208 protein-coding genes, 5 tRNA genes and 1 pseudogene (2 of these 214 cut by a window edge) are annotated in these 222,193 nt (G+C 64.3%); 103 read left to right on the top strand and 111 right to left on the bottom strand.

Features of this window, described 5'->3' with window-relative positions; genetic code table 11:
* Positions 1–1,022, bottom strand: partial view of a carboxypeptidase M32 gene (locus P2T57_RS15335; RefSeq protein WP_276300084.1) — the 5' portion only. The gene continues 460 nt to the left of window position 1, outside the view; 1,022 of the gene's 1,482 nt are visible here — the first part of the coding sequence; its start codon is at positions 1,020–1,022; its stop codon lies off the left edge, out of view.
* 87 nt (positions 1,023–1,109) lie between these two features.
* Positions 1,110–1,667 (bottom strand): metal-dependent hydrolase, encoded by a 558-nt coding sequence (locus P2T57_RS15330; RefSeq protein WP_276300083.1) that lies wholly within the window; start codon positions 1,665–1,667, stop codon positions 1,110–1,112.
* A 108-nt stretch (positions 1,668–1,775) separates the two neighbouring features.
* Here P2T57_RS15330 and P2T57_RS15325 point away from each other — a divergent pair, with 108 nt between their 5' ends.
* Positions 1,776–2,306, top strand: a complete 531-nt coding sequence (locus P2T57_RS15325; RefSeq protein ID WP_276300082.1) for a preprotein translocase subunit SecD family protein — start codon at positions 1,776–1,778, stop codon at positions 2,304–2,306.
* A gap of 1 nt (position 2,307) precedes the next feature.
* On the opposite strand, the gene P2T57_RS15320 is transcribed toward P2T57_RS15325, so the two are convergent.
* The 3 genes from P2T57_RS15320 to P2T57_RS15310 form a co-directional block, all read right to left on the bottom strand.
* A complete protein-coding gene (locus P2T57_RS15320) occupies positions 2,308–3,840 on the bottom strand; it encodes a carboxypeptidase M32 (protein WP_276302120.1) in 1,533 nt (510 codons plus the stop codon).
* A gap of 234 nt (positions 3,841–4,074) precedes the next feature.
* The gene (locus P2T57_RS15315) at positions 4,075–5,160 is read right to left on the bottom strand and encodes a M20 family metallopeptidase (protein ID WP_276300081.1); all 1,086 of its coding nucleotides are present in this window, start codon (positions 5,158–5,160) and stop codon (positions 4,075–4,077) included.
* 178 nt (positions 5,161–5,338) lie between these two features.
* Positions 5,339–5,461: a hypothetical protein gene (locus tag P2T57_RS15310; RefSeq protein WP_276300080.1), complete on the bottom strand. Its 123-nt coding sequence runs from the start codon at positions 5,459–5,461 to the stop codon at positions 5,339–5,341.
* Positions 5,462–5,578: 117 nt separating this feature from the next.
* Between P2T57_RS15310 and P2T57_RS15305 the strand changes: the two genes are divergently transcribed.
* A complete protein-coding gene (locus P2T57_RS15305) occupies positions 5,579–6,730 on the top strand; it encodes a pentapeptide repeat-containing protein (RefSeq protein WP_276300079.1) in 1,152 nt (383 codons plus the stop codon).
* Positions 6,731–6,745: 15 nt separating this feature from the next.
* Here P2T57_RS15305 and P2T57_RS15300 read toward each other — a convergent pair whose 3' ends face one another.
* From P2T57_RS15300 to P2T57_RS15290, 3 genes are all read right to left on the bottom strand, one after another.
* On the bottom strand, positions 6,746–7,033 hold the full coding sequence (locus P2T57_RS15300; protein ID WP_276300078.1) for a hypothetical protein: 288 nt from the start codon (positions 7,031–7,033) through the stop codon (positions 6,746–6,748).
* A gap of 65 nt (positions 7,034–7,098) precedes the next feature.
* Positions 7,099–7,731 (bottom strand): DUF2238 domain-containing protein, encoded by a 633-nt coding sequence (locus P2T57_RS15295; RefSeq protein WP_276300077.1) that lies wholly within the window; start codon positions 7,729–7,731, stop codon positions 7,099–7,101.
* 34 nt (positions 7,732–7,765) lie between these two features.
* Positions 7,766–8,356, bottom strand: a complete 591-nt coding sequence (locus P2T57_RS15290; RefSeq protein WP_276300076.1) for a hypothetical protein — start codon at positions 8,354–8,356, stop codon at positions 7,766–7,768.
* A 97-nt stretch (positions 8,357–8,453) separates the two neighbouring features.
* Between P2T57_RS15290 and P2T57_RS15285 the strand changes: the two genes are divergently transcribed.
* Positions 8,454–10,319 carry a PINc/VapC family ATPase gene (locus P2T57_RS15285; protein ID WP_276300075.1) on the top strand — a complete coding sequence of 622 codons (1,866 nt, stop codon included), beginning with the start codon at positions 8,454–8,456 and terminating at the stop codon, positions 10,317–10,319.
* Here the strand turns inward: P2T57_RS15285 and P2T57_RS20380 are convergent.
* Positions 10,316–10,756 (bottom strand): hypothetical protein, encoded by a 441-nt coding sequence (locus P2T57_RS20380; protein WP_276300074.1) that lies wholly within the window; start codon positions 10,754–10,756, stop codon positions 10,316–10,318. The two genes, P2T57_RS15285 and P2T57_RS20380, sit on opposite strands and share 4 nt — an antisense overlap.
* 400 nt (positions 10,757–11,156) lie before the next feature.
* Between P2T57_RS20380 and P2T57_RS15275 the strand changes: the two genes are divergently transcribed.
* Positions 11,157–11,663: a pyridoxamine 5'-phosphate oxidase family protein gene (locus P2T57_RS15275; protein WP_276300073.1), complete on the top strand. Its 507-nt coding sequence runs from the start codon at positions 11,157–11,159 to the stop codon at positions 11,661–11,663.
* 24 nt (positions 11,664–11,687) lie between these two features.
* Here P2T57_RS15275 and P2T57_RS15270 read toward each other — a convergent pair whose 3' ends face one another.
* Together P2T57_RS15270 and P2T57_RS15265 are read right to left on the bottom strand one after the other, a co-directional pair.
* Positions 11,688–14,291 carry an efflux RND transporter permease subunit gene (locus P2T57_RS15270; protein ID WP_276300072.1) on the bottom strand — a complete coding sequence of 868 codons (2,604 nt, stop codon included), beginning with the start codon at positions 14,289–14,291 and terminating at the stop codon, positions 11,688–11,690.
* 113 nt (positions 14,292–14,404) lie between these two features.
* Entirely contained in the window at positions 14,405–14,686 is a 282-nt protein-coding gene (locus tag P2T57_RS15265; RefSeq protein WP_276300071.1) for a helix-turn-helix transcriptional regulator, read from the bottom strand.
* Between the two features lie 243 nt (positions 14,687–14,929).
* Here P2T57_RS15265 and P2T57_RS15260 point away from each other — a divergent pair, with 243 nt between their 5' ends.
* On the top strand, positions 14,930–15,238 hold the full coding sequence (locus P2T57_RS15260; protein ID WP_276300070.1) for an EMC6-like membrane protein: 309 nt from the start codon (positions 14,930–14,932) through the stop codon (positions 15,236–15,238).
* A 3-nt stretch (positions 15,239–15,241) separates the two neighbouring features.
* Positions 15,242–17,056 (top strand): ribosome biogenesis/translation initiation ATPase RLI, encoded by a 1,815-nt coding sequence (locus tag P2T57_RS15255; protein ID WP_276300069.1) that lies wholly within the window; start codon positions 15,242–15,244, stop codon positions 17,054–17,056.
* Positions 17,057–17,110: 54 nt separating this feature from the next.
* On the opposite strand, the gene P2T57_RS15250 is transcribed toward P2T57_RS15255, so the two are convergent.
* On the bottom strand, positions 17,111–17,371 hold the full coding sequence (locus P2T57_RS15250) for a hypothetical protein (protein ID WP_276300068.1): 261 nt from the start codon (positions 17,369–17,371) through the stop codon (positions 17,111–17,113).
* A gap of 121 nt (positions 17,372–17,492) precedes the next feature.
* Here P2T57_RS15250 and P2T57_RS15245 point away from each other — a divergent pair, with 121 nt between their 5' ends.
* Genes P2T57_RS15245 through P2T57_RS15210 form a run of 8 tightly spaced genes read left to right on the top strand, consistent with a single transcriptional unit; the run spans position 17,493 to position 28,009 of the window.
* Positions 17,493–17,717, top strand: coding sequence for a hypothetical protein (locus tag P2T57_RS15245; RefSeq protein WP_276300067.1), 225 nt, complete (start codon positions 17,493–17,495; stop codon positions 17,715–17,717).
* A 28-nt stretch (positions 17,718–17,745) separates the two neighbouring features.
* Entirely contained in the window at positions 17,746–18,363 is a 618-nt protein-coding gene (locus tag P2T57_RS15240; protein WP_276300066.1) for a metal-dependent hydrolase, read from the top strand.
* Positions 18,360–19,472, top strand: a complete 1,113-nt coding sequence (locus tag P2T57_RS15235; RefSeq protein ID WP_276300065.1) for a glycosyltransferase family 4 protein — start codon at positions 18,360–18,362, stop codon at positions 19,470–19,472. The genes P2T57_RS15240 and P2T57_RS15235 overlap by 4 nt, the downstream gene beginning before the upstream one ends.
* The gene (locus tag P2T57_RS15230; protein WP_276300064.1) at positions 19,469–20,758 is read left to right on the top strand and encodes a glycosyltransferase family 4 protein; all 1,290 of its coding nucleotides are present in this window, start codon (positions 19,469–19,471) and stop codon (positions 20,756–20,758) included. The genes P2T57_RS15235 and P2T57_RS15230 overlap by 4 nt, the downstream gene beginning before the upstream one ends.
* Positions 20,755–22,056: a sulfatase family protein gene (locus P2T57_RS15225; RefSeq protein WP_276300063.1), complete on the top strand. Its 1,302-nt coding sequence runs from the start codon at positions 20,755–20,757 to the stop codon at positions 22,054–22,056. Before P2T57_RS15230 ends, P2T57_RS15225 begins: the two co-directional genes overlap by 4 nt.
* The gene (locus P2T57_RS15220; protein WP_276300062.1) at positions 22,053–23,411 is read left to right on the top strand and encodes a sulfatase; all 1,359 of its coding nucleotides are present in this window, start codon (positions 22,053–22,055) and stop codon (positions 23,409–23,411) included. Before P2T57_RS15225 ends, P2T57_RS15220 begins: the two co-directional genes overlap by 4 nt.
* A complete protein-coding gene (locus tag P2T57_RS15215; protein WP_276300061.1) occupies positions 23,408–24,508 on the top strand; it encodes a glycosyltransferase in 1,101 nt (366 codons plus the stop codon). The genes P2T57_RS15220 and P2T57_RS15215 overlap by 4 nt, the downstream gene beginning before the upstream one ends.
* A gap of 30 nt (positions 24,509–24,538) precedes the next feature.
* Entirely contained in the window at positions 24,539–28,009 is a 3,471-nt protein-coding gene (locus P2T57_RS15210) for a DUF2206 domain-containing protein (RefSeq protein WP_276300060.1), read from the top strand.
* Positions 28,010–28,105: 96 nt separating this feature from the next.
* Here P2T57_RS15210 and P2T57_RS15205 read toward each other — a convergent pair whose 3' ends face one another.
* The 3 genes from P2T57_RS15205 to P2T57_RS15195 are packed head-to-tail and all read right to left on the bottom strand — an operon-like array spanning position 28,106 to position 31,718.
* On the bottom strand, positions 28,106–29,026 hold the full coding sequence (locus P2T57_RS15205) for an alkaline phosphatase family protein (protein WP_276300059.1): 921 nt from the start codon (positions 29,024–29,026) through the stop codon (positions 28,106–28,108).
* Complete coding sequence (locus P2T57_RS15200) at positions 29,023–30,126, bottom strand: glycosyltransferase family 4 protein (RefSeq protein WP_276300058.1); 1,104 nt, start codon at positions 30,124–30,126, stop codon at positions 29,023–29,025. Before P2T57_RS15200 ends, P2T57_RS15205 begins: the two co-directional genes overlap by 4 nt.
* Before the next feature lie 20 nt (positions 30,127–30,146).
* The gene (locus tag P2T57_RS15195) at positions 30,147–31,718 is read right to left on the bottom strand and encodes a flippase (protein ID WP_276300057.1); all 1,572 of its coding nucleotides are present in this window, start codon (positions 31,716–31,718) and stop codon (positions 30,147–30,149) included.
* 200 nt (positions 31,719–31,918) lie between these two features.
* Between P2T57_RS15195 and P2T57_RS15190 the strand changes: the two genes are divergently transcribed.
* Positions 31,919–33,268: a sulfatase-like hydrolase/transferase gene (locus tag P2T57_RS15190; RefSeq protein ID WP_276300056.1), complete on the top strand. Its 1,350-nt coding sequence runs from the start codon at positions 31,919–31,921 to the stop codon at positions 33,266–33,268.
* Positions 33,265–34,296, top strand: coding sequence for a glycosyltransferase family 4 protein (locus P2T57_RS15185; RefSeq protein ID WP_276300055.1), 1,032 nt, complete (start codon positions 33,265–33,267; stop codon positions 34,294–34,296). Before P2T57_RS15190 ends, P2T57_RS15185 begins: the two co-directional genes overlap by 4 nt.
* 6 nt (positions 34,297–34,302) lie before the next feature.
* Here P2T57_RS15185 and P2T57_RS15180 read toward each other — a convergent pair whose 3' ends face one another.
* Entirely contained in the window at positions 34,303–34,743 is a 441-nt protein-coding gene (locus P2T57_RS15180) for a DUF1616 domain-containing protein (RefSeq protein ID WP_276300054.1), read from the bottom strand.
* 87 nt (positions 34,744–34,830) lie between these two features.
* On the opposite strand from P2T57_RS15180, the gene P2T57_RS15175 reads away from it, so the two are divergent.
* Entirely contained in the window at positions 34,831–35,649 is an 819-nt protein-coding gene (locus tag P2T57_RS15175) for a CPBP family intramembrane glutamic endopeptidase (protein WP_276300053.1), read from the top strand.
* 34 nt (positions 35,650–35,683) lie between these two features.
* Here the strand turns inward: P2T57_RS15175 and P2T57_RS15170 are convergent, their stop codons facing one another.
* Entirely contained in the window at positions 35,684–36,895 is a 1,212-nt protein-coding gene (locus tag P2T57_RS15170; protein ID WP_276300052.1) for a glycosyltransferase family 2 protein, read from the bottom strand.
* Positions 36,896–37,291: 396 nt separating this feature from the next.
* On the opposite strand from P2T57_RS15170, the gene P2T57_RS15165 reads away from it, so the two are divergent.
* On the top strand, positions 37,292–38,668 hold the full coding sequence (locus P2T57_RS15165) for a hypothetical protein (RefSeq protein WP_276300051.1): 1,377 nt from the start codon (positions 37,292–37,294) through the stop codon (positions 38,666–38,668).
* 65 nt (positions 38,669–38,733) lie between these two features.
* Here the strand turns inward: P2T57_RS15165 and P2T57_RS15160 are convergent, their stop codons facing one another.
* Complete coding sequence (locus tag P2T57_RS15160) at positions 38,734–39,255, bottom strand: archaemetzincin family Zn-dependent metalloprotease (protein ID WP_276300050.1); 522 nt, start codon at positions 39,253–39,255, stop codon at positions 38,734–38,736.
* A gap of 39 nt (positions 39,256–39,294) precedes the next feature.
* Between P2T57_RS15160 and P2T57_RS15155 the strand changes: the two genes are divergently transcribed.
* The 7 genes from P2T57_RS15155 to P2T57_RS15125 all read left to right on the top strand — a co-directional run bounded on the left by P2T57_RS15155 (position 39,295) and on the right by P2T57_RS15125 (position 43,572).
* Positions 39,295–39,684, top strand: coding sequence for a UPF0146 family protein (locus P2T57_RS15155; RefSeq protein WP_276300049.1), 390 nt, complete (start codon positions 39,295–39,297; stop codon positions 39,682–39,684).
* Positions 39,685–39,756: 72 nt separating this feature from the next.
* Positions 39,757–40,548: a formate/nitrite transporter family protein gene (locus tag P2T57_RS15150; RefSeq protein WP_276300048.1), complete on the top strand. Its 792-nt coding sequence runs from the start codon at positions 39,757–39,759 to the stop codon at positions 40,546–40,548.
* A gap of 39 nt (positions 40,549–40,587) precedes the next feature.
* Positions 40,588–41,484, top strand: a complete 897-nt coding sequence (locus P2T57_RS15145; protein WP_276300047.1) for a TIGR01548 family HAD-type hydrolase — start codon at positions 40,588–40,590, stop codon at positions 41,482–41,484.
* Positions 41,485–41,515: 31 nt separating this feature from the next.
* Positions 41,516–41,878, top strand: coding sequence for a hypothetical protein (locus P2T57_RS15140; RefSeq protein WP_276300046.1), 363 nt, complete (start codon positions 41,516–41,518; stop codon positions 41,876–41,878).
* Between the two features lie 426 nt (positions 41,879–42,304).
* Positions 42,305–42,973, top strand: coding sequence for an NADPH-dependent F420 reductase (gene npdG / locus P2T57_RS15135; protein WP_276300045.1), 669 nt, complete (start codon positions 42,305–42,307; stop codon positions 42,971–42,973).
* Positions 42,974–43,139: 166 nt separating this feature from the next.
* Positions 43,140–43,316 carry an HVO_0416 family zinc finger protein gene (locus P2T57_RS15130; protein WP_276300044.1) on the top strand — a complete coding sequence of 59 codons (177 nt, stop codon included), beginning with the start codon at positions 43,140–43,142 and terminating at the stop codon, positions 43,314–43,316.
* Between the two features lie 127 nt (positions 43,317–43,443).
* Entirely contained in the window at positions 43,444–43,572 is a 129-nt protein-coding gene (locus P2T57_RS15125; protein ID WP_276300043.1) for a transporter, read from the top strand.
* An 11-nt stretch (positions 43,573–43,583) separates the two neighbouring features.
* Here P2T57_RS15125 and P2T57_RS15120 read toward each other — a convergent pair whose 3' ends face one another.
* The gene (locus P2T57_RS15120) at positions 43,584–44,474 is read right to left on the bottom strand and encodes a DMT family transporter (RefSeq protein WP_276300042.1); all 891 of its coding nucleotides are present in this window, start codon (positions 44,472–44,474) and stop codon (positions 43,584–43,586) included.
* Between the two features lie 202 nt (positions 44,475–44,676).
* Here P2T57_RS15120 and P2T57_RS20375 point away from each other — a divergent pair, with 202 nt between their 5' ends.
* Together P2T57_RS20375 and P2T57_RS15115 are read left to right on the top strand one after the other, a co-directional pair.
* Positions 44,677–44,838, top strand: a complete 162-nt coding sequence (locus tag P2T57_RS20375; protein WP_420028503.1) for a DUF7563 family protein — start codon at positions 44,677–44,679, stop codon at positions 44,836–44,838.
* 121 nt (positions 44,839–44,959) lie between these two features.
* Positions 44,960–46,786, top strand: coding sequence for a UvrD-helicase domain-containing protein (locus tag P2T57_RS15115; RefSeq protein WP_276300041.1), 1,827 nt, complete (start codon positions 44,960–44,962; stop codon positions 46,784–46,786).
* A 479-nt stretch (positions 46,787–47,265) separates the two neighbouring features.
* On the opposite strand, the gene P2T57_RS15110 is transcribed toward P2T57_RS15115, so the two are convergent.
* Positions 47,266–47,511 (bottom strand): DUF7533 family protein, encoded by a 246-nt coding sequence (locus P2T57_RS15110; RefSeq protein WP_276300039.1) that lies wholly within the window; start codon positions 47,509–47,511, stop codon positions 47,266–47,268.
* Between the two features lie 326 nt (positions 47,512–47,837).
* On the opposite strand from P2T57_RS15110, the gene P2T57_RS15105 reads away from it, so the two are divergent.
* Entirely contained in the window at positions 47,838–48,482 is a 645-nt protein-coding gene (locus P2T57_RS15105; protein ID WP_276300038.1) for a riboflavin synthase, read from the top strand.
* 57 nt (positions 48,483–48,539) lie between these two features.
* Here P2T57_RS15105 and P2T57_RS15100 read toward each other — a convergent pair whose 3' ends face one another.
* On the bottom strand, positions 48,540–49,601 hold the full coding sequence (locus P2T57_RS15100) for a PrsW family intramembrane metalloprotease (RefSeq protein ID WP_276300037.1): 1,062 nt from the start codon (positions 49,599–49,601) through the stop codon (positions 48,540–48,542).
* 132 nt (positions 49,602–49,733) lie between these two features.
* Here P2T57_RS15100 and P2T57_RS15095 point away from each other — a divergent pair, with 132 nt between their 5' ends.
* Together P2T57_RS15095 and P2T57_RS15090 are read left to right on the top strand one after the other, a co-directional pair.
* The gene (locus P2T57_RS15095) at positions 49,734–49,928 is read left to right on the top strand and encodes a hypothetical protein (protein WP_276300036.1); all 195 of its coding nucleotides are present in this window, start codon (positions 49,734–49,736) and stop codon (positions 49,926–49,928) included.
* Between the two features lie 140 nt (positions 49,929–50,068).
* A complete protein-coding gene (locus tag P2T57_RS15090; RefSeq protein WP_276300035.1) occupies positions 50,069–51,526 on the top strand; it encodes a ribonuclease FAU-1 family protein in 1,458 nt (485 codons plus the stop codon).
* A 15-nt stretch (positions 51,527–51,541) separates the two neighbouring features.
* On the opposite strand, the gene P2T57_RS15085 is transcribed toward P2T57_RS15090, so the two are convergent.
* A complete protein-coding gene (locus tag P2T57_RS15085) occupies positions 51,542–51,898 on the bottom strand; it encodes a cell division protein SepF (protein WP_276300034.1) in 357 nt (118 codons plus the stop codon).
* A gap of 120 nt (positions 51,899–52,018) precedes the next feature.
* On the opposite strand from P2T57_RS15085, the gene P2T57_RS15080 reads away from it, so the two are divergent.
* The 4 genes from P2T57_RS15080 (at position 52,019) to P2T57_RS15065 (ending at position 56,799) form a co-directional block, all read left to right on the top strand.
* Positions 52,019–53,455, top strand: a complete 1,437-nt coding sequence (locus P2T57_RS15080) for a S8 family serine peptidase (protein ID WP_276300033.1) — start codon at positions 52,019–52,021, stop codon at positions 53,453–53,455.
* Between the two features lie 298 nt (positions 53,456–53,753).
* Positions 53,754–55,337, top strand: a complete 1,584-nt coding sequence (locus P2T57_RS15075; protein WP_276300032.1) for a S8 family serine peptidase — start codon at positions 53,754–53,756, stop codon at positions 55,335–55,337.
* Positions 55,338–55,403: 66 nt separating this feature from the next.
* Complete coding sequence (locus P2T57_RS15070) at positions 55,404–56,195, top strand: DUF1028 domain-containing protein (protein ID WP_276300031.1); 792 nt, start codon at positions 55,404–55,406, stop codon at positions 56,193–56,195.
* Between the two features lie 4 nt (positions 56,196–56,199).
* Positions 56,200–56,799, top strand: coding sequence for a Re/Si-specific NAD(P)(+) transhydrogenase subunit beta (locus P2T57_RS15065; RefSeq protein ID WP_276300030.1), 600 nt, complete (start codon positions 56,200–56,202; stop codon positions 56,797–56,799).
* A gap of 63 nt (positions 56,800–56,862) precedes the next feature.
* On the opposite strand, the gene P2T57_RS15060 is transcribed toward P2T57_RS15065, so the two are convergent.
* Complete coding sequence (locus tag P2T57_RS15060) at positions 56,863–57,342, bottom strand: RNA-binding protein (protein WP_276300029.1); 480 nt, start codon at positions 57,340–57,342, stop codon at positions 56,863–56,865.
* A gap of 111 nt (positions 57,343–57,453) precedes the next feature.
* On the opposite strand from P2T57_RS15060, the gene P2T57_RS15055 reads away from it, so the two are divergent.
* Positions 57,454–57,750 (top strand): DUF6432 family protein, encoded by a 297-nt coding sequence (locus P2T57_RS15055; protein WP_276300028.1) that lies wholly within the window; start codon positions 57,454–57,456, stop codon positions 57,748–57,750.
* A 477-nt stretch (positions 57,751–58,227) separates the two neighbouring features.
* Positions 58,228–59,364, top strand: a complete 1,137-nt coding sequence (gene ygfZ, locus P2T57_RS15050; protein ID WP_276300027.1) for a CAF17-like 4Fe-4S cluster assembly/insertion protein YgfZ — start codon at positions 58,228–58,230, stop codon at positions 59,362–59,364.
* Here ygfZ and P2T57_RS15045 read toward each other — a convergent pair.
* Positions 59,361–59,909: pseudogene (locus tag P2T57_RS15045) on the bottom strand (LURP-one-related family protein); the annotation flags it as partial. The gene ygfZ and the pseudogene P2T57_RS15045 sit on opposite strands and share 4 nt — an antisense overlap.
* A gap of 88 nt (positions 59,910–59,997) precedes the next feature.
* Here P2T57_RS15045 and P2T57_RS15040 point away from each other — a divergent pair.
* Both P2T57_RS15040 and P2T57_RS15035 read left to right on the top strand, forming a co-directional pair.
* Positions 59,998–60,807: a hypothetical protein gene (locus P2T57_RS15040; protein ID WP_276300026.1), complete on the top strand. Its 810-nt coding sequence runs from the start codon at positions 59,998–60,000 to the stop codon at positions 60,805–60,807.
* A 92-nt stretch (positions 60,808–60,899) separates the two neighbouring features.
* On the top strand, positions 60,900–61,331 hold the full coding sequence (locus P2T57_RS15035; RefSeq protein WP_276300025.1) for a hypothetical protein: 432 nt from the start codon (positions 60,900–60,902) through the stop codon (positions 61,329–61,331).
* Between the two features lie 62 nt (positions 61,332–61,393).
* On the opposite strand, the gene P2T57_RS15030 is transcribed toward P2T57_RS15035, so the two are convergent.
* Positions 61,394–62,368 (bottom strand): AI-2E family transporter, encoded by a 975-nt coding sequence (locus tag P2T57_RS15030; protein ID WP_276300024.1) that lies wholly within the window; start codon positions 62,366–62,368, stop codon positions 61,394–61,396.
* Between the two features lie 305 nt (positions 62,369–62,673).
* Here P2T57_RS15030 and uvrA point away from each other — a divergent pair, with 305 nt between their 5' ends.
* The 4 genes from uvrA to P2T57_RS15010 all read left to right on the top strand — a co-directional run bounded on the left by uvrA (position 62,674) and on the right by P2T57_RS15010 (position 68,354).
* Positions 62,674–65,628: an excinuclease ABC subunit UvrA gene (uvrA, locus tag P2T57_RS15025; RefSeq protein WP_276300023.1), complete on the top strand. Its 2,955-nt coding sequence runs from the start codon at positions 62,674–62,676 to the stop codon at positions 65,626–65,628.
* A gap of 220 nt (positions 65,629–65,848) precedes the next feature.
* Positions 65,849–66,403 (top strand): DUF7344 domain-containing protein, encoded by a 555-nt coding sequence (locus tag P2T57_RS15020; protein WP_276300022.1) that lies wholly within the window; start codon positions 65,849–65,851, stop codon positions 66,401–66,403.
* Between the two features lie 80 nt (positions 66,404–66,483).
* The gene (locus tag P2T57_RS15015; RefSeq protein ID WP_276300021.1) at positions 66,484–67,575 is read left to right on the top strand and encodes a geranylgeranyl reductase family protein; all 1,092 of its coding nucleotides are present in this window, start codon (positions 66,484–66,486) and stop codon (positions 67,573–67,575) included.
* 329 nt (positions 67,576–67,904) lie between these two features.
* Complete coding sequence (locus P2T57_RS15010) at positions 67,905–68,354, top strand: CBS domain-containing protein (protein WP_276300020.1); 450 nt, start codon at positions 67,905–67,907, stop codon at positions 68,352–68,354.
* A gap of 12 nt (positions 68,355–68,366) precedes the next feature.
* Here P2T57_RS15010 and P2T57_RS15005 read toward each other — a convergent pair whose 3' ends face one another.
* A complete protein-coding gene (locus P2T57_RS15005; RefSeq protein ID WP_276300019.1) occupies positions 68,367–69,107 on the bottom strand; it encodes an SDR family oxidoreductase in 741 nt (246 codons plus the stop codon).
* Between the two features lie 204 nt (positions 69,108–69,311).
* On the opposite strand from P2T57_RS15005, the gene P2T57_RS15000 reads away from it, so the two are divergent.
* Entirely contained in the window at positions 69,312–69,761 is a 450-nt protein-coding gene (locus P2T57_RS15000) for a universal stress protein (protein ID WP_276300018.1), read from the top strand.
* A 461-nt stretch (positions 69,762–70,222) separates the two neighbouring features.
* Here P2T57_RS15000 and P2T57_RS14995 read toward each other — a convergent pair whose 3' ends face one another.
* Complete coding sequence (locus P2T57_RS14995) at positions 70,223–70,648, bottom strand: hypothetical protein (protein ID WP_276300017.1); 426 nt, start codon at positions 70,646–70,648, stop codon at positions 70,223–70,225.
* 155 nt (positions 70,649–70,803) lie between these two features.
* On the opposite strand from P2T57_RS14995, the gene P2T57_RS14990 reads away from it, so the two are divergent.
* The 3 genes from P2T57_RS14990 to P2T57_RS14980 all read left to right on the top strand — a co-directional run bounded on the left by P2T57_RS14990 (position 70,804) and on the right by P2T57_RS14980 (position 73,712).
* Positions 70,804–71,781, top strand: a complete 978-nt coding sequence (locus P2T57_RS14990; RefSeq protein ID WP_276300016.1) for an ROK family protein — start codon at positions 70,804–70,806, stop codon at positions 71,779–71,781.
* Positions 71,782–71,847: 66 nt separating this feature from the next.
* Complete coding sequence (locus tag P2T57_RS14985) at positions 71,848–73,308, top strand: LVIVD repeat-containing protein (RefSeq protein ID WP_276300015.1); 1,461 nt, start codon at positions 71,848–71,850, stop codon at positions 73,306–73,308.
* A gap of 41 nt (positions 73,309–73,349) precedes the next feature.
* Entirely contained in the window at positions 73,350–73,712 is a 363-nt protein-coding gene (locus P2T57_RS14980) for a NifU family protein (protein ID WP_276300014.1), read from the top strand.
* Between the two features lie 94 nt (positions 73,713–73,806).
* On the opposite strand, the gene P2T57_RS14975 is transcribed toward P2T57_RS14980, so the two are convergent.
* The 12 genes from P2T57_RS14975 to P2T57_RS14920 all read right to left on the bottom strand — a co-directional run bounded on the left by P2T57_RS14975 (position 73,807) and on the right by P2T57_RS14920 (position 87,933).
* Positions 73,807–74,202, bottom strand: coding sequence for a DUF5611 family protein (locus P2T57_RS14975; protein ID WP_276300013.1), 396 nt, complete (start codon positions 74,200–74,202; stop codon positions 73,807–73,809).
* 87 nt (positions 74,203–74,289) lie between these two features.
* Positions 74,290–75,492, bottom strand: a complete 1,203-nt coding sequence (locus P2T57_RS14970) for a DUF7093 family protein (RefSeq protein ID WP_276300012.1) — start codon at positions 75,490–75,492, stop codon at positions 74,290–74,292.
* Between the two features lie 380 nt (positions 75,493–75,872).
* Entirely contained in the window at positions 75,873–79,292 is a 3,420-nt protein-coding gene (locus P2T57_RS14965) for an ATP-dependent helicase (RefSeq protein ID WP_276300011.1), read from the bottom strand.
* Complete coding sequence (locus P2T57_RS14960; RefSeq protein WP_276300010.1) at positions 79,289–80,257, bottom strand: hypothetical protein; 969 nt, start codon at positions 80,255–80,257, stop codon at positions 79,289–79,291. The genes P2T57_RS14965 and P2T57_RS14960 overlap by 4 nt, the downstream gene beginning before the upstream one ends.
* On the bottom strand, positions 80,257–82,431 hold the full coding sequence (locus P2T57_RS14955) for a PD-(D/E)XK nuclease family protein (RefSeq protein ID WP_276300009.1): 2,175 nt from the start codon (positions 82,429–82,431) through the stop codon (positions 80,257–80,259). Before P2T57_RS14955 ends, P2T57_RS14960 begins: the two co-directional genes overlap by 1 nt.
* Before the next feature lie 179 nt (positions 82,432–82,610).
* Positions 82,611–82,682 (bottom strand) — tRNA-Ala (locus P2T57_RS14950).
* A gap of 173 nt (positions 82,683–82,855) precedes the next feature.
* Positions 82,856–83,428: a rhomboid family intramembrane serine protease gene (locus P2T57_RS14945; RefSeq protein ID WP_276302119.1), complete on the bottom strand. Its 573-nt coding sequence runs from the start codon at positions 83,426–83,428 to the stop codon at positions 82,856–82,858.
* Between the two features lie 311 nt (positions 83,429–83,739).
* A complete protein-coding gene (gene rpsJ, locus P2T57_RS14940) occupies positions 83,740–84,048 on the bottom strand; it encodes a 30S ribosomal protein S10 (protein WP_115864703.1) in 309 nt (102 codons plus the stop codon).
* Positions 84,049–84,051: 3 nt separating this feature from the next.
* Positions 84,052–85,320, bottom strand: coding sequence for a translation elongation factor EF-1 subunit alpha (gene tuf / locus P2T57_RS14935; RefSeq protein WP_276300008.1), 1,269 nt, complete (start codon positions 85,318–85,320; stop codon positions 84,052–84,054).
* Between the two features lie 282 nt (positions 85,321–85,602).
* The gene (locus P2T57_RS14930) at positions 85,603–86,541 is read right to left on the bottom strand and encodes a homoserine dehydrogenase (protein ID WP_276300007.1); all 939 of its coding nucleotides are present in this window, start codon (positions 86,539–86,541) and stop codon (positions 85,603–85,605) included.
* Positions 86,538–87,080 carry an amino acid-binding protein gene (locus tag P2T57_RS14925; RefSeq protein WP_276300006.1) on the bottom strand — a complete coding sequence of 181 codons (543 nt, stop codon included), beginning with the start codon at positions 87,078–87,080 and terminating at the stop codon, positions 86,538–86,540. Before P2T57_RS14925 ends, P2T57_RS14930 begins: the two co-directional genes overlap by 4 nt.
* Positions 87,081–87,162: 82 nt before the next feature.
* Positions 87,163–87,933 (bottom strand): hypothetical protein, encoded by a 771-nt coding sequence (locus P2T57_RS14920; RefSeq protein ID WP_276300005.1) that lies wholly within the window; start codon positions 87,931–87,933, stop codon positions 87,163–87,165.
* A 178-nt stretch (positions 87,934–88,111) separates the two neighbouring features.
* Here P2T57_RS14920 and P2T57_RS14915 point away from each other — a divergent pair, with 178 nt between their 5' ends.
* A complete protein-coding gene (locus P2T57_RS14915; RefSeq protein WP_276300004.1) occupies positions 88,112–88,270 on the top strand; it encodes a hypothetical protein in 159 nt (52 codons plus the stop codon).
* Between the two features lie 230 nt (positions 88,271–88,500).
* Here P2T57_RS14915 and P2T57_RS14910 read toward each other — a convergent pair whose 3' ends face one another.
* Complete coding sequence (locus P2T57_RS14910) at positions 88,501–88,638, bottom strand: hypothetical protein (protein ID WP_276300003.1); 138 nt, start codon at positions 88,636–88,638, stop codon at positions 88,501–88,503.
* Positions 88,639–88,763: 125 nt separating this feature from the next.
* On the bottom strand, positions 88,764–90,950 hold the full coding sequence (locus tag P2T57_RS14905) for an elongation factor EF-2 (RefSeq protein WP_276300002.1): 2,187 nt from the start codon (positions 90,948–90,950) through the stop codon (positions 88,764–88,766).
* Between the two features lie 199 nt (positions 90,951–91,149).
* On the opposite strand from P2T57_RS14905, the gene P2T57_RS14900 reads away from it, so the two are divergent.
* On the top strand, positions 91,150–91,920 hold the full coding sequence (locus tag P2T57_RS14900) for a DUF5781 family protein (protein WP_276300001.1): 771 nt from the start codon (positions 91,150–91,152) through the stop codon (positions 91,918–91,920).
* Between the two features lie 8 nt (positions 91,921–91,928).
* Here the strand turns inward: P2T57_RS14900 and P2T57_RS14895 are convergent, their stop codons facing one another.
* Positions 91,929–92,153, bottom strand: a complete 225-nt coding sequence (locus P2T57_RS14895) for a hypothetical protein (RefSeq protein ID WP_276300000.1) — start codon at positions 92,151–92,153, stop codon at positions 91,929–91,931.
* Between the two features lie 606 nt (positions 92,154–92,759).
* Here P2T57_RS14895 and P2T57_RS14890 point away from each other — a divergent pair.
* Complete coding sequence (locus P2T57_RS14890; protein WP_276299999.1) at positions 92,760–93,089, top strand: cupin domain-containing protein; 330 nt, start codon at positions 92,760–92,762, stop codon at positions 93,087–93,089.
* Between the two features lie 93 nt (positions 93,090–93,182).
* Here P2T57_RS14890 and P2T57_RS14885 read toward each other — a convergent pair whose 3' ends face one another.
* From P2T57_RS14885 to P2T57_RS14875, 3 genes are all read right to left on the bottom strand, one after another.
* The gene (locus P2T57_RS14885) at positions 93,183–94,565 is read right to left on the bottom strand and encodes a PQQ-dependent sugar dehydrogenase (RefSeq protein ID WP_276299998.1); all 1,383 of its coding nucleotides are present in this window, start codon (positions 94,563–94,565) and stop codon (positions 93,183–93,185) included.
* A gap of 135 nt (positions 94,566–94,700) precedes the next feature.
* Positions 94,701–95,318, bottom strand: a complete 618-nt coding sequence (locus P2T57_RS14880; protein WP_276299997.1) for a 30S ribosomal protein S7 — start codon at positions 95,316–95,318, stop codon at positions 94,701–94,703.
* Positions 95,319–95,320: 2 nt separating this feature from the next.
* Complete coding sequence (locus P2T57_RS14875) at positions 95,321–95,749, bottom strand: 30S ribosomal protein S12 (RefSeq protein ID WP_115794757.1); 429 nt, start codon at positions 95,747–95,749, stop codon at positions 95,321–95,323.
* 159 nt (positions 95,750–95,908) lie between these two features.
* Between P2T57_RS14875 and P2T57_RS14870 the strand changes: the two genes are divergently transcribed.
* On the top strand, positions 95,909–96,088 hold the full coding sequence (locus P2T57_RS14870) for a hypothetical protein (protein ID WP_276299996.1): 180 nt from the start codon (positions 95,909–95,911) through the stop codon (positions 96,086–96,088).
* Here the strand turns inward: P2T57_RS14870 and P2T57_RS14865 are convergent.
* From P2T57_RS14865 to P2T57_RS14840, 6 genes are read right to left on the bottom strand one after another with little or no spacing between them, the layout of a single operon-like run.
* Positions 96,058–96,495: a NusA-like transcription termination signal-binding factor gene (locus P2T57_RS14865; protein WP_276299995.1), complete on the bottom strand. Its 438-nt coding sequence runs from the start codon at positions 96,493–96,495 to the stop codon at positions 96,058–96,060. The two genes, P2T57_RS14870 and P2T57_RS14865, sit on opposite strands and share 31 nt — an antisense overlap.
* 2 nt (positions 96,496–96,497) lie before the next feature.
* Complete coding sequence (gene rpoA2, locus P2T57_RS14860; protein ID WP_276299994.1) at positions 96,498–97,697, bottom strand: DNA-directed RNA polymerase subunit A''; 1,200 nt, start codon at positions 97,695–97,697, stop codon at positions 96,498–96,500.
* A 51-nt stretch (positions 97,698–97,748) separates the two neighbouring features.
* Complete coding sequence (locus P2T57_RS14855) at positions 97,749–100,664, bottom strand: DNA-directed RNA polymerase subunit A' (protein ID WP_276299993.1); 2,916 nt, start codon at positions 100,662–100,664, stop codon at positions 97,749–97,751.
* A gap of 3 nt (positions 100,665–100,667) precedes the next feature.
* Complete coding sequence (rpoB, locus tag P2T57_RS14850) at positions 100,668–102,494, bottom strand: DNA-directed RNA polymerase subunit B (protein ID WP_276299992.1); 1,827 nt, start codon at positions 102,492–102,494, stop codon at positions 100,668–100,670.
* Position 102,495: 1 nt separating this feature from the next.
* Complete coding sequence (locus P2T57_RS14845; protein ID WP_276299991.1) at positions 102,496–104,061, bottom strand: DNA-directed RNA polymerase subunit B''; 1,566 nt, start codon at positions 104,059–104,061, stop codon at positions 102,496–102,498.
* Positions 104,062–104,063: 2 nt separating this feature from the next.
* Entirely contained in the window at positions 104,064–104,291 is a 228-nt protein-coding gene (locus tag P2T57_RS14840) for a DNA-directed RNA polymerase subunit H (RefSeq protein WP_135826835.1), read from the bottom strand.
* Between the two features lie 301 nt (positions 104,292–104,592).
* Here P2T57_RS14840 and P2T57_RS14835 point away from each other — a divergent pair.
* The 4 genes from P2T57_RS14835 (at position 104,593) to P2T57_RS14820 (ending at position 105,752) form a co-directional block, all read left to right on the top strand.
* Positions 104,593–104,665: transfer RNA gene (locus tag P2T57_RS14835), tRNA-Asp, on the top strand.
* Between the two features lie 109 nt (positions 104,666–104,774).
* A complete protein-coding gene (locus tag P2T57_RS14830; RefSeq protein ID WP_276299989.1) occupies positions 104,775–105,194 on the top strand; it encodes a group I intron-associated PD-(D/E)XK endonuclease in 420 nt (139 codons plus the stop codon).
* Positions 105,195–105,287: 93 nt separating this feature from the next.
* Positions 105,288–105,360, top strand: a tRNA-Asp gene (locus P2T57_RS14825).
* A 212-nt stretch (positions 105,361–105,572) separates the two neighbouring features.
* On the top strand, positions 105,573–105,752 hold the full coding sequence (locus tag P2T57_RS14820) for a hypothetical protein (protein WP_276299988.1): 180 nt from the start codon (positions 105,573–105,575) through the stop codon (positions 105,750–105,752).
* A gap of 4 nt (positions 105,753–105,756) precedes the next feature.
* Here P2T57_RS14820 and P2T57_RS14815 read toward each other — a convergent pair whose 3' ends face one another.
* From P2T57_RS14815 to P2T57_RS14805, 3 genes are all read right to left on the bottom strand, one after another.
* A complete protein-coding gene (locus P2T57_RS14815; protein ID WP_276299987.1) occupies positions 105,757–106,104 on the bottom strand; it encodes a fluoride efflux transporter FluC in 348 nt (115 codons plus the stop codon).
* Between the two features lie 34 nt (positions 106,105–106,138).
* Positions 106,139–106,612, bottom strand: a complete 474-nt coding sequence (gene crcB / locus P2T57_RS14810) for a fluoride efflux transporter CrcB (RefSeq protein WP_337250804.1) — start codon at positions 106,610–106,612, stop codon at positions 106,139–106,141.
* 75 nt (positions 106,613–106,687) lie between these two features.
* Positions 106,688–107,746, bottom strand: a complete 1,059-nt coding sequence (locus tag P2T57_RS14805; RefSeq protein ID WP_276299986.1) for an ATP-binding protein — start codon at positions 107,744–107,746, stop codon at positions 106,688–106,690.
* Positions 107,747–108,146: 400 nt separating this feature from the next.
* Between P2T57_RS14805 and P2T57_RS14800 the strand changes: the two genes are divergently transcribed.
* The gene (locus P2T57_RS14800) at positions 108,147–108,641 is read left to right on the top strand and encodes a DUF7382 domain-containing protein (RefSeq protein ID WP_276299985.1); all 495 of its coding nucleotides are present in this window, start codon (positions 108,147–108,149) and stop codon (positions 108,639–108,641) included.
* 9 nt (positions 108,642–108,650) lie between these two features.
* On the opposite strand, the gene P2T57_RS14795 is transcribed toward P2T57_RS14800, so the two are convergent.
* The 6 genes from P2T57_RS14795 to P2T57_RS14770 form a co-directional block, all read right to left on the bottom strand.
* Entirely contained in the window at positions 108,651–109,421 is a 771-nt protein-coding gene (locus P2T57_RS14795; RefSeq protein WP_276299984.1) for a protein-L-isoaspartate O-methyltransferase family protein, read from the bottom strand.
* 25 nt (positions 109,422–109,446) lie between these two features.
* Positions 109,447–110,412 carry a class I SAM-dependent methyltransferase gene (locus P2T57_RS14790; protein ID WP_276299983.1) on the bottom strand — a complete coding sequence of 322 codons (966 nt, stop codon included), beginning with the start codon at positions 110,410–110,412 and terminating at the stop codon, positions 109,447–109,449.
* Positions 110,413–110,437: 25 nt separating this feature from the next.
* Positions 110,438–111,118, bottom strand: coding sequence for a protein-L-isoaspartate(D-aspartate) O-methyltransferase (locus P2T57_RS14785; protein ID WP_276299982.1), 681 nt, complete (start codon positions 111,116–111,118; stop codon positions 110,438–110,440).
* A 41-nt stretch (positions 111,119–111,159) separates the two neighbouring features.
* Entirely contained in the window at positions 111,160–111,813 is a 654-nt protein-coding gene (locus P2T57_RS14780) for an HVO_0476 family zinc finger protein (protein WP_276299981.1), read from the bottom strand.
* Between the two features lie 488 nt (positions 111,814–112,301).
* Positions 112,302–112,640, bottom strand: coding sequence for a CHY zinc finger protein (locus tag P2T57_RS14775; RefSeq protein ID WP_276299980.1), 339 nt, complete (start codon positions 112,638–112,640; stop codon positions 112,302–112,304).
* 24 nt (positions 112,641–112,664) lie between these two features.
* Positions 112,665–113,609, bottom strand: a complete 945-nt coding sequence (locus P2T57_RS14770) for an aminopeptidase (protein ID WP_276299979.1) — start codon at positions 113,607–113,609, stop codon at positions 112,665–112,667.
* A gap of 147 nt (positions 113,610–113,756) precedes the next feature.
* Between P2T57_RS14770 and P2T57_RS14765 the strand changes: the two genes are divergently transcribed.
* Positions 113,757–114,770: a type II glyceraldehyde-3-phosphate dehydrogenase gene (locus P2T57_RS14765; protein WP_276299978.1), complete on the top strand. Its 1,014-nt coding sequence runs from the start codon at positions 113,757–113,759 to the stop codon at positions 114,768–114,770.
* Between the two features lie 228 nt (positions 114,771–114,998).
* Positions 114,999–115,409, top strand: coding sequence for an Hsp20/alpha crystallin family protein (locus tag P2T57_RS14760; RefSeq protein ID WP_276299977.1), 411 nt, complete (start codon positions 114,999–115,001; stop codon positions 115,407–115,409).
* A gap of 154 nt (positions 115,410–115,563) precedes the next feature.
* Here P2T57_RS14760 and P2T57_RS14755 read toward each other — a convergent pair whose 3' ends face one another.
* Positions 115,564–116,430: an ATP-grasp domain-containing protein gene (locus tag P2T57_RS14755; RefSeq protein ID WP_276299976.1), complete on the bottom strand. Its 867-nt coding sequence runs from the start codon at positions 116,428–116,430 to the stop codon at positions 115,564–115,566.
* A 162-nt stretch (positions 116,431–116,592) separates the two neighbouring features.
* Between P2T57_RS14755 and P2T57_RS14750 the strand changes: the two genes are divergently transcribed.
* Positions 116,593–117,738: a Fic family protein gene (locus tag P2T57_RS14750; protein ID WP_276299975.1), complete on the top strand. Its 1,146-nt coding sequence runs from the start codon at positions 116,593–116,595 to the stop codon at positions 117,736–117,738.
* Positions 117,739–117,780: 42 nt separating this feature from the next.
* On the opposite strand, the gene P2T57_RS14745 is transcribed toward P2T57_RS14750, so the two are convergent.
* The 5 genes from P2T57_RS14745 to P2T57_RS14725 all read right to left on the bottom strand — a co-directional run bounded on the left by P2T57_RS14745 (position 117,781) and on the right by P2T57_RS14725 (position 122,842).
* Entirely contained in the window at positions 117,781–118,119 is a 339-nt protein-coding gene (locus tag P2T57_RS14745; RefSeq protein WP_276299974.1) for a VOC family protein, read from the bottom strand.
* 122 nt (positions 118,120–118,241) lie between these two features.
* The gene (locus tag P2T57_RS14740) at positions 118,242–118,772 is read right to left on the bottom strand and encodes a 50S ribosomal protein L16 (protein ID WP_276299973.1); all 531 of its coding nucleotides are present in this window, start codon (positions 118,770–118,772) and stop codon (positions 118,242–118,244) included.
* A 114-nt stretch (positions 118,773–118,886) separates the two neighbouring features.
* Entirely contained in the window at positions 118,887–121,253 is a 2,367-nt protein-coding gene (locus tag P2T57_RS14735) for a methyl-accepting chemotaxis protein (protein WP_276299972.1), read from the bottom strand.
* An 89-nt stretch (positions 121,254–121,342) separates the two neighbouring features.
* Positions 121,343–121,933, bottom strand: a complete 591-nt coding sequence (locus P2T57_RS14730) for a metal-dependent hydrolase (RefSeq protein ID WP_337250803.1) — start codon at positions 121,931–121,933, stop codon at positions 121,343–121,345.
* Positions 121,934–121,978: 45 nt separating this feature from the next.
* Positions 121,979–122,842: a hypothetical protein gene (locus P2T57_RS14725; protein WP_276299971.1), complete on the bottom strand. Its 864-nt coding sequence runs from the start codon at positions 122,840–122,842 to the stop codon at positions 121,979–121,981.
* An 81-nt stretch (positions 122,843–122,923) separates the two neighbouring features.
* On the opposite strand from P2T57_RS14725, the gene P2T57_RS14720 reads away from it, so the two are divergent.
* A complete protein-coding gene (locus P2T57_RS14720; RefSeq protein WP_276299970.1) occupies positions 122,924–123,772 on the top strand; it encodes an aldo/keto reductase in 849 nt (282 codons plus the stop codon).
* Between the two features lie 107 nt (positions 123,773–123,879).
* Here P2T57_RS14720 and P2T57_RS14715 read toward each other — a convergent pair whose 3' ends face one another.
* The 3 genes from P2T57_RS14715 to P2T57_RS14705 form a co-directional block, all read right to left on the bottom strand.
* The gene (locus P2T57_RS14715) at positions 123,880–124,074 is read right to left on the bottom strand and encodes a cold-shock protein (RefSeq protein WP_128477337.1); all 195 of its coding nucleotides are present in this window, start codon (positions 124,072–124,074) and stop codon (positions 123,880–123,882) included.
* A 183-nt stretch (positions 124,075–124,257) separates the two neighbouring features.
* On the bottom strand, positions 124,258–124,971 hold the full coding sequence (gene fer, locus P2T57_RS14710; protein ID WP_276299969.1) for a ferredoxin Fer: 714 nt from the start codon (positions 124,969–124,971) through the stop codon (positions 124,258–124,260).
* Between the two features lie 420 nt (positions 124,972–125,391).
* A tRNA-Phe gene (locus P2T57_RS14705) sits at positions 125,392–125,465 on the bottom strand.
* A 69-nt stretch (positions 125,466–125,534) separates the two neighbouring features.
* On the opposite strand from P2T57_RS14705, the gene P2T57_RS14700 reads away from it, so the two are divergent.
* Positions 125,535–125,666 carry a hypothetical protein gene (locus P2T57_RS14700; RefSeq protein ID WP_276299968.1) on the top strand — a complete coding sequence of 44 codons (132 nt, stop codon included), beginning with the start codon at positions 125,535–125,537 and terminating at the stop codon, positions 125,664–125,666.
* 21 nt (positions 125,667–125,687) lie between these two features.
* Here P2T57_RS14700 and P2T57_RS14695 read toward each other — a convergent pair whose 3' ends face one another.
* Positions 125,688–126,242, bottom strand: a complete 555-nt coding sequence (locus P2T57_RS14695) for a hypothetical protein (RefSeq protein WP_276299967.1) — start codon at positions 126,240–126,242, stop codon at positions 125,688–125,690.
* 191 nt (positions 126,243–126,433) lie between these two features.
* Here P2T57_RS14695 and P2T57_RS14690 point away from each other — a divergent pair, with 191 nt between their 5' ends.
* Positions 126,434–127,414, top strand: coding sequence for an archaellin/type IV pilin N-terminal domain-containing protein (locus P2T57_RS14690; protein ID WP_276299966.1), 981 nt, complete (start codon positions 126,434–126,436; stop codon positions 127,412–127,414).
* 373 nt (positions 127,415–127,787) lie between these two features.
* Positions 127,788–128,852: an HNH endonuclease gene (locus tag P2T57_RS14685; protein WP_276299965.1), complete on the top strand. Its 1,065-nt coding sequence runs from the start codon at positions 127,788–127,790 to the stop codon at positions 128,850–128,852.
* A 12-nt stretch (positions 128,853–128,864) separates the two neighbouring features.
* Here P2T57_RS14685 and P2T57_RS14680 read toward each other — a convergent pair whose 3' ends face one another.
* The 3 genes from P2T57_RS14680 to P2T57_RS14670 all read right to left on the bottom strand — a co-directional run bounded on the left by P2T57_RS14680 (position 128,865) and on the right by P2T57_RS14670 (position 132,070).
* A complete protein-coding gene (locus P2T57_RS14680) occupies positions 128,865–130,064 on the bottom strand; it encodes a Cdc6/Cdc18 family protein (RefSeq protein WP_276299964.1) in 1,200 nt (399 codons plus the stop codon).
* Between the two features lie 611 nt (positions 130,065–130,675).
* Positions 130,676–131,893, bottom strand: coding sequence for an outer membrane protein assembly factor BamB family protein (locus P2T57_RS14675; RefSeq protein WP_276299963.1), 1,218 nt, complete (start codon positions 131,891–131,893; stop codon positions 130,676–130,678).
* 103 nt (positions 131,894–131,996) lie between these two features.
* Positions 131,997–132,070: transfer RNA gene (locus P2T57_RS14670), tRNA-Val, on the bottom strand.
* 91 nt (positions 132,071–132,161) lie between these two features.
* On the opposite strand from P2T57_RS14670, the gene P2T57_RS14665 reads away from it, so the two are divergent.
* Together P2T57_RS14665 and P2T57_RS14660 are read left to right on the top strand one after the other, a co-directional pair.
* On the top strand, positions 132,162–132,431 hold the full coding sequence (locus P2T57_RS14665; RefSeq protein WP_276299962.1) for a DUF7538 family protein: 270 nt from the start codon (positions 132,162–132,164) through the stop codon (positions 132,429–132,431).
* Between the two features lie 235 nt (positions 132,432–132,666).
* Positions 132,667–134,631, top strand: a complete 1,965-nt coding sequence (locus tag P2T57_RS14660; protein WP_276299961.1) for an ABC transporter ATP-binding protein — start codon at positions 132,667–132,669, stop codon at positions 134,629–134,631.
* Between the two features lie 98 nt (positions 134,632–134,729).
* Here the strand turns inward: P2T57_RS14660 and P2T57_RS14655 are convergent, their stop codons facing one another.
* From P2T57_RS14655 to P2T57_RS14640, 4 genes are all read right to left on the bottom strand, one after another.
* The gene (locus P2T57_RS14655; RefSeq protein ID WP_276299960.1) at positions 134,730–135,554 is read right to left on the bottom strand and encodes a hypothetical protein; all 825 of its coding nucleotides are present in this window, start codon (positions 135,552–135,554) and stop codon (positions 134,730–134,732) included.
* Positions 135,555–135,672: 118 nt separating this feature from the next.
* A complete protein-coding gene (gene otsB, locus P2T57_RS14650) occupies positions 135,673–136,551 on the bottom strand; it encodes a trehalose-phosphatase (protein ID WP_276299959.1) in 879 nt (292 codons plus the stop codon).
* Between the two features lie 44 nt (positions 136,552–136,595).
* Positions 136,596–138,194 (bottom strand): alpha,alpha-trehalose-phosphate synthase (UDP-forming), encoded by a 1,599-nt coding sequence (locus tag P2T57_RS14645; RefSeq protein WP_276299958.1) that lies wholly within the window; start codon positions 138,192–138,194, stop codon positions 136,596–136,598.
* A 430-nt stretch (positions 138,195–138,624) separates the two neighbouring features.
* Positions 138,625–138,924, bottom strand: coding sequence for a DUF5789 family protein (locus P2T57_RS14640; protein WP_276299957.1), 300 nt, complete (start codon positions 138,922–138,924; stop codon positions 138,625–138,627).
* A gap of 512 nt (positions 138,925–139,436) precedes the next feature.
* Here P2T57_RS14640 and P2T57_RS14635 point away from each other — a divergent pair.
* Both P2T57_RS14635 and trpB read left to right on the top strand, forming a co-directional pair.
* On the top strand, positions 139,437–140,603 hold the full coding sequence (locus P2T57_RS14635; RefSeq protein WP_276299956.1) for an NAD(P)/FAD-dependent oxidoreductase: 1,167 nt from the start codon (positions 139,437–139,439) through the stop codon (positions 140,601–140,603).
* Between the two features lie 326 nt (positions 140,604–140,929).
* Entirely contained in the window at positions 140,930–142,087 is a 1,158-nt protein-coding gene (gene trpB, locus P2T57_RS14630; RefSeq protein ID WP_276299955.1) for a tryptophan synthase subunit beta, read from the top strand.
* 19 nt (positions 142,088–142,106) lie between these two features.
* On the opposite strand, the gene P2T57_RS14625 is transcribed toward trpB, so the two are convergent.
* From P2T57_RS14625 to P2T57_RS14615, 3 genes are all read right to left on the bottom strand, one after another.
* The gene (locus P2T57_RS14625; protein WP_276299954.1) at positions 142,107–142,358 is read right to left on the bottom strand and encodes a hypothetical protein; all 252 of its coding nucleotides are present in this window, start codon (positions 142,356–142,358) and stop codon (positions 142,107–142,109) included.
* A 216-nt stretch (positions 142,359–142,574) separates the two neighbouring features.
* The gene (locus P2T57_RS14620; protein WP_276299953.1) at positions 142,575–143,600 is read right to left on the bottom strand and encodes a hypothetical protein; all 1,026 of its coding nucleotides are present in this window, start codon (positions 143,598–143,600) and stop codon (positions 142,575–142,577) included.
* An 87-nt stretch (positions 143,601–143,687) separates the two neighbouring features.
* A complete protein-coding gene (locus P2T57_RS14615) occupies positions 143,688–144,182 on the bottom strand; it encodes a deoxyuridine 5'-triphosphate nucleotidohydrolase (protein ID WP_276299952.1) in 495 nt (164 codons plus the stop codon).
* A gap of 167 nt (positions 144,183–144,349) precedes the next feature.
* On the opposite strand from P2T57_RS14615, the gene P2T57_RS14610 reads away from it, so the two are divergent.
* From P2T57_RS14610 to P2T57_RS14595, 4 genes are all read left to right on the top strand, one after another.
* Positions 144,350–146,326 carry an aconitate hydratase gene (locus P2T57_RS14610; RefSeq protein WP_276299951.1) on the top strand — a complete coding sequence of 659 codons (1,977 nt, stop codon included), beginning with the start codon at positions 144,350–144,352 and terminating at the stop codon, positions 146,324–146,326.
* Positions 146,327–146,825: 499 nt separating this feature from the next.
* Entirely contained in the window at positions 146,826–147,335 is a 510-nt protein-coding gene (gene rimI / locus P2T57_RS14605; protein WP_276299950.1) for a ribosomal protein S18-alanine N-acetyltransferase, read from the top strand.
* Between the two features lies 1 nt (position 147,336).
* Positions 147,337–147,825, top strand: coding sequence for a DUF5810 domain-containing protein (locus P2T57_RS14600; protein WP_276299949.1), 489 nt, complete (start codon positions 147,337–147,339; stop codon positions 147,823–147,825).
* 283 nt (positions 147,826–148,108) lie between these two features.
* Entirely contained in the window at positions 148,109–148,519 is a 411-nt protein-coding gene (locus tag P2T57_RS14595) for a DUF5809 family protein (RefSeq protein ID WP_276299948.1), read from the top strand.
* A gap of 69 nt (positions 148,520–148,588) precedes the next feature.
* Here the strand turns inward: P2T57_RS14595 and P2T57_RS14590 are convergent, their stop codons facing one another.
* Positions 148,589–149,077 carry a metal-dependent transcriptional regulator gene (locus P2T57_RS14590; protein WP_276299947.1) on the bottom strand — a complete coding sequence of 163 codons (489 nt, stop codon included), beginning with the start codon at positions 149,075–149,077 and terminating at the stop codon, positions 148,589–148,591.
* 383 nt (positions 149,078–149,460) lie between these two features.
* Between P2T57_RS14590 and P2T57_RS14585 the strand changes: the two genes are divergently transcribed.
* Positions 149,461–149,991, top strand: a complete 531-nt coding sequence (locus tag P2T57_RS14585; RefSeq protein ID WP_276299946.1) for an NUDIX hydrolase — start codon at positions 149,461–149,463, stop codon at positions 149,989–149,991.
* A 63-nt stretch (positions 149,992–150,054) separates the two neighbouring features.
* Here P2T57_RS14585 and P2T57_RS14580 read toward each other — a convergent pair whose 3' ends face one another.
* From P2T57_RS14580 to P2T57_RS14570, 3 genes are all read right to left on the bottom strand, one after another.
* Positions 150,055–150,348 carry a DdfA family disk-determining factor gene (locus P2T57_RS14580; RefSeq protein WP_276299945.1) on the bottom strand — a complete coding sequence of 98 codons (294 nt, stop codon included), beginning with the start codon at positions 150,346–150,348 and terminating at the stop codon, positions 150,055–150,057.
* Between the two features lie 120 nt (positions 150,349–150,468).
* Positions 150,469–151,116, bottom strand: a complete 648-nt coding sequence (locus P2T57_RS14575; RefSeq protein ID WP_276299944.1) for a helix-turn-helix domain-containing protein — start codon at positions 151,114–151,116, stop codon at positions 150,469–150,471.
* A gap of 55 nt (positions 151,117–151,171) precedes the next feature.
* A complete protein-coding gene (locus P2T57_RS14570) occupies positions 151,172–151,876 on the bottom strand; it encodes a uracil-DNA glycosylase (protein ID WP_276299943.1) in 705 nt (234 codons plus the stop codon).
* A 181-nt stretch (positions 151,877–152,057) separates the two neighbouring features.
* Between P2T57_RS14570 and P2T57_RS14565 the strand changes: the two genes are divergently transcribed.
* The gene (locus tag P2T57_RS14565) at positions 152,058–152,600 is read left to right on the top strand and encodes a GNAT family N-acetyltransferase (RefSeq protein WP_276299942.1); all 543 of its coding nucleotides are present in this window, start codon (positions 152,058–152,060) and stop codon (positions 152,598–152,600) included.
* Here the strand turns inward: P2T57_RS14565 and P2T57_RS14560 are convergent.
* The 3 genes from P2T57_RS14560 to P2T57_RS14550 all read right to left on the bottom strand — a co-directional run bounded on the left by P2T57_RS14560 (position 152,597) and on the right by P2T57_RS14550 (position 156,386).
* Positions 152,597–154,522 carry a hybrid sensor histidine kinase/response regulator gene (locus tag P2T57_RS14560; protein ID WP_276299941.1) on the bottom strand — a complete coding sequence of 642 codons (1,926 nt, stop codon included), beginning with the start codon at positions 154,520–154,522 and terminating at the stop codon, positions 152,597–152,599. The genes P2T57_RS14565 and P2T57_RS14560 overlap by 4 nt on opposite strands.
* Positions 154,523–154,677: 155 nt before the next feature.
* The gene (locus P2T57_RS14555; protein WP_276299940.1) at positions 154,678–155,985 is read right to left on the bottom strand and encodes a ribonuclease catalytic domain-containing protein; all 1,308 of its coding nucleotides are present in this window, start codon (positions 155,983–155,985) and stop codon (positions 154,678–154,680) included.
* 104 nt (positions 155,986–156,089) lie between these two features.
* Positions 156,090–156,386 (bottom strand): DUF7562 family protein, encoded by a 297-nt coding sequence (locus tag P2T57_RS14550; protein WP_276299939.1) that lies wholly within the window; start codon positions 156,384–156,386, stop codon positions 156,090–156,092.
* A gap of 213 nt (positions 156,387–156,599) precedes the next feature.
* Here P2T57_RS14550 and P2T57_RS14545 point away from each other — a divergent pair, with 213 nt between their 5' ends.
* Positions 156,600–156,965, top strand: a complete 366-nt coding sequence (locus P2T57_RS14545) for a rhodanese-like domain-containing protein (RefSeq protein ID WP_276299938.1) — start codon at positions 156,600–156,602, stop codon at positions 156,963–156,965.
* Positions 156,966–157,140: 175 nt separating this feature from the next.
* Here the strand turns inward: P2T57_RS14545 and yciH are convergent, their stop codons facing one another.
* The 4 genes from yciH to P2T57_RS14525 all read right to left on the bottom strand — a co-directional run bounded on the left by yciH (position 157,141) and on the right by P2T57_RS14525 (position 161,896).
* Positions 157,141–157,434 carry a stress response translation initiation inhibitor YciH gene (yciH, locus tag P2T57_RS14540; RefSeq protein WP_276299936.1) on the bottom strand — a complete coding sequence of 98 codons (294 nt, stop codon included), beginning with the start codon at positions 157,432–157,434 and terminating at the stop codon, positions 157,141–157,143.
* 103 nt (positions 157,435–157,537) lie between these two features.
* Positions 157,538–159,850, bottom strand: a complete 2,313-nt coding sequence (locus tag P2T57_RS14535; RefSeq protein WP_276299935.1) for a transglutaminase TgpA family protein — start codon at positions 159,848–159,850, stop codon at positions 157,538–157,540.
* Positions 159,847–160,917 (bottom strand): DUF58 domain-containing protein, encoded by a 1,071-nt coding sequence (locus P2T57_RS14530; protein ID WP_276299934.1) that lies wholly within the window; start codon positions 160,915–160,917, stop codon positions 159,847–159,849. Before P2T57_RS14530 ends, P2T57_RS14535 begins: the two co-directional genes overlap by 4 nt.
* A gap of 1 nt (position 160,918) precedes the next feature.
* Complete coding sequence (locus P2T57_RS14525) at positions 160,919–161,896, bottom strand: AAA family ATPase (RefSeq protein WP_276299933.1); 978 nt, start codon at positions 161,894–161,896, stop codon at positions 160,919–160,921.
* A 242-nt stretch (positions 161,897–162,138) separates the two neighbouring features.
* Between P2T57_RS14525 and P2T57_RS14520 the strand changes: the two genes are divergently transcribed.
* Positions 162,139–162,810 carry a TetR/AcrR family transcriptional regulator gene (locus P2T57_RS14520; RefSeq protein ID WP_276299932.1) on the top strand — a complete coding sequence of 224 codons (672 nt, stop codon included), beginning with the start codon at positions 162,139–162,141 and terminating at the stop codon, positions 162,808–162,810.
* Between the two features lie 23 nt (positions 162,811–162,833).
* On the opposite strand, the gene P2T57_RS14515 is transcribed toward P2T57_RS14520, so the two are convergent.
* On the bottom strand, positions 162,834–163,037 hold the full coding sequence (locus P2T57_RS14515; protein ID WP_276299931.1) for a DUF7573 domain-containing protein: 204 nt from the start codon (positions 163,035–163,037) through the stop codon (positions 162,834–162,836).
* A gap of 180 nt (positions 163,038–163,217) precedes the next feature.
* On the opposite strand from P2T57_RS14515, the gene P2T57_RS14510 reads away from it, so the two are divergent.
* Entirely contained in the window at positions 163,218–163,424 is a 207-nt protein-coding gene (locus P2T57_RS14510; RefSeq protein ID WP_276299930.1) for a DUF8024 family protein, read from the top strand.
* Here the strand turns inward: P2T57_RS14510 and P2T57_RS14505 are convergent.
* The 3 genes from P2T57_RS14505 to P2T57_RS14495 form a co-directional block, all read right to left on the bottom strand.
* Complete coding sequence (locus P2T57_RS14505) at positions 163,381–164,367, bottom strand: 5,10-methylenetetrahydromethanopterin reductase (protein ID WP_276299929.1); 987 nt, start codon at positions 164,365–164,367, stop codon at positions 163,381–163,383. The two genes, P2T57_RS14510 and P2T57_RS14505, sit on opposite strands and share 44 nt — an antisense overlap.
* Positions 164,354–165,121 carry a coenzyme F420-0:L-glutamate ligase gene (locus P2T57_RS14500; protein ID WP_276299928.1) on the bottom strand — a complete coding sequence of 256 codons (768 nt, stop codon included), beginning with the start codon at positions 165,119–165,121 and terminating at the stop codon, positions 164,354–164,356. The genes P2T57_RS14505 and P2T57_RS14500 overlap by 14 nt, the downstream gene beginning before the upstream one ends.
* Before the next feature lie 407 nt (positions 165,122–165,528).
* Positions 165,529–166,041 carry a metallophosphoesterase family protein gene (locus tag P2T57_RS14495; RefSeq protein WP_276299927.1) on the bottom strand — a complete coding sequence of 171 codons (513 nt, stop codon included), beginning with the start codon at positions 166,039–166,041 and terminating at the stop codon, positions 165,529–165,531.
* A gap of 181 nt (positions 166,042–166,222) precedes the next feature.
* Between P2T57_RS14495 and P2T57_RS14490 the strand changes: the two genes are divergently transcribed.
* On the top strand, positions 166,223–167,533 hold the full coding sequence (locus P2T57_RS14490; protein ID WP_276299926.1) for an eIF2B alpha/beta/delta subunit family protein: 1,311 nt from the start codon (positions 166,223–166,225) through the stop codon (positions 167,531–167,533).
* Between the two features lie 125 nt (positions 167,534–167,658).
* Here the strand turns inward: P2T57_RS14490 and P2T57_RS14485 are convergent, their stop codons facing one another.
* On the bottom strand, positions 167,659–170,796 hold the full coding sequence (locus P2T57_RS14485; RefSeq protein WP_276299925.1) for a type 2 lanthipeptide synthetase LanM family protein: 3,138 nt from the start codon (positions 170,794–170,796) through the stop codon (positions 167,659–167,661).
* Positions 170,797–170,835: 39 nt separating this feature from the next.
* Positions 170,836–171,000, bottom strand: a complete 165-nt coding sequence (locus P2T57_RS14480) for a hypothetical protein (RefSeq protein ID WP_276299924.1) — start codon at positions 170,998–171,000, stop codon at positions 170,836–170,838.
* A 389-nt stretch (positions 171,001–171,389) separates the two neighbouring features.
* On the opposite strand from P2T57_RS14480, the gene ddh reads away from it, so the two are divergent.
* On the top strand, positions 171,390–172,319 hold the full coding sequence (gene ddh, locus P2T57_RS14475) for a D-2-hydroxyacid dehydrogenase (RefSeq protein WP_276299923.1): 930 nt from the start codon (positions 171,390–171,392) through the stop codon (positions 172,317–172,319).
* Positions 172,320–172,436: 117 nt separating this feature from the next.
* Here ddh and P2T57_RS14470 read toward each other — a convergent pair whose 3' ends face one another.
* Both P2T57_RS14470 and engB read right to left on the bottom strand, forming a co-directional pair.
* Complete coding sequence (locus P2T57_RS14470) at positions 172,437–173,540, bottom strand: NAD(P)/FAD-dependent oxidoreductase (RefSeq protein WP_276299922.1); 1,104 nt, start codon at positions 173,538–173,540, stop codon at positions 172,437–172,439.
* Positions 173,541–174,115: 575 nt separating this feature from the next.
* Positions 174,116–174,736 carry a GTP-binding protein EngB gene (gene engB / locus P2T57_RS14465; RefSeq protein WP_276299921.1) on the bottom strand — a complete coding sequence of 207 codons (621 nt, stop codon included), beginning with the start codon at positions 174,734–174,736 and terminating at the stop codon, positions 174,116–174,118.
* A gap of 135 nt (positions 174,737–174,871) precedes the next feature.
* Here engB and P2T57_RS14460 point away from each other — a divergent pair, with 135 nt between their 5' ends.
* The 3 genes from P2T57_RS14460 to P2T57_RS14450 all read left to right on the top strand — a co-directional run bounded on the left by P2T57_RS14460 (position 174,872) and on the right by P2T57_RS14450 (position 178,412).
* Positions 174,872–176,239: a TIGR00341 family protein gene (locus tag P2T57_RS14460; protein WP_276299920.1), complete on the top strand. Its 1,368-nt coding sequence runs from the start codon at positions 174,872–174,874 to the stop codon at positions 176,237–176,239.
* A gap of 17 nt (positions 176,240–176,256) precedes the next feature.
* A complete protein-coding gene (locus tag P2T57_RS14455) occupies positions 176,257–177,030 on the top strand; it encodes an SIMPL domain-containing protein (protein ID WP_276299919.1) in 774 nt (257 codons plus the stop codon).
* Positions 177,031–177,104: 74 nt separating this feature from the next.
* On the top strand, positions 177,105–178,412 hold the full coding sequence (locus P2T57_RS14450) for a TIGR00341 family protein (protein WP_276299918.1): 1,308 nt from the start codon (positions 177,105–177,107) through the stop codon (positions 178,410–178,412).
* 956 nt (positions 178,413–179,368) lie between these two features.
* Here P2T57_RS14450 and P2T57_RS14445 read toward each other — a convergent pair.
* Entirely contained in the window at positions 179,369–180,337 is a 969-nt protein-coding gene (locus P2T57_RS14445) for an NOG1 family protein (protein WP_276299917.1), read from the bottom strand.
* A 122-nt stretch (positions 180,338–180,459) separates the two neighbouring features.
* Here P2T57_RS14445 and thiD point away from each other — a divergent pair, with 122 nt between their 5' ends.
* Positions 180,460–181,848 carry a bifunctional hydroxymethylpyrimidine kinase/phosphomethylpyrimidine kinase gene (gene thiD, locus P2T57_RS14440; RefSeq protein WP_276299916.1) on the top strand — a complete coding sequence of 463 codons (1,389 nt, stop codon included), beginning with the start codon at positions 180,460–180,462 and terminating at the stop codon, positions 181,846–181,848.
* Here thiD and P2T57_RS14435 read toward each other — a convergent pair.
* Positions 181,845–182,306, bottom strand: coding sequence for a hypothetical protein (locus P2T57_RS14435; RefSeq protein ID WP_276299915.1), 462 nt, complete (start codon positions 182,304–182,306; stop codon positions 181,845–181,847). The two genes, thiD and P2T57_RS14435, sit on opposite strands and share 4 nt — an antisense overlap.
* 58 nt (positions 182,307–182,364) lie before the next feature.
* Here P2T57_RS14435 and P2T57_RS14430 point away from each other — a divergent pair, with 58 nt between their 5' ends.
* Positions 182,365–182,655, top strand: a complete 291-nt coding sequence (locus P2T57_RS14430) for a DUF8152 family protein (protein ID WP_276299914.1) — start codon at positions 182,365–182,367, stop codon at positions 182,653–182,655.
* Here the strand turns inward: P2T57_RS14430 and P2T57_RS14425 are convergent.
* Together P2T57_RS14425 and P2T57_RS14420 are read right to left on the bottom strand one after the other, a co-directional pair.
* Positions 182,652–182,996 carry a four-helix bundle copper-binding protein gene (locus P2T57_RS14425; RefSeq protein WP_276299913.1) on the bottom strand — a complete coding sequence of 115 codons (345 nt, stop codon included), beginning with the start codon at positions 182,994–182,996 and terminating at the stop codon, positions 182,652–182,654. The genes P2T57_RS14430 and P2T57_RS14425 overlap by 4 nt on opposite strands.
* Before the next feature lie 68 nt (positions 182,997–183,064).
* Positions 183,065–183,742 carry a DUF4396 domain-containing protein gene (locus P2T57_RS14420; RefSeq protein WP_276299912.1) on the bottom strand — a complete coding sequence of 226 codons (678 nt, stop codon included), beginning with the start codon at positions 183,740–183,742 and terminating at the stop codon, positions 183,065–183,067.
* Positions 183,743–183,951: 209 nt separating this feature from the next.
* On the opposite strand from P2T57_RS14420, the gene P2T57_RS14415 reads away from it, so the two are divergent.
* The gene (locus P2T57_RS14415; RefSeq protein WP_276299911.1) at positions 183,952–184,149 is read left to right on the top strand and encodes a heavy-metal-associated domain-containing protein; all 198 of its coding nucleotides are present in this window, start codon (positions 183,952–183,954) and stop codon (positions 184,147–184,149) included.
* Positions 184,150–184,169: 20 nt separating this feature from the next.
* On the opposite strand, the gene P2T57_RS14410 is transcribed toward P2T57_RS14415, so the two are convergent.
* A complete protein-coding gene (locus P2T57_RS14410) occupies positions 184,170–185,435 on the bottom strand; it encodes an LLM class flavin-dependent oxidoreductase (protein ID WP_276299910.1) in 1,266 nt (421 codons plus the stop codon).
* A gap of 151 nt (positions 185,436–185,586) precedes the next feature.
* Between P2T57_RS14410 and P2T57_RS14405 the strand changes: the two genes are divergently transcribed.
* Together P2T57_RS14405 and P2T57_RS14400 are read left to right on the top strand one after the other, a co-directional pair.
* On the top strand, positions 185,587–186,405 hold the full coding sequence (locus P2T57_RS14405; protein ID WP_276299909.1) for a DUF4097 family beta strand repeat-containing protein: 819 nt from the start codon (positions 185,587–185,589) through the stop codon (positions 186,403–186,405).
* A 148-nt stretch (positions 186,406–186,553) separates the two neighbouring features.
* Positions 186,554–187,135 (top strand): GNAT family N-acetyltransferase, encoded by a 582-nt coding sequence (locus P2T57_RS14400; protein WP_276299908.1) that lies wholly within the window; start codon positions 186,554–186,556, stop codon positions 187,133–187,135.
* Positions 187,136–187,147: 12 nt separating this feature from the next.
* Here the strand turns inward: P2T57_RS14400 and P2T57_RS14395 are convergent, their stop codons facing one another.
* The 3 genes from P2T57_RS14395 to P2T57_RS14385 all read right to left on the bottom strand — a co-directional run bounded on the left by P2T57_RS14395 (position 187,148) and on the right by P2T57_RS14385 (position 192,144).
* Positions 187,148–187,921: an ABC transporter permease gene (locus P2T57_RS14395; protein ID WP_276299907.1), complete on the bottom strand. Its 774-nt coding sequence runs from the start codon at positions 187,919–187,921 to the stop codon at positions 187,148–187,150.
* Positions 187,914–188,942, bottom strand: coding sequence for an ABC transporter ATP-binding protein (locus tag P2T57_RS14390; RefSeq protein ID WP_276299906.1), 1,029 nt, complete (start codon positions 188,940–188,942; stop codon positions 187,914–187,916). The genes P2T57_RS14395 and P2T57_RS14390 overlap by 8 nt, the downstream gene beginning before the upstream one ends.
* 82 nt (positions 188,943–189,024) lie before the next feature.
* Positions 189,025–192,144 carry a type 2 lanthipeptide synthetase LanM family protein gene (locus tag P2T57_RS14385; RefSeq protein ID WP_276299905.1) on the bottom strand — a complete coding sequence of 1,040 codons (3,120 nt, stop codon included), beginning with the start codon at positions 192,142–192,144 and terminating at the stop codon, positions 189,025–189,027.
* A 699-nt stretch (positions 192,145–192,843) separates the two neighbouring features.
* Here P2T57_RS14385 and P2T57_RS14380 point away from each other — a divergent pair.
* The 10 genes from P2T57_RS14380 to P2T57_RS14335 all read left to right on the top strand — a co-directional run bounded on the left by P2T57_RS14380 (position 192,844) and on the right by P2T57_RS14335 (position 209,059).
* Positions 192,844–195,303 (top strand): efflux RND transporter permease subunit, encoded by a 2,460-nt coding sequence (locus P2T57_RS14380; protein WP_276299904.1) that lies wholly within the window; start codon positions 192,844–192,846, stop codon positions 195,301–195,303.
* A gap of 335 nt (positions 195,304–195,638) precedes the next feature.
* Positions 195,639–198,395: a DNA mismatch repair protein MutS gene (mutS, locus tag P2T57_RS14375; RefSeq protein WP_276299903.1), complete on the top strand. Its 2,757-nt coding sequence runs from the start codon at positions 195,639–195,641 to the stop codon at positions 198,393–198,395.
* Between the two features lie 98 nt (positions 198,396–198,493).
* Positions 198,494–200,434, top strand: a complete 1,941-nt coding sequence (locus P2T57_RS14370; protein WP_276299902.1) for an acetate--CoA ligase — start codon at positions 198,494–198,496, stop codon at positions 200,432–200,434.
* A 449-nt stretch (positions 200,435–200,883) separates the two neighbouring features.
* A complete protein-coding gene (locus P2T57_RS14365; protein WP_276299901.1) occupies positions 200,884–202,746 on the top strand; it encodes a bacterio-opsin activator domain-containing protein in 1,863 nt (620 codons plus the stop codon).
* 160 nt (positions 202,747–202,906) lie between these two features.
* Complete coding sequence (acs, locus tag P2T57_RS14360) at positions 202,907–204,898, top strand: acetate--CoA ligase (protein WP_276299900.1); 1,992 nt, start codon at positions 202,907–202,909, stop codon at positions 204,896–204,898.
* Between the two features lie 93 nt (positions 204,899–204,991).
* Positions 204,992–205,456 carry a DUF4212 domain-containing protein gene (locus P2T57_RS14355; RefSeq protein WP_276299899.1) on the top strand — a complete coding sequence of 155 codons (465 nt, stop codon included), beginning with the start codon at positions 204,992–204,994 and terminating at the stop codon, positions 205,454–205,456.
* The gene (locus P2T57_RS14350; RefSeq protein WP_276299898.1) at positions 205,453–207,102 is read left to right on the top strand and encodes a VC_2705 family sodium/solute symporter; all 1,650 of its coding nucleotides are present in this window, start codon (positions 205,453–205,455) and stop codon (positions 207,100–207,102) included. Before P2T57_RS14355 ends, P2T57_RS14350 begins: the two co-directional genes overlap by 4 nt.
* A 1-nt stretch (position 207,103) precedes the next feature.
* On the top strand, positions 207,104–207,568 hold the full coding sequence (locus tag P2T57_RS14345) for a universal stress protein (RefSeq protein WP_276299897.1): 465 nt from the start codon (positions 207,104–207,106) through the stop codon (positions 207,566–207,568).
* Positions 207,565–207,789: a DUF8119 family protein gene (locus P2T57_RS14340; protein ID WP_276302136.1), complete on the top strand. Its 225-nt coding sequence runs from the start codon at positions 207,565–207,567 to the stop codon at positions 207,787–207,789. Before P2T57_RS14345 ends, P2T57_RS14340 begins: the two co-directional genes overlap by 4 nt.
* Positions 207,790–208,054: 265 nt before the next feature.
* Entirely contained in the window at positions 208,055–209,059 is a 1,005-nt protein-coding gene (locus P2T57_RS14335; RefSeq protein ID WP_276299896.1) for a hypothetical protein, read from the top strand.
* A gap of 31 nt (positions 209,060–209,090) precedes the next feature.
* On the opposite strand, the gene P2T57_RS14330 is transcribed toward P2T57_RS14335, so the two are convergent.
* Both P2T57_RS14330 and P2T57_RS14325 read right to left on the bottom strand, forming a co-directional pair.
* The gene (locus P2T57_RS14330) at positions 209,091–210,368 is read right to left on the bottom strand and encodes a phospholipase C/P1 nuclease family protein (RefSeq protein WP_276299895.1); all 1,278 of its coding nucleotides are present in this window, start codon (positions 210,366–210,368) and stop codon (positions 209,091–209,093) included.
* Between the two features lie 259 nt (positions 210,369–210,627).
* Positions 210,628–211,176, bottom strand: a complete 549-nt coding sequence (locus P2T57_RS14325) for a metallophosphoesterase (RefSeq protein ID WP_276299894.1) — start codon at positions 211,174–211,176, stop codon at positions 210,628–210,630.
* Between the two features lie 97 nt (positions 211,177–211,273).
* Between P2T57_RS14325 and P2T57_RS14320 the strand changes: the two genes are divergently transcribed.
* The 4 genes from P2T57_RS14320 to P2T57_RS14305 all read left to right on the top strand — a co-directional run bounded on the left by P2T57_RS14320 (position 211,274) and on the right by P2T57_RS14305 (position 217,408).
* Entirely contained in the window at positions 211,274–213,940 is a 2,667-nt protein-coding gene (locus tag P2T57_RS14320) for a PKD domain-containing protein (RefSeq protein WP_276299893.1), read from the top strand.
* A 53-nt stretch (positions 213,941–213,993) separates the two neighbouring features.
* On the top strand, positions 213,994–216,237 hold the full coding sequence (gene mutL, locus P2T57_RS14315) for a DNA mismatch repair endonuclease MutL (RefSeq protein WP_276299892.1): 2,244 nt from the start codon (positions 213,994–213,996) through the stop codon (positions 216,235–216,237).
* Positions 216,238–216,306: 69 nt separating this feature from the next.
* The gene (locus P2T57_RS14310) at positions 216,307–216,936 is read left to right on the top strand and encodes a DUF7342 family protein (protein WP_276299891.1); all 630 of its coding nucleotides are present in this window, start codon (positions 216,307–216,309) and stop codon (positions 216,934–216,936) included.
* A 10-nt stretch (positions 216,937–216,946) separates the two neighbouring features.
* Positions 216,947–217,408, top strand: a complete 462-nt coding sequence (locus tag P2T57_RS14305; RefSeq protein WP_276299890.1) for a toxin-antitoxin system TumE family protein — start codon at positions 216,947–216,949, stop codon at positions 217,406–217,408.
* Positions 217,409–217,418: 10 nt separating this feature from the next.
* On the opposite strand, the gene P2T57_RS14300 is transcribed toward P2T57_RS14305, so the two are convergent.
* Together P2T57_RS14300 and P2T57_RS14295 are read right to left on the bottom strand one after the other, a co-directional pair.
* Positions 217,419–218,207: an NAD-dependent deacylase gene (locus P2T57_RS14300; RefSeq protein WP_276299889.1), complete on the bottom strand. Its 789-nt coding sequence runs from the start codon at positions 218,205–218,207 to the stop codon at positions 217,419–217,421.
* Positions 218,208–218,237: 30 nt separating this feature from the next.
* The gene (locus P2T57_RS14295; RefSeq protein ID WP_276299888.1) at positions 218,238–218,894 is read right to left on the bottom strand and encodes a hypothetical protein; all 657 of its coding nucleotides are present in this window, start codon (positions 218,892–218,894) and stop codon (positions 218,238–218,240) included.
* A 63-nt stretch (positions 218,895–218,957) separates the two neighbouring features.
* On the opposite strand from P2T57_RS14295, the gene P2T57_RS14290 reads away from it, so the two are divergent.
* The 4 genes from P2T57_RS14290 to P2T57_RS14275 form a co-directional block, all read left to right on the top strand.
* Complete coding sequence (locus tag P2T57_RS14290; RefSeq protein ID WP_276299887.1) at positions 218,958–219,458, top strand: Lrp/AsnC family transcriptional regulator; 501 nt, start codon at positions 218,958–218,960, stop codon at positions 219,456–219,458.
* Between the two features lie 313 nt (positions 219,459–219,771).
* A complete protein-coding gene (locus P2T57_RS14285) occupies positions 219,772–220,083 on the top strand; it encodes a DUF7344 domain-containing protein (RefSeq protein WP_276299886.1) in 312 nt (103 codons plus the stop codon).
* Positions 220,084–220,302: 219 nt separating this feature from the next.
* Positions 220,303–221,256: a bifunctional 2-dehydro-3-deoxygluconokinase/2-dehydro-3-deoxygalactonokinase gene (kdgK1, locus tag P2T57_RS14280; protein WP_276299885.1), complete on the top strand. Its 954-nt coding sequence runs from the start codon at positions 220,303–220,305 to the stop codon at positions 221,254–221,256.
* A 124-nt stretch (positions 221,257–221,380) separates the two neighbouring features.
* Positions 221,381–222,193 carry the 5' portion of a PGF-CTERM sorting domain-containing protein gene (locus P2T57_RS14275; protein ID WP_276299884.1) on the top strand. It continues 504 nt past the right edge of the window, so only the first 813 of its 1,317 coding nucleotides appear in the window; the start codon lies at positions 221,381–221,383; its stop codon lies off the right edge, out of view.

The following is a 222,193-nucleotide window of genomic DNA, read 5'->3' as shown; positions in this document are numbered from 1 at the left end:
CGAATCAGGTTGTCGTGCTTGACGCGGTTGGCGGCGCGATAGGCCTCGTCGGGTGTCACGTCCGATGCTTCCGGGAAGTGTTCTTTCACGGTCGGGAGGAATAGCTCCCAGAACTCCTTGGTCCGGCCGACGTGGTTCTCCCAGAAGCGCGACTGGGACTCGTGGACGCCGTGGGACCGCGACATGCCCAGCGGCGACCCGTAAGCGTCCTGTCGCAGACCGAGTTGGTACGTCGCGTGGCCGAACTCGTGGATGGTCGAGCCAATCGCTCCCAGCAGGTCCTCCTCGTCGAATCTGGTCGTCACCCGCGAGTCGAACTGCGTGCCCGAGGTGAAGGGGTGGGTCGAGGTGTCGAGGCGACCCCGGTCCCAGTCGTACCCGAGCAAGTCCAGCGCGTCCTCCGAGAGTGCCATCTGGGTGTCGGTGTCGTAGGTTCCGTCGAACGCCGCGGGCACGTCGTCGCTGGCCCGGATGTCCTCGATGAGCGGGACAAGACCGTCTTTCAATTCGTCAAAGATGCGCTCGACCGTATCGAGGCCCAGATAGGGTTCGCCGTCCTCGAACATGACTTCGTAGGGGTCCCGACTCGGGTCGATGTGTTCGGCCTTCTCGACCCGGAGGTCAAGCAGGCGCTCCAAGGTGGGTTCGAACGCCGAGAAGTCGTCGTTCGCTCTGGCCTCGCGCCAGTCGTCTTGGGCCTGCGACTGGAGGCGACTGTGTTCCTCGACCAACTCCTCGGGCACCTCGACGGCGCGCTCGTGTTCCCGGCGAATCTCCCGGACGACCGCCTGCTGGTCGTCGTCCAAGGCTTCCTCCTCGGCCTCGTCCAGCAGTCGGCCGAGTTCGTCGGCGGTCAATCGCTCGTGGATGACCGCCGAGAGCGCCGAGAGTTGCTGAGACCGGGCGGGAGTGCCGCCCTCGGGCATCATCACCTGCTGGTCCCAGTAGAGGACCTGACTGCCGTCTTCGAGGGAGGAGACTCGCTCGTACCGGTCGAGTAAATCGTCGTATGCGTCTGCCATATCGTCGCCTTGCCCCGGATGCTCATGAAAATAGGGGTCGCGGCGAGGAGCGTGGGGTTCGTGCCACTCGGTAGCAGGGCGGTCGAGTCAGGCCGTGCTGGTGTTGCTCTGCGCGCCGCCGGTGTCTCGCGCCCGGTACCACAGGCCGACGTTCACCAAGACGCCGACGACGAACAGCCCCCAGTTGAACCACGGGTTGTTGTACCACACGATGTCGATGCCGAGGCTCTGGCCGTAGAGCGGCCAGAACGGTTCGACGGCCTCGGCGATGTCGGGTGCCGAGAGCATGTCGGCGAAGACGTGGGCGATTCCGGCGACCCAGACCGCGATGAAGCCGATTTTCAGCGATGCGCGCGAGGCGGCCTCCGAGAACCAGTCGGTCCCGCCGAGCGATTTCTCCAGTACCCACCCGACTATCGGCCCGAGGACTGCGGCGGCAACCGTGGCGAACAGTATCGTGTGGGTGACGCCGTGGTGTTTGATGGTCGGGAAGATGCCCTTCAGCACGAGGTCCACGTCGGGTAACATCCCGAACCAGAACCCGGCCCCCACGAACGTCAGTCCGGTCTTCGGTTTGTCGATGAAGAACCACGCCGGAGCGAGCCAAATCAGCGCCATTCCGAAGTGACCGATTACGTCTACCATGACTTCCGAAAGGGTATCTCGCCGGGTAACACTGTCGGCCAAGGGAACCGCGGAACAGGCCAGACCAGTCGCCGAATCTTTAAGCCCAAAAGCGGTGGGATACTCAATATGGTCTCCCGAAGACAGGTCCTCGCAGGTGGATGTCTCGCGCTGACGGGCAGTGGTGGGTGTAGCCAGATACGGGATGCAGTTACCGACGACGCCACGTCCGATGTCGCCGAAACGAGTGACGAGACGACCGGGGCGAGTGACGAGACGACCGCCGACGCAGACGCAGGCGAGTTCCGAATAGCCGTCACGGACGCCGACCGAGAAATCGAACTCGTGACCGGGGCGGACGTGGCGTCGGTCGGTGAAATCGAGGAGGCCAGAACCGGCGACGGCTATCGACTCCCGATAACGCTCACCGACGCGGGAACCGAGGCCTTCGCCAGCGGACTCGAACAGGCCGGGGCGTTCGAGAACCCCCAATCCCACCGCATCCGGACGTACTTCGAGGGTGAACTCCTCTACGAGGCGAAACTCGGGCCGGGCCTCGCCGACGCCATCGAGTCGGGCGAGTGGGGCGGGGAGTTTCTCCTGACGACGACCGACCGAGCGAAGGCGAGAGAACTGAAAGAAGCGTTAGAAGGCTCGTGAGCTACTGGTAGTCGTCCAGTTCGTAGAGGTCGCCGTACTTCGACTTCACGTAGTCGAGGAAGTAGTCGGCGGTGTACTCCTCGCCGGTCGCCTGCCGGACGAGTTCGTCGGTGGTGTACCGGGACCCGTGCTGGTGGACGTTCTCGGTCAACCAGTCGTGCAGGTCGTCGAACTCGCCGTCTGCAATCTTCTCGTCCAGATTCTCGATGTCGTCCTCGGCGGTATCGAACAGTTGGGCCGCGAGGACACTCCCGAGCGAGTAGGTCGGGAAGTAGCCGAAGTCGCCGTGGCTCCAGTGGATGTCCTGCAGGGCACCCTCGGCGTCCGAATCGGGTCGAATGCCGAGGTACTCCTCGTACTTGTCGTTCCAGAGTTCCGGCACGTCTTCCACGTCGATTTCGCCGCGAATCAGGTCGCGCTCGATTTCGAACCGGACCACGATGTGCATGTGGTAGGTGAGTTCGTCGGCCTCGACCCGGATGAGGTTGTCCTCGTAGACCTCGTTTGCGGCCTCGTAGATGTCGGAGACGCTGGCGTCGCCGACCTTCTCGGGGAACCGGTCTTGGACCTTCGGCAGGAATCGCTCCCAGAAGGGCTTGGAGCGACCGACGTGGTTCTCCCAGAGGCGCGACTGGGACTCGTGAACCGTCATGTCACGGGACTCGCCGAGAGGAGTACCGTAGTCCTCGCGGGGCAGGCCGAGGGTGTAGGTGGCGTGGCCGAACTCGTGGACCGTTGCCATCAGCGCGCCGAGGGGTTCGTCGGGACTGAACCGCGTCGTCACGCGAGCGTCGAACTGGTTACCGGACGAGAAGGGATGGGGAGCGGTGTCGAGTCGGCCGTGGTCCCAGTCGTAGCCCAGCGTGTCCAGCACGTCGCGGGTCAGGTCCTCTTGGGTGTCCACGTCGAAGTCGCCCTCGAAGGTGTCGGTGGCGAGGTCGGCGTCGGACTCCCGAATCGCGTCGATGAGCGGGACGAGTTCGTCTCGGAGGCGCTGAAGGACCTCCTCGGCCTTCTCGATGCCCAGATAGGGTTCGTACTCCTCGAACAGAACTTCGTAAGGGTCGCGGTCGGGGTCGATGTGTTCGGCGTACTCGCGCTTGAGTTCGACCAGTTTTTCGAGGGTGGGCGCGAACTTCGAGAAGTCGTCGTCCTCTTTGGCCTCGTGCCAGACTGGCATCGCTTCCGAGGAGACCTCCGAAATCTCCTCCACGAGGTCCTGAGGGACCTTCGCGGCCCGGTCGTGTTGGCGTCGAATCTCCCGGACGACTGCCTGCTGGTCGTCGTCCAAGTCCTCGGCTTCGAGTTCGTCCAGCAGGTCGGCCATCTCGTCGGAGGTGAGGAGTTCGTGGGCCACCGTCGAGAGGGCCGAACGCTGTTTCGAGCGGGCGGGAGTGCCGCCTTCGGGCATCATGACCTCTTGGTCCCAAGCCAGAACCATCCCGGCCTGCTTGACGTTCGACAGTCGCTGTACCTTGTCGATGAACTCCGAATACGTGTCGGACGCCTCGTCGGCGGCGGCTTCGCTTGCCATCGTCAGCAGGTATGTTGCCATCAATTATCAATGCCCGGATTTTCAAGTGAGCAACTATTGATATGATTTATACTATCGCGTTTATTCTAATGTATTGGTGGGTAGACGGCGATTCCGTCTCGGTCGCTATCGTGGCCGGAGTCGTCCGCATAAAATACATAATAGCGAGGAGGTCGCCGGCTACTCCGACCCCGAGTCCACGAACCGTCGAGCGAGTCGCGTTTCGGAGCGACCTCAGAACGTCTCGGCCGCGGTCCGGTAGATGCGGTAGCACCGCTCCAGCACGTCGATGCTCGCGCTCTCGGCGTCGGTGTGGGCCTCGCCGGGTTCGGCCGCGCCGCAGACCACGCAGGTTGTGCCCGCTTCTGCCAGCCATCCTGCGTCGGTCGCGTGGGGTTTGGAGACGAGTTCCGGGTCGGCGTCTTGGTTCGCTTCGGCGGCCGCGAGGACCGTCTCGGCGAAGCCCTCGTCGTCGCACCGCATCGGCGGGAGGTCTTGGTCCACGGTCCACTCGACGCCCGCGATGTCCTCGACGCGCTCCAAGGGGGCGCGCTCGCCGGGGACGGTGCGCTCGTCCACCGTGACCTCGCAGGTCTCTGGAATCACGTTCCACGCGCTCCCGCCGTCGATTTCGGTGACGGCGACGCTTCCGCGGACCTCCTCGCAGAACACGGAAACCGCGGGGAAGTCGAGGCCCCGAATCACGTCCACCGCGTCGCAGGCCCTGTAGACCGCGTTCTCGCCGGATTCGGGTTCGCTGGCGTGGGCCGCCGACCCGCGGGCGGTGACGGTGCTTCCCCGGCGGCCTTTGTGGGCCACCGCCACGTCGGTCACGTCCTCGGCAGAATAGCCGGTCGAACCCTCGCCGACGATGGCGTAGTCGGGCGCGAACCCCCGGTCGATTGCGGCCCGAGCGCCGACGCCGCCTTGCTCCTCGCCGACGAAACTGACGAAGACGAGTTCCGGGCCGTCCTCGGGGAGGTCGGCGTCCCGAAACGCCAGCATCGCTGACGCGACAGCGCCCTTCATGTCGGCGGTGCCCCGGCCGTAGAGGCGACCGTCGCGCTCCGAGACGGCGTATCTCCCGTCGTCCGCGAGTTGGGAGTCCGCCGGGGGAACCACGTCGTGGTGGCCCACGAGCGCGAGGGAGTCGGCGTCGGCGGGGCCTCGGCGAGCGAGGACGTTCCCCGACTCGTCTCGGGTCACGTCGGATGGAGTCTCCTCGCGGAGCCAGTTCTCGATGTAGTCGCCCGCCTCGGTTTCGTCCTCGTGGCTCGGGATGGCGACGAGTTCGCGGGTCAGGTCGGCGACTTCGGTCATGCTTCCGAGGTTGGGGGCGAGGCGCTTCAAACCGGGGGTCGGTCAGTCGGCGCTCGGTGGGTTGTTCCGCCGCACCCGAATCCCAGACGTAGAAATATATCCTTATATTTAGTATTTGTATTTATTTCTCTTAGCAATTATTTTCCATATCGTGGGTAATTTTCGATTGTTCTCTACTTCACGTCGCGTTCGAACTCCCGCTGAACTGTTCGCGCACGTAGTCGAGTTCGTCGGCCGTCTCGCCCGTCGCGTCCTCGCCGATTCGGCGCATCTCGTCGTGGATGGTTTCGAGGTCGGTCACGTCGGAGGCCACGGCGCGAGCGGGAAAAGGCGTGGCGGCCCGTCAGACGGCGAGTTTCGGTCCGTTGCTTGACCAATCGGGCATAAGCCGAAAGAGGGTTGGGGTGATAAACAGTCTATGTCTGGAGACGTGCAGTCTGCGTCTGGGGAACTTACTGAGGGGTCGGTGGAGCGAACATCGTCCACGGAGGACCGGTGCGGACACGTCCACGAGGCCAGCGCGGTGTCGAACCTCGGAGGAGTCTGTTGCTGGCGGCCGGTGTGGGGCGACACGGAGCGGTGCATCTGGCACGCCGACGTGGCACAGAAGCCGACGCGAAAGTTGCAGGACGCCGCGCCGGAAATCGGCGAGCGGCTAGACGGGGCCATCTTCCGGGACGTGGAACTCTCCGGCGGCGACTGGCTGGCCGGCAAGACGGTCACCGATGCGCGGTTCGTCAACTGCAATCTGGAGGAGACCGACCTCAGCGGCGCGGACCTCCGGTACTGCCACTTCGAGGGCGTAGACGCCCAAAGCGTGAACCTTCGGGGTTCGAACCTCGAACACACCGAGTTCCACCGGACTGACATCCGAGGCGCGGACCTCTGCGGCGCGCGGCTTCATTACGCGGTGTTCGACAACGCCCGCATCGACGAAGCGACCAACCTCGGCAAGAACGTCGTCTACGAGGACGAACTGACCGAGAACGCCGTCGATAGCCGACTGGCGGCGTTTCGCAGGCGGCGGTCGGCGCGCGACAGGAGCCGTCTCGACCGGTACGAGGCGGCCCACTGGACGTACAACGAACTCCAGCGCCTCGCCGAGGAGAACGGCCTGACCGAGGACTCCCGGAACTACTACCTCAAGCGCAAGAGCGTCCGGCGGCGCGAGGCGTGGGAGTTTCGGTCGTACCCGAAGGCGCTCGCACAGGAGGCGTGGCGCTGGACCACCGGGTACGGGTCGAATCCGTGGCGCGTTATCGGGACCTCGTTCGCGGTCATTCTGGCGTGCGGCGTCCTCTACATGCTCACGAGCGGCGTCATCGAACCGACCGCCGAGACCACAGTCACCTACAAGCTGAAGCCCTCAAACGGGCTGTTTCTCAACGTCATCTACCTGCTGAAGACGACCTACTTCAGCGTGGTCACGTTCGCCACGCTGGGATACGGCGACATGCAACCGGTCCACGGGTGGGGTCGGGCGATAGCGGCGACCGAGGCCCTCCTCGGCCAACTCCTGATGGCGCTGTTGGTGTTCGTCCTGACGAGAAACGTCACGTGGTCGGAGTAATCGAAATCGCCGCGCTCAGATGCCGCAGTCGTCCACGTACTCGAAGCCCTCGTCGTAGTCGTCCCCTTCTCGGTCGGAGTCGGTACCGGCGCGGTCTCCGTCACTATCGTCGGCGGGGGGCGACCCGCCTCCGGCCGAGGAGTCGGCGTCACCCTCTGCCGACTCGGACCGGGACTGGCGGGCTAACTTCTGGTCTATCGCGTCGGCGACCCACGCTTCCAGCGACTCGCCCGCGTCGAGGTCGGCGTCGATTCGTTCCTTGCGGCCCGCTTCGACGGTGACGACGAGGTGTTCGTGACGCACGACCCTCGATAGGACGCCGGGTTTCATAAATCAGTCGTCCCTTTTAAGCCCGGCCGCCCGGCGCGTCAGTCGTCTATCGCCGAATCGTCCACCGCCTCGGCGGCCTCCTCGGCCGCTTCGTCCGGGCGGGCGGCGTCCCATCCCGCGACGACGATTGCGCCGACCTGATTGAACACGAGGTCGTTGATAACGTCGTCGAGGCCGTACTGGACCAGCACGGCCTCGCTCCCCAGAAGTTTGGCGACCTGTTCGGTCCCGAACTCGATGATTTCCCAGAGGACGCCGAACGCCATCACGAAGATGAGGATGAACGCGAACTGGAGTTCCGGCGTCAGGGTGGTGCGCTCGGAGTTCTCGTCAACCGTCCGGACCACGGCGTAACCCACCCCGGCGACGATGGACGCCGAGAGGGCGTGAGTCACCGAATCGAACCACGGGATGTTGCGGTACGGGCCGAGGATGCCCCCTGCGTGGACGAACACCGCAATGGAAATCCAGAGAACGTAGTCGGGGTCCATCCGGATGCCGAGGTCCCGCCGGAGGAGCGCCGGGACGAACGTGACCCCGAGTGAGACCAGTCCGTTGACCACGACCCCGGTTTCGCCCCGGTAGAGGCCGTAGGCCGAGATGCCGAGGAGACCGACCTGAAGCAGGTGGACGAGCCATCGCTCGTGGCGGTCGCTCAGAATGTCGGTCATCGCTCGCCACCGCCCGTCACTGCTCGCTCTCGTCTCATCCGTCCTCGCCCCCGGTCACGTCGGGCGTCTTGGTCTCGGCCGGCGTGCGGAACTGGAAGTAGAGTTCGAAGACCCCGGCCCCGAGGACGCCGGCGATGGTCCCCCGGATGAACTCCCGCATCAGGTCGTAGCGACTGGTGATGAAGTCGGTCCCGAGCCACTGGTCGGCGTAGAACTGGACGATGGCCCACGAACCGATGGCGGCCATCGTCGTCAGCACGACAGTCGCGTCGGCGAACCACGGTGCCATCTCGACGTCGGTGAACAGCGATAGTTCCACCACGATTGCGAACGCCAGCGCGGCGACCCCGAGGTAGAGCGCGTACTCCGTGACCCACTCGGGAGCGACCAACTCCACGACTGCCGGGAGGAGGGCCAATCCGGTCACTTCCGGCGGAAGCATCGCCGACGAGTCCCGGAACACGACCGGCGGGACCAGCAAAATCCCGAGCGTGCCGACGAGGAACACCGCCCAGACCTCCTCACTGCGAACCACGCTGATCCCGACTGCCAGCGCGAGGAGGCCGACGAGGAGCCAACTCACCCAGTTCGCGTCGTCGTCCGTCACGACTTCGAGTGCGCCCATACCTCACGGAGGGTTCCCACGCGATTGAGGGTTTTGCCCACTCTCGGTGCCGGGGACAGAAGACACGCTTATGAGCGCGCCGTTCAAAAAGAGGGGCATGAACGTCTTGCCGGACACGAGCGTCGTCATCGACGGCCGAGTCTCAGAGCGCGTCGAGGACGGCGACTTCGAGGACGCGACGGTCCTCGTCCCGGAGGCCGTCGTGGCCGAACTCGAAGCGCAGGCGAACAGCGGTGCCGAGAGCGGGTGGGACGGCCTCTCGGAGCTTCAGCGCCTCGCGGACCTCGCCGACGAGGGGACCATCGAACTGAAATACGTCGGCGAGCGCCCCGACGCCGACGAGAAGGGCCGGGCCAGCGAAGGTGAAATCGACGCCCTGATTCGGGAACTCGCGGTCGAACACGATGCCGTCTTCGTCACCAGCGACGTGGTGCAGAGCGAAGTCGCCGAGGCCAAGGGCATCGACGTCGAGTACATCTCGCCCCGGACCGACGACGACAGCGAAATCGGTCGCCTCTCCATCGAGGAGTACTTCGACGACAAGACCATGAGCGTCCACCTTCGGGCCGGCGTCGAACCGAAAGCCAAGCGCGGCGACGTGGGCGACATGCACTACCAGCAGATTCGGGACGACGTGACCAGCGAGGACGACGTTCGGGAAATCGCCCAAGAAATCATCGACGGTGCCAAAGAGAGCAACGAGGGCTTCATCGAGTTGGACGAACCGGGGATGACCATCGTCCAGTTCCGTAACTACCGCATCGCCATCGCGGAACCGCCGTTCGCCGACGCGTGGGAGATTACCGCGGTCCGACCCATCGTCAAGACCGATATGGACGACTACGAGTACGCCGACGAACTCAAAGACCGCCTGCTGGAACACCAGCGCGGCGTCCTCATCTCCGGGTCGCCCGGTGCCGGGAAGTCCACGTTCGCCCAAGCGGTCGGCGAGTTCCTCGCCGAGAACGACTTCGCGGTCAAGACGATGGAGAAGCCCCGCGACCTGCAGGTCGGTCCCGAAATCACCCAGTACACCGAGTTGGGCGGCCAGATGGCGAAGACCGCCGACTCCCTGCTGATGGTCCGGCCCGACTACACCATCTACGACGAGGTGCGCAAGACCGACGACTTCGAGGTCTTCGCCGACATGCGACTGGCCGGCGTCGGGATGATTGGCGTGGTCCACGCGACGCGGGCCATCGACGCGCTTCAGCGCCTCGTTGGCCGGGTCGAACTCGGCATGATTCCCCAAATCGTGGACACCGTGGTCTACATCGAGGCCGGGAAAATCGAGAAGGTCTACGACGTGACGACCGAAGTGAAGGTTCCGAGCGGGATGCAGGCCGAGGACCTCGCTCGGCCGGTCATCCAAGTGCGGGACTTCGAGACCGGTCGCCCCGAGTACGAAATCTACACCTTCAACCGGCAGGTCGTCACCGTGCCGCTCAACGAGGGCGAACAGGAGGAGAGCGGCGTCTCGAAGCTCGCAAAGCAGGAAATCGAGCGGGAAATCCAGTCGGTCGCCCGCGGTGCGGTGGACGTGGACGTGCAGGGCCAGAACCGCGCCACGGTCTACGTCACCGAGGACGACATCTCCTACGTCATCGGCAAGGGCGGCGGCCGAATCGAGGACATCGAGAACCGCCTCGGCATCGACATCGACGTGCGGACCCACGACGAGAAGCCACAGTCTGCCTCGGGCGCGAGTTCCGGCGGCGCTGGCGGCGCGACCGGCGGGTCCCGCGGCGAGGTCGTGACTCCCGACATCACCTCCCGGCACATCGTCCTCCCGACCGAGGGCCACTCGGGCGAGACTGTCGAGGTCGAGGCCGACGGCGAGTACCTCTTTACGGCGACGGTCGGCAGAGGCGGCGACATTCAGGTCTCGCGGGGCAGTGCGATTGCGGAGGAGCTAGAGCGAGCCATCGACCGCGAACAGCAGATTACGGTCGTTCGGACTTAGAGACGGTCTCGACTCCGGGTCACGTAGCTGTTTCCGTCCCAACTCCGAACGTCGCCGATTTCGTCCAGTAGCGCCCTGACCTCGAATGTCGAGAGCAGGTCGTTGTTTTCCAGAACGAGGAGGAACTTCGGCGTCGTGGCGAGCGACACGTCGTCGAGAGAGGCGTGAACGAGACCGATTTTGTTGAACTCGTCGCAGAGCAACAGCGAGGCGTCCCGGTCGTTGGCGAGCGTGACCGCGGCGTTCTCGCCGTCGTAGTACGCGCCTGCAATCTCCTGTTTGATTTCGTCGTCGTGGGCCGCATCGCGGAGGTACTCGCGCAGTGCGTCGATGAGAATGTCGGTCCGGTCGGAACCGAAGACGCTCGCCAGCGAGTCCGCCCGCTCGATGAGCCGTGAGGGTGCCCGGAACTGGACTCGCTTCTTGTCGGTACTCATGTGTGTACGTTGTGAGCCTGCAGACTGAGTTGTTAGCTCGATTGGGACGGGGGACGAGTTGATAGCCACGAGACCAACTAGAGACAACTATTCATTTTCTTAAGCAATCTCTTTATATTTCTAGGAATTCCATAGTCACTTCTATTCGTCCACCGCGACGGCGCGAAACCGCAGAATCGCCCGACGGAACGGCTACTGTGACATCAATCCACCAACACCGAACGATAGTGGCGTATTTCGGAGATAACCAGCAGATTTCTACTGTTTAGCCAGATTCGGGCAAAGGTTGTCGATTTCGGAGCGACGTTCGTTCCGTTTTCACTCCGCTGGAATCAGACGGGGGTTAAACGTGTACAGGTATCGAACTAATTAAATGTCTAAAATGTCTCTAGAGATTCCCGTGAACAAAGTTGAGGAAGAGGAGGCAAGTTTCGAGGGGACGAGCGACGAGCGAATGACCGAACCGACGCCCGAGACACCCGACGTGCGGATGGAATCGAAGGCGTCGGCCGAGTTTCTGGAAGGGCAGGGCTGGGGGTGCCTGACGCTCGCCGACGGCGGGGAGGCCTACTCAGTTCCGTTGTCGTTCGGTTACGACGGGGATTCGACGCTCTACTTTCAGGTGCAGACCGACGACGACAGCGACAAGATGGCGTATCTCGACGCGACCACGACGGCGACGTTTCTCGTGCCGGAGGTCCAACCGCCGGAGTGGTCGAGCGTCATCGTCAGAGGAGCGGTCGAAAAAGTGCCGGACGACGAGGCCGACGAGGCCTATTCGGCGTTCGCGGACAACGCGTGGTTCCCGGCGTGTCCGTGGACGAACGACAAGGACCCGGCCGAGGTCGAATTCTACAAGCTAGAGGCCGACGAGTTGACCGGTCGGACCTCGGTGGCGGGCCAGTAACGACGCTGTGACCGACGGAGTTTCTCAATCACCTGCGGTATCGACCGGCGCGTCGCCGACCGGCGTGCCCGTACCGAGGTAGCGCCACCACAGGACCAGCAGACTCGGCAGGACGACCACGCTGGAGAGGAAGGCGAACACGATGGTCGTTCCCGTCACGAGACCGAACCGCTGGAGCGACGGGACCAGCGCGAACAGCAGGACTCCGAACCCGCCAGCGGTCGTGACCGCGCTGGCCAACAGCGCGCCGCCGGTGCCCGCCAGCGTGGTTTCCAGCGCCGCCGTCGCGGTGCCCGCGTTCGACAGTTCTTCCACGAATCGCTCGCTGATGTGAATCGCGTAGTCCACGCCGATACCGATGGCGATGCTGGCGATGATGGCCGTCTCGGTGTTGAACGGAATCCCCAGCAGGTACATCGCGCCCAGAATCCAACTCAGCGCGAACACGACCGGCACCATCGTCACCGCCCCGAGCGAGAGCGTGCCGTAGCGCCGGTAGAAGATGACCGTCAGGAAGGCCACGATGACCCCGAGCGTGATGAGGAAGGTCTGGACCAGCGTGGTCAACAGGCCCTGCTGGACGATTTCGTTGATAATCGGTTGCCCGGTCGCCGTCACGGTCAGGTCGCTGTCGTCCTCGATGGTCTCGGCGACCGCCCGCATCTCCTCGGTGACCGCCCCGGTGTTCGACCCGCCCCGGATGGCGACCGAGAGCCTGAGTGCCCGGTACTCGCCGTCGTCAGCGCGATAGACGACCCCGGCGGCCTCGTCGGGGGCCGCGGCGTAGAGCGCGTCGTAGACCGCTCGGAGGTCCCGGTCGGGAATCCCGTCGCCGTCGGTGTCGCGCTCGGCGACGACCTGCCGGACGGTCTCGTTGCGCGCCGAGACGCGCCGAATCACCGACACGGGACCATCGACCGAGGGCCGACCGCTGGCGAGCGTGATGGCGGTCGAACTCTCTGCGACCGCCTCACCGCCCGCGGCGAGTCTGTCGAGCGTGTCGGGGGCGGTGACCGGACCCTCCACGAGTATCTGGACCTCCGAACGGTCGCGCGACTGGACGAACTTGTCGTTGAGGTAGACGACGTTCTCCCGGAGGTCGTAGTCGCCCGGCCGGAGCGGACCGGGGAGCGAGTCCATCCAGTCGGGCGAGTCCCGCGGCAGGAAATCGACCTGATTGATGGAGGTGTCGATGTCGGTCGCGGCGTAGCCACCGCCCGCGCTGGCCACCAGCGCGACGAGGACCACGGCGACCGGAATCTTCCGGGCCGCAGTCGCGCCGACCCCGAGGAGTCGGTTGGCCGCGCTCCCGCCGGTGCCGAACGCTCGCTTCCGACGGTCGAACCCGAACCGTTCGAGGAGGGCCTCCAGTTCGAGTTTGAGGGCGGGCAGGAGACCGGCGAAGACGACGAACGCCGAGACGATGCCGAACGCCGAGACGAGGCCGAACTGCCGGATTGACTCGATGGGACTCACGAGGTTCGAGGTGAACCCGACCGCAGTCGTGAAGGTGGTCGCCGCCAAGGCGACCGTCACTCCGGAGAGGCCGGCCCGCATCGTCTCGCGCACCGACCGGTCCGCGTCGGCGGTTCTGGCCTCGCGGTAGCGCATCACGACGTGGAGCGCGTAGTCGATGGAGAGGCCGATGAGGAGGAACGGCACCGCGATGATAATCTGGGTCACGCCGATACCCGCCCACCCCATGAATCCGCCCATCCAGACGAGGACCAGCAGGGTTCCGGCGAGACCGAGCGCCACGTCCAGCAGGTCTCGGTAGGCGATTAGCAGGACGCCGACGACCAGCAGGAGCGCGAAGGGCGTGATGACCGCGAAACTCTCCCCAGTCGCCTGCCCGGACTCCTCGCTGACGATGCCCGCGCCGAAGGCGAAGGCGTCGGTGGACTTGACCGTCCGGTCGGCGATGTCCTGCGTGGCGAGTTGCGCAGAGACGACCTCCTCGGGAAGCGAGTCACCGGAGGTGTCGGCCTGCTGGAAGACGAAGACCACGCGCGCCGAGGCCGTCGTCGTCCCCGGTTCGTAGTCGGTCGCCAGCAGGGTGAAGGGGTCCACTGGCCCCCCAGCAGTTCGGTCGGGGTCGAGGACGCCCACCACCACGCGGTCGATTTCGGACTGGGACATCGACTCCAGTTGGTCGATTTGGGCGTCCAGCGTCGGCGAGCGAGCAGGTGGCGCACCCGGCCCGCCAGCAGGTCCGGCGCTCGCATTCGTCCGATTACCCGACCGCTCCTGTCGAATCGCCGCGGTCGCCACGAGGTTCGAGAGTCCGACGGTCGATTGCCCTTCGCGGAGCGTCCGATTCACGGTCGCGTTCTCCCTGAGTCGCTGTTGAAGCCTGAGCGTCTCCAGTAACGATTCTTTGGTCAGCACGTTGTCGCCGCGAACGACGACCTGCACGACCGAGGTGTTCTGCTCGCCCGCCGTGAAGTTCGACTGCACGTAGTCGAGTTTCTGGGCCTCGGTCGAATCGCTCCCGAAACTCGCAATCGTCAGCCCCGAGTCGATGCTCCCCGCGCCGTACCCGACCGCGACGGTCGAGACGAGGAGCAACACGAGGACGACTCTGCTGTACGTGGTCAGCACGTCGGCGTAGCGGTCGGCAAAACCCATTACCGTCAATTTTCGGGCGCTCGATATAAATGGCCCTGCTATGGAAAGGGACTGACGGCGAACCGCCCGCGGAATCTCGAAAACTAGCTCGCCTCGACGGAAATCCGGCGTCGTCAGTCGGCGCAGTTCGCTTTCTCGCACCCCTCGGCGGGGGTTTCGGTCGCCACGTCGATTTCGTAGAGGTTCTGGCGGGCGTCGGCAAAGTAGACGTCCTCCGTCACCACGTCCAGTTCCTCCAACCGTTCGAGAGCGTACCGGACCGTCCGCGCCGACAGCATCGACTCCTCGACGATTTCCTTCTGGGTCAGCGCGCCCTTGTACTCGAGTACTTTGAAAACCAACTTCGCGCTCGGCGGCAGGTCGTCGATGTCCTCTAACTCGGACTGAGTTGCCATCGTTACGAATCGAAACACGCCACTACAATAAAACTACTGAGAACGATTGCCACTGCAAGCACTTCGACATTGGTTCCGAGCGTAGATTTGGGTCCGGAAACGACGGCGAATATCCGCACGGAGACCAACGAACGGCTTCGAACCTCTCGCTGTGAGACCGACGGTTCGTCGCGTCCGACGGCGAGCGAGAGAGTCGGCCGCGAAAGGTTGGGGTTTTTGAGTCCGCATCCCCGAGGAACACGCATGGCGACCGAACAGGTATCCGAGCGGCGGTCGGCCCACATACGGGGCGTGACGGTGACGGCCGTCGCCACGCTGGCGGGCGTCGCGGCGGCGTTCGTCTCGGCCGCGTTCCTCGGACTGGCGGCCAAGGACCAACTGGGTCTGGCCATCGTGGCCGGATTCGTCTTCGTCCAGTTACCGGTCCTGCAAGTGTTAGGTATCGACGTCGAGGACTTCTCCACGAAGGACCACCTCTACGTGGTGTTCATGACGTTCTCGATGTGGTTCGTGACGTGGACCATCCTGCTGACGAACGGAATTACCTTCTAAATCATGGCAGACGATAGTATCGCGGTCGTAGACCTCGAACGGTGTCAGCCGGACCGATGTAGTTACGAGTGTAAGAACTACTGTCCGCCCAACCGGACGGGCAAGGAGTGCATCACGCTCCGAGGAGACGACGCCGACGAGGGCGACCCAGACCAAGTACATATCAGCGAGGAGATTTGCCTCGGCGAGACCTGCGGTATCTGCGTCGAGAAGTGTCCCTTCGACGCTATCGAGATTATCAATCTCCCGCAGGAGCTACAGGACGAACCGGTTCACCGGTACGGCGAGAACGCCTTCGCGCTCTACGGCCTGCCGGTCCCCCTCGAAGGGCAGGTCACGGGCATCCTCGGGCCGAACGGTATCGGGAAGACGACGGCGGTCAAGATTCTGGCCGGCGAACTCGCGCCCAACCTCGGCCAGCACGCCGACCCGCCGGGATGGGAGGCCGTCCTCGACGCCTACCGAGGCACCGAACTACAGGACTACCTCTCGGCGGTCAAAGACGGCGAGGTCAGCGTGGCCCGCAAGCCCCAGTACGTGGACAAGATTCCGGACCGGTTCAGCGGTCCGACCTCCGAACTGCTGGAGAAGACCGACGAGCGCGGCGTGCTGGACGACCTGCTCGAACGCCTCGAAATCGAGCACGTGATGGACCAAGACATCGACAGCCTCTCTGGCGGCGAACTCCAGCGAGTGGCCCTCGTGGCGTGTCTGGCCCGCGATGTGGACTTCTACTTCGTGGACGAGATTACGCCCTACCTCGACATCAGCCAACGGGTGAAGGCCGCGCGCCTGATTCAGGAGATGGCCGAGGAGCAGGACAAGTCGATGCTCGTGGTCGAACACGACTTGGCCATCCTCGACTTGGTGGCTGACAACCTCCACGTGGCCTACGGTGAACCCGGCGCGTACGGTGTCATCACCTCGCCCAAGTCGGTCCGGAACGGCATCAACGAGTATCTCAAAGGCTACCTCCAGAACGAGAACATGCGCATCCGGCCCGATGCCATCGAGTTCGAGGAGCACGCTCCTCGGCAGGTGACGCGGGCCGACACGCTGGTCGAGTACCCCGACATCTCCAAGTCCTACGGCGAAGGCGAGTTCGGCCTCGACGTGGAGGGCGGCACGATTCGGGAGAACGAAGTGCTGGGCATCGTCGGGCCGAACGGCATCGGTAAATCGACGTTCGCCCAACTGCTGGCGGGCCGACTCGAACCCGACGAGGGCGACGCCGACTTCGACCTCGACATCGCCTACAAGCCCCAGTACATCGAAATCGACCAGCCGATGCGGACCGACACCTTCCTGCGGTCGATTACCGACCGCGTGGGGTCGTCGTACTGGAACACCGAAATCGCCCAACCGCTCCAGTTGGAGCGCATCATGGAACAGCAGTTGACCGACCTCTCGGGCGGCGAGCGCCAGCGGGTCGCTATCGCGGCCTGTCTGTCGGAGTCGGCCGACCTCTACCTGCTCGACGAACCGTCGGCGTACCTCGACGTGGAACAGCGCGTCCGGGCGACCAACGCCATCCGGCGGTTCGCCGAACAGCAGGACGCGACCGTGATGGTCATCGACCACGACATCTACATGATAGACCTGCTGGCGGACCGACTGATGGTCTTCGACGGCGAACCCGCGGTGGCAGGCCACGCCAGCGAACCCAAAGGCATGCGTGACGGCATGAACGACTTCCTCGCCAACCTCGACATCACCTTCCGGCGCGACGAGAACGTCGGCCGACCCCGCATCAACAAGCCGGGGAGCCAACTCGACCGCGAGCAGAAGAAGGAAGGCGAGTACTACTACGCGCCCTAACTGTTCGACCGAATTTTCGTTTCCCTTCCAGTGCGATTTCTCGCCGTCCGGTTCTCATCCACTCAGTACCGTCACCGACTTGTAGAGGACAACCACGAAGAACGTGACCAGAAGCGGGAGGAGGGTCGCGCGCACCAACCACCGGAGGTCCGCGTCGTCTACCTCCGCGCCGTCGAGGAGGTTGGCGTAGACGAGGACCGTCGATAGCGCGACGGCCACGAAGATGCCGCCGACGCCGAATCCCACCGAGACGAGACGGGAGGCCACGCCCGTCACGCCGTTTGCCGTACTGGAGACGACTGCAGTGAGACTCATCAATAGCCTGTTCGTCTTTGAGCCTCAAAAGCCTATACCACCGCAGGCCAACTTCAAATAGAAAGGAATATAAAATACAAGTAAGTTCCAGCATACAAACCTGCTTCGCAGGAGTGTATTCATGGACGACGAACGGACACAGTCGGTCGAGTTGCCAGAGCGAGTCGTCTCCCGCGTCGAACAGCGTCTACCGCGGACGGAGTTCGAGACGGTGTCAGAGTACGTGGCGTTCGCCATGGAGGAGGTCCTCTATCGGGTCGAGGACGAAACCGACGACGGCGAGTCGGCCGTGGACGAGGCCGAGGTCGAAGACCGGCTAAAATCGCTGGGCTACCTCGACGAGTGACTCCCATCGTGTGCAACCGAGGCGACTGATGGACGTTCTCACCCACCTGTTCCTGCCGCTGACGGTCGCCTTCGCGGTCCGCCCCGAGTGGTTCGACTCGCCGGCGTGGCTGGCGCTCGGGGTGTTCGGCCTGTTCTCGGACTTCGACAAGTTCGTGGGCGCGCCCGGACTCCTCCACTCGCTGGTCGGCGTCGTACCGATGTCGCTGGCCCTCGTCGGGTTGGGTCGGGTCCTCGACCGCAGAGGTTGGATAGACGACGCGACGACCGCAGGGCGACTCGCGGCCGGGTTCGTCTGGAGCCACCTGCTGTTGGACGTTATCGACGGCGGGCCGGTGCCCCTGCTCGCCCCGCTGTTCCGGACCGGCCTCGGGTTGGAGTACCCCGCCAGAGTCGTCTTCGGCGCGGAACCGCTCGGACTGGCGGTCAGCGGACCGCTGGTCGCGCTTCGAATCGTCGCTCCTCGGCCGGGGTTCAACGCTTACGGGTTCATCAACGGGTTCGGCATCGCGTCGGTGCTGACCTTCGCCGCGATTTACCTCGGGCGGCGGTCGAGAGCGTCGGACAACGGCATAGCTAGTTCAGATAACGGGAATGAATTTCAAGACGATGAATTAGGTTGCCGAGACGACGGAGGAGACCGATGAGAATCGCCTACGTCTACGATGCGGTCTACCCGTGGGAGACCGGCGGGGTCCAGAAGCGCGTCTGGGAACTCGGCCGCCGACTCGCCGACGACCACGACGTTCACTGGTACGGGCTTCACTACTGGGACGGTCCCGACGTAATCGAACGCGAAGGCGTCACGCTCCACGGGGTCGCCGAACCCGAAACCCTCTACGTGGACGGGCGGCGCTCGATTCCCGAGGCCCTCGGATTCGCCGCGAGAGTCGCCCGCCCGCTCCTGTCGGAGTCGTTCGACGTCATCGACTGTCAGGAGTTCCCCTACTTCCCGGCGTTTTCGAGCAAACTCGCCGCACTCGCCCGCCGGGCCACCCTCGTCCTGACGTGGCACGAGGTCTGGGGCGACTACTGGTACGACTACATCGGCCGGAAGGGAATCTATGGCAAACTCGTGGAACGGGCCACCGCCGCAGTCCCAGACCACCACCTCGCGGTCTCCGAGCGCACCCGCCGGGACGTGCGGACTCTCGGCCCGGAGAATCCGCGATACCTGCCAAACGGCATCTCGGTGGCGGAAATCGACGACGCACCGGCGGCCGACGCCGACGTAAACGTGCTGTTCGCCGGGCGACTCATCCCGGAGAAGAACGCCGACCTGCTGGTTCGGGCGATGGCGGACCTCCGAGACCGAAACGCCGACCTGAACTGCACCATCGTCGGCGAGGGACCCGAGCGCGAGCGAGTCGAGCGACTGGTCGCCGACCGGAACCTCGGAGATACCGTCACCACCCGCGACTTCATCGAGGAGTACGACGACGTGCTGGGCCTGATGAAGTCCGCCGATGTCTTCGCACTCCCCTCTGAACGCGAGGGCTTCGGCATCACCGCGCTCGAAGCGATGGCCTGCGGCACCCCGGTCGTGACCATCGACCACCCGCGAAACGCCGCCACCGAACTCGTCGCCGACCGAGAGACCGGCGCGATTTGCGACCCGACGCCCGAGGCGTTCGCCGAGGGCCTCCTCGCGGCGGAATTCTGCGCGGAAGCCGACTGCGTGGCGACGGCCGAGGAGTACGACTGGGACCGCCTCGCCGACCGAGCGGAGGCCCTCTACCGGGAGGTGGCCCGATGAAGGTCCTGCACCTCTACGACGGCCACGAACAGGTCCACGACGGCCGGGGGTCGGTCCCCAACGTGGTCTGGAATTTGGCCCGCCAGACCGCCTCCGCGGGCCACGAGGTCACGGTCCTCGAACGTCAGTGGGACGGACTCGACGCCACCGCCGAACACGAGGGGGTGGCCTTCCGCCGACTCAATCTCGCCACCGGGGCCGACGAACCGTGGACTCGCGTGCCCTACGAGATGGTCTCCTCGCCGGTCGGTCTCGCCCGACTCGTCGGCGACCGGACCAACTTCGCGCTCGAAGCCCTGCGACACCTCCGAGGACTCGACTTCGACGTACTGCACGTCCACCTGCCCTTCGCGGCCAGCGTGCTGGCGACCGTCGCCCCGTGGCTTCGAGACCGGATGGTCTACACCGCCCACCTCGGGGAGTTGCGACTCGACGCGCTCGAAGATGGCGGTTCGGGCGAAGACGCGCCGGACGCCGAGGACGGCGATTCCACGGACGAGGAGGGCGGCCTTGCCGTGCCCGAAATCGTCAAGCGCCTCTCGCCGGACGTGTACCTCGCCAACCGCGCTGTCGAGACCACGGTTCTCAACCCCGAGATACGTGAGGTCTTCGCGGCCCGCGGCGTCCCCGAATCCAATCTCACGGTGGTCCCGAATGGGGTGGACCTGAACCGGTTCGGCGACCCCGACCCGGCAGTCATCGAGGAAGTCGAAGCCAAATACGGTCTCGCCGACCGCCCGACCCTGCTGTTCGTCGGGACCGTGATGCCCCGGAAGGGCGTCGTGGACCTGATTCGCGCAGTCGAGCAGGTCGCAGAATCGGGCCACGATTTCCGACTGGTCGTGGCGGGCGAGAACGATTTGGACCCCGAGTACACCGACCGCGTTCGGTCCCTGATTCGGGAGGCCGGACTCGGCGAACAGGTCGAGTTGACCGGGTTCGTCCCCGCCGAAGAACTCCCGGCGCTCTACGCGCTGGCCGACGTGTTCGTCACCCCCTCCTTGGAGGAGGGCTTCGGCATGACCGTCGCGGAAGCGATGGCGGCCGGAACCCCAGTCGTCGGCACCCGCGTCGGCCGGATTCCGTGGTTGCTGGACGACCAGCGATGCGGCCGGGTGGTCGAACCCGGCGATGCAGAAGCGGTGGGTGAGGCGGTGGCGGAACTCCTCGGGGACGCCGACTCGCGCGAGGAGATGGGCCGGCGCGCCGAGAAGCGCGCTCGGAACGTCTCGTGGGAGGGAGTCACGGACGACGTGCTATCGGTTTATCAGGAGGTACGACAGTGAGCCAGAACATCATACTCGTCACGTACGACAGTTTGCGCGCCGACCACTGCGGGTTCATGGGCTACGACCGCGACACCACGCCCGCACTCGACCGACTCGCCGACGACGGACTGGTCTTCGAGAACGCCACCGCATCCGGGGTTCCGACCATCGCGTCGATGACCAGCGTGATGACCGGCGAACACTCGCTGGCGAGTCCCGAAATCGGGTTCAACGAGGAGCAACGCCAGCAAGTCACCGGTCGGACCACGCTCGCAGAGGTCCTCTCCGACGCGGGCTACACCACCGGCGCGCTCTCGCCGAACCCGCCGGCGTCGAGTTATTTCGGCTTCGACGACGGGTTCGACTGGTTCGAGGACTTCCTCGCCGAGGACAAGGGCGTCGTGGAACGGGCGTGGAACAAGATTTTCAACCGGTCCATCGAGGGCGGGGCGGCCGCGACCTACCTCCGACTGGCGCGGAACGTCATCCAGCGCGAGGAGGTGCTTCGACCGTGGGAAGACTACTACGACCGAATCAGAGCGTGGCGCGAGCAGGCCGAGGAGCCGTATTTCCTCTGGGTCCTCCTGCTGGAACCACACCACCCGTGGCTTCCCCCGAAGGAGTACCGCAGATGGAGTTCCCGATGGGACGCCTACAAGTCCTTCCGCCACTACTGGGAGATGCTCAACAGCGGGTGGGAACCCGACTTCTCCGAGGCGGAACACCGGCGACTCCTGAACCTCTACGACGATTCGATTCGGTACGGCGACGAGTTTCTGGCCCGGATTCGGGACGACTTCGCCGACGACGACCCGGCAATCGTGGTCCACGCCGACCACGGCGAGGAGTTCGGGTCTCACGACCGGTACGGCCACCAACCGTACCTGACCGAGGACCTGACGCAGGTCCCCCTCGTCATCGGGAACGCAGACCGAGCGGGCCGCGTCGAGCGCCCGGTCGAACTCCGGTCGCTCGCGCCGACCATCGCGGACCTCGCCGGGGCCTCCCACAGTTTCGAGGCCGACAGTCTCGTCGCGGACGACGCCAAGCGACCGTGGGTGGCCTCGAAGGTGTTCGCCGAGAACCAGCGTCGGACAGCGATTCGGACCCGAGACGCCAAGTTCGTGGCCGAACCCGGACGCCGGGAGTTGTTCGACCTCACGACCGACCCCGACGAGCAGGACGATTTGACGGCGGAGCGCCCCGAGGTCGCCGAGGCCTTCGAGCAAGCAGTCGCCCATCACGTCGCCAGCGAGCAGGAGAAGCGGGCGATTCGGGCCGCTGGCGACGAACTCGCCGAGGGAGGAGAGCTATGACCGACCAAGCCAGCGACGGACCAGACGACAGAGAAAACGTCGTCCTCGTGACAATCGACAGCCTCCGGGCCGACCACTGCGGCTTCTTCGGCTACGAGGACGACACCACGCCGACCCTCGACGAACTGGCGAGCGAGGGCCTGAGCTTCGAAAGCGCCTTCTCGCCCGGCCCGGCCACCCCCGAGTCGATGCCCGTAATGTTCACCGGCGACTGGCCGGTAGACCGCCGGAGCGCGGACGGCGACGGCGGAACAGCGGAGGCGGGGTCGGGGGCGGAGGCCGAGTCTGCGCTGGCGGCCCGCCGCGAGCGAATCAAGGCCCACATGGAGGCCAGCGAGAGCCTCGCCGAGCGGATGTCCGAGTTGGGCTACCGGACCGCGGCGTTCACCCCGAACCCCTTCACGTCGCGCCACTTCGGTTTCGATTCGGGATTCGACCACTTCGAGGACTTCATGGGCGAGTCGCGGACCACCGGCGGCCTCTACGAGCGAGTCTTTCAGGGGTTCCTCGAAGGCGACGGCGCGTCGTCGTTCGCGCGGGTCCTGCTCAACTTCTGGCAAGGTGAAGAAGTGTTTAAGCCATGGGAAACGTACTATAACGATGCTATTTCTTGGGCAAAGGACGCGGGCGAGAGCGACGACCCCTACTTCCTCTGGCTGTTCCTGATGGACGCCCACAACCCCTACATGGCGGGCGACGACTATCGAAGCCAGTCGCGCTGGAAGTCCTTCCACGCGAACTACCGGTTCTGGCGCGAGAGCCACGACACCCCCTTCGACCCGACGGTCCACGACCGCCTCGTGACCGCCTACGACGACTCGATTCGGTACGCCGACGCCTGCCTCGCCCGACTCCGGCGGGACTTGGACGACGCGACTCTCGTGGTCACGGGCGACCACGGCGAGGCCTTCGGCGAACACGGCACCTACGGCCACGAGCCGTATCTCTACGGCGAGAACGTCCACGTCCCGCTGGTGGTCGCAGGCGACGAGGAGAACGCCGAAACCGGAACCGTCGAGCGACCGGTTTCGCTCTCCGCGCTCCCGGACCTCGTGACGAGCGTGGCGACCGGCGACGACCCCCGAGGAGTAACCGAAAACTGGGTGGTCTCCGAGACCGAGCAGGGAGGCCGGACCGCGATTCGGGGCGCAGAGTGGAGTTACCTCGCGGAACGCGGAGAAAGAGACCGCCCCGCAGACGCCGAACTCTACGTCGGCCGCGAGGACCGCGAGGCCGACGCCCCGGACCTCCGGGAGGTCGCCGAGCAGTTGGCCGAGCGCCGAGGGCGACACAGAACCGAGCGCCAACAGGTCGCGGACGCCGCCGCGGACCTCGCATCGGGAGGAGACCTATGAACCTCTGTATCGCTCACGGCGGCGACATCACCGAACCGAGCGGCGGAACCGACCGCATCACGGCGTTCGCCGGCGGACTCGCCGACCGGGGCCACGACGTGACGCTGGTGGTCCCGGAAGGCGAGGGCGAGCGCCCCGACCGCCTCGATTCGGTCCGAGTCGAGGCGATTGATACCGACGGCTTCGGTCGCGGAACCGGCGTCGGTCGGGCGCTGGCGGTGGCGTGGCGGGCCAAGCAGGTCGCCGACGAGCGCGACGCCACCATCCAGTTCGCCCACTCGACGCTGGCGGGATTCGCCACGCTGGTCGGGTGTGAGGGCTACGTGCTGGACATGCACGACCTCGCGTTCGCTCGGTTCGACCACGTGGATTCTGCGCTCTCGCCGGTGCTGGAGCGGTTCGTCTCGTGGCTCGAACGCCGCGGCGTCCGGAAGGCCAGCCACGTCGTCACCGTCTCGGGGTACATGAAGGAGTTCCTCGCCGACGAGTGGGGCGTGCCGGAGGGCGCAGTGACGGTCCTGCCGAACGGCTTCTTCGAGGAGCGCCGGGACACGTTCGCGGGAACCGAGACGATTCCGGGCCGAGTGGTCTTCCTCGGGACGCTTCACCCGAAAGTGGACGTGGATGCGCTCCGCGAGACCGCCCAACTCCCCGAAGTCGAGGAGTTGGTGGTGGTCGGCGACGGCGCGCTCCGCGAGGAACTCGACGCCGCGGCCGACGAGTTGGACTCCCTGCGGACCACTGGGCGACTGCCCGACGCCGAGGCCTTCGACCTCGTGGCGAGCGCGTCGGTCGTGGTGAACCCGCAGGAACCCTCGGCGCTCCAGCAGGCCTCGTCGCCGGTGAAACTGTTCTACTACGCCGCGCTCGGGGTGCCGATGGTCGTGACCTCGGGTCCCGACCCGGCAGAGGAGTTCGCGTCCGCCGGCGGGGCCGAACTGGTCGAACCCGGCGAGTCGTTCGCCGACCGAGTGGCCGAGGTCCTGCGCGACGACGACCGGCGGGCCGAGATGGCCGAGTCAGCGGCGGCGGCGGCCCGAGAGATGACGTGGGATGCCCGAGTCGGTCGGCTTGAAACTATATACTGGGAGGCGTAACGAACACCTGACTACCGGTCTGGCCCACTCATGACCGACCACTCTGCCTCCAGCGGGACGGTCCTCGCAGTCGCTACTGGCAAGGGTGGCGCGGGCAAGACCACCGCGACGGTCGAGTTGGCGATGGCGCTGGCCGAGCAGGGCAACGAGGTCGTCGTCGTGGACTGCGACATCGACATGTCGGGCCTCGGCGGCCACCTCGGCATCTCGGCCGAGACCACGCTCCACGACGTGCTGGCCGGGCGAGCGACGGTCGAGGACGCAATCGTCGAGGCCGGCGGGTTCAGGGCGGTCCTCGGTGACCCCGGTCTCGAACGGTTCGCCGAGACCGACCCGGACCCCGACCAACTCGGGCGGGTCATCGATAGCCTCCGGGAGAGCTTCGACGTGGTTCTGCTCGACACGAGTTCGAATGCTCGAACCGCTACGACGCCGCTCTCGGCGGCCGACCACGCGGTGCTGGTGACGACGACAGACCGGCCCGCGCTGGCGGCCACCCGGCGAACCGCCGAGTTCCTGTCGAAGTTCGACGCCGACGTGGCCGGGGTCGTCGTCACGTGGACCGACCACGGCGCAGTGGACCGTCTCGAATCGGTGCCCCGAGAACTGGGGTGCAGTCCCGACGTGCTGGTCCGCGTGCCGGACGAACGCGGCGGTCGCCGGGACATCTTCGAGGGGGTCGCCCCCGGCTATCGGGAACTCGCCGAGGGACTGCCAGCGGTCGGCGAGGCCGAGTCCGACGACGAGACCGAGACCGCCGACGCCCGAGAGATGTTCGGCGACGAGTCGAGCGCGGAGTCGTCCGGCGGGGGCTTGACCAGCGGGTACGTCCGACGGAGCGGGCGACTCGCCGCGCTCGGGGACCTCCTCGGCGGGCCGCGAAAGCCGGGCGACCCCCCGCCGGTCTCCTACGACCCCGACGAGGGACTCCGAGCGAGTCGCCCCGCGGTCGTCACAGCGATAGTTGTGGTACAAATCGCACTGGTCGGTCTGGTGGTCGGGGACCCGCCGATTCCGCTCGTCCGGCCGATACTCGCCGGGATATACGCGCTGTTCGTCCCCGGCATTCCGGTCGCGCTCCTGATGGACTTAGACGAGAACCGATTCCCCCGGTTGGTGGTCTACGTCGTCGGTCTGAGTGCGGTCGTGATACTCGGCGTCGGGGCCATCATCAGCCTCCTGTATCCCATGGTCGGCATCGACGCGCCGCTCCGGGCGGGGTCGATGGCCGGGTCGCTGACCATCACGATGTTTCTCCTCTGTGCGGTGATACTGGCCCGCAGAGACGAGCGTCCGGTCCGCGTGCCGCTTCAGGGGGCGTTCTCGCCCGCCCCGCTGGCGCTGGTCCTCGTGCCCTTCCTGAGCGTGTTCGGCATCACCTTCCAGAACGCGACCGGGAACAACTCGCTGTTGCTGGTGGTGCTGATACTGGTGTCGGTGTTCCCGGTACTGAACGCCTCTGAGCGACTGCCCAAGCGGTGGGTTCCGCTGGCGGTCACCGTGGTCGCCGCGGCGCTCCTCTACCACAACAGTCTGTTCGGGGCGGGCATCGGCGGGCCGTCCGGGGCGGCCCACACTCTCGACACCGGCGTCTGGAAACCGAGCGAGGCGTCGGTCCTGCCCAACGGCGTCCTGTTTCCGACCTACGCCATGCTGACCGGTCTGAAACTCGGGGCCGCCACCTCGACGGTGAACCCGCTGTTGGTCGTATTCCTGCCGGTCATCCTGTTCGAGGGCTACCGCGAACAGGTCGGCGACCGGGCGGCGTTCGCGTCGGTGTCGCTGTTCATGTTCTCGTTCCCGTTCTACGTCCTCTACAGCATCGCGGGGCGGGTCGCCACGCCGGTTTTCTTCCTCGCGCTGGAGGGGTTGGTACTGAGCGACGGCGACATCGACCTGTTCCGCAAGCGCGTCCTCGCCATCGTGTTCGGGATGGGACTGGCGGTGTCGCACTACGGAACCGCCTACGTCGCCATGGTCGCGTTCGGGACCGCGTTCGTCGTCTACCTGCTGTTGGGCGTGATAGACCGGGTTCGGATACCCCTCTCTCGGGGGTCGTTCTCGGCGCGAGTCCGCGACGTGGACCTCAACGCGCTGGTGGACGACCTCACGCCGCGCCTCCTCTCGCCGTCGTTCGTCGCGTTCTACGTGGTCTTCGTCATCGAGTGGTACTTCTACACCACGGGCGGCGAGAAGTTCGCGGTACTGCCCCGGAAGATAATCGGAGTGGTGAACCGGTTCTTCGAGGCCAGCGCGAGCGGGACGGCCGGGTCCGCGGTCAGCAAGCAGTACGGTTCGACCTCGGTCGCCATCTCCCGACAGTTGTACATCCTCATCGGCGCGCTGATGGGCATCGGCCTCGCCACGACGATGTTCGCGCGAGTCTTCCGGAAAGACTCGGTAGACGTGGACGACGAGTTTCTGGCGCTCGCTGTCGGATTCATGTCGATGCTCGGCGCGTCGTTCTTCGTCGTCGGGTTCAACGTCGCCCGCATCATGATGATAGTGTTCACGTTTACCGCCGTGTTCGCGGTCTACGGCCTCGGGACCATGGTGGAGGCCGGACTGACGACCCGGCGAATTCTCGGTCGGGTGGCCGACCGTGACCCTCGCGGCGCGGTCCGAAAGGCGCTGGCCCTCGACTTCGACCGGGCGTTCGGCGGGTTCCGGACCGAGCTATCCCTCCTCTCGGTGATTCTGTGCGCCTTCCTCCTGCTGAACTCGGGGGTCGCCACGGTGCTGGTCACCCACGACTACGCGCCGAGCAACGTCATCACTCAGCAACAACTCGAGGACAGCGAGGAGGTCCAAGTCCAACTCAAGGCGAAGGGCTGTGTCGACTGTAACATCCAGTCCCACGCGTGGCTGTTCTCCCACCGCAACCGGAGCGAGCACGCCTACGGCGACTTCAAGGCGTGGGCGCAAGTGGACTTCTATCGAGGACCACTCGTGGGGCAACTCAGCTACTACCCCAAGAAGACGGTCTATCGGTCGATGTGGTACGCGACCAACGGCACCGCTAGCAGGTCGCTGGTGCTGGTCCTCGACCATAACACCGATACCGGGGTGATGCTGGTCGATTCGATGTACTACTGGAAGTCGCTCCAGTACCTCGACCCGGTGACCGACCGGTCGCACGTCGTCTACACGACCGGCGAGACGTACATCTACCGCTCGACGGACCGGGCAACCGAGGAGGCCTTCGGCTTCCAGCGCCCCGACCCGACCAACGTCACCAACCTCACGGAGTTCACCGACTACGTGAACCGGTCTGACGCCAAAATCGGCAACGTGACAATCAAGTCGGCCGAAAACGACACCGACGACCTCCGGGAGTCCAAGTCCGGCGCGGGGTCCGTAGGGGTGTCGTCCGAACAGGTGTCGCCGACGAAGGAGACGCCCCAGACAACCGGGCCGCCGACGGACACGCGACTGCCGACCGGCCAGCAGTTCGCGGCCGAGTTCGTCGCGGGCCGTGACGAACTCGGCAGTCCGAGATAGTAATAGAATTTCCTAAGCAACAAAATTATTTTCTACACAATTGTATGGGATTCCAAACGTCGCCCGTGCGGTCCGAAACTCGGAGCGCAGTGGCGGTCAATCGGCGTAACCGAGCGCCGCCAATCGGTCGGTCAGGTCGTTCCCGTCGTCGGCCTCCTCGCGGTGCGTGTCGGGGTCGTACTCGCCGGTGTCCTCGGCAGAGGTCACGCACCACGGAACCCGCCGGAGACACGGGAGCGGGACGCCGGCGGGGTGTTCGTAGATGCCTCGCTCGCCCAGCGCGTTGCCGTGGTCGGCGGTCACCACCAACCGCTCGGCGTCGATGCTTTCGGCGAGGAGTTCGACCTCGCTCAGGACGTGTTCGAGATTGGCGCGATAGCTTTCCCAGACCTCCTCGCGGTCGGCCGCGCCGGTCTGGAGGTCGGTCCACGTCGAGTCGAACCGCTGGCCGCCGCCGAACGACGAGGGCGTGAGGTCGCCCGATTGGCCGTCGGCGACGAACGGAACGTGGGGTTGCATGTAGTGGACCACGAGGCGGTCGGGTGCCCGTTCGCGGGCCACCGAGATAGCGCGGTCGGTGACCGGCCGAGGAGGGACCGTCCCTAACTCGTCGTCCCACCCGTAGCGCCACACCTCGTCCAAGAGCGCGAACGAGGCCGAATCGAGCATTTTCTCGGAGAAGGGGTTTGCGGTGACGTAGGCGGTCCGGCGGGTGTCGGCCCGGCGGTCGTCGCCGAAGTTCTCTGCCATCCACTCTTGGCTGTGGCTTCCCAGCGAGTCGAAGGTGCCGACCTCGCCGAGGACCGGGTAGTCGTCGGCGACTTCGCGCATCAGGTCGGTCCGGCAGGCGTCCAAGACCACCAGCACGTCCCACTCCTCGTCGTAGATGGACCGGCCCGGATGGAACCCGCGTTTCCGAAGCCAGAGTTTGGCGAAAAACTCCCGAACGCCCGCGAGACCGGCCCGGTCGGCGTGTTCGGCCAGATTCGAGAGGTGCGGACGCGGGTCGGGAATCACGCCGACTCACCCCGTTCGACCGCGCCCAAAACGTCGCGGAACGAGTCCACGAACGCCTCGCGCTGTACGTCGGCCACGAAGGGGTCGGCGAGGTCCCGCGCCGTCTCGGACAGGGCCTCGCGTTCCCCCGCCGACCGCGAGAAGAATTCCACGACGCCCTCAGCGATGGCTTCGGGGGTCGGTTCGACCACCAACTCGTCGGAAACGTCGGCGACGAGCGGGAAGGAACCGGTCGTCTCGGTCACCATCGGGACCACCCCGGCCCGCATCGCCTCGGTCACGGTGACGCCGAAGGCATCGACTCGCGCGGGGTGGACGTACAGCGACGATGCTGTGAGTTCCGCGGTTAGGTCCTCAACGAACCCGTGGACCTCGACGCCGGGCGTCTCCTCGTACTCGTCGGGATGGCCGACCCCGACGACGTGGAGCGTGGCGTCGGGGACCTGCCGGCGGACTGCGGGCCACGCCTCGACCAGCATATCGACCCCTTTGTGGTCGCGGGCCTCGCAGACCGTGATGGCCCGGTTCGCGCCGAGGTCGGCGCTCGCGTCGTCCAATCGGTCGGCAACCTCGGGTTGGACGTAAGGGTGGACCGGCCGGACCGGCGTCCGAGGAGCGAACGACCGAACGTGGTCGGCGACGAACTCCGACACCGCGAGGACGCCATCGACGTACCGGCGGACCAGCGCCCGGACGAGTTTGGCGTCGAGATAGCGGTCGGTCTTCCGGACCAGCGCCTTGGGCAGGAGGTCGGCGTCGAAGTCGTAGCTTTCGAGGCCGAAGACGTTGTGGGCCGCCAGCAGAACCACGGTCGCATCGGGAAACGCCCGCTTGATGACGGGACTGGCGTAAACCGCGTCGGCGTTCTCCAGCACGTAGACGTCGCGCTCCGGGAAGGACGACCGACTCGCCGCGAGGACGTCCTCGACCAGCGTGCCCGAAAGCGGGCCGACCGAAACCGGCGAAAAGAGCAGGGGGTCGGCGTCCACCGCGTCGGCGAACCCTCGATGGGCCGGGTGGCCGTAGGAGGCGTCCTCGTCGTCGTGGGCCGAGTGGCCGAACGCGGGGTACACCCACCCGACGCGGCGCGATTGGCTCATAATTTCATCTCCACACTCGCTCATTTCAAGCTTTTTATCACGGTCGAGGGGTCGTCGCCCGCGGCCCGAACCAGTCGGCGCAGGGGACCGAGTGCGATGCCCGACCGGTCCTCTAACTCCTCGACGAGGAGCGCGTCTTGCGGTTCGACCGCACCGAGGACTGCGACCGGGAAGGCGACCACGGCGGCCACTGCACCGGCGGGAATCGAGAACCCGAAGGCGACGGCGACGGCGGCCCCGACCCCGAGCGTCCACGTCGCCGGGCGGAAGGCCCGCCGAGTGAACGGGTGGACGCCGAACCGGGAGTACAGCACCGCGCTCCCGAGAACGTCGCTCACGAAGACCGCGACGGCGGACGCAACCGCCGCGCCCACGATGCCGTGGGTCGGGATGAGGAGGTAGTTGAGTGTGACGTTCACCGCGGTCTGGGCGACGAGGACGTAGTTGATGACGTGGTTCGCGCCGAGACCGACCAGCGACTGGGTATTGAGTCCCAGCAGGATGGCCAGAAAGTTGCCGACCGCCAGTATCCGGAGCGCGGTCGCACCGTCCCGATAGCCGTCGCCGAACGCGAGGCCGATGACCGTCTCGGGGAACCCGAACAGGACGACGAACAGGGGAACGCCCCCGACCACCATCCACTTGGTCATGACCTGATAGGTCCGGCGCATCTCGTCGTGCTTGCCCCGGTCGTGAAGTCTGGTCAGGACCGGCGGGAGGAGGAAACCGACAGTCGCCAGAATCGCGGTAAAGAGGTTGCTCAACTGGAAGGCGATGTTGTACGCGCCGATGCCCGCCTTCGACCCGAAGTAGCCCAGCATGTAGATGTCCACGTTCGACACCAGAAAGCCCATCCCCTGCGACAGCGCCAGCGGGAGCGAGAACACCAGCACCGACCGGTACATCGCGGTCGGTTCGGCCTCAAAGGCGGGGAGCGCCCGCCGGGCGAACCAGAGCGCCCCGAGACCCGCGAGGACGACGGCCGCGGTCTGACCAGCAACTGCACCGGTCGCGCCGGCCCCGGCGATAACGAGTCCCGCAATCAGGCCGAACCGGACCGCGGGCCGGAACAGTTGGTTGACGAAGGCGTGAGCGCGAGCGTCTCTCGATCCGCGGGCCAGCGACACCGCGATGCTCCCCAGCACCGAGAACGGGACCCCGAGCGCCGCGACCCGGAGCAGGCCCGCCAGCGACGGGTCGTGGAAGGCCCGCTCAGCGATGGTCGGCGCGAGGACGAACACGGCCCCGCCAGCGAGGAGACCGGTGACAGTCCCCACCGTCAGCGACGACCGGACGACCCCGCGGGCCTTCGCGGGCGTCTCCTCGTGGTGGGGGAACTCCCGCATCACGCCGTCGTCCATCCCGAGCGTGGCCACTAGCGTCGCCATGTTGACGACGGTCAGCGACAGCACCACGTCGCCGTAGGCGGCCTCGGTCAGCAAGCGGGCCATGGCGACCTGCGTCAGAAAGCCGAACCCGAGCGCCACGAACTTGCTCCCCGACACCAGCGCGCCGCCGGAGACGACCGTGGCGAGCGAGTCGGTTACGTTGCCGTCACTTCCGTCGTCAACCTCGCTCCCGTCGTCAGTCATGGTTTCGAGCGACTCCCTCGGTCGTTCGTCCGGACACGTCCGGGACAGGTCCCTGCTCTGTAATGTGTTTGCCGATTCACGTCGTGAAACGAAACCTGCTTGCATCCACAGAACGCCGAGCAGAGTCGAACGAGAGCGTCGTTTTTCCCACTCGTGGAAATCTAAAAATCTATAACCCGACCCAACACACCACGGACACGATGAATCTAGGGCTGGTCGTGCTGGACACCCTCCGGTACGACGTGTACGACGACGTGATGGGCGACCTGTCGTCGCTGGCCGACCACACCTTCGAGCGGACCTACTCGACCTCTCGGTGGACCGTCCCGGCCCACGCCTCGCTGTTCACCGGACTGTACCCCTCGGAGGTCGGCGTCGGCGCGCGGAGTCGCCACCTCACCACGTCGCGCCGGACGCTGGCCGAGCGACTGGCGGGCGAGGGCTACGATACGGTCGCACTGAGTAACAACATCCACATCGATTCCTTCTTCGACTTCGACCGGGGGTTCGAGACGCTCCACCGCGGTCCCGCGCTCGAAGACCGGCCCGAGGCCGACCGGAGCGATTTCGACTGGGAGGCGCTATTCTCTCGCCTCGACGGGAGTCGGTTCCGGAACCTGCGGGCCGCGTGGGAGATTCTGCACAGCGACGCCGACCTCCTGCCGACGCTCCGGACCGCCGTCGAGATGTATCGCTCCGCGCCGGTGAACGAGGCCACCAACGACGTGAGTTGGGCCTTCGACGCGATGAAGCAGGTCGCGCCAGCGGACGACCAGTTCCTGTTCGCCAACCTGATGGCGTGTCACTACCCCTACGACCCGCCCGGCGAGTACGCCGACTGCGAACCCCTCAACGTCCCGCCCTACGAGTTGACGCTCCGCGAAAATCCCGTGACCGACGACGAACACGCCCGCCAGTGGGAGTCCTACCGCGGCGCGGCCCGGTATCTGGACGACGAACTGCCGAACCTGCTCGCAGACGTTGATTGGGACATGCTGTTCGTGGTCTCGGACCACGGCGAACTGTTCGGCGAACACGACCTGCGCGGCCACGAGTACGGCGTCTACGACGAGTTGGTCCGAGTGCCCGCAGTCGCCATCGGTAACGAGGTGCCGGCGGGGACCACCACCGAGGTCACGAGTCTGTTGGACGTGCATCGGACGCTCCTCGAAACCGCCGGGGTGGACGTGCCCGACGACGTGCGAGGACGGAATCTGTTCGAGGACGACCTGACCGACCGCGAGGTGTACGCCGAGAGTTCGGGGTGCGGCCACTACTCGCCCGACGCGACCGGTCTCGCCGCCAAGATTCCGGCGTCGTGGGACGACCCCCACTACCTCCTCATGACCGACGACGCCGCTTTCCGGGTGGACAAAGACGGCGAACGCGCCTTCGACCCGGAGACGGACGAGGAGATACCCGACCGGGCCGACGACCTGCGAGAGCGCGTCGAGGCCCTCCGGGAGTCCCGCGGCGACCACGCCGGCGAGGCGGGCGGAGAAGTCACCGACGAAATCGCCGACCGACTGGAGCATCTCGGGTACGCATGACCGGCACGGAAAATCTGACGGTCAACTTCTTCACCCTGACCGACGCTCGGGCCTCCGAACACATCTATATGGGCAACCTGAAGCGGGAACTCGAAAACCGGGGCGTGGAGGCGGTCGCCGACTGGAGAGACGCCGACGTAGTTCACCTGTTCGAGGTCAACTTCTTCACCACCGACGCCCTGCTGGGCGGGGAAATCGCCACCCTCCTGCGCATCCTGCGGTCGGACACGCCGGTCGTGATTTCGACCGACGACCTCTATTTCATCGACCGGGCGGAACTGACCGCGAGACCGGTCCTCTACGGTCTCAACCGCCGGACTCAGCGATGGCTGTTCGGGCAGGCCGACCGCATCGTCGCCATCTCCGAGAGCGTCGAGCGGGCGCTTCCAATCGAACACACCGAGGTCGTCCGCCACGGCGTGACTGACGAGTATTTCGCCGAATCGGCGCGCGCCGATTCGGGGGAAACGCAGTCCGCGGGGGACGATTCGTCGGACTCCGAATCGCCCGACGAAGGCCCCGAGCCATTCGTCTTCCACGCCAGTCTGGCGTCGAAGCGCAAGAACCCCGAGGCCGTCCTCGAAACCGCGAGCCGCCTTGACGCGCGATTCGTCCTCGCCGGTGGCGGGTGGGACGAAAAGGTCCCCGACCGACTCCGCGAGGAGAACGTCGAGGTCCGGGGCTACGTCCCCGAGGCCGAGTTAATCGACCTCTACCACCGCGCAGACGTGTTCTACTTCCCGACTCACCACGAGGGGTTCGGCCTGCCCGTCCTCGAAGCGATGGCTGGCGGGTGTGCGGTCGTGACCTCGGACGCCTACGCCGTTCCGGAGGTTGCCGGCGACGCCGCGGTGCTAGCCGACCCGACCGACGTGGACGCTCACGTCGCCGAGATTCGGCGACTGCTGGACGACGAGGCGGCCCGCCGGGAGTTGGGCCGAACCGCCGCCGAGCGCGCTCGGGAGTTCTCGTGGGCCGACGCCGCGGCCGAAACCGAGCGCGTTTATCGGGACGTAGTGAACCGGTAAGCGTCGCTACGACGCCGAGACGTTCAGCCAGAGTCGGAGTTTTCGGTAGGGTTCGCCGGAGGCGTCCTCGCCCCGGTAGAGTCGGAAGTGGAGGCGCTCGCGGCCCGGTTCCTCGGCGGAGAACGAGACCCTGAAGTCCGAAGTTCGCTCGTTTTGGACCGTGAGAGTCCGGGATTCGAGGGTCCGGTCGCCGAGGACGAGCGTGACGGTGTAGGTCTGGTCGCGGTGTTCGTGGTTCGAGATGCCGACGATGACCCGGCCGCTCTGGCCGACGGTCAGGTTCGTCGGATAGCCCTCGGCGTCGCCGTCGTCGTCGAGGACGTAGAACTCGGTGTAGGATTCGGTCGGGTTCGGCGGCGAGACGGCGATAGCCAGCGTCCCGACCACCGACGCCACCAGCGTCAGTGCGAGGAGCCACGTCAGAAAGCGGCGAGTCCGGTCGTCCACGGCGGTCACCCGGCGACCCCTGACGAGCGGGGAGAGACAGAAACTACTATCCGACCCGTGTGCGGAGATGTGCCACGTCGGTGGTCGATGTCAGGGGACGACATGCTCGGAGACGTTCGTACGAAATCGTGGAAACAGCCAGTAATAAATCTGCTGTCGTCTCCCCTCGCGTTCGCTGTCGCGGCGACCGGACTCGGCGAGTGGTTGCTCTACACGAATCACGTCGGGTTCGCGCTCTGGGGCCACTTGGTCGCGCTGTTCGCGTGTCTGGTCGCGCCGCTGGTGAGCGACGACGACGCCTTCGCGGCCCGGTCGTTCATTCTCGTCCCGCTGTTTCGACTGGTGAACCTCGGCATGCCGGTGTTCGTGGAAGTGACGCTCTACTGGTTGCCGCTGGTGTACGGGTCGCTGTTCCCCAGCATCTACGTCCTCGCCGTCGCCGGGGACACGCCGGACCTGCGGTGGAACTTCCGGCGGGGAATCGCGCTCCTCCCGCCGAGCGTCGTCGCGGGCGCTATCGCCGGGCAAGTCGAGTACGGACTGCTGAAACCGACCGCGCTGGTGACCTCGCTGACGCCGACGAATCTGGTCCTCGTCGGTGCGGTCATGTTCGGGTTCGTCGCGCTCGGCGAGGAGCTAATCTTTCGCGGCCTCGTCCAACCCACCCTGAGCGACCGACTCGGCCTCTGGCCCGGCGTGGTCGTGACCAACCTGCTGTTCGGCGCGATGCACTCGGCGTACCCCTCGCCGACGACTATCGGATTCGTGACCCTGCTGGGAGTCCTGTTCAGTCTGACCTACGAGGCCACCGATAGCCTGCTGGTGCCGACGACCATCCACGGGACGGCGAACGTGTTCCTGTTCGCAATCGTGCCGCTCTACGGGCCGCTGTTTCCGACGCCGTGAGAGCAATATAGAGACGTGGGAAAGAAATACAGAGTTAGTCTTTCGACTGGGCGAGCATGCTGAAGAAGAACGAACTGAAGATGGTCTGGGTCCCCAGCACGATGGCGGTGAACGCGACCATGCTCCGGACGGCGAACGGGGCCGTGTCGAACCCGCCGGTCGCCCACCGAGCGACGACGAAGGTCACGTAAATGGTCCCGAGGCCGTAGAGGACGAGACCCAGCGTCGCGCCGTGTTCGAGTTTGAAGTGGTTGCGTATCAGGCCGGTAATCGAGTCGCTGGGGCGCTGGATGGGGTCGGCCGCGATGGAACTGAACACCGCCAGCGTCGTAATCTGGAAGCCGACGATGGTCAGCAGACTCCCGGCAATCATGGTGTTGATGCCCGGCGAGGCGGACCCGATTTGCACGTCGAACAGCGCGACTGCCATCGTCACCACGCCCAGCACCGAGAAGACGAGGCCGGGAATCGAAAAGAGGTGACTCGGCGCGTTGATGAGCATGAACTTGACGTGTCGCCACCCGTCGCGGAAGCTATCGAGGGTGGCCTCACCCTCGCGGGGGTGGTAGGTGATGGGGACCTCCTCGATGGTGAACCCCTGCGCGCTGGCCTCCATTATCATCTCGCTGGCGAACTCCATCCCGTCGCTCCGGAGGTCAAGTCGGTCCAGCACGTCGCTGTCGATGACCCGGAATCCGCTGTGAGCGTCCGAGACGCCCGCGCTGTAGAAGACGTTGAGGAACTTGGTGAGCAGGGGGTTGCCGACGTACTGGTGGAGCGAGGGCATCGCGCCGGGCCGGATTTCACCCGCGAGGCGACTCCCCATCACCATGTCGGCGTCACCCTCCCGGACCGGGGCGAGGAGTTTCGGTAACTTCGCGAAGTCGTAGGTCGTGTCGGCGTCGCCGATGACCACGTAGTCGCCCCGCGCTCTTTCGAAGGCGTACTTGTAGGCGTATCCGTATCCCATCCCGTCGGGTTCGACGACGTGCGCGCCGTACTCCGCCGCGATTTCCGGCGTTCGGTCGTCGGAGCTATCGCTGACGATGATTTCGCCCGGAATTTCGAGTTCCGCCAGTGCATTCTCTATCTGGTCGATACACTCGCGGACGCCGACCTCCTCGTTCAGCGTGGGCATGACGATGCTGAGAGTCGGCCGACGGTCGCTGTCCGGCGTCACCAAGAAGTCGGCCGCGTCGCCCGCGGGGCGCTCCTCGGTTCTGCTCGCTCGTATCTGTTCACTCATGTTTCTGTCTGCTACCTCGCCGCAGTCTCGTGGTTTTGCCGAGGCTCGGCGGACTTCGAACCCAGTTGCGCCCCGTTATTAGTCATTCTCAAAATATTAGTATTATTAAACTTCCTCTCCAAATTCCATCATTCCGTATTATCACAGTATGGTAGTATTTGAGTATTTAAACCTACCGCTCCCGATAAATACTATCAAGTATGTAAGGGTAAAATTGAAACAATTAGGCCACGGCGATTCGGAGGAAATAGCACCGTCGTAGCGAACGACCTCGATTCGCTCCTCGTCGTAGAAACTGACTCGCCGTCGAGTTCGACGTTGCAGTCGCACTCAGGCACGTGCATCGTCCATTCCAGAACCGAACGATTTTCGTCAGCGACCGCATAACCCCGAGTAGTGACACGTCTCCCCGACTGGCTCGGAACCGGGTCCGAGCGCCGAGCCAAACTGTTCGCACTCCTCGCAGTGCTGTGCCTCGCGGTTGCGAGCGTCGGCGTGCTGGCCGCCCCGGAGAGGCCTCGCGTGACCATCGCCGACGAGTCGCCCGAGGCCAACACACTCGTCGCTCTGCAAGGATACAAACACGAGGGCGGCGTCGTGGAGGTCACACCCGAGGGTGATGTGGTCTGGGAGTACCGCAAACCCGACGACGCCTTCGACGTGGAGGCGCTGGGTCCCGACCGAATCCAGCTATCGACTGCCGACGAGATTCCCGACGCCGAGTGCCCCGACCGCTACCGCAACGACGGGTTCAAAAACTGCGTCCGGAACAGCCTCCGGGTTCTGAACAAGTCCACGAAGGAGGTCGTCTGGGAGTACGCGTGGTACGACGCGGAACTCCACGAACACGAACTGCACGACGCCGACCACTACACCGTCCCCGCCGGAAACGCGACCGCAGACGGAAACGGAACCGACGCGGACGCCCGCGCGGACCGCTGGGTGCTGGTGGACATGGGCAACGACCGGGTGTTCGCGGTCAACCGCCAGCAGGAGGTCGTCTGGCAGTGGAACGCCACAGACACCTACGAGATGCCCGACCGGATGGGACCGGAGAGCGACTGGACCCACATGAACGACGTCGACCGCCTCCGACCCGGCGTGTTTCAGGTTAGCCTCCGGAACTTCGACACCGTAATCGAACTCCACGTCGAGAACGGCACCGGACCGAGCGACCGGGCAGTGACGATCGAACCCGTCGTCGGCCCGAACCAGTTCGCCGGGAAGGGGGATATTCTCTACGAACAGCACAATCCCGACCGACTCGCCGACGGCCACCTGCTGGTCGCCGACAGCGAACACGACCGCGTGGTCGAGTTGAACGCCGACAACGAAGTCGTCTGGGAGTTCGGCGGGAGCGCGACCCTCGACTGGCCGCGGGACGCCGACCGACTGGCGAACGGCCACACGCTCGTCACCGACTCGTACAACGACCGGGTGGTCGAAGTCAGCGAGGACGGCGAAATCGTCTGGGCGGTCGAAACCGGCGACCTGCCCTACGAGGCCGACCGCCTGCCCGCCGAGTGGAACGACAGCGCACTCGCCGAGGGAAGCCGTGACCACCCGACTGCGACCGAAGCCGGTCTCGCCGACGGCGGGGCGGACTCGCTGGTCGAACAGTATCTGGGCTTCGTGGTCGCCATCTCGAAGTACGTCCTCCCGACTGGGATGGGCGAACAAGTGCCGTGGCTGGTCCTCGGTCTGGTCTCGCTAATCGGGGCGGCTATCGAGGGGGTTCGGTGGCGCAGAGTGGACCGCAGGGTGAAGGGTTAGAAGTAACTCCTTCGTCTTTTGGGCATGAGATTCGTTCTAAAAGAATTAGATAGTCAGTTCTGAAACTACAAAACTTCCCGCTGGCAGGACCCACAGAGGTTCTCCTCTTTCACGTCCACCTCACGGACGGTCGGCGAGAAGTTCATCACGCACCGCTTGTTGTCGCAGTGTTCGAGGCCGAGCGTGTGGCCGATTTCGTGGACGACCTCCTTGCGAACCCGGTCGGAGAAGATTTCGCCCGCGCTCCGGTTCGAGAACCCGCCGTCGCTGGAGGTCTGGAGCCGATAGGTCGAGATGACACTGCCGTTGCCGTCGAGGTACGCGAGTCCGAAGACGTAGTTTCTGCGGCGATAAAAGAGGTCTTTGGGCGTGATGGCGATGTTCTTCTCGCCCGACCCGATGCGGCCCGCGAGTTCGATGAACTCCTCGGCGCGGTACTGGTCGCGCTTCTCGTCGTGTGAACCGGACGGAATCGGCTGGGAGTCGTGGATAGTAACGTCGCAGTCGTAGACGGAGCGCAGGGCGGTCGAAGCCTGCCGCTTGACTTTTGCGGGCAGGTCTCCGACCGGGACGACATCAACGAGCATGGGAAACACTATGCGGGAGCGGCCCATAAACTTCCCGCCGTGCGTTCCCGAACTCGCCAAGCCGTCGTCGCCCGCCTCGCTGTCTTCGACACTGCCGTCGAGGTGGGCATCGGCAACCGAACCGACGTGGCCGGCGCGCTGGCAGACGAGGACACCGCTGTCACCGCGACTGACGTTCATCAGCGCGAGGTCCCCGAGGAGGTCCACTTCGAGCGTGACGACGTTCTCGACCCCGACCCCGAGATTTACCGGGACGCCGACGTTCTCTACGCGCTGAACCTCCCGCCGGAACTCCACCGCCCCGCGCTTGAAGTCGCCCGGAGCGCGGACGCCGCCTTTCTGTTCACGACCTTAGGTGGCGACCAGCCAGCGATTCCGGTGGAGCGGGAGACGGTTCCGGGCGAGACGATTTTCGTGGCGCGGGAGTAGCTTCGCGCTCCTCGTCACCAGACGAGTGTTCCCGCCAAGAGGCTTTTTGCCGCGTCTATCTACAGAAACCACGTGGCCGTCGCTCCCGACCCCATCGAGATTTTCGACCGAGCAATCGAGGAGGGCGAGCGCCGACTGAACCAGTCGATGCTCGAACTGGTCTCGACTAGTTTCATCGCCGGGTTCACCGTGGTCTTCGGTATCGTCGCGCTCGGCATCGTCGAAGCGTTCGTTGAACCACGGTTCGGTCACGGTATCGCCAAAATCGGGGGGTCGCTCGCCTTCGGTCCCGCCTTAGTGTTCCTCGTCGTGGGTCGGACCGAACTGTTCAGCGAGAACTTCTTCGACCCGGTGGCGAAGGCCGTCGAGGACGACGACTCGTGGCTGGTCGGCCCACTGGTCCGCCTGTGGTCGGTCACCTTCGCGCTCAATCTCGCCGGAGGAGTCCTCTTTATCGCCATCTTGTCTGTCGATGGCGTACTTCCGGCCGGAACGACCGACGCGCTCGTCACCTTCGCCCACGAGTTCGTCCACCGGAAGACCAGCGCCGAGTTCGCCAAGGGCATCGTCGGCGGCACGCTGGTCACGCTGTTGTCGTACCTCCTCGAAGCGGTCAACACCGTCACCAGTCGCATCGTGTTGGCCTACATCGTCGGCGTCCTGCTGACGCTCGGCGTCTTCGACCACGTTATCGTCACGATGCTCCACGTCGTCTTCGGCATGGTCTTGGGCGCGAACATCGGTCTCGGCGAGTTGGCGGTCACGACCGGCGTGGTCACGGCCGGGAATCTGGTCGGCGGCCTCGGACTCGTGACGCTGACCCACGTCGCCCAGTGGAAGGGAGCGCGCGACTCGGACCGGTGAGGGGCAAGACCCTTCAATTCCGCCTGACTACCCTCTCGCATGCAAGTTGACGCTGTCGTGCTGGACATCGACGGGGTAGTCGTGGACGAGTCCGACTCCTACCGACGCGCCGTCGTGGAGACCGTCGCGCGCGTCCACGGCGACACCATCGAGAAGGAGGCGACCCAGTTGTTCAAAGACGCTGGCGGGTTCAACAACGACTGGGACGTGACCTACGCCGTCGCGCTGTTCGTCCTCGCGCGCCGGGAAGGCATGGACCTTGACGTTGAGGCGTTCACCGACCGAATCGCGGCCCGGCGGGCCGAGCGCGAGGAGACCGGCGGTGCCGACGGACTCGACGCCGCCGAGGCCGTCGTGGACGAGGCCCTCTCGGCGTCGGCCAGCGAGCGCGCCAGAGCAGACTGGGACCCCGAACACCTCCGAGAGGTCTTCCAGCAACTCTACCTCGGCGACGACCTGTACGCCGACATCGAGGACGGAGAGCCGAATCCGGACCTCGACGCGCCGGGGTTCATCCACGACGAGCCAATCCTGCTGGAATCGGAGACGTTGGACCTCCTCGGCGACTACCCCCTCGGCGTCGTCACTGGCCGGCCCCGAGACGAGGCCGACATCGCCCAGCGCCGGGCGGGCCTCAGCGTGCCCGAGGACCGGCGCTTCACGATGGACGACTGGGACGAGGGCAAGCCACACCCCCACGCGCTGACGACGCTCGCCGAGCGATTCGACGCGGACTCGGTGGTCTTCGTGGGTGACACGCTCGACGACGTGAAGACCGCCCACAACGCCGAGGAGGCCGACCCTACTCGGGACTACTTCGGCGTCGGCGTGCTGACCGGCGGCCTGACCGGCGAGGAGGGCAGACGGAAGTACGAAGAAGTGGACGCAGATGCGGTCCTCGACTCGGTGAACGACCTGCCCGACCTGCTGGAGTAGCTTTTTGTCGTCGCTGTCGGTGGGTGAGGGTATGGATTGGTCCAGACTCGGGGACGTGGCGACGGACGCGCTCGTCGTCTCGTTTCTCCTCGGTGCGGTTCTCTCCCCGCCCGACCCCCTCACGCAGTTGCTCTACGCCGCTCCGACGTTTCTGATGGCGCTCGCGGCGCTCTACCTGTACGGCCAGCAGTCGGTCAGTCCGTGGTGGCGTCGGTATTTGCTTCTCCTCGGCGGCGTCCTCGCCGTCTCGATGGCGTGGCGCGCGGTGGCGTTCGCGGTCGGTCTGGGGTCGGCCTCGGTCCTCCAAACCGCGTTCACGCTGGCAGGGGTCGCGTTCGGCGCGTGGCTGGCGTACCTCGGCGGGTGGGCGAAGCTGACGAGTCGGGAATCGTAGCGGTCGCGGAGGCGAGAGTGCGGTGATGGCCCACCGCCAGCGAGCGCCCGGCCGACCATCTGCCGGGTGGGACTGAAAGGGGCCGCGGGGTTCGCGTGCAGTTTAGTCGCTTCAGCACGGCCACTATTCAGCGCGCGCAGTTCTGCGCGCGCTGAATATCCTGCTGAACGACCGCCGGAGGACAAACCGCGTCCTCCGAGGTCACACTCGCTCCGCTCGCGTGACCGCGAACCGCGCGGGGGCTTTCGAAACCTTCGACTCGGATTTCTCGGCGGTCGTCTGTCCCGGCGCTATCCACCCCAATAACTATACAATTCTAAAGAAAATAAAAAGTTGTCCTAAAGAAAGGTACACAATTCCAATCCGTAACACCGCGTATTGCCGGAGTCAGGAAACCTTACTTTCCGCCCGCCCGGAGTAGGGGGTATGCGAATCGCACTCCTCGGCGGAACCGGCGACATCGGACAGGCCCTCGCGCTCCGGTGGGCGCGAGACACCGACCACGAAGTCATCATCGGGTCCCGCGACCCCGAGAAAGCCCGACAGAAGGCCGACGAGTACGAGACCGAACTCGATAGCGTCGGCGTCGAACGCGAAATCAACGGCTTCGCCAACGAGATGGCGGCCGACCGGGCCGACGTGGTGGTGCTGGCGGTGCCCGCCTTCCACGCCCGCGACACGGTGGAAGCGGTCGCCGACCGCATCGAGGAGGCCGACGTGTTGGTCTCCCCGGCGGTCGGGATGGACCGCGACGACGAGGGGTTCCACTACAAACCCCCGAAGGCCGGGAGCGTGACGAAACTCGTCGCCGATACAGCACCCGAGGAGGTCCCGGTCGTCGGGGCCTTCCACAACCTGTCGGCCGACCGACTCGCCAACCTCGACGTGGAGTTGGACCTCGATACGCTCGTGGTCGGCGACGACGAGGACGCGGTGGAGACGGTACGCCAACTGGCCGACCAAATCGAGGGCCTGCGGGCGCTGAAGGCCGGCGGCATCGCCAACGCCGCCGAAGTCGAGAGCATGACGCCGCTCCTCATCAACATCGCCATGGAGAACAAGGGGATGCACGACGTGGGCGTGAAATTCGAGTAGCGACCGACTGACCGACCCCGATTTTCCGGCGTTCGTCAGGCAGTTAGGACGGTCCTACTCCGTGGGACAGGTTCTGGCACGTGAGAAATCAGGAGTTTCCATATCGGTATAACCTGCCTGTTAGACCAACACGGTTATAAGGGTGGTGTGCATTACCATACCATGTATGGCGACCGCACCGACTGGCGACGACGACCTTTTCGACGAGTTCCTGTCCGAGCGTGGCCACGAAACCGAAACCGTGGGCTGGCAGGAGGACTATAACAAGAAACAGTGTCCAGAGTGCGGCGGACTTCACGAGACGTCTGCGAGCGAGTGTACCGTCTGCGGTTGGCGACCGTAGTTTCGGTCGCCCCTCCTCGGCGCAGGAGCGTGTACCGGAAGACGACTACCCGATTGGAGCTTTTTTCGGCGACGACGGACCGGCAACCCGGACCAACTGGTTTCCGATTCCGGGTCCTCCGTAGGGTATGGTCCGACTCTCGACCTACGTCATCCTCGCCGGGGTGGTGTTGCTGTTCGTCCCGATTCCGCCAGTTGCGACGATTCTCGGCGTCCTCACGATTGCCATCGGCGTCGTCATGCGATTTTTGGGATAGCGTTCGGCGAGTCAGAGCGCGGTGATGACTCCCGCACCGACGACGATGAGCGCCGCGCCCGCGACGACGCCGCGAGTGACGTTCTCTAAGTCCTTCAGCAGGACCGCCGCGAAAATCGTCGTAAAGAGCGGCGCGGTGCCCGCGAGGGGGTCCACGATGGCGACTGGCCCGCGGGAGAAGGCCTCGAACAGCGAGAGGAGCGCGACGGCCGTGATGGTCCCCGAAATCGCAAAGTAGCCGTAGGTCCGCCGCGGCATGTCGAACACGTCCCGCCGATTCGCGGCGATGGCGTACCCCGCCAGACCGACGAGCGCGGCGGTTTCGTTGACCGTGACCGCCTGCAAGGTCGTGGCGGGCGTCGTGTCGAGACCGAACTTCCGGACGACGTTGCCGACCGCGAACGCGCAGGCCGCCGCGACCGGAAACAGCAGGTCCCGGCGTTCCCACCCCGAGATGTCGCCGCCCTTCGCCAGCGCGAGGACCACGAGGCCAGCGACCAACACGAGGATGCCCAAAACGGTCGCAAGGGTTACGTCCTCGCCTAACCAGACCACGGCGAGGCCGGTGGCGAACAGCGGTCGGGTGCTGACCCCCGCGCTGTTGACGCTCGCGCCGACCCTATCGACCCCGGTGAACACCGCCAGTCTGCCGAGCGAGGTCCCGACGAGTCCGGCGAACGCGAAGACCCCGAGCGTCCACGGCGAGAGGCCAGCGAGGGGATTCCCGTCCTTGAGCAGAAAGAGCGCGGTCCAGTAGATTGCGGAGTCCACGAGGACGACGACCAGCGACGCCTGCGCGGAGGTCCCGCCGGCGGCCATCCCTCGCTTGGAGACGATGGGGGCGAACCCCCACAGGAGGGCCGGCAGGAGCGCGAACGCCAACACGTCGAGAGCAGGTGCCATCGTGGGTACTGTGGCCTACGCACCCTTATTCGCCGCGGTCGTGACAACCTGCGACGACTCTCGTAAATATAATTATAAAATTACTGCTTATACTGCCTTCAACCCGATTTCGGGATGCAGAACAGTTGTATCGTCAGTCGGAGGAGTCCGTTCCGGTGTCGATAGAAATATAGTGTAAGATTTCCGTAGTGGCACAAGAGAAATGCCCGAATGCCAAAACTGCGGTTCGTTCGTGACGGACGCTTACGCCCGAGTCTTCACGCCCCGCGAAGTAGAGGACCCGCGCGTCTGCCCCGAGTGCGAAGACAAAATCCGAGACGGCAGTGAGGTCCGCGAAGCCCGGTCCCCCCGAAACACCTCGTAGCGCGCCGAACAGGCCGATTCTCCGCTAATTCCCGCTTGCCCGACAGCAACGACTCCGGCGAGGAGTCCCGTCAATCTAATTCACATCGTTTTATGAGTGCGGGGGCCATGGGGTTGGTGTAATGAGCCAAGACACGGACGAACAAGTGACCCGTCTGTTCGGTGGGCCGGGAAGTGGGAAGACCACCGAACTGCTCGACCGAGTAGAGGGTCTCCTCGACAAGGACGGCGTCGGCGTCAACGATATTCTGTTGGTCTCGTACACCCGAGCGGCGGCGAACGAGGTTCGAGAGCGTCTGGCCGAGCGCCGGGACCTCAACCCCCGGTCGCTTCAGGGGTCGGTCTGCACGATGCACGCGAAGGCCTACGAACTGCTGGACCTCTCGCGCAACGACGTGGTGGGCGAGTCCGACAAGAAGGAGTTCTGCGAGGACTTCGGCATCGAGTTCGAAGACGAGTACAGCGGCGCGGGTCGCCGGACTGCTCGCTCGACCACGCTCGGCAACAAGATTATCGCCACGAGTCAGTGGCTTCAGCGCACCAGCAGAGACGTTTCGGACTGGTACGACGTGCCCTTCCAGTGGAACGACGAGGAGGTCCGTCTCCCGCCGGACATCGACCCGAACGCCCAAGAGGGTAACAAGTACACGCCGACGTGGCCCAGCGACGACGACCGACTCGACGTGCCCGAGGCCATCCGCGGGTGGCGAAACTACAAGGGCGAACACGATTTGGTCGGCTTCGCCGACATGCTCGAACGAGTCCAACAGCGGTCGCTCCTGCCCAACGTCGAGTATCTGGTCATCGACGAGTTTCAGGACATCACCAGCCTCCAGTACGACGTCTACGAGGAGTGGAAGCCCCACATGGAGGAGGTCCTCATCGCGGGCGACGACGACCAAGTGGTCTACGCGTGGCAGGGTGCGGACCCCAAACTCCTGCTCGAGGAGACCGGCAACGACGTGATTCTCGACACCTCGCACCGACTCCCCTCCGAGATTCTGCGCGTCGTCCAGCAGGAGGTCCAGCACATCGACGAGCGCCAAGAGAAGAACCTCTCGCCGCGCAAACAGGGCGGGAAGGTCGAACAGGTCGATAGCCCCTCGATGCTCGAACTCGTCCGGAACGTCCGGTACACCATCGAGGAACACGACGGCACCCTGATGTTGCTGTTCCGGGCGCGCTACCAGATGTTCCGGTTCATCGACGAGTTCATCGACGAGGGCATCCCGTTCAAGTGTCTGACCGACCAGCGGATGTGGACCGACCGCCTCCAGCAGTACGTCGATGCGGTCGAGAAGGTCGATTCCGAGGAGCCGATTACCGCCCTGCAGGCCCGTCGCCTCGCCGACATGCTTCAGGACTCGGCGTTCGGCACCAACGAGCGAGACGACCTGTTCGACGCCATCGACGAGCGCAAGGAGGACGCCGACACCGACGACCTCGCCGAAATCGAGGTCGAACACGACTTCGTGACCGACTTCGCGCCGTTCATGCCCGGCCCGGCCTCCGCCGCGGACATGGTGCGGAAAGTCACCAGTTTCCAGAAGAACTCGATGCGGGCCTACTTCGGCGGCGACTACGAGGGCATGGAGGCTGACCGCGTTCGCATCGGCACCATCCACTCCGCGAAGGGTCGTGAGGCCGACCACGTGTTCGTCGCCACCGACCTGACCGAGAAGGTGGTCGAGCAGATGGCCGCCACCGTTGACGGACCGGTCGAAGGCGAGGAGTTCACCGCCACGACCGACCCCGTGCCGACCCTGACCGACAACGAGCGCCGGGTCTTCTACGTCGGAATGTCCCGCGCCCGAGAGCGCCTCGTCGTCATGGAGAACCTCGTGGGCGGTGCGCCGACCCTACCCATCGACGTTCTGCTCTACAACGAACCGAACGGCAAGGGCGTCGCCGAGGCGCTGGAAGAAGTCGAAGAACCGCCCGCGCAGTAGATTTCGGCCAGTATAGCTCTCGCTTCTCTCGAACTTTCGTCTCGTTTCTACGACTTTACTAACTCCTCCGGCGCGCGCTGGCGCGGCGTCGTCGGGAGCGAAGCGACCGACGGCTCGGCGGACGCGGTTTGTCCGCCGGCGGCTCGTTCGCCGCGCCGAACCGCGCGAGGTCGTCGGGAGCGTAGTCGTTCGAAAATCGAAGATTTTCGTGATCACGAGAGCGTCGCTCTCGGACGACGACCGACTGCTCGGCAGACGCGGTTTGTCTGCCGGTGGATGAGTAGCGCAGGAGCGAAGCGACGAGCAACACAGTCGGCTGGGGAGGGTGTGGCCCGCGGTTGCGGTGCGGGGCAGAGTAGTGCGGTAGACGGCGTTGCTCAAGCCTGAAGCTAGCTCTGCTGAATAACTCCCGGTCAGGATACTCCCGGTCAGCAGAACGGAAATTCTCGGCAAGCAACCTCAAAATGGCGGTTTAAACCTCACTCCTCGTCGTCCGGCGTCTTCGCAACCTTGCTGACGGTCTTCTCGGCCACCGCGCCCGGTACGTCCGTCGGCGTCGTCAGGTACTCCTCCAGCACGACCATCATGACCGCGACGACGACGAACCCGCCGCCAAGTAGCGTCTTACCGTCGAGGAGAAACTGGACGCCAAGCAGGCCGACCGGAAGCGCGAAGATGAGAGTCGCCGCGAGTTGGATAGTACCGAGGATGCCCGGTTTCTTCATCGTCCTCTCGGTTTCGGGCGGGCGGTCAAAAATCCCGCGGGGACGAGTCGAGAAAGCGTCCGCATTGGTGAGTATTTGTTTAAGCAATAATCGTATGTTGTTAGGCAATGTCTATATCCGTTAACCTCGGACTGACGGGGTTTCGAGAGCGAAACGAACGAGACTGGTACGGTCAGTTGAGCCAATCGAGTCGGTTCCAAAGCCGACAGCGAACGCCGGTCGGACAGTAGTCGAAACCACACGACTCCCGGAGTACCTTCCCAGTCACTCGGCACGACTCCCCGACTCCGGAATCCTTTTCATCCGACCAGACCCACAAATCTGGTATGTTTACCGGAATCGTTGAGGAGCAGGGCGAGGTCACCGACGTAACCGTCACCGACGAGGGCCGTCGCCTCCGAATCGAGGCCGACGAGGCCGCCCGAAATCTCGAACGCGGCCAGAGCGTCAGCGTCAGCGGGGTCTGCCTGACGGTCGAGGACCACGGTCCCGGTTGGTTCGAGGTCTTTCTCGCCAGCGAGACGGTCGCAAAGACCTACCTCGGCGAGGTTGAGGCGGACGACCCGGTGAACCTCGAACGCGCGATGCCCGCCGACGGGCGATTCGACGGGCACGTCGTGCAGGGCCACGTGGACACCACCGCCGAAGTAGTGGACATCCAGCAAGTGGGCGAGGACTGGGAATACGAGTTCGCCATCCCGGAGGGCGTCGGCAAGTACGTCGTGGACAAGGGGTCGATTGCGGTGGACGGCATCAGCCTCACTGTCGCCGAGCGCGGCGAGGAGACCTTCTCGGTCGCCATCATCCCGGAGACCCGCGACGTGACCAACCTCTCGGAGAAGACGGTCGGCGACCCGGTTCACCTCGAAGTGGACGTGATTGCGAAGTACGCCGAGAATCTGCTCGAAGACGCCGGGTTCGAGGTTTCGGACGACGCCGACGACGGAATCGCGGAGACGCTGGAACACTGAGCAGTCGCCGCATTTTTTCGGTAGTCGAGCGGGAGAACGACCGAGTGGAGGCGGTCGCTACTCCGACTTGCCCTCGGAACCGCCGTCGCTCTCGGCTGGACCGACGCGCTCGCCCTCTCCCGCGGCGTCCTCGAACGTAACGCTCTGGCCCATGTTGACCTGCCGGTAGGCCTTCCGGTAGCGCGAAATCTTCCGGTAGAGGACGTAGCCGAAGATGCTGTCGTAGACCACGACGAAGCCGATGAACGCCACGCCGGGCGCGACCGCAATCCCGGCGAGGTCCAGAATCGGGTTGAGGTAGGTGACCAGCGTGTTGTAGGTCGCGTGGATGAACGACGCGATGAGGAGGCCCTTGACCACGATAGGACCCGCGTTCTCCCGGTTGAACTTGGCCAACCCGAGGTAGTAGCCCGCGAACGCCGAGTAGATGACGTGGCCCGGCCCGGCCAGCAGGCGGACCGCGGCGGTCTGGCCCGCGCTGGCGATGGCGTCGGCACCGAGCGGGGCCGACGAGCCGAGGCCCTGCGTGATGTAGATGGCGTTCTCGATGGTGGCGAAGCCGAGGCCCGCCACCGCGCCGTAGACCGCGCCGTCGATAACCGCGTCGAACCGGGCGTCTCTGAACGCCCAGAGCCGGACTGCGAGCCATTTGACGGTCTCCTCGACCGGCGCGACCACGAGGTAGAAGAACAGCGTCATCCCGACCACCGGGACCAGCGTGACCACCGGCTGGAGGAGCGTGTTGACGATGGCCGCGAAACTCGCAAGCAGGACGCTCAACAGGAAGGTCAGCGCCAGCAACCAGAGCGGTTCGGAGGTCGTCACGTCGGCGTACCAGATGTAGACCGCCAGCGCGAAGGCGGGCACCACCGACAGCAGGACGAACGCGCCGACGACGGGGTTCCTGAAGGACGTGATGGCGACCCCGAACAGGAGCAGTTCGACCAAGACGACGACGAGTACGAACAGCGCGACGACGTAGGGCGCGACTGCATTCAGCGCACCGTACACCCCGGCCGAAATCCGGTCGAGCAGTCCTCGAGGCTCCCACGTGGCAATGTCGTAGAGGTCCGCCGAGTCGGTCGCACCGTCCGCAATCGGGTCGCGTTCATCTTCCATCGCCGCCGGCTACGGGTTCCAGTCCCAATTATCTGGCTCACCATCACCTTTCATACCTTAATTGTGATTATACACCATTAACACTCGCAGGGGAAACCTTATCAAGGAGAATCGAACACAGCGTGGACAACGATGACGTACCGAAGCGAAAGCCGCGGGATGATGTACACCGCCCCGCCGGAAGACGACGTACACGACGTGACAGACGACGAAACAGACGAGACAGCACAAGAAACCAACGAAATCAAGGAGCGCGCGCCCGACGCCGAACCCTCCCCGGCCACGACCGACGCCAACTGGACCGGTTCGGTCCCGGCCGACGACTGAGTTTCGGCCCCCGTTTTCCCGAATCGCTAAACCGAAGGGTCCGCCCTGCGAGCCTTCGGGTATGAACACCGAGCGAGTCGCAAACGGACCGAGCGCCGACCGACCGCAGACCGACCGCAAATTTTCGAGCGCGAGCGACAATGAGTAGGGTCCGGATTCGCGGTATCTACACCACCGCGCTGACCGAGCGCCTCCGCGAGGAGTTCGACGTCGTGCAGGCCTCGCCCCCGATTCGGCGGCGCTTCGACGCCGACTTTCCGGCCGAGGAGTACGACGCCAGCGTCGAGACCACCGACGACCGGCAGGGCGCGGGCATCGTCGGCGACCCGGAAGCGGTCGAAGCGATTGCCGAGGTCCTCGCCGGCCTCGGTATCGACACCTTCCAGTGGACCGACCCGGCCCCCCGAGGAGCAATCTTCGACGGCGTCGTCACCGAGACGCTCGGCGGCGGCGCAGTCGTGAATTTGGGCGACCGGGAGGGCTACCTCTCCTTCGGGAAGATAGACCGGCGAGTCCACGAGGACGACCGAGTTCGGGTGCAGGTTCAGGACCCCGCGGCCCCGTGGGCCGACAGGCGGCCCACTCTCGGCACCGAGATGCAGGCGTTCGGCGGGGTGGCTAGTCTCTCGAAGGGCATCGACCGAATCGTTGCCTCGGGCGACGAGGCCACCAAGACCGAACTCGCCCGAACCACCGAGATGCTTCCGACCGAGGTCCCCGACGACTGGGGCGTCCGGTGGGAGTACCCTGCCGGGGACGCCGGGATGGACGCGATGGACGACGCGCTCGGGGCGGCAGTCGAACGGGCCGAGGCAATCGACGCGGACCTCGCGGACGCGCCGGATAGCCCGGAGGAGGGAGACCGGGACCTACCCCGGAAACTCTCTGCGCCCGAGGCCACGACGTGGTGCTGGTTCGGCCGGGAGTCCAGATTCGCGCTGGACGACGAGCGCCGGGCCGTGACCACGACCATGCCGGGCCACCACCGAGTCAAGTCCGCCCACAAGTCCGCGAGCGCGGCGGTCGATTTCGTGGAGGACCTCTGGACCGAGACAGACGCGCTCGGCGGCGACGAGGGCGAAGGCGGGACCGACGAGTTCCCGACCGGCGCGGCGCTCCGGCAGTTCGGCCCCTCGGCGGGCGACCGCCTCGAAATCCGCCACGGCAAGCCGGACGGTCGGTGTTTCTCGCTGGGCCGCGGGGAAGTCTCGGAGTGTCTCCCGGACGAGGGCAAGGTCACGGTCCGCCGGCAGATGTCGGGCCGAGGAACCTACGACGCGCTGGGGACCGACCGCGAGTCGGGCGACGTGGCAATCACCAAGTTCCGCGAGGGCAGGTGGTGGTACCCGACGGTCTACAAGAGCGAGGAGGGTCGGAGCAAGGGCACCTACGTCAACGTCTGCACGCCGGTCGAGTTGTTCCCCGACTCGGCGCGGTACGTGGACCTCCACGTTGACGTGGTGAAGACGCCCGACGGCGAGGTCCGGCGCGTGGACGACGACGAACTGGACGAAGCGGTCGAAGCGGGCGACATCTCCGAATCGCTCGCCGAAAAAGCCCGGAACGTCGCGGGAAGCGTCGAGCGTGCGCTGAAGTAGAAGTAAATCGGGAAGTCAGCGCGTCAACTTCTCTCTGCTGATTTTCACGCCGGTCGGCGTGACCAGAATCTGGTCGTCGCCCTTCTGAACGATGTCGCCGTCAACTTCGCGGGCGACCTGCTGGAGTTCGTTGGTGATGCGTTCGACCGTGGTGTCCTCGGTCCGGAGTCGGGTGATGTCCGCGACTACGAGGTCGCCGTCGTAGATAGCGTCTTTGATAGCGATTACGTCCTGCTGGCCCTGAATCTCGGCGATGTGGACCTGCATCGCGGCGTCGCTCGACGCCGTGTCGAAGTCGTCGAGATTGAGTTCGACGTAGTCCTCGGCGGTGTGTGCGTCCCGGTCGCCGAGAATCTTGCTCATGAAGCCCATAGAGACATGGGCCGAGCGAAACAGTATAGTTCTTACGTCAGACGAAGGTTCCGGGAAACGGCCAAAAGGTTCATATCTCTCATGGAAATGTTTAAGGTGTGATAACCTATTTCATGAGGTGTGGCAGATAATAACAGCGGACTTTCGAGGAGAAATGTACTTAAGGTCGCCGGAAGCGCGGTTGCTGGGGCGGGACTCGCCGGACTCGCCGGAGCGACGGGGCAGGTAGAGGTCAACGTCGGCTTCGCGTCCGAGCGCGGTCGGCAGGACACCCTCAAGAAGGCCGACGAGACGGTGCGACAGTTCGAGTCGCTCGACATCGTGACGGCCAAGATGCCCGCGAAGGCGGCCCAAGGGCTTCAGAACAACCCGAACATCCGGTACGTCGAGAAGAACGGCAAAGTTCACGCTCACGCCCAGACCCTGCCGTGGGGCATCGACCGCGTGGACGCCGACGTGGCGCACTCCAACGGTGACACCGGCAGTGGTGCCGACATCGCCATCCTCGACACTGGTATCGACAAAGACCACCCCGACCTGAAAGCCAACCTCGGCAACGGGAAGGACTTCTCCGGCAAGGGCACGTGGAACGACGGCGACGGTCACGGTACCCACTGTGCGGGTATCGCCAACGCTGTCAACAACACTGAGGGTGTCGTCGGTGTCTCCACCGAGGCCACGCTCCACGCTGGCAAGGTGCTGGGCGACGACGGGAGCGGTTCGTTCTCGGACGTTGCCGCCGGTATCGAGTGGACCGCCAACAAGGGCTACGACGTTGCGAGCCTGAGCCTCGGCGCGAGTTCCGGAACCTCGACCCTCCGCGACGCCGTGGACTACGCCTACAACAACGGCGTGCTGGTGGTCTCCTCGGCAGGTAACTCCGGTCCGTGTTCGGACTGTGTTGGTTACCCCGCGGCCTACAGCAACGCGATGGCTATCTCCTCGACCGACGAGGACGACGGACTATCGAGTTTCTCGTCGACCGGTTCGGAAATCGAACTCGCCGCGCCCGGCGGAAGCGTCTACTCGACCTACGCAGGCGGCGGCTACAACACCCTCTCGGGCACCTCGATGTCGTGTCCCCACGTCTCCGGTGCGGGTGCCCAACTCATGGCCACTGGCATGTCCAACACCGAGGCCCGGAGCGCCCTCAAGAACAACGCCGAGGACATCGGTCTCGGCACCAACGAGCAGGGTGCCGGTCTCCTCGACGTGGAAGCCGCGCTCGCCGGTGACGGCGGCGGCGGTGGCGGCGGCACGGGCGACACCGCGCCCGCCGTGGACTCGCTCTCGGCCACGAGTGCCAGCAACGGTGGCTGGGCACGCTTCGACGTGAGTTGGAGCGTCTCGGACGCCGACGGCGACCTCGCGTCGGTCGACCTCGAACTCGTCCAATCCACGACCGTCGATTCGACCACCACGTCGGTCAGTGGCTCCAACGGGTCGGGGTCGGCCCGACTGGAGGAGAAGAAGGGAAGCGGCACCTACGACGTGACGCTCACCGTCACCGACTCGAAGGGCAACACGGCCACCCAGACCACGACCGTCTCGGCCTGATTCCGCGAACGTCCATCGGAATCGGTGCGTGAGACGACCGTCGATTCGAATTTCTTTTTGCGCCAACGTAATTCGAGATGAATCTACATTTGCGTCGAGCGGGGAGAGCAATATCTGTACGTCTTTGAGGACTCTAAATACGGCCAAAAGAAACATTTTATTGTCTTAATAGCCCGATAGCTAGCCGATGGAGTTCCCGAAACCCGTTTTGCGCTCTTTTCTCAACTATCGGACAATATATTAATTTCCTAACTCTAGGGAGAATTATTAAGTCCCCATGGAGCGATGTAATTTACGCATGACAAAAGATAACAACGGAGTTTCGAGGCGGAACGTGCTGAAGACGGCTGGCGGTGCGGTGGCCGCGACCGGACTGGCCAGTCTGGCCGGTGCGAAGGGCACGGTCGAAATCAACGTCGGTTTCCGCGGCGACAAAGCGCGACAGGCGGCGCGCAACGCCGCGAACGACGTGGTCCGAGAGTTCAATTCGCTCGACATCATCACTATCCGCGCGTCGGCGAACGCCGCGCGAGGACTCGCCAAGCGAAAGAACGTCCGCTACGTCGAGAAGAACGGCAAAGTTCACGCTCACGCTCAGACCCTGCCGTGGGGCATCGACCGCGTGGACGCCGACGTAGCACACAGCAACGGCGAGACCGGCAGTGGTGCCGACATCGCCATCCTCGACACCGGTATCGACAAAGACCACCCCGACCTGCAGGCCAACCTCGGTACGGGTAAGGACTTCTCGGGCAAGGGCACGTGGGACGACGGCGACGGTCACGGGACCCACTGCGCTGGTATCGCCAACGCGGTCAACAACTCGGAAGGCGTCGTGGGCGTCTCCACCGAGGCCACGCTCCACGCCGGCAAGGTGCTGGGCGACGACGGGAGCGGTTCGTTCTCGGACGTTGCGGCCGGCATCGAGTGGGCCGCAGACCAAGGCTACGACGTTGCGAGCCTCAGCCTCGGCGCGAGTTCGGGCACCTCGGCACTCAAGGATGCCGTGGATTACGCCTACAACAACGGCGTGCTGGTGGTCTCGTCCGCCGGTAACTCCGGTCCGTGTTCGGACTGCGTGGGCTACCCCGCGGCTTACAGCAACGCGATGGCCATCTCCTCGACCGACGAGGACGACTCGCTGTCGAGTTTCTCGTCGACCGGTTCCGAAATCGAACTCGCCGCGCCCGGCGGAAGCGTCTACTCGACCTACGCAGGCGGCGGCTACGACACCCTCTCGGGCACCTCGATGTCGTGTCCCCACGTTTCGGGCGCAGGTGCCCAGTTGATGGCCAACGGCGCGAGCAACACCGAGGCTCGGAGTACGCTCAAGAACACCGCCGAGGACATCGGTCTCGGCTCCAACGAGCAGGGTGCCGGCCTCCTCGACGTGGAAGCCGCCATCAACGGCGACACCGGCGGCGGTGGCGGCGGCGACTGTCTCGACGCGACCCAGTGGCCCAGCGGAACCGGGTCCAGCGGTAGCGAGAACATCGACGCCGTGACTGTCACGGGTCAGTTCTCGGAGAGTTCGGCGGACAACGCCTACGAGGACTTCACCTGTTCCGGACCCATCACGGTCAGCGCAGGCGGGTCGTTCGACATCGAACTCGACTTCTCGGACGGCGGCTACGACGGCCACTACGGGAACGTCTACGTGGACTGGGACCAGAACGGCGACTGGTCCACCGCGACCGAGACCCAAATCATGTCGAACGTGAACGACGACACCTCGACGTACACCGCGACGGTGGACGTGCCGAGCGACGCCGCGACGGGCCAGACGCTCGTTCGCGTCCGACTTAGCTGGAACAGCTTCGAGGAGCCGGGCGTCACGGGCGACTACGGCGAGGTCAACGACTTCACCGTCGAAGTCCAGTAACGCCTCGAGCCGCGACGAATTTCCGCGAAACCGACTTTTTTGGCCGGGCGGGTCTTCGATTGGAGCATGACCTTCAGCATCTGCGTTCGGGAGGAGTACACCGATAGCGACGGCACCGACCAGACCAGATTCGGCGTGGCGGTCACGACACGCCTGCCGGCGGTCGGCACGCTCTGTCCCTTCGCCAGCGAGAGCGGCGCGGTAGCGACCCAGAGTCTGGTGAACGTCGAGTTGGGTCGGAAGGGTATCGAGTATCTGGACGACGGTTTGGCGGTCGAGGACGCCCTCCAAGCCCTGCTCAACGCAGACGAGGGCGCATCTCAGCGCCAACTCCACGGTGTCGATTCAGAGGGCACCTTCGTCTTCTCGGGCGACGAGTGCAAGGACTGGTACGGCCACATCGAGGGCGATAGCTACACCGTGGCCGGGAATCTCCTGACCGGCGAGTCGGTCATCGAGGCCGTGGCCGACGAATACGAGCAGAGCGCACCGCCCCGCGGCGCGGAAACGTCGAGCGCGGAGACGCGAGACGGGCGCGACGACGACCGGCCCCTCGCCGAGCGACTCGTGGACGCCCTCTCTGCGGGCTACGCCGAGGGCGGCGACAAGCGCGAGGACCTCCACGTCCAGAGCGCGGCCCTGCTGGTCGAGCGCACCGAGGAGCGCGAGATGGAACCCTACTACGACGATTTGCGAGTGGACGCCACCGAGACGCCCATCGACGACCTGCGGGAAACCTACGAACTCGCCAGCGAGGGCTTCGAGATGGCGGTCGAACGCTACGAAGAAGCCTACGACGAGGACGAACTCGACGAGGCCGGCGACGAGTCGCCAGACGGCGAAGCGACCGACGAGTAGCGCCGTGTTCAGTCGCGAACGAACGCGCCTCGCAGGACTCGCCGGGATGGCGGGCGGCCTGACGTGGGCGGGACTGGTCGTCGCCTCGTTTGCCGCCGGACGAGGGACCACTCTGCTCGGCTACGGGAGACTCGACCTCCTCACGCCCGCGGTCCTCGCGCTGACCCTCGTCGGCCTCGCTGGCTACTACGCGAGAACGCAGTCGGCGTGGGGATGGGTGACGACCGCGGGGTTCGTCGTGGTCTTCGCCGGTCTTCTCGGCGCGCTCGTGGGGTCGGCGGTCTACGTTGCTGGTGGACTCCTGACCGGGTGGACGCTCTCAGTCTGGTCGTACTTCCTCGCGCTGGTCGGTGCGGTCGGGTTCGGCGCGGGACTCCTCTGGGACGAGGTGCCGCCGCGCTCGGGTGCCCTCCTGCTGTCGATTGCGCTCCCGGCGGGACTGGGCGTCTCGCTGGCGCTCGCGGTCGGCGGCGTGGTCCCCGACGAGGCCGTGGTCCCGGTCGGACCGGGGGTGTTGCTCGGCGCGGGAATCGCAGTGCTGGGGTGGTGGGTCGCCACAAGAAGTAGTCCGGAGAGAAGTAACACCGCGAGCGAACGAACGTGAGCGAGCGGACCACGGGAGGGAATTCGCCCGTGGCGAGTTGCGTCGCGTTGGAAAAAGTCGTCTCTAGACGTTGAACTCGTACAGTTCGTCGCCGACGTGGTGGACCGACGAGACCACCTTGCCCTCGCTACCCACCATGTCCGACCCCTCGGTCTGGGCGCGGCCGATAGCCAGCACCTTGCCGTGGGACTCCTCGGCGATGGCCACGAGGTCGCCCGCCGAGATGTCCTCGTCGGCCTCGGTGATGCCGGGGCGCATCACGTCCGCGCCGTCGCTGACGAACGAGACCGCGCCGGCGTCCACCGTGACGACTCGCGTCTGGGGCGGGTACTCGTTCGCGCCGCGGACCGTCAAGAAGGGTTCCTCCTCGTAGTAGAGGACGGCGGGGTCGCCGTCCACGAGGACGAGTTCGAACTCCGAGTCCTCCAGTTCGACCAGTTCGTAGGTGTCGGCGTTCAACTCGACGCCGAGTCCGTCGGCCAGTGCGTCTTCGATTTCCCGCACCTCGTCGCTCCGCAGGTGGTGACGAGATTTGACTTCCATACCCACACGTCTGTCGCTTCGGGGCTTAATACTCTCGCCTTCGAGACGGCCGGGTTCACGACGACCCCGGTTTCAGATAAAGGTAAAAACCCGCCGGTCATACTCCCACGTATGAAGGCAAAGCGGGAGTATCGGGACCGCGAGGAGGTCGAAGTCGCGGTACTCGACGCGCTCGTGGACCGGAACGACGACGGGATGACGGTCTTCGAGATTCGCTCGCGGGTGGACGCCGACATCGACGAACTCGAAACCGCGCTCGCTAACCTGAAAGACGACGGCCTCATCTCTGCCAACGAGGGCGACCACCGGACGCTCATCACCCCCGACGAGCAAGTGATTCCCGACCCCGACGAGGAGGTCGAGGAACCCTCGTTCGTGGACAAGATTATCGAGCGCCTGCCGCTTTAGTGGGCGTGTTTTCTGGGGATTGTTGGGTAGAGAGGATTCAAAATGATTTGTAGACAAATATATGTGTGATTAATATAATCTATATATGTGACAAATATTCGAGAGAGAGCTGAATGAACCGAGAGGGAAACCGTTCGAGAGCTAGCTTCAGACGTGGGCAAAGGCGTCTTCCGCACAGCACCGCAACCCCGCCGCGACAGCACCACCACCGCAAGCCTCGTACCTCCCCAACCTCGGCGGCCACATCCGCGGCCGCCGTCCACCGGCAGACGAACCGCGTCTGCCGAGCAGTCGGTCACTTCGTTCCCGACGACCTCGCGCGGTTGGCCCGACTCCTTCGGGTCGGGTCAGCGCGCGCCGAGCAAAAAGGTCCACCAAGCGCACGCCGACCGGAAAATCTCGAAATGAACCCGAGCTAGAATCTCGCTCCTTTCGGATTCCCACCCTTTAACCCCGTCCCGACCCGAACCCGAGGCAATGACAGTCATCGAGGACCAGCAGGACGACCTCGGGGCGGAGTGGACCGACGTGGGCGGGCGAAAGATTCCCGCGGACTACGGCCGACCGGCGCGCGCTCACGGCGCGGTCCGGCAGGTCGTCGGCGTCACCGAGATGCCCTACGGCGTGGTGGTCGTCACGGGCGAGGACCGAGTGGACTACGTGGACAACGTGGTCTCGAACGACGTGCCCGAGGCCGACGGCGAGGGGTGTTACGCCCTCCTGCTCGACCCGCAGGGCGGCATCGAGTTGGACATGTACGTCTACAACGCCGGCGAGCAACTCCTGCTGTTCGTCCCGCCGGGTGAGGCCGCCGACCTCGCGTCGGAGTGGCGCGACAAGGTGTTCCTCCAGAACGTCGAGATTTCCGTCGCCAGCGACGACTTCGCGGTGTTCGGCGTCCACGGCCCGAAGGCGACCGAGAAGATAGCCAGCGTCCTCAACGGCGCGAGCGCGCCGGACGGCCACCTATCCTTCGTCCGCGGTCGGATGGCCGAGGTGGGCGTCACCGTGATTCGGACCGACGCGCTGACCGGCGAGGAGGGCTACGAGGTCGTCTGCACCACCGACGCCACGGTCAACGAGACCGGGATGGAGCGCCAGAACGGGGAACTCGTCTTCGACACGCTCCTGAATCAGGGCCTGAACGCCGCCCCCTTCGGCCGGCGGACGTGGGAGTCGCTGACCCTCGAAGCCGGGACGCCCCTGTTCGAGACCGAGTTGGCGGGCCGGATTCCGAACGTGGTCGGCCTGCGCAACGCGGTCGATTTCGACAAGGGGTGTTTCGTCGGGCAAGAAGTCGTCTCGCGCGTCGAGAACCGCGGACAGCCGAGCCAGCGACTGGTCGGCCTCCTCCCCGAAGAAGTCCCGGACTCCGGCGCGGCGGTCTTCCGGGGCGACGAGTCGGTCGGCGAGGTGACGCGGGCGGTCGAGAGTCCCGACCGGGAGGAGCCAATCGCGTTCGCCGCGGTGGACTTCGACGTGGAAGCGAGCGCGGACGAAGGCGGAGACGCTGAATTAGCGGTCCGCGTCGGCGGCGAGGAGGTCCCGGCCGAGATTGCTTCCCTGCCGTTCGTGGAGGGAAGCGACCGGTCGGCCAGAGTTCCGGAATACTAGTTTCCCTCGATAGCGTCCACGACCATCGCGGCCGCGACGACGGCCTCTTTCGGGATATCGGTGTCGTCGTCGATGGTCACGTCGTACTTGTCCTTGAGCGAGAACCGGCCGTCGATAGTGCCGACGTGGCCGCCGTTGCTGTCGGTAATCTCGTACTCGTGGGGAATCAGGCTGAACAGTTCGTGGAGGTGGCGCAGGAGCGAGACCACCTTGCTCTTGGAGGCGATTTCGGCGATGCGGTCGCCGGTGTCGGGGTCCCGGAGCGCCCACTTGTCCACCAGCAGGGTGAACTGGTGTTCCAGCACGACCACCGTCTCGTCGGTCCGGTCGTCAACCAGCGCGTAGTCGCCCGCGAAGTCGAGGACGCCGCTGGCCTTGACGGTGAACGCCGGGTTCCCGTCGGCGTCGAGAAACGGGAACTCCTCTTTGAGTTTGAACATCTTCTGCTTGCCCCGGAGGACGAGGTTCCCGTCGCCGTCGTAGGCCTTGTACTTGTTGCGAATCAGCGACTGGACGACCGTGTACTCGTCGTCGGAGAGTGGAACTCATTCATTCAAAGAATAATAAAAATATTATATAAAATAGAGTTAGAAAAGTATAATTATTGACCCACAAATATGTTGATGCAGTAAGATGAAAGGAAATAGTAGAAGTCGGAGGAATATACTCCGGACGTTTGGCGCAGGAATCGCTAGTACAGGTTTTGCAGGTTCAGCTTTGGGTGCCGCTAAAAAAGAAGTTCAAAAGAAGCGGAAGGACTCATTTGATAAAGCCTTTGAGCAAGCCCGGCAAATCCGTGAGAAAACTGGAAGTCAAGAAAAGTTTGTTCGTTTTCTTACTTCACAGGGCTTCAAAGTTGCTCGTGAAGATCGGACATTTCAGATGCCTACAGGAGAGAAAGGAGGCGACGTTTCGACTCAGGACTTCCAGAAATCTGAACTGTCTACGAGCATGACTCTAACTGAAGGCTGTGATAGCGACTATATGTACGTTGATTACCACGTAGATATAGATGCTGATGAAACCTCTGGACCAGTCGGTGCGAACGGACCAGACGACATTACCCTGTCCTGGGATGAGGATCACTTCCGCGTTGTTGATTACCGTTGGTACTGTAGTGCAGATAACGGCTCAATAAAGACCACGGCACTGAATGGTCTTGACTGGGAATACAAGGACAGAGAAGCCTGTCCAATCGGTTGTGACGTTTCGTGGGCTTGTGGTGGAAAGCTAAAAAAGAAGGTAACAGATCAGGAGCGTGCTGTCCGAGGAGTCTACCACCATACCTGGAACGATACGGAGTTCAAAGGATTTGGTGTTAGTTCCGGTGGTGGAGTAGTCTGGAATTTCGCACCGTCTGAATACGGTTGGGAAGGAAAGTACGAAACTCACGAAGAATCAAGTGCGGTAAACAATCCGGACCGCTGCGACGGACCTACGTAGTAATAACGTCTTAGCTACATCTACCATTTTTGATTTTCCAGAGTTGTTGGGTAGCCAAAAGCTTTTTTCTTCGCGTAGCAAAGACAGAAGATATGCGACGACGTGAATTTCTGATAGCGGGAGCGAGTGTCGCAGGAATCACCAGCTATTCTCTTTATAAAGGCAAAGACTTAGCAACTCTTGATAGAATACTCATACGTTCTGATACACACAAGAACGAACAGCTTGAAATAACTTTAATTTATGCGCCTCAAAATGACTCGACAGAGCGCCCAGTCGTCGGTAGCTACGTCGCACCTGCTACTGGAGAGATAGAGATTATTGAAGATTTTAAAGGAAATCCAGGAATATACAGTTTATCTGTCTATTCCCAAAATCACAACAATGGGGAAGTAGCATCTTTTAATTCATACGGAGATGCTGTTAAGAGTAGTCCTTTACAATTTGAGATTGTAGTGAAAGAGAGTGGAGATGTCTGGGCAAATATTGATGAAACGGATTCAGGTATTCAATTACCAGACTAAAATGGAATGATATATATATCACAAAATCTAAATCTGTGCCATTTGTGTTAATTATACCAGCATTATTTATATTTGTCTGCGACTACATTCACCACGGCCTTCGTGAATCCCAGCACGATTGGCCCGACGAAGATGCCCGTGAAGCCGAACACCACCAACCCGCCGAAGATGCCGACCACCAGCAGGCCCGGATTCAGATTCGCGCTCCGGCCGCCGATGACCGGTCGGAGGTAGTTGTCGGTGAGGTTGACCACGCCGAACCCGTAGAGGAGCAACCCGGCACCACCCACGAGGTCCCCGCTCGCCAACAGGATAACCGCCGCGGGAATCCAGATGAACATCGACCCGACGAAGGGAAGCAAACCCAACACGACCGCCACCACGGTCCAGAAGACGACGTTCGAGAACCCGAGGACTGCGAGCGCGAGGCCGGTCAACACCGCCTGCACCACCGCGATGACGCCCTGCGTGACCAACACTGCGAAGGTGAGGCGGTTCAGTTCCGCCAGCAGTTCGTCCTGCACGTCCGGACCGAGGGGCGTGACCTCGCGGAACCACCCGACGGCCTCCTCGCCCCCGACCAGCAGGTAGTACAGCAGAAAGCCCAGAATCGTGAACCCGAGCGCGACGTTCGAGACGCCGCCGAGAAAGCCCGTCATCTCCTGTAGCGCGGTGCCAGCGCCCGACCGGACCGCCGACAGCAGGTCCGCGCCGAGGTCGGTTTCGAGGAACCGCTGGAACACCGCGAGGTCGATGTCGCCCGACTGGACGCGGTCGGCGACCGACAGCGCCTGTTCGAGGACCGTCCGGAGCAAAAGCACGAGCGGAAGCACGAACAGCACCGTCGCACCGACCATCAGCACCACGGCGGACTTCCGAGGCCCGATTCGGGGCGCGAGGCGTCGCTGGACCGGGTAGAGCGCGTAAGCCAACAGCACCGCGAGCGCGACGTAGGTGAAGAAGGGCCAGACCACCAGCCACGAGACGTAGACCGACACCGCGAGCAGGAGGAGCGCGAAGGCCCTGTCGGCATCCATACCCGTCGAATACGCCGATGGCGGTGAAAAGCCCCGCGGCGAGGACGCTCGATAAGGGCGGCCTACTCGGGCGCGAACAGCGCGACGCGCCCCGGTCCCAAATTCGGGTAGAGCATCGCCGATTACCGTGGCCTTCACACAGGCGGGGAGGTCCCAGCGAACGTCTCTTTTCGGGGAAATTTCTGGCAGTCGGAAGTGACAGCGTATCGCATTACAGTCCCGTTAAGTGGCCTGAATCCCTGTTACCTGTTGATGAACGAGACGGCACAGCACGCGAAGAAACGTCTTACTGACACACGAAAACGATGAGCAAGGACTACATCGACGTGAAGGGTGCGGAGGAGCACAACCTCAAGGACCTCGACCTCTCCATCCCCCGCGAGAAGTTCAACGTGGTGACGGGGCTGTCGGGGTCCGGCAAGTCGTCGCTCGCCTTCGAGACGGTCTACGCCGAGGGCCAGCGCCGGTACATCGAGAGCCTGTCGGCCTACGCCCGCAACTTCCTCGGCCAGATGGACAAGCCGCAGGTCGAGAACGTCGAGGGCCTGTCGCCCGCCATCTCCATCGACCAGAAGAACGCCGCCAACAACCCCCGCTCGACGGTCGGCACCGTCACCGAACTCCACGACTACTTCCGCCTGCTCTACGCTCGCATCGGCACGCCCCACTGCCCCGAGTGCGGCCGCGAGGTCGGCGAGCAGAGCGCCCAGAACATGGTCCGGCGCGTCCTCGAACTCCCGGAGGGCACCAAGGCGAAAATCGCCGCCCCGGTCGTCCGCGACCAGAAGGGAGCCTTCGAGGACCTCTTCGACGATTTGGTCTCGGACGGCTACTCCCGCGTCGAGGTGGACGGCGAGGAGTTCGACCTGACCCTCGACAGGCCGGACCTCGACAAGAACTACGACCACGACATCGACGTCATCGTGGACCGAGTGCAGGCGTCCGAAGAAGCGAGAAGCCGAATCACCGACAGCGTCGAGACCGCCCTCGAAGAGGCCGACGGCGCGCTGAAGGTCGTCCTGCCCGACCCGCCCGAGGACGCCGAACTCGGCGGCGCGAAGGCCCGTTCGACAGGGGACCTCGCTGACGACGACGAGGACGACCGCCTCGTGGTCGAGTTCTCCGAGGACCTCGCCTGCACTCACTGCGGCATCGACTTCAGAGAAATCGAGACCCGGAGTTTCTCGTTCAACAGTCCCCACGGTGCCTGTCCAGAGTGTGAGGGCATCGGCAAGACCAAGGAAGTGGACGAGGACCTCGTGGTTCAGGATACTTCCAAACCCCTCAAGCACGTCTTCGAGCCGTGGAGCTACAACCGGACGTACTACCGCCGGCAACTCGACAACGTGGCCGACCACTTCGGCGTGAGCGTCGATACCCCATTCGAGGACCTGCCCGAGGACATCCAAGACGCCTTCGTCTGGGGCACCGACGAGCAGGTCCACTTCGAGTGGACGACCAAGAACGGCACCCGCGAGAAAGACGAGAAGTTCGAGGGGGTCATCCCCAACCTCGAACGCCGGTACGTCGAGACCGATTCGGACAGCACCCGCGACCACATCGAGGAGTACATGGCGGTCACGGAGTGTCCGGTCTGTGACGGCACGCGACTCAACGACCAGAGCCGGTCGGTCTACGTCGATGGCACCTCAATCACCGAGGTCAACGAGATGTCCATCGGGGACGCCTTGGACCACTTCGAGGGTCTGGAAGCCAAGTTGGACGAGCGCGAGACCAAAATCGCCGAGGAGATTCTCAAAGAGATTCGCGCCCGCCTCGGGTTCATGGAGGAGGTCGGACTGGAGTACCTGACGCTGGACCGCGAGGCCGCGACCCTCTCGGGCGGCGAGAGCCAGCGTATCCGCCTCGCCACCCAAATCGGGGCCGGGCTGGTCGGGGTCCTCTACGTGCTGGACGAGCCATCTATCGGCCTTCACCAGCGCGACAACGACCGACTGCTGAACACCTTGGAAGAACTGCGCGACTTGGGCAACACCTTGCTGGTGGTCGAACACGACGAGGCCACGATGCGCCGGGCCGACAACGTCATCGACATGGGTCCGGGTCCGGGCAAGCGCGGCGGCGAAGTCGTCGTGCAGGGCACCGTCGAGGAGGTAGAGGACTGCGAGGAGTCGGTCACGGGCGACTACCTCGCGGGCAGAAAGCAGATTCCGGTGCCCGACGACCGGCGCGACACCGACGACAGTCTGACCGTCGTCGGCGCGCGCCAGCACAATCTGAAGGACCTCGACGTGGACCTGCCGGTCGGCCAGTTCACGGCGATTACCGGGGTTTCAGGCTCCGGGAAGTCCACCCTGATGCACGACATCCTCTACAAGGGACTGGCCCGCGAGATGAACAACAACACCTCGGTCGACCCCGGCGACCACGACGACATCGAGGGCATCGAGAACGTCGAGAAGGTCCGACTCATCGACCAGTCGCCCATCGGTCGGACCCCCCGGTCGAACCCCGCAACCTACACCGGGGTCTTCGACTACATCCGGGAACTGTTCGCCGAGACCAAGCTATCGAAACAGCGCGGCTACGAGAAGGGCCGGTTCTCGTTCAACGTCAAGGGCGGCCGGTGCGAGGAGTGCGGCGGACAGGGAACGGTCAAAATCGAGATGAACTTCCTGTCGGACGTGTACGTCCCCTGCGAGGAGTGCGACGGCGCACGCTACAACGACGAGACCCTCGACGTGACCTACAAGGGCGCGACCATCGCCGACGTGCTTGACATGTCGGTCGAAGAAGCCTACGACTTCTTCGAACACGACCAGCGCATCGCGCGCAGACTCGGCCTGCTCAAAGACGTGGGACTGGACTACATGAACCTCGGCCAGCCATCCACGACCCTCTCTGGCGGCGAGGCCCAGCGCATCAAACTCGCCGAGGAGTTGGGCAAGAAGGACACCGGCGACACCCTCTACCTGCTGGACGAACCGACCACGGGTCTCCACAAGGAGGACGAGCGAAAACTCATCGAGGTCCTCCAGCGCCTGACAGACAAGGGCAACACCGTGGTCGTCATCGAACACGAGTTGGACCTCGTGAAGAACGCCGACCACATCGTGGACCTCGGACCCGAGGGCGGCGAGAACGGCGGCGAAATCGTGGCGTCCGGAACGCCGGAAGCAGTCGCCCGAACCGACGGTTCGCACACCGGGAAGTACCTCCGGGACATGCTTCCCGAAGTCGAGTTGGACGGACCCCGGACCGACCGCGAGAAGCAGGCCGCGCCCGCCACCGACGACTGAGAACGTTCCGCGGTTCCGCACTGTTTTCCGGAATACGGCGGCTGTATCGTCACGTTAACCCAGAGAATCCCCGTATTACCGCCGGTAAGCCGGGGTCGGTTCAGGCCCCCGGAGGGCTAAGTACTGGATAACAAAGTGCGGTCCGGGAGAAACTGGCGTACCGTGATGGGACGGGTGGCGGTGGCACCGGCGCAACAAGCGATTGAGCGATTTCGGTAGCATGAGCTCGGCTGATAACTCACCGGAACAACAAACACTGTCCGAAGACCTCATCTTCGACGTGTTGAAGAACCGGCGGCGGCGATACACGCTACATTACCTCAAGCAGGAGGACCGCCCGGTCGAGCTGAGCGAACTCGCCGAGCAGGTGGCGGCGTGGGAGAACGACACGACTGTCGAGGGGCTGTCGGCCAACGAGCGGAAATCGGTCTATACGTCCCTGTATCAGACGCATCTCCCGAAACTCGCGGACGCAGGTATCGTGGATTACAACCAGAACCGCGGCGTGGTAGAACTCTCGGGCAACGCGGCTCAGTTGGAGGGCTACCTCCGGCCGCAAGACGAGTTCCCGTGGATTCGGTACTACCTCGCGCTGGCGGTCGTCAGCGCGGTGTTGGTTCTGGGAGACTTCTTGGGCGTCCCGCCGCTGTCGGCGATTCCGGACGAGATTTGGGGCGTCCTCATCGTCGCGGCGTTCGCGCTGTCGGCGGCGACCCACTACGTGCGGCGGCGACAACTCGCTCAGCAGGAGACACCACCGAACGTCGAAGGATAGTTCGGCGGCGCGCCGAGAGGCTTCGGGCGGGGGCGAACAGAGCGGTGAATACTTGGGCCGGAGGGTAGTACGCCCGAGCGATGTACGACTTCGTAGTCGTCGGCGCGGGACCTGCCGGGTCTCGATTCTCCCGGCGAGCGTCCGAGCGGGGGTACGACGTGCTGACCTTGGAACGCGGAGAAGTCGGCAAACCGTTAGCCTGCTCCGGGCACGTCAGCACCGACATCTGGGAGTTCACTCCCGACGGCGCGCGCGACGAGTTGCTCCAGAACGAGGTCTACGGCGCGCGCTTCCACGTCGGCGGGCCGGACAGCGACGACTACCAGTTCTACAAGCGCGAGGTCGTCTCGAACGTCATCGACCGCGTGGGCCTCGACAAACTGCTGGCTGAGGCCGCCGAGGACGCCGGGGCGGACCTCCGGGAGAACCACAGCGTCTCGGCGGTCGAGGAGTACCCCGACCACGTGGAGGTCACCGCCAGCACGCCGGAGGGGACCCAGACTTTCGAGGCCAAGATGGTCGCTGGCTGTGACGGCCCGGTGTCTCGGGTCCGGTCGGACCTCGACCTGCCCGAACCCGGCGAGAAGCTACAGGGCGTGCTGGCGTTCTCCGAGGAGGACGACCCCGGCGACTACGTGGACGTTCACCTGACAGCGCCCCGATTCTTCGCGTGGCGGATTCCACGAGGAGACTCGGGTGTCGAGTACGGTCTCGCGGCTCCTCCGGGGTCTAATCCCTCCGCCAAGGACCTGTTCGACGAGTTCACCGACGAGTACGACGTGGAGACGACCCACTTCTGCGCGGGCATGATTCCGGTCGGTCCGGCCGACCGGGTGACGAGTCGGCGCGGGTTCCTCATCGGCGACGCCGCGGCCCAGACCAAGCCCTTCACCGGCGGCGGGATTCTCTACGGCATGACCGCCGCGAGTCACGCCGCCCGCGTCATCGACCCCGAGCGCCCGGAGACCTTGCAGGACTACGAGGAGGCGTGGCGCGAGGACCTGAGCAGAGAGATTCAACTCGGCCACTGGATTCGGAAGTGCTACTCGCTCCCCGAGGAGGTCCAGAAGGTCGGCCTCTCGGCGTTCTCCGGGGAAATCGGCGTCCACATGGACAAGCCGACCTCCTTCTTCTCGGCGGAGCATCTGAAGAAGTTGTTGAGTGGGTCGTGAAAATGAAAAACTCGGATTCGGACTCGACAGGCGATTTCGGCGACGAAACCAACGAGCGACCGGCCAGTTTCCGGACCGCAACAGCAGACCGAACAACTGCCAACAGATGCCCAGTCGAACAGACCACGGGGCGGGATGAAGGGGCCGGGCGCTGGCGTGCAATTCAGTCGCTGGTCGGCCCCTATCCGACGCAACTACGTCCGTCGGATATGCCGGCCAGCGACCGCCAGCGGCCGGGGGCTTCGAGAAGCGTTCACAATCAGGGTCGTCGTACCGATAGCATTCTATAGACCCGAAGAAACACGTGCATCACCCATCAATCCAGAGACATGCTCGTTCGAGACGCCATGACCTCCGAGGTCGTGACGGTCCCCGCCGACGCCTCGCTTCAGGAAGCGGTCGGCCAAATGCTCCGCGAGGGCGTCGGGAGCGCCGTCGTCACGCGCGAGGGCAACCCGGCCGGTATCGTCACCGAGACCGACGCGCTGAAGGCCGGATACCTCTCCGAGCGGCCCTTTCCCGAGATTCCGGTCGCCAAGGCGGCCACCGGGTCGCTGGTGACGACCGCGCCCGACGCGACGGTGCGGAAGGCGGTCCGCCAGATGCACGACGAGGACGTGAAAAAGCTCCCCGTCGTCGAGTCGATGGAGATGGTCGGCATCCTCACGATGACCGACGTGGTGCGCAAGCAAGAGAAGTTAATCGACGAGGCGGTCGGACTGGAGGAGGGCCGAGAGGGATGGTCGGCGGAGCGGACGTGGGACGCGGACGGGATTTGAATCGGTGTCCCGTCAGACCTCCTCGGGCAACCACCCGCCGTCCACTTCGATATTCTCGCCGCTGATGTAGTCGCTGTCCTCGTCCAAGAAAAAGAGGACGGCCTGCTCGATGTCCTCGAATCCGGCCGGACGCCCCCGAGGCAGGTCGTCGGGGAACTCGTCGGAGTTCTCGACCACGTAGGGCGAGACGGCGTTGACGGTGATGCCCTCGTACTGGGTATCGTTGGCGAGCATCCGGGTGAACATCAACACGCCCTGCTTGGCGATGAAGTAGGGCGCGTTCTTGGGCGACATCAGGCCCTTCTCCGCGCTGGCGTAGCCGATGTTGACGATGCGCCCCCACGCCGACTCGCGCATTCCGGGAAGGGCGCGCTTACAGCAGAGGTAGGTCCCGTTGACGTTGGCCTGCAAGACGGTGTTCCACTCCTCGAAGGGGATGTCCTCCCAGTGCTTCGGCGCGAACGGACCGACGTTGTTCACCAGCACGTCCACGGTGCCTAACTCGTCCTCTACGGCGTCGAACATCGCGTCCACGTCGTCTGGGTCGGCCACGTCGCCCTGTACGGTGGTGGCCTCGGGTGCGCCCCGGTCGAGGGCGCGGTCGGCGGTCTCGTCGGCGGCGTCCTCGCTGGAGCGGTAGTGGACTGCGACGGATGCTCCTCGGTCGGCGAGCGCGAGGAGGACCTCTCTGCCGACGCCCTTGGCGCTCCCGGTGACGAGTGCGATGCGGTCGCTCAGGTCCGGTCGAATCATGCGCCGAACTTCGAGGGCGACGCATTTCTACGTTGAGGCTTCCGGCGGGAGACGGTCCTCGCCGAGAGAAATAGGTAGCATTGTTTAGAAAATACATACAATTCTTTAGTGCGCGATATTGATGCTCCGAATCGAGAAGCTTCGGGGGAAGCGAAAATCGTCACGGCCACATACCATTAATATCGAGCGGGTGAACGGTCAGGTATGGCACTCGATACCATTCTGCTCGCGGTCGGGCCGGGCGACGCCGACCGAACCGAGGAGCTAGCCGCGGCAGTCAGCGAGGTGGCGGGACCGACCGGTGCCCACGTGGTGCTGGCCCACGTCTTCACGGACGAGGAGTTCGACGGCGTGGTGAGCAACCTCGACTACGACCCGGACGGCGAAATCGACCCCGACGAGGTGGCCCAGCGCCACGCCACGGTCCGCCACCTCACTCGTAGCTTCGACGACGCCGGCGTCGAGTACAGCGTCCGGGGCCGCGTCGGCGACCACGGCGAGACCATCGTGGAGTTGGCCAAGGAGGTGGACGCCGACCGCGTGGTGGTCGGCGGGCGGAAACGTTCACCGGCGGGCAAGGCGGTGTTCGGGAGCACCGCGCAGGAAGTGATGCTGAATGCTCCGTGTCCCGTGACGTTCGTTCGAGGAGATTAGATGTCCCTCAGGGTTCGAGTTTTTCACGAAAGCGGTTTCGAGTTTTCAGTCGATGTGAACAGCGAAACTGGGACGAGGTTGTTTTAGAAAGCCCCCGCCCGGTCGCGGTCGCTCTGCGGGATATTTCTGCGCTCTCAGCACCGGAAGACAAACCGCGTCTTCCGAGCCATCGTCGTCCGAAAATCGGAGATTTTCGTGATCACGAAAGGCTTCGCCTTTCGAACGACCTCTCCCCGTTCGGCGAGACACCGCCCGCGCAGAAATAGTTGCCCACAGAGACGACCAAGCGTTGCGCGACCGGGCGGCCCCTTCATCCACCCAAACTGTCGGCTGGTTCACCGAGCGTTTGCCGGTAGATTGGTCAATCAAGCGTTTGTCGGTGGTCTGGTCAGTCGAGCGTTCGCGGAATCGAGTTGCGGCCGGTCCGCCGCCGGCGGACCGGCCTGCGTCTCCGGCTAGTGCTACTTCTCCGACCGACCCTTCCACTCGCGCTCCTGTCGGCGCTCGGCGACGTGGCGCTCGCCGTCCACGAGGTCCTCGCGGGCCTCTCGCTCGAATGTCGTCGCGTCGTCCAGCGGGCCGTCCTGAAACGCCTCCAGCACGCCGTAGGACCACGTGTCGCCGACGACTCCTCGCGGGAGGAGGTCGTCGCGCAAGCGGTCGGCGAGACCGTCGTGACCGGCGTCTCGCAGGCGCTGTTCGGCGTCGGCGAGGTGGTCCATCGCGTGGCCCGTGGCGTGGTGGAACTCCACGAGGTGGCCGTGCGCCCGGTGCAACCACTCGATGCCGAGTTCGGCCTCGTGGAGTGCTGAGACCTCCTCGTCCGAGAGGCCCGCGCCGGGAGAGCCATTGGCGTCCGTGCCGGGGGAGTCGTCCGAGTCAGACATGCTACCAGATAGCACGCCGCGGATGTTAATCTTCGTGGGAGTCGCGTCGAGGACGACCGGGCCGAACGGGGAACCCCATCACGCTACGCAATCGCATACTCGTCGCCGAGTAAATGCTTGTAGTTAAGTGCCGCCGGACCGTCCTACCGGGGTGAATGGCGTACTACGTGGGCGTTGACCTCGGCGCGACGAACGTCAGGGCGGCAGTCGCCGACGACGAGGGGGACGTGGTGAGCGTACACCGGGCCAACACGCCCAACGGCCCCACCGGCATCGCGGTGACCGAGGCCGTGCTAGAGTGCATCCGCGAGGCCTGCGAGGGTGCCGACATCGACCCCGCTCGCGTCCGGTCTGCCGGCATCGGGTCCATCGGTCCGCTTGACTTGGCCGACGGCGCGATAGACGGTCCGGCCAACCTCCCCGACACCATCGACCGGATTCCGCTGACCGGTCCCGTCGGCGAACTCATCGACAGCGACCAAGTGTACCTCCACAACGACACCATCGCGGGCGTCATCGGCGAGCGATTCTACAGCGACCGCAACCCCGACGACATGGTGTACCTGACCATCTCGTCCGGCATCGGTGCCGGGGTCTGCGTTGACGGACAGGTCCTCTCCGGGTGGGACGGCAACGCGGGCGAAGTCGGCCACATGGTCGTGGACCCCCGAGGACGCCGGACCTGCGGGTGCGGCCGAGACGGCCACTGGGAGGCCTACTGCTCGGGCAACAACATCCCCGAGTACGCGAAACTGCTGGCCGAGGACGCCCGGAGCCTCGACACCGACCTCCCGCTCGACGACCCCGAGTTCTCCGCCATCGACGTGTTCGAGTCGGCGGGCGACGACGACTTCGCCGACCACGTAATCGACCAACTCGCCCACTGGAACGCCCTCGGGGTCAGCAACATCGTGCAGGCCTACGCCCCGCTGGTGGTCTACGTCGGCGGCGCAGTCGCGCTGAACAACGAGGACCTCGTGGTGGACCCCATCCGGGAGCGCGTCGGCGACATGGTGTTCAACAACGTCCCCGACGTGCAACTCACGAACCTCGGCGACGACGTGGTGCTGAAGGGGGCCATCGCCAGCGCCCTGACCGGCGGCACGGGCGACCGAACGAGTTCGGTGGTCTGACTCGCCGCACTCGTCGTGTTCGCCTCTGCCCTCCCTTTTATCCTGCTTCGGGCCTACGTTACCTCCATGCAACGGCGTGCGTTTCTTCGGGGGGTCGCCGGGTCGGTCGCACTCGGCGCAGTCGGCACAACTGCTGGAGTCGGGACTGCCCATCCCGGACCGTACAGTCCGCTCGGGAGTATCCCCGTCAAGAACGCCAAGGAGACGGTTCCGGACCCGAGCGGCGATTTCGCCTACGTCGCCACGACGGACGGGTTCGGAGTCGTGGACGTGCAGATTCCCAGCGACCCCCGACTCGTCTTCGAGGAGCGCAATCTCATTTCCGAGCGCGAGACCGGACCGCTGAGACTGGTTCAGGACCTCAAAGTCGATGACGACCGACTGGTCGTCGCCGGACCGGCAAACCCGATTCAGGGCGAGGTGTTGCAGGGGTTCGTCCTGTACGACGTGAGCGACCCCGAGAATCCCTCCCGGATGGCCTTCCACGAGACCGACTTCCCGATTCACAACTGCTTTCTCCGGGACGGGGTGGTCTACCTGACCGGGAACGGCGCGGAGACCAACGCGCTGGTGATGGTGGACGTGAGCGACGGGAATCCGAACGAAATCGGGCGCTGGTCGCTAACCTCCCGCGACGAGACGTGGAGCGAGGTGGCCTCGGGCCTCTGGACGCTCCACGACGTGTGGGTCCAAGACGGATTGGCGTACCTCTCTCACTGGGACGCCGGGACCTACATCGTGGACGTGAGCGACCCCACCGACCCGCAGTTCCGGACGCGAATCGGCGGGCGACCCCTCGAAGAACTCCGGGCGATTCCCGACGACGAGGCCCACGCGCAGGTCATCAGCCTCCCCGGCAACGCCCACTACGCGATGGCCAACGACGACGGGAGTCTGCTCGGCATCAACAAGGAGGCGTGGGCCGCCGGCGGAGAGGGCGGCCCCGGAAGCCTCCAACTCTGGGACACCTCGGACCTCTCGAACCCCCGAAAGCTCTCGACCATCGACGCCCCGGCCACGTCCGACTCCTCTATCGACGGGACGTGGACCACCTCGCACAACTTCGACATCGTGGGCGACCGACTGTTCTCGTCGTGGTATCAGGGCGGGGTGAAGATTCACGACATCTCGAATCCCGCGAACCCCACCCAACTGGCGTGGTGGCGCATGCCCGACGAGGCCTCCTTCTGGACCGCCAAGCGCGCGACCGAGCGGTTCTTCGTCGCCAGTAGCTACGGTCAGCGGTCGAACGGGAAGGGCGGCCTCTACACCTTCCCGATAGAGGACGCCCGGAACAAGCCCCAGAAGGACCCGCCGTCACTGACCGCGACCGGCGAGAACCGGTCGGGGAACTCGGCGACCGAAACCCCCGCCGAGACGCCGACTCCGACCACCGAGGAGGCCGCCCTCGCTGGCGAGACGACCGCCAACGCCGACTCGTCGGCGGGGAGCGCACCCGGATTCGGTCTCCCGGCAGGCATCGCCGCGCTCGTCGGGGCGGGCGCGTGGCAGAAGTACCGCCAGTAAACCCAAAGTCCTACCACCCCGCGAGACCCTACACTCAACCCATGACCGAAGACGACGACTCGCTGAAGGCCCGCGTCGAGCGGTGGCTGACCGGGCAGATGCCCATCATCAGCATGCACGGCGGCGAGAGCGCCGTCCAGAAGGCCGACCCCGAGACCGGCGAGGTCGTCGTCGAACTCGGGGGCGCGTGTTCGGGGTGTGCTATCAGCCCCCGGACCGCCCAGAACATCAAACTCGACCTCGCCAAGGACTTCGAGGAGGTCAAGGACGTGACGGTCCGAGTCGCCGACGACGGCACCGGCCAGTGGGACATCGACCAACCCGAGAGCGTCATGGGCATCGACAGAAACGAGGGCGGACGCGGCGGCCGGGGCGAGGGGTCGCCCAACAGCGACCACTTCTGAATCGGTCGGATTCCGGAGTTACTCGACACCGACCAGCCAACGCTGTCGCTCCCGAGTGGGTCCGAGAAGAAAGAAGTCGGAGTGACCGCGGTGACTACGAGACGCCGTCAGGAGTCTCGGCGTCGTCCTCGACCTGTCGCTTCATCGAGTCTCTGCGGGCCTTGGCGTCGCGGCCGGTGGCCTCCAGCAGGAAGGTGTTTTTCTTGTCCACGGCGTCGGCGGCGGCGTCGGCGTGGCCCTCGGCGATGACTTCCTCGGCCTCGCGCTCCTCGAAGTGGACGGCGAGTTTGTCCTTCTTGCCGCTGTACTCGGCGGCACCCGCGAGAATCTTCTCGAAGACGGGGTTGTCGGGATTGTCGACCACGTAGAGTTCGTGACCGTTGTGTTCCTCGGTCCCCGTGACTTCGCCGAAGAACTCCTCGACTTTCGCCTTCATGTCGGGGACGCGGTCCTCGAGATGTTCGCCGCGTCGCATCTTGTACTCCTTCATGGTAATCTCCCATTGGACAGGGTGGTGTAAACCCTTTTCGCGTCGTTCTCCCTCTTGAATCCGACGCTCTGGTCTCGAATCAAGGTGTCACTCTTGGGCGATGTAACCGCGACTGCAGTCGGGACAGATGTCGCCGGCGCGGAGCGACGACCCCGAGACCGGTTCCCGATAGTCGCACTCGGGGCAGACGAACTCGGCGTCCACGTCGGGGTCGGCGGCGGGACCCGAGAGGTTCGGCGCGTCGGACCCCGCCGAGATGCCCGACGAGAAGTCGGCCTCGCTCGCGCCGGAGTCGCGGGTCCCCAGTTTGTCGCCGTCGGCGTTGACGAATTCGACCTCCTCGGACTCGTCGTCCTCGACCTCCGGGGCCGACTCGGGATTGAGACCGCCGCCGAACTCCACGTCCGAACTCCCGCCCCCGGCCGGGCCGGCGTCGAATCCCTCGTCGTCGTCCTCGCGGCCGACCGCGGGCCAATCGCCCGGACCGTCGTCGGCCTCGGCGGGATGGGTGGTCTCGGCGTCGGGCCACTCGCCGGGCGTCCGGTCGGCGTCGCCGCCCGCGGCGCTCGAACCCGAATCGCCGTCGTCGTCCAGAATCACGCCGTCGTCGTCCGCGGCCGACTGGCCGTCGTCGAGGTCGGTTCCGCCGACGCCCGCCCCGCCGGACGCGCCCGACCCACCTGACTGGCCCGGCGTCCTCGACGCGCCAGACGAGGAGTTCGGGGACGCCGACGAATCCGACGACGCCGCCGACGAACTCTCGGAGTCAGACGAACCGCCGATGATTTCGGCGTCGTCGTCCTCGGCGTCGGCCCCCATCTGTACGTCGGGTTGGGAGGTCCCGGTCCGCCCGGTGCCCGCGGCGGGACCGCCAGCGGTCGAACCGCTGTTCGCGCCGGCACCGGCGCTGGCGTTCGGTCCGCCGGTCGAACTCGGTCCACTGCTCGCGTTCGGTCTGCCGCCTGCGCCGGAACTGCCGGTGGCGCGTCCGCCGGCGGCGTCGGGTCCGCTACCTGCGCCACGGCCTCCAGTGGCGTCGGGTTCGCCACTCGCGGCCCGACCGGTGGATTCGTCGGCCACCGCGTCGGACTCGGCGGATTCGAGGTCGGGAGCGGGCGACTGGATGGCGGTCACTTCCTTGTTCTCGGTGACGACCTTCCGGTCGCCGCACCGCTCGCACTCCTCGAACTCTCGGACGGTCACGACGACTTCGCTTCCCTGCTCCTCGCGTTCCCGTTCGATTTCTGCCTCCCCGTAGTTGTGGCCGAGGAGCGAACACCTGAGACTCATTGTGCTTTTCCTTACGTTCATGTGTGGTAAACCCTGTGTTTCGGTGTATGCCGCGCGTCAGACGGCGACGAGGGAGTCAAGACGGTAACTGTGGAAGAATCAGATGTTAAACTGGAATGGGTTGATTTGCAGAACCTACTGCATGGGGTTTTGGTGGGGGCGTTCGCACGACGAATCCGCTAGCCTGTCGATACGAGAATAACTGTCTACGACACTCGAATCCCACCCATCAAGAAACATTTATAACCCCTAAACACTTGTTTAGGTGTTTTATAGCAAGGTATAGTAAGCTAGAGGGTGAAGTAGAGAGGAGAAATTTTCGCTCCGAAGTCTCACCTTCTAGCACCTTCCGGAGACTTCCCGGCGAGGACCGAGGACCCTCACTCCACCCGGAACTCGTCGGGGGCACACCCGAGCGACCGATGCTCGCAGTACCGGCAGTGCGGACCCGGCGTGTAGTTGTCGAACGAGGAGCTATCGGCCTTCCGAAGGTCCTCGCGGAGGTCCGTCCACATCTCGGCTAGCTCCGCGGCGGTGAACAGTTGGGTGTCCGGCCCGGCCTCGCCGACGTAGACGTAGCCGGCGTGGGTGACTTCGGCGTCGAACTCCTCGCATGCCCGGAGATAGAGCTGTAGCTGGTGGCTCTCGGCGAGGGTTTTCTTCGCGTAACTGGTCTTGTAGTCGATGACGGCGAGGCCGCCGTCGGGGTACTCCCGAACCGAGTCCATGTAGCCGGTGACGGGGCCGTCAACCTCCGCGAGGTCGGTCAACTCGATGGGGACCTCGGCACCGACCGCCTCCCACTCGACAGCGCGGGTCTCGAAGTACCGGTCGATGCAGTCCAGTGTCGCGTCGAGGACGTGGGTGCGGTCGTTGCTCCGAGCGAGGCGTCGGCAGGCCTCTTTCCACTCGGCGATGTCGTCGTAGTCGCGCCAGTAGGCCCGTTCCGCGACGTCGTGGAACAGCGACCCCACGTCGGCCCGGTGGTTGCCGGACGACGCCGACCCGGACCCCGACCGCGGGTCGGAGAAGGCACCCACCACGTAGTCGAGGACGTGCTTGCGCTCGCAGTCCCGGACCGCTTCGAGGGCGGTGTGGCTGTGCTGGCGCGACAGTTCCACGTCGAGTTCCTGCCCGAGGGGCGCGTCGGCGAACTGCGAGGTGTCGGTGTCGGCGTCGGCCAGCGTCCCGGCGACCACCCTGTCGGCGAACGTCAGCGTTTTTTCGAGTGCGTCGTCGGTGGACAACACCTGTTCGTAGTAGGTAATCGTGCCGGGGTCTTCGTCCACGCCCCGGTTGACGACATCGGTGTAGTCTCGGACCGCATCGGGGTTCTCGTCGGCAATCCGGTCGTAGCTGTCGGTCAGCGCCTCCCAGACCCGCATCCGGGGGCCTTCCGACGACCAGCGAATCGGTGCGTCGCTGTCGTCGCCCGCCAGCAGGTCGTCTATCATCCGGGCGGTCGGGTCGTCGTCGGACACGTCGTTACCGAACAGAAACAGGTTCTCCTTGGCGCGGGTGATGGCGACGTGGAGGACGCGCCACTCCTCGGCGACCTGCGAGTCGCGCAGGTCGTCCCGGAGCGGGTCGTCCAGTTCGCCCGCCACGTCCTCGACCAGCACGTCGTAGTTGTGGAGTTTCTCCTGATACCGGTCGAGGGTGATGTGGCCGAAGTCCTCCTCGGTGAGGAAGGGTAACAGCACCGTGTCGAAGTCCAACCCCTTGGCCTGATGAATCGTCATCACGTCCACGGCGTCGTCGGACTGCGGTCCCGTGCTGGTGGCGGTGTCGTCGCCCCCGGCCAGCAGGTGCGCCCGACGCTCCAGATGGGTGACGAACTCGTCGGTCAGACGCGACTGGACCGGACTGTCGTCGAACGACGAGATGAGGCGCTCGACGTTGTGGAGGGCGTCTCGGTCCACGTCGCGCAGGAACCACTCGATTCGGGTCTCGCGCTTGAGATGCAGGTAGAGTTCCGAAATCGAGTGGGTCGCCGACACGGCTTGGAGCGTCTCGTAGTCGGCCATGGCCTCGGCCACCGCGTCGGGGGCCTCCAGTCGGTCCTCGGCGTCGCCAGCGCGGGCAAGGGCGTCGTACCCCTCTGGAACCGTCTCGCCAGCGCGCAGGAGGGCGTCAACGTCGGCCTCCGGAACCCGGTAGAGGTGCAACAACACTCGTTGCCAACTCACGTCGTCGCCCGGCGAGACCAAAATTCGGAGGTACGACAGGACGGTCCGAAGCCCCTGACTCAGGTCGCTCGCGGTGTCGTTCGACAGGGTGTAGGGGATGCTGTCGGCGTCGAGTTGGTCGGCAACGTCGCGGGCCTGTTTGTTCCCACGGACGAGGACCGCGATGTCCGAGAGGTCCCGGTCGGTCACGTCCTCGAACCGGCCGGTCAGCAGGTTCGAAATCGACGTGCTGACCTGCTCGGTGGTCCGCTCCTCCTCGCTATCGACCCTGAACACGTTCGGAGGTGCCGGGTCCCTGTCGGACTCGATGGACTGTTTCCCGCGACCGAGGTTGTTCGTCAGGTCCAAAATCGGCTGGCGCGACCGAAAGTTGAGACCGAGGTCCTGCTCCTCGAAGGAGTCGGGCAGGTTCGACATGTTCTCGGGGTCTTGGCCCCGCCACTCGTGGATGGCTTGGTCGCTGTCGCCGACCACCATGATGTCGAGTTCGTCGCGCAACTCTCGGACCAGTTCGAGCTGGGACTCGTCGGTGTCTTGGAATTCGTCGCAGTAGACCGCATCCCACTGGCCGAGGATGTCGTCGCGGACCTCCTCGTCCCGAAGCAACGAGACGGCCTCGTGGATGAGTTCGTCGTAGTCGAAGGCTCCTCGGTCGTCCAGCGCGCCGATGTAGGCGTCGTAGGCGTCAACGAAGGCCCGAGACCGACGGAGCATGTGGACGAACTCCGAGAGCCGACCCATTGGGGTTTGTTCTACGGATTTTATCTGGTTGTCATCGAAGAGAACCTCAGGAATCAACTCCTCGGCCTTAGCCAGATTGTCGGTCGCCCGAAAGTGGTCGGCCGCGTTCTCGGCGGTATCACCCATCGCTTCGAGGTGGTCACTAACGACCGAGTAGATACGGTCTGGTACGTCGAACTCGTCGGCCTTTCGGTGGTAGACGCGGGCTAGCTGGTCGCACCGCTCGGCTATCTCGTCGCTCTCGCTCCAGAGGTCGTTTTCGTCTACGCCAATGACCTCTGAGGCCATCTCTCGGAGAGCCTCGATCAATCGCAGGAGGTCCCGCAAATCGTCGTCGGCCGGGAGATACGCCCGGATGTTGTCGGGAGCGACCGCCTCTCGGCGCATACATTTCACGAACGTTTCGAGGTCGGAGAAGCCGGAATTCCGGTCGTTCGTACTATCGACCGACGGGGAATCAGGCGCGACAAACGAGAAATCAACTTCCTCGTAGACCGATTCGAGGAGTTTGGGCCGGTCCTCCTTGGTGACGAGTTCGAACTCGGGCGAGACGCCGAGGTAGTAGGCGTGGTCCCGGAGTAACTGGTAGGCGAAGGAGTGGTAGGTGTACACGTCCACCTCGAAGGCGTCGTGAGGACCGAGGGCGTCACGGAGTTTGTCCTGAATCGTGTGAGACGCCTCGTTAGCGAACGTGAGGACCAGTAACCGACTCGGTGGCGTCCCCCGAGTCTGTATCTCTTTCCGAAGCCGTTCGACCATCGTGGTCGTCTTGCCGGAACCCGCGACGGCCTCTACCTTGTGTGCGCTTCCGGTGGCGTCGATAACGTCTGGTTGGTTTCCTTTAAGTTCGATGGAACTATCGTCAGTCATCGGTTTTCCTCCGCGGGTGGTTGGCGAGCAGGTGGTTGGTCGGACGATTCGTCAGACTCAGACTGAAACTGGGAGCGGTCGGTGAAGGCCAGTTCCGATTCGAAATACTCCGGGCAGGCGTTCTGATACGGGCAGTGCGAACAGGAATTATCGGTAATTTCGTCGAATTGCCACGCTTTGGGATCAGTTTCGCCGTCAAGTATCGCTCTTGCGCGGTTTGCAACGAGGTCGTTAACTTCCTTTTTTTCATCAAGGTAGTCCACGGTGAGGTTCCGGTACTCGACCTCGAAATGAATCTCGTCGGACCCGTAGACAGACTGACTATCGTCAAGTAGGGAAATATAGGCAAACTTGCAGTTCGGGTCTAGACCGTATTCGTCCATGAGACCTCGAACCGCTATTGCAGTCCGGGCGAGGGTTCCTATTTGATGAGGATAAAACTCGCGTCCGTTACGGAAATCTTGAACGTTATTGTCGGACCACGGTTTCACGACGCCATTCAAGTCCGGGACGTATCGAACGGCGAGATAGCCATTTTCCTGTTCGAAGATGGCGTCTACGGTGGTTTCGTATCGGATGTCGTCGCGTTCGTAGCCGAGCGTCGTGTCGGTAGCGAGCAGATTCTCGGCGTGTTCGTGGCCAGAGTTAGACAGATATTGTTCGATTGCTCTCTTGACAACCGCCTCGTCGTACTGCGCCTGTTCGTCGGTCAAGTACGGGAGCCGCGAGGACCGCCACAACTGGTCGAAGCGGTCAAACGCCGCATACACCCGGTCGTCGGATGACTCAACGTCTTTGCGTAAACCGGCGATGATGGACTGTCGCAACGTCTCCCGACGGTGGTCTGCGATGTCCTCATCGCTCGTCCGAGGTGGTGACACCGGACGCTCGTGTTCGAACTCGTACTGCCGAGGACACTGGAGGTGGGCCGTGATTTCGTCGGCGGTGACGACGTTCTCGGCCATCACTCACCACCTCCGGTCGGGCCGCGGTTCTCGTCTGGACGGACCGCCCCGCGGGCGAGGTCGAACTGGGTCCGGACCGCTCGCTCGAACCGCGGGTTCACGTCGTCGCTGTCGTCCAGCACGCGCTGAATCCCAGCGAGGGTCTCCTCGGTGGATTCGAGTTCGATTTTGTCTTCGCTCCCTGTACTCGCTTCGGCCTGTACCCGTTCGAGTTCGTGCCACGGTTGGGACAGAATTTCGGTGGAGGCGCTTCCGAGGGTGTGGATGTCCCGGTCCTCACCGGCACCCTCGACCGTTTCGAGGGTCAAATCGGGATGGTTTCGGATAGCGTGGAGGTAGCGCGACCGGTGTTGGCGTCGGCCGACCGACCCCTGTGACTGCTCGTAGGTGCAAAAGTAGAGTCGGTCCTCGGCGGACCGGGCACCGATGGCGAGTTGGCGGCGGGCGCGTTCGTCGTGGTACCGCTCGAACTCGTCGCCCGAAACCTCCGAGACCGTCGCGTAGGTGTCGGTGACGTTCTCCTCGGTGGGTCGGGTCACTGCCGGGTAGCCCTCCATCTTGGTTATCCACGTCGTGGGGAACAGCGGCGAGAGGACCTCCTCGCCGGGGTACTCGGCGTCCACGACGTTGAGGAGGAAGACGGCTTTCCGGGAGTCGTTCTTGACCAGCGCGGTGTCGCCGACGGTGACGCCGCCCTCTGCGACGTTGACCTCGGCGGTGTGGGCGTAGGGGGCGTCGTAGGTGATGGCGCGTTCGAGCATCCGGGCGAACTGGTACCAGTTGCTTTCGAGGAAATCCTGTTCGTCCACGAACTCGGCGATGGAGACGAGACGGGAGATGTTCCGGAACTGCTCGCGGGCGTCGATGTCGGCGGCGTCCTCGGCGATTCGACGCTTGAGGTCGGTCGTGACTATCCAGTTTTTGAGGCTCTGGGCCACCGAGTGGGAGTCTACGCACTCCCGGACGAGTTCGTCGTCCACGTCCGGAACGCGGGCGGTCAGGAGGTCGAAGGCGTGGTTTTCGTCGTCGATGTGGTACTGGGCGAGGGCGTGGAGTTCGCGGACCGCCAAGTCCTGTTCGAGGCCGTTGACTCCGGCCGAGGCGGTCGGTACTCCCGAGTGGCGGAGAATCCGCCGGACGCGGGGCATGGGGTCGCCGATGGTCCGGAGGAGGACCGCGAAGTCGTCGTACTCCCACCCGTGTTCCGCGCGGAGGTACTCGATTTCGTTGGCGACCTCCTCGACCTGCTGGTCGAGCGTCCCGGCTTCTATCAGGCGGGCAGTCGCCTCAGCGTCGCAGTCGCCGGTCGCCAGAAACGCGCCGAACTGCCTGCCGACCCTCCCGCGCTCCGAGTCCGAAACTGCATCTCTGGCGGCGTCTTTCGCCGCGCGGTCCAGCACGGTCAGGCCGTCGGCGAGTCGCTCGACGCCGCCGGGTTCCTTCTTGACTCGCTCGATACTGGCTTGGTTCTCGGCGACGCAGTAGAGGTCCGCGTTCCGGGTCAGCGCCGCCAGATACTCCCGGTCGATTGCGGCGCACTCCTCGAACTCCACGACCACCACGGCGTCGAACTCGCGTTCGATTCGCTCGCGGACGCCGGGCCGGTCGATGGCTTCGACGGCGCGGGAAATCGTGTCGGCCTGCTCGACCAGTCCTCGCTGGTCGAGTTTCTCGTGAAACGCGGCGTTCACGTCGGCGAGTTCCGCGAGGAGTTCGTCGTACTCGCCCGGTTGGTCGGGCAGGTCGAACCCGCCCTGCCACGCGGCGTCGAGGAGCAACTGCCCCACGTCGCGGCCGAACGAGTCGTGTTCGCTGGCGTCCTCGAAGTACGACGACCAGTTGTACCCCTCGAGGACCCGCGCGAGAAATTCGATGCGCTCCTCGTAGGAGAGAAGGCGCTTGTCGGGAGCGGCCTCGTGGAGGACGGTGGCGGCGTGGCGGGGGAGCGACTGGACGTTAGGGCGGACCGAGAGGCCGGTCCGCTCGCGGAGGTCGGTAGTGAACTCGGCGACGCCGTTCGGGAGGCGCTTGAGGACCAGCACGTCTTGGGGCTTGGCGACCGAATCGAGGGCCGTATCGAAAGCGTCCTCGACGCGGGCCGCGAGCGACCCGCCGTCGAAGGGCAAGACGTGGAGCGTCCCGTCGAGTTGCGGTGTCTGTCGTGACGTACCCATTCGTTGTAATCCGGGCATTACTGCACCATCGTAAATAGATGTCTGTATTCGTGTAGCTGGTGAATTATAATTATTGTACATGTCGGACCGAGGAGCGACCAACGGGAGCGACGCAGGGTTTTCAGCAACGTGTTACAAGGCCGGGCCTCTCGGGGCGCGGCCGCAGTAAAAGGTTGTAGTGGACTCGCGGGGATTTGAACCCCGGGCCTCTTCCTTGCGAAGGAAGCGATCTACCGCTGATCTACGAGCCCTCGAACGCAATAGTTCGTAGCGCACCCACTTATTAGAACCTTATGTTTCGGGGCGGGCGTGGCGACGGATTCCACGGCGACGACGAGGAGACACCCCACAGTACAAAGACACCAAAAAGTTTCTCTAGAAACGATAACTGCATCTTTACCAAATAAAAACAATGCTTCGCTGGCTACGCCCGAAGAATCCGACCGCGCCCCGCTAACAGGCCGAGTGCAAATCCGGCGAAGTGCGCGACCAGCGCCACGCCCGGCGCGGCCGTGAGCATGGTCACACCCCCAGCGACCACCAGCAAGAGCGCGATTCGCGCCCGCCCGCTCAGGGGAAGCCAGCTAAGGACCGTATCCGTGACGGGATTGCCCGCGAGGAGATACCCGACCAGCCCAAACACCGCGCCGCTGGCTCCGAGGACCGCCGACGCGCCACCGACCGCGCCGGAGACGACCACCTGCGCGAGGCCCGCGGCCATGCCGACGCTGGCGAAGAAGATGTGGTAGCGCCACGTGGTCGTGACGCGCTCGACGGCGAAGCCGACCAGCACGAGGACCACCGCGTTCGAGACCAGATGGGCGAGGCCCGCGTGGGCGTAGACGCTGACCAGCAGGGTCCACGGCCGAAGCGAAATCGGCGGTGCGAGGACGAACAGGCCGAACGCGAGGCGTTCGGAGACGAGACTCACCAGCGATTGGGCGGCGAAGACGACGAGGAAGACGGCGAGCGTCTGGGCCGTCGGACTGCCGACCATCCAGCCCGACGACTCGGCTTCGGTCGCCCCGGAATCGGTCGATTCGGGGTCGTACCGATGGCTCACGGCGTCCCTCCACGAACGAGCGTCTCGCCGGTAGCCGGTACGTCACGTCGAACCGCTTGCCTCGGCCGTCGCACGCACGCCGATTCGTCCGGCGCGGTCAAAAAGACCGGGGAGCGTTCGCGTCGCGCGTGCGCGGCTGTTCGAAGCGAAGAAATTGAGAAGTTCCGCCGGTCGAACGGCGGCAAGGTGCGTGCTTCCTCGAACTGTCAGGGGCAGAGCGAGGCCCGATGGCCTCGTCTGGCTCCTCAGTCCTCGAGGACGATTTCGATGCTCACGTCGTTCGGAACCTGAATCCGCATGAGCTGTCGGAGTGCGCGCTCGTCGGCGTCGATGTCGATGAGACGTTTGTGGACGCGCATCTCCCAGTGTTCCCACGTCGCGGTCCCCTCACCGTCGGGGGACTTGCGAGTAGGAACCTCCAGCGTCTTGGTCGGAAGCGGGATGGGTCCCGAGAGCGAAACGCCGGTCTTGTTGGCGATTTCGCGGACATCGTCGCAGATGTCGTCTAGGTCTTCGGGACTGGTTCCCGCCAGTCGGACGCGTGCTTGCTGCATGCGTTATGGCTCGTTGACGCTGAGGACCTTGCCAGCCGCGATGGTCTGACCCATGTCACGGATGGCGAAGCTACCGAGTTCCGGAATCTCGGACGACGGCTCGATGCTGAGCGGCTTCTGCGGTCGAACCGTCACGACGGCGGCGTCGCCGGACTGGATGAAGTCGGGGTTCTCCTCGGCGACCTCACCCGACGAGGGGTCCATCTTCTTGTCGATGGATTCGATGGTACACGCGACCTGCGCCGTGTGGGCGTGGAAGACCGGCGTGTAACCGTCCGTGATGACGCTCGGGTGCTGCATCACGACAATCTGGGCCTGGAAGGTCTCGGCGACCGACGGCGGGTCGTCGGCGGGACCACAGACGTCGCCACGACGGATGTCGTCCTTACCGATGCCGCGGACGTTGAATCCGACGTTGTCACCGGGTTCGGCCTTCGGGACTTCCTCGTGGTGCATCTCGATGGTCTTGACCTCGCCACCCACGTCGCTGGGCTGGAAGGAGACGTTGTCGCCCGTGTTCAGGGTACCCGTCTCGATACGTCCGACGGGGACGGTACCGATGCCGGAAATCGTGTAAACGTCCTGAATCGGGAGTCGGAGGTCCGCGGACGTCGGCGGCTCCGGCTCTTCGAGACCGTTGAGGGCCTCGAGGAGAATCTCGCCGTCGTACCAGTCCGTGTTGTCGGACTCCTCGGCGATGTTGTCGCCCTCGAAGGCCGAAATCGGGATGAAGCTGGCGTCCTCGGTGCCGAACTGGACCTGCTTGAGCAGTTCCTCGACTTCGGCGACGACCTCGTTGAACTTGGACTCCTCGTAGTCAACGATGTCCATCTTGTTGACACCGACGATAAGCTCGTCGATGCCGAGGGTGCGGGCCAGGAAGACGTGCTCCTGCGTCTGAGGCGCAACACCGTCGTCGGCGGCGACGACGAGGACGGCGTTGTCGGCCTGAGACGCGCCCGTAATCATGTTCTTCACGAAGTCGCGGTGACCCGGACAGTCCACGATGGTGAAGTAGTAGTCGTCCGTGTCGAACTCTTGGTGGGCGATGTCGATGGTGACACCACGCTCTCGCTCCTCGGCGAGGTTGTCCATGACGTAGGCGAACTCGAAGCCGCCCTTGCCCTTCTCCTCTGCTTCTTCCTTGTGCTGTTCGATGACGTGCTCGGGTACGCTCCCCGTCTCGTAGAGGAGTCGTCCGACCAACGTACTCTTTCCGTGGTCAACGTGGCCGATGATGGCCAAGTTCTGGTGCGGTTTGTCTTCGCTCATTTGTATCTCACGCGCAGACGCGCTCTGTCGGAATCTTTTGGCAGAAGCGGTTAAAACCATTTCGATACGCTATGCTGTCGGCCCCGCCGCCGTCCCCCGGTTATTGCTAGACTATCGCATGATTCCGGCCGCGCGACGAAAAATCAATCGGAACGCGCCCCACGCGACAAACTGGTCGTGTCAGTCTCAGCGAGGAAAATCAGGAACGACCCACCGTTCGAGGACGACCGGGCGTTCGATTTACCCGTCGCGTCGGTTCACTCGTCAGTTCGCCCGTCGCGGTCAGAGCCGATTCACGTCCGCGAGGACCGCGGTGGCGGTCTCCGGCCCGCCCGCGCCCCGGCCGCTCAGGTTGAGTCGGCCCGCGTGGTCGGTCTCCAGTTGGACGATGTTGCGCGTGCCCGAGACCGCCAGCGTGCCGTTTTCGGGGACGAGGCGCGGTCCGACTCGGACGCCATCCGGCCCGGCCTCGCCGATGAGGCGGACGGTCCGGCCGTCCTCGCCAGCGAGTTCGAGCGCGTTGCCCGGCAGTTCCGCGATGCCTTCGACCTCGGCGTCGTCCAGCGAGTACTCCCGGTCGCCCAGCACGTTCGCCAGAATCACGCACTTGAGCGCCGCGTCGGTCCCGTTCACGTCGAAAGAGGGGTCGGCCTCCGCCACCCCGAGGTCTTGGGCCTCCGCCAGCACGTGTTCGTAGCCCAGTCCCTCGGCGGCCATCCGCGAGAGGACGAAGTTCGCGGTCCCGTTCAGAACCCCGCGCGCGGCCGAGATGGTATCGGGGCCGTAGTCCTCGATGGTCGAGAGAACCGGAATCGCGCCGCCGACCGTGGCCTCGAACCGGACCGACCCCTCGCTGTCGCGCTCCAGTTCCCGGAGGTCGGCGTACCGCTCGGCGACCGGTCCCTTGTTGGCCAGCACGACGTGACGGTCGCGTTCGAGCGCCGACCGGACGTGGCCGAATCCGGGTTGGGCGTCGCCGAGCGTCGTCGGCGTGGCCTCGACCAACACGTCGTACTCGGCGTCGAGGGCCTCCTCGGGGGCCGATTCTCCCACGCTGTCCTCGTCGTCTTTCTCGGCGAGCGCGCTCGCCACGTCGATTCCGTCGGCGTTCACGACCGCTCCGGTCGAATCCGCGAGCGCAGTCACTCGGTGGCCGTACTCGCCCGCCAACTCGGCGACAGACCGCCCGACTGCGCCAGCGCCCAGCACTGCCAACTTCATGCCGACTCCTCCATCTCCGTCAGGGGTTCGACCACGCGCAAGTCCTTCCGCTCTGCCACCTCGCGGACCGTGCCGACCACCTCGCCAGTCGTGCCGGTCTCGGCCGCCAACCGGAGGCGGGCGCTGGCGACTTCGCTCGTGCCGCCGGGCGCGGACAGGGACACGTCGGCGACCGAGGCCTCGGCGTTGTCCTCGATGAACGAGAGCGTCTCCGAGAAGTCGGTCTCGATGACGTGACCCACGAGGAGAACCGTGACCTCCTCGCCGTATCGCTCTGCGCCGGCCCGAATCACGTTGACGCCCGCGTCCCGCAAGTCCGAGACCAGCGCGTCGAACCGGTCCTGTGGGCATTCGAGGTCCACCTCAACTGGGATGTGTCCTCGGGGCGTCACCGACCCGCGCTCGTGGAACACCGACAGCAGGTTGCCGCCGTTCTCGGCGATGGGTTCGAGCGCGGACAGCAGTTCGCCGGGTTCGTCCACCAGTTCGAGACGGACCGTGTACGCCTGCACTTCCGAAGAACTCGCGTCGTCACTCATTGCCTATCCTCTCACTCGCGGGCAGGCATAAGGCTTCAGTCGGTCGCAATACTGGCCGAGCGAAAAAGTGACCTCAGGGTCGTCAGTGCTGGTTGTCCCAGTGTTCGGCGCTGTCTTCGAGCGCCTGTTGGGTACACGGCGAGAGTTCCATCGTCCGACCGTCGTAGGTATCGCCGTAGTAGGCACAGTCGCCGTCGGCCCAGTGGTTCTTGCCGGCCATCGGGGTTTCGAGGTCTTGGCCGTCGATGGAGAACACGTCGCCCAGCGAGTGTTCGGAGTTGTCGGGACCGGTCAGCGACTGGACCTCGCTACACGCCAGACTCGATAGGTGATTGTGGAGCATCTCGTGGGCCGAGGTGTGCTTGAACGCGAGTTTGTCCTTGTCGTTGCCGTAGGTCTTGGCGTAGCACGACCGGTCGGTCTTCCACGCGTCGCCTGCGCTGGCCTTGCCGGCGGGACTCCCGCCGCAGTTGACCGCGAGGAAGTGCGACCCGTCGGCGGTCCAACCTTCATTCGTCCGGTAGTCGTCCCATTGGGTGAGGATGTCGCCGTCACAGTCCACCGAGAAGTCGATGTTCCACTCGGTAATCTCGTAGCCCGAGATGTAGCCGTTGTCGGTAGCCTGCCCGAACACGTCCTGCGCGCCGAGTCGCGCCCAGTAGCGATGCTTCGAATCGACGTAGGTGGGCTTGTAAATCTCGACGTTCACCGAGTCGTAGGCGCTCGGGTCGCCGTACTCGAAGGAGTTTATCCACTCGCGGGACGCCGCAGACGCGGTGCTGGCGGTCGCGCCGACCGTGAACGATGCGACAGAGCCGGTACCGACCGATTTGAGGAAGCTTCTTCGGTTCATGTCTGGGGAGGCCACATTCTTTCTAGAAAATTCTGATTGTAAATATTTGATGGCGGTGCGTTTATCTTTCACGTCTCGCGGTGAATCCCCGACCCGCGACGAGGTAGGGCACAAAAACCCTGATTATGGTAGCTGTTAACAACTATCTAGCCGGCGTATAACCAAATCGGGAGCGAGCGTGATGGTTCACGAGGCGATGACCCGAACTCGCACCTCGAACGAACGTGGCGAAGCGACCGAACACGCCTGCGCGTTCTGCGACACGGTATTCGACGCCAGCGAGCGTTCTACCTGCCCGGTCTGCGAGGCCGAGGTTGTCCTCCGCGGGAAGCGGTAGCCGAGGACGACCGGTATTAGGAAATATTTATAATCGTAAAAGAAATAAAATCAGTTACTAAAGGCAGATACAAGTTGTTCGTAGCACATCCTGTACCGGTAGCGAGGACGCGCTCGGTCACTCCCACCTGAGTATCTGTACAGTACCGACGAGCGGTCCCCGAACCGCCAAACCGTCGCTATGCGGACGAGTATCTGCGGCCGAAACGACGACACCGACCAGCGGTGCGGTCACTCCTTGGCGGGGACCTTCGAGACCTCCGGCCCGTACTCGCCGCTGGCGGACACGAGCGCCCAGACTCCTGCGACGATGCCGACCCACAGGAGGATGACGATACCGACCCAGACGAGGACGACGAAGGGAAGCATGGCTCTCGCCCCAACGTATGGTAACGAGTGGCTTGGTTATACACCGCCTACGTCGGTCGTAGGCAGGGCCGGACGAGCCACAGGCTGAGCCTGAACGCGGTGAAAACGAAAGACGGCGAGAGAGATTAGAAGTAGTCGATGGCTTCCGGCAGTTCGAGCTTCATGCCCTTGCGCTCTCGAATCTCCATGATGGTCTCGGTCTGGAGATTGTCGGCCATGACCTCGAAGCCGGCGTTCTCGGTGTTCCACGACGCGCGACCCTCGGTGGCGCTCCGGATGTCCGACGAGAAGCCAATCATCTCGTCAACCGGCGCGATGCCTTCGACGACCATGAGGTCGCCCTCTTGGTACATGTCGTCCACGCGGCCACGGCGACCCTGAATCTCGCCGGAGGCGGCACCCATGTACTCGTTGGGCACGTCGATGCGAACGTCCTGCATCGGCTCCATCAGCGCGACCTTCCCCTGCACGAGGGAGTTGTGGACCGCGTTGCGGACCGCAGGGATGACCTGCGCCGGACCACGGTGGATGGTGTCCTCGTGAAGCTTGGCGTCTTCGAGTCGCAGGAGGGTTCCCTGCACGGGTTCGCCAGCGAGCGGACCGTCGTCGAGGGCCTCCTCGAGACCCTCGATGACGAGTTCCATCGTCTCGTTCAGGTGCTGGATACCCTTCGTGTCGTCGATGAGGATGTTGGTCCCGTGGATGTGCTCGACGTTCTGCGAGAGGTCCTTGTCCATGCCGGCTTCCTGAAGCGCCTCACGGCGCTCCTGCTCGGGCATGTCCATCGAGACGTCGCCGAGCTTGATTTTCTCGATGATGTCCTCGGAGAGCGGGCGGGCCTCGAGGTAGAACCGGTTGTGGCGGTTCGGCGAGATGCCCTCGATGACTTGGGTCGGCTCCCGGATGGCTTCCCGGAAGACGACGATGGGTTCACCGGTGTTGACCGGGATGCCCTGATTGCGCTCGATACGCTGAGTGATAACTTCGAGGTGAAGCTCACCCTGTCCGGAGATGAGGTGTTCGCCCGTGTCCTCGTTGATTTCGATCTGGATGGTCGGGTCCTCTTTGGAGACCTGTCGGAGCGTCTCGATGAGCTTCGGCAGGTCGTCCATGTTCTTGGCCTCGACGGACTTCGTGATGACCGGCTCCGAGATGTGTTCGATGGACTCGAAGGGAGTCATCTCGACGCTGGAGACGGTCGAACCCGCGATGGCGTCCTTGAGACCGGTGACGGCCGCGATGTTACCGGCAGGTACTCGCTCGACCTCCTCGCGCTCGCCACCCATGTAGATGCCGACGCTCTGGACGCGGTTCTTGCCCGCAGTCCCGGAGACGTAGAGTTCTTGGCCCTTCTCCAGCGTGCCGGAGAAGACACGACCCGCGGCGATTTCGCCGGCGTGAGGGTCGATACCGATGTCGGTGACCATCAGGACGACTTCGCCGTCCTCGTCCACGAGGCGCATGCCCTCGGCGAGGTCGGACTCGTCGTCACCGCGCCAGATACGCGGGATACGACGGGGCTGAGCGTCGATGGGGTTCGGGAAGTGCTCACACACCATGTCGAGGACGACGTCCGACAGCGGCGTGCGCTCGTGAAGCTCTTGGCGCTTGTCGGCGCGCTCGAGTTCCATGATGTCGCCGAAGTCCATGCCGGTGCGTTGCATCGAGGGCATCGAGACGCCCCACTTGTAGAGGGCGGACCCGAAGCCGACGGTGCCCTCCTCGACGGAGACCGTCCAGTCCTCGACGTCGTCCATCTCCTCGGTCATGCCGCGAATCAGCTCGTTCACGTCGTCGATGACGTTGAGGAGACGGCGTTGCATCTCCTCGGGACCTTCCTGAAGCTCGGAGATGAGGCGGTCGACCTTGTTGATGAACAGGGTCGGCTTGACGCCCTCGCGGAGCGCCTGTCGCAGGACGGTCTCGGTCTGGGGCATCGCGCCCTCGACAGCGTCCACGACCACGAGCGCACCGTCGACGGCGCGCATCGCTCGGGTCACGTCGCCACCGAAGTCCACGTGGCCCGGCGTGTCGATGAGGTTGATGAGGTGGTTGGTGTCCTCGTACTCGTGAGTCATGGACACGTTCGCGGCGTCGATGGTGATGCCGCGTTCCTGCTCGTCCTCCTCGGTGTCCATCATCAGTTGCGTTGCCTCGCCCTGGTCGGCAATCATGCCGGCACCGGCCAGCAGGTTGTCGGTCAGGGTCGTCTTACCGTGGTCGACGTGTGCGGCGATAGCGATGTTCCGGATGTTCTCCGGTTTGTCCATCAGTCGCTCACACTGTTCGACGATCTTCTTTCGTCTTCCCATTATGGGTCTTCTACCCGAAGGAAGTTGAAAAGCGTAGTGTTTCGCCGCGAGAGACCGTGTGAGGGAATACCGTGGACGATACGCTCGAAATTAAGTCGAGTTCGGACTGCCTGAACGAATCGGCGTCTCGGTCAGGCACCGGCAACGCCACCCAACCAACGCAAGAGTCATACCGGACGAAGCCTTGGTAAGGGTACGCATGGAGGTTCACGTCCACGGTCCGGGTCCGACAGCGCCCTTCCTCCGCGCCCGCGACCTGTTCGAGACCGAGTACGACCTCGACTCGCCGGTTCACGTCCGCATCCGGGAGAACCCCGACGAGCGGACGTGGACCGCCCACCCCGACGACCACGTGCTGAACATCTCCCGGCAGGCCGCGACCAGCGTGATGGCCCGCGAACTCGCCTTACACGAGTTCGCACACATGGCCCGTCACGAGGAGGCCCACCCCTCCCACACCCAATCGACCGAGGAGGTTCTGTTTCTCGCGCTGGCCGGGAAATCGGTCGAGCGTCGGCGCGTGACCCACTGCTATCAAATCGCCAATCACATGAAGGACATCTACGCCGACGACATCACCCTCCGGGTGGGTCCGACCCACAAACTCGTCTCCTTCCTCGAATCCGAACTGGCGGCCGCGGTGGCCGACCAACCGACCGGGGAACGCGAGGGGGCGAGTCGGGAGCGCGACGGACTGCGCCTGACCAGCACCTCCGACCCCGAGATGACCGCGGTCAACGCCGCGTTCGCCCTCGCGCTGGTCGAGCGCCACGGCCTCGTGGAGTCGGACCACCGACTCTACGACCTCGCCCACGCCGCCGCCAACGACGCCCCCGAGGTCAGTCTAGCCGAGTTCAAACACCGCTTCAAATCCCTCGGTCCGGACCCCGACGAGAGCGAGTACCGCCGCTCGCTGGTCGAAGCGACCAGAGAGTTCGCGGTCGGCGGCGGAGAACAGGCGGCGGACTGATTACCGGTCTACGCCAACTCGGCCAACGCAAGCAGGACGCTCGGCGCGACCAACAGGACGAGACCGACGACTATCAGCGCCGCCGGGAGTATCAGCAGGCCCATCTCGGTGAACAGCCACAGACCGACGCCTGCGAGGACTACGACCAACCCGACGAGTCGCAGGAACCACGTCACGACGCCTTCGAGACCCGAATCCGCCAGCAAATCGACGACTTCGAGTGCTTCGTCCATGACGGGAGGGTCTGCCGACGCCAGCCACTTCAAAGATGTGGGCCTCAGCGACTCCGCAGGTCGATATTTCGCTCGATTAATGTTTCACTCAGGCGCGTGCGGGCGCGACCTCGTGTCGTGCCATCTCGCGCGAGGGACGAGCATCGGAGTCGTTCGAAAATCGGAGATTTTCGTGATCACGAGAGCCTCGCTCTCGGACGACGAAGCGAGAAGCGCAGGAGGTTGGGGAGGCGTGAGGCCCGCGCTCGGTGCCCCGTTCCACCGGCAAACGCCCGACGAAACAGTCCACCACGGGAGGATGAAGGGGCCGCCCGGTCGCGCCCGAAGGGCTTGGTCGCTGTGGCGGTTCTATTCGCGGCGGGTGGTGTCTCGCCGAACGGAGTGAGGCGATGGCTTGGAAGACGCAGTTTGTCTTCCAGTGCGGAGAGCCGCGAATATCCGCCACAGCGACCGCGAGCGGGCGGGGGCTTCAGTGGACAACGTTACTCCGATTCTGCTGTTTGCGGTTGCAGTTATGTCGAGAGAGCGCCCGAGCAAGGATAGCGCAAAATCGAGATTCCCTAGCCCGACACCACACTAAACACCCCTCCCGTCGTACACCCCACGATGTCCTACAGCAAGGTCAACACCAGAGACGTGGACCCGATAGCCGACGGCATGCGCTTCCTCCGGGACCCCCTCGACTGCGAGAAACTCGGCGTGACCGTCCTCGACGCCGACCCCGGATGGACCGGCAAGGAACACGACCACGCCGACGATGGTCAGGAGGAGGTCTACGTCCTCCTCGAAGGCGAGGCCACCGTCACTGTCGAGGGCGAAGACGTACACCTCGAAGCGGGCGAGGCCCTGCGCATCCCGGCCGACGCCACGCGCCAGATTCACAACGGCGACGCCGAGAGCAAATTCGTCCTCGTCGGGGCGTCCGACGGCGAGTAACGACCGACGCCGGAGACAGGAAACGAAGCTGTAGAGAAACAATTTCCTATTTTTAGGAAACAGAAATATATTTAAAAACCGCAGAAAGCGAGGTCACTCGCTCCGCGGTCGAAGCCGAACCAGCACGTCGTCGCGCTGTCGCGGGAAGGTGTCGCCCTTCGGTCTGCCGTCTCGATTCGACGTGATGGCGTAGAGGTGGCCGTCCGGTCCCTGCTCGACGTGACGCACCCGGCCAAGCACGTCGGTCAGCGTCCAGTGCGCTGTCGCGGCGTAGTCCGAATCGAGCCAATCGGCGTCGAAGCGCATCCCGCGGGTCTCGCCCTCGCCCGCGTCCTCGACCGGTGGAAGGTCTCCGGCCTCCTCGGCCAGCGTGACCACGTTGATTCGCTGGCCGATGAGCGACCCGAAGACCAGTCGATTGCGCCACGCCGGAATCGCGTCGCCGGTGTAGAAGACGCCACCGCAGGGTCCCCACGATTCCGGCGTGTTCACCACCGGGCGATGGAAGTCGCTTCCCCTGTACTCCGATTCGGTTCGGGCCTCGGGCCACCCGTAGTTCGCGCCGGGTTCCAGCACGTTCACCTCGTCGTGACCGTCGGGACCGTGTTCGGTGACGACGGGCGTGGCGTCGGGAAGCCACGTGATGCACTGGGGGTTGCGATGCCCGTAAGTGTAGATTCGGTCGTCGGCGTCGTCGCCGGGCAGGTCGGGGTTGTCGTCTGCGGGGTCGCCGACGGTGTTCACCCGGAGGACGCTCCCCGCGAGCGACGAGGTGTCCTGTGCGAGGTCCCCCTGTCCGGCCTCGCCGGTGGTAATCCAGAGGTAGTTGTCCGGACCGAACGCGATGCGCCCGCCGTTGTGGACTCCGCCGGCCGGAATCCCGTCCACGACGATTTCGCCGGTCTCGGTCGGGTCCTCGGCGTCCACGTCGTACCGGACGACGCGGTTCTCCTTCCCGCCGCCCTCCGTCTCCGCCGTGAAGTAGGCGTAGATGTACGAGGCCTCGGGGTACTTGGGGTGGACCGCGACGCCGAGCATGCCGCCCTCGCCGCCCTCCACGAACCACGTTTCCCAGAACGGTTTGTCGTCGGGACCCGGAGCCATGGCCTCGGCGTCGATGACGGAAGCAGGTTTGCCAATCGTTTCGAGACCACTGCCCTCGACATCGAAGCGCCGGATGCGCCCGGTTCGCTCGGTCAGGAACAACTCGCCGGTCGGCGCGAACGCGAGGTCCCACGGAATCTCCAGATTCTCGACCAACACCTCGGGTTCCAGCGAGACCGACAGCGGCGAGTTCGTCGGCCCGTCCCACTCGGGGTCGTAGCGAGACCAGTCCTCGGCGGTGTGGTTGAGTTCGTACTCCGGTCGCAGTTCGCGCTCGGCCAATCGCCCGCACCCCGCGAATCCGGCCGCGCCGACCGCACCGACGCCCGCGAGAAATCGTCGGCGCGTCCGGCCGACAGCGTTTTCGTCCATACCCGAGCGTGATTTTAGGCCAACCTAAAAATATCGGTTTGTGACGTGGCAGACTTCCGACGGAACTGCCAGATTACCCGGAGGAGAGTAGCGACTGTTCGGAAGCGAGAGCGTCGAAAGCGGAGAAATCGAGAGTTAGCGGGCCGCGGCCGCGACGCGCTCTTTCTCTTCTTTCTGGTTGATGGCGTAGGTCTGAACGTCGTAGTCGGCCGCGCCGATGAGTTGGCTGGCCAGTGCCTCGGAGGCGTCGGTCGAGGTCTTGAACGAGGCGCTGTGGACGCCCTCGGCGATGAACTTGAGGGCTTGGTCCACGCGGCGCTGGGGTGCCACGTCCACGGCCTTCGGGACGGAGATGCCACCGTACTTCAGGCGGACGGTCTCCTCTCGGGGGGCCGCGTTCTCGACGGCGGTGACGAGGACCTGCACCGGGTTCTCGTCGGTGCGGTCGTGAATCTTCTCGAAGGCCTCACGGGTGATGCGCATCGTCTTCTGCTTCTTGCCCGTGTTCTCCTCGGTCTGCATCAGGCGGTTGATGAGACGCTCGACGATGGACACCTCGCTCTTGCGGAACTGCTTGGAGGCGTGGCGACCCATCGTGTGAGCGACCGGCGTGACCGTGATGTAACGCTCGGTCGAGGGGTCGGCGTACTCGATGTTCGTGATGTCCCACTCGCCGAACAGGTCGGCGGCGGCCGCTCCGTCCTCGTCCGTGCCCGCGGGTTTCTCGGGGTCGGGTTGGTCTTCTGCTGCCATGTTTAACGCACCGGCTTCTCAGCGTTTCCGCGAACTAGTTCTTCGAGGCTCACGCCGTTGACCTTCTCTACCTTGTAGTTGACACCGGAGAGGTCGCCCATCGCACGACCCTTCGCACCGCCGATGCCCGCGATGGTGACCTCGTCGTGTTCGTCGATGAACGAGATTGCACCGTCGCCGGGGCAGAAGGCGGTCACTTGCTTGCCGTTCTTGATGAGTTGAACTCGGACGCACTTCCGAATCGCCGAGTTGGGCTGTTTGGCCTCGATGCCCACCTTTTCGAGAACGATGCCACGGCCCTGCGGCGCGCCTTCGAGGGGGTCGGACTTCTCCCCGAGGCCACGCTCGCGTCGGGCGTAATCGGAGTCAGACCACCGGTGATTCTGGCGGTCCTTCCTGAGCTTCCGCGCTGCGTACTTGCCGTTCGCCATATGCTGTGGGCTATCCGTCCGAGATACTTAAGCCTCCCTCTTTCCAGACGGTCGTTACCGGCGCAAATCGCTCAAGCGGGGGCGATTAGGGAATCTGAGCGAGTTTCAGCGAAACGCTGTGAGCGCCGCTTAGGTTCGGTTCGGTCAGGAGATTCGCTCGTGGCCGGAAACGAACCGGAGCGAAGCGCGGAACGCGGTTCGGCCGAACACGAGGAGACCGAGGAAAGAGCGACGCGAAAATTAGACCCCGGAACCCCGAGCGGCGTCGAACCCCGGAAACCTCATCGCGGTCGGACCGACCCCGACCGCTACGTCAGTTGGATGTCGTCGATGTCGTAGTGGCGCTTGGCTAGCTTCTCGGCGGCCGCGATATTGCGTCCGCCCTCGCCGATGGCGATGCCGGTGTCGTCGGAATCGACCTCGGCGTAGGCGATGGTTTCGTCGTCCTCGCTGACGGTGACGTTGTACACCGCCGCCGGGGCGAGCGCGTTGGCGACGAACGCCTCGGGCGTGTCGGCGTCCTCGACCAGCATCACGTCCCGGTCCAGTTCGGCTTCGAGTTTCCGGACCGTCTCGCCGCCCGACCCGATGGCCTTGGCCATGTCGCCGGGCTTGACGAGGAAGACCACGCGCTCGTCGCCGTCGTCGCCGTCCTCGAAGACCACGCAGTCGCGGGCGGTCGCACCGGTCTCGTCCTCGAAGAGGGCGATGAACTGGCGCGCTGTATCCGAGAGCGTGACCACCATGCTCAGTCGGAGGCCTCGGGTTCGGCGTCGGCCTCGCCGGCCATCGAACCCATCCGGAGGTCAACGTCCCCGGTCCCGAGTTTGATGGGCTTGCCGACGATGACGTTCTCGGTGACGCCGTTGAGGTCGTCCACCTCGCCGTGGATGGCGGCGTCGAGCAGGTGGTTGACCGTGACCTCGAACGCCGCACGCGCGAGGACGGACTCCTTGCTCCCGGAGATACCGTGGCGACCGATGGACTCGATTTCGCCGTTGTTGGTCATGATGTCGGCGACCAACATCAGGTGGCGGACGTTCACGTCGTCAAGGCCCTGTTCTTCGAGGGTGTTCATCGTCTCCTCGATGATGGACTCGCGGGCCGCCTCGATGCCGAGGTTCTTGTGAATCTCGTGGATGTTGTTCGTGGTGGTCCGGGAGGCGTCCACGCCCTCGATTTCCATCACGTCGCCGAACGCCGACCCCTCGGTGTAGAGGACGAACTCCTCGCCCTCCTCAAGTTGCTCCTTGCGGATGACGACGCGCGTGATGTCCTCGATGCCCTTGAAGACGATTTCGCGCAGTTGCTCGACCAACTGGAGGAGTTCGCGGTAACTCGGCTGTTCGGGACCGAACTCGATGACTGCACCCTTCTGGGTGGTCTGGACGCCGAGTTCGTCCTCGATGATGCCCGAAATCTCGTCGGGGGTAATCATCCGCTCTTTGAGGGTGTCCTCGTTGAGGTCGATGGAGACTATCATGTCGGCGACATTGGTCGAGATGTCACCCAAGGCGAGGATTTTGGTGGCCTCGATTTGCCAGACGACCTCGTGGGCCTTCTCGCGGTCCACGGCGTACTCGTCTTCGAGATGGACCGTCATCATCGGCGTGTCGGGGGTCTTGCGGGCGTCCACCAACTCGATGAGTCGGGGCAGACCCTGCGTCACGTCGATTTCTGCGACACCCGCGTAGTGGAAGGTGTTCATCGTCATCTGGGTTCCCGGCTCCCCGATACTCTGGGCGGAGACGGTTCCCACCGGGTCGAGCGGGTCCACGCGAGTATCGAGATACCGCGTCTCGACCGCGCGGGCGATTTGGTCGGCCTGCTCGGCGGTGACGCCGTCGCGGGCTTCCACCGTGCTGTACACTTCGTCTTTCAGCCGTCGGGGGAGGTCGGTGTCCTCGACGACGGCCTCGATGTCCTCGGATACGTCGTAATCTGTCATGTATGGCGTGGGAACGATTTGGTTGCTGAGGTTGGTTCGGAAGCGGTGGCGTCAGTCGTCGCTCTGGGCCTGTCGGGCGTCAACGTGTTCCGAGAGGTTCGTCGGCGGAAGCTTCTCGCCGAGGAACTCCTGTTTCCGGTCGTCGCTTCCGAACTCCTCGTCGAGGATTCGGTCGGCGATTTGGTCCACGTCGATTTCGCTCTCGTCGTTCGAGGAGACCTTCACCGGACTGGTGCCGTCCTCGCCGAACTCGAACTGGACGATGGTGTCGGAGGTGTCGCGCACCGTGCCGTCGTACTGGGTTTCGAGTTCCGAGAGCGCGTTGATGAGACGCCGCTGGAGGTAGCCGGACTTGGAGGTACGGACTGCCGTGTCCACCAGACCCTCTCGGCCACCCATCGCGTGGAAGAAGAACTCGCGGGGGTTGAGGCCGCCAGTGTAGGAGTGTTCCACGAAGCCGTGGGCCTCGGCGGAAAGGTCGTCGGGCTTGTAGTGGCTCAGGGTGCGGTCCTCGTACCCGCGGTTGATGCGCTCGCCCCGAACTGCCTGCTGACCGACTGCACCGGCCATCTGGGTCAGGTTGAGCATCGACCCACGCGCGCCGGACTCGGCCATGACCACGGCCGGGTTGTCGTCGGCGAAGTGCTCCTCGGCGATGTCACCGGCGGAGTCACGCGCCTTGCCGAGCGTCTGCATGATTTTCATCTCCAGCGTCTCGTCCACGGTCCGGCCGGGCAGGGATTCGAGGTCGCCGTTCTCGTAGGTCTCGATGAGTTCCTCCACCCGGTCGTAGGCGTTGTCGATGGCCTCGTCGATACGGTTCTGGGCCTCCGGCGGAATCGACTCGTCGTCGATACCGATGGAGAACCCGAAGTGCATGATGGAGCGCATCGCCAGCGCCGCGACTTCGTTGATGAAGATGCGCGAGCGCGTGTTGCCGTAGACCTTCGTGATGGTGTCTACAATCTTGCCACCGAACTCGCCCACCTCGTCCTCGGCGATGGTGCCCTCGATTAGCTGACCGTCCTCGATAAGCACGTCGTCGCCGACGGTACCGGTGAATTCGAGGTTGAGGTCGCTCGGCAGGAGTTCCGAGAAGATGTCCCGGCCGGTCCAGTAGGGCGACCCGTCGTCGTCGGTGCCCGAGGGTTCGGGCAGTTCGTCGATGCGAGTCGCACGCAGGAGGTCGAGCGCCTGCGTCTCGTTGAAGTGCGGGTTCTCGTTGGTGAGCAGGTACATCCCGGAGATGTGGTCCTGAATCGCGCCGATAATGTTCTCACCGAAGCGCGGCGACAGAATCTGTTCCTGCACGCGCATCAGGACGCGGGCCTCGGCACGGGCCTCCTCGTTCTGGAGGGCGTGCATGTTCATCTCGTCGCCGTCGAAGTCTGCGTTGTACGGCGGGCAGACGACGGTGTTCAGCCGGAAGGTCTTGTACGGCATCACGACCACTTCGTGGGCCATGATGGACATCCGGTGAAGCGAGGGCTGGCGGTTGAAGATAACGATGTCACCGTCCACGAGATGCCGGTTGACCTCCCAACCGGGTTTGACCTTCGTGGCTAGCTCCTCGCAGTTCTTCTCGGTCACCTTGAGTCTGCGACCGTCCGGTCGCTTGACGTAGTTCGCGCCGGGATGACCCTCGGGACCGTTGGCGACGTATCGCTGGGCCTCCTCGACGTTGCGGTCGGTGACGTTCATCGTCTGGGTCATCTCGCGGGCCACGCGCTCGGGGACGCCGACCTCGTTGAGCGAGAGCGTCGGGTCGGGCGAGATGACAGTACGCGCCGAGAAGTTGACGCGCTTGCCGGACAGACTCCCCCGGAAACGACCTTCCTTGCCCTTCAGACGCTGGCTCAGGGTCTTGAGCGGTCGGCCCGACCGGTGCCGGGCGGGCGGGGTGCCCGAAATCTCGTTGTCCATGAACGTGGTGACGTGGTACTGAAGCAGTTCCCAGAGGTCCTCGATGATGAGTTGGGGCGCACCGGCCTCGCGGTTCTCCATGAACCGCTGGTTGATGCGGATGATGTCCACCAGTTTGTGGGTCAGGTCGTCCTCGGAGCGCTGGCCGTTGTCCAGCGTAATCGAGGGCCGGGCCGTGACCGGCGGGACCGGCAGGACCGTCAGAATCATCCACTCGGGCCGGGACCGCTCGGAGTTGATGCCGAGGGTCTCGACGTCTTGGTCCGGGATGTCCTCGAACCAGTCGCGGATGTCGCTGGGCATCAACTTGTTCATGTCCTCCTCGGTCAGGTCGATGTCCAGCGCCTTCTCGATGGCCTTCCGGTCGTCCTCGCGGGGCCGGAATTCGCCGGACATGATGTCGTTAACGCGGTCTAAGTCGATGTCGGTCTTCTCGGCGAGTTCCGGCGGGGCCATCGGTTCGCGGCCCTCCTCCTCGTCGCCCTGCATCGCGGCGGCGATTTGCTCGGAGTACTCGCTGGTGAGGACCTGCTGGACCTCGTAGTAGGTGGTCGGCTTCTCGTGGTTGATGTCGTACTGGACCTCGCCACAGTAGGGACAGCGGTCCTTCTTGCGGGCCTCTCGGATGGCGGACTTGGTGACGTCGGTCAGGTCGTTGCCGAGTTCCTTGGTCCGGGTCAGCTTAGACTCGTACTTTTCCTTCTCGTCGTCGGTGAGCAGGAGGCGCGAGCAGTTCCGACAGGTTCCGCGGAGGAGTCGCCGGATGAGCTTCGTGAATCCGACGTGGATGACGGGCGCGGCGAGTTCGATGTGGCCGAAGTGGCCGTTACACGACCCCGAGTGCTTGCCGCAGGTCTTGCACTCCAGACCGGGGTCGATGACGCCTAGTCGGGGGTCCATCAGCCCCATGTCGATGGGGAAGCCGTCGTCGTCGTAGGTGTCGGCCGTGATGATTTTGGTCGCCGACATCTCTCGGTACTCCTCGGGGTCCATCAGCCCGAAACTGATTTCGCCGATTTCCTTGGGTGTTTGTCCGGTAGACATTGTTTATACTGCGTCCTCCAGTTCGAGTCGCGGTGCGATGCCCAGCGCCTTCATCTCGTCGAGGAGTAGCTTGAACGCGTAAGACATCTCGATTTCGTGGATGTCGGTCTCCTCGTCACAGTTCGGACAGTAGACGCGGTTCTGCTCGACGTTCTCGACGGCGCTCATGCCACAGTTGGCACAGACGTAAATCCACTCGCGGTCGGACTCGTCAAGCAGGCGTTCCTTGAGGGTGAGGGCGGCACCGTGCCCGATGAGCACGTCCCGCTCCATCTCCCCGACACGAAGCCCACCCTCGCGGGCGCGGCCTTCGGTGGGTTGGCGCGTCAGCACCTGCACCGGGCCGCGGGAGCGAGCGTGGAGCTTGTTCGACACCATGTGGTAGAGCTTCTGGTAGAAAATGGTGCCAATGAAGATTTCGGCTTCAATCTTCTCCCCGGTGATGCCGGAGTACATGATTTCCTTGCCGGAAGACTTGAAGCCCTGCTCTTCGAGGCCACCGCGGAGTTCCTCCTCGTCCTCGCCGGTGAACGGCGTGCCGTCCACACGTCGGCCCTCCAAGGCACCGACCTTTCCGCCAATCATCTCCAGCACGTGACCGACCGTCATCCGGGACGGCAGGGCGTGGGGGTTGATGATGAGGTCCGGGACGACGCCCTCCTGCGTGAAGGGCATGTCCTCTTGGGGCGCGATGTGGCCGACGACACCCTTCTGTCCGTGCCGAGACGCGAACTTGTCGCCGAGTTCCGGAATTCGCTCGTCACGCACCGAGACCTTCGACAGCTTCGAACCGTCTTCGCCCTCCATCAGGGTCACGGTGTCCACGACGCCGGATTCGCCCGACCGCATCGTGACGGAGGTCTCCCGGCGCTTCTGCGGGGAGAGACCGCCCATGTCGTCGGGTTCTTCGAGGAACCGGGGCGGACTGGTCTTGCCGAGCAGGACCGAGTTCTCGTCGACCTGCGTCTCGGGGTTGACCAGACCGTCGTCGTCCAAGTGCGTGTAGGCGTCTTCACCGCGCGCCCCGCGCACGTCGTCGCTCGGAATCTCGAAGCGGTCTTCCTGTCCGCCGGGGTAGCGTCGCTCCTCGCCCTCGTAGGTCCGGAAGAAGTGCGAGCGAGCGAGCGCGCGGTCCACGGAACCGCCGTTGAGGACCAGCGCGTCCTCGATGTTGAAGCCCTCGTAGGACATGACCGCGACCGTGAAGTTCTGGGCCGCGGGGCGGTCGTCGTACCCGATTTGCTCGGTGGTCTGGGTCTTGACCATCGAGAGTTGCGGGTAGTGGAGCAGGTGCTGGCGCGTGTCGGGCCGAATGCGGTAGTTCGCCGCCGGAAGCCCGAGCGACTGCTTTATCATCCCCGACCCCATCGTAATCCGGGGCGAGGCGTTGTGTTCGGGGTACGGGACCATGCCCGCACCGATGCCGAAGATGAGTTGCGGGTCCACTTCGAGGTGGGTGTGGTCCTCTGTGAGGTGTTCTTCGTCCACCGCGACGTAGATGTCCTCTTCCTCCTCGGCGTCGATGAACTCGACCTTGCCGCGCTCCACGAGGTCGTCGAAGTCGAGGTCGCCGTTCTTGACCGCCACGACTTCCTCCTCGGTCACGAGGGGTTCGCCGTCCTCGATGACCAGCAGAGGACGCCGGGCGCGCCCGGCGTCGGCGTTGATGATGACCTCGCGGGTCCGCTCTTTGACCGAGACGTTGACCATCTCGGAAACGTCGCCGCGTCGGCGAGCGTGTCGGACCTGTTCTGCGAGCTGTTCGGGGTCGGGGTGGGTACCGACCAGACTACCGTTGACGTATACTTTCGCTTCTCGTCCCTGACTCATGTTAGTCGTCCGCGCTTGCGGTTGGTTCGACGCCTTCGATTCCGGGGATGCCTTCGACACCCATCGACGCCAGTTCTCGTTTCAGACCCTGTTCGTCCTCGATGTTCTGGGAAAGCTCCATCGCCTGCGCGAAGTTCTTCACCAGCCCACAGTTCGGCCCCTCCGGCGTCTCGGAGGGACAGATGCGACCCCACTGGGTCGCGTGCAGGTCCCGCGCCTCGAAGTGAGGCTGACTCCGCGAGAGGGGACTCCGGAGTCGGCGAAGGTGCGACAGCACACCCATGAAGTCGGTGCGGTCCACCAGTTGGGAGACGCCGGACCGGCCACCGACCCAGTTCCCGGTCGCAATCGGGTGTTCGAGTCGCTCGGTCAGCACGTCGGACCGAACCACGGTGTTGACCGAAAGCTGTCGGTTACGCATGTTGGCGCGCTCCAACTGGTATTTGACGTCCCGAGCCAGCTTGTTCAGCGCGGTCCGGAACAGGTCTTTCATCAGGTCGCCCGAGACCTTCAGACGCTTGTTGGCGTAGTGGTCCTTGTCGTCGGGTTCGCGGCGCTGAAGCGCGAGTTCGAAGCACGCCTCGGCCATCCGACAGAGGTAGTACGCCTTGTTGATTCGCACGTCCTCCTCCTCGACGCCCTCCTCGTGGAGGTGAGGCAGGAGGTAGCGGTCGATGACGTAGTTGGCGCGCTTGAGCTGGTAGTTCTTGCCCTGCCCGGAAGCCACGCGCTTGCCGAGGGATTCGATTGCCTCCTCCTCGGTCTGGACGTCGGCGGCCTCCAGATTTTCGAGCATGAACTTCACGATTTCCGGGTCGTCGGAGACGCGATGGACTATCTCCTCGTCGGATTCGAGTCCGAGCGCCCGGACCAGCGTCACGAAGTTGACGCTCCCCGAGACCGAGGGGAACGACACTTCCAGCAGGCCGTCACGGGTCCGCTCGACCAGCACGAGGGCGCGGTAGCCCCGGCGCTGACTGAACGTCTTGGCGACCTGAATCTCGTCGCCGTACTTGGTGTCGTACTCGGCCAGAATCTTGTTCGGCGCGAGGTCCTCGCTGGTCATCAGGACTCGCTCGGAACCGTTGACGATGAAGTAGCCACCGGGGTCGGCGGGGTCCTCGCCGATTTCGATGAGTTCCTCCTCGGAGAACCCGGCGATGTTACACTTCTCGGACCCGACCATGATGGGCATCCGACCCACCTTGGTCTCCGTCGAGTCCACGACCCGTTCGTCCTCGCCCTCGCCCTTCACGATGGACATCTCCATGAAGACGGGCGCGGCGTAGGTGATGTTGCGGAGACGGGCCTCTTGCGGGTAGAGGAGTTCCTCGCTTCCGTCGGCCTCCCGCACGCGCGGGGTCACGATACGAACGTCGCCCAACTCGACGTGGACCGGCTCCTCGTCTTCCTTGTCGCCGATGTCGGTGTCGATGGTGCCCTTCTCGTCGACGACCTCCTGCATGCCGCGAGTCAGGAAACTGTTGAACGAGCGGTAGTGGTGTTCTGCGAGCCGTTCCTTCGAGAAGTACTCTCGGGAAATGGCGCGTCGGTCTTCTCTGTTCATTATTATTCTACCACGAGTCGGTAAATCGTCGCCTCGTCTGTCGTTCGGGAATCTCGCACGATCTTGATGACGTCACCGACTTCCGCCTCGTCCGGGAGCGCGGCGTCGGTGCGCTGAATCTTCGGCAAGTCAGTCGTTTTGATGTCGTACTCCTCCAGCACGCCGTCTAACTCCTCGTCGTCGACGACGCTGTGGTCCGGAACCATGTCGTGTTGGCTTACATCTACCATGTGTGGCGGTGGGTTGTCTGCGCAGAGGGAGAAATGGCTATCACGAGATACTACAGGGCAATACACAGGGTATTCATTTAAGACTTGCTAAGTAGCCCGCGCACGGCTATCTATCCGACCCCACTACGTCGGAACCCCGACCGTAGGGAATGCCCACACGTGACACCCAATTCATCGAGGTATAAATTGTTTGGGGCGAAGGCGCATGGTGCAGGAATCGTGTGTCGGTACGCCGTACCGCGACGAGTCCGTTTGAGAAGCCTTAAGTCTAACCGGGGACAACGAAGGAATGCACTCGGAAGCCCGGGTGGTGTAGTGGCCCATCATACGACCCTGTCACGGTCGTGACGCGGGTTCAAATCCCGCCTCGGGCGCTTTTTCCAACGAACTAACCCTTGAGGAGTTCGTCTGTTCTCCTCGTCTCACTTAGAGACCGGATAGAGCCAGAACTTCAAACCTGATGACGGCACAGTCGCTACCGTGATGAACACCTCACGCAAAGGCGACGAAACAGAAGCAATCATTCTGGGCAGACTCATGGGCCTCGGCGTCTCGATTTCAGTTCCGTTCGGGGACAGCGACCGCTACGACCTCGTCGCCGACTACGAGAATCGACTCTATCGAGTCCAATGTAAGACCGGAAGTTGGGTGAACGGAACTGTCCGGTTCAACCTCTACAGTTCGACGGTGAACGAGGAGGGCCGCGTCGATTCCGAGTACACACCAGCGGAGGTAGACGTGTACGCAGTCTACTCCCAGAGGACCGACAAGACCTACTGGGTCCCCATCGAGGAGACCGGAAACGGCGAGATGCGCCTGCGAGTCGAGGACCCACATCCTAAAGCCCCCATCTCGAAGGTCAACTGGGCGAGCGACTACGCAGTGGCCGAGCAGTTCGGGTAATTACAACCCCTCTACCGCGCCAATCACCCCCAAAGGAAGACGAAATCGACACCCCTTAATAAGACCGGGCAGAAAGAAGGAATGCACTCGGAAGCCCGGGTGGTGTAGTGGCCCATCATACGACCCTGTCACGGTCGTGACGCGGGTTCAAATCCCGCCTCGGGCGCTTTTTCCAACGAACTAACCCTCGAGGAGTTCGTCTGTTCTCTCCATCTTGCTCATAGAAATCACGAGGGATTTGAACCCTGTCAGTCGCATGCCCGGACCGTCTGACTCCGGTTCAAATCCCGCCTCGGGCGCTTTCTCCGAAAACTAAACTTCGAGGAGCTATTCGTCCGTCCCCGAAAGCGTAACTCTCGGTCCGTCGTATCTCGTTTCGTGACCAGCGACAGCCCCGACGAAAGCGACAGTTTCCTCCACGAGGAGCTACTCCCGGCGTTGCTCCTCGTCGGCGTTATCCTGTTCATCGTCCCCGAGCCAGTCACCTCGACGCTCGGCATCGTCCTCGTCGCGCTCGGCGTCGGCCTCTGGGTCTGGGACCTGCTGTTCCGGAGCTAGGCCCTCACGCGAGCGAGGCCGCCAGCCAGCCACCGAGGCCCACCGCTAGCAACGCCCCGACGAGGTTCAGCGCGGCGTTGCCGACCGCCTCCTGTCTGGCACCGCGCTCGTAGAGTGCTACCGTCTCGACCGCGAAGCTCGAAAACGTCGTGAACGCGCCGCAGAAGCCGGTTCCGAAGACGGTCAAGAGCGTGGCGTCGCGGGCGAGGACGGCCGTCAGCGCGCCGAGTGCGAGGCTCCCGAGGACGTTGACGACGAGCGTGTCGCGGCGGTCGGTGACCCACGACCCGACAGCGAATCGAGCGAGCGCGCCGAGGACGCCGCCCGCGCCGACCAGCAGGAAGGGATTCACTCTGCCACCTCCTGACCCGGCCGGTCACACTCTCTCATCCCGCCACCTCCGGACCTGCGAGCGACCGAACCACAGCGCGCCCGGCCAGCACCGCTGTAAAGCCGAGCGCGTAGTTCGCGCCGACGTTGGCGACGGCGAGCATCGGCGACAGCGCGGCGGTCTGGACCGCGAAGGTGCTGTAGGTGGTGAACGACGAGAGGAGACCCGTGCCGAGGACGAGTCGGGTCTCGGCGCTCAACCGGCCTACCAGTCTCTCCTCGAACAGGAGAACGCCGAGCGCGAAGCTCCCCGCGACGTTGACCGCGAGGGTGCCCCACGGGAAGCCGCCGGGAAGCGCCACGGCGACGGCGTGGCGGAGCATCGCACCCGCGAACCCGCCGACCGCGACCAGCAGAATCGGCTTCAGTCGGTCGAGCGCGCGAGAGCGACCAGTCGCCGACGCGGCCCGGTTACTCGTTTCGTCGGCCTCGTCGCCGGACGCCGACGAGCGACTCTCCGTCTCCGACATCTTCTCGTCCGGGACGAGCGCGCCGACGGGGAAACTGTTTTCGGAGCGCCCCGGAGGGGTGAGTATCGGCGAACCTCACCGGTCGGTCGCGCTCGGCGAGACCCCGCCGTGGTCTGTCTCGCGCTCGCGGATTCTGACCGCGTGGACGCTCTCGGTGGCGTCGTCCACCAGCAGGACTTCGCCCGGATTCGCCGGCAGACGCTCCTCGAACGACCCGCCGAGGTAGGTCGGCCGACTTTCGGCGAGCGCGTCCACGTCGGCCCGAGCGGTGAGTCGATGGGCCAGCACGAGGTCGGCCTGTGAGACCGCGACCGGGGGGAGCGCGCTCGGGCGCTGAGTCGCCGCGACGAGGCTCAGGCCGGGTTGGCGACCCCGAGTCAGCGCCGTCCGGAGCGCAGGCTCTGCGACCCCCGCGAAGAACCCGTGGGCCTCGTCCACCAGCAACCACGGGAGTCTCGGCGGGCGGTCGCGGACACAGCAGTCGTAGAGGCCGCTTGCGACTGCTCGCACGACGGCGTTGGCAGGGCCGGTGTCGAGGCCCGAGAGGTCGAGGACGGTCCCGCCAGCGGACCCGAGGAGGTCGCCCGCGGCCAGTCCATCCGGCACGAAGACGCCCCACGACTCGGCGAGCGCGAGGTGGTTGTCGGCCGACCGGCGGGTCGCGCGGACCGCTTTGGTGTCGGCGTCGGCGACGAACGACCGCATCCCGTCGAGCGTCGAGCGCGCGCTGGCGGCCTGCCAGACCAGCGCACCCACTGCGTCTGCCGGGTCGAGACCGAGGAGGTCGCACCACGCGCTCGGTCCGAGCGCGTCGGCAGAGACTCGCGGGGCGGCGACGACTTCGGTCCCACGGTCTGCGAGCGACGCGAAGATGCCCATCGGGTCGGCGACGATTGGGGCGACGCCCTCGGCGCGGGCGAGTTCTTCGGCGAGGACGCCGAGCGTGTAGGATTTGCCGTACCCGCGCTTGCCGACGACGAGACCGACGTGGGGGCCGTCGAGGTCTACGTGGACCTCTGCGCCGGGGCTTCCGTCGCGGGCGCGGTAGGCCCCGAGGTGGCCGGTAGCGAGGCGGCCAGCAGAGGGATTCGTGTCGCCGTCGTCGGATGCGCGGCGACCGAGGACATGAGTCACGAGGGAGCTTGGTCGCGCTTTCGTATTTGAACGTTTGGAGAAATAAAAAGTTGTTTTATAGCAATATTCTCATTTCCAATAGTATTGCGCTGTTGGTTATCTGGTTGAGAAAGGGAGGCCTTCGGGTCGCGGGAAGAACAGCGAGAAACTATCTACTGCTCGAACAACCACGAACCGCACCGCGACAGCCTCACACCTCCCCAACCGCTTGCGGTCCTCACTTCGTTGCGGTCCTCAGCCACCGGCAGACAAACCGCGTCTGCCGAGCAGTCGGTCACGTTGTTCCCGACGACCTCGCGCGAAGATGGCTCGACACGAAGTCTCGCCAGCGCGCGCCGGGGAGAGCCGATGTCCCCGAACGCCCGAGAGTTTAAGTTTCAGAACGGGACGAACCCGGCCCATGCCAACGCTACTCGGCTACTACGGCTACTTCGACCGAACCCAGTTCGACCGCCTCGACCGATTCGGAAGCGACGAGCGCGCCATCGAGGGCCTGCCCATCCGCCTCGTCATCGCGCTCGTGGTCGGGGTCGCCAGCCTCGGGGTGATGATGAACATGCTGTCGGGCATCGGCGGGTTGACCGTCACGGAACTCGACGCCAAGCCCGACCCGACTGTGATGGGTCCCGACAAGCAGGAAGTCAGCGTGACCGTCGTGGACCCGGACGGGAAACCGGTTGAGGACGCGACGGTGGTCATCACCGGCGGGACGGCGACTCTCGGCAACGTCGAGACAGCGACCACGGACGCGGCGGGCGAAATCTCGGTGGACGTGGACCCCGAACTCGGCCCGAACCAACGGCAGGGCACGCTCGAAGTGAGTATCAAACCGCCCGCCGGGAGCGACTACGCCGACGAGCAAGAGAACACCGCGATACTGGTCGTCAGGGAGTAGGAGAACAGTTCACCGCATCGGATTCCCCTCACCGTCCCAGTCTATCCAGTCCTGTTCCCACCCGGTCCGGCGCTCTCTGGCGCGCTCGGCCCGCTCGCGGTCCTCGCGGACGGTCCGGTTGCGCTCGATTGACCCGGCCTGCTCGCCCTCCACCAACAGCGGCGCGAACGCGACGGTCCCGAGCGGTTGGGTCTCGGGATTAGCGGGGTCGTCTCCCTCGACAATCGTCAGCGACTGCTCGCCGATGCCGATGGGGATGACGAGTTGCCCGTCTGGCGCGAGTTGCGAGACCAGCGGTTTGGGCGGGTCGGCCGCGGCGGACTCCACCAGAATCCGGTCGAAGGGGGCGTATTCGGGCAGACCTTCCGCGCCGTTCCGGCAGTCCACGAAGACGCCCTCGTAGCCCGCCGAGGCCAGATTACTCCGGGCCTCCAGCACCACGTTGCGGGTGATGTCCACCGCGTGGACGTTCTCCTCGCCGACGATTTCTGCGAGGACCGCCGGGGTGTAGCCCACGCCAGCGCCGACGACGAGGACCGAATCGCCCGAATCCGCGTCGAGGGCCTCCAGCAGTCGGGCCGCGGTACTCGGTGCGAGAACCCGCGTGCCGGACTGCTCGAACGACCGATCCGCGTAGGCCAGTCGCTCGTCGCCGGGGTCTACGAACTCGTGGCGCGGGACTTCGCGCATCGCGGCGCTGACGCTCTCGCTGGAGACCACCCCTTTCGAGGCGTGTTCGAGGCTATCAACCATGTCGTCGCGCAACACCGCGAGTTCCATACGCTCACTCGGTGACGAGAGACCTTCAATCGCCCGGCCGCCGTCCGGCGATGACCTGCTGGTCGAGGCCCGGCACGTCCCGGATTTCCACGTCCACAAATCCGGCGTCTCGGAGCCAGTTTCCGAATTGCTCCTCGGTGTAGGTATCGCCGTTCTCGGTCTGGGCCAGCATGTGCGCTCCGAACAAGGCTGAACCGTCGGCCCGGCCCCGAACCGTGTCGGTCAGCACGACCGCACCGCCGGGTTCGAGGGCGTCGTAGGCGTGAGAGACGAATCGCCGGTTCTCGTCGGGACCGAGTGAATGGGCGACTCGGGAGCAGAAAACGAGGCCGAAGTCGCCCTCCTCGCCCGGCAACTCGTCGGTGATGTCTCCCTCGACCAACTCGATGGGTTCGTGTTCCAGAAACCGCCGGTCGATGTCGATTACGTCGGGTTGGTCCACCAGCGTCACGTCGAAGCCTCGCCGGACGAACTCCTTGGCGAAGACACCGGGGCCTCCTCCGGCGTCCAGCACGCGCTCGGCGTCGGGGTTCCGGTGAACTGCGGCGGTGACGCTGGCCCGGACCGCGGCATCGTCGATGTTCGCCATCGCCCCCACGAAGTTCGCGGTCCAGTCGTCGGAGGGGTCCGAGTCTGGCAACTCGCCGGTCTGCATCGTCTCGGGAAGCCGAATCCAGCGGTCCACGCAGTCGAGAGTATGCGGGACCGACCCGATGGAGCGCACGTCGGCCTTGGCGACGAACCCGAGCGCGCGGTTCGTAATCTCGTACTGCTTGTCCAGTTGCTCCTCGGCGTCCGCTCCGGCATCTTCCCCGGCGACGACCTCCAGATACCCCAACTCGGCCATCGCGTCGAGGGTAATCCGGGCCGACCGCTCGGTGACGCCGGCAGACGCGGCGACTTCTGCGGGCGTCTCGGCGTCGGTCACGACTGCTTCGAGGACCCCCGTCTCGCGGGCGGCCCAGAGAAGGAGTGCTTCGCGGTAGTCCATGCCGGAGGGGTTGGTCGGCGTCGGCTTAGTCTTCCTGCATCGGGACGAACCGCACCCGGCCGTGGGTCTCGCGGTCCAAGCCGCCGTCGGCGCGTCGGCGGGCGAAGACGAGTCGCTGGGTCGTGGTGCCGATGGGTGCCAGCAGTCGCCCGCCGGGCCGAACCTGCTCCACGACGCCGGTCGGAAAGTCGTCTGCGGCGCAGGTCAGGTAGGCGGCGTCGTAGGGCGCGAACTCGGGCCAGCCTTCGTGGCCGTCGCCGACCCGGACCGAGATGTCGCCGTAGCCCAGTCGGTCGAACCGGTCGCGGGTCTGGCGGGCCAGCGACTCGTGGTACTCGACGCTGTAGACGTTCTCCGGACCGACAACTTCGGCCGTGACCGCGGCGTGGTACCCGCATCCGGTGCCGATTTCGAGGACCCGCTCGCCCGAATCGAGGCCGAGCAACTGCACCATGACAGCGACCATGTGGGGCGCGCTGATGGTCTGGTCGCTCCCGATGGGAAGCGGTCGGTCCTCGTAAGCCCGGTCGCGGTGTGTCGGCGGGACGAACTCGTGGCGCGGGACGCTCCGCATCACGTCGAGGGTCGAATCGTCGAACTCCTCGCGGCGGGCGAGTTGCTCGACCATCCGCTCGCGGGCCTGTTGGTAGTCGTCGCCCGGTTCGCTGTCGCCTCGTCTCCGGTCGTCTCCCCCATCCCCGAACATGGTTTTTCGGATTCGGTCGCCTCGAATCGGTTAGCCCGGCGTTACCACGCGGACCACGCCGAGGAGGTCTGGTCGTCGGCGTAGACGCGCTTGATGTCTTTGGCGACGGCGCTGTCGCCCTCCTCGCTCATCGGGTTGAAGTGATAGCCGGTCGCGTCGTCGCGGACCGCGATGGACTTGACCTCGAACTCCTCGTCGCCGAACTCCTCGATTTTGCCGACCTCGAACTCCTTGTCGCCGGGCACGTCGATTTTGACGCTCCGGGAGTCGTCGCGGTTGCCCACGCTCGGGTTGATGGTGACGTTGACCCGAACGTTGTCCACGGCGCGGGTCCAGAACGTCTCGACGTCCTCGACTTTGGCCTCGTCGGTGCGCTTCTCGTCGCCGAGTTGGAGGTCGGTGATTCGTACGACCATGATGGCCTCGGGCGTCTCGAGGACGAACTCCTCGCCGGACGCGACGGTCTCCTCGGGCGGGGCCTCGACCGTGGCGGTAAAGGAGTCGCCGTCTTGGGAGACGATAACGTCGCGCTCGACTTCCTCCTCGGCCTCGATTTTGGTCTTGTGGACGTGGCTGCACTCCGTACAGCGCACGGTGAACTGTCCGCTCCCGCCCTTGAGGACCTCGTGGACCGTCTCCACGTCGGGCGAGCAGGAGGGACACGTCACCGCGACGCGCTCCGCAGTTTCGCTCATATAGGGTCGGCTACGTCGTCCGCGCGTAAAAGGGCGTGGAGTTTGGTGCTGGTGGTTCGGGTGGTCTAGTGAACGCCCGTAGTTTTGTAGCAGATGAAAGGAATTACCTGTTCCTAAGCACGTATTTTATTTCTTTAGTAATTCCAGTCCATTCCTAAGTGGCGGTCGGCGCGCGCTGGCGCGGTCTCTCGTGACCGCGCCGAATCGCACGAGGGACGAGGACCACAGGGTGTGAGCGGACGCGAACCCCGAGGCTGGCGAGACGCGCCGCGTCTCGCTGATCTGCGAACGTGGTTCGCAGAGACCGCAGGAGGTTGGGGAGGAGTGAGGTCCGCGGTCGCGGTGCGGGGCGGTGCTGTGCGGAAGACGGCTATGCTCAAGCCTGAAGCTAGCTTCGTTGTCTCATCCCTCGATTCAGAACACCAGCTATCCTGAACCGTCGGCAGAGGCCGCCGAGGAGACCCGAAAAATACAGCGACCGAATCCAACTACGCTTCGAAATCGAAGTAGAGGTCGTAGTGGTCCCCACACCCCGGATTGAACTCAGCGCCACAGTCCGGACACCGATGGTCGCCCTCCACGAACTCCCGCGGCGTCAGGCCCGCACCGCAGGCCCCGCACAGTACCGCCGACGCGTCACTCTCGACTGGCAGGCGCTCAGTCTCGTGGTCCGCGGTCTCCTCGTGGCACCGAAAGCACGGGAAATACGCCTCACAGCAGGCGAACCGCAGGGCTACCACGTCGCGGTCAGTGTCGTAGTGGGCACAGCGCGTCTCCGAATCGACTTCGACGCCGCGGACCCGCTGGCCGTGAATCTCGCGCTCCATCGCTGAAACTGGAACGGAGAGTCCTCAGGGCTGAGGCAGGTCGATTTCCTCGCCGTCGGCGTAGACCGTCGGCTCTCGCAGAATTCCGTCGAAGTGGATGGGGGCCTCGGTGTCGCCGCCGATGCCCGCGTCGTCGCCGATGGCGATGTGGACCGTGCCGCCGGCCTTCTCGTCCAGCAGGACAGAGCCGACCAGTTCCGTCACCGCGACGTTGGTGCCGATGCCAAGTTCCGCGAGGTTGTAGGCCGCGTCGCCGACCTCCTCGGCCGCGTCCTCGACGCTTTGGCGAATCTCGTCGTCGGAGATGCGGGTGACTTGGCCGTCCTCCACGTCGAATTCGAGGGTCTGGCCCTCGTCGAGGAGACCGTGGGGCATCATCGTCCCATCCACGACGTAGGTGCCGTTCACGTCCTCGGGGCTGACGAACACCTCGCCCGCCGGGAGGTTCGAGAAGTCGCCCGCGTCGTGGACGATGCCGGTGTCGTCGTGCCACTCCCGGTCGCCCGGTTCGAAGGTGATGTCGGTGCCCTGCGGCGAGGTCACGCGAATCTCGTCGGCGTCTTGGACCTGTTCGAGGACGTCCTCGCAGTGCTGGGCGATGGTCTCGTAGTCGGCTTCCAGTCCGGTGGTGAAGACCTCCTCGGTGATGCCCGGCAGGGTGGCACCGCGCGCGCCGGCGTCGTTGGCGTCGCCCCGAGCGCGGGTGTGGCTCAGGCTCTTGGTGGTCGGTGCGAGGAACACGTCGCTCGCGGCCATCGCAGACGAGACCGGTTCGGGCGGTTCCGCGCCGTGGCTGGCACCCGGCGGGAACCGGATGATAGTCGCGTCGTCGGTGACTTCGCTGGCGACCTCGTAGAGGGCCTCGCCGATGGGTTCGCGCTTGTCGTCGGTGACGATGCAACAGGACTCAGTTTCTTCGAGGGCGAGACACTGCGTGATTGCGGTCTCGGCCGCGTCTCGGAGGCTCATGTTCGGCAGGTGGGTCGGCGAGGGGTTAGGTTTTCCCTTCCCGGAACGACCGCCGCCCCGGAATCAGAGAACTTACTCGCTCTATAGTTCATTTCTGACGACATACCTCGAAACCATTATGCGCGTCGGCGTCGGAAATCGAACCACATGCTACGGGTCGGAATCAACGGGTACGGGACGATTGGGAAGCGCGTCGCCGACGCAGTACGCGCTCAGCCAGATATGGAAGTCGTCGGGGTCGCCAAGACGCGCCCCAACTTCGAGGCCGAGCAGGCAATCGAGAAGGACTTCCCCCTCTACGCCGCCATCGAGGAGCGCGTGGACCAGTTCGACGAGGCCGGCATCGAACTCGCCGGGATGGTCGAGGAGCTAGTCGAAGCGAGCGATGTCGTCGTGGACGCTTGCCCCTCGGGTATCGGCGAGCAGAACTCGGAGATGTACGACGAGTACGATACCCCCGCGCTGTATCAGGGTGGCGAGTCCGCGGACTTCGTGGACACCAGTTTCAACGCTCGCTCGAACTTCTCGGACGCAAACGGCGCGGACCACGTTCGCGTCGTCTCGTGTAACACGACCGGCCTCTCGCGTCTCGTCGCGCCGCTCCGCGAGGAGTACGGCGTCGAGAAGGTCCGCACCACGCTGGTCCGCCGGGGCGGCGACCCTGCCCAGACCGGTCGCGGTCCCATCAACGACATCGTGCCGAACCCGGTCACGCTCCCCTCTCACCACGGGCCGGACGTGAAGACCATCTTCCCGGACCTCGACATCGACACCCTCGGACTCAAGGTGCCCGCCACGCTGATGCACATGCACAGCGTCAACGTCACGCTCGAATCCGAACCCGACGCCGACGAGGTCCGCGAACTCCTCGAAGGCGAGTCGCGCCTGTTCGTCATCCCCGAACACTTCGACATCGACGGCGCGGGCAAGTTGAAAGAGTACGCCCAAGACGTGGGTCGTCCTCGTGCCGACATCTGGGAGAACTGCGTCTGGGGCGAGTCGATTACGACCGAGGACGACGACCTCTACCTGTTCCAAGCCATCCATCAGGAGAGCGACGTGGTGCCCGAGAACGTGGACGCCATCCGGGCGGTCACGAACAGCGCCGACGCCGACGAGAGCATCCGGACGACCAACGAGTCGCTCGGGATGGGCATCTAGTCAGCGTTCGTCGCGTTTTTTCGCGTTCGCCGGAAAATTGAAGCGTCGGAGAATCGGTTAACGGGGACGATACGAGGACCGGAGGGACTTACTGCGTGATAGGCATTCGTCGGACCTCCGGCTATAATTTCGATTGGTAGACATAAATACTTTCTCTGGGTGTGGTGAAAGTCAGCGAACGTCCCCGAGTGCCAAAGGCTTTTGCTTGCATACGCCCTACCTGTGAACATGCGACGAGACGACCGCGACGACCCCTTCGACGACCTCTTCCGCGAAATCGAGCGCATGATGAACGAGATGATGGGCGACGACTTCGACATGCACGTAGAGCGGAGCGGTCCCGGAGCGGACGCCGGCCAAACCGGATTCGGCACCGAGACCCACGTTGACATCCACGAGAGCGACGACGTGGTGCGGGTCATCGCCGACCTCCCCGGCGTCGAGAAAGACGACATCGACCTCAAGTGCGACGGCGAGATGCTGACCATCAGCGCCGCCAGCGACCACCGCGAGTACGACGAGCGAGTCCGACTGCCCGCCCAAGTTGACGAACACTCGGCGTCCGCCACGTACAACAACGGCGTCCTCGAAGTCCAGTTCGACAAGGCCGAGGACTCCGCCGACATCGACGTTCAGTAACGCGGTCGTTTCGGGGGCCTCCTCGGGGGTTCTGTCCGCTCTGCGCTCTTTCTCGCTCTAACAAATCATATTCGTCGTTAAGAAATCGTCCTCGATTGCTTTAGAAATATAGATGTTTCCGCGCGGCCGTATCGCCGCGTCGGTCGAAGGCCGCTCACGTCCGAGCGGTCTTCAGAATCAGCGCCGTGAGTCGGTCGTAGAATCCGTCGTCGTACTTGGTCTCGGCGTCGATGGTCGGCCGGGCGTTGGTCTCGTTGACCACCGCGCGGTCGTCCGTGACCAGAATGTCCACGCCGAGGAGGTCGATGTCCAACACGTCGGCGGTTCGCTCGGCCAGCGTGCGCAACTCGTCGGGGAGGTCCACGCCGGTCGCTTCCGCGCCGCGGTGGACGTTGTGCTTCCACCGGTCGCTGTCGGCGTCGTCGGGAATCCGGCGCTCGACGCCGCCGACGCACTCGCCGTCCACCACCATCGCCCGGTAGTCGGTAGCGTCTGGCAGGTACTCTTGGACGAGGAAGGACTTGTCCCCCGTCGCCCGGTAGTCGTGAACCAAGTCGAGGTAGTCGGTCACCCCGAGGAAGGAATCGGCGTCGCCGACTTTCGCCACGCCGACGCCCCGCGTCGTGGAGTTGGGTTTGACGACGACCGGCGGGTCGAACCGGTCGAACGCCGAGACGAGGACCTCCTCGTCGGCGGGGTTCGACACGAGGACGCTCTCGGGAACCGGCACGCCCGCCCGCTCTAGTTCGGCAATCGCGCCCGCCTTGTTCCGCGAGGCCAGCACGTCCTCGCGGTCGTTGACCCACGGCACGTCCAACAAGGCGTCTACGACGCCGCCCTCCATCTCCCGGCCGGGATAGACGAATCCGGCGTCGAACTCGTCGGGCGACCACGGCGGGTCCGACAGCGAGATGGCGCGGGCCTCGGTCGGCACGTGGTGGACCGCGACGCCGCGCTCCGCCAGCGGGTCCCGCATGCGCTCGAAGGTTTCTTCCTTGTAGGCGACCGCGAGGTCCAGCATACGCGCTTGGTTGGAGCGAGCGAGTAAAAAGGTGCGTCTATGGACATCCACTACGTTTCACACAGCGGCCTAAATTTAGCCGAAGCCCCCGAACTTTACTCAGTAGTAATATTTCACCACCACGAATTTAACTAAGCACCGCGAAAAAGCTCCTAAGTAAAAATGAGGACGTGGAATATAACTGAAGATGCGCCGGGGAGGCTCGTTCCTTACGGGCGACGCTCGTACTATAAGCCAGAGCCACTCCCGCCGAGTCGAGAGTTAGAATTAAACCGAGAGTTCTACGAATTGCTCTCGGGGGCCACGTTCTGGTTAGGGAAACTGAGCGGTATCAGCGAGATGGTCGATTTTCCGCCGATGCTTTACGCATCACTGGTCCGGAAAGAAGCGGTCGAATCCGCAGAAATCGAAGGTGCAGACGTAGATGTAAACGACCTGTATCGCTACGAGACCCTGAAACTCGACGATGAAGCCGACCCTGATACGGAAAAAGACATCGACGAAGTGCGAAATTACGAGAAAGCGGTGCGACAAGGTGTCGAAGCAATCGATGCGGACGATGGAATCACCATCGACTTACTCAAATCACTACACGAGACGCTCCTTTCCGGGGTCCGAAGTGAAACTGACATTGTTGGGGACTTTCGGAGGACACCGGTACGTCTCGGGTCGTTCGTACCACCAGCGCCGGGGTCAGTCGAAGGCGACGTAGAAGCCCTCGTTTCGTATATTCGCTCCGGGGGTACGTATCACGACGTAATCGACACTGCTCTCGTTCACTATCAGTTCGAAACGATACACCCGTTTGGCGACGGAAACGGTCGATTAGGGCGTATTCTAATTACGCTTCAGTTGTACGAGCGTGGTCTCCTTTCGGCACCGAACCTCTATCTCAGCGAGTATTTCAATAGAAACAAGGATACCTACGTCGAGCGAATGCGGGAAGTGAGTCGAAACGGGGCGTGGGAGGAGTGGCTCACATTTTTCGTCAAGGGCGTGTTGCGACAGGCTAGAGAGGCTTACGAGCGGTCGTTAGAACTCCGGGACCTCCAACAGGAGTACGACGAGCGGTACGGAGACTCGGACCGGGCCGACGCACGACTCGCACGGATGCTGTTTCGAGACCCATACGTCGTCGCGTCGGAGGTGGCGAATCTGTTAGACGTGTCTGGACCGACAGCGCACCGCGCGATAAATACACTCGAAGACCAAGGTATCTTGGAGGAAGTCACTGGGAAAGAGCGAAATAGGGAGTACAGAGCGACCGAGATTTTCGAGATACTGGAACGGCCGCCTTCGATATACTGACGGGGGATACACGCCAGTAAGTGATTCACTTTTGACTGGACGCTACTCAGAAGTAATCTCCACGATGCGGCCGTCGTCGGCACGGAAGTACGCCGACCGGCCCCAGTCGTAGTCGGCCGGTTCGCGGTAGACGCGGAGGTTCTTCTCCGAGAGGCGCGCGAACGCCTCGTCTACGTCCTCGACGGCGAACGTGTAGTGGTCCTCGCACGGGAGGTCCCCCTCTCCGGGGTCGTAGGTCTCGTGGACGAGGACCTCGACGCCCTCCACGTCGAACAGCGCCATCGACTCCTCGGCGCGTATCGGTTCGCCGACGGCACGTGCGTAGAACCTCGCCGTCGTCTGCACGTCGTCGGTGAAGATGGCGACCTCGCGTAGTTCCATACGACACCCCTCTCGCAAATCGACAAGTTACTTTCGATGATGAGAACGGTGCATATTCGCTATTCGGCGGCGTGACTACTAGCGGGGACGTTCGAGACACAAAAGAACGAGAGCGGTCGGGGTTACGCGACGAGCAGGTCCTCGCCCTTCTCGACCTTGACGCGGCAGGGCGGGGAAATCTTGTTGTACGAGCGACGGAGCGCTTCTTTCGCCACGTCGGCGTCCTCGGGCTGGCACCACACGGTGAAGATGCGGTCGTTGGCCTGAATCCGGGCGGCCGTGCCGACGACTTTACCGAACGCCTGACGCATTCCGTCGGAAACACGGTCCGCACCCGCACCGGTCGCCTGCTTGTTCTCCCGGATGACGTGGTGGGGGAACTTGCGGAGAATCATCTTGTAGTTCTCCTGCCCGAGTTCCTTCAGCAGGTGACGGTTGGCCGATAGGCGGGAGGCCTCCAGCGCACCGTGGCGCTGTTGACACTCCTCCTCGGTGATGAGGCTAATCTGGATGGGGTAGTCGTCCTGATTGCTTTCGAGGTTGCCCATCGCGTGCTGTGCAATCTTCGAACCGGGGATGCCGGTGATGTACTCGCGTCGGGTGTACGGCTGCTTGCTGATTTCCCGGTACATCGAGGCGGGTTTGTCCGACATGGTTATTACTGGAGTCTGAGGGTCACGCGGCGGATAAACCCTTCGATGCACGGTAGGGCGGTCAGGAACTGGATACGCGGACGCCGGAGCGATTCGGCACCGAGCGGCGGACGCTCAGTCGCCGCTGGGCGTCTCGGCGTGCCCGCGGTCACTCGGGTCGGACGCCGACGACTCCCCGGTCGCGTCCGAGGAGGTGACGGTGAACTCGCCGAGGAGGTCCCTGAGGCGGTCGGCCCGCTCCGAGAGGTCGTCGGCGTCGTCGGCGACCCCCGCGAGCGAACTCGTCTGCTGTTCGGCCGCGCTGGCGGCGTCGTCGGCCCCCGCCGCGGTCTCCTCGCCGATGGCGGCCACTTCGTCCACCATGGCGACGACCTCCGACGCCGACTCGGCCTGCGATTCGGTCGCGTCCGAAATCTCCTGAAGGCCGGCGTTGGTCCGCTCGACCGCTGTCACGACGTCTTCGAGCGACGACATGGCGGTGCCGACCGTCTCGGCACCGGCGGCCACGCTCGCTTGGGTTTCGCGGATTTCGGTCGCGGTGGCGTCGGTCTGGGTCCGGAGGTGGTCGATAGACTCGTTTATCTCCTCGGTCGCGTCCTGCGTCTGCTCGGCCAGCGCCTTGACCTCCTCGGCGACCACCGCGAACCCGGACCCGGCCTCACCGGCGCGGGCGGCCTCGATGGAGGCGTTGAGCGCCAGCACGTGGGTCTGCTCGGCGATGTCGGTGATGAGACCGACCACCGACTCGATGTCGGCCATCCCCTCGTCGAGTCGCTCGACCGCCTCGACCGTGGCGTCCACGTCGTCCTCGATAGCGTCGAGTTCGGCCAGCGCGCGGTTCGCCGCCTCCCGGCCTGTCTCGCCGGTCTCGGCCGCCGACTCGGCCTGCTCGGCCACCTCGTCGGTCGCCGACGAAATCTCCTCGACGGTCGCCGACAGGTCGTTCATCTCGGCCGCGGCCTCCTGCAAGCGGCGGTCCTGTTCGTCTGTCGCGTCCGAAATCTCCCGGACCGACCCCGAGACCGCCTCGCTCGCGCTCCGAACCTCGTCGGCCCGGTCGGTGACGCGCTCGCTGGTCTCGGCCACGTCGTCGCTGAACGACCGGACCCGGCGGAGGGTCTCGTCCAACTCGTCGAGCATCTGGTTGAACGCGACTGCCACCTCGGCCATCGCGTCGCTCTCGACGCCCTCGTCGAGGCGGCGAGTCAGGTCGCCGTCGGCGCACGCCTCCATCACCTCGCGGTACCGTCCGGCAGTGGCTTCGAGTCGCTCGTTGAGTTCGGACGCCTCCCGCTTCGCTCGCTGGGCCTCCCGGCGCTCGCGTTCGGCCTCGGTCCGGGCGTCCTCGGCCGCCGACCGGGCCTCCTCGGCGTCCCGAATCTTCTCGCGTATCGAGACTCGCATGGCGTCGAACGCCGCGTAGAGCCGACCCACCTCGTCATCGCGCTCGGTGTCGAGTTCCACGTCGAGGTCGCCGTCCTCCATCGACTGGGCGGTCTCGGCCAACTCGCGGAGCGACCGGGAGGTCCGCCGGCCGAAGACGGTCGTCACGACGCCGAACACCACCACGGCCGCGAGGACAGTCGAGAGGAGACTGGTCGCTATCTGGTCGCGCACGGCGTAGGCGCTGGACTTTGGCGCGTAGGTCACGACCACCCAGTCGGTGCGCTCGACCGGCGCGTAGGCCGCCAGCGCGTCGTCGCCGGCGACGAACCCGGAGTTGCGCTCGTTGGCCCCGTCGGTTACGATGGCGGATTCGTTGATACTCGCCGCATCCTGCGAACCGGTACCGGTGCGAAGGACCGTCCCGCCATCTGCGTTCAGCACTCTCGTGTACCCGCCATCGACAGTCTGGTGGAGTCCGTCGGCCTGCTCGGAGAGGGTGGCGGTCACGACGACTGCGCGGTCCGGGGAACCGGGGACCGCGCTGACGAACGCGACGACTCGCTCGTCGGTGACGAGGCTTCCGTAGGACGACGAGATGTAGACGTTGTCGGGACTGCTCAGCCAGAAACTCATCGAGTTGACCGCCCACGGCACCTCGGTCTTTTGGAGGTCGGTCCCCACCGACTGCTCGGTCGAACTCGCGCGCACCGTCAGCGAGTCCAAATCGACGTAGTGGATGGCCACCACCTCGTCGGGATACGCCGAGACCTGCTCCCCGAGGTAGTCGCTCACCCCACCGTCGCTCTCGTCGCGGAAGGCCTCGGCCTCCGACAGGGTTCGAGTCTGGAGGCGGAGATTGGTTATCCACTCGTGGAGACCGTCGGCCTGCAGTTGTGCGGTGGACGAGAGTTGGTCCCGAATCTGTCCCTCCACGGTGTCCGTCGCGGCGGCGTAGTTGTACGTCCCGACGCCGGCGGTGACGACGATAACGAGCAGTACGACCGCGAAGAACTTGCCCGCGAACCGCGTTCGTATCGGTTTCGGGAGGAGCGTTCTGCCCCGCAGTGTTTCGAGCGCATCCCGGAGTCCAGCCATTAATCCGCCAGTTTCTCCCCGGTAGTTAAAAATGACGCTAAGTAGAGACGATAGATATTCGAAACGTCAGTAAGACAGTCTTTTTGCCGTCAATTCACTGGCACGTACCTAGCGATTCCCGCCGGGAGGCGGTCGGCCAGCGACTCCCCGAGGTCCACGAGTCGCTTCCGAACGACGACGTAACCCGCCGAAATACCGAGGAGGCCGAGGGCCGCCTGCTGGAGCGGTTCGGGGTAGAAGACCCCCGGAAGCGCGAACGCCGCGGCCGCCAGCAGGTCCTCGGGCGCACCGTCGTAGCGAATCCAGCGCCGGGGGCGAATCCACCGACCGCGGAAGTGGTTGTAGACGGCCTCCTCGGAAGTGGCCTCCCACGGTCGGAGTTCCAGTCCGCCGCCGAGTGCGTCCGAGGCGGAGTGAATCGCCGCCGACGCGAGGAACACCGCGCCAGCGACAGTCGCCGTGGAGGGACCGAACGCTGTGAGTGCGAGCGCCGGAACCGCCGCCAGCGTGTAGTACACCGGGAAGTGGAGGTCCTTCCGGTGGTCGCCCGCGAGGTCGAGGTCCGGAAAGAGTCCGCCTACTCCTCCGGCCACGATTGCCAGCGGGGCGAACTCGGGCGCGACGAGGAGCGCGATTGCTCCCAGCGCCATCCCGAACAGGGCGTGGGTGGTCGCCATCATCGTATCTCGGGGTAGGCGTCGTGAGTATTCAAACCTGTTGCCGGCTCAAGGACGGAATACGACGAGCGTGAGCGCCGCCAGCAGGCCGCCCTCGACGAACCCCGCGCCGTGGGCGAAGATATTGGTGAACGTCCCGTGGGCGATAGGGTCGGCCGGAAAGAGGCCGAAGACCAGCCAAACCAACAGCGAGAAGACCAGCGAGACGTAGAGCAGGTCCAGACCAACCTGTTGGTAGTGGTCGTCGCCGAAGGTCCTCCCGCGCGTCCGCGAGACGATACCCGAAACCGCCAGCGCGAGTCCGCCGAGGACCGCCGCGCCTTCGAGGAGCGTGACGCGCCCGGCGTAAATCCACAGCAGTTCCCCGAACAGCAGTAAGACCGCGAACTGGCCGACGAAGAAGACGGTTTCGCGCGAGTAGCTCTGTCGGAGGTGGACCGCGACCGCGACCAGCAGAAACCCGCCGAATCCGGCGACGACGCCCGAGAAGCCCCGCGAGACCGGCGAGGCTCCGGGGAACCGAGTTTCGAGGATGGCGTAACTCGTCAGGTTGACCACGACCGGGAGCGCCACGAGGAGCGCCAGAAAGGTCCGGCGGAACCACGTCCGGCGGTCGGCGTGGAGGCAGACGAGGTAGGTCACCAGCGACAGCGAGACGTACCCGCCGAGGTTGCTGAGGAGATGCTCGGTCCCGGCGTGGACGTAGGCCGCGGTCAGGAGCGTGGCCGGGCCGAACGCGGCGTGGTCGAACGCGAGGCGTTCGTGAAACGCGGCCGGAAGGAGAAATTGGATTGCGACGAGGACGACCCCCACCACAGCGATGGCTGTGAGGTCGGCCGCGACCACCGACCGCGGGTAGCCGAACGCCTGCGAATCGGTCGAGCGGTCCGGGGCCGCTGTCGCGTCGCTCATTCGAGTGTGGTATTCGTGGGCGACCGGCAAAAGGGTCGGGCCTGCCAGAACCACTATTGACGCGCCGGGCGCAGAAAGGGTATGGTCGAAGTCAGCGAGAACCAGAGCGAGACGTTCGACATCGGCGGCGAACTGACAGTCCATCGCCTCGCCTACGGCGCGATGCGGTTGACCGGCGAGGACATCATCGGTCGGCCCGACGACGAGGCCGAGGCCCGCGAGGTCCTCCAGCGTGCGGTCGAGATGAACGTCGATTTCGTGGACACCGCAGACTCCTACGGGCCGGGGGTCAGCGAGCGCATCATCCGAGAGGCCATCGACCCCGACGATGCCGTGGTCGGGACCAAGGCCGGACTCCTCCGGAACAAATCGGGCGACTGGATTCCCCACGGCGGTCCCGACTACTTCCGGAATCAGGTGCTGTGTAGCCTCGACCGCCTCGGCGTCGATAGCATCGACCTCTACCAACTCCACACCCCCGACGTGGACTGCTCGTTCGAGGACGCGGTGAACACCTTCGCCGAGTTGAAAGACGACGGACTGGTCGAACACGTCGGCCTGAGCAACGTCAGCGTCGAGCAGTTGGACCAAGCCCGCGAGATGGTCGAGGTGGCGACGGTCCAGAACGAGTACAACGTGGGCAACCGCGACCACGAAGACGTACTGGAAGCCTGCGAGGAGAACGACATCGGCTTCATCTCCTACTTCCCCATCGGCGGGGGCGAGTTGGGCGAGAAGGAGTCGGTGCTGGAGGACGTGGCCGAGAATCACGACGCGACTGCCCGGCAGGTCGCGCTGGCGTGGTTGCTCCAGCACTCGCCAGTCACGATTCCGATTCCGGGGACCTCGACCGTGGACCACTTGGAGCAGAACGTGGCGGCCTCGGCGGTCGAACTCGACGACGAGGAGATGAACCGACTGAGCGAGTAGCCGACGCATCGCCGTCGCTGTTCGAGAAACGAACGCTCACCGGCACGACGCCGTCGCTACCCAGTCGAAAATTGAAGTAAAGTTAGTTGTCTGAAAGTCCGACCGAATTACAGTCGCTGGACGTTGGTCGCGCGGGGACCCTTGTCAGCCTGCTCGATGTCGAACTCGATTTCCGTTCCCTCTTCGAGGTCAGGGCCGCCAACGTCCTCCATGTGGAAGAAAACGTCCTCGTCCTCGTCCTCAGTGTCAATAAAGCCGTAACCGCCCGTGTCGTTGAAGAAGTCAACCGTACCTTTCGCCATTGCAACTATAGAGAGAGTCGGCTTACGGATAAGACTTCCGAGAGAACTGATACCACGGATTACGGAGGGTCGGTGCCCGCGAGCAGGTCTTGTCGTCTGGGCGTGATTCGTAGACACCGATAGCAATTATTTTGCGTGTTAAATAACTATATTTGTTTCTCAAGCAATTTCTTCGATTGCCTATCAGTCGGAGTAGGCGTGTTCGAAGGGGTCGGGCGGCAGAAGCAGGTCTTCGAGTTCAGGCATGTGCTTGACGTTGTAGACGACGTTCAACTCCTCGGTGATGGGGACGCCGTTGCACGAGAGGCGAATCCCCTGCTCCATCAACTCCGAGGAGAGGACGTGACTGGCCGGCATCGAGAGTTCGCCGTCGAGGAGCATGATAGCGCAGTTGGCGCAGGCCCCGCCGCGGCAGGCAAACGGCCACTCGAAGCCGCGCTCCTCGGCGGCTTCGAGCAGGGACTGACCGGGTTCGACCACGAACCGGCCGAAATCCACCTCGTCCAAGTCCGCCTTAGCCGCCTTCCGAAAGAGGTCCTCGTCGTCGGTCCGCCAACCGAAATCGCTCAGCACGTCGTAGTTGAGATACGTGACCTCCGAGGAGGTCCGCACGTCCTGTTTCGCGTCGGACTCGTCCTGCTGGCGGTCACGCTGTCGGCGCGTTTCGTCCTGTGGCTCGGCTCGGGGTTCGTCGTCTGTGTCCTCCTGTGCAGGGGACGTGCCGTTAGGCGAGTAGCCCGCCTTGATTTTCTCGTAGGCACGCCTGACCGTCTGGAACTCCTCGACGGAACCGCCTTGGTCGGGGTGGGCCTCCTTCACCCGCGCTCTGTAAGCCTGCTCTAGTTCCTCCTCGTCGGCGTCGGCGTCGAGGCGGAGGACTTCGAAGGGGGACTCCATCAGGAGTTGCTAGCGAAATTGGAGATAAAAAGGTTGGCTCGGAACCGTCGTTCGCCGCAAAAGTTGTTGCCTCCCCGATTTGAACCGAAGTAAGACATTCCGGGAATGCTCACTGCGTTGTCGTTCGAGAGAGCTTCGCTCTCTCCTGATGACGAAAATCTTCGATTTTCGAACCACGCTTCCGGGCTGTGACTTACAGGAATCAAATCGGTCGTGAGCATTTTCACTGCTCACTTCGTTCGCAGGAAAATGCCGCCTCCCGGACTTGAACCGGAGCCAGACGTTCTTGCTCACCTCGCTTCGCTCGGTTGCGCGAGCCTGCGACTGGCAGGGTTCAAATCCGTCCGGAAACCAGATTTGCGATTCGCGGAGAAGCGAGCGACATAGAAGTCGCTCGCAGTATTGCGAATCGCAAAATCATGCCGCCTCCCGGATTTGAACCGGGGACAGCTCGATCTTCAGTCGAGTGCTCTCCCAGTCTGAGCTAAGGCGGCGCACTCGAAACGAGGCACATGATATAAAAAAGCGTTTCGAAACTCCACGAGGGGAGCGGGACAAATTCTTTGAGCCACGAGAACGAACCCCACAACGAGATGGGCGACCCCGCCTGCTACCTCGAATTCTGTCCCGAGTGCGACGCGCAACTCACCATCGCCGACGAGGAGTGCCCGGACTGCGGGGCGCTCCTCGACTGAGAAAACCGGCCTGCGATTCGCTCAGGCCACCTTCCGGCGCTCGGAGAAGCGCGTCGTGCCGGAGGCCGAGTCGATGACGGTGACGATAGTGACGTAGCCGTCGTTGGACTTGATGGCGAGACCGCCCGAGAACCCGACCTTCACGCGCCGGGTCGAGACGTGGGACTCGCCGGCGTCGAGCGTCCCGACGGTTTCGTTGCCCGACCACAGCAAGTCGTCGCCGGCGTACATCTTCGTCGTGACGCGGACCTCCCGGCGCGTCTCGCCACCCGAGTTGGTCAGTCGCGCGGTCACGTCTCGACAGGTGCTACCGCACTTCTCGATGGTCTCGATGGTGAAGGCGTAGCCCGGACTCTCGGCGCGCGTCGGCGTCCCCTCGGCGTTCGAGTCGCCTGCGTCACCGGTGCCGTCGGATTGGGTCGGGTCCGGATTCGACTCCTCGGCCGGGGTTGCAGTCGCTGGCCCGTCGGCACCGGCGTCGGCGGTCACGTCCGGCAGAGGACCACCGATGAACAGCACGCCCCCGCCGACGAGGCCGACGCCGAGGACGACCACGAGGAGCGCGCCTCTGTTCACCGTCTCACCCCGCAACTCGCCACCCTGAAACTCGCGTCCGAGTACATGGCCGTGGCGTTTCTACCGGGGTTGTATAGGTTTGATGGCTCGCGTGCGCGGGGGACCCAAAGGGCGGGGAGACCCTTCTCCTCGCTTTCTTTAGCACATTTTCAATCAAATATATGTATGTGCTGGCGAAACGATGGGCTATCATGAACGACGCCAGCGAGGCGCGCTCGCAGGTGGGCATCGGGACCCTCATCGTGTTCGTGGCGATGGTCCTCGTCGCGGCGATTGCCGCGGGAGTCTTGGTCCACTCCGCGGGATTCCTCCAGTCGGAGTCCGAGACGACCGGTCAGGAGAGCGTCGGCCAGACCACCGACCGGGTTCGGGTCGTCTCGTCGGTCGGCCGGTTAGACGCTGTGTACAACATTCGGGACGACAACATCGTCGTCGGAGAGGACGGCAACGTCATCACCGGGTCGGTCGTGGACAGCGACAAAGTACAGGGGAGCGTCGTCACCGCCGACGGCCGGAACGTCGTCCTCGATGCGAGCGATAACGTGGTGGCGGCCGACAGCACGAACGTCGTGAGCGCGAACGGCGAAAACATCAGAGAGAGTACGGGCCTCGGCGGCGAAATCATCGCGGACGGGAGTTCCCTCGAGTACGCGGTCGAGTTGGGAAGTAGCGACAACATCATCACCTACGGTGGCGGCGGCGGGACCCAGTACAACGTCGAGACGGACAGCGGAACCAACGTCGTCCTAAATCCGGACGCGTCCTTCGTGGACAACGAACCGGTCACCGCACCCAACGTCACCGAAATCGGACTGGTCGTTACGAAAGGGTCCGGTGCGTCCGACGTGGACCTCGACGGCGTTACGGTTCAGTATCTCGGCCCGAACGGGAAGACGACGCTCGTCCGGAACGGAACGGCGAGTGCAGAGCGCCCGGATGTCTTCGACGTGACCGCCATCACGAGCGATTCGAGTCCGAACGTCCTCACGGACGCCGACGAGCGCCTGCGAATCGACATCTCGCTCACCGAGGACGCGAACGGCGAGTTACGACCGCTGGAGGAGAGCGAGACCGCAGAGGTGACGATTACAACCCAGTCGGGCGCGACGACCACGATACTGCTCGAAGTTCCCCGCTCCCTGCCGAGCGATAAAATCGCGGTCTCGCTGTGAGAAAGCCGGGGTTTCGAGGCGACCGACTCCGACAAGCGTAACTACCTCTCGACAGTAGTCTTGTATGATGTGTGAAAAACTCCAATCGGTAGCGAAACTCGGCGTCGCGCTGTTCGTCGTCGTGCAACTCCTCGCGCTCGTCGAATGGGCGTCGAACGAGAACGTGGTCTGACGCCGGCGGGCGAACCGCGGACTCCTCGTCCGGAGCGACGACTGCCACTCGTAAAACCAGAATAGACACCTATCTATTTCTTTCAGAATTAGAAAGAATTCCTATACAGGCACAAATATTGTTTAGGCTGGACGCCGCGGTCACGCCCGGCGTCGGCGGCGACTCGAGGAGCCTTTAGGCTTCGCATCTCTCAACCGACGTATGGATGGCGTCTTTCGCATCGGCGAGGAGTACCGCGACAAGGGGAGTCCGAACCACCCGAAAGACCAGTTTCTGCGCTGGATTCGCGGGTCGCTCGACACCGGTATCAAGAACACGGGCGGCATCCGCGACCTGAGTTCCGAAGTCACCGACGAACCGGCGGCACTCGTCGTGGTCTCGAACGACGCCGGCGTCTCCCAGCACGCCGACCCGTGGCAGGACGCGCTCTCGACCGACACCGGTCGAATCGACTACTGGGGCGACGCCAAGCGGGGCAACCCCTACGACGAGTCCCACCAGAACCAGAAGGTCAAGCGCGCCTTCGACCGCGCCGTCACGGGCAACCGCGAGGAGGTCCCGCCGGTCCTCGTCTTCCAAAAGCCTCGGTCCGGAATCGTCCAGTTCCGCGGCCTCTGCGTGCCCGACTACTTCGAGGTCAAGAGCTATCGGGACGGCGACGGCAACCGGATTCCGAACTACTGCTTTCACTTCAGGGTGCTGAACACCCCCACGGTCGCGCCGGGGTGGCTTCACGACCGGGTAGAGCGTAACAGCGACGAGCGAGCGCCCGACGTGTGGAACGAGTGGGTCCGAACCGGCGAACTGAAACAGTGGCCGACCGGCGAGGTTGTGAGCGAATCCGATGAAGTCACCAGCGCCGCCGGGACCCGCCGACGCTACGAGCGCGAGGTCGTCACGGTCAGCGACCAGTTCCGGAGCGAAGTGTTCGACCGGTATCGGAATCGGTGCGCGGTGACGAGCATCGCCCAGTCCGACCTGCTGGACCTCGCGCACGTCGTCCCCCGGAGCGAGCGTCCGGAGGCCGCCGAGGACCCCGAAAACGCGCTCGTGCTGAACGCGCTCCACCACCGCGCGTTCGACGCGGACCTGTTCACCCTCGACTCGGAGCGCCGGATTCGGGCCAGTCCGGAGTTCGACCCCGGCCACCCCTTCCTCCGGGAGACGATTCGTGAGCGAACGGGCGAACAGGTGTCTCTGCCGGAGGACGCTCGACTCGGAGCAGAGTATCTGGAACGCCGGAACGCGGAGTTGGGGTGGCTGTAGCGGAAAAGAGGGCTATACGGCTTCTTCCCTGTCGAGTTTGTCGCAGACCTCGAACACCACGTCCGGGTCCATGTCCAAATCGTACTCGTGGTAGGACCCGCCCTTGCGGCCCTCGTTCTCCTCGCGCCGGAGGAGAAATCCGAGCATGTAGAGGTCGCTGAGGTGGTTCTGGATGCTCTTGAGCGTGGTCAGTGGCTCCTCGGCGCGCTTGGCCGTCACCCGGCGGTACATCTTCATGATTTCCTTCGACCGGGCAGGGGTCTCGCCAACGTGGTCGAGTTGGGCCACCGCTTCGAGGACGAGGCGGGCGTGGAGCGACTGGTCCTCGATTTTGTCCTGCAATCGGCCGCGCTTGACCGCCTCGCGGGCGAGACCGATGTGGTCGTCCTCTACCATCGGTTCGTCGTTCTGCTCGGCGATTTCCGCGCCCTTCCGGAGGAGGTCGATGGCTTGGCGGGCGCTTCCGGTGTCTCTGCCCGCGACGGCGGCGGCCTTGGCGATGGCGCTGTCCGAATAGCTATCGTCCGAGAGGGCCTTCTCGGCCCGGTCGTGGAGAATCGCGCGCAGTTCGTTGGCGTCGTAGGTCGAGAACGAGATTTCCTCCTCTTTGAGCGCGTCTTGGACCTTCGCCGAGAGGCGCTGGCGGAAGGTGTAGTTGTTGCTGATGCCGATGACGCCGATGCGGGCCTCGTCGATGTGGTCGTTCGCTCTGGCGCGGGGGAGTTCGTAGAGGAGTTCGTTGGCGTCCTGCAAGTGGTCGATTTCGTCCAGCACGACCAGATGGGTCCCACCGAGTCGGTCGAGTTGGCTGTAAAACTCCTCGAGCGCGTCGGCCGTCGAGAGACCTTTCTTCGGGAAAGAGGCGCTGTCGTCGGGAAGCAAGCCGTTGACGAGCGTCCGGACCGCGCTGAACATCGTATCCCCGTTGCAGTTGTGCCGGTGGACGTAGAGGTCGTCGGCCTCCTCGCGCTGTTCGGTCTCGGTTTCGAGTTCCTCCAGCACGTAGCGCGTGACCGCGGTTTTTCCCACGCCGGCCTTCCCGTAGAGCATCACGTTCGAGGGGTTCCGGCCGAACAGCACGTCCTTGAACGCGGATTTGTACTCGTCTATCTCCTCCTCGCGTTCGAGGATTTCGTCGGGTTGGTACTCCTCTTCGAGGACTTCCTTGTCGAGGAAGATGGTGTCCGTGACGTCGCTGAACAGCCCGCCCATTGTTCGCTCTAATCTCAAACTAATAGAATATAAAACCACTGTTCTTGAGTTTCGTCTGTTTTCGTTCTTTTAAGTAAGTGAGTGAGAGTACATTTCGTGAGAAACACGTAGGAAGACGGGAGGTAGAGTCTTCGAGCGCCGATTTGCCGCTACACGAAGATATAAACTAACGTGTTAGAGTTCTCGGAACTCGAAGCGCGACGGTACCCCGTGTCCGAGAACACACGAAACGTACTCTCCCTGTCTTCCATCGGTACTCGACCATCCTCTCTATGCCCTATCGACACTCCAGCATTCGCTGGCCCCGCAATAAAACAGACGAAATCAGCTCACAGTTCGAAACAAAATCAGCTCACGTCCCGGAGGCCCACCCGGAGACCCCTCATCTCAGAGAACAGACGAAACGTACTCTCCCTCTCCACCCCACTCCAGACACCGACCACGCGAACGAGTACCAAGAACAGACGAAACGTACTCTCTCCGACGAACTGATAGCCCGCCCCGACGAGACCGGAAACAGACGAAACGTACTCTCTCACACCCTCACACCGAAAGACGGGCACGAGTCGTCGGGGACGAGAACAGACGAAACCCACTCTCACGCGACCGAACTACGCGGCTTCGAGCGCGACGAGTCGGTAGCGAAACGGGTCGACCAGCAAGAGGAGTCCGGCACCGACGGCGGGCGCGGCGAACGTGGCGGGGTCGAAGTCGGTCGCCCAGAGTTTTCGTCCGGAGACTTCCGCACCGAGACCGTTCCCGCGCCGGATTGCGACGGCGCGGTGACTCGGCGCGATGACGGCGTTCTCCAACACCGGCGACGGGGCAGAGTCAACGCCCGTCCGCAAATCGAACGACCAGCGTGTCTCGCCCGTCTTCGGGTCGAGTTCTCGAAGACGGCTTCCGTCCTTGGCGTACACCGCGTCGCGGCCCAGCGTTGGCGACGAGATGCCACCCACGTCGTCGCGCGTCCACCGACCCGACCCGTCCCGAGCGAACGCCCGGAACTGCTCGTAGCCCTGCGCGTAGACCCCGGCCTCGCCCACCGAGAGACCCAGCGCGTACCTCACGTCGGCCCGCCAGCGTCGCTCGCCGGTTTCGCTGTCGAGCGCGAGGACCCCGTGGCGCACCGGGACGTAGACCGTTTCACCGGTCACGGCGGGGGCGACGTTGCCCGTCAAATCGAGCGAGTCGTGGATGTTGTACTCGGAGTAGGCCAGCGGTCCGAGGCCCTCGTGTCGCCAGACCTCCTCGCCGTCGGCGAGCGCGACGACGGCCTCGCTCGTCCGGGCGTAAATCGTCCCGTCGCGCAGGGTGAGTCCGTACACCGACTCGTCGCCGACCTTCCGGGTCCACGTCTCGCGGCCGTCCTCGGCGTCGAAGGCGTGGACGAACGCGCCGTCCTCCTCGGTCGTCCGGTCGTAGGTCGGCACGTAGACCGTCGATTCGGCCGAGTCGTAGGCCGGCGTTCCACCGGGTTCGTGGGGCAGGTCGGCCTCGAACTCCGTTTCCCCGCCCGCGGCGGCGATTCCCGCGAGCGTCTTCTCCATGGCGATAAACACACGGTCACTGCCGACGATGGGCGACGTGTAGGGCCACCCGCCGAGAGAAACGTCCCACGCTCGAGTGACCTTCGAGGGGACCGTCGCGTCGGGGTAGAAACCGGTGTTCGTCGCGTCGCGGGCAACTTGTGGCCACTCGCCAGTGGGAAACGACGCGGACTCCTCGGTGACCGAGGAGTCCTCGAAAGCGGCACAACCAGCGAGGCCGGTTGTCAGTCCGCCAGCGCCAGCGAGGAGCGACCGCCGGGAGAGCGTCGAGGAGGGCATGGACGTAGCTGTCCGGTCGGTACTGGAAAAGTTTTCTGGAGTGAGAGGTTTCGAGTGAGTCCGGGCGAATTCGACTGCTCACTTCGTTCGCGGTCAGAATCGATGGGTCCGGGCGGATTCGAACCACCGGCCTCAGCCTTGTAAAGGCCGCGTCATAACCAACTAGACCACGGACCCGGTACCGAAAGCAAATCGCTCACCGGAAATAACTGTTACTTTCTCGGTCGGCTTTCGTAACCACTACCACGCCCGGCGACGAGCGGTCGATATGGACGAACGTGTCGAGTCGCTCGCCGAACAGGACGGCTGGCAGGCCGAAGGATTCGCGGCCCGCGTCCACTACCGCGGCGGCGACGATTACTACAGCATCGAGTTCTACGCGCCGAGCGAGTGCGTAATTTACTGGAAAGTGAAAGGCGACGGCGAAACCGCGGTGCCAGTCGGTCGGGACACCGTGCCCGACCCCCTGCGCGAGCGCATCCGGCAGGACTTGGCCGAGGCCGACGTGGACCCCGAGGTCGAATCGCGGTCATTATAATTTTGTTTGCCCGCACGCGAAGGGCGTCCGGCCACCGCCTGTGAGTCGCTCCGGTCGCCCGGTGTGAGTCGCCTCGGTGAAACTCGACGCCGTGTGATTCGACAACAAGGAACCGTCAGCGATAAGAGCTAGCTCTGCCTCACTTCAAAGTCCGAATGAGGACGCGCAGACTGTCTGACACGGTATTTCGATTCGAAGGAAAGTTTTTCAAGAGTCGGACCTTTTGCAAATGATAATGAGTATCAAAGACCAAGAAGACGACCCGTTCGGGGAACAACGGGAAAACGCCGAAAACCCCATGAAGCGGTTGTTCCTCGAATACGGGTCCGAAAACACGTTCGCGTTCGTCACGGGCATCGTGGCGAGTATCTTCGCGCGGGTGCTGAATCTCCTGCCGCCGCTCATCCTCGGAGTCGCAATCGACGCGCTCTTTTCTGAAGGTGCGGCGAAGGTGCCGTATCCGGAGGCGTTCGCCGGACAGTTCCCGCTCGTGTCCGAATCCCTCGCGGCAGAGATTTCACCGGCGACGACGACCGAACAGTTCTGGTTCTCGGTCACAATCGTCGCCGCCGCGTTCGGGTTCGGTGCGGCTTTCCACTGGGCGCGCAACTGGGGTTGGAACTCCTTCGCCCAGAACATCCAGCACTCGATTCGGACCGACACCTACGACAAGATGCAGAGACTGAACATGGACTTCTTCGCCGACAAGCAGACCGGCGAGATGATGTCCATCCTGTCGAACGACGTGAACCGACTGGAGCGGTTCCTCAACGACGGGATGAACTCTGCCTTCCGCCTGTCGGTGATGGTGGTCGCCATCGCGGTCATCCTGTTCAGCATGAACTGGCAACTCGCGCTAGTGGCGATGGTGCCGGTGCCGCTCATCGGCCTGTTCACCTACAAGTTCGTGGAGATTATTCAGCCCAAGTACGCCGACGTGCGTTCGGCGGTCGGCAAGGTCAACTCCCGACTGGAGAACAACCTCGGCGGGATTCAGGTCATCAAGACCTCTAACACCGAGAGCTACGAGTCCGACCGAGTGGAAGACGTGTCCAACGACTACTTCGACTCGAACTGGGGCGCTATCGTCACCCGCATCAAGTTCTTCCCCTCGCTCCAGATTCTGTCGGGCCTCGGCTTCGCGCTGACGTTCGTCGTCGGCGGCCTCTGGGTCCTCAACGGTTCGGGACCGTGGTTCTTCACGGGCGAGTTGAGTCGCGGTGAGTTCGTCGTGTTCATCCTGTTGACCCAGCGGTTCATCTGGCCGATGGCGCAGTTCGGCTCCATCATCAACATGTACCAGCGAGCCTTCGCCTCCAGTTCCCGCATCTTCGGCCTGATGGACGAACCGAGCCGAATCCGCGAGGAGCCAGACGCCGAGGACCTCACGGTCGAGGACGGCGAAGTGGTCTACGACGACGTGAGCTTCGGGTACGACGACGACGAGACCATCGTCAACGACATCAACTTCGAAATCGAGGGCGGCGACACCCTCGCGCTGGTCGGGCCGACCGGCGCGGGTAAATCCACCGTCCTGAAGTTGCTCCTCCGGATGTACGACGTGAACGACGGTGCCATCCGCATCGACGGCACCGACCTCCGGGACGTGAGTCTGCCGAGTCTGCGCCAAGCAATCGGCTACGTGAGTCAGGACACGTTCATGTTCTACGGCACGGTCAAGGAGAACATCGCCTACGGCACCTTCGACGTGGACGACGACGAAATCGTGGAGGCCGCGAAGGCCGCCGAGGCCCACGAGTTCATCCAGAACCTGCCGGAGGGCTACGACACCGAGGTCGGCGAGCGCGGCGTCAAACTCTCGGGCGGTCAGCGCCAGCGAATCTCCATCGCTCGCGCGGTCCTCAAAGACCCCGAGATTCTGGTGCTGGACGAAGCCACCAGCGACGTTGACACCGAGACGGAGATGCTCATCCAGCGGAGTCTGGACGAACTCACCGAAAATCGGACCACCTTCGCCATCGCCCACCGCCTCTCGACTATCAAGGACGCCGACAAAATCGTGGTCCTCGAAGACGGCGAAATCGTGGAGCGGGGCACCCACGCGGAACTGCTCGAAAACGGCGGTCTCTACGGCCACCTCTGGGGCGTGCAGGCCGGCGAAATCGACGAACTGCCCGAGGAGTTCATCGAGCGCGCGGCCCGCCGGACCGCCAGCGTCGAGACCGACGCAGACGACTGAGCGGTCGCGGCGTCGCACCCGCAGACGCTATTTTCTTCCCGCCGGCTACCGCCGCCGGTATTTCCCGCCGCTCTTGTCCACGGCGGTTTTCCCGCCGGCTACCGCCGCCGGTATTTCCCGCCGCTCTTATCCCGCTGAAAGTCACGCTGACGAGCGCGCTGTCGGTCGAACTGGCGTTCGTACTCGCGCTGTCTGCGCTGGCGCTCGACCGACTGGCCGCGATTTCTGCCGCGGGGCCGGTCCCGCGGACCGCCGTACTTCGGAACCTCGGCCTGCTCCGATTCGGCCCGCCGCCCGCGGTCGGATTCGGACCGGCGTTCGGTCTCCGGTCGGCGCTCGGTCTCGCCCCGAAGTTCGGATTCTCGTCGTCGCGGGGAGCCGGGTTCGCCGTCCCGTCCTCGGTCGCTCGACTCCGGTTCGGTCGGCCCTCGCAGGGGTTGGGTCCGTTTCGGCGGCGTCTCCTCGACTCGTCGGTCCTCGTCGGTCCGGCGTCGTTTTTCCCGCCGGGGCGATTCGCCACCTCGGACATCTACCGGTTCTCCTTGGCTACTTTGCTGTTTCTTTCCACTATCTACCTGATTATTTTGGACATCTCTAGATTGCTTCGAGCCGTAGCGGCGAGACGACTGAGGCGGTTGCTGAGATGGTCGGTCCGACTCGCGTCCGCCAGTCTCGTACCCGCCCATCCCGTATCGTCGCTCCGGTCGTCGGTCGGTCCGCGCTCGGAGAGCGTCGGGGTCGCCGGGTGCGTCGTTCTGCGCGTCCCACGCCTGCCGGCGAGTCGCTGGTTCCGGTTGCTCCTCGCGGCCCGCGTTGGCGTACGTTCCGGGGGACGGGCGCTCGGCGTCGGGTCCGGCCCGTTCCGCGTCGGACCTGCCTCGCTCGTCGGTCTCGTCGTCGGTGTTCGGGTCGTCGGTTGCCATGTCGGTTGCAGATTGCGCGAATCCGCGAATAAACCGGGCCGACCGTTCACACCGTTCGCACCGCTGGCGGGCGGTTCAACGCGGCGTTACGGGACGAAAAGCGAAATTGCCCGCTCGTTCAGGCCGTCCCGACCGGCACGTCGTGGTGGTCGGCGACGAGGAACTCGATGCCGTAGTCGCTCAGCCACGTCAGCACAGTCCGGACCGACTCGGGGTCGGCGACGCGATAGGGCGCGCCGGTACCGGGGTCCTCGCCGACCTTGACGCCGAGGCCCCGGTCGTCCAAGACGCTGAAAGCGGCCTCGTCGGTCGTATCGTCGCCGACGTACATCGGAAGCCATCGCTCGTCGTCTGGCACGAGTTCGCCGTAGAGTTCCCGGACGGCCTCGCCCTTGTCCCACTCGACCGCGGGCCGGAGTTCCAGCACGTTCTTGCCGGTGGTCAGGCGCACGTCGTCGCGGGTGGCGACCAGTGTCTCGACCGCGTTCTCGACGGTCGGAACCTCCTCGTCGGCCACGAGTCGGGTGTGAACCGTCGCGGTCACGCCCTTGTTCTCCACGATGACGCCCTCGATTCCGGCGAGTTGGTCGGCCAGCAGGTCACAGATGATGTCGATGTCGCGCTCGCCCGCCTTCGCCTCGGGGTGGACCTCGTACTCGCTGGCGTGAATTTCGAGACCGTGGTTGCCCGCGTAGGAGATGGCTTCGTTCAATCCGACTCGCTCTCGCACGTCGGCCAACTCTCTGCCGCTGACGACCGCGACTTCGACGTTCTCCTCGGCGGCCAGCGCCGCGACCGCCTCGCGGGTCGGGTCGGGTATCGCGGCCTCGTCAGGTCGGCGCTCGATGGCCGCGAGGGTGCCGTCGAAGTCGAGCGCGACCAGCAGGCCCTCGTGGTCCACTAGCTCCTCGACCACGGCGTAGAGGTTGTTGCGGAGTCTGGCGGGCAGTTCGCGTTCGAGGTCGGTGTCGGGGTCGGAGGATTCGGTATCGGACATCGGGGGTTCAGTCCTATCGGTGGGCTGTCGTACCATCGTCGCGGTCAGTCGTCGTTCGGTTGCGGACGCTTCCGGCGGAGCGAGTCTCTGCCCCGCTCGATTGCAGTGGCGGTCTGGAAGGTCGATTCCAACCACGCGAACACGTCTTGGGCGTGGACCTCGCGCTGGAGGTCCGCGATTCGCTTGCGGCGTTCGGCCCGCGACAGCGACAGGGCCTCGCCGATTGCGTCGGCGAACCCGGCAGTGTCGTAGGGGTGAACGAGGACCGCCTCGTCGCCCAACTGCTCGTTCGCGCCGGCGAGTTCGCTCAGCACGAGGACGCCGGGATTGCGGGTCTGGGCGGAGACGAACTCCTTGGCGACGAGGTTCATCCCGTCGCGGATAGGGGTGACGATTCCGAGGTCTGCCTCGCGGTAGAGCGCCGCCAGTCCCTCCTCGGGCACGTAGTCGGTGACGTAGACGATTGGCGTCCAGTCGTCGGTACCCAAGCGGTCGTTGATGCGCTCGACTTCGGCCGCCACCCGACTCTGGAGGGCGTCGTACTCGTCGATGCCGGACCTGCTCTCGGTCCCCTTCTGGACGTAGGTGAGTCGGCCGCGCCACTCGGGGTTTTCGACCCAGAAGCGTTCCAAGGCGGCGAGGCGTTGCTCGATGCCCTTGGTGTAGTCGAGGCGCTCGACGCCGACCGCCACGGTGTCTCTGGGGCCGATGCCGTGGGTCTCGCGGAACTCGGTCCACCAGTCACTGCTCTCGGCGGTCCCGTCGCCAGTCCTCCGAGCAACGCCGCTCTCGGCGAGGTCGGCCTGCCGAGCGGCGTCGATGCCGAGCGGGAAGGAGCGCACGAACGTCCGGTTGCCCCGGTAGGAGACGCTCCTGCTGGAGCGGTCCACTCGCGCGTCGGTCACGGCGTCCACGCAGTCGAGGAAGTTCCGGCAGTACTCGTCGGTGTGGAACCCCACGAGGTCGTTTGCGAGGAGACCGTCCAAAAGCGCCTCGTACTGCGGGCAGGCCCGAAACACGTCCCACGAGGGCCACGGGATGTGCCAGAAGTGGGTCAGGAAAGCCTCGGGACGCTCCTCGCGGACCTCTCGGGGTGCCAGCGCGAGGTGGTAGTCCTGAAACCAGACTACGGGGTCGGTACCGGAGCAGTCGGTCGCGTCGAGAATCGCGTCGGCGAAGTCGTCGTTGGTCTCGCGGTAGGCCCGCCAGAAATCGTCGTCGGGCGTCATCTTGGCGGTGTCGAGGTGACACAGCGGCCAGAGGACCTGATTGGCGTATCCCCGGTAGTAGCCCTCGACCTGCTCGTCGGTCAACCAGACCCGCCGGAGGTCGTAGGCGGGGTCCTCGGGCGGCACGGCCACGGTGTCGGCGGCGTCTACGACCTCGCGGTCGGCCTCGCCGTCCCCCCACGCGACCCACGTTCCCTCGGCGGACTGCATCACCGGGTCGAGCGCCGCGGTGAGACCGCCCGCTGGTCGGTCTACGGCTATTTCGTCCTCGTCGGACGTGCCTTCGTCTCCGTCTTCGAAGGCGTGACTGTACGGTTGGCGGTTCGATACCACGACGAGTTCCCGGTCGTCGCAAAGGTCGGCAACCGTCTCTGCGGCCGATTTGGCTGTCGCCCCTGTCACGTTCGAGTTCATTCTGAGCGTAGTTCTCCTCTCCGACGGCAGAGCGCCCGCCATCGGCGAATCTATTACCGAGACGTAGCCGACACGGCAGGATAATGTAGTCGTCCGTTCAGGTTAGTTCACGAACGTTCCGGAGGAGGAACGACTCCCTACTCTCGCAGGGGTTCACTTCAGGCTGTGTTTATCGCGGAGTAAGCCGTGATTACGGTTCCGGCGAAAGTCCATCAGGACTATTTTCGACTCGTTAGGAGAGTTTTCGAGAGACAGCGCCGAGAAGAATAATCCAAGTATCTAACAACTACGAAAGGAGTCGGCAGTAGCTATCCTCCGTTCAACTATATCCCTCGAAGACGAATACAATCGGACACGACGAAAACAGATTGTCCTCGAACTGTCCCGATACGAACACTCCTACGAACCGACATAGAATGACGGCAACCAGTTAGAACGAGACGTTGTTTGGTGCCGAGGAGAACGCCCCGCGGTCGGTGTACCCCTTCCGACCGACTGCCGACCCGCTGACCGAGTTGAGGACGGCCTGCCGGGCCTCGGCCGCCGACGCGCAGGTGTCGGTCAGCGGTGCCAGAACCGCAGACAGCGTCTCGGACCCGTCGGCGAACTCGATTTTGTACTCGCCGTACTCGTCGGTGAGTTCGTCGATGGTCGCGGGGTACTCGTGGCCGTCCAAGCGCGCCGCCAGTTCCCCGAACTCGACGCCTTGCTCGCGGTGAGTATCCGTCACGGTCGTTGGTTTGGGACTCGGGCGGATAACCTCGGTGGCCGCTTAGAGATATATCTATATTTCTTTTCTACTTATTTCTATATGCTTCAGTTATACATAGTTGTGTTTCAGGTGATTGTGATGGAGTTTGTCGGAGTTGGGTTCGGTGTGGCCGATTTGTCGGTGTTGGTTTTGTCGGCGTCCGCCTGTCGGAGTTAGCGTCGTCGTGACCAGTTCGTCGGCGCTAGCTTCAGGCGTGAGCGAATCGTACCGCACCTCGCACTCTCCTGTGGGTCTCCCTCGTCGCTTCGCTCCTCGGTGCGATGCTCGTCCACCGGCAGACAACCCACGTCTGCCGAGCAGTCGGTCACTCCGCTCCCGACGACTCGCACGAGTCGCTCCTTCGTTCTGCTCTGTCGCTCCCGCGCGCCAAGGTGAATAGTAGGGCCTATCTCACTAATCAAGAAATCCGTCTCGAAGCGCGAGTCACTCTCGGGGCAACGGTTAACCGCCGTCCCGTCCAGTCGATAGGTATGCACGTCGCTATCGTGGGTGGTGGTATCGTGGGCCTCGCCAGCGCGTACTACCTCGCCGAGCGGGGGGCCACCGTAACCGTCTACGAGAAAGGCTCAATCGGGAGCGGAAGCACCGAGCGGTCGGTCGGGGGCATCCGCGCCCAGTTCTCCACGCCGGTCAACGTCGAGTTGTCGCTGGCCAGCATGGAGATTTGGGAGGACTTCGAGGAGACATTCGGCGTGGACATCGCCTACCGGCGTCCGGGCTACCTCTTTGCCGCACGGGACGAGGCCACCGCCGAGGCCTTCGAGGCGCAGGTGGCGATGCAGAACGAGTTGGGCGTTCCGAGCGAACTCCTCGCGCCAGACGAGGCCGCCGAACACTGCCCCGGCCTCCAAACCGACGAGTTCGTCTCTGCGACCTACTCGCCGACCGACGGGTTCGCCGACCCCCACCTCGCGCTCCAAGGGTTCGCCGAGTCTGCGCGAGAGGCCGGGGCCGAGATTCGCACGAGGACCGGCGTCACCGAAATTCACCGGGCGGGCGACGAAGTGACCGGAATCACCGCCGAGGGCGAGCCCTGCGAGTACGACTTCGTGGTCAACGCCGCGGGACCGTGGGCACAGCAGGTCGCTCGGATGGCCGACGTGGACCTGCCGGTCGCACCCAAGCGCAGACAGATGCTCGTCGTGGACCCCGAAACGCCGGTTCCGGAGGACGTGCCCCTCACCATCGACCTCGACACCGGGTCGCACTTCCGGCCCGAGCGCGAGGGAAAGGCGCTCGTCGGCGGACACTTCCCGAGCGCCGAAAGCGGGGGCGAGGCCGACCCCGACCAGAACCCCGACGGCTTCGACCGGAAAATCGACCTCGACTGGGCGGTCGAGGCCATCGAACGCGCCGGCGACTGCGCGACCTACTTCGGCCCGGACTCCGAGATTCGCCGTGGCTGGGCCGGTCTCTACGCCGTCACGCCCGACCACCACCCGGTCATCGAGGAGACCCTGCCGGGATTCGTCAACGCGGTGGGCTTCTCGGGCCACGGCTTCCAGCACGCCCCCGCAACCGGGCAAATCGTGGCCGAACTGGTGCTGGACGGGGCGTCCTCGCTGGTGGACGTCTCGGCGCTCGCCAGTGACCGGTTCGAGACGGGCGAACTGGTCGAGGAGCGAAACGTCGCGTGACGCGGCGGAATATCTGCGTTGCTGACTATTATATAAATGTTACCTGCGCGCGTTCGCGCGAACCGATGAGAAGCGGAGAGAGCGGGGATAAGAAGCGCACGATACCTCGGACCCTCGTTCAGCAGTTAAGAGGGTACGAACAACGACCGAACGTAATGATGTCAAGTGCCCGAATCATCTGAGTCACCTCCACTTCTGAACTGTCCCCAGTGCCACAAATATCTTTTCGCCAATTTTAGATTGTATTTAACTACTAATCAAGTTCTATTTTACACGATGATGGGCCGACTCGTACATTTATGTGCGATAAGTTCCATCCACACGGTATGGTTGATAGCTCCGAGTTCGGCGACTTCGGCGGTCGCCACGTGCCAGAACCACTGAAAGAACCCCTCGAACACCTTGCCGAGGCCTTCGACGAGATTCACGACACCGACCGGTTCCGACAGCGATTCCGGAACTATCTGGAGGACTTCGCCGGGCGACCGACGCCGGTCTTCCACGCCGAGCGACTCTCCGACGAGTTCGGTGCCCAGATTTACCTCAAGCGCGAGGACCTCCTCCACGGCGGCGCGCACAAAATCAACAACTGCCTCGGGCAGGCCATCCTCGCCGAGGAGGCCGGCAAAGACCGCCTCATCGCCGAGACCGGCGCGGGCCAGCACGGCGTGGCCACCGCGATGGTGGGCGCGCTGTTGGGCATCGACACCGAGATTTACATGGGCAAAAAGGACGCCGACCGCCAGCGAATGAACGTCTTCCGGATGCGCCTGATGGGCGCGGAGGTCAACGAGGTCACTCGCGGCGGGTCGGGCCTCGCCGACGCGGTGGACGTGGCGCTCGAAGATTTCGCGGAGAACATGGACGATACTCATTATTTGGTCGGTTCGGTCGTCGGCCCCGACCCCTTCCCGCGAATGGTCCGGGAGTTTCAGGCCGTCATCGGCAGAGAGGCCCGTGACCAGATGCAGGAGAAGGTGGGCCAACTTCCGGACGCCGCAGTCGCCTGCGTCGGCGGCGGGTCGAACGCCATCGGCCTGTTCCACGCCTTCCGGGACGACGACGTGGACTTCTACGGCGCGGAGGGCGGCGGCAAGGGCGAGGGGTCGGGCCAGCACGCCGCACCGCTCGCGGAGGGCGAGGAGGGCGTCATGCACGGGATGAAGACCCGAACCTTGGACGAGGACACCGAGGTCCACTCGGTGTCGGCGGGCCTCGACTACCCCGCCGTCGGCCCGGAACACGCCATGTATCAGGCGGTCGGTCGGTGCGACTACCGCGCGGTCGAAGACGACGCCGCCTTGGACGCCTTCCGGACGCTCTCGGAGAAGGAGGGCATCATCCCCGCGCTGGAATCGAGTCACGCCGTCGCGCTGGCGCGGGACCTCGCTCAGGACATGGACGAGGACGACGTGATTCTGGTGAACCTCTCGGGCCGAGGCGACAAGGACATGGAGCAGGCCGCCGAGATGTTCGACCTCTAAAAGCAGATTGGGTGGAATTTTAGGCGTAGTAGAACTCGACGACCTTGAACGCACTCCAGATCGAGACGACGACAGACCCGACCAAGATGAGGCCCGCGAGGTAGAACGGGATTGGAGTCTCCACGCCGGCCGCTCCGACGAGGTAACTGGCAATCCAGTTGAGGACGTAGTAGACGACGGGTGCGACGAAGAGCAAGGAGAGGCCGACTGCTCCGAGTACCTCCATCCGACTTAGATTCTCTTGGCTCAGCAACCGCCGGGGTTCGACCATACCACTTGTTGGCTAGAGATAAACATAAATACACTCACTGATTTCCGGGGCGCGAAAAAGTTCGGCGAGAGGCCGGGACTCGGAAACAACTACGAGTTCTTTACAAATATATAGTTGTGTTTAATATAGATGTAGTTATTTCTCGTGGAGCAGTCCCGACCGCCGACAGACACGGCGGTCCGGACGCTCCGACGGACCGAACTCGTTTCCGGTCGTCTACTCGGTCGTCGTCTGCTCACCGCCCGCACCGCGGACGACCACCTCCTCGATAACGTCCTCGTCCCACATGAAGTGGACGAACGGTTGGGTCTCGCCGTTCGGCAACTCGAAGGCGGTCGGCACCGGGTTCGCCTGTGGCCCCTCCGGCGTCGCCTTGATGGGCGGCAGGAACAGGTGGGTGTGATGCGGGTGACCGAGGTAACGCTCGTCCGACGAGAGCGGGACCTCCTCGTCCAGCGCCAGCGCGTAGCTGTCGGCCTTCCGGACGTTCTCGGAGGTCATGAAGTGGATAACGCGGCCCTCGTCCACCGTCTCGCCGTTGATTCGGAGCGCGCCGACGCCCCAGAGCGCGCCGTAGTTGAACAGTCGGGGCATCAGGGGCGTCCCGGTCCCCGTGATTCCGTGAAGCCACGTCCCGGTGACGACTCCTCCGCCGGTCTCCCACGGCGGGAACGGCGGCTTGACGATGTGGTCGAGTATCACCTCGTACTCGTTGCCCGCCGGGTCGGCGAACTCGGCCGTGACCTCGGCGGTGTCGAGCGTATCGCCCGGTTCGCCCGGCGTGTCGTATGGCTGGCGGTCTACGTACCGCACGTCGAGGAGGCCGTCGGTTTCCTGCGCCGAGTCGCTGTAGCCCGTGAGGATGTCGGTGATGGTGTACTCCGACCCGTCGGCGTTCGTCCGGCGCTGTTCGACCGGGAGACCGACCTGAAAGGTCTGTTCTTGCAGGAGTTGCTTCACCGGGCCTTGGGCGACGTTCACCCAGTGCTGGCCGGTCATTCGCGGGTTCTCGGGCGTGCCGAAGACGTACTCGCTAATCTGGCGTCGGCCGGGAAGCACCCAGTGGCCGGTGTTGCCTCGCTCTTGGGTCACGTGGACCTCGATGCCCGGCCAGTCGTCCGCGGCGTTTTGTGAATCGTTCTGTTCGACTCGAATCGGTACGTCTGCGAAGCGGTCGGCACCGAGCGCGCCGACGCCGGCGAGCGCGCCGAGTTGCAGAAACTCTCGTCTGTCGTGTGTCACTGTTCCCAACCCCACGCAATCGACGACGGGAGGAGAAGTAAGCACGCCGCGGTCGTGCAGTCAGCGTGCGAAAGCGAAACAGCAGACTCAGAACTCGTCCAATCCGACGTTCTCGCCCTGATACGACCCGGCGTAGGTGTCGTCGTGGTCGGCCTCGGCGAGGACGAGTTGGGCGATGCGCGCGCCGGTCTCGATTTCGATGTCGTGGTGGACCTCCAGCAGGCCCTCGCCCTTGCCCTCGTAGCCGGCGTCCCAGACCGCGGTGTTGAGCATGCAGGAGTTGCGTAGAAGCGACGACCGGGGGTAGATGTATCCGACGTGGTTCTCCGGAATTTCGACGGTCTCGGCGTACTGAACCACGTAGCCGCCCGGCGTCAGGTAGTAGGTTTCGGGGGCGTCGTCGGCGACCTGTTCGGTCTCCAGTTGTCGGCGGTCGCCGACCTCCTTGCCGTCCCGGCCGATGCGTCCGGGTTCGCGCTGTTCGTAGACCGCTTCCAGCGTGAGGTCCACGCCGTTGGGTTGAATCTGGTCGTCGTCGGTCTCCGAAACGTGTTCGGCGACGAAGGGGCCGCTTTCGAACATGTGCGTTCGGTCCGACCGGAACGGTATAGCGTTGGCGGAGTCGTCTCGCGCGTGAGACGCGGTCCCGCTTCGGACAATTTTTGCCACACGGCGTCGGGGTTTACTACGGCCGTACAGAACCGAAACACGCGGGATTTATACCTTTGGAGGGCCGATATTCGGTCGATATGGGACAGACGCTAACGGAAAAAATCCTCGAGGACCACCTCGTCGAGGGCGAACTCGAAACCGGCGAGGAGATCGGAATCGAGATCGACCAAGTTCTCACGCAGGACACGACAGGGACGCTCGTGTGGCTTCAGTTCGAGGCGCTCGGACTGGACGAAGTGCAGACCGAACTGGCGGCGCAGTACTGCGACCACCAGACCTACCAGTTCGACTTCAAGAACACCGACGACCACCGTTTCCTCCGGTCGGCCGCGGGCACCTACGGCGCGCACTTCTCCCGACCCGGTAATGGGATTTGTCACAACGTCCACAAGGAGAACTTCGCGGCACCCGGCAAGACGATGCTTGGCTCGGACTCCCACACGCCGACTCCCGGTGGCCTCGGCGAACTCGCCATCGGTTCCGGCGGTCTCGACGTGACGGTCGCCATGGGCGGCGGCGCGTACTACATCGAGATGCCGGAAGTCGTCAACGTCCGACTCGAAGGCGAACTCCCCGAGTGGGGAACCGCCAAGGACGTCATCCTCGAGATGCTCCGACGACTCAGCGTGAAGGGCGGCGTCGGCAAAATCTTCGAGTACACCGGTCCGGGCGTCGAGAGCCTCTCGGTCCCCGAGCGGACGACCATCACCAACATGGGTACCGAACTCGGTGCCACCTCGTCCATCTTCCCGACCGACGAGAATACGAAGGACTACCTCGAACGCCTCGGTCGCGGCGACGAACACGTCGAAATCGGCCCCGACGAGGACGCCGACTACGACGACCAAATCACCATCGACCTCTCGGAAATCGAGCCGCTCATCGCCAAGCCCTCGATGCCCGACAACGTCGTGCCCGTCAGCGAAGTCGAGGGCACGGAAGTCGATCAGGTCATGATCGGCTCCTGTACGAACGGTGCCTACGAGGACATCCTCCCGGCCGCCAAGATGCTGGAAGGCCGCTCGACGAACCAGACGACCGAGATGATCGTCGCGCCCGGTTCCAAGCAGGCCTCCGAGATGCTCGCCCGGAACGGCCACGTCGCCGAGATGATGGCCGCCGGTGTCAACTTCTCCGAGGCGACGTGTGGTGCCTGTATCGGCATCGGTCACGTCCCGGCCAGCGACTCCGTTTCGCTCCGTACCTTCAACCGCAACTTCGAGGGTCGGTCCGGCATCGAGGACGACAACGTCTACCTCTGCTCGCCGGAAGTCGCCACCGCGGCGGCAATCAAGGGCGAAATCGTGGACCCGCGCAACCTCGCCGACGAACTCGGCGACCTCGAGGACCCCGGCTTCGAGATGCCCGACGAGTACATCGGAAGCAACGTGGACCTCATCTCCCCGGACGAGGCCCCCGACGACGAACTCATCAAGGGTCCGAACATCGGCGACGTGCCGCTGAAGGACGAGATGGGGTCGGACCTCGAAGGCCCGAACCTCCTGAAGATGGAGGACAACATCACGACCGACCACATCATCCCGGCGACCTCGGACATCCTGAAGTTCCGGTCGAACATCCCGAAGCTCTCGGAGTTCACCCTCTCGCGCGTGGACGACCAGTTCGCCGAGCGCGCACAGCAGTCCGACGGTGGCTTCCTCGTGGCCGGCGAGAACTACGGTCAGGGTAGCTCGCGCGAACACGCGGCGCTCTGCCCGATGTACCTCGGCGTGGAGGGCGTCCTCGCACAGAGCTTCGCCCGCATCCACAAGGCGAACCTGTTCAACTTCGGTCTCATCCCGCTGACCATCGACGAGGAGACCTACGAGAAGATAGACCAAGGCGACAACATCGAAATCGTGGACGACGTGGCCGAGGCAGTCCGCTCCGGCAAAGAGGAGTTCACGGTTCGCGTCAACGACGAGTGGGAAGCGACGGCCCACCTCGACGCCTCCGAGCGCGAGCGCCAGATTCTCGCCGACGGTGGCAAGCTCTCGCACACGAAGAAGCAGGCCGAGTCCGGCGGCGACTCGCCCGCTCCCGCGGACGACTAACTCGCACACCGAATTCTTTCGTTTTTCGCGTCCTCGCCAGCGACTGGTAACGGCGGAATTACCGCGATACACTCGTCTGTCGATAGGGTGCGTATCTCCGGTTCGAAGTAAAAAAGCGTATTTCGCTGACTCGATTAGTTGCGTCTAATCAGTACATACAGGCCGGCTCGTCGGGGAGCGAAGGACCATTGCAGTGGCTCAGGATGAATCCGAACATACTTTCTCACCTCCAAATATGTAATATTGCTCACAACACTTTAAACTAATTACTGATTTGTTACATTATGTTGGATTTTCGAGCAATTGCGTCAGTAGCCTCTCGAATATTGAACAGTTGACTCCCGGCACCGTTCAAAAGGTGGGGGTGGGTGGGGGAGATTTCGGGAGCTTGCACCTCCGGCCGGAGAGTGCATTTCGTTCTTATGATTAATACTACTAAAGAATTACGGGCCGTCGTCGGGCATGACACTCATAAGGGTCGGGCGAGAAGCCGCGAGTAGTGACAACGACTCCCGTGGGCGACGAAGGTGACGTGGAGATTCGTCAGGCCGCGCAGGCCGACCTGCTCGCGGTGCTTCGCATCGAGCGGGCCTCGTTCGACCAGCCGTGGCCGTTCTCGGCGTTCGACCGGTACGTCGAGGAGCCCGGCTTTCTGGTCGCGGTCAAAGACGAGCAGACGGCGGGCTACGGTTCCGACGACGCCGAGAGCGTAGTCGGCTACGTCGTGGCCAACCTCGTGCCCAACCACGGGCGGTCGTTCGGCCACATCAAGGACATCGCGGTCCACCCCGACCACCGCGGCGAGGGCATCGGGGCGGAACTGCTGGAGCGGGCGCTCCACGTCTTAGAAGTTGGCGGTGCCCGGAGCGTCAAACTCGAAGTTCGGGCGAGCAACGAGCGCGCCCAGTCGATGTATCGGAGCTTCGACTTCGAGTACCTCCGGACGGTGCCGCGGTACTACGACGACGGCGAGGACGCGCTGATTATGGTGGTCGATTTGGACGAGTAGCGTGGCGCTTTTCGGCGCGGGCGACCTACGGCCGGGCATGGGATACGCCTGTCCGGTCTGCGAGACGCCTCAGTCCGACGCCGAACACCTCGCCAATCACCTCGCGTTCACGGCGATGCTCGGCGACGCCGACCACGAGGAGTGGCTGGACGACCACGCGCCCGACTGGCAGGAACAGGGCGAGGACGAACTCGCCGAGCGCGTCGAGGAGTACGCCAAGGAGGTCGGTTTCCCGCAGGTGTTCGAAGATACGACCGGCCACGACCACAGCCACGGCGACGAACCGCGCGGCGGCGACCTGTTCGAAGACGAACTGGAGCGCGCCAACTCGCAGGGCCGGGGTTCGATGGCCGGCGGCGCTGGCGGACAGGGCGGTGCGGGTGCCGGGTCGCTCGACGCCGAGGCCCAGTCGATTCTCCAAGAAGCACAGGAGATGACCGAGGAGATGCTGGACGACGAGGACGAAAAATCAGCGAGCGACGACGAGTAGCCGACCACCCGCCAGCGGGCGCTCGGTGAAATCGACCACCGGCAGACGCTCGGCCAAATTTTCTCTGGGTGGGATGAAGGGGCCGCGCGCTCGACTGTGCCCGGAGGAAGTAAGCACCGCAGGCCGAAGGCCGAGGAGCGCAACGAGTCCCGGCCGTCGAGCGAGCGGGGCTTCAAGAAGACGACACTCCAATTCCATCCCCGACGACTCACTTCACATCATCTCCAAATCGAACAGAGCCTAGACGAAAATCAGTAGTCCCCGCCCTGCCAAACGCCCGGACATGAACACGCACGGATTTCTCGCGCCCGAATCGGAAACCGAGGCCCGCGAACGGTACGAAGCGGTCGGTCCCACGGCCCAGACCGTCGTCAAGGAGACGGCGAAGGCGATGGCGTTCGACCCCGACGAGTACGACCGGCGCGTGACGGGCGAGGTCGTCGAGACCGCCCGAGACGCCCTGTTCGCGTCGCTCCTGACGGTCCGAACCGGCACGCGCGAGGAGTACGACGACTGGTTGGCCGACCGGGACCGCGAGGTGATAGAGCAAGGCTCCGAGAACGTCGAACACGTCGCGTGGCACGACGCCCTCGGCGAGACCGTGGTCTCGGCGACCTACCAGAGCGAGGAGCGCGCCGCGGTGGCGACCCTCCAGCGACAGGCGTTCGGCCGGGTCTACCGGGACCTCCTCTGAGCGCCCGGAAAGAAATAAATACAGTTGGAAAGGAACGAATTACAATCCCGAGCCGACGCGATTAGTTGCCTACCGTTCGAGGTCTACGCTCTCGGCGGTCTCGCGCACGTCGTCGGAACACGCCCGGTACTCGTCGTTGGGCGCGTTGCACTTCCCGTCGCAGGGGTGGTTCACGAGGACCTTCAGTCGGTGGACCGCCTCGTCGGAGAGGACCCGTCCGATTGCGCGGGGGTCCTCGGCGTCGTCGGGGTCGTCCGCGTCGGCGAGCGCCGCCACGTCGAGGCCGAGGTCGTCTTCGAGGAAGTTCTCGGCCACGCACCGCCGCCACGCGAACTCGCGGGCGGCGTCCTCGCCCTCGTCGGTCAGGGTGACGCCCTCGTACTTCTCGTAGACCGCGAGACCCCGGTCGTCCAGCGTGGCCAGCATCTGGGTGACGCTCGCGCCGCTCACGTCGAGGAGGTCCGCGAGTTCGCCGGGTCGCGCCCGCCGGTCGGCCTCGGCGGTCAGCACGTGGATGGTGCTGAGGTACCGACCGACGCTCTCGGAAACATCGGTCATTTGAGTAGATGGAGGGCGTGAGCGAGTATAAACGTGTTCCCGGCGAGCATCGCACTCCTCAATTTCGGTCAGAACAGCGGTTTGCGGTCGGAATGATGGTCCCGGTCGAGTCGAAGTTGAAGTCGAAAGTGGCAGAGAGCTAGCTACTCCCGAAGCCGAGGCGTCACCGCACCGACCCGCACCGCGACAGCCACATACCTCCCCAACCGATTGCGTTGCTCACTTCGTTGCGCTACTCATCCCTCGCGCGATTCGGCGCAGTCACGAGAGACTGCGCCAGCACGCGCCGGATAGAGTGTGGAGATAGCGTCCGCCGTCGGTTTCTGATTTCGATGCCGCCTCGAAGGAGCCACGTTTTAGCCTCCGGCCCCCGATTTCCCCCCATGAGCGACGATTGGCGCGTCATCGAGTCGGTCGCCGAGTACGAAACCGGGTGGTACACCGGAGGCTACGACCTCGTGGAGCAACCCGACGGTTCGACCAAGAAGTACTACTGGGCCGAACTCCCGCCCGCTGTCGTCATCTTGGCAGTCACCGACGGGCAGGTCGTCTTCGTCGAGCAGTACCGGCCCGTCATCGGCGAGGAGTGCCTCGAATGCCCGGCCGGAATCGTAGAAGACGGCGAGTCCTACACCCAAGCCGGTGCCCGAGAACTGCGCGAGGAGACCGGTTTCGAGGCCTCCGGAATCAGCCTGCTCGAGGACTTCTACTGCTCGACCGGCGTCCTGCGCCACGAGCGTGGCATCGTCTTCGCCGAAGGTCTGACCCCGGTCGAGCGCAATCTCGACAGCAACGAGTTCCTCTCGGTTCGCCCGATGCCCGTCGAGGACGCCCTCGAGACGGCGCGCGAGAACCCCGCCAACGACGCCACTATCGAGGCCCTCCTGCTGGCCGACGAGGAAGGACTGATTTGAACGAAACCCGAGGCCGGCCTGACGATGCAGACGCCCGCAGTCCCAGTCGTCGGCCGAGCGTCCTCAGTCGCAGAAGATTCGCACGCGGTCGGGGTCCACTACGACCCGGCAGTCGTGGTGGTCGAATTCGACCCGGCCGTCGGTCCGGGGCGTGCCGTCGTGGCGACGCCCGAAGATGGTGTCCAGCGCGTCGGAATCGACCGTCTCGTACAGCGGCGGGAGTTCGCGGACGTCGGTGTCTAGCGCCTCCGCAATCGCCGTGACGACGGCTTGGCTAGGTGTATTCGCCTCGTCTACTCGCCGCTCGACTGCCGGTGTGCGCGATTCGACTCTCGTAACTGAATTGCCCGTGTCCATCGTATCTACCCCCAGTCGTCACTTGGTGGAGTCACGACGCTGGAACTTGTCGGGCGCTCCCCCTCGGCCTTCGGGTGGATATTTCAACCTCTTTAAGTAGCGTTCGGCGTCTGAGTCGGCTCACGTGTCGGTGACGAGGGTCCGAGCGATGAGTTTGGCCTCGGCCCGGCGCATCCGGCCAGACACCGCGGTCGGCGAGAGACCCTGCAGTTCGGCGAGTTCTTCGAGCGTGATGTCGCGTGGCTCCTCGAAGTAGCCGTGTTCGAGCGCGGTCAGCAGGGTGTCGCGCTGTTCGGGCGTCAGGTCGTACTTGCCGTCGGCGTCGAGTTCGGTCAGCGAGTGGAGTCGCCGGAGTTCCAGCGAGATGCCGTGATTGTTGCAGTCGGCCTGAAACGCCCGGACGCTCTCGTGGGTTGCGAACCGAAGTTCGAACCGCCACGTGTCCTGTTGACCGCTGGCCTCCAGCACGGTGGCGTCGGCGCTCCGGATGATGCGCCCGAGGTCGGTCAGCACGTCGGTCCACTCCACCCGGTAGAGGCGCTGGTCGTCCACGCTGTCCACGACGCGGAGCGAGGAGACGAGCGGTTGCTCGCGGACCGTCTCGGCGAAGGCGTCCAAATCGTCGCCCCACGCCCAGAAGAACGGAAGCACCTGCATTCGCGTCGGCACGACCTTCTCCAGTTCGATTCGCACGTAGGGATGGGCTGAGAGGGCCTCGCCCAGCGCGAACTCCTCGGCGGGCGTCGTGAACTCCGCGATGATGCTCATCGCGTTGACTATCGACCTCCGCGGTTAAAAATAGACTTGCTAACAATTTGAGATATTACCGTCGGGCCGTGACGACCGCCCGAATCTCGGCGACGTACTCCTCGCGGTCGAGGCCGATTCTGGGCAACCAGACGTTCTGGTAGGAGGGATGCAGGAGCGGCAGGACGGTGGTCCCGAACTCGACGGACGAGACCGGTTCCAGCACCGAATCGAGGAACCCGCTGGAGTCGTCCGAGTCTCCCGACTCGCCCGACTCGCCCGATTTCGCGGAGCGGTCGCCCAGCACCGACCGGGTGGCGTGCTTGCCGGTTGTCGCCACGACTGCGGGCGAGATTCGCTCGATTTCGGTCCGGAGGTGTCGTCGGCAGTTCGCGCGCTCCTCGGCGGTGGGTTCTCTGTTCGTCGGCGTTTCATCTCGCCCGGACTCGTCGTCCCTCGGGAAGCACTTCACCGCGTTGGTGAAGTAGAGTTCGTCGGGAGCGAGGCCCGCGTCGGCGAACAACGCTCGGACTTTCCGGCCGGAGTGACGCGAGGTGTAGGCCATCCCGGTCCAGTTGCCGCCACGCCAGCGGTCGGCCTCCGGGTCGCCGAACGCCGGGGCCTCGCCGACCACCACCACGTCGGCGTCGAGCGACCCGTTGCCCCACGAGATGCACTCGCGGGCCTCGACCAGCGCGGGGCACCGCGAACAGTCCGGTTCGAGTGGGTTCCGCGAGTCGGAGTCGGGGAACTCGGGGGCGGAATCGGAAGACTCGGCCATGTTCGGGGTTGGACCGCCGACTCCCTGAATGTCCCGTCTTCGGGTCGGCGAAGCAATTCTGTGGACTGTTGTAGACAACTCTGTCATCGGTAAAGACACGTGTAGTTGTCTTGACCCGCCGGATACCACGCCCTTGTTCGCTCGCGGAAGCTATTTGCCGCCGGTCGCACACCAACGACGCATGGACGACCTCAGCGTTCGCTCCGCGGAGGCGGGCGACGTGGCCGACGTTCGGCGAATCGCACGCGAGTCGTGGCACGCGGCCTACGACGACATCGTGGGTCCGGAATCGGTCGGTTCGGTCGTGGACGAGTGGTACGACCTCAACCACCTCCGGCGGTCTGTCGAGCGCGACGACGGCGTGTTCCTCGTCGCGGAAATCGGCGGCGGGAGCGAGGACGCCGACGCCACAGACGACGCTGACGACCCCGAGGTCGTCGGCTTCGCGCAGGGGGTCCTCGGCGGAGCGGACGATTCAGCGGAACTCCCGCGCATCTACGTCCACCCCGACCACTGGGGCGAGGGCGCGGGGTCCGCGATGCTCGAACGAGTCGAGGACGAGTTAGCCGACCGAGGAGCAGAGCGCCTGCGACTCGTCGTGCTGGCTGACAACGAGATTGGCAACGCCTTCTACGAGAGACACGGCTACCCGACGGTCGGAAGCCGAGAATCCGAGTTCGAGGGCGAGACTTACGCCGACTACGTTCGAGAGAAAGAACTCTAGGTATCGACGTTTCGGAAGCGGACCTCGATTCGGAGGCCGCCGGCTTCCGAGTCGGTCGCCCGAACCGACCAGCCGTGGGCGCGAACGATGTCCTCCACGATGCGGAGACCCAGACCGGTCCCCGACTCGCTGGTGGTGTAGCCCCGCTCGAACAGTTTGTCGTGGCCCTCCTCGACGCCCACGCCGTCGTCGGCGACGTAGAAGCCGTCGTCGGTGTCGAGGCCGCCGACTTCGACCGTTACCTCGTCGCCGCCGTCTACAGCCGAGGACTCGCCGGTCGTCGGACCGTGTTCGACGGCGTTGCGGAATAGGTTCTCGAACAGTCGCCTGAGACGCGACTCGTCGCTGGGCACCTCGTCGGGCAGGTCGGCGGTTTCGAGGTCGGCGTCGTCCGTCTCGACCATATCCCACGCGTCTTCGACCGCCGCGGGAACCGAGTTTTCGGTCGGGTCTCGGACGGTTCGGCCCTGTTCGGCGAGTTCGAGCGCCTCGTCCACCAACTCCTCGATTCGGCCGAGAGCGTTCTGTATCGGTTCAACCCGGTCGCTGTCGCAGTCCTCGGCGAGGAGTCGCGCGTTCCCGTCGGCGACTTCGAGGGGGTTTCGCAGGTCGTGGCTCAGGACGCTGGCGAACTCGTCCAGACGCTCGTTCTGGCGCTGGAGTTCGCGCTCCCTGCGCTTCTGGTCGGTGATGTCGGTGTAGATGACGAAGCCGTCGGCGTCGTCGCTCGGGGCCTCGACGGTGTGAAGCAGGAAGTCCCGCGGCCCGTCGGCGGTGTTGCGCCGGACCTCCCGGCCCGAGACGTGTTCGCCGTTCTGCATCTGGCCGTTGATTTCGGCGGCGTCGTCCTCGGCCCCCTCGGGGATGATGCGCTCGTCTATCGACTCGCCCGAAATCTCGTCTAACTCCCACCCGAAGACCTCCTCGAACGTCGGGTTGGCCGCCGAGATAACGGGGTCGCCGTCGTCGAACACCCCGACGCCGATGGCGTGGGGGATGTTGTGGAACAGCGCCGCGAACCGGTCGCGCTCGTTCCGGAGTTGCTCCTCGGAGCCGAGTCGGTCGAGCGCGGCCGAGACGTGGGCCAACAGCAGTTCCGCGAGTTCGAGGTCCCGGTCGCTGAACCCGTCCACGTCCCGAGAGACCGCCTGAAAGATGCCGTGGTCGTCGATGGGAATCGTCAGCGCCGACCGGTAGTCCGACTCGGCCGGGGCGACCCCGTGGGACCGGAGGTCGTTGATGCGGACCGACTCGCCCTCCCGGAAGACGCGGGCCGCCATGTTGTCCTCGGCGTCGATGGAAGTCGAGCGATAGTAGCCGTCGGAGGGGACGCCCTTCGAGACTGCCTGCGGGACGAGTCGGTCCCCCTCGGCGAGACTGATGTCGCAGAGGTCGAACTCCAGAATCTCCTCGGCGGCCTCGACCGCCAACTTCGAGAGTTCGGTCCGGTCCGAGCAGGTGGCCGCCTTGGCCGCCGTCTGGTGGAGCGCCTCGATTTTCTGGCGCGTCTGGCGGAGTTCCATCTTCGCGCGGTTCTGGGAAATCGCGTTCTCGATGCGCTTGGCCAGCACCTCGTAGTGGTCGGTGCCGGTCTCCTTCTGGAGGTAGTCGGTCACGCCCGCCGAGATGGCCTCGGAGGCGATTTCTTCGCTCCCCTTCCCGGTGTAGAGGATGAACGGGAGCGAAGGGTACTCCTCGCGTACCGCTTCCAGAAGCTCCAACCCGTTCATGTCGGGCATGTTGTAGTCGGAGACAACGCAATCGAACTCGGAGCCGTCGCGAATGCGTTCGAGCGCATCGGTCGCCGAGTCGGTCGCGGTGGTAGACATTTCCTCGTCGATTCGCTGGAGATATTCGGCCGCCATATCGGCGAGGCCCGGCTCGTCGTCAACGACGAGCACCCGCTTGCCAGAGGACGCCATGGTAGTTAGAGGTTAACAGTGACGTATAAAGTTTCCGAGTAATGCCTGAAGATTTAATGCTGTATTCGGACCCTATCTTTAGAAGATACTTGGAGAGCGGGATAGAGGCATAGCTTTTCTAGTGCGACACTCGAAATTAATGCTGAAGTCGGTAGCTACTCGTCTACGACTTCGATACCGCGGTTGTTGACCGCGGCGGCGTCGAGACCGACCTCCTCGAGGAACTTCTTGTACTCGCGCTCGCAGGCCTCGGCGTCGGCCTGCTTGTCGCTGGCACGGTCACAGAGCGCCACGAGGTCCTCGGGCACGTCGTTGCTGTAGACGATCCAGTGGTTGATGAGGTCCGACAGTCGCCGGATGGGACTGGTGAAGTGGCCGTAAATCTCGAAGTTGAGCGCGTGGTGGCCCCCGAAGGGGTCGTTCATGTACTTCGCGCGCGGCATCACCTTCATCACCGCCCACTGAATCTTGTCGAGTTGGCGCTCGGGGGCCTCCTCGAGCGTGGCGTTGACCGCCTGTCGGGGGTCGTCCCACTTCGAACCGGGGATGGAGACGCCGTTGAGGTCCTGAATCTCCTGCAAGGCCTCGCCCCACTCGTCGGGACTGGGTTGGGGATGGACGCGGTACATCGCCTCGACGCCGCGGTCCCACATCAGTTTGTGCGTGACGGCCTTGTTGGCCTTCAGCATGCACTCCTCGATGATGGTGTGAGCGCGGTCCCGCCGGGGGTTGAGGACGAGACTGCCGTCCTCCTTGCGCTGTTCGTGCATCCGGTCGGCGAGTTCCCAGACTAGTTGGTTCTTCTCGGCGAGGTCCACCTCGGGGTCTTCGAGCAGGTCGTCTGCAGTCTCGGGGTCGTCCAGCAGGTTCTCGGCCTCGGTGTAGGTCAGGCGGGCGTCGCTCTCGATGACCGACTTGTAGATTTCGATGGTCTCGAAACTCAGGTTCTCCTTGTCGAGGTGCATCTCGACGGTGTGGGCGAGTCGGTCCTCGTTGGGCACCAGCGAGCAGACGGTCTCTGCCAGCACCGGCGGGAGCATGTGGATGGTGTAGGCGGGCAAGTAGACGGTGTTAGCGCGCTCGACTGCCTCGTCCCACATGTTGGTCTCGGGGTTGACGTAGTGGGTCACGTCGGCGATGTGGACCCAGAGGACGAACTCGTCGTCGCGCTCCTCGATAGAGAGGGCGTCGTCGAAGTCTTGGGCGTCGATGGGGTCGGTGGTCCACGTCGTCATGTCCCGGAGGTCACGGCGCTCCGCTACCTCGTCCTGAATCTCCGATTGGATGTCCTCGGTCCGCTTCTCCGCCTCGGTCAGGACCTCTTGGGGGAACTCGTCTCGAATCTCGAACTTCTCGAATAGCTCCTCGCGCTTGTCTTCGAGTCGGTCGGCCAATTCGGGTGAAATCTCGACCGGGCCTTGTCCCTCGGGGGTTCCGGCCTCGGCTTGGGCGTCGCTCGTCATACCGAGTGATAACGGCGACGAGTAGTTAGGCGTATCGGAGCAACGCGAGCGTCGTCTCGACGGGTCGGCGTCGAGGAGTCCGGCGTACCGGGGTTAGTCGTAGCTTATCGCTCGTGGTCTAACGGTCCGTACCGCTCCTCTACGGCCTCGCAGTACCGGTCCAGAAATTCGGTCTCCGAGAGGCCGCCCGCGTCGATGTCTACCAGTAGGTCTTCGAGTTCGTCTCGCGGTTGGTGACAGAGCGCGGTGTGACAGTCCTTGCAGAGATACTCGAAATCCTTGCCTTTCCGGTTCCAGCGGTCGCCCTCCTTGTCGTATTCTCGGGCGTCGTCTCGGTGAAGTGTTTCGCCGCAGGCAATGCAATCGACCGAACTGCCCCGGCTACTCCGGGAACCCCACATACTTCGAACCACGGCCCGCCACTACTTGCGGTTTTTGGTCAGACACCACTCGATTTCGATTTCGAAGTCGATGAAAGTAACGAGTGCTTACCGTCGTGATTCCGACGAGCGACCGGAGGAAATTCGAGCGGCGTCCCCGAGGACGGTTGGGACGACGGAAACCGAGGGCCGCCACCGCGGGGCTTATTCGGCCGGGTGGTCAAAGACGAACCGATGGACGCCGAAATCTCTCCCGACGACGTTCACGAACTCCTCGAAACCGACGAGGAGGTCCGAATCGTGGACATCCGGCCCGAAGCCGCGTTCGAGCGAGGACACATCCCCGACAGCGAGAACATCCCCTTCCACGCGCTCGCCGACCGCATCGAACTCCTCGACGGTGCGGAGCGCATCGTCACCGTCTGTCCCCACGGCAAATCCAGCGTGCAGGCCGCGCGCCTGATTTCGTCCTACGAGGGCGTGCCCGACGACGCCCGCGTCGAGAGCATGGCCGGCGGTCTGGACGAGTGGGAGTACGAACTGGCCCAATCCGACGCCGACGAGGACGAAGTGGCCGAGGGGCCGGACGCGCCGTTCTGACGCGGACCCCGCCGAGACCCGGCCTCAGCGCGTTTCAGCAATAAAAGCATACCCTAAACAATTCTAATTCGTTTCTTCAGACCGGGAAAGATAGTCCGCCGCCGGAGAGGCGACCGCTCCCCGAGCGGGGTAGTCACTCGTTGACCCGTTTCGACAGCGCAAAACCGGCGTGGAGTTAGGCTACGTTGAAACCTTTGTCACGCAGGAAATCCTCGACGCGCCCGGAGTGATTGCCTTGGAGCTCTATCTGGCCTTCCTCGACGGTCCCGCCGCACGCGAACTTGGACTTCAGGTCCGAGGACAGGCTATCCAGATCGACGTCTTTGGGGTCGAATCCTTCGATTATCGTTACCTCTTTACCGTAGCGTCGCTCGTCGATGCGGATGTTGATTTGTTGAGACTCTTTGGCAACGTCCTCGCAGACGCAGAGCTCTTGAGGCAGTCCGCACGTCGAGCACACTTCCGACATTACAATTCGGGAATTGGTCGTAGGGGTACAAAACTGTGTCGCTAATTCCCCGGATTGAAGCCCGAGAGAAACCGAGCGAGACCTCGTGAAACGGGGACCGGGGCTATTTTCTGCCGAGGAGGCCCCGGCGCTCCCGAACCAACTCGTCCACCAGCGAGACCGCTTCGTCCGCCAGCGCGTCGTCCACGTCCCCGGCGTACCGGACCCGCTCGTAAATCGACCCGACCTGCTCGGCCCGGTCGTCCAAGCCGACCGTCTCGTCCAGTGCCGTCAGATACTCGCGGGGCGTCTCGCCCGGCCGTCGCTCGCGGTGGTCCCGACCGAGGAGGAACTCCAGTCGCTCGAAGGCGCGGGCCACGTCCTCCTCGGGGTCGTCGCGGGGTTGCCACCGAAGCCAGACCGCCCGCTGGAGGCGTTCGAGCGCGCCGGACCGCCGACCACCTGCGAGCAGGCCGACGACCACGAGGACGCCGAGGACGGTCTGCTCGCGCGACGGCAGACCGATGGGGAGGCCGCCGGAGTCGTCGTCGTCGTCCGCGTCGGCCCTGCGGTCGCCCGTGGTGTTGAACCCGCCGAACGTCTCGTTGTAGTCGCCGCGACCCGGATTGATTGGTTGGCGCTCGCCGAGACCGCCGCTGGCGGGCGTCGAGGGGCCGGTCGTGACGTTCTCGTCCGAACCGGTCGTCTCGTTGGCCCCGGAGACGGTCGTGGTCTCGGTGGTGGTGGGCGTCCACTCGCCCTCGTCGCTGTCGTCGGTGTCAACGTTCGAGACGTTGCTCTGGCGGGCCGCCGCGACCTGCGAACGCTCGGCCTGCTGGCGCGGACCGCCCGGCGTCGGGTCGAACCTGACCCATCCAACGTCGGGGAAGTAGACCTCGACCCATGCGTGAGAGTCCAAGCCCCGGACGACCCACTCGTCCTCGGCGACGCGCTGGCCCGAGGTGTAGCCCACCGCGAACCGGGCGGGGACGCCCTGCGACCGAAGCATCGTCACCATCGAGGTGGCGTAGTAGGTGCAGTAGCCAGACTCCATCTCGAAGATGAAGCTCTCGGCGATGTTGCCCTCGGGCCGGGAGACGTCGAGCGAATAGCTCTTGTTGGCTTCGAGCCACGATTCGATGGCCGTGGCCTTGGCGTAGGGCGTCTCTGCGTCGGCCGCACCGACGATGCGGTCGGTCCGCTGACGAACCCGGTCGGTCGAACTCTCCGGCAGTTGGAGATACCGGTCCTCGATGCGCGCCGGGTAGTCGGTGCCCGCGTTCCGAAGTTGGCGCTCAGAGGGGTCGGGGACCTGACTGACGACCGTGTACTCCTCGCCCTCCCGGAGCGCGCCCACGGGGTCGAACGCCCCGAGCGAACTGACCCGCGTGTTGTCCCTGTCGCCCGTCTCCAACCGAGTGGGACGCCACATCGCGGGCATCGCGGCCATCCGTTCGGCTTTCACCGTGACGGTCTGGCTGACCGCCCGCGACCGACCCGGCGGCGCGGGTTGCGGGCCGTAATCCCGCGGGTTGCCGGTCCGAATCCACCCGTTGCCGTCGTAGCGGTCGTAGGCCCCGACCCGCCAGTAGCCCGGTTCGTCGGACTCGACCGTGAACCGGACCTTCGGCGAGAGGCGAATCGAACCGACGATAGACATTCGCTCGCCGTTGCTGACGAAGGCGTCCTCGACCGTCGGCGTGCCAGCGCCACCGCCGGGCAGGATGGGACTCGCGCCGCCGCCGGGCACGACGCTGACCGTCGAGGCCAGCAGTATCATCGCCACCAACACGACCGCAAGGGTGTCCACCTGCGCCGGGGTTCCTCCTCGGCGCGCCAGCGTCCCGAACCCGAGGGTCGCCGTCGCCGAGAGCATCCCGACCAGCGTGACGAAGTTGCTCAGGTCGCCCGTCAGGACGAAAAAGCCCATCGCGGTCCCGCCAGCGCCGACCGCCAGCGCGTAGCGCTGACGGAGGACGAGGTACCACGGCGCGAACACCATCGCCGGGGCGACCCCGAGTGCCCACGCGCCGACCTCGGTCATCCGGAGGACCGACAGGCCGGTCAGCAGGGCCACGTTGTCCGAGACGACCTTGCCGAGCGACATCGCCACGAGGTAGGCGCTGGGCACCGCGAGGTAGTAGCCGACAAGTCCGAGCGCGAGCAACCCGGCCGAAAGCACCACCGCCTGCTTGGGCCGGAGTTTGCGAGCGGTCAGCGTCCCGGCCAGCAGGGACCCGGCCACCAACCCCAGCAGGGTCGTGGTCCCGCCCACGATGTCGGTGACGTGGAACAGGACGCTCAGGTAGGTCGTCATCGTGACCGCGAGCGACCCGACCGCGAGGAGGTGGTACGACACCGCCACGTCGCCGAGTCGGAGGCGGTCGCCGACCGAGGAGTCCGACGACGGCGAGGCGGTCGCGCTATCGGTACTCATCGGCGCTCACCCCCGTCTGCGGTTACCTGCGATTCGCGGTCGGCCTTCGACGGTTCGGGGTCGGCCTCCGACGATGTGCCGCCAGCGGCCGACCCGGACTCGCCGGACAACTGGCCGAAGGTCACGGTCCGGTCGCCGATGGTGACGGTGACGGACTCCGACTCGGCCCGGCCCGCCACCAGCACGTCGGTCCCCTCGCGCCGCCGGTCGCTGACGGTGCCGGGGTTCGACCGGGCCAGCAGGGTCAGGAGTTCGGTCCGGTGGTCCTCGCCAGCGCCGGGTTCGACCCGGCCGCCGGGGACTGTCAGACCGACCGCGAGTCCGGCGTCGAGGAGATAGGTCAGGACGCTGGCGGCCGCCTCGGCCACGTCGTCCATCCGGCCGCCGTCGGCCTCTGCGAGGAGTTCGACCTGCTCGCGCTCCTCGTTGGCCTCGAACTCCATCACCACGAGTTCGTCGTCGGCGCGCTTGGCGCTGGACTTCCAGTGAACGTCCCGGAGGGGGTCGCCGCGCTCGTACTCCCGGAGTTGGTCGAACCGGTCCCGGCCGCCGAGACCGAACTCCCGGTGGAGCGCGGTGAGGTCGCTGGCGTCCTGCAATCGGTGAATCCGGGGGAAGACGACGAGTTCGCTGGTGACCGGGTAGGTGTAGGTCTCCGACCAGACGCCCAGTACGTCCTCGGCGACGACCTCGACCGGACCGACAGACTGGACTCCTCGCTCGCCGAGCGCCACGTCGAAGTCGATTTCGTCGTCGGCGATGGTCGTCTCGACTTCGGGATTCTGCACGTCGAGGCCGTCGCCGGATTCGAGTCGAACCGTCCCGGAAAGCGGGGTCGGGGCGTCGAAGTCGAGCGAGACCGTGACCGTCTCGCCGGCGAACCCGTAGTCGGGCGTCTTCGTGTCGAGTTGTGGCTGGTCGGCCCGCCTGAACTGGAGCCATCCGGCCGCCAGCGCGACTAACGCCGGTCCGACCACGGCGTTCAACGAGCGGGCGCTGAACCACGCCGCCATCCCGAACGCGAGGACGGTGACGGCGGTAAGCGCCCATCCGCGTCGCGTCAGCATCTCACTCCACCGGGACCGAATCGAGCGCCTCGGCTATCAGGTCTCGACCGGACGACCCCGCCGACCCCGCACCGGTCCGGACGCGGTGGGCGAGGACCGACTGGGCCTCCGACTGCACGTCGTCGGGGACCACGTAGTCCCGGCCGTCGAGGACCGCGCGGGCCTGTGCCGACCGGAGGAGCGCTATGGACCCCCGCGGACTCACCCCGAGGTCGGCGTGGTCGCGGGTGTAGTTTGCGAGGCGGGTCACGTACTCCCGGACCGCCTCCTCGGCGGTGACGCTATCGACCGTCTCGCGGGCAGACAGTATCTCGTCGGCAGTCGCCACCGGTTCGAGTTCGTCTATCGGGTGGCCGCCCGTGACTCGGCGCAGGACCTCGGACTCGTCCTCGGGCGAGGGGTAGCCCAGCGACAGGCGCTTGGCGAACCGGTCGATTTCGGCGATGGGGAGGTCGTAGGTCCGGTCGGCCTCCACGTCGTTCTGGGTGGCGATGACGGTGAAAGGTTGGTCGAGTTGGTAGGTCTCGCCGTCAACCGTGACTTGGGCCTCCTCCATCGCTTCCAGCAGGGCCGACTGGGTTTTGGGCGGCGCGCGGTTGATTTCGTCGGCGAGGACCACGTTGCCGAAGACCGGGCCGGGCCGGAACTCGAATTCGCGGGTTCGCTCGTCGAAGACGTTCACGCCGGTCACGTCGGTCGGCATCAGGTCGGGTGTGAACTGGACGCGGGAGAACTCACAATCGATGGACCGGGCCAGCGACCGGGCCAGCGTCGTCTTGCCGACGCCGGGCACGTCGTCCAACAGGAGATGACCGCGCGCGAGGATGGCGGTCACGATTTGCTCGGTCACGTCGTGGTGGCCCACGATGACCCGCTCGACGTTCTCGACCACTCTGTCGGCGACGTCTGCGGCCTCGTCTACCGGCAGGGGGTCGGGTGACGCGTCGGTTTGGCGTGTAGGGGAGTTGGCTTCCGTCATGGATACTCTGTCAGCACGCGGAGGGCGAGAAACCCGGCGACCGGACGGCAGGCCGCCGGAGCGTGCGTGTACTACCCGTACTTTTCGGCCCCACCTTTGAAACTTTTGTCCCGACTGCGATGGTTCCGAACGACCCCCAGAGACGGGCGCTCACCCGCGGTTAGCGGCGACGGAACCGCGACCGAGTAAATGTCGTATCACCGGGATTGATAACGGCGTCGTCGGTACCTACCTACTCAGGCATGCCTCCGGAGGGTCTTTTCGAACGAGCGGCCGACGACACGCGCACCGAAATCATGGAGGCGACCTACGAGGCGCTGACCGAGTACGGCTACGCCGACCTCACGATTCAGCGCATCGCCGACGAGTTCGACAAGAGCAAGTCGCTCCTCTATCACCACCACGACGGCAAGGACGACCTGCTGACGGGATTTCTGGAGTTCGCGCTCGACCACTTCGAGGAGGACATGTCGCTGGCCGACAGCGGCCCGGCCGACGAGCGACTCGACGCGCTGTTCGACGTGCTGGTTGACACCGACTCGGACGTTGACGAGGAGTTCGTCGGCGTCCTCGTGGAACTCCGGGCACAGGCCGTCAGCGACGAAGCCTACGCCGACCAGTTCGCCAAGAACAACGAGTTCCTGCGGAGCCACGTCACCGACATCATCGCCGACGGCATCGACGAGGGCGTCTTCCGCGAGGTGGACCCCGAGCAGACGGCCTCGTTCCTGGTGACCCTTCTCAACGGCCGGATGACCGAGCGCACCACGACCGAGAATCCCGACGCCGCCCGATCCGTCCGGAGAGAACTGGACCGGTACGTCGAGACGCGCCTCCTCGCCGAGAACCCTGAGGCAGGTCACGCCGCGTCGAACGCGGACGCCTGCCGTTCGACCGGCGGGATGGGCAAGTAACTACCGACGACCGGGACTCGTCGCTACCACTCCTTGCAGTCGGCGCAGACGAGTTCGCCATCGCGCTCGCCGTCGGCCCGCCAGCGGCGTTCGACCGACGCCCCACAGTCGGCGCACTCGCCGCCCGCCGGCGACCAGTCGAACGTGGAGACGGCAGGGTCGGCGTCCGGGGCGTCGTCTGCACTCTCGGCCGAATCGAAGGTATCGAGCGATTGGTCCTCGGGCACGGCCGGGGCTACGCAGGCCTCCGTCGTAAGGGTAGCGGAGACTACCAACTCGGCCGGCAGAAGAAGTAAATACGATTGTTATACATAGTGAAATGCATCTTTAGCAACGAAATACATGGGTTAGTCCGGTATTCGTCGTTAGACGAACCAAACAAGTACCCCCGCTACTCACGTTGTAGTATGGCGAGTATCATCCAAAACTTCGTGGACATGGCGAACTACTTCGCGGACGCCGCGTTCGCCTTCCCGAGTTCGATACTGCTCTTGGCGATGGGTGCCGCACTGATAATCTTCTCGTCGCTCGTGCTGGCGTATCTGACCGCCGGCGCGGTGCTGGACCTGTTCATTCCCGAGACGGCGAGTCGCAGGCCTCAGCAACGAGGCTAACCGCCTCCATCGGGTCCGGGCCGAGCGGTGACCCGGCGACGAAGCTATCGGCGTACTCCAGCACGCGGTCGATTTTTTCCGCGGCGGTCTCTGGCGTCCCGGCGATGCAGAAGGCGTCTATCATCTCGGGCGTGACCGCCTCGAAGGCGTCCGAGAAGTCGCCCGACTCGATTTTCTCGCCGATTTCTTTGGCCACCTCGCGGTCGATTCCGTGCCTGTCGAGGACCGGCGGGGCGGAACCGCCAGCGATGAACGCGACCGGGGGTCGGGCGGCCTCGCGGGCCTCGTCGGCGTCGTCGGCCACGCTGACACTGGCGTAGGCCGCGAAGTCGAAGGGGCCGCGGTCCTCGGGGCGCTCTGCCAGTCCCTCCTCGACCCGCTGGTCGGCCCACTCGAAGTCCTTCGGGTGCGAGGCGTTGACCAGCACGCCGTCGGCGTGTTTCGCCGACATCCGAATCATGTGCGGTCCCTGCGCGCCGACGTAGACCGGAATCTCCGAGACGGCTTCCGGGTAGTTCAGCGCGGCGTCAGTGGCCTGAAACGTCCCGTCGTGGTCCACGCGCTCGCCGGCCCAGAGCTTCTGGGAGACCTTCATCGCCTCCAGCACGCGCCGGAGGGGCTTGTCGCGGTCGAATCCGAGGTTGGTGAGCGTCGAGCGGTCGCCAGCGCCGAGGCCGCAGACCGCCCGGCCGTCGCTGGCCTCGTCCAGCGTGGCGACGCGGGACGAGAGCGAGACCGGATGGGTCTCGTAGGGGTTGACCACGCCGGGGCCGACGAGCAGGTCGTCGGTCGCCGTGGCCACCCTATCGAGGACCACGAAGGGGTCGCGGTTGTTGTAGTGGCAACTCGCAAAGAGGGCGTCGAAGCCCTCTCGCTCGGCCTGCTGGCCGATTTCCACGAGGTCCCCAATCGGATGCTCCGGGGTGAGTTCAATCCCGAGCAAACTCCCACCCCCTGAGCGCCTGCCGGACGAAATCGCCGTCCACGTCGCGGTAGAGGTTGTCGCTCCCCTCGTGGTTGCCGAACTCCCAGTCGCGGACGACCGCCACGGGCAGGCCGTCGTCGCCCTCGCCGGTCACGAGGTTCGCCGTCGCCGCGAGTTCGTCCACGACGGCCTCGACGGTGACTTCGAGTTCGTGGCCGTCTCGGTCCTCCTCGCCCCGCCAGTCGCGGGACGCCGGCATGCCGGACCATCCGAGCGCGACTCCTCGCTGGCCGTGGCGGAAGGGCCGCCCGGAGGTGTCGGTCACGATGACCGCGGGGTCGGCGTCGAGATTTCGGCGAATCCGGTCGGCGCTCTCGCCGGGTCGCTCGGGGAGCAGGAGTAAATCGCGTTCTCCGTCTCCGACGTTCGACCGGTCGATGCCGGCGTTGACGCCGACGTGGCCGAACTTGGTCGCGGTCAGCAAGAAAGGCGCTTCCATGATGAGTTCGGTACTCTCCTCCAGCACGGCTTGGGCGAACCGGGGGTCTTTCTCCTCGCCGGAAATGTCTTCGAGTCGCTCGGCTATTTCCTTCGCTCTGGGTCCCGCCGGGAAATCAGCGAGGTCGGCCCGGCGGTCCTCGGCCTTCGAGACGACGGTGCTGGCGACCAGCAGAACGTCGTCGTCTCGGAGGTCGGTCCGCTCGGCTATCAGCGAGGCGAGGTCGTCGCCCGGCCGGACCTCGGGGAGTCCCGGCACCGCGAACACGTCCATACCCGAGGTTGGCGCGTCGGAGGTAAAAATCCGCCCGAAACGGGCAAACGAGACGGAAATCGGACTAGCAGTAGCCAGTAGGCAGTACCGCCTTCTGCGGTCGGCGCGCGAGCAACGCGCGAGAGACGAGGACCGCAGGCAAAGCCGAGGACCGCAGGAGGTTGGGGAGGCCCGAGGGCCGTGCTGTGCGGTTGCGGTGCTGTGCGGGAGACGGCTTTGCTCAAGCCTGAAGCTAGCGCCCTGTCGCCCGTCTCGTTCGGAGTGACAATCTCACCGTCGTCATCTAACACGTCTGAAAGACGACTATCGTTGCCTCTAAGCTCTTTCTAGGCAATTTTAAACAACAAAATGATTTTCCGTACTATCGCCATTACTCTCACACCTCCATCCAAACCACACTTCCCAGTTTAAATCTCCTCGTCGTCCTCGAACACCCGCACGTCCACGTCGCCCTCGTGAATCTCGACGGTCATCATCGTCTCGCGGTCGGCCGGCGAGGCCCCGGTCGCACTCCCCGGATTCAGGAACCTGATGCCCTCGATGTCGTCGTCTACCACCTCGTGGGTGTGGCCCGCCACCGCGATGCCCGGTCCCGTGAGTTCGTCGCTGATGGTCTCGGCGACGGTTTGCTCGTACTCCTCGGCCGTGGGGGCCGTGCCGTGGGTCACCACGAACGTCGTGCCCTGCACCTCGACGGTGGCGACCTTCGGCAGGTCGAGTGACGCCGGGTCCATGTTTCCCGTGACGGCGGTGAACGCCGACCCGGCGAGGCCCGCAATCGACTCGTAGGCAGACGAACTGTCGAAATCGCCCGCGTGGATGGTGTGGTCGGCCTTCCGAACTCGGTCGGCCACCCAGTCGGGGATGTCCTCGGCGCGCGAGGGAATGTGCGTGTCGCTGATGATTGCGATTTCGGCCATGCGACGGTGTTCGTTCTCGCCCGGCAAAAACGTAGAGGCAGAGGAGGCCCCTGATTCTCCTGAGACAGCGACTTTTGTAGAATGCGTCCGGCGGGCCGGTATTTCGCGTGCGCAGAACTGCCCGCCCGAAATAGCTCTCGATAGACCCCAGACTCAAACCACCCGCCACCGAACCACGGGTATGGACGAAACCCACGTCGTCACCTGCTTCCTGCGGAATCGCGGCGAGGTACTCTTGCTCCGGCGCTCCGAGGAGGTCGGTTCCTACCCCGGCCAGTGGGCCGGGGTCGCGGGCCACGCCGAGGACGACCCCCATCGGGCCGCGCGAGACGAGATTGCCGAGGAGACGGGCCTCCTCGACGCCTGTTCGCTGGCCAGAGCGGGCGTCACGTTCTCGTTCGAGGACAGCGAGGCGCGGAGCGCCTCGGAGCGCCGGGCGGAGCCCGGCGATGCGGGCCTCGCCACCCGATGGGTCGTCCACCCCTACCTGTTCGACTGCGACCGGCGCGACGCCGAAACCGACTGGGAGACGGCCGAGGCCGAGTGGGTCCACCCGACCGAGATTCTGCGGCGCGAGACGGTGCCCCAACTCTGGACCGCCTACTCGCGGGTCGGGCCGACCATCCAGCAGGTCGCCGACGACGCGGACCACGGCTCTGCGTACCTCTCGGTCCGGGCCTTGGAGGTCCTGCGCGACAGGGCCGGAAGTTTCGCAGAGCGCGACCCCGACGCCGACCGGTGGCCTCAACTCGTCGCCATCGCCGAGCGACTCCTCGACGCCCGGCCGAGCATGTCTGCGGTCGAAAACCGGGTGAATCGGGCGATGAGCGAGGCCGACCGGAACGCCGGAACCGCCTCGGCAGTCGAGGAGTCCGCCCGCGAGGGAATCGAGCGAGCGTATCGGGCGGACGAGGACGCCGCCGAGAACGCCGCCGACGAGATTCACAGCGAGACGGTCCTGACCCTCTCGCGGTCGGGAACCGTGCTGGACGCGCTTCCGGCCGCCGACCGCGTGCTGGTCGCCGAGTCCCGCCCGGCGCGGGAGGGCGTCGGGGTCGCCGAGGAGTTGGCGGAAATGGAAAATGCGCCCGACGTGACGCTCCACACCGACGCCGCGATTGGCCACGCGCTGGCGACCGAGGACGTGGACGCGGTGGTCGTCGGCGCGGACGCGATTCTGCCGGACGGCCGCGTGGTGAACAAGACCGGGACGCTCCTCGGGGCGCTCTCGGCGGACCGCGAGGCCATCGACTGCTACGCTGTCGCCGCCAGCGACAAGATTCGGACCGACGACACGGTGCATCTGGACGAGGGCGACCCCGAGGACGTATACGACGGCGACGCCGGTATCGAGGTGCTGAACCCGACCTTCGACGTGACGCCCGCGGAGTTGGTCTCGGAGGTGATTACCGAGCGAGGGACCCTCGGCGCTGACGAAATCGGCGACGTGTCCCGCGAACTCCGAGAACGCTCGCAGTGGCGCGACGAGTGAGCGTCGGCCGATTCAAATTTTGGAAATGTGTAGAATTCCTAAACACAGATTTTTATTTTTCTAAGGTTTCAGAACGATGCTACCGGGCGGTTGAACGCCGAAGGGCGCGAGCGGACAGCATCGCGTCACTCGAACAGAAGCACGCAGGGCAACTCGGGCGTGTCCACTCGGAGGAGCGCGTAGGCCGCCCCGGAAACCCCGTCGAAGAACGTCGGATTGGTGAACGACCGGGCGTGGCCGGGGAGCGACAACGCCCCATCCTGCTCCCGGCGAGCGAGACACCGCCGGGCGAGTTCCACGGCGTCGGTGCGGTCCCCGTCGGCCCGGCGTGCGCCCACGACGAGCGTTTCGACGCGGCCGAAGTTCCCACAGCAGAGGTTGTCGATGGTCGCCGCGTCCCCTGTCGCAGTTTCGGCGAGCGCGGCGGCCCCCTCGGTTCGGAGGGCGTCGTCGCCCAGACACTCGCCGATGCCGATTCGGGCGAGCGCCATCCCGGACCGCCCGTGACACCATCGGTCGAGATACTCGTCCTCCTCGGCCGACCGCCGCCAGTTGCACCTCGACGCCGAGTAGAGCGAGGACTCGAAGTCGAGCGTCTCCCGCACCGCGTCGGCGAATCGGGAGTCGCCGGTGGCCGCTGAGAGTCGAGCCAGCGAGTAGGCGATGCCGCTGGTGCCGTGGGCGAACCCCGTGAAGTGAACCTCGTCGTCCCCCGCGTTCCAGATGCGGTGGCCATCGACTTCGACGCGCCCCTCCAGCAGTCGCTCGCCGCAGGCCACCGCCCGGTCGAGGACGCTCGATTCGCCGTCTCGCTCGTAATGGGCGAGCAGTCCCAGCAGGGTCCCCGCCGACCCCTCCATGACGTCGAAGGTGTCGTCTCCGGAGAGTCTGTCGTCGGTGACGGTCCGGGCCGCTTTCGACGCCGCGTTTCGATACCGCTCCTCGTCCAGCAGTTCCCCAGTCACCGACAGCGCGTAGACGACGGCACCGACGCCCTTCGTCCCGCCGAGTCCGACCGAGAGTTCGTCGGCGATGGTGTCGGCGACTATCGGCGCGAGTGCTTCGTCGGCGATTCGCCGGTAGCGCTCCCGGCCGGTCGTCCGGTGTAGCGCCGCCGCCGTGAGAGCGATGCCTCCTCGGCCCCAATAGAGCGAGGAGTCCGCCGGCACGACGCTCACGTCCGAGTACCCCGACGAGACCGACACCCAACCCGTCCCGTCCGCCGTCTCTATCCCGGCCTCGATTGTCTCCTCGAACAGTTCGACTGCCGCCCGTCGAAACTCCTCGTCGTCCGCGTCGTCGGCGGGCGGGGCCGGCGTCCGGGGTTCGCTCGCGTCGAAAATCTCCCGAATCAGCCACGTCTGTCGATGCTTGTCGGTCGCGGAGAGTCCGTCGAGTCGTCGCCGACACCGGTCGTAGCCCGACGTGTCGGCCTCGAAACCGAGGCCCGTCCCGTCGTGAGAGACCGTCCGTCGGTCGGGACCCGACGAGAGTCGAGGAATGTCGCGTCGCCGGAGCGCCCGCCGCTCGGCCCCGTACAGCGGCCAGTACCGGTCGGTCTCTATCCGACCGTCGAAGAACGGCACCGCGAGGTCCTCGAACTCGACGGAGAGTCGAGCGCCGTCCCGAAGCGGATTGCGGGCGACCGCCGACTGTTGGACCGACCGGTACCAGACGGTCGAACGATACACCAGTCTGTTTTCGACGCCAGCGACCATCTCGGGCGTGACGACCGCCGAGAGAAATCGGTCCTCAGCGTGGAGTTTCCGAATCGTCTCGTAGGTCTCGTCGAACCCCCGACAGATTTCGTCCACGTACTCGCTCGGCGGTTGGTCGCTCCCCTCGACGGTCGGCGTGTTGGTGTGTACGCCGACCTCGACCGGTTCGTGGCGAACCGACATCACGTCGGTGTTCGTCGCCTCGATAGTCGGTTGCGTGAGCGAGGGAATCCGGGTCCGTTCGCTCTCGTTTCCGAACCCCGCGACGGCCGCCGAGAAGCTTTCGTCGTCCTCCTCGCGCGGGTCGCCCTGCGACCACGGCAGGAGCGAGGTAAACAGGACCGAGCGGTCGGTCAGTGCGGAGATTTCGGTTCGGAGCGGTCGCTCGGTGTGAGCGACGTGCGGATGGAATATCGTCTCGCAATCCACGAGCATCGGGTCGGTGCCGTCCACGACGAGGTTCTCCAGTTGCCCGTCCGGGAAGTTGAGGACGTAGGCCAAACAGAGCAGTGCGCCCGCCCGCTCGTAGTACCTGCTCGCGGTCGGTTCGTCGGGCAGGTCGCTGTAGTCGATTTGCTCCATCCACCCGTACTCGTCGCGGGAGACGTAGGTCGGCGTCTCGATGGGCGAAATCGAGAGATGGTCGTCGAGTCGGCCCAGAATCGTATAGAAGGTGACGCCGCCATCGACCGGTCGCGGCTTGTAGACGACGGCCCCGGACTCGAACGAGACTCGAACCGGGACGCGACCGCTGGCGTGCGAGTCGTCGGCAAGCGGTTCGACCGCCACTACCTCGCCATCGACGCCGAACCGCTCGCGTAGGGTCTCGCTGTCGGACCGGACCCGCCGAAAGAGTTCCGCGACCGCCTCGACCCACTGGTCGATTAACTGGGCCGCGTGGCGCGCGAGAACGGGATACTCCAGACAGAGGTTCTTGAAACCGAGTTCGAACATCGCGTCGAGAAACGCCTCGTACCGTGCGGTCGGCGGGTCCGAGAACTCGGCCGGGTCGGCGTCCACCAGTTCCGGGTCGTGGGCCTCCACGAAGCTCTTGAACTCGACGTACAGCGGGCGGAGACACACCGCCTTGAGTTGGGTCACGAGCCAATCGCACATCGGCGACACCGTATCGACGGGGACCACCGCGTCGGGCAACTGTCCGCGAGCGTACTCTGCGAGCGCGGCCAACAGCTCCGAAAACGGTATCTCCTCGGACTCGACATCGACGCTGACGGTCTCGGGCGAGGCCGACGCCACGTGGTCGAGGAGGTCCTCGACGGTTCCGAGCCACGCCGGAAGCGGTTCTTCGGCGGGCCACTCGGTCGCCGACAACTGTTCGCGGACGGCCTCCTCGGTGAACCCGTCCCTGTCGAGTCGCTCTCGGAACGCGTCTTCAGAGGGAAATCGGTCTCGCCACTCGGCGAGGATTCGGTCGGGGTCGATTGGGGGTTCCCCGCCGGAGTCGTTCGCCGGTCCTTCGAGTCGTTCGTGCAACGTTCGCGCCCGACCAGCGATTGTCCGACGCTCGGTCTCGGTAAGCTCCATTATTCAAAATATACGGCGTGGCCGCACACGGCGGCTTACTCAGTAGGTGTAGATGCAGGACGTTTCCCGGTCGACACAGAGGCCCGACGAGTCCGGGTCGTCGCTCCCGTCGCGTCGAGCGACCGTCGCGTCGCCGTCGAATTCGGCGTCGTAGTCGTCCTTGTTCGATTCGACTTCCGAGCTGGATGGTAGTGCAACCGACATGCGTACTTTATATTATTAGAGTGTATGTTAAATGTTTGCACTAATGATAGTGTTTAAATGTATTCGGGTCGAGTGAGTCCTCGTCACCTCGCGGTCGGTTCTCCTCCGGATTCCCACTGCGTGACGCTTTTCACCCCGACCGCTCTATCTGCACTCGGTGGCCATGACGAGCAGTTACCCCCACCGAGCCCCTTGTGACGAGGGATTTCCACCGAGCCACCATTCGGCGACGAACCCCGACGAGGAGACAGAGTAATCTGCTTTAAACACAGATATAGAATCGTTTGGAAAAGATAGAGGATTCTCAAGGACGGGTGTAAGTCACTCCGCCGAGTCGGTCGTTTTCCCCGACCCGAAGATACAACCTCGCTCGCGCCGCAGAAATTCCCATGCGTATTCAGCGTCTCGGCATCCACGAGTCCGTGAGTGCCGTCTTCCCGCCCGAGCGACTCCGCGACGCGCTGTCCGACACCGGCCTTGCCGTCCCGGTGGTCGGCGACGACGAACTCGGCGACTGCGACGCGCTCGTCACCTTCGCTCACTCCGAGGACGCGCTGGACGCCGGCCTCGACTGGATTCACTCGATTCAGGCGGGCTACGACCGCTTCCCGCTCGATGCCTTCGAGGAGGCCGGCGTCGCGCTGACCAACAGCACGGGCATCCACGACACCAGCGTCGGCGAGTTCGCGGTGGGCCTGATGCTGTCGTTCGCCCGGAGACTCCACACCTACGTCCGCGCTCAATCGGACCGCGAGTGGAGCCACCCCGCGTGGGACGAACCCTTCACCCTCGACGGCGAGGGCCTCTGTGTCGTCGGTCTGGGCACCCTCGGTCGCGGCATCGCCGAGCGCGCCGACGCGCTGGGGATGGAGGTCGTCGGCGTCCGGCGCTCGGGCGAGAAGACGCCTCACACCCGCGAAGTCTACACGCCCGACGAACTCCACGAGGCCGTCGCCGACGCTCGATTCGTCGCGCTGGCGGTTCCGCTGACCGACGAAACCGAGGAGCTAGTCGGTGCCGAGGAGTTCGCCGCCATGCGCGACGACGCCTATCTCGTCAACGTTGCCCGCGGGTCAGTCGTGGTAGAGGACGAACTGGTCACGGCGCTCCGCGAGGGGGAACTCGCGGGCGCTGGTCTCGACGTGTTCGAGGAAGAACCCCTGCCCGAGGACTCGCCGCTCTGGGAGATGGAGGAAGTCCTCGTGACTCCTCATCGCGCCGCGGCCGAGCGCGATTACTTCCGGCACATCGCGGAGTTGGTTCGGACGAACGTTTCGCGGGTGGAGAGTGGCGAGGAGATGGTGAATCGAGTGGTGTGAGGAGTCGTATCTAGAGAGCCGAAACTAACGCGACTGCCTCGAAAGCTCTCGCGCCTCGCAGTCGCTGACGCGACCTATCCGACGCGCGCAGAACTGCGCGCGTCGGATAGGGCCGGGTCATCCGCGGTCGGGCGGCGTCATGCCGGCGTGGTCGTCGGCGTCTTGGACGCGCCACATCCTCGCCCGGAGGTTGTCGGGCATCGCGGGCACGCCGAGGTCGGCGAGGCGGTCCAACTCGTCGGGGGCGACCGGGAAAGTCCGGAGGTCCTTGTGGAGCGCAATCCCGGCGTAGGCACCGTCGCCGATGGCGATGGGCGTCTGGTTCTGGCCGTGAGTCACGTCGCCGACCGCGTAGGCCCCATCGACGCTGGTCTCGCGGTCGTCGTCCACCGCGATGGCACCGTCGTCACGGAGGTCGCACCCCAGTTCGGCGGCGAGTTCGGTGTTGAACTCCTTGCCATAGACCGCGAACCCGCCGCCGTACTCTCTGGTGTGGCCGTCGGCGAACTCCAAGCCGCCGAGCCAGTCGTCGGCCTCGCCGCCGTGGTCTGGGTCCTCGTCGGCGAAAGCATGGTCCACGCGGTCCGGGACGACCGAGACCGGATGGGATTCGACCTGCTCGGCCACGTCGTCGCTCCACGCCGGGTCCTCGTCGTTCAGCAGGAGGTCCACCTCGTCGGTGAAGTTCAAGAGCATCATCGCCATCCGGCCGGCGTGGTCGTCGTGGCCGAGGACGAACACGGGGTCGTCGCCGAGGGTGTAGGCGTCGCAGTGGAGACAGTAGTGGAGGCCCCGGCCGGTGAACTGCCGGAGACCCCGGACGTTCGGCGGCGTGTCGGTGAACCCGGTGGCGAACACCACGCGGTCGGACTGGAGGGCGACGTTCTCGCCCTCGACGCGAAACCGGGTGTCCTCGCTCTCGTTCTCGAACTCCGGGGCGTCGGCCTCGCGCTCGACCGCCTCGACGGCGCGCACGTCGTCCTGATAGTAGTCCGCGCCGTACTCCTCCAACTGGTCGATTGCGAGGTCGGTCACGTCGCGTCCCGAGGTCTCCTCGGAGACGCCGATGAGGTTGTGAACGAACGAGACCGACTCGTAGCGCCCGCCCTCGCGGTTGACCAGCGCGGTCCGGTGGCCGAGACGGGTCGCGTAGAGCGCCGTGGTGCGTCCCGCGGGTCCGCCACCGACGACGACGACCTCGTAGGCCGGAGTCTGAGCCATCGTAGGGACTACGAGCGGGAGGGTGTTCGGGCTTGGGGCCAGAATTTGGGGAGTAATGGAGATAGATATAATTGTTTTAGAAATAACTTTTGTTGTCTTTAGGAAATAATATTAATTCCATGAACGGCGCGCGCTGGCGCGGCCTCGTGCCGCGCCATCGTCGTGCGAGGGATGAGTAGCGCAGGTCGGAGCGAAGCGGAGACCGAGCAACGCAATCGGTTGGGGAGGGTGTGGCCCGCGGTTGCGGTGCGGAGCGGTGGTCGGATGAAAGGGCACGGCCGGTCGCGTTCACTTCAGTCGTCTGTGCAGGCCCTATTCGCGGCGGGCGGTGCTGAGAGCCGCGAATATCCTGCACAGCGACCGCGACCGGCCGTGGGCTTTCTACCTCGGCTTCATCGCGGTTGTTCCGTCGCTTCTTCGACTTCTCTCGAAGTGTAGCGACCGGTCGTGAGCTTTCTACCTCGACTTCGTCCCGGCCGCTTCGTCACTTCTGTAGCCTCCGACAAGGCGTCGAGACCTAGAACGACCGTCTCAATTCTCAAAATCAAACCCGATTCCGAAAACAGAACAGACGCCTAGGAGAAGAACTTGAACAGGTCGTCCCGCTTGGCCTCATGCAGGTGGTCCTTCACGGCCTCGTTCAGCGCATCGATGTTCCCGCGCTTGGCGCTAATCGGCGCAATCGTGTCCTGCCACTGCTTCCACGGCGGGTGCAGGCCCAACCGGTCGGCCAACTCGTCCAGACGCTCGTCCTCGTCGTCCACCTTGTCCATCTTGTTGACCGCGACGACGGTTGGAATGCCCACGTCCCGGAGGAAGTAGAACATCTCCACGTCGTAGGGCACCTCGTCCTCGCCCGAGTGGCGGTCGATGATGTCCACCGCGCTCTTGCCGTCCACCACGAGTACTCCGACCAGAATCTTGTCGGCGTTCTCCTCGATGTAGCGCACGATGTCGGTCTTGATTTGTTCGCGTTGCTCCTCGGGCACGCCGGACATGAAGCCGAACCCCGGCAGGTCCGACAGCACGAAGTCCTCGCTGGTCCAGTCGTAGTGGTTGGGCGAGCGCGTGACGCCGGGTTTCCCTCCGGTGTCGAAGGTGTGACCCGTAATCTCGCGCATCAGCGTGGACTTGCCGACGTTCGACCGGCCGACGAAGATGACCTCGGCGTCGCGGTCCGGGCGACTCTCGAACATACCCGTAGTAGCCCGCGACGGGGTTTAACGGGTGCGGTTCTGTGAAATCGGCCCCAGACCCCCGAGGAGTTCGCTCCGCCGTGTTCGTCCCCATGCCGCGGCTTATTTACCGCTTCCGTGCCTTCTGCAATCCATATGCGGCTCGTGCAGGTTTCGATTCCGGCGGGAAAGCGGGAGTTGGTCTCGAACGTCCTCGACGAGGAGGGCGTCGATTACATGCTGACCGACGAGACCAGCGGTCGTGAGTACACCGCTATCGCGTACTTTCCCTTGCCGACCGCGGCGGTCCAGCCGATTCTCGACAAGTTGGAGAACGCCGGCCTCGGCGAGGACCCACACGCGGTCATCATCGACGCGGAGACCGACACCTCCCGCCAGTACGAGGAGCTAGAGAAGCGATTCGCCGAGGAGAACGGCGAGACAGAGACCATCGCCCGCGAGGAGATACGGACCGAGGCCCGCGAGATGACCCCCGAGTTCCCGACCTTCGTGGCGATGACCATCATCAGTTCGGTGGTCGCCACCGCCGGGATGTTACTGGACTCCCCGGCGGTCGTGGTCGGGTCGATGGTCATCGCGCCGCTCATCGGCCCGGCGATGGGGGCGAGCGTCGGCACCGTCCTCGGCGACGCCCAACTGTTCCGCAGAGGAGTCAAATACCAGTTCATCGGCGGGTTCGCGGCTATCGCCTCGGCCACCCTGTTCTCCATCGGGGTACGGTACGGCTTCCTCGTGCCGCCGGGGACCGACATCCTGACCATCTCGCAGGTCAGCGGGAGACTGACCCCCGACTTCCTCTCGCTGGCGGTCGCACTCGGGGCGGGTGCGGCGGGGGTGTTGAGCCTCGCCTCGGGCGTCTCGGTCGCTATCGTGGGCGTCATGATTGCGGCGGCGCTCGTCCCGCCCGCCGCGGCGGTCGGCATCGCAATCGCGTGGCAACAGCCAATCGCGGCGGTGAGTTCGCTGGTCCTCGTGTTGGTCAACATCCTCTCCATCAACCTCGCGGGACTGGTCGTCCTCTGGTATCTCGACTACGGGCCGAAAAACTGGTTCCACCTCAGCAAAACTCGGTCGGCGCTGTTCAAGCGCGCCGCGGTCCTCGTGGTCTCCATCGCTGTCCTCTCGGTGTTCCTCGGCGGCGTGACCTTCACCACCATCCAGAACGCCCAGTTCCAGAACGAGGCCCACGACCAAGTTACGGAACTCGTCGGCCAGCAGGGAACCCCCTACGAGAACGCCAAACTGTTCGATATGACCTTCGAGCAGGCAGGCGGTCTCCCGTTCGACCAGTCCCAGACGGTCGTCGTCACCGTCGGACGCCCGCCCGGCGAGGAGTACCCGGACCTCGCCGACCGGGTGACCAGACGCATCCGCCGGAACGCCGACCACTCGGTCACCGTGCAGGTCAGGTACGTCGAGTACGAGAGCATCGACTCGCGGACCGCCCCGGCGACCAGTAACTCAAACCGGGATTTCAGTCATGCAGAACTTTTTGTCGGATAGCGTCGTAGCCGTGTTTGATGTCGAGGGGACTACTCGCAGTAGTGGGGGTTGCGCTCCTGTTGGTCACGGCCGGTTGCGCCGGCAGTTTCCCAGCGGCCACCGACGCGAGCGCGAAAGCACAAGGTACAGCGACTGAACAACCCGGCGAGCAGTCGGACCGGGGCGGCAAGACCATCAGCGTCTCGGCGTCCGGGCGGGCCGAGGCCGAACCCGACCAAGCAGTCCTCCGGGTCGCGGTCCTCGCCCGCGGAGACGACGCCAACGCGGTCCGCGAGCAACTCGCCCGGAACGCCAGCCAGATGCGCGAGGCCCTCCGGAGCGCGGGCATCGCCGACGACCAGATTCGGACGGTTCGGTACGCCATCGATCAAGAGTACCGCGAGGTGGACGGCGACCGAAGGCCCGTCGGGTTTCAGGGCGTTCACGCTTTCGAGATAACGCTGTCGAACGCGAGTCGGGCGGGAGCTATCATCGACGTGGCAGTGTCGAATGGAGCCAATCAAGTCGATAACGTCGAACTCACGCTGTCGGACGAGCGCAGACGCGAGGTCCGGGCCGACGCCCTCCGGGACGCGATGGAGAACGCCAGAGGCGACGCCGAAGTCATCGCCGAGAGCGCGAATCTGACCGTCGTGGGCGTCCACACCGCCTCGACCGGCGACGTGAGTTTCAGCCCCGTCAGAGCCGAGGCGCTGACTGCCGACGCCGCGGGGCAGGCCGGGACCAGCATCGAGTCGGGTCCCGTCACCGTCACCGCGCAGGTTCAGGTGACGTACAACGCGACGGGGTAGAACTCGCAGAACACTCCCGTTCGCGCCCCGAACCGGGCCTGAACCCTTTTCCATCGCAATACCGTGGATGACACGTGCGCTTAGTCCATCTCCTCGTCGCCGACGAGCGACGCGGGCCGGTCGTCCGCGCGCTGGTCGAGCGAGATATCGAGTACGTGGTCCTCGAAGACAGCGAGGACGACGTGCTGTTAGAGTTCCCGGTTCCGAGCGACGGCGTGGGCGACGTGATGAACGCGCTCCGGGAAGCGGGCGTCGAGGAGGAAAACTACACCGTCATGGGCAACGCCGAGACGGCTTCGACGCCGACGATGGAGACGCTGGAGAACCGATACGCCGACGACTTCGACCCGCTGACCCGGAAGGAACTCCGGTCGAAGACCCGCGACATGGCCCGCGACCGGTTCTCGTTCGTCTGGATGATTTTCCTCAGCGCCATCATCGCCACCGCCGGACTGCTGGTGGATTCGGCCGCGGTCGTTGTCGGGTCGATGGTCATCGCGCCGATGGTCGGACCGGTCCTCACCGCGAGCGTCGGTGCGGTGACGGGCGACCGGGAGATGCTGTACGACAGCATCCAGTTGCAGGCCATCGGTCTGGCGGTCGCAGTCGTGAGTTCTATCGCGTTCGGCTACCTGCTCAAATCGTTCTCGTTCGTCCCGCAGTTGCAGATTACCGCACTCGCCCAGATTAGCTCTCGCGTCGCGCCGAGTCTACTCACCGTCGCGGTCGGACTGGCCGCGGGGAGCGCCTCGGCGTTCGGCGTGACGACCAAGGGACCGACCTCGCTCATCGGCGTCATGATTGCCGCGGCGCTGATTCCGGCCGCCGCGACCACCGGCATCGCCACGATTTGGGGGTTCCCCGTCATCGCAATCGGGTCGCTGGTCCTGTTGCTCATCTCGGTCGTCTCCATCAACGTCTCGGCGTTCGTCACGCTCTGGTATCTGGGCTACCGACCCGACGGGTTCGACCGGAAACTCTGGGCGTTCGAGGACCGCCGAGAGGCCGCCAGTCTCGCGGTGTTCGCAATCGCCGTCCTCCTCGTCGTCGGATGGGCGGGATTCGCCACCTACCAGCAGGTCACGTATCAGCAGACCGTCAATCAGGAGGTCAGCTCGGTCCTCGACAACTCGGAGTACGCGAATCTGACCTACGTCGGGACCAACACCCAGTACGGATTCACCGGCAGTCGGTTCGAGTCCGAAACCGTCACCGTCACCATCAGTCGGACTTCGAGCCGTGAGTATCCGAATCTGGCGACCCGGCTTCAAAATCGAATCGACGCCGCGACGGCCCAGAACCCGTCGGTCCGGGTTCATTTCGTAGACTACCAAGTTGCGAACTCGACAGCAAGTGATAGAACAAGAGAGGGTAAGGAATAGTCTCTCCACACGAAATCATCTCCTCTAATTGTAATAATAGTAGTAAAACGGCTAAAGAAGACATATGTATTCTCGCCACAATAATTAACGTTTCTGCACTTATTGTGATAAAATCTCTAAAGGTGTGGGGACTGTCCTCGCGTCCTGACGGACTATTTTAATCTCGTGAATGAAAACGAACTGATAGCGTTTAGGAGAAGGTCTCTCGGCGTAGCTATCCGACGAGAGAGTCGCCTATCGATGTCCTGCTGGCGCGAGTCTCCTAACAACGGAGGCGCACGGGGCTTGGTAACCCTCGTGTTTTCGAGAAGGACAATGGACGCCAATCTTCAATCCGGCTCCCTTGGTATGGGAGTCATCGTCGGAGCAGAGTTGATAAGGACGGGTCTTCAGAACGGTAACCGTTGGGTTGCCGTTGCTGGCGTGACCATCTGCGGGTCGAGCTTGGTACTCGGCTTCGTGGTAGCGCACACCCGTTCGAGACAAGCCGACCGCTCGAAAGACGCGAAAGCGAAGTAGGGCGTGGCGGCACCGCTCTCGTGAGCGGCACAACTCTCAAACTGTGTAATTTTTCTGTACGTGAGTGAGAAAGTCCATTTCTGTCTAGAAATCTACGTCTCCCGGTTTGGCGAGTTCAAAAGGATGGACGCCAACCGTCATCACGACCGGTGGTAAATCGGTCGTTCATTCGTCGGACAGTCGGTGGTAAGGCGACTGTTTCCGGTTGGGTTATGTTATATGGTACTCACCCTTGGACAACCCAGCAAACACTCTCGTTGTCCATTCCAATGTAACGCTGTTACATAAGTAAGCTTTACGGTGGGTTAAAATCAGTAGATGATACGCTAGAGAGGCTCTCAAAGGCCTATTTTAAATATTTCAAAGAGGGTATTATTGTGAGAAAGTTGCGAATTTGGGAGGAGTGAAGGCCAGTTCCAGTGTCGGATGTGCTATCGTTAGTTTTGTTCGTCGTCGAACGGCAGTTCGGGTTCGTACCCCACCGCCTCGACCGCCGTATCCAGCACTTCGTCCACGTTCTCGTCGTTTTCGACGCTCATGTAGGCGTCGGCCTCCACGTCGGTCGAGAGGTCCGACTTGTTGCAGACCGTCAGCACCGGCACGTCGGCGAACCGCTCGGCGAGGGCGTCCCGAAGTTCTAGCTGGTCCTCCAGCGGGTAGCCGCAGTAACCGCTGGCGTCCACGACGAACAGGATGGCGTCCGCGAGGTGGGTCAGCGCCGAGACCGCCTGATTCTCGATGTCGTTGCGCTCGTCCTCGGGGCGGTCCAGCAGACCGGGCGTGTCCACGATTTGGTAGCGAATGCGCTGGTGGTCGAAGTGGCCCACACGGACGCCCTTGGTCGTGAAGGGGTACTCCGCGATTTCGTTCCGGGCGTTCGTGACCTCGTTGACGAACGAGGACTTCCCCACGTTGGGGTAGCCCGCGACCACGATGGTCGGTTCGTCGGGGTCGATTTCGGGGAGTCGCCGCAGGTCTTGGTGGGCTTGGCCCACGCGATTCAGGTCGTCGGAGACCTCCTCCACGATGTCGGCGAGGCGGGCGAAGCCCTGCTTGCGAATCTTGCGGTCCGCGTCGGCGTCGCCGGTCAGTTTGCCCTGATACTCCCGGCCGATGCTGTGGGTCTTTCGACTGGCCCACTGGATTTCGGACAGGCTCTGGCGCAGTTCGTCCACGTCCACGATAGCGTCGGCAAGTTCGTAGTAGAAGGGGTGAACCTCGTCGAAGTCGGGCCACTCCGCCGCGACGTTCTGCATGTTGTCGCTCAGGATGTTCGACGCCGTCTGGAGCATCGACTGCTGGGCCTCTGCGCCGCTCTTGGCGCGTCCGGCCCGCGCAGACCGCGAGAAGGCCTTGTCGATGAGTTCCTCCGACGTTGGTGTCGTCGGCAGGTTCTCGAAAATCATAGGGATAGATACGGTCTCGCGGGCTTAAAAGGGCGTCCATACGAGGCTGAGAGCAGTGGGACTCGACTCGCCGCGTTCCGACCACCTATCTCTAAGTACCACTCTGTTTTACCACTGGATAAATGAGCGACGAAAGCCGACCGACAACCACGCAGACCCGAATACCGGCACCTGTCGAGAAACCCGTCGCGCTCACCGTCGCGGGGAGCGATTCGGGCGGCGGCGCGGGCGTCCAAGCCGACTGCAAGACCATCGAGGCCCACGGCGCGTTCGGAACCAGCGCCGTGACGGCCGTGACTGCCCAGAACACCAGCGGAGTCGAGTCCACGCACGTCCTCCCCGCCGAGGAAGTGTCAGCCCAAATCGACGCCGTGACCGACGACTTCGACGTGCGCGCCGCCAAAACCGGGATGCTCGCCACCGCGGAAATCGTCCGGACCGTTGCCGACCGCGCTGGGGAGGCCGACTTCCCGGTCGTCGTGGACCCCGTGATGGTCGCCGCGTCGGGCGACCGTCTCCTCGAACCCGCGGCCGAGAAGGCTTACGAGGACTTACTCGCCGAGGCCGCGCTCGTGACGCCAAACGCCGACGAGGCGGAGGTCCTGACCGGCGTCGAAATCGACAGCAAAGAGACCGCCATCACAGCGGGCGAGGAGTTGCTGGCGATGGGCGCGGACGCCGCCCTCCTGAAGGGCGGGCACGTCCCCGGCGATGCGGTACAGGACGTGCTGGTGACTGAATCCGAGGCCCGAACCTTCCGGCACCCGCGCGTCGAGACCGAGGCCACCCACGGGTCGGGATGCGCGCTCTCGGCCGCCATCGCGGCGCTCCTCTCGCGGGGGTACAATCTAAATAATGCGGTCGAAGCGAGCGCGGCGTTCATGGAGCGCGCGGTCCGGTACCACCTCGACGTCGGCGAGGGACCGGGCGCAGTCCACCACTCTGCCGGGATTCGGAACCGCCAAGCCCGCGAACCCACTGCCGAGGAGGTCCGCGAAGTCGTCCAGAAATTCGCGGCCGAGGACGTGTCCGGCCTCGTGCCGGAGGTGGGGATGAACGTCGTCGGCGCGACCCCCTACGCCGAGGAGACCGGCGAAACCGCCGCGGTCGAGGGCCGAATCACCCGAACCTTCTCGGGCGTCAAACCCAACCGGGGCGTCCGCTTCGGTGCGTCGAGTCACGTCGCGCGCTTCCTGCTGTCGTGCCGCGAGTTCGACCCCGACCTGCGATTCGCCGCGAATTGTCGGTTCGACTCGGACGTGGAGTCCGCGCTGGAGTCGCTGGACTGGCCGGTCGCGGAGTACGACAGAGGTGCGGAGCCTGACGACGTGAAAGCGCAGGAAGGCTCTACGATGCAGTGGGGCGCGCGACAGGCGTTCGAGTCGGTCGAAGGCACGCCGGTCGCAGTACTGGACCGCGGCGAGGTCGGCAAGGAGGCGATAGTGAAACTGACGGCAGAGAGTGGGGACGAGTTGGTCGAGCGAGTGTTGGCGTTGTTGGACGCGCTCTAAGGGTCCGTCGGGTCGTCTATCCAGTTATAACACCGGAACTCGTCGCTGTCGGCTTCGCCGGTCAGGGCCTCGATGGGGACGAACCCCTTGCCACCGCGCGCGCCGACCTTCTCGCCCTCCGGGTCGTCGGCGACGAACATCGCCTTGGCCCGCATCTGAAGCGTGACCTCGAAGTCGCCGACGCCCTCGTCGTCGGGGTCGAAGGACATCTCTGCGCCCTCGGGAGCGACCCCGAGCGTGACGTAGCCCTCGGGCGATTCGACTGCGATGTCGTGGCTGGCGAGGCCCCCGGCGAGGTCCTCGACCCACTCGCGTAACTCCTCGCGGTCGAGGTCGGTTTGGAGGTCGAAGCCCCCATCGTCGGCGATTTCGCCCTCCTCGAAGACGAACTCGGGGTACTGGAGGTCCTCGGGTGGCAGTCCGTGGTCGTGGTCCTCCTCGGCGTGGTCGTCGCTCATACTGTCTGGCGCTCGCTTCGACCGCATTATCCTTGCGGGTTCGGGTCGAAGTCAGAGCATGACCGATTCGGAGGACCCCGACCTCTCAAACCTCGTGGCCGACCTGCACGCCGAACTCGAAGCGACCGCAGAGCGACCGGTCGAGGCCCGCGCGAGTCAATGGCTCGGCGAGGCCGAGGCGGTCGCCGGGGATGCAGTCGGGCAAGACGTTCCCGATGCGGTGGTCGAGAAGCGTGTCGGACAGGTCCGGATGTTGCTGTCGAATGTCGAGGAGACCGGCGACGAAACTGCGGACGAACACGTCGCCTCGGCCCGTGAACTGGTCGAAGAAATAGAGGCGCACCTCTAAGCCTGCATCATCTCGCGGCAGGACTCGGCGCAGGCCTCCACCACGTCGGCGCAGACCTGACAGTGGTCGTGGTCGTGGCGGCGACACTCCTCGGCGCACTCCTCGGCCGCCCCGGCGGTGGCCTCGGCGAGTTCGTCGCTGTAGTTGGAACTGCGCGCCATGAACCGGGCGTGGTCGCTGGCGAGGTCTGCCACGTCCCGGCAGAGTCGGATGCACTTGGACATGTCCATGTCCTCGTCGAGGCACTGGTCGGCGCACCACTCACAGGCCTGTACTGCTTCGAGGCAGTTGTCCAAGCAGTTCTCCTCGGTGTCACTCAGGTCGAGTTCTGAGAGTGCCATCGCAGAGGGAACACGACGACCATCGGAAAACCGGTTGTGGCCGTGTCAGGTTCCTGTCGCGGTCAGACTCAGGCCCCCATCTCCGACCCCATCTTGGCGGGGTTCATCATTCCCTCCTTGACCCCGAACTGGATGAGGAGAAGGTTGACCGGATACGCCGCCAGCAGACCCATCGTGAGCGAGAACACGAGGGCGGACCAGAACAGCACGTCTCCGATTCCGGCCTCGCCTGCGAGCCAGATGTCGGTGCTGATAGCGACGATTTCCATCACGGTGATGCTCGCCGTTTCGGAGTAGAAGGCGTCCCAGAGGGCTTCCGTCAGGCCGACGCCCTCCTGCATCAGCGGACCGACCGTCAGCAGGTAGCCGAAGAAGTACGCCAGCGCGAAGGTGAGGACGATGGTTCCGGTCGTCTTGAACGCCAACAGACCGACCGCGACCGAGAAGCCCAGCACCTCGCCGGTGCCACACCCCGAGTAGCAGTGGCTGACCGACCGGAAGGCCTTGCGCCACAGCGAGTCGTGGTCGATTTGGGTCCGTCCGGAGTACCAGTAGCCCGCGAGGCCCAGCGGACCGGAGTACAGTACCGTGAAGCCCCAGACGAACTTCATGAGGCTCTTTAGCTTGGCGTTGTTCCGCCAGAGGTCCCAGACGAGGACGCCGAGCGAGACAGCGACCACAATCCCCCACGCGACCAGAAACGTCGGATTCGTCAGGACGTTCTGTAGCGTCTGCTGGATTCCCATGCGGGAACGTAGGACCGTGAGGTTTTACGGTATTTTGGCTAGTCCGCAATTTCGCCGCGCCGGGCGGCGTCGCCGGAAAGAACGACGCGCCACCGGAATCGGGACGACCGCTCGCCGAAGATGCGCTTTAGTTTCGAAGTCGAACCCCGGCATCACCGCCGGGAATCTAAGTGGAAAGTCGGAAAAAGGACGCTCCCCTACGAACGAACATGGCGAAAGAGATTACCGTCGAAGGCATGAGCTGTGGCGGCTGTGAGGAGAACGTCGAGAACGCCCTGCGCGACCTGCCGGGCGTCGAAGACGCCGAGGCCGACAACGAGTCCGACAGCGTGACCGTCGAAGGCGACGCCTCGGAGGAGGACATCGTGACGACCATCGAGGACGCCGGGTACACGCCCAAGGCGTAATCTCGGCGGACGAGCGTGGCTTAGCTCTCGTCCTCGAAGTACGGAACAATGTCGTCGGCGAACGACTGGAGTTGCACTTCGTGTTCTTCGCGCGTCATCCCCGCGATATTGAACGCCGGGATGAGAATGAGGTCCTCGTAGTCGCAGGTTTCGGCGAACTGGGCGACTGCATCGAGTATCTCGTCGGTGTCGCCCACGATGGGCGCGTCGTACTGCTCGATAAGTGACTCGGCGTCGATTTCGATACGCTCGGCTTTCTTGGGGGGACTCGTGGCTTTGCTCAAACTCTGCTGGAACTCTTGACCGAGTTTCCAGTGTTCGGTCGCCTCGTCCGTCGCAACTTCGGTGTTGAACACCTCGAAGATGGCGGCGACTCCTCGGCCACGGTCGGCGTCCCAACCGAACTTGAACGGCGTCCCGTCGTAATCCGGGCGGTGGTCGGGCCACCCGGCGTCTTCGGCCGCCTCGTAGTAGGTTTCGATTCGTTCGCTCACGTTGTCGAACATCGTACAGAAGGTGCAGGCGTTGATGCCACGACGGGCCGCCCACTCCATCGAACCGGGCGACACCGCGGGCTTCCAGAGTTGCGGGTGGGGTCGTTGCTGAGTATCCGGCGAGACGAACAGCGAGTCCAGCGTGGTCGTCCCGGCGTCGTCGTCGAAGTACTCCTCGGGGTCGTGGTCCGACGCACCGTCGAGAAAGAGACGTTCGAGGTCGTTGTCCCACTGGGTGTACTTCGGCGGCACCGAGTGAAAACGCCCCTCGTGAGCGACGAAATCGTCGGTCCACGCGGCGAGAATGATGTCGAGTTTCTCCTCGAAGGACTGTCGGTTCTGGGTCTCGTTCTGGACCGACCCGCCCCAGTACTGTCCGAGCGTCGCGGCTTCGACTCCTTTCGAGCCACGTCCGACGCCCACTTCTGCTCGGCCGTCGCTCAAAATATCGAGCATAGCAACCTGTTCGGCCAGTCGAACCGGGTCCTGCCACGGCAGGATGTTGGCCATCTGTAACAACCGAATGTCCTCGGTCTGTTGTGCAATCGCAGTCTGGGTCAACACGGGGTTGGGCGACAGCGGTCCCGAGAGCGGAAAGTGGTGTTCTGGATGCACCGCATAGTCGTATCCGAGGCGTTCGGCCGTCACCGCTACCTCGACCTGTTCCCGTATCTGCTGTCGGTGGCGTCGCCGCAACTCCGCGACCGACACGTCCGGGACCACGTAACCGTTCTGCAACTTTTTGAAGGAGAAGTTAGAGGTTCCTTCGTCAGAGAACCCTATTTGGACCATTGTTACTTTATTCTAGTTATGGATACTAAAACTTATTGTATTTTATGTAATTACAAAAAGCTGTTAGATGGGTGGCGATGGGGCAGTTCCACCTCCGACGTGAAATCGACATACAGTAAAATTCTTTACTTGAATGGGTGTTGGTTCTACCATGAATAGGAGAGTATTTTTCGGCGGTGTCGGGGCCAGCGTCGTCGGGCTTCTTTCGGGATGCACCTCCTCGAAACTGAGTTTTGGAAGCGAACGACGCAGTGACAGTCTGAGCTACGATGTCGAATCCGGAACTCGATTGGCGATTCGTAACCGGAACGGGTCAGTGACAGTCGAGGGACACGACGGAGATACTGTCGAAGTCGATGTCGAAATCAGCGGTAACTCCTCAGAGGCAGTGCAGGCAGTCTCCATAGCCGATACCCGGACTAACGGAACGCTCGAATTAGAAACTACCTACGGCGACATCGGCGACCAACCAGAACCAAGCGTCGAGTACACCGTCCAATGTCCGAAAGCGGTTCAGGTCGGAATGGTACGGACGAGAAACGGGTCGGTCGAAGTCACCCAAGTCACGGGCGACGCGGAACTCCGAAGTGAGAACGGAAGCCTGACCGCCGAGGAGGTAAGCGGAACGGTCTCACTAACCACGAAAAGCGGAACGGTAACTGCCCGAGCAGTGGATGGTCTCGCCGGAGCGAAGACGCTCGACGGGTCGATAGCCCTCGACGTACCGTCGATACCCGGCAATACGACAGTCACGACTGCTAACGGGAGCATCGACGCGGCAGTGGCGAGTAGTCTCGACGCCGAAGTATTCGCGTCTACGACGAGCGGAACTATCGAACTACACGACTTAGAACTCTCGTCGGTGGATTCGTCGCAGACGAGTATTCACGGGTCGCTCGGTGACGGAAACTCCAAACTCACGTTCGAGACGACTAACGGAAGTATCGACCTCCGCTCACTTTCGGACTGAGGAGCGACCGATAGCAGGCAATCACTCTTTGTGGAATTACTCGGCGTCGGCCGAGTCGTTACTGTTCCAAACGTTGTACGTTCAATTCTACGATACATAGAAAGTTTTATTTATATTATTTCTAAATCACAAAGATGGTTGATAATTAATGCCCGGAGCAGTATTCATCGAAGGAGAACTCCTCGAACTTCGAACGGTCGAGAAAGAGGACATAGAGTTCCTCCAGCGGGGTCGGAACCACCCGGAGCTACGGAAGTTCATCACGGACACTCCACTGAACGGGGTCGAAACCGAACAGTACTTCGAGGCTGTCGATAGCGACTCCGACAGCGTCAATCTACTGATGGTTCCGAAAGAAGGCGAGTTCGCCGGTGAACCTGTCGGCTATATTCAGGTGTATCCCATCGACTGGACCCACGGCGACGCCGACATCGGCTTCTGGGTGCTTCCCAAGGCTCAGCGCAACCGATACGCCACGGACGCGACGCTTCACGTCGTCGCCCACGCCTTCGAACAACTGGGTCTCCATCGACTGACGTTCAAGACCGCCGAGGCCAACGAGGCACTCATCGAAGGGAACGAGGCGTTCGGACACTTCTTCAAGCCCGAGGGCGGGAAGCGAGAGCTGTACACCGTTGACGGCGAGCGCGTCGATCAGGTCCAGTTCGGCCTGCTCAAATCCGAGTGGGAAGGTCTGGAGACGATGCTCCACATCACCGGTCTCGACTGAGGAGGACCTTTTTTAGTAGTGGCCCATCACGCCGCGCCGTCGGGCCACGGCGACGAACTTGTTGAACACGACGTAGCCGAGGAGGGAGTAACCAACAGCGGTGCCGACGAGAATCAGTAACTCGCTCGTCGGGATTTCCCAGATGGTGTAGCCTTGTTCCATCACCAACTGGAGGAGATAGCTCCCCTGCGTGAGCGGGAGGTACTTCAGTAGCGGATACTTCTCGACCGGGGCGGCGACTAGTCCGAGGAACACGAACTGAACGAGATTGAATACGCTACTGATTCGCTTGTAGAGGACGGCACCACCGCCGAACGCGAACCCGAGTCCGAGAACCGAGACGATGGCTAACGCAGTTATCGGGGCCACACTGACCACGTTGATGGCGATTTGCTCGCCGGTCGTCAGGAGCATGGCGGCCAGCATCACGGCACCCCAGACGAAACTCACGAGAACCTGCACGATGGCGATTATGACCATCGTGCGGCCGAATCCGACCTGCGACATGTAGAGTTGTTCGAGGGTGCCCCAAGCGGCCTCCCGACTGAAGGTGAACGCGAGTTCGTTGTACGCCGTGAACGACATCGTGACGAGGAAGTAGCCGATGATGACCGCTCCGAGCGAGTCGTCGAACGCGTCGCCGCCGATAGTCCGACCGCCGAAGAAGATGAGCAAAAAGAACCCGTACAACGTCAGGAGATACGCCGCGGTGTTCACGCGGTATCGGTAGAGGAGCAACACTTCCTTTCGAAGGATACCGTAAAAGAGTCGGAGCGTCTTACGCATTCGTCTCACCGACCGGGACGGCCTGTGTTTCGTCTTGGTCCTCGGTTATGCGCAGATAGACCTCCTCGAAGTCTATCTGGGACGTTTGGATGTCGGTAATCGAAAGGCCGGCGTCGGCGAGGACGCCGAAAATATCGCGCAAATCACTACTGTCTGTCATCGAGACCTCGATTCGGGTCCGGCCACGAATCTCCGACCACGAACTGTCTGGCGAACAGTCTCGAACGGCCGACTTGACCGTTTCCGGAACGTCCTCCTCGATGGTTATCTCGACTTCCTGACTCCGGAACAGGTCAACGAGGCTATCGACCGAGTCGTCGGCGACGATTCGGCCATCGTCGAGGATGACAACCCGGTCGCAGATGTCTTCGATAACGTCCATGTCGTGACTCGACACCAGAACCGTCATCTCGTCTCGTTTGACGAGTCGGCCGATTTCGTCCCGGAGTTCGAGCGAACTTCCGACATCGAGACCCAGTGTCGGTTCGTCCAAGAACACCACGTCAGGCTTTCGAGCCAAGACGCTGGCTAACGACACTTTCTGCTTCATGCCGCGGGAGAGTTCGTTGACGATGGTGTCGGCTTTGTCTGCGATGCCTAACTGTTCGAGGAGTCTGTCGTGTCGGTCCCGCTGTTCGGTGGGGTCGAGTCCACCGAGTCGGGCGAAGAAGTCGAGATTCTCCCGAACAGTGAGTCGCCAGTAGATGTTGCGCGCGCCTTCGAGAACTGCCCCGACGTGTTCGAAGGCCTGCTTCGGGTGGCGGTGAACGTCAGTCCCAGCGATGGATACCGTTCCCGCGGTCGGTTCGATGAGGCCGAGCATCATCTTGATAGTGGTCGTTTTCCCGGCCCCGTTGTGGCCGAGCAGTCCGACGACCGTGCCAGCGCCGACTTCGAGCGACACGTCGTCGACGGCAGTTACTCCCGACTCGCCGCTCCCGTACTCTTTTCGTATATCCCGGACCGAGAGGATGGGGTCTGAAATCCCACCCGACCGAGACTGCGAGACGTTTTCTGTCATCGACTCGTCTCAATCTCCTCTTAGTATATCGGACTGACTTATTCAGAATAAACTTATCGTTTCTATTAAAATTATGAGGGTACTACTCGAATACGAGCAGTGACGGAAGGTCCGCGTCTGTTAGTCGAAGGAGCGAGTAGCCGATGCCGGGTTCACCGAGGAACAGCGACTGGGTGTACCAGTGGTCGGTCTGCCACGGGACAGCGAAGCCATCACGGTCGTCGGCCCGGCGTAGAACCGCCGAGGCCAGCGTTTCGGCCTGCCGGCGATACCGGTCGTCACCGAGGGTTCGACTCGCTTCGAGGAGGAACTCGACTCGGCTAAAGTTCCCGCAACAGATGTGGTCGCGGTCGGCGAGGGTTCGGTGGTCGATACCGTCGAGCGCTCGCTCTACGTCGCGCCGAAGCGAGTCACGCTCCTCGATTTCGAGCATCCGGAGTCGAGCGAGTCCGATGCCCGAACTCCCGGCACACCATCCCGGTCGGTAGTCGCCGAACCGAAAGTCGGGCCACCCCTCGTGAGTACACGAATAGTGGTGGTCCTCGAACGCGAGACTCTCCATCGCTACGTCCGCGAATCGAGGCGCATCAGCCACGTGGCCGAGTTCGAACAGCGCGAGAGCGATGCCCGCGACACCGTGCCCGGAACCGTTCAGCGTGCGCTTCTCGCCGTCGTCAGTGTTCCAGACTTGGACGCCGTCTGACTCGATGCGGTTCGACAAGAGATACTCTCCTGCCGCGGTCGCTCGTTCGAGCAGGGCGTCGTCGCCGACCCGGTCGTAGAGCGCGAGCAAGCCCAGAATCCCACCGGCCGTCCCGCCGATGAGGTCGTAGGAGTCGTCGCGTTCGAGCGCCTCCGGCGTTATCTCCGTCGAGAGTTCGAGGGCGGCGTCGGCGTACCGGTCGTCACCGAGGAGGTCGGCCATCTTCGTGAACCCGTAGACCAGCGACCCGACACCGTGGCACGCGCCGAACTTTCGGGCCTCGTAGTCACCGGCCGTGACCTCCGCGAGGACCGGCGCGACGGCCTCCTCGGCGAAGGACCGGTACTCGTCGCCGCCGAACACTGAGGCGAGTGCGCTACTGTAGAGACCGATGCCGACCCGACCCTCGTAGAGGTCGTCTCGGAGCGGATGGACGTAGAGTCCGTTGCCCGTGTTGGTCCGAGTGTACCACTGCCGGTCGCCGTCGTTCCAAACCGCGTCCTCGCGCAACCGGGAAAAGATGTCCCTCGCCGTTCGCTCGGCGGTTTCGGCGTCGAGATGGTCCGGGTCGCCGTCGAAGTCCGCCGGCGGAGAGGGGTTGCGAAGCGGGTCGGGGTCGTAGCCAAGACGCAGGTAGTCGGACTGCTCGCGGAGGTCGGCCTCGCTCATCGACTCGATTCGGTCGCGAACCTGTTCGACGGGCGACGAGTCGAAGGTGTCGCTGACGACGTTCCCCCGGTGGAACAGTCGGGTATCGCTGGTGTTGACGGTCAACCGAGGGATGTCGTACTCCCAGAGGGCGTCTCGTTCGGCCTCGTACAGTCGCCAGAGGTCGGCCTCGTGGTCGTCGAAGTCGAACCAACTCGTCAGCAGTTCGATACGGGCACCGCACCGCGCTCCGGAACGGAGATACCTCGAGGTTACCATCGGTCGGCGGGTCCGACCGTAGGTCCCGGAGCTTCGATAGATGAACCGAACTTCGGTGTCCTCGAACCACGAAATCGGACCGTCGTCCGCCAGCATCCGGTCACGCGCGTCGAGGAGGAACCGATACGCCTCCTCGAACCCAGTCACGATGTCGTCCGGGTAGTCGCGCGGTCCCTCCGGTTCGCCGTCGATTCGGGGGATAGACTGCCCCTCGATAGTCACCGTATTCTCGAACTCCAGTTCCATCTGGTCGGTGTTCACGTCGGTAAACACGCGAGAGACGACTTCCGACTGCACCGCCTCCTCGGCATCGATTCCGCCGACGCCCTCCATGTTCTGGTCCGAGAGGTCAACCGGAACGATGCCGGTAGAGACCACGGACTCCTCGATGATGTCGAATAGGTTCTCGTCGCCGAGTCGGTACGGGTCGGACCGAACCGGATGGAAGACCGTTTCGAGGTCGAGTATCATGGGGTGTTCGCCAGCGACGAGGACGTTTTCTAAGTTCCCGTCCACGAACTGCAACGAGTAGAGAATCGCCACGAGCATCCCGACACGCCGATAGTACCGCGAGACGGCGTCGGTGTCGGGACAGGATTCGGACGTTATCCACTCGACCCACCCGTAGCCGTCTCGGGCGAGACACGTCATCGTGCGGAAATCGAGGAGGTCCGATTCGTCGTTGACCCACGAGAGGAAGCGGTTAAACGTTGCTTCGGGTTCGATTGGCCGCGGTTTGTACGCAAGGGTGACGCCTGACCCGAACTCGACGCGGAAGACGCACCGACCGCTGGCGTGGTAATCGCCAGTGGATTCGACGGCGGTGACGGGACCGAGTTCGTCGCCGTCGGCGAAAATCGCTTCGAGTTCGGACCGGTCGCGTTCGAGTCGGGTAGCCAGCTCCGCGACTCCAGCGAGCCAGTTTTCCACGAAGGTCACGGTCAGTCGAGCGAGAACCGGATATTCGAGGAACAGTCCGCGGAGTCCCGTTTCGAGTTGGTGGCCGACGAAGGCCCGATAGCCGGGGCGTGGTCCGTCGTCCGCGAACTCCTCGGTCTCCAAGAACTTCTTGAACTCGATGAACAGCACCTGTCCGGTGAGCGTCTGGAGGCGGTCGTGGAGGCTCTGGCGGACCATCTCGGTCGCTTCGGTCCCGAACTGCTCGTCGAAGGGTCGGCAGTCGAGTCGAGCGGTGGCGTACTCGACTATCGGTGCAAGGACGTGTTCGAACGGAGACTCGTCACCAGCAGGTCCGAGCGTCGGTGGGTCGGTGGTGGCGACATACTCGTGGATTTCGTTGACGGTATCCATCCAGTCGGGCACCGAGTCGTCGTCCGGGAGTTGCCCCGCTTCGAGTCGGTTCCGCACGTCAGATTCAGTCAGTTCGTCTCGGTCGAGTCGCTTGGCGAACCCGTCGTGGTCGCCGTCGGCAACGTTGTCGGCCCACAGTTCAACGAGGTCCGCTATCTCCTCGTCGGGGAGGCCAGCACCGGCATCAGAAGATTCGAGTCGAGCGCGAAGCGACTGCGCTCCGGCCGCGATTTCCCGTCGTTCACCGGAGATGAGAGTCATATGTCGATAGTAAGAACCTACATCTATAAGTTTTAATTTATTATATTACAAAATGTAAATCATGAGGCTCGCCAGCAGAGTAGCTCGCGGCTACCCGTCTGTATCTTCGTCACAAAAATGAAACGTCCCGGTTGGGACGCACTGTTCAGCTTAGTTGCAGCTGATGTTCTGACAGGAGAGCTGAAGGTCCTGTTCTTCGGCGTCAGTGATGCTGGGCTCTTCCGGCGTGTACTTGTTTTCGAACATCGCATTCTCAAGGACGGCCTGTATCCACTTAAATTTATATATTAAATCTAATATTAAGTATTGATAGTTTAATCTATTTTAAAGCGTTAATTTGTAGAATATATCTGGTATTAAACCTATTGCGCGAACCCGTCTCGGCGATATACTCGTTCGTTTCCAATTAATTTCAAAATACGTATGTTTCGTAGCGACAGAACCCAGATAGTAGATGCCGACGACGCTTAATTGGAAACGTAGTGTGAGGCCCTATACTCCATTCTGAGCGCCACCAGTATATTTATATATTAAATCCAATTTGTTTCGGAGCATCGTTCCTCGCTGACCTGCCAACTGCCCGACTGGAGAATCGAAGATATAATACTTCTGTGTACTCCGATATTATTACTAAGGTGTCGTAAATTGAATAGTAAACGTATCGACCGACTCGCCGAGATGGTCACGGAACATAGCCGAGTGACCATTCTACTCGTCTTGATACTCGTCGGCACTGTCGGATTCGGTGTCACGATGCTCCAAGGCCCGTCTGATACCGATGTCGGGCCGACGACTGCGCCGGAAAAGAAACTCGAATACATCCAAGAGAACTACCACACGTCGGGGGAAAACACGTCTCTCACAGCAGTCTACATCCGGTCGTCGGACGGAAACGTCCTCTCGAAAGAGTCGCTATTGTCGTCGCTCAGATACCAACAGCAGGTGCGCGAGAACGAGACCATCGCTGATATTGGTGACGACGAACGACCGGTCATCGGGGTCGCCAACATCGTGGCGACGCGGGCGGCAGGCGACACCGACATGACCCTCGACCAGCAGATAGCAACGCTGGAATCCATGAGCGAGTCCGAAGTCGAACAGGTAGTGTCGGGGGTACTCGCTCCGGGGTCAGACGCGCTTCAGTTGATGCCCAAGACCTACGAACCGGGCACTGCGACCGCGGCCGGGCGACGAATGGTCTTCCGCTTCGACGAACCGAGTACGAGACCGGAGATTACGGTCTACAGGGCACAGGAGGCCCTTCACGACGAACTACGCGAGACACCCGACGAGTCGTACTTCCTCATTCAGGGACCGGCAGGTAACAACATTCTCGGCCGGATAAACATGCAGATTCTCGAACTGGTCGGGCCGCTGGCGCTGGTCCTCGTCGTCGTCGCGCTCGCGTTCACCTATCGAGACATCTTCGACATTCTACTCGGTCTCTCCGGCGTCCTGTTGACCCTGCTGTTCATGCTGGGCCTCGTCGGCTGGCTCGGCGTCCCGTTCGGGCCGACAGCGATTCTGGCACCGATACTGATAATCGGCCTGAGCATCGACTACGGGATTCACATCTTCATGCGCTACCGCGAGGAGCGCGGCGATTCGGACGGGATTCGGCCACCGATGCGGGTCGCACTCGCGGGGGTGAGTTCCGCGCTGGCACTCGTGACCGTGACGACGGTTATCGGGTTCCTCTCGAACGTCCGGAGTCCCGTCTCCCAGATTCGACATCTGACGGTCGCCATGAGCCTCGGGGTCGTGGCCGCGTTCGTCGTGTTCGTGACGCTGGTGCCCGCACTGAAGGTCGAACTCGACGGCCTCCTCGAACGGTTCGGCATCGGCCGAACGAAACCCGCCCTCGGAACCACCGACGGCACCGTCGGAGAGTTGCTCTCGGGCGGTGTCAAAATCGCTCGCGTGTCGGCGGCGGCGGTCATCCTCGTCTCGGTCGTCGTGGGTGCCGGAGGAGTCGTCGCGTGGGATAGCCTCGACCGGTCCCTAGAGGGGTCGCTCGAACAACCCGAGGGGTGGCAACAGGACTTGCCCGAACCGCTTCGAGTGCCCCAGTTCGAGTACCTCGACGACGTGGACTACGTGAAGCAGAACTACCTCGTTTCGCGGTCTGATTACCAACCGTCTCAGATACTCGTCGAGGGCGACGTAACCGGAGCGAACACCCTCGAACGAGTAGCCGACGCCCGGTCGGTCGTGACCGACGACGAGGTGGCCTACGAACGGGCCGACGGGTCGGTCCCGACGACCGGACCGATAACTGCGATGCAACTCGTCGCCGAACGGAACTCCGAGTTCGCCAGCGTGTTCCGGAACGCCGATACTGACGGGAACGGCGTCCCCGACCGCAACCTCGAAGCGGTCTACGACAAGTTCTACGAGGTCGCACCCGACCGGGCATCGGCAGTAGTCGAGCGAACCGACGGCGAGTATCGCTCCCTGCGCCTCGTCATCCAGACCGACCAGACCGCCGAGTCGGCGGCCGTGGCCTCCGTTCTCCGCGACGCCACGACGACTGCCGAAGGTGACGGAGCAGGTGTCACCGCGACTGCCACCGGGCAACCGGTCATCAACGACGTCGAACTCGCCATCGTCGCCGACAGTGCGTTCACGTCGCTGATGGCATCGCTGGCGGCCATCCTCGCTCTGCTGTCGCTGGTCTACCGGTTCAAGGAGGGGAGCGCGACCCTCGGAGTCGTCACGACGGTTCCCATCGCGCTCGTCATCGCGTTCGTGGTCATCAGCATGCTCGTCATCGGCGTGCCGATTACGTTCAACACCGCGCTGATGTTCGGACTGGTTATCGGCCTCGGCGTGGACTACAGCATCCACATCAGCGACCGATTCCTACAGGAGTATCGGCCCGGTCGGACCGCGTACGACGCGCTGACCGAAACCGTCACTGGCACCGGCGGGGCGCTGTTCGGTAGCACGGTCACGACGGCCGGAGCGTTCGCCACGCTCGCGCTGTCGCCGTTCACCCAGTCGGCCAACACCGGGATAATCGTCGCACTCTCGCTCGTGTTCTCGTTCGTGACGAGCGTCTTCGTCCTCCCGAGTTTCCTCGCAGTCTGGGCGCGATTCGTGGGCGCTGACCTCGTTGAATCGTCCGACCGCACCACCGACGCGATGGCCGACAAGTAACGCCCCGCAGTTAGGTTTCGCCTCCCGCCGTCGTTCTGCTGGCCTTTTTCGCGTCATCGTTCCGAACACGGCTCCTCGGGGCACTCATGACGACATGGTTTCACCGAACTCCCAGCGACGGACGGCCCATAATAGATATTAAAATATTTCCTAAATATGTCTATAGAAATGTTTAATCAAGGAAAATATATCTACTCCGCCAGTTCGTAGCGACCGCCCACGTCAGCGCGCCGCCGACAGACTCACCACTTTCACCCCGAACCCGTGCCGTTTTAGTCGGCGTCGCCCCTGTCTCTCGACTATGACTCTACTCGCGCATTCGTCCTCGGGCGGCGGTGGTCGCCGTGTCTGAAGCCAACGAGGTCGGGGGTATCGTCGGCGAGTTTCTCTCGCTCAAGGCCGAGACCGACGCCGACTACCTCGTGATGCAGGTCGGGGACTTCTACGAGTTCTTCGGCGAGGACGCCGAGGAGGTCGCGGACCTGCTAGACCTCAAAGTCTCCCAGAAGTCGTCTCACGGGTCGAACTACCCGATGGCGGGCGTGCCGGTGGACAAACTCACGCCCCACCTCAAGCAGTTGGTCGAGCGCGGCTACCGGGTCGCCATCGCGGACCAGCACGAGACCCCCGACGGCCACGCCCGAGAAATCACTCGCGTCGTCACCCCCGGCACCCTGCTGGAAACCACGGACGCCGACGCCCAGTATCTCGCCAGCGTCGTCCGGGTCGCGCCCGAGGAGTACGGACTCGCCTTTGCGGACGTGACCACTGGCCGATTCCTCGTGACGGAAGTCCAAGCCGAGGACGCCGACACCGCCGCGGACCGCGTGTTCACCGAACTCTACCGCTTCGACCCGGTAGAGGTCCTGCCGGGTCCCGAGGTTCGCAACGACGACGCGCTCCTCGCTCGCCTCCGCGAGCAAACCGACGCGACGCTCACCCTCCACCGCGCCGACGCCTTCGCGCCGGGCCGAGCGACCCACGAGACCAAAGAACAGTTCGGGCAGGAGACGCTGGCCAGCGTCGGCTTGGACGACGGCGGAACGACCACGAACGAACAGCCAGCGGTGCAGTCTGCGGGCGCGCTCCTCTCCTACGTCGAGGAGACCGGAACCGGCGTGACCTCCTCGATGACTCGCCTCCAGTCCTACGAGGGCGACGACCACGTTTCGCTCGACGCCACGACCCAGCGCAACCTCGAACTCACCGAGACGATGCAGGGCGACCGCGATGGCTCGCTGTTTGCTACCATCGACCACACCGTGACGAGTCCGGGCAAGCGCCTGCTGAAGGAGTGGCTTCAGCGTCCTCGCAGGGACCTGCCGACGCTCCGCCAGCGCGCCGATTCGGTGGCGGCGTTTGCCGACTCCGCGCTGGCCCGTGAGACGGTCCGCGAGACCTTAGACGACGCCTACGACCTCGAACGACTGGCGAGCAAGTCGGCCCACGGGAGCGCCGACGCTCGGGACCTCCTGCGAGTTCGGGAGACGCTGGCGCTCCTGCCCGAGGTCGCAGACGCTATCTCGTCGGACCCCACCCTCGCAGACTCGCCCCTCGCCGAAATCGTCGCCCGGCCCGACCGGGAGGCCGCCGCGGAACTGCGCGAGGAGTTGGGCGCAATCGTGGCCGACCCGCCGGGGACCGTCACCGAGGGCGGCCTCTTTCGCCGGGGCCACGACCCGGAACTGGACGAACTCATCGACCAGCACGACGAGGCCGAGGAGTGGCTTGCCACCCTCGACGACCGCGAGAAGCGCAAGACCGGCATCACCCACCTCACGGTTGACCGGAACAAGACCGACGGCTACTACATCCAAGTCGGCAACTCCGAGACCGACCACGTGCCCGACCGCTACGACCGCCTCAAGAGCCTCAAAAACTCCGAGCGATACACCACCGACGAGTTGGACGAGCGCGAGCGACAGATTCTCCGCCTCGAAGAACAGCGCGGCGAACTGGAGTACGAACTGTTCTCCGAGTTGCGCGAGGAGGTTGCAGAGGAGGCCGACCTCCTGCAGTCGGTGGGCCGCGTCCTCGCCGAAATCGACGCGCTGGCCAGCCTCGCGGTCCACGCCGTCGAGAACGACTGGGTTCGCCCCACCCTCCGAGAAGCCGGGAACCTCGACATCGAGGCGGGCCGCCACCCGGTCGTGGAGCGCACCACCGAGTTCGTCCCCAACGACTTGCGGATGACCGACGAGCGCCAGTTTCTGGTCGTGACCGGCCCGAACATGTCGGGGAAATCGACCTACATGCGACAGGTCGCGTTGATTGCGCTCCTCGGTCAAATCGGGAGCTTCGTCCCCGCGAAGTCGGCCGACATCGGCCTCGTGGACGGTATCTACACCCGAGTCGGCGCGCTGGACGAACTCGCGCAGGGACGCTCGACCTTCATGGTCGAGATGCAGGAGCTATCGAACATCCTCCACTCCGCCACCGAGGACTCGCTCGTGATTCTGGACGAGGTGGGCCGGGGAACCGCGACCTACGACGGCATCTCGATTGCGTGGTCCGCGACCGAGTACCTCCACAACGAGGTCCGGGCCAAGACCCTGTTCGCCACTCACTACCACGAACTCACCACCCTCGCGGACCACCTCGACAGGGTTCACAACGTCCACGTCGCGGTCGACGGCGAACCGCCGTCTTCCAGCGGGACCGGGTCCCGCCCGGCGGACGAGTCCGATGGCGACGTGACTTTCCTCCGGACCGTCGAGGAGGGACCGACCGACCGGTCCTACGGCATCCACGTCGCGGACCTCGCAGGCGTGCCGAACCCGGTCGTGGACCGGTCGCGCGACGTGCTGGCCAAACTCCGCGAGGAGGAGGCCATCGAGGCCAAGGGCGGAACCGGAGGCGGTTCCGGCGACACGAAGCAGGTGGTCTTCGACGTGGGGAGCGGCCAGATGACGCAGAGCGAAACGGCGTCGGCCGACGAGTCCGAACCGACCGACGACCTGCGCGAGGAGTTCGGCGACGACGCCGAGGAGGTCCTCGAAGAAATCGCCGACCTCTCGGTGGGCGAGACGGCACCCGTGGAACTGCTGAACGAGGTGCAGGCGTGGAAAGAGCGACTGCAAACCGACCGATGAGGACGGGCCGGTGAACAGTCGGTACGCGGAGAACTGTCGGGCGACCGAACCGCAAAGAGGCGAACGATTTTTCCCTGCTAGCGCGAAACCTGAAACGAATGGCCGACGGCAGTCCGGACCGGACGACTCGCGGGGACGACTGGGTGAGACCGCCGGAGTCGTTCGTCCGAACAGCGAACGTCACCGCGGCAGACCGCGACGCCTTCCGCGAGAAGGACTGGCCCGAGTGCTGGGAGCGCCCGGCGGACCTGCTGGACTGGGACCGGGAGTTCGATTCGGTGTTGGAGTCGGACGAAATCACGCGCTGGTTCCCCGGCGGGCGTCTCAACGCCGCGTACAACTGCGTGGACCGCCACGTCGAGGCGGGCCGGGGCGACGAGACGGCCGTGACGTGGGAGGGGAAACTCGGCGAGACCCGCGAGTACACCTACCGGGAACTCGCCGAGGAGGTCGAGGCCTTCTCCGCGGCGCTCCGGGAGTTGGGCGTCGGCGAGGACGACGTGGTGACCCTCTACCTGCCGATGATTCCCGAACTGCCGGTGGCGATGCTGGCCTGCGCCAGAATCGGCGCGCCCCACTCAGTCGTGTTCGCCGGGTTCTCGGCGGACGCGCTGGCGACCCGACTGGACGGCGCTGACTCCGAATTTCTGGTGACCTGCGACGGTTACTACCGGCGCGGGGCCGCCCTCGACCTGAAACGCCGGGCCGACAACGCCTGCGTCTCGGTGGACCACGAAGTCGAACAGGTCGTGGTGAACCGCCTCGACGACGGCCGGGCGATGGGTGCGGACCACGCCTACGCCGACCTCGTGGACGCTCACGCCGGGGCCTCGGTCGAACCGGTCTCCCGGTCGGCAGACGACCTGCTGTTTCTCATCTACACCTCGGGGACGACCGGCGAACCCACGCTGGTCCGCCACACCACCGGCGGGTACCTGACTCACGTCGCGTGGACCAGCCACGCGGTCCTCGATTTGGGTCCCGACGACACCCACTGGTGTTCGGCCGACGTGGGGTGGATTACCGGCCACTCCTACGCGGTCTACGGTCCCCTCGCCCTCGGCGCGACGACGGTGCTGTACGAGGGCACCTCCGACAGCCCCGAGACCGACCGGCTCTGGGACATCATCGAGCGCAACGCGGTGGACGTGTTCTACACCGCGCCGACCGCGATTCGGGCGTTCATGAAGTGGGGCGAACAGCATCCCGAGAGTCACGACCTCTCCTCGCTACGCTTGCTGGGCACCGTCGGCGAACCCATCGACGCGACGGCGTGGCACTGGTACCGGAACCACGTCGGCGACGGCGAGTGCCCGGTGGTGGACACGTGGTGGCAGACCGAAACCGGCGGGATGGTCCTCTCGACGCTCCCCGGCGTGGACCGGATGCGTCCCGGCGCGGTGGGCAAGAGTCTCCCCGGAATCGAGACCGCAGTCGTGGACGAGACGGGCGAGGAGGTCCCTGCCGGCGAGTCGGGCCAACTGGTCGTGACTCGGCCGTGGCCGGGGATGGCCCGGTCGCTCTGCGAGGGCACCGACTGGGGGGCGCGCCGGACCCGAACGGTAGACGGCGAGTGGCGGTACGCCACCGGGGACAACGCGGTCCGCGACGACGACGGCTACGTGCATCTCCTCGGGCGGGCCGACGACGTGCTGAAAATCTCGGGGAGACGCCTCAGCACGACCGAAATCGAGTCCGCCATCGTCGGCGTCGATGGCGTGGCCGAGGCCGCGGTGGTCGTCCGCGACGAGACCGACGCGCTCGCTGACCCCGAAATCCACGCCTTCGTCAGCCCCGAATCGAACGTCGCGGGCGACGACGGCCTTCGAGAGCGCGTCGGCACCGCCGTCGCCGACGCAATCGGTCCCGTCGCGGCCCCCGACGTGGTGACGTTCGCCCCCTCGCTCCCCAAGACGCGCTCGGGGAAGGTCGTCCGGCGCTATCTCGCGGCCATCGCCAACGGCGAGGACCTCGGCGACACCTCCGCGCTCCGGAATCCGGAGGTCGTCGGCGAACTGGAGTCGCTTCTGGACCGGTAGGAGTTTTCCGAGATATTTCGCTTTCCTTCGAGAAGCCGAAACTCCGTAAACCGAGTTGCGGTTTCGTCGCGTTGGGAAACAATTTTGTTTCTTTAATAGCCCTACACGTTTCCTTAGAAAATGTCTATATTTCTTACGGTGCCACGACTACCGAACCCACTCGCAGGCCGACCGAGGAGAGGGGCGGAAATCCACCGGGACTCAACGGGGCGACCAAACCACCACGGGTGGTCCTCGTGAGTGAAGCGAACGAGCGGATCGGAAATCGCAGTCCGCGCAGGCCGAAGGCCGAGCAGAACCGTCTTCCGGTGGATGAAAGGGCCGCCCGGTCGCGTTCAACTTCGGATAGTCTACCGTCGTTCTCGATACGTTTCGCTCGTGCGACGACCAGCCACGGCAACAAAGTTTGCAGAAGTTTTATTCGTCTTCTCGAAAGACTCCGAAACGAAATGGGTGGCGAGGCACGCGAGGAGACCGCCGACTATCTCACGACGACCGAGTTCGAGCGCCTCCGGCGGCGGGCCGAGACCTACCGCGAGGACCTCGTGGTGGCGCTGGCCGGGCGCGTCGGTCTCCGGGCGTCGGAAATCACCCGGATTCGGCCCGCGGACCTCTGCGAGCGCCGCCGCGGTGACGAAATCCATTACCTCCTCGCGGTCCCCGAGCGCGACCGTGAGACGCGAGACGGGGATACCGGAGAAACCGACGCCGAAGGGTCCGACATCGAACCTCCGACCCGCGAGGCCTACGTCCCCCAATCGGTCGCCCACGACCTGCGGAAGTTCGCCAACGCAAACGACGTGGGTGACGACGACCCTCTCGTGGACGTGTCGGCCCGGCGCGTCCAGATGCTGGTCTCGGAAGTCGCCGACCGGACCGACGACCTGCGGGACGTGACCTGCCGGGACCTCCGCCAGCACTTCGCCCGGCGACTCCTCGCCGACAAGGCCGTCCCCCCGCGGGTCGTCCAGCGCGTCGGCGGGTGGCAGAGCCTCCAGAGCCTCGCGCCGTACCTCGACGAACCAACCACCGCCGAGGTCGTTGACGCCTTCGCTAACCGGTCGCCCGGCCGCGGACGCCCTGCCCGCGCTTCCCGACCGCCCGGAGCGCCGCAAGCGCCCCGAACGCCGCGAGGACGAATCGACGCCGGCGAGGCGAGAAGTCGGGACCTCCTCGACTGCGCCAGCGAACTCGGGCAAGCCCTCGCGGACGCCTCCACCGCCGAGGACGCCGAACGCGCCGTCTGCGACGGACTCGCCGACACCTACCGAGCGGTCTGGGTCTGCGACCAGCGCAGAGAGACCCGGACCAGCGCCGCGCCAGAATCTGCCGCCGACCTGCCCCGCGAACTCATCGACTCGGCGGAGATACCGGCGACCGACGAGGCCGGTGAGTCCGACGACCTGCCCGACGTGACGGTCCTCGAATCGCCGACCGGCGTGGCGCTGTCGGCCTCCTCGGTCGCGGTCACGCCGCTCCGGTCGAGCGAGACCGTCCACGGCCTGCTGGTGGTCGCCCACGACTCGTTCGCGTCGGCCGACCGGACCCTGCTGGCCGACGCCGGACGCCGGGTCGGCCGGACGCTGACCGCCATCGCGCGAAAGCAACTCCTGCTGGACGACACCGGCGTCGAACTCTCCTTCCGGACCACCGACCCCGGCGTGTTCCTCGTGGCGGCCTCCGCGGATTTGGGGTGCGAGTTCGACCTCGAAGGCGTCGTGCCCGTCGAGGACCACTCCCTGCTATACTTCGTGACCGCCCGCGGGGCCGCGGTCGGCGACGTGCTGGAACGAGTCGGCGAGGCCGAGGCCGTGGACGAGGCCCGCCTCATCCGGGACTACGGCGAGGGCGCGCTCCTCGAATTCGCCGTCTCCGGCGAGTCGATTGCGCCGACGCTGGTCGAGCGCGGCGGCACCGTCCGGGGCCTCTCGGTCGAGAACGGCGTCGCCGACGTGTCGGGGGTCTTCTCCCGGCGCGTGGACGTTCGCCGCGTCGTGGAAGCCATCGAGGAGGCCTTCCCGGAGACGGACCTGCGCTCGAAGCGCGAGGTCGAGAAGCCAGTCCAGAGCGCCGCCACGGTCCAACAGACCGTCCACGACCGCATCACCGAGCGCCAGCAGACCGTCCTCCGGGCGGCCTACCTCGCGGGCTATTTCGAGTGGCCCCGCGGAAGCACCGCCGAGGAGTTGGCGGCCTCGATGGGAGTCTCGTCGCCGACGCTCCACAACCACCTCCGGAAGGCCCAGCAGAAGGTGCTGGACGCGGTGTTCGACGGCCCGGACCGCCGGGTCGTGGACGGCGAGCGACACTAACTGTTTAGCCTCCGAGACGAACCCGAGTCGATGAAACGCGGGTCGAACTCCGGAAAAAGTTGCCAAATCCGCTTTCAGGCGCTCTAATACCAAATATCGGGAGTTTGTGATAGTTAGTTCCCCCACTTATATGATGGTGGCCGGACTGTGAACGTGGCTCATGCAGGAAGAACAAGACGTCGAACTCGAAGCCCGACTCGAAGACCGCGAGCGATTCGAACCGCCCGAGTCGTTCGTGGAGCAAGCGAACGTCTCCGACGACGAGATTTACGAGACGTTCGACGACGAGTGGCCCGAGTGCTGGGAGCAGTCCGCGGACCTGCTCGATTGGGACGAGGAGTACGACACGGTGCTGGACGACTCGAACCCGCCGTTCTACGAGTGGTTCACCGGCGGCGAGTTGAACGCTTCCGCCAACTGTCTGGACCGCCACCTCGAAGACCGAGGCGACGAGGCCGCAATCGAGTGGGTCGGCGAACCCACAGACGAGGACAACCGGACCTACACCTACGCGGAACTCCACCGCGAGGTCAACGAGTTCGCGTCTGCGCTCCGGGAGATGGGTGTCGGCGAGGACGACGTGGTAACGATGTACATGCCGATGGTACCCGAACTACCCATCGCCATGCTGGCCTGCGCCAGAATCGGCGCGCCCCACTCGGTCGTCTTCGCTGGCTTCTCCGCGGACGCCCTCGCCACCCGGATGGAGTCTGCCGACTCCGAGTACCTCGTGACCTGCGACGGCTACTACCGCCGAGGAGACCCCCTCGAACACAAGGCCAAGGCCGACGAGGGACTCGAAGGCGTCGAACACCAAGTCTCGGACGTGGTGGTCGTGGACCGCCTCGGCGACGCCTACGACCACCCGATGGCCGAGGACCATCACGACTACGACGCTCTCGTCGCCGACCACGAGGGTGCGGAGGTCGAACCGGTCGCCCGCGACGCCGAGGACATGCTGTTCCTGATGTACACATCCGGAACCACCGGGCAACCGAAGGGCGTCAAACACACCACGGGCGGATACTTGGCGTGGGCCGCGTGGACCTCCCAAGCGGTGCTGGACATCAAGCCCGAGGACACCTACTTCTGCTCGGCCGACATCGGGTGGATTACCGGCCATTCGTACATCGTCTACGGGCCTCTCGCACTCGGGACCACCACGATGATGTACGAGGGCACCCCGGACCACCCGGAACGCGACCGCCTCTGGGAAATCATCGAGGAGTACGAGGCCACCCAACTCTACACCGCGCCGACTGCGATTCGGGCCTTCATGAAGTGGGGCACCGAGTTCCCGGACGAACACGACCTGTCCTCGCTCCGTCTCCTCGGCACGGTCGGCGAACCCATCAACCCCCGCGCGTGGAAGTGGTATTACAAGCACATCGGCGACGAATCCTGCCCCATCATCGACACGTGGTGGCAGACCGAGACCGGCGGCATGATGGTCACGACACTGCCCGGCGTGAAGGACATGAAGCCCGGAAGCGCCGGGCCGCCCTTGCCGGGCGTTGACGCACAGATTATCGACCCCAGCGGCGAGGAGGTCGATGCCGGACAGGCAGGCCACCTCACGGTCCAAAAGCCGTGGCCCGGCATGCTTCGGACCCTCTACAACAACGACGAGCGCTACATCGAGGAGTACTGGGCGGAGTACTCCGACACCGATAGCGACGACCCCGAGGACTGGGTGTACTTCCCAGAAGACGGCGCGAAGATAGACGAAGACGGCTACATCACGGTCCTCGGACGTGTTGACGACGTGCTGAACGTCTCGGGCCACCGCCTCGGCACGATGGAAATCGAGAGCGCAATCGTCGGCGTCGAAGGGGTCGCCGAGGCCGCAGTCGTCGGCGGAAATCACGACGTGAAGGGCGAAGCGGTCTACGCCTACGTCATCACCGAAGACGGCTACGAGGGCGACGAGCAACTGCGCGAGAGTATCATCGAGGGCGTCGAGGACGCAATCGGCCCAATCGCTCGTCCCGAGGCAGTCGTGTTCACGCCCGAACTCCCCAAGACGCGCTCGGGCAAAATCATGCGCAGACTCCTCGAAGACATCGCTAACGGCGAGGAGCTAGGCAACACCTCCACCCTTCGGAACCCCGAGGTAGTCGAGGAAATCGAGGCGAAGGTCGGCGACGACTGAGGACGGTCCTCCTCCTTTCGACGCTCGAAACGAACGAGACGGACCGAAATCGCAGTACGAAAATGTGGTAGATAAAATCACGCACGACAAATAATGTCAGATAATAACTCACAGCAGTCAGACAACACCTCCCAAGAGCGAGACGAGGACGCATCGAACCGCACAGTCGAGACTGACGGCGGCGTGGCGACCGGCGGGCGGTCCGCCGACACCGACTACCTCGACGCGCAGGTGAACATCTTCAAGCCATCGACGCTGTTCATGCGCGACCACCTCCGCATCGTCTGGACGATGTTCGCAGTGTGGGCGCTGTTCGTCTTCGGGCCGGTGACGGCGACGTATCTCGCCACCGACTTCATGACGAGTACGACCGTGATGGGCTTTCCCCTGCACTACTTCGCCACCGCAATCGGCGCGCCGACCGGGGCGCTGGTCCTGTCGTTCGTCTACGCCCGGAAGCGCGACCAGTTGGACGAGAAGTACGGCATCGACCACTCCGGCGCTCGGGCGGGTCCCGACGCCGAGGCCGCCGCGACTGACGGAGGGTCCGACCGATGACGTTCGAACCGGTCCCGCTGGACCTCCTGCCGGACGCGCTCAACGCCTCGTTCAAGGCGATTCCGGCGGTCATGGTCTCGGGCATGCTTCTGCTGTTCTTGGGCATCGGCTACGCCTTCCGGGTGGCCGACACCGAGGACCTCTGGGTCGCGGGTCGGTCCATCGGCAACGTCGAGAACGGGATGGCCATCGGCGCGAACTGGATGTCCGCGGCCTCCTACCTCGGGATGGCGGCGCTCATCGCGCTGTCGGGGTACTACGGACTGGCGTTCGTCGTCGGGTGGTCTACGGGCTACTTCATCCTCCTCATCTTCCTCGCCGCGCAGATGCGCCGGTTCGGGAAGTACACCGCGCCCGACTTCGTGGGCGACCGGTTCGACTCCGATACGGCCAGAGCCATCGCGGCGCTGACGACCATCCTCATCGGGTTCGTCTACTCGGTCGGACAGGCCCGCGGGATGGGACTGGTCGGCATCTACGTCTTCGGGGGCGACTACGTGACGATGGTCGTCCTGCTGATGGGGATTACGGTGGGCTATCTGGCGCTGTCGGGGATGCTCGGCGCGACGAAGAACATGGCCGTCCAGTACGTCATCCTCATCGTGGCCTTCCTCGCGGGCCTCTACGCAGTCGGGTTCACGCAGGGCTACTCGACTGTCCTGCCCCAAATCGAGTACGGCGCGCTCCTCTCGGAACTCAACAGCGAGTTCACCGAACCGTTCTCGACCGGCGGGGTCTACCTGTGGATTGCGACCGCGTTCTCGCTCATCGTCGGCACCTGCGGACTGCCTCACGTGCTGGTCCGGTTCTACACGGTCGAAAGCGAGCGGACTGCCCGGTGGTCCACCGTCTGGGGACTGTTCTTCATCTGTCTGCTCTACCTGAGCGCCCCCGCCTTCGCCGCGTTCGGGACCGACCTCTACGCCGACAAGGTGGGCGCGGTCTACGGCGCGAGCGGGATGAGTGGCGCTGAGGGCGACGTGATTGTGGTCTTGGCCTCGCAACTCGCCAACCTGCCGACGTGGTTCGTCGGTCTCGTCGCGGCGGGCGGCATCGCGGCGGCGATTGCGACGACCGCCGGCCTGTTCATCGCCGCATCGTCGGCCGCGGCCCACGACATCTACACCAACATCATCAACTCCGACGCAACTCAGCGCGAGCAGTTGCTAATCGGCCGAGCGACCATCGTCGTCCTCGGCGCTATCGTGACGGTGACGGCACTCGACCCGCCCGCGCTGGTCGGCGAACTGGTCGCGCTGGCGTTCTCGCTTGCCGGTCTGGTGCTGTTCCCGATGTTCTTCCTCGGTCTCTGGTGGGAGAACGCCAACCGGGAGGGTGCGCTCGCCGGGATGACGACCGGCCTCCTCATCTGGCTCGGCGCGGTGTTGAACGAACTCGTTCTGGCGACCGACGCCGGGCCGGTCGTGCCCCTCTACGCCGAGGTCTTCCCCGCGGTCGGGGCGGCGCTCGCCGGGACGCCAATCGTCTTCGCCGTCACCATCGGTGTCTCGCTGGTGACCGACGAACCGCCAGAGCGCATCAAGCGCATCGTCCGGCAGTGTCACAGTCCGGAACCGATGGGCCAACAGCAGAGCGCGGAAGACGTGGTTTCGGCCGACGGCGGCCAAATCTCGGGGGACGACTGAGATGTACGAGCGCATCCTGATTCCCACGGACGGGAGCAAGACCGCCGAGTTGGCGGTCGAGGAGGCCCTCGACGTCGCCGAGAAGTTCGACGCCGAGGTCCACACCCTCTACGTCGTGGACACCGACGCCGCCGAGGTCAGCCTCGGCACCGAGCAGGTCGAACGCATCCGACAGGGCCGGTTCGGCGAGATGGACGAACTCGAAGCCCGTGCCCGAAAAGCGACGGAACACGTCGCCGAACTGGCCCGCGACCGGGGCGTCGTCGTGGAGGAACACTTCCGCGGCGGCCGACCCCACAAGGTCATCGCCGACTTCGCCGAGGACGAGGAGATAGACCTCATCGTGATGGGAAGCCACGGCCGGTCGGGCATCTCGCGGGTCCTCCTCGGGAGCGTCACCGAGCGCGTGCTTCGCTCGACCCACCGGTCGGTGCTGGTTGTGGACGAGCGGGAGGCCGAGTCGTGACGCTCGCAACGATTCCCGACCGCGTTCGCAGTCACGTCCGGGAGCATCGGGACGGCATGATGGCGGACTTCGTGTTCGCCGTCGTCTGGGTCGCCGTCGTCTCGATGCTGTTCGACGTACTGCCCGCTCCTCGGTGGGCCTACCACCTGTCGCTGGCGGGCGGCGTGGTGGCTTACTACGGGTTTTTCTCCTCGCTAGAGGTGGCGCGGGAGAGGACATGACCGCGTTCGGGACGTGACCGCGTTCGGGACACATGTATAATCGTCTTCGCATTATTTCTATTTACTTTAGAATTGTTTTTATTTTCATAGTGGCGCGCGGGCGTTTCCGACCGCCGACGTCGCTCGTCAGCGCCGTCTGCTGACGAGCGGCGCGGAAGCTATCCGTTCTCACGAGTTGGGGGTCCCGACGAACTAACCGGCGGGCGACGCCGCGAATCGCGGCCGACGTAATTTTTATACCATATCCGACAGAAAGTTACAGCCGATGGTCCCTCGTCCTTCTCGGCGCGAGATGCTCGGACTCGCAGGTGTCGGCGCGACCGCGATTTTCGCCGGGTGTTCCGGTTTCACGTCCTCGAACGGCGCGCGATACTCCCTCCAGAGTAGTCCTCGCGGCGGCACGTCCCTCCTCGAACTGTTCCGGTGGAAGCCGAGACGCCAAGCGTTGCACGTCCGCCGTCACGCCGACGAACTCGTCGCAACCTTGCTCGACGCGGGCGAACTGACGACCGAAGCGCAACCGCTCGGCCCGTACGACCCGAGCGAGACGCCGCCACCCGCCTACGTCGAACACGAGGACGCGTACTACCGCGTCCGCGTCACCGACGTCGAGAGCGTGTCCCTCGACCGGTGGGAGTTCTGGCTCGAACCCGTCGAGCGAGCGCCACCAGAGGCGACCGTCGTGGACGCCCCCGTCGAAGGGCTGTCGAAACTCGACGCAGAAATCGTCGAGAGAGCCACCCAAGACGCAATCGGGGCCGTCGTCAGCGACGAAGACCTCTCGGCGGCGGACCACGGCGAGCGCGGCGTCGTCTACTTCGACCCGATGGGTCCAGACGAGAGCCAACTCGTCCCGAATCCGCCGTTCGAGTACGTCCGCGTCGACCCCGACACCGAGTTTCTGGACGAGAAACAGACGCTACGTGCCCACGCGGCAAAGGGGTCGGTGAAGACGAAGCGATACGTCCACGAGACCGAACGAGTCGCCGATTCGCGCTCGGAACTGCTCGAGATACTCCGGAGCCATCTCGACGCGACGCTCGACGACGTGGAGGGCGATGTGCGCGACATCGTGACCGAAATCAGCGTCGGAAACGGCATCTACACCGAGCGCGAACCGATTTCCGACGCACTGACTGACCTCCTCGAACGACTCGGCGTGGACAGTCCGTCTCCGCCGGACTCGAACCGAGGAGTCCGGCGATGGCGTCGCCACTACGAATACGATGGGGGGTACTACCGGACGACACTGCGCATCAGAAACGACTGAGGCGTGCGAAAAGAAGGGACGAATCGCGGAGTTAGCTGTAAATCTGGTCGATGAGAGCGTGGGTGTAGCCGCCGGCGTGAGAGACGGGATTCGCGGTGGCCTCGACCAAGTCGTTGTAGTCCGTCGAGTTCCAACTGTCGAAGTTGGTGCCGTTCTCCTTCACGAGGTGGAAGACCTCGTAGGAGTAGCTGTTGCCCGAGTCCGCGACCTCGTAAACGCAGTCCCACGGGTCGTCGTTCCAAGCCAGCATGCTGTCGTAGTCGTCGACGAAGTTCTCGCCCGAGGTGAAGTTGTTCTTGACCCACTCCTCGTAGCTGTAGTGGAGGTCGTAGTAGGGGTCCAGAACCTCACAGCCGTCGAAGTCACAGTCTATCTCGAAGTTCATCTGTTCGAGACCCATGCCGCTGTGAAGCGGGACCGACACGTCCTGCACGTAGTGGAGTGCGCGACCGAGGTGTTCGCGCTTGGTCGAGTAGGACGTGTTCTTGGCCTCGCCCATCTCGTAGTCACAGAACCACGGTGCGCCGCCGAGACCGTTGAACGTTATCGTGATTCCGTATCCGAGGTCGACGGTGTACTGGTTGGGGTCGTAGTAGTGACCGTAGTGGTGGGCGAACTCGTTGAGACCCTTCTTGATGCCGTCTTTCACCCAGTCGGGCCAGTCGGCCGATTCGACTAGCTGACCGCATCCGTTGCAGGGGTTCGAGTCGGGAGTCGGGGAGGCCTCAACGATGTCGTCCTCCTCGTAACTGTAGAGGTCGAACTCGTTTTCCAGCGTGTGGCGGGTCATGTCCTTGTGCATCGACCCGTACCACTGGGCATCGATTCCGTTGCGGTTGCCGTTCTCCTTGCCGAACCCGCGGTTGACGGCCGACGCCGCGGTAGTGAATTGGTCCGTCTCCTCTTTGGAGACAGCGCCGTTCGAGCGCTCCTCGGCCAGCGTGAAAACGAAGTCGTTACCCTCTCGGACTTTTCGAACGGGGTACTTCTGCCAGAGGTCCTTGAGAGCGTCTTTGGCTTCGGTTTCGCTACTCTCGCGGAGACCGGCCTTCTCGACGAGCGTCTGTAGACGCTTCTTGTCCAGCGTCAGGAGGTCGTACTGCGTGGTGAGCGACGTGAGGGAGTCGTCCACGAGGAGTTTGCTGTGGTCGGGATACGGGACTTCTCCCTCGACTCGTTGGTCGCTGTCGCCAGCACTGGCGAGACCCGTCGCGCTCAGGCCGACGATGGCACCGGAAGACGCTTTCAGGAAGGTTCGGCGATTGAGATTCGATCCTGCACCAGCACCGCTTTTTTCACTATCTACCACACAGAAAAATATCTGGAGGGATGTGAAAAATCTGTCGATGTAAAAATATATAAAAAACATACATTATATTAGGGATACCATATTGATCCTATGAAATCGCGGCGCTCGCCGCAAATCTGTCGGGCGAAGAGCGAGACCCAACCGACCGGAGACCGACAGTCGAACCAGCGGCGAACGCGGTAGCGAGAGAGCGGCGTCTACGCTGGGGTCTTCGCGTTGCAACGGTCGTCCGGAACAAGAGAAGAGACGAGACGCGGCGTTAGGGGTCTACGTCGTCGGGGAGACTGTCCAACCACGTGAACCGAGTGAGACAGTCGAGGAGCGTCGGCAGACCGAGCGGTTCGTACCCTATCAACTCGACGGAGACGTTGACCCGGCGCTCGTCCGGGTAGACGAACGGGAACCGGTCGGGCCAGTTGTTGTGGTGGTGGCCGTGGAGGACCCACCCGCGCCAGTTGCCGGGCGCGTCCTCGGGGTCGTGGACGCAGTAGAACGGGACGCCCTCGTACTCGAACTGGTAGGTCTCGCGTATCTCCACGCCGTCGAGCGAGGGCATCACCCACTCGTCGTGGTCCCCGAGGACGAACTGAATCGTCCCGTTCAGTCGCTCCAGCCACGACGCGAACTCGCCGAAGTCGTTGGCCATTGTGAGGTCGCCGAGGAAAATCACCTCGTCGTCGTCGCCGACGACGGCGTTCCAGTTGGCCACGAGGGCCTCGTTCATCTCCTCAGCCGAATCGAATGGGCGGTCGCAGTAGTCGATGATGTTCCCGTGGTCGAAGTGCGTGTCGGAGATAACGAAGTCCACGGCGAGGGTTTCGGCGGCCGGGATGATAACGTCAACGCACCTTTATTTCAAAGAGCGTAATCTACTTATTTGTGAATTCCCATCTATTTTCCAAACGATGTTTCGTTATTTTGATACACGACGCTTGCCGCGCTGGCGGGCGTTGTGCCAGCGGGCCTCGCAGGTATCGGCCAGTCACGTCCTGCTGGTCGGCCTCGTACTGGTCGGCGTCGTCGTCGCGGGAGCGACCCCCGCGCTCGGCGCGACCACTGCACAGGCCGAGAACACCTGCGTCTCGGTCGGTACCTACGACGCCGACAACGACAAACACGAGACTACCCTGCTCCTCGAACAGATAGACGGCGACTTCGCGGACATCGCCGAAACCGACGACGACAGCAACCCCGGCGACTGCCTGAGCGAGGACCTCTTTCACTACTACATCTTCGACGCGCCACCGGGCGAGTACCACGTCCACGTCAGAAACGACGGCGAGGTGAACGAACGGTGGGGCGTCTTCGAGCGAACCGTGGGAAGCACCGACGAGGAGACCTTCGCACTCTCGCGTGGCGGCGTCTACCACACCTCCGCCGGGGTGTCGTCGCCGCGGGACTCCCGCCGGTTCCAACCCGGCGAGGACGCCCGGTTCGACTCGCGGGTGTACAACGCCGAATCGTCGGGGTACAACGACGTGACGACCGAGGTGTACGTCTACCCCGAAGGGGCGTCCAGACCCGACACGCCGACCAAGCGCCTCGGCACCGAGAGCGTCAGGTCCGGGCGACACGAGGCCATCTCGGGGTCGGTCCCGATTCCCGACGACGAGGGGACCTACCGGGTGGACGTGGAGTTCGTGACCGAGTTCCACGAGGGCGCGTCGTTCACCTCCGACTACGTGGACCTCGGGACGATTCGGGTCCAGTCGTTCGAACCGCCCGAAATCGGGAGTCGGTCGCCGGAAACCGGGAGCGTCTCACTCGGCCCCTCGAAGACCGAATCCTTCTCGGTCAGCGCCACCGACCCCGACAGCACGCCCTCGGTGACGTGGTACGTGGACGGCGACCGGATGTCCTCGGGCAGTCAGTACGAGTTCGACGCCGGGCAGTTCGGGTCGGGCGACCACACCGTCGAGGCGGTGGTCAGCGACGGGACCTCCTCGACCGACGACGCCACGACCGAGTGGAGCGTTGACGTGGCACAAGCGCCCGAAATCGTCTCGGTGACGCCCGGAAGCACCGAGACGGTCCCCGGCAAGACGGTCGAGTTCTCGGCCGAGGGGGACTCGTCGGGCCTCGCCTACGACTGGACGATAGACGGCGAAACCGTCTCGGGCCGGACAGTCGAGGCGACCTTCGACTCGACCGGCGAGAAGCAGATTCAGGTCGTCGCCGAGAACGACCGGGGCGTCACCGACGAGCGGTCGTTTACCGTCAGCGTCGAGGGCACCCCGCCGTCGATTCAGGACCTCTCGGTTTCGCCGTCGTCGGTGACGGCCGGCGAGGAGGTCGAACTCTCGGTGAGCGCGACCGACCCGGAAGACAGGGACGTTGACCTCTCCTACCAGTGGACGATAGGCGGCGAAACCTACGACGGCCGGTCGGTCTCGACGGCGCTCCGAACCGTCGGGAAACGGAACGTCGAACTCAGCGTGACGAACCAGTACGGCGCGTCCGTCACCCGGAACCGGACCGTCGTCGTCTCGAACGACGACCCGGAACTGGTTCGCGTCTCGCCCGAGAAGGTCCCTACGCCCGAGACGGGGACGCGCCAGCGATTCGTCGTGAGAGCGACCGACGCCGACGCGACCCCCGCCACGGTGGTCTGGTCGGTTGACGGGTCGTCAGTGAAGGAGACCGACCTCTCCTCGACCAGCCAGAAAGTGACGTTCGCCCACCAGTTCTCGACCCCCGGCGACCACACCGTCGAGGCCACGGTCGAGGACGGTCACGGCGGGAGCGCCACCGCGACGTGGGACGTGAGCGTGAACAATCGACCGCCGAAAGTCAGCGGGGTCGCGCCGGAGTCGTCGTCGGTCTCGGTCCTCACGGGCGAGTCCATGACCTTCGAGGCCGAGGCGTCCGACCCCGAGGGCGACGCGACGAGTCTCCGGTGGCAGGTTGACGGGACCAAGGTGGGGACCGGCGAGCGACTGAACCACTCGTTCGCCGAACCGGGAACGCGCAACGTCACGGTCGTCGCCGACGACGGTGCGGGCGGTCGGGACCGAAATAGCTGGTCGGTCCGGGTCAGGAACTTCCGGAAGACGCCGGAAATCGACTCGTCGGCCACCATCGAGACGCTCACCACGAACGGGTCCCAAGAGTTCATCACCCTCTCGCTCCGGAACCCCTCGGTCAACACCCGGAAGGTCAACGTGGAGTTGGCGCTGTCGGTTCCCAACGGTATCGTCGTCACCGCCGGTCGGAACGTCGCGGAGGGCAACCGGGCGGAGTACGTCAACGAGGAGGTCGTGTCGGCGGGCAGACAGACCAGTCTCTCGGTGGGCATCTCGGTCCGCGACGAGTCGCTGAGAGGCCAGCGCATCGAGATTCCCTATCAGGTCATCTACTACCCCGAGGGGAGTCGAGACAGCTATCGGGTCGTGGAGAACGCTACGAAGGAAATCGGCATCGGCGACCCGTCGGCCTTCGAGGACGAGGAGACCGATTCCGAGACTAAATTCGACTCGGTTCCGGGGTCGGAAGGCGGGACGCCGGGTTTCACGCCCGGCGTCACGGTGCTGGCGCTCCTCGCCTGCCTCCTGCTGGTCCGGGCGAGTCGGTGACGACTCGCCAACAGTAGATTGAATGGCGCTCGGTCGCTCGGTGTGGACAGTAGATGAGCGACCGAATCACCCAACTCGACGACGCCACGATTCGCAAAATCGCGGCGGGCGAGGTCGTAGAACGGCCCTCCTCGGTCGTCAAGGAACTGGTCGAAAATAGCCTCGACGCCGACGCCGACCGAATCGACGTGACCGTCGAGGAGGGCGGCATCGACCGAATCGCGGTCAGCGACGACGGAATCGGCATGAGCGAGGACGACCTCCGGACCGCGGTCCGGGAACACACCACGAGCAAAATCGAGGACGCCGACGACCTCGATTCGGGCGTGACCACACTCGGATTCCGGGGCGAGGCGCTCCACACCATCGGCGCGGTCTCTCGGACGACGATTCGGTCCAAACCGCGGGACGGCGCAACCGGCACCGAACTCCGGATGGAGGACGGCGAGGTCGAGTCGGTCGGCCCCGCCGGGTGCCCGGAGGGGACCACCGTCGAAGTCGAAGACCTGTTCTACAACACTCCCGCGCGCCGGAAGTACCTCAAGACAACAACCACGGAGTTCTCGCACGTCAACACCGTCGTCACGCGCTACGCGCTGGCCAACCCCGACGTGGCGGTGTCGCTGACCCACGACGGCCGGGAGGTCTTCGTCACCACCGGGCGCGGGGACCTCCAGTCGGCCCTCCTGTCGGTCTACGGCCGAGAGGTCGCCACCTCGATGATAGAGGTTGGCGAGGCGCGAAGCGCCTCGGAACAGCGAGCGGCAACACCGCGAGCAACGGGCGAGTCGCCAGACGGCGCGGTTTCGGTCACTGGCTACGTCAGCAATCCCGAGACCACCCGAAGTACCCGCGAGTACATCTCGACCTACGTCAACGGCCGGTACGTGAGTTCACCGGTCGTCCGCGACGCCCTCGTCTCGGCCTACGGCGGCCAACTCTCGGCCGAACGCTACCCCTTTGCAGTCCTGTTCGTGACGGTCCCGCCGGAGGAGGTCGATGTCAACGTTCACCCCCGGAAGATGGAGTGCAGGTGGTCGCAGGAAGGGGCGGTGAAACGGGCCGTCGAGACCACAGTCGAGGACGCCCTGCTGGACCACGGCCTCGTCAGGTCCTCGGCCCCCCGAGGCCGGAGCGCGCCCGACGAGACCCGCGTCGAACCGGAACGCGAGCGCGACGGCGCGAGCGAGAGCGCCAGCGAGACCGGCGAGCAGGCGGAACTGACCGCCGGAGGCGACGCCGAGCGCGAGCAGTCCACGCTGGACTCCTCGGCGTCCACCGACGCCAGAAACACAGCTGAAGATGTCTCTAATAATTCTAAACAATCGGTAAGCAAATCAGAAAGCAAGTCGGGGACCGCCACGTCGAGAACTGAATCGGTGGTACCCGAGCGCGGGAACCGAACGCCGACCGCGAAAAGCGGCGTTTCCGCCGAGACGACCGCGACCTCTAGTCCGTCCGCCAGTTCTACCGGCGGCGACGCCGATTTCGCCAACTCCGGCGACGACGCCGCTTCCGGCAGTTCCACCGACGACGACGGCGATTCCGGCAGAGAGTCCGTCGCCGAGGCGACCGGTCCGACGACCGAACAGCGCGGTTCGTCGGCCACCCGAAAGTTCTCGGCACCGACCGAATCCGCGACGCTCGCTGGCGATTCGACCGACGACCCCGAGTTCGAGTCCCTGCCCCGGATGCGGATTCTGGGCCAACTCCACGACACCTACATCACCGCCGAGACCCCCGACGGGATGGTGCTGGTCGACCAGCACGCCGCCGACGAGCGAGTCAACTACGAGCGATTGCGCGAGGAGTTCGCCGACGACTCGACCACCCAGATGCTGGCCCAACCGGTCGAGTTGGAACTCACCGCGGGCGAGGCCGCTGTCTTCGACGAGTACCGCGAGGCGCTGGAGCGACTGGGTTTCCGGGCGGAACTCGCGGGCGACCGCGAGGTGGTCGTCCGGACCGCACCGACCGTACTGGACGCCACGCTCGACCCCGAACTCCTCCGGGACGCGCTGGCCGAGTTCGTCTCGACCGACCCCGACCACCGGGGCGACACCGTGGAGGCCGTCGCCGACGACCTGCTGGCGGATTTGGCGTGCTATCCTTCCATCACGGGCAACACGTCGCTCGGGGAGGGGTCGGTCGTGGACCTCCTCTCTGCGCTGGACGACTGCGAGAACCCCTACGCCTGTCCTCACGGTCGCCCCGTCATCATCGAGTTCGGCGAGGAGGAAATCGAGGACCGATTCGAGCGGGATTATCCGGGTCACGCCGGACGGCGCGGGGAGTGAGAAAAATAAGGTTTTTCAGAGGAAACTATTTTTGTCTTGCCGTACAAGGCATGGACAAGAGCCACGACGATGACCGACCAGAACCAATCGCCCTCCGGCCCGTGGGAGGGCGACGTGAACGAGGCCGCAGTCGAGGAGTGGGTCGAGGAGACGACGCCGTTCGAGCGCGTCAAGGATGTTCTCGACACGACGACTGACCCCCAGTTCGCCAAGGAAATCGCCGAGCGCGCCCGAATCAGCGAGCCGACTGCCCGCAAGCACCTCTCGACGTTCGCAGAGGTCGGCCGGGCGGAGGCGATTCCGGCAGAGCAGGGCACGCAGTACAAGCGGTCTGCACAGAGTGTTGCGATGAGTCGAATCGCCGCGATTCACCGCGAGTATTCGAGGCAAGAACTCATCGACGCCATCAAGCGCCTCCGAGAGCAAATCGACTCGCTTCGAGACGAGTACGGCGCGAACGACCCGGACGACCTCGCCTACGAACTCGACTCCGGCGACGAAGGGTGGCAGGCAGTCACCCGCTGGCGAACGCTGGAAGAGAACTTGGACGTGGCGAAGGCCGCGCTCTCGTTGTACGATTTCGACCCGGATGATGGAGCGGCCTCACAAGCGAAGGCAGGTCCAGTCACACAGACCGCCGAGTCTAAAAAACAGACGAAAGGCGCATTCGCCGAACGGGGTTCCGGAGTGTACGCATAGGTTGGAATACATGCTCCCCGGAGATGATTTAGACGGCGAACTTGGACCACCAGACGTAGTTGCAATGGAGCAAATCTGCGAGGTCTTTCGGAGCCTCGACGGACTGGTAGACGAGTCGAGCACTGGGCTGGACGACCTTCTCAACCCGCAAGAACTCCACGTTCACTTCGAGGACGGAATTGGAGACGCCGAGTGGGCGCGATTCGACGTAACGTGGTATCGAAGCGGGTGTTACAGTTTCCACCACGTCGATTCGGAAACCGTGAACTTTCGTTGGGACTGCCATCCGAAAGAGGGTGCCTCGAAACGTCACTTCCATCCGGCACCCAACGCACCGTCTAAAGACGCCGAAGCATCCTGTATCGAAGTACGAGAGCCGGGAACCGTGGCTCGCGCGGTACACAAGCTCTGGCGGCGGGCCTACGAAAGCAGTTCCGTGACGAATCTCAACGAGGCCGAAAATCCACCGTAGAACGACCTGACTACCCGACCACCGAATCCCGAATCGTCGGAAGCACCTCGGTCACGTCCTCCCGAAACACGTAGTCGGCCCGCGAATCCAGCGGCGTCTCGTCCAGATTCACCAGCATCACGGTCGCGCCGTTCCGGGCGGCGCGCTTCGGAAGCGAGGCCGCGGGTTCGACCGTGAGCGAGGACCCGGCGACCAGAAGCACGTCGCCCTCCTCGGCGAGTCGCCGGGACCGGGCCAGCGCGTCCATCGGCAGTCGCTCGCCGAACAGCACCGCGTCGGGTTTCAGCACGCCCTCGCAGGACTCGCACCGAGGAGGACGGGTCCCAGATTCGACCTGCTCGCGGGCCTCGTCGGCCGGAACGTCCCGGCCGCAGTCCTGACAAATCGCCCGGCGAGCGTTGCCGTGGAGTTCGACCACGTTCTCCGTGCCAGCATCACCGTGCAGGCCGTCGATGTTCTGCGTGACGACTGCATCGAGGAGGCCCGCGGACGAGAGGTCGGCCAGCGCGCGGTGGGCCGAGTTGGGTTCGAGGTCGGCGTCCAGCAGGTCCGCCCGGAGGGCCACCCAGTCGGCCCAGAACTCGGCGGGCGAGGCGCGAAAGCGCCGCATGTCGAAGGCGTTCGGGTCGTACTCGTTCCAGATGCCGTCCTCGCCGCGGAAGGGCGGGACGCCGGAGGGCGCGCTGACGCCAGCGCCGGTGAGCGCAGTCGCGGTGTCGGCGCTCCGGAGTTCGCGGGCGGCGTCCTCGATTCGGTCCGAGGAGTCCGCACCCGAGCGGTCCGCATTCGAGGAGTCCATGCCTGCGAGTAGCGGGTCGCCGGCCAAAAGCTATCCGACCGCTCGGGCAATCATGGTCGCCTCCCGGTAGTTGGCACCGGCGAGGACGACGAGGCCCGCGAGGAGAACCCCGAGTTCCCGGCGCGAGATGGTCCAGTCGCGGGGTGATTGGACGCGCTCGAACTCCTCGCGCCACCGAGAACCGGACCGCTGGTGCCAGACCATCACGCCGCGGGTCGCTACCGCGATGGCGACGTAGGCGGTGAGTTCGTAGACACCGCTCCGGCCGAGTGCGACCGACAGCGAGGGCGCGAATCGCGGGGCCTCGACGGCGAGCGACCCGGTGCCCCAGACCAGCGCGCCCTGCACCCAGTTGACCGCCACGACGAGGTAGCCCAGCGGGGTCCGGACCGACCGGAAGGTGTTGCCAGCGACGACGAGGAGGGCCGCCCCGAGGTTCCACGCGAAGATGGTCAGGAACTCGGCCCACACCGACCCGGCGTACTCCGGGAGGGCGCTGGCGGCGTTGGTCGAGCGGAGCAGGCCCGCGGGCAGGAGGTAGTAGCCGACGTACCACGCTGTGACGAACAGGACGGCGCAGACGGCCCAGAGCGAGGCGAACCGGACGAAGGGGTCGTCGTGGTTGACGTATCGGCCGAGGACACCGGCGACGTTCGGGGACGAGTTCGTGGCGGGGTCGGCGGGCATCGGGGCTTCAGACGACGTGGTGCTGACACAAATATTCAATTGGCGTCCCGCCGATTCGCGGGTATGGAAGACGACCTGCTCGACGACCTCGACCGCCAGATTCTCCACCTGCTACGACTCGACGCCCGAAACATCAGCGACACGGACATCGCCGACGAGACCGGTGTGACCAGCACGACGGTCAACAACCGAATCCGGAGCCTCGAAGACAACGGCGTCATCCGGGGCTACCACCCCGACATCGACTACGAGGAGACGGGCTACTCGCTGGTCGTCCTATTCATCTGCACGATACCGCTCGGCGAACGGTCGGCGGTCGCCGAACAAGTGCTGAAGATTCCGGGCGTCGTCAACGTCCGGGAGACGATGGCCAGCGAGCAGAACCTCCACGTCGAAATCGTCGCCCAGACGACTGGGGACGTGGAGCAGACCACCCAGCGACTCGACGACCTCGGCCTCAACATCCTGCGAAGCGACATCCTCGCCAACGAGTCGGTCCAACCGTGGAACGTCTTTAGCGACGAGATGAACGACGAGGACGACGAGGGCGGAGCGGGGTCCTGACAGCGAGGAGCAAAGACGAACGACGACGACAGCGAGGGACGCGGGCGACGAACCACCGAGGAGTGACGTGTCGCAAACGTGCCGATACTCTGGTACGTCGCCGAGTCGAGTACCGGTTAGATTTCTTCAACGAGTACCGGTCGTATCAGGTCGAAGCCCCGACGGACGTTTGAAAATGTGAATAAATATCGCGCTCGGCTTTCTACTTCCAAGCTCGGAGATTGCGGCGAGAGAAGGTAATAAGTCGATAGAGACTGTCTCTCCGGTGATGGGGCCGTCTAATACGTCGCGACTGAGTGAAACGTTCGAGCTGTTGAAAAGCCAGCGCCGTCGTTACGTCCTCTACCACTTACGGCACGAATCGGGTTCGACCGACCTCGACGTCCTCGGTCGGCGAATCGCCGCCTTGGAGGCCGCGACAACCGGGTCGAAGGTAGACGACGAGTCGGTCGAGGCCGTCACGGTGTCGCTGTTTCACACCCACCTGCCGAAACTCGAAGACGCTGGCCTCGTCGCTTACGAACCGCAGACTGGAGCGGTCGAGTTCATCGGGGCGGACCTTCCCGGCGACCTCCTCGAAATGACTGCGGAATTGGAGTACGACGGAGCAGTCACCGCGGAGTGACTCGCGCGACAGAGGTGACTCGCGCGCCGGGAGAGGACCTCCTCGCGGGAAGACGGCCCGGAGAGTAGAGAATTATAGACAATTCTTTCGCAATCATCTATATTTCTTAAACGCCTCCTCATATTGCCAGCGGTTCCAGCACGGCCCCGAAGCCGTCAGAAGTCGAGTAAGCTATCCGCAACCGAGTAAATTATGCCGCGCCCCGCCGACAACCGACCTATGACCGACCTCGTGACCTTCGGCGAGACGATGTTGCGCCTCTCGCCGCCCGACGGCGAGCGACTGGAGACCGCCGACGACCTCGAGTTCCGGTCGGCGGGCGCGGAGAGCAACGTCGCGGTTGCGGCCGCCAGACTTGGCGCTGACGCGGCGTGGACCTCGAAACTCCCCGACTCGCCGCTCGGCCGGCGCGTGGTGTCGGGCCTCCGGCGACACGGCGTCGAGACCGACGTGGTGTGGTCCGGCGAGGGCCGGCAGGGCACCTACTACCTCGAACACGGCGGCAAGCCCCGCGGGTCGAACGTCATCTACGACCGCGAGGGCGCGGCGGTCACGACCGCCGAGTTCGCCGAACTACCGACCGAGCGCGTCCGAGACGCCGCGGTCTTCCACACCAGCGGCATCACGCCCGCCCTCTCGGAGACGCTGGCGGAGACCACCGCCGACCTCCTCTCTGCCGCCCGAGACGCCGGGACGACGACCTCCTTCGACGTGAACTACCGGTCGAAGCTCTGGAGTCCCGACGAGGCCCGCAAGACGCTCGAAGGCCTCTTTCCCGACGTGGACTCGCTGATGGTTGCCCAGCGTGACGCGCAGAAGGTCCTCGGCCGCGAGGGGGACGCCGAAGCAATCGCTGACGGCCTCGCCGACGAGTTCGACTTCCGGACCGTCATCGTGACCCGCGGCGAGGAGGGCGCGTTGGCCCGCCACGACGGCGAGACCTACGAGCAGTCCGCAATCGAGACCGACACCCTCGACCCAATCGGGACCGGAGACGCCTTCGTCGGGGCCTTCCTCGCGCGGCGAATCGCCGGCGACGACGTGGCGACCGCCCTCGAATACGGTTCCGCGACGGCGGCGCTCAAGCGCACGATTCCGGGCGACGTGGCGGTCGTGACCCGCGAGGAGGTCGAGGACGTGCTGTCGGAGGCCGGGGGCGAGATTTCGCGGTGACACTGCGACGGACAGATTCGGCCGCGGGCGACCGAACGCATCCATCGACGGGAGCGATTTCCATCACGCGATTTTCAGGAAGCCAGAAGACGTATATCCGACTGCTGATTCACGGCGAACCAGCATGAAACGAGTAGCGACCGCCCTGCTGGTACTCGTCGTCACTGCGAGTATCGCACCCTCTGCAGTCGCAGGCACCACTGCGTCGAAAATGACGAAACAGACCCCCGGAGAGGCCTACGCCGGGACTCACGTCTCGTTCGACGCCGAGAGCAAGGCTGTGACCGACTACGCGGTCCACGGCGAGACGATGCTCGACTCGGTGCGAGTCCAGTCCGCGAGCGAGGTCGAAGACGGCGGCCTCGCGGACATCGGGGCCTCGCTGTCGGCCGTGACCGAAATCGAGGGCGCTGGCCTCAGTCTCGGCGCGACCACGACCACCGAGGCCCGCGTCTCGGCCGAGGGTAGCGCGACCATCACCGCCCACGACAACGGCCACGGGGTCCTCGTGGTCGCCGCGGGCGACCAGTCCGACTACGTGGTCGCCGACCTCCCGTCCGGCGCGGAGGCCTCCGCTGAGTCCGACGCGCAAGTCGCGGTCACGACCGAGAACGGCACCGAAGGCACCCTCCTCGTCGTCGGCGAGGGCAACGTGACCGTCAACGACGAGGACGACGTGACCGCCCGCCTCGGCGACGACGCCCGCCTCGTCCTCCGGTCGTACCCCGAGGGCAAGGACGACGGCGACGAGAAGCAGGAGGACCTCCTCGTGCAGGGCGAGGCCAAGGCCGAGGCCTACGTGATGGTCGAGAATGGGAGCGACGCCAGCGAGAGCGCCGACGACGACGAGCGAGTCGTGGTCGATACCATTAGCTACGGCGAGAACACGACCGTCGAGACCACCGAGTCCGCCGAGGACGAGGTGACGCTCGCGGTC

The sequence above is a fragment of the Halorussus lipolyticus genome (genome assembly GCF_029338375.1).
In the GTDB taxonomy this organism is placed as follows: Archaea; Halobacteriota; Halobacteria; order Halobacteriales; family Haladaptataceae; genus Halorussus; species Halorussus lipolyticus.
The sequence above is the reverse complement of the archived record's forward strand: the minus strand, read 5'-3'. Positions and strand labels throughout refer to the sequence as shown.

What these genes read in the sequence shown, in the direction of transcription:
- P2T57_RS14350 (WP_276299898.1), top strand. Translation starts at nt 205,453, where the DNA reads ATGACGTTCGAACCGGTCCCGCTGGACCTCCTGCCGGACGCGCTCAAC.
- P2T57_RS14900 (WP_276300001.1), top strand. Translation starts at nt 91,150, where the DNA reads ATGGAGGTTCACGTCCACGGTCCGGGTCCGACAGCGCCCTTCCTCCGC.
- P2T57_RS15215 (WP_276300061.1), top strand. Translation starts at nt 23,408, where the DNA reads ATGAACCTCTGTATCGCTCACGGCGGCGACATCACCGAACCGAGCGGC.
- kdgK1 (WP_276299885.1), top strand. Translation starts at nt 220,303, where the DNA reads ATGACCGACCTCGTGACCTTCGGCGAGACGATGTTGCGCCTCTCGCCG.
- ygfZ (WP_276300027.1), top strand. Translation starts at nt 58,228, where the DNA reads ATGACAGTCATCGAGGACCAGCAGGACGACCTCGGGGCGGAGTGGACC.
- P2T57_RS14585 (WP_276299946.1), top strand. Translation starts at nt 149,461, where the DNA reads ATGAGCGACGATTGGCGCGTCATCGAGTCGGTCGCCGAGTACGAAACC.
- P2T57_RS20380 (WP_276300074.1), bottom strand. Translation starts at nt 10,756, where the DNA reads ATGAGTACCGACAAGAAGCGAGTCCAGTTCCGGGCACCCTCACGGCTC.
- P2T57_RS14730 (WP_337250803.1), bottom strand. Translation starts at nt 121,933, where the DNA reads ATGATGGCGACCACCCACGCCCTGTTCGGGATGGCGCTGGGAGCAATC.
- acs (WP_276299900.1), top strand. Translation starts at nt 202,907, where the DNA reads ATGCAGGAAGAACAAGACGTCGAACTCGAAGCCCGACTCGAAGACCGC.
- P2T57_RS14980 (WP_276300014.1), top strand. Translation starts at nt 73,350, where the DNA reads ATGACCGAAGACGACGACTCGCTGAAGGCCCGCGTCGAGCGGTGGCTG.
- P2T57_RS14615 (WP_276299952.1), bottom strand. Translation starts at nt 144,182, where the DNA reads ATGTTCGAAAGCGGCCCCTTCGTCGCCGAACACGTTTCGGAGACCGAC.
- P2T57_RS14770 (WP_276299979.1), bottom strand. Translation starts at nt 113,609, where the DNA reads ATGAGCCTCCGAGACGCGGCCGAGACCGCAATCACGCAGTGTCTCGCC.
- P2T57_RS14575 (WP_276299944.1), bottom strand. Translation starts at nt 151,116, where the DNA reads ATGAGCATCATCGCGGAGTTCACGACGCCCGCCGAGGAGTTCGCGCTG.
- P2T57_RS14490 (WP_276299926.1), top strand. Translation starts at nt 166,223, where the DNA reads ATGGACGAAACCCACGTCGTCACCTGCTTCCTGCGGAATCGCGGCGAG.
- P2T57_RS14840 (WP_135826835.1), bottom strand. Translation starts at nt 104,291, where the DNA reads ATGGTAGATGTAAGCCAACACGACATGGTTCCGGACCACAGCGTCGTC.
- P2T57_RS14875 (WP_115794757.1), bottom strand. Translation starts at nt 95,749, where the DNA reads ATGGCGAACGGCAAGTACGCAGCGCGGAAGCTCAGGAAGGACCGCCAG.
- P2T57_RS14455 (WP_276299919.1), top strand. Translation starts at nt 176,257, where the DNA reads ATGTCGAGGGGACTACTCGCAGTAGTGGGGGTTGCGCTCCTGTTGGTC.
- P2T57_RS14975 (WP_276300013.1), bottom strand. Translation starts at nt 74,202, where the DNA reads ATGAAGGAGTACAAGATGCGACGCGGCGAACATCTCGAGGACCGCGTC.
- P2T57_RS14995 (WP_276300017.1), bottom strand. Translation starts at nt 70,648, where the DNA reads ATGTCTGACTCGGACGACTCCCCCGGCACGGACGCCAATGGCTCTCCC.
- P2T57_RS14445 (WP_276299917.1), bottom strand. Translation starts at nt 180,337, where the DNA reads ATGATTTTCGAGAACCTGCCGACGACACCAACGTCGGAGGAACTCATC.
- mutL (WP_276299892.1), top strand. Translation starts at nt 213,994, where the DNA reads ATGAGCGACCGAATCACCCAACTCGACGACGCCACGATTCGCAAAATC.
- P2T57_RS14305 (WP_276299890.1), top strand. Translation starts at nt 216,947, where the DNA reads ATGCTCCCCGGAGATGATTTAGACGGCGAACTTGGACCACCAGACGTA.
- P2T57_RS14855 (WP_276299993.1), bottom strand. Translation starts at nt 100,664, where the DNA reads ATGTCTACCGGACAAACACCCAAGGAAATCGGCGAAATCAGTTTCGGG.
- P2T57_RS14495 (WP_276299927.1), bottom strand. Translation starts at nt 166,041, where the DNA reads ATGGCCGAAATCGCAATCATCAGCGACACGCACATTCCCTCGCGCGCC.
- P2T57_RS14690 (WP_276299966.1), top strand. Translation starts at nt 126,434, where the DNA reads ATGAACGACGCCAGCGAGGCGCGCTCGCAGGTGGGCATCGGGACCCTC.
- P2T57_RS14745 (WP_276299974.1), bottom strand. Translation starts at nt 118,119, where the DNA reads ATGGAACTACGCGAGGTCGCCATCTTCACCGACGACGTGCAGACGACG.
- P2T57_RS15285 (WP_276300075.1), top strand. Translation starts at nt 8,454, where the DNA reads ATGAACGTCTTGCCGGACACGAGCGTCGTCATCGACGGCCGAGTCTCA.
- P2T57_RS14480 (WP_276299924.1), bottom strand. Translation starts at nt 171,000, where the DNA reads ATGTCGGTTGCACTACCATCCAGCTCGGAAGTCGAATCGAACAAGGAC.
- P2T57_RS14830 (WP_276299989.1), top strand. Translation starts at nt 104,775, where the DNA reads ATGAACACCTCACGCAAAGGCGACGAAACAGAAGCAATCATTCTGGGC.
- P2T57_RS15070 (WP_276300031.1), top strand. Translation starts at nt 55,404, where the DNA reads ATGACCTTCAGCATCTGCGTTCGGGAGGAGTACACCGATAGCGACGGC.
- P2T57_RS14485 (WP_276299925.1), bottom strand. Translation starts at nt 170,796, where the DNA reads ATGGAGCTTACCGAGACCGAGCGTCGGACAATCGCTGGTCGGGCGCGA.
- P2T57_RS15085 (WP_276300034.1), bottom strand. Translation starts at nt 51,898, where the DNA reads ATGGGCTTCATGAGCAAGATTCTCGGCGACCGGGACGCACACACCGCC.
- P2T57_RS15260 (WP_276300070.1), top strand. Translation starts at nt 14,930, where the DNA reads ATGGCGACCGAACAGGTATCCGAGCGGCGGTCGGCCCACATACGGGGC.
- P2T57_RS14410 (WP_276299910.1), bottom strand. Translation starts at nt 185,435, where the DNA reads ATGGTCCAAATAGGGTTCTCTGACGAAGGAACCTCTAACTTCTCCTTC.
- P2T57_RS14370 (WP_276299902.1), top strand. Translation starts at nt 198,494, where the DNA reads ATGGCCGACGGCAGTCCGGACCGGACGACTCGCGGGGACGACTGGGTG.
- P2T57_RS15200 (WP_276300058.1), bottom strand. Translation starts at nt 30,126, where the DNA reads ATGAGCCAATCGCGCCGCGTCGGGTGGGTGTACCCCGCGTTCGGCCAC.
- P2T57_RS14570 (WP_276299943.1), bottom strand. Translation starts at nt 151,876, where the DNA reads ATGGCCGAGTCTTCCGATTCCGCCCCCGAGTTCCCCGACTCCGACTCG.
- P2T57_RS15145 (WP_276300047.1), top strand. Translation starts at nt 40,588, where the DNA reads ATGCAAGTTGACGCTGTCGTGCTGGACATCGACGGGGTAGTCGTGGAC.
- P2T57_RS14925 (WP_276300006.1), bottom strand. Translation starts at nt 87,080, where the DNA reads ATGAGTGACGACGCGAGTTCTTCGGAAGTGCAGGCGTACACGGTCCGT.
- rpoB (WP_276299992.1), bottom strand. Translation starts at nt 102,494, where the DNA reads ATGAGTCAGGGACGAGAAGCGAAAGTATACGTCAACGGTAGTCTGGTC.
- P2T57_RS15020 (WP_276300022.1), top strand. Translation starts at nt 65,849, where the DNA reads ATGAGCTCGGCTGATAACTCACCGGAACAACAAACACTGTCCGAAGAC.
- P2T57_RS15115 (WP_276300041.1), top strand. Translation starts at nt 44,960, where the DNA reads ATGAGCCAAGACACGGACGAACAAGTGACCCGTCTGTTCGGTGGGCCG.
- P2T57_RS14895 (WP_276300000.1), bottom strand. Translation starts at nt 92,153, where the DNA reads ATGGACGAAGCACTCGAAGTCGTCGATTTGCTGGCGGATTCGGGTCTC.
- P2T57_RS14890 (WP_276299999.1), top strand. Translation starts at nt 92,760, where the DNA reads ATGTCCTACAGCAAGGTCAACACCAGAGACGTGGACCCGATAGCCGAC.
- P2T57_RS15255 (WP_276300069.1), top strand. Translation starts at nt 15,242, where the DNA reads ATGGCAGACGATAGTATCGCGGTCGTAGACCTCGAACGGTGTCAGCCG.
- P2T57_RS15210 (WP_276300060.1), top strand. Translation starts at nt 24,539, where the DNA reads ATGACCGACCACTCTGCCTCCAGCGGGACGGTCCTCGCAGTCGCTACT.
- P2T57_RS15090 (WP_276300035.1), top strand. Translation starts at nt 50,069, where the DNA reads ATGAGTAGGGTCCGGATTCGCGGTATCTACACCACCGCGCTGACCGAG.
- P2T57_RS15315 (WP_276300081.1), bottom strand. Translation starts at nt 5,160, where the DNA reads ATGACCGAAGTCGCCGACCTGACCCGCGAACTCGTCGCCATCCCGAGC.
- P2T57_RS14755 (WP_276299976.1), bottom strand. Translation starts at nt 116,430, where the DNA reads ATGCTGGACCTCGCGGTCGCCTACAAGGAAGAAACCTTCGAGCGCATG.
- P2T57_RS15105 (WP_276300038.1), top strand. Translation starts at nt 47,838, where the DNA reads ATGTTTACCGGAATCGTTGAGGAGCAGGGCGAGGTCACCGACGTAACC.
- P2T57_RS15110 (WP_276300039.1), bottom strand. Translation starts at nt 47,511, where the DNA reads ATGAAGAAACCGGGCATCCTCGGTACTATCCAACTCGCGGCGACTCTC.
- rpoA2 (WP_276299994.1), bottom strand. Translation starts at nt 97,697, where the DNA reads ATGACAGATTACGACGTATCCGAGGACATCGAGGCCGTCGTCGAGGAC.
- P2T57_RS15245 (WP_276300067.1), top strand. Translation starts at nt 17,493, where the DNA reads ATGGACGACGAACGGACACAGTCGGTCGAGTTGCCAGAGCGAGTCGTC.
- P2T57_RS14510 (WP_276299930.1), top strand. Translation starts at nt 163,218, where the DNA reads ATGGCGAGTATCATCCAAAACTTCGTGGACATGGCGAACTACTTCGCG.
- crcB (WP_337250804.1), bottom strand. Translation starts at nt 106,612, where the DNA reads ATGTCGGAGACGGAGAGTCGCTCGTCGGCGTCCGGCGACGAGGCCGAC.
- P2T57_RS14385 (WP_276299905.1), bottom strand. Translation starts at nt 192,144, where the DNA reads ATGACTCTCATCTCCGGTGAACGACGGGAAATCGCGGCCGGAGCGCAG.
- P2T57_RS20375 (WP_420028503.1), top strand. Translation starts at nt 44,677, where the DNA reads ATGCCCGAATGCCAAAACTGCGGTTCGTTCGTGACGGACGCTTACGCC.
- npdG (WP_276300045.1), top strand. Translation starts at nt 42,305, where the DNA reads ATGCGAATCGCACTCCTCGGCGGAACCGGCGACATCGGACAGGCCCTC.
- yciH (WP_276299936.1), bottom strand. Translation starts at nt 157,434, where the DNA reads ATGTCGGAAGTGTGCTCGACGTGCGGACTGCCTCAAGAGCTCTGCGTC.
- P2T57_RS14610 (WP_276299951.1), top strand. Translation starts at nt 144,350, where the DNA reads ATGGGACAGACGCTAACGGAAAAAATCCTCGAGGACCACCTCGTCGAG.
- P2T57_RS14320 (WP_276299893.1), top strand. Translation starts at nt 211,274, where the DNA reads ATGTTTCGTTATTTTGATACACGACGCTTGCCGCGCTGGCGGGCGTTG.
- P2T57_RS14295 (WP_276299888.1), bottom strand. Translation starts at nt 218,894, where the DNA reads ATGCCCGCCGACCCCGCCACGAACTCGTCCCCGAACGTCGCCGGTGTC.
- P2T57_RS15125 (WP_276300043.1), top strand. Translation starts at nt 43,444, where the DNA reads ATGGTCCGACTCTCGACCTACGTCATCCTCGCCGGGGTGGTGTTGCTG.
- P2T57_RS15035 (WP_276300025.1), top strand. Translation starts at nt 60,900, where the DNA reads ATGCGACGACGTGAATTTCTGATAGCGGGAGCGAGTGTCGCAGGAATC.
- P2T57_RS14715 (WP_128477337.1), bottom strand. Translation starts at nt 124,074, where the DNA reads ATGGCGAAAGGTACGGTTGACTTCTTCAACGACACGGGCGGTTACGGC.
- P2T57_RS14470 (WP_276299922.1), bottom strand. Translation starts at nt 173,540, where the DNA reads ATGGCTCAGACTCCGGCCTACGAGGTCGTCGTCGTCGGTGGCGGACCC.
- P2T57_RS14965 (WP_276300011.1), bottom strand. Translation starts at nt 79,292, where the DNA reads ATGACTGACGATAGTTCCATCGAACTTAAAGGAAACCAACCAGACGTT.
- P2T57_RS15305 (WP_276300079.1), top strand. Translation starts at nt 5,579, where the DNA reads ATGTCTGGAGACGTGCAGTCTGCGTCTGGGGAACTTACTGAGGGGTCG.
- P2T57_RS14660 (WP_276299961.1), top strand. Translation starts at nt 132,667, where the DNA reads ATGAGTATCAAAGACCAAGAAGACGACCCGTTCGGGGAACAACGGGAA.
- P2T57_RS14345 (WP_276299897.1), top strand. Translation starts at nt 207,104, where the DNA reads ATGTACGAGCGCATCCTGATTCCCACGGACGGGAGCAAGACCGCCGAG.
- P2T57_RS14740 (WP_276299973.1), bottom strand. Translation starts at nt 118,772, where the DNA reads ATGTCGGACAAACCCGCCTCGATGTACCGGGAAATCAGCAAGCAGCCG.
- P2T57_RS15170 (WP_276300052.1), bottom strand. Translation starts at nt 36,895, where the DNA reads ATGAGTGAACAGATACGAGCGAGCAGAACCGAGGAGCGCCCCGCGGGC.
- P2T57_RS14970 (WP_276300012.1), bottom strand. Translation starts at nt 75,492, where the DNA reads ATGAGTCTCAGGTGTTCGCTCCTCGGCCACAACTACGGGGAGGCAGAA.
- P2T57_RS14945 (WP_276302119.1), bottom strand. Translation starts at nt 83,428, where the DNA reads ATGGTCGGCAGTCCGACGGCCCAGACGCTCGCCGTCTTCCTCGTCGTC.
- P2T57_RS14675 (WP_276299963.1), bottom strand. Translation starts at nt 131,893, where the DNA reads ATGCCCTCCTCGACGCTCTCCCGGCGGTCGCTCCTCGCTGGCGCTGGC.
- thiD (WP_276299916.1), top strand. Translation starts at nt 180,460, where the DNA reads ATGAGCGACGAAAGCCGACCGACAACCACGCAGACCCGAATACCGGCA.
- P2T57_RS14415 (WP_276299911.1), top strand. Translation starts at nt 183,952, where the DNA reads ATGGCGAAAGAGATTACCGTCGAAGGCATGAGCTGTGGCGGCTGTGAG.
- P2T57_RS14425 (WP_276299913.1), bottom strand. Translation starts at nt 182,996, where the DNA reads ATGGCACTCTCAGAACTCGACCTGAGTGACACCGAGGAGAACTGCTTG.
- P2T57_RS14750 (WP_276299975.1), top strand. Translation starts at nt 116,593, where the DNA reads ATGAGGACGTGGAATATAACTGAAGATGCGCCGGGGAGGCTCGTTCCT.
- P2T57_RS14355 (WP_276299899.1), top strand. Translation starts at nt 204,992, where the DNA reads ATGTCAGATAATAACTCACAGCAGTCAGACAACACCTCCCAAGAGCGA.
- P2T57_RS14580 (WP_276299945.1), bottom strand. Translation starts at nt 150,348, where the DNA reads ATGGACACGGGCAATTCAGTTACGAGAGTCGAATCGCGCACACCGGCA.
- P2T57_RS15140 (WP_276300046.1), top strand. Translation starts at nt 41,516, where the DNA reads ATGGATTGGTCCAGACTCGGGGACGTGGCGACGGACGCGCTCGTCGTC.
- P2T57_RS14500 (WP_276299928.1), bottom strand. Translation starts at nt 165,121, where the DNA reads ATGGACGTGTTCGCGGTGCCGGGACTCCCCGAGGTCCGGCCGGGCGAC.
- P2T57_RS15055 (WP_276300028.1), top strand. Translation starts at nt 57,454, where the DNA reads ATGAAGGCAAAGCGGGAGTATCGGGACCGCGAGGAGGTCGAAGTCGCG.
- P2T57_RS14760 (WP_276299977.1), top strand. Translation starts at nt 114,999, where the DNA reads ATGCGACGAGACGACCGCGACGACCCCTTCGACGACCTCTTCCGCGAA.
- P2T57_RS14405 (WP_276299909.1), top strand. Translation starts at nt 185,587, where the DNA reads ATGAATAGGAGAGTATTTTTCGGCGGTGTCGGGGCCAGCGTCGTCGGG.
- P2T57_RS14565 (WP_276299942.1), top strand. Translation starts at nt 152,058, where the DNA reads ATGGACGACCTCAGCGTTCGCTCCGCGGAGGCGGGCGACGTGGCCGAC.
- P2T57_RS15290 (WP_276300076.1), bottom strand. Translation starts at nt 8,356, where the DNA reads ATGGGCGCACTCGAAGTCGTGACGGACGACGACGCGAACTGGGTGAGT.
- P2T57_RS14390 (WP_276299906.1), bottom strand. Translation starts at nt 188,942, where the DNA reads ATGACAGAAAACGTCTCGCAGTCTCGGTCGGGTGGGATTTCAGACCCC.
- P2T57_RS14550 (WP_276299939.1), bottom strand. Translation starts at nt 156,386, where the DNA reads ATGTGGGGTTCCCGGAGTAGCCGGGGCAGTTCGGTCGATTGCATTGCC.
- P2T57_RS15060 (WP_276300029.1), bottom strand. Translation starts at nt 57,342, where the DNA reads ATGGAAGTCAAATCTCGTCACCACCTGCGGAGCGACGAGGTGCGGGAA.
- P2T57_RS15005 (WP_276300019.1), bottom strand. Translation starts at nt 69,107, where the DNA reads ATGATTCGACCGGACCTGAGCGACCGCATCGCACTCGTCACCGGGAGC.
- P2T57_RS15270 (WP_276300072.1), bottom strand. Translation starts at nt 14,291, where the DNA reads ATGGGTTTTGCCGACCGCTACGCCGACGTGCTGACCACGTACAGCAGA.
- P2T57_RS14300 (WP_276299889.1), bottom strand. Translation starts at nt 218,207, where the DNA reads ATGGACTCCTCGAATGCGGACCGCTCGGGTGCGGACTCCTCGGACCGA.
- P2T57_RS14990 (WP_276300016.1), top strand. Translation starts at nt 70,804, where the DNA reads ATGGCGTACTACGTGGGCGTTGACCTCGGCGCGACGAACGTCAGGGCG.
- P2T57_RS14335 (WP_276299896.1), top strand. Translation starts at nt 208,055, where the DNA reads ATGGTCCCTCGTCCTTCTCGGCGCGAGATGCTCGGACTCGCAGGTGTC.
- P2T57_RS15175 (WP_276300053.1), top strand. Translation starts at nt 34,831, where the DNA reads ATGTCAGGGGACGACATGCTCGGAGACGTTCGTACGAAATCGTGGAAA.
- P2T57_RS15235 (WP_276300065.1), top strand. Translation starts at nt 18,360, where the DNA reads ATGAGAATCGCCTACGTCTACGATGCGGTCTACCCGTGGGAGACCGGC.
- P2T57_RS14430 (WP_276299914.1), top strand. Translation starts at nt 182,365, where the DNA reads ATGACCGATTCGGAGGACCCCGACCTCTCAAACCTCGTGGCCGACCTG.
- P2T57_RS14395 (WP_276299907.1), bottom strand. Translation starts at nt 187,921, where the DNA reads ATGCGTAAGACGCTCCGACTCTTTTACGGTATCCTTCGAAAGGAAGTG.
- P2T57_RS14930 (WP_276300007.1), bottom strand. Translation starts at nt 86,541, where the DNA reads ATGAAGTTGGCAGTGCTGGGCGCTGGCGCAGTCGGGCGGTCTGTCGCC.
- P2T57_RS14365 (WP_276299901.1), top strand. Translation starts at nt 200,884, where the DNA reads ATGGGTGGCGAGGCACGCGAGGAGACCGCCGACTATCTCACGACGACC.
- fer (WP_276299969.1), bottom strand. Translation starts at nt 124,971, where the DNA reads ATGGAGTCCCCCTTCGAAGTCCTCCGCCTCGACGCCGACGCCGACGAG.
- P2T57_RS14545 (WP_276299938.1), top strand. Translation starts at nt 156,600, where the DNA reads ATGGACGCCGAAATCTCTCCCGACGACGTTCACGAACTCCTCGAAACC.
- P2T57_RS15240 (WP_276300066.1), top strand. Translation starts at nt 17,746, where the DNA reads ATGGACGTTCTCACCCACCTGTTCCTGCCGCTGACGGTCGCCTTCGCG.
- P2T57_RS15325 (WP_276300082.1), top strand. Translation starts at nt 1,776, where the DNA reads ATGGTCTCCCGAAGACAGGTCCTCGCAGGTGGATGTCTCGCGCTGACG.
- P2T57_RS15330 (WP_276300083.1), bottom strand. Translation starts at nt 1,667, where the DNA reads ATGGTAGACGTAATCGGTCACTTCGGAATGGCGCTGATTTGGCTCGCT.
- P2T57_RS15015 (WP_276300021.1), top strand. Translation starts at nt 66,484, where the DNA reads ATGTACGACTTCGTAGTCGTCGGCGCGGGACCTGCCGGGTCTCGATTC.
- P2T57_RS15160 (WP_276300050.1), bottom strand. Translation starts at nt 39,255, where the DNA reads ATGCTCGTTGATGTCGTCCCGGTCGGAGACCTGCCCGCAAAAGTCAAG.
- P2T57_RS15190 (WP_276300056.1), top strand. Translation starts at nt 31,919, where the DNA reads ATGAATCTAGGGCTGGTCGTGCTGGACACCCTCCGGTACGACGTGTAC.
- P2T57_RS14790 (WP_276299983.1), bottom strand. Translation starts at nt 110,412, where the DNA reads ATGGACTACCGCGAAGCACTCCTTCTCTGGGCCGCCCGCGAGACGGGG.
- P2T57_RS14530 (WP_276299934.1), bottom strand. Translation starts at nt 160,917, where the DNA reads ATGCTGACGCGACGCGGATGGGCGCTTACCGCCGTCACCGTCCTCGCG.
- P2T57_RS15265 (WP_276300071.1), bottom strand. Translation starts at nt 14,686, where the DNA reads ATGGCAACTCAGTCCGAGTTAGAGGACATCGACGACCTGCCGCCGAGC.
- P2T57_RS14420 (WP_276299912.1), bottom strand. Translation starts at nt 183,742, where the DNA reads ATGGGAATCCAGCAGACGCTACAGAACGTCCTGACGAATCCGACGTTT.
- P2T57_RS14685 (WP_276299965.1), top strand. Translation starts at nt 127,788, where the DNA reads ATGGATGGCGTCTTTCGCATCGGCGAGGAGTACCGCGACAAGGGGAGT.
- P2T57_RS15095 (WP_276300036.1), top strand. Translation starts at nt 49,734, where the DNA reads ATGACGTACCGAAGCGAAAGCCGCGGGATGATGTACACCGCCCCGCCG.
- P2T57_RS14665 (WP_276299962.1), top strand. Translation starts at nt 132,162, where the DNA reads ATGGACGAACGTGTCGAGTCGCTCGCCGAACAGGACGGCTGGCAGGCC.
- P2T57_RS14885 (WP_276299998.1), bottom strand. Translation starts at nt 94,565, where the DNA reads ATGGACGAAAACGCTGTCGGCCGGACGCGCCGACGATTTCTCGCGGGC.
- P2T57_RS14290 (WP_276299887.1), top strand. Translation starts at nt 218,958, where the DNA reads ATGGAAGACGACCTGCTCGACGACCTCGACCGCCAGATTCTCCACCTG.
- P2T57_RS15075 (WP_276300032.1), top strand. Translation starts at nt 53,754, where the DNA reads ATGACAAAAGATAACAACGGAGTTTCGAGGCGGAACGTGCTGAAGACG.
- P2T57_RS14865 (WP_276299995.1), bottom strand. Translation starts at nt 96,495, where the DNA reads ATGGTGGTCACGCTCTCGGATACAGCGCGCCAGTTCATCGCCCTCTTC.
- P2T57_RS14435 (WP_276299915.1), bottom strand. Translation starts at nt 182,306, where the DNA reads ATGAGCGACGACCACGCCGAGGAGGACCACGACCACGGACTGCCACCC.
- P2T57_RS14635 (WP_276299956.1), top strand. Translation starts at nt 139,437, where the DNA reads ATGCACGTCGCTATCGTGGGTGGTGGTATCGTGGGCCTCGCCAGCGCG.
- P2T57_RS14460 (WP_276299920.1), top strand. Translation starts at nt 174,872, where the DNA reads ATGCGGCTCGTGCAGGTTTCGATTCCGGCGGGAAAGCGGGAGTTGGTC.
- P2T57_RS15230 (WP_276300064.1), top strand. Translation starts at nt 19,469, where the DNA reads ATGAAGGTCCTGCACCTCTACGACGGCCACGAACAGGTCCACGACGGC.
- P2T57_RS14645 (WP_276299958.1), bottom strand. Translation starts at nt 138,194, where the DNA reads ATGAACTCGAACGTGACAGGGGCGACAGCCAAATCGGCCGCAGAGACG.
- P2T57_RS14555 (WP_276299940.1), bottom strand. Translation starts at nt 155,985, where the DNA reads ATGACGAGCGACGCCCAAGCCGAGGCCGGAACCCCCGAGGGACAAGGC.
- uvrA (WP_276300023.1), top strand. Translation starts at nt 62,674, where the DNA reads ATGAGCAAGGACTACATCGACGTGAAGGGTGCGGAGGAGCACAACCTC.
- trpB (WP_276299955.1), top strand. Translation starts at nt 140,930, where the DNA reads ATGGTTGATAGCTCCGAGTTCGGCGACTTCGGCGGTCGCCACGTGCCA.
- P2T57_RS14535 (WP_276299935.1), bottom strand. Translation starts at nt 159,850, where the DNA reads ATGAGTACCGATAGCGCGACCGCCTCGCCGTCGTCGGACTCCTCGGTC.
- P2T57_RS15320 (WP_276302120.1), bottom strand. Translation starts at nt 3,840, where the DNA reads ATGGCAAGCGAAGCCGCCGCCGACGAGGCGTCCGACACGTATTCGGAG.
- P2T57_RS14680 (WP_276299964.1), bottom strand. Translation starts at nt 130,064, where the DNA reads ATGGGCGGGCTGTTCAGCGACGTCACGGACACCATCTTCCTCGACAAG.
- P2T57_RS15030 (WP_276300024.1), bottom strand. Translation starts at nt 62,368, where the DNA reads ATGGATGCCGACAGGGCCTTCGCGCTCCTCCTGCTCGCGGTGTCGGTC.
- P2T57_RS15195 (WP_276300057.1), bottom strand. Translation starts at nt 31,718, where the DNA reads ATGACTGACGACGGGAGCGAGGTTGACGACGGAAGTGACGGCAACGTA.
- P2T57_RS15040 (WP_276300026.1), top strand. Translation starts at nt 59,998, where the DNA reads ATGAAAGGAAATAGTAGAAGTCGGAGGAATATACTCCGGACGTTTGGC.
- ddh (WP_276299923.1), top strand. Translation starts at nt 171,390, where the DNA reads ATGCGTATTCAGCGTCTCGGCATCCACGAGTCCGTGAGTGCCGTCTTC.
- rpsJ (WP_115864703.1), bottom strand. Translation starts at nt 84,048, where the DNA reads ATGCAGCAAGCACGCGTCCGACTGGCGGGAACCAGTCCCGAAGACCTA.
- P2T57_RS14765 (WP_276299978.1), top strand. Translation starts at nt 113,757, where the DNA reads ATGCTACGGGTCGGAATCAACGGGTACGGGACGATTGGGAAGCGCGTC.
- P2T57_RS14795 (WP_276299984.1), bottom strand. Translation starts at nt 109,421, where the DNA reads ATGGAACTCGCGGTGTTGCGCGACGACATGGTTGATAGCCTCGAACAC.
- P2T57_RS14525 (WP_276299933.1), bottom strand. Translation starts at nt 161,896, where the DNA reads ATGACGGAAGCCAACTCCCCTACACGCCAAACCGACGCGTCACCCGAC.
- P2T57_RS14310 (WP_276299891.1), top strand. Translation starts at nt 216,307, where the DNA reads ATGACCGACCAGAACCAATCGCCCTCCGGCCCGTGGGAGGGCGACGTG.
- P2T57_RS14780 (WP_276299981.1), bottom strand. Translation starts at nt 111,813, where the DNA reads ATGAGCGAAACTGCGGAGCGCGTCGCGGTGACGTGTCCCTCCTGCTCG.
- P2T57_RS14655 (WP_276299960.1), bottom strand. Translation starts at nt 135,554, where the DNA reads ATGGCAACCGACGACCCGAACACCGACGACGAGACCGACGAGCGAGGC.
- P2T57_RS14595 (WP_276299948.1), top strand. Translation starts at nt 148,109, where the DNA reads ATGAACACGCACGGATTTCTCGCGCCCGAATCGGAAACCGAGGCCCGC.
- P2T57_RS14720 (WP_276299970.1), top strand. Translation starts at nt 122,924, where the DNA reads ATGGTCGAAGTCAGCGAGAACCAGAGCGAGACGTTCGACATCGGCGGC.
- P2T57_RS14520 (WP_276299932.1), top strand. Translation starts at nt 162,139, where the DNA reads ATGCCTCCGGAGGGTCTTTTCGAACGAGCGGCCGACGACACGCGCACC.
- P2T57_RS14725 (WP_276299971.1), bottom strand. Translation starts at nt 122,842, where the DNA reads ATGAGCGACGCGACAGCGGCCCCGGACCGCTCGACCGATTCGCAGGCG.
- P2T57_RS14625 (WP_276299954.1), bottom strand. Translation starts at nt 142,358, where the DNA reads ATGGTCGAACCCCGGCGGTTGCTGAGCCAAGAGAATCTAAGTCGGATG.
- P2T57_RS14920 (WP_276300005.1), bottom strand. Translation starts at nt 87,933, where the DNA reads ATGAACCGAAGAAGCTTCCTCAAATCGGTCGGTACCGGCTCTGTCGCA.
- P2T57_RS14785 (WP_276299982.1), bottom strand. Translation starts at nt 111,118, where the DNA reads ATGTTCGGGGATGGGGGAGACGACCGGAGACGAGGCGACAGCGAACCG.
- P2T57_RS14910 (WP_276300003.1), bottom strand. Translation starts at nt 88,638, where the DNA reads ATGCTTCCCTTCGTCGTCCTCGTCTGGGTCGGTATCGTCATCCTCCTG.
- P2T57_RS14845 (WP_276299991.1), bottom strand. Translation starts at nt 104,061, where the DNA reads ATGAACAGAGAAGACCGACGCGCCATTTCCCGAGAGTACTTCTCGAAG.
- P2T57_RS15295 (WP_276300077.1), bottom strand. Translation starts at nt 7,731, where the DNA reads ATGACCGACATTCTGAGCGACCGCCACGAGCGATGGCTCGTCCACCTG.
- tuf (WP_276300008.1), bottom strand. Translation starts at nt 85,320, where the DNA reads ATGAGCGAAGACAAACCGCACCAGAACTTGGCCATCATCGGCCACGTT.
- engB (WP_276299921.1), bottom strand. Translation starts at nt 174,736, where the DNA reads ATGTTCGAGAGTCGCCCGGACCGCGACGCCGAGGTCATCTTCGTCGGC.
- P2T57_RS14955 (WP_276300009.1), bottom strand. Translation starts at nt 82,431, where the DNA reads ATGGGTACGTCACGACAGACACCGCAACTCGACGGGACGCTCCACGTC.
- P2T57_RS14800 (WP_276299985.1), top strand. Translation starts at nt 108,147, where the DNA reads ATGCCAACGCTACTCGGCTACTACGGCTACTTCGACCGAACCCAGTTC.
- P2T57_RS15250 (WP_276300068.1), bottom strand. Translation starts at nt 17,371, where the DNA reads ATGAGTCTCACTGCAGTCGTCTCCAGTACGGCAAACGGCGTGACGGGC.
- P2T57_RS15000 (WP_276300018.1), top strand. Translation starts at nt 69,312, where the DNA reads ATGGCACTCGATACCATTCTGCTCGCGGTCGGGCCGGGCGACGCCGAC.
- P2T57_RS14735 (WP_276299972.1), bottom strand. Translation starts at nt 121,253, where the DNA reads ATGGCTGGACTCCGGGATGCGCTCGAAACACTGCGGGGCAGAACGCTC.
- P2T57_RS15120 (WP_276300042.1), bottom strand. Translation starts at nt 44,474, where the DNA reads ATGGCACCTGCTCTCGACGTGTTGGCGTTCGCGCTCCTGCCGGCCCTC.
- P2T57_RS15010 (WP_276300020.1), top strand. Translation starts at nt 67,905, where the DNA reads ATGCTCGTTCGAGACGCCATGACCTCCGAGGTCGTGACGGTCCCCGCC.
- P2T57_RS14985 (WP_276300015.1), top strand. Translation starts at nt 71,848, where the DNA reads ATGCAACGGCGTGCGTTTCTTCGGGGGGTCGCCGGGTCGGTCGCACTC.
- P2T57_RS14880 (WP_276299997.1), bottom strand. Translation starts at nt 95,318, where the DNA reads ATGGCAGCAGAAGACCAACCCGACCCCGAGAAACCCGCGGGCACGGAC.
- P2T57_RS14590 (WP_276299947.1), bottom strand. Translation starts at nt 149,077, where the DNA reads ATGACCGATGTTTCCGAGAGCGTCGGTCGGTACCTCAGCACCATCCAC.
- P2T57_RS15220 (WP_276300062.1), top strand. Translation starts at nt 22,053, where the DNA reads ATGACCGACCAAGCCAGCGACGGACCAGACGACAGAGAAAACGTCGTC.
- P2T57_RS14400 (WP_276299908.1), top strand. Translation starts at nt 186,554, where the DNA reads ATGCCCGGAGCAGTATTCATCGAAGGAGAACTCCTCGAACTTCGAACG.
- P2T57_RS15130 (WP_276300044.1), top strand. Translation starts at nt 43,140, where the DNA reads ATGGCGACCGCACCGACTGGCGACGACGACCTTTTCGACGAGTTCCTG.
- P2T57_RS14775 (WP_276299980.1), bottom strand. Translation starts at nt 112,640, where the DNA reads ATGGAGCGCGAGATTCACGGCCAGCGGGTCCGCGGCGTCGAAGTCGAT.
- P2T57_RS15185 (WP_276300055.1), top strand. Translation starts at nt 33,265, where the DNA reads ATGACCGGCACGGAAAATCTGACGGTCAACTTCTTCACCCTGACCGAC.
- P2T57_RS14960 (WP_276300010.1), bottom strand. Translation starts at nt 80,257, where the DNA reads ATGGCCGAGAACGTCGTCACCGCCGACGAAATCACGGCCCACCTCCAG.
- P2T57_RS14560 (WP_276299941.1), bottom strand. Translation starts at nt 154,522, where the DNA reads ATGGCGTCCTCTGGCAAGCGGGTGCTCGTCGTTGACGACGAGCCGGGC.
- P2T57_RS14905 (WP_276300002.1), bottom strand. Translation starts at nt 90,950, where the DNA reads ATGGGAAGACGAAAGAAGATCGTCGAACAGTGTGAGCGACTGATGGAC.
- otsB (WP_276299959.1), bottom strand. Translation starts at nt 136,551, where the DNA reads ATGTCCGATACCGAATCCTCCGACCCCGACACCGACCTCGAACGCGAA.
- P2T57_RS15100 (WP_276300037.1), bottom strand. Translation starts at nt 49,601, where the DNA reads ATGGAAGATGAACGCGACCCGATTGCGGACGGTGCGACCGACTCGGCG.